The following is a 228,070-nucleotide window of genomic DNA, read 5'->3' on the forward strand; positions in this document are numbered from 1 at the left end:
TGGGCGATGACTGGCTCTACATCGTTCATCAACGACGCATCATCAGTTCTCACCAAATAAACCCGGAGCGCGGCTTCAGTACGCTGAGCGAACACTTGGCGCCGAATCACGGTTATTTTCAAGACTCTCAGCCGGAAGCTTTGCTGGCATGGGCAGGAGGCATTGGCCAGGAAACGCTCAGATACGTGAAGGATAACCTCGCTCGGCGTAGAGACTTTGCAACCGTTCTAAAGGCTGTGATCGGATTAAAGCGTGACGTCCGCAAAGGCGATATCTCACCACCTCGCCTAGAGTCGGCCTGCGCTTATGCCAACAGTCTAAACATTCTGAGTTCAGAGCGATTACGTTCGATCATACGAAACGAATCTGATCTGCGTCCCAGCTTCCAAAGATCCGCCCCATTGGTAGAACACGCCAACATACGAGGGGCTGAGTACTACGCCTCAAACGGAGATGAGCCGCTATGAAACCAATTTTCAACACCGTTCAGAACTTAATGACTCTTGGCCTTCACGGCATGGCAGTGGCTTATGAGCGGCAACTCGAAAGCCCAGCGCTGCTGAAAGAAGCATTTGATGCAAGGCTTGGATTGATGGTTGATGCCGAAAATAGCGAGCGGGAAAGCAGAAAGATCGCACGTTTATTAAAGGGTGCGAGGCTTCGTGAGAACGAGGCTACCGTGGACAGCATTGAATTCAAAGCGTCTCGTGGTATAGACAGAAACACTTTCATGACCCTTGGAGAGTGCGATTGGTTGGCTCGACGTCAAAACGTGATCATCACCGGTGCCACTGGCACGGGTAAAACTTGGCTCGCTTGCGCCCTTGGAAACCAGGCTTGTCGTCTTGGGCGACTAACGCTCTATCGCACTGCCACCAAGCTTTTTGAAGAAATCTCCCTTTCTTACGCCGACCACACCATGCCGAAGCTGCGTCGGCAGTTGATACGTGCTGAGCTGCTGATTATCGACGATCTTGGTATCGGTGGTATTGATGCCCAGCTAGGGCCGTTCCTTCTCGACGTTATCGACCAACAGTCACAGAACGGGTCGTTGCTGATCACTAGCCAGTACCCGAAAGAGAAATGGTATGACTTGTTCTCCGACCCAACGATTGCCGACGCGATTCTTGACCGTATTGTTCACAAGTCTCACGTCATCGAGCTAAAAGGCGAATCGATGCGCAGGGTGAAAAGTCGTAGACGCACGTAAGAGGCTCTGGCGCAAACCTCGACTGGGGAACGTGAATGCAAATGGTCAAGTCGAATGCAAATGGGTGGTTAAGTGCAACGCAATCACTTGGTATTAAAAACTTTGTTCAACTTCAGAGTCGCCGATTTGCCATGCTGCGTCGTTCGCGTCCTCAGTTGTTTGGGGGCCTATCAGAACGGGTCGGGCCCACCTTCAACGCCGGTAAAGGTGATGTCAGGTGGTTCGCCTTCTCGCTGCCATCCGAATTGATAAAGCAGCCATTGGCAAGCACCTTCCTGACGATCAGCTATGAGCAAAAGCGTCCACCCAGCCCGGAGTAGCAGGTTCGCATTCTCTTCACTGCGGGTACTGGTCAATTTTGTCGTCTTGTCGATGCTCATCTGGCGCCTTTATGCTGAGACTATTGAAGAAATATAGTCTTGAACGCGTAAGCGTCCAGCCGTCCCACCTGTTAGGCGTTGTACGCCCAAACCACCGAAATTTCCGTCAGGCCGATAAATGCGTATTCTGAGACTGAATGGCGTTGCGCAAACGTTCCTTTGCACGAGCAAGATCGAATAGGGCCGCACGAAGATTGTGTGAGTCGGGGCGATAGGTGTCACCTAGTTTGCGTCGAATAGTGTCGCGTCTGGTATCTGGGTGGTCAGGCGGCCGTGTGATCCGCTGTACCCGTTCGGCTCTGTCTTACTCGGTCGGTTCGCAGAATCTGAGCTCGTTGCCGAAAGGATCGGTGATGGTCATGGTCGGTCCGCCGGGAGCGTCGAGGCCTACTCCGGGAGGTTGCGAACCTATAGGGTTCTTCATCCGTCTGCCGCGATAGGACACAAGGGCTCGTGTGGGAATCCAGACGACGATGCCAGGCGTGCCGGGCGGGGGATGAGTCAGACGTTGACTGTGACGCTCCCGATGGTTAGGCTGCCGCACTCTTTATTGCCGCCGACGTTGCCATTCCGGTGCTACGTGGTCGTCGGTCAGGATTGGTCCCCGGGCGTCGTAGGCCCGGACCACAAGGCGATAGCGGGGCATGTCGACCGTTGTAGCAGGGGTCGCGGTCTCATGCGCGAGATGCGTAGAGCGATGCCCTCTGTGGCCGAGCCGAGCAGAACTCCACCGCGACCGCGACTTGAACCGCTCCTCATTACGCTTGCCAGATTGCGCCCGTCGCACATCACGGCTGCGCCTCGCGGTGGCCCACTGGGGCGATGGGTAATGCGGCGCTCTTTCCAGTTGAAGATGTAAAAGAGCTCGAAGCCGTGCCACTGAATCAGCACCTACGCTATTGTGGAAAAATGAATGCCCTATGAAAGAGCCCAGTGCAAGTATCCATCCGCTCGACCAGGATCGTGACCCGATCAGCACAGCCCTTGTCCGGGGCTTGGCCGCTGAGGTGGCGGCTCACTATGGTGGCGAACTCGCGCGAATGCAGCGAGCCAATGGGTACTCGAACGCGACGTGGGTCGGTAACGGCATCGCCGTGCGGATCGCGCATACACCCGTCGACATGGCACGCGAGGTTGCGCTCGTGCGGGCTCTTCCGCGAGAGGTCGGGCACCCAGAGATCCTTGGAGAGGGCACTACCGAGGGCCACGGCTGGATCGTGAGCGCGGAGATTCGCGGCCAGAACCTCCAGGAGGCGTGGCCGACGCTGACGCCTGCGGAGCGGGAAGCGGCGGTCCGTCAGCTGTGGGCTCGGGCCCAGATCGTGCACGACGCGAGCCCGTCTCTCAGGACGCTTGTCGCATCTCACGGTGGGTTCGTACCGGCTACGCTCGACGCTGCCACCGCGGCGGCTAGCCGCGCCAAAGTCAAGCTGGGGTTGTCCAGCGCCCAGCAGTCGCGGCTCCATGGAGTCATCGAGGGTTACTTCCGGGCTGCACCCTTGGTAGAACAGACCGTCAACCATGGCGACCTCGCGCTGATGAATGCCTTATGGGACGGAGAGGTCGTCGCCCTGCTGGACTTTGAGTTCGCCGTGCTCGGTCCGGTCGAGATCGACCTGTGCCGGCTGGTATGCGAGGCCCGCGTATCCGAAGAGGGCCATCGCGTTGATTCGGAGGCAGGCAACGCCGCGGTTGAGATCGCCGCTCGTCATATGGATCCGATTCATGGTCGTGCGCTTATCCATGGCGCCGCGATTCTCGACCAGCTCCGTGACCTTGACATCTGGATGGCCCTTGAGAGTGTCGAGGACTGGCGACCGTGCCGCCTGCTCGCTGACCTGCTCGACGTCGACGGCGGCTATCTCGCACCCCTGCTCAGGTAACCGGCGCTATCACGATACGATGAACGTCATCGACTCGATCGGCGGCGCAGACGGTCCCCGCCGTCCCGAGGACGGGCCGGACGCCGGGCCGGATCTCTCGCGTTGATCTGACAGCCCAGTGTCCCCCGTGGGCAGCACGAGCTATTTCACTCGGGCTCGTCCCGACCACAGGGGGACGCGGGACCCGACGTACCACCCGAACTACGCGCCCGATGGCGCCGTACCCATGAGCCATGCCGACGCTGGTCCTTCGACTCGCGATCGCCGGGTTGACCTAACCTCACCTCCGTCCTCTGCGACAGCGGATAACACCAATCGCTGCAACGAGGACTGAATCAGGTGGACTAAGCGGCTGTTAAGGTTCTCTGTCACACCTAAGCCCTTGTTCATTCAGGCTACCTACAGCATAACGATCACTCTCGGCCTCACTGGTCAAGTCGAATGCAATTGACTGGTCAGTGGCAATGCAAATGAGTGGTCAAGTCCATGCAATTACGCACAAAAAGTCAGTTGCTCACTGGAGAGTTGATCAAAGTCGCTTCTGTTCAACATGGAAGAACCTAAGATTTACGTCGCGCTAATGGGTAAGAGCGCCCGATAGTAGCAAAATGCTTTCAATGATGTTTTTCGGGAACCGTCCGCTTTTGGCCGATTGCTGCCTGTCACAATCATCTGAATCTAGCCCCCCCAGATCAAAAGCTAGAACTACAGCACATGATCAAGTAATAAAAACCCGCATCAATGCGGGTTTTTTTGGGTTGAAATTCGATCATTGGCCTTTGGAGGTATCAAACCCACGCTGCTCAATCATCCGAAACACATCACTCACATCCTGGACCATGATCCGGGCGATGTTGGTGACGGTGTTGATATCGTTCTCGGCGTAGTCCGGCAGGCTGGTGCAGGCCATCAGATGCAAGTATTTGAGGACGGCATTGAGGCGCTCGCTGACGCAGTTGTGGAGTTCGCGTAGCGGGGCGTCGCTGTCGATGAGCAGGACGGGGTAGTCGGTGGCGAATTGGGACATGGGGGTGAAGCGGCGGGACGGGTGTTGAGTCGACATGGTGTAAATCCTCACAAAAGAAGAATTGCCACCTTTCTGCTGCGAAACAAATGGGTGGCAGCTGTGCGCGGGTTCGCAGACCGGAGACCCACACCAAAAACCCGGCAGACCCGAGGGTCTCCCACGCACAACCGCCATAAAACTAATGCAACCAGAAGCGGCTGCATCATGCCTTACGGTACTTTGGTGTCAATCTAGAGGGCTGCGAAACCCTGTCACTAACTGCGGTTAGCGACGGGTCGAATATAGGCGTCCATTTTGGTGCTCACAACCGGGCTGTAGGACGCTTTTGCGGTCGTTGTGGCAAGGCTGATTGCCACTGTTTGCGGGCGTTTCGCGGCATTCCGGGAGGTGCGGAGTGCCGTGAGAAATGGAGGGCAGGTTTTGGGGCCGCTTCGCTGCCCAACGGGGGCAAGCTCCCTCGCCACTAAAGGTAAATTCCTACACGATTTTCGGGCGTCAGGTTTATAAAATCGGATGCTCAGGGTCATTCAGTTAGGTGGGCAGGTGTGGGCGGGGTTCATTAAATTTGGGAGCTTTGTGGGGATGGCGGGCAAAGCGAAAACGGGCTTGCTCGCGAAAGGTGTGACAGTCGACATGGATGTTGAATGTCATGGCCTCATCGCGAGCAAGCCCGCTCTCACAGGGATTTAGGGGTATTCAAAATCTTCGTTATTCGCTGATTGATAGCAGCATTCGCCGCAGCATTTCATCGCAGCCGTTCAGTTGATCAAGGCTGACAAACTCATCCGGTTTATGGCCCTGATCCATGCTGCCGGGGCCGCAAACCACGGTCGGAATACCTGCTGCGTTGAAAAGGCCGCCCTCGGTGCCGAAGGCCACGGTGCCAAACTCCCGAGAGCCCGAAAAAGCGGCGATCAACTCAGCCGCTTCGCTGTGAGCACCGGTCGCCAAACCGGGGTAAGCCGACAACTCGCTAAAGCGGATCTCGCTCTGCTCACTCACGGCGCGCATGCGGGGCAGTACTCGCTGCTCGGCGTAGGCCTTCAGTTCCTGCGCAACAAGAACAGGATCATGCGAGGGCAGGGCGCGGATCTCAAAATCGAAGCGGCAATCGGCGGGGACGATGTTCAACGCCTTGCCACCGGAAATCACGCCGGTTTGCACGGTGCTGAACGGCGGATCGAAACGAGCATCGTGATACTCAGGCGCTTTGAGTCGGTGGCCAATCTGTCCCAACTCACCGATCAGTTCGGCGGCGTATTCAATCGCATTGACCCCGAGCGGTGCGTACGCCGAATGGCAGGCTTCACCGTGAATATCGCAACGCATCGCCAGTTTGCCCTTATGGCCGAGCACCGGTTTGAGCTCGGTCGGCTCGCCAATGATGCAGAGCATTGGTTTGACCGGGCGCTGCTCCAACTCCACCAGCAACGAGCGCACACCCAGACAACCGACTTCCTCATCATAGGACAGCGCGATGTGCACCGGAAGCCGCAGCGACGCACTCACCAAGGAGGGAACGAGAGCGAGTACGCAGGCGATGTAGCCTTTCATGTCTGCCGTGCCGCGGCCGTACAGCTTGCCGTCACGCTCGGTGAGTTTAAACGGCGCAACCGTCCACGACTGGCCGTCGACGGGCACCACGTCGGTGTGCCCCGACAGCACAATGCCCGGCCGATCCGCCGGGCCAATGGTCGCCAACAGGTTGGCCTTGCTGCGCTGCTCGTTGTAGACCAGTTCGCAAGGCACATCGAAGCGTTCGAGGTAGTCGCGGACGAACTCGATGAGGTGCAGGTTTGATTCGCGGCTCGTGGTGTCGAACGCCACCAACGTTTTCAGCAAATCGAGGCTGTTGCTCATCGGTCGTCTCCGGCGACACCGTAGCTAGGCGACTTGTCGGGGGCCAGGGCGCGGTCGATGTAGTCCTGAACCTGTGGGCGATAGGCGTCCCAGAGTTTCTCAAGCTGGCCGATCGGGTCGTGATCCGCCCAATCCACCCGCAGGTTGACGATCGGCCAGGTCAACTCGCCGACCACCACCACCGCCGCCGAATGCACCGGCCCGGCTTCGCCGCCCGCCGCGATGGCCGCTTTCATTGCCGCCAGCAAGCGGTCGGTCAGTTGACCCTCGCCATGTTCGAATGCCTCGACCATGGCCTCGATCACCGACCGATCCGCCAGCATGTTGCCGGCGGCCACGCATTGCTCGCCTGACACGGCGTTGTGGTTGCCCAAGGTTTGCGAGCCGCTGAGATGCGCGGTGCGGCCGAGATGGTCAATCGCGGTGATCTGGCGATATTGGCTGTAGCCGTTTCGGGTCAGGACTTTGTCCAGTGCTTCAGCAGGCGCGAGGCCTTGCTCCATGAGGGCAAGGACTTCCGGGCCGAGTGACGGCAAGGTGATGTTTTGTGTGGAGACGGCACCAACACCCGGCAGCAGCCAAGGGCAACGGGCGCCGACGGCGATGCTCGAGGAACTGATCGCAATGCCGAACTGACCGGTTTCGGGGCAACGGGCGGCGATGGAGAAGGTCATGGTTTTGCTCCTTGTTGAGCCTTGGCGATGTGGGTGTTTGTGCGGGCCCCTTCGCGAGCAAGCTTCGCTCCTACAGATGGTCGGGGTCGTCCATGAAATGGGGATCTACTGTAGGAGCGAAGCTTGCTCGCGAAGGCCGCGCCTCGGTCTTACTTCCTTACTCAGGAATCACCGCAATCACATCAATCTCCATCAACCACTGCGGCTGCCCCAACGCTGAAACCACCAACCCGGTCGAAATCGGAAACACGCCTTTCAACCATTTGCCCACTTCCTGATACACCGGCTCGCGGTAACGCGGATCGATCAGGTAAGTGGTGGTTTTCACGATGTGGCTAAGGTCGCTGCCGGCCTCTTCCAACAACTGTTTGACGTTGCGCATGGCTTGCTCGGTTTGCGCGCGCGGATCACCGAGGCCTACCAGTTTTCCCTCGAAATCAGTGCCGACCTGACCGCGAACATAAACGGTGTTACCGGCCCGGACCGCCTGACACAGGTCGTTGTCCAGGCTCTGGTTCGGGTAGGTTTCTTTGGTGTTGAACATGCGAATACGGGTATGGGTTGGCGTGGACATTTGAAGCTCCTGAAAAGACTTAAGCACTGACCGTGGTTTTATGGGCGACCGGGGCGGATTCAGCCTCGCGTTGCGCCGCATCGTGGTAGTCGAGGTAGGAACGCTGGATGGCGATGTGATCAGCCACATATTTGGCATCGTGCCAAACGCCCCAGATGAACGAAGAGCCACGACGCGACTGCCACGGCAGACCGAGGAAATACACGCCAGGTTCGCTCGATACTCCGCGCTGATGCTGCGGCTTGCCATTGGCGTCGAGGGCGTCAACCTTGAGCCAGCTGTAATCCATAGCAAAACCGGTGGCCCAGATGATCGAAGTCACGCCGGCCTTGGTCAGGTCGAGTTCCAGAATTGGCTGGGTCACACACTCCGGATCGGCGAAGGTGTGGCGGGCTTCAGGCTCTTCCGGCAGGTCCAGGCCATTGCGTTCGATGTAGGCATCGGCGGCATTGAGCAACGCCAGATAATTCTCATCGCCGCGCGCCAGGTTGTCGGCAAGGTTCGACTGGAAGGTCGCCACGGCGCCGTTGAACGATTGGGTCAGACCGACGAGTGTCATGCCGCGATGGGCGAGACCACGAAAGTCCACCGTCCGACCGCCATGCGCACCGCTGACAGCGATGGTCACGTGTTCCCGACCGGGTTTCATGGCCGCCTGATCCCACTCGCCGAGCACACCCAACCACCAGCAGAAATCACGGTTGCGATAAGCGCGGGGAGGGCGATCGTGGGCGCCGACCGAGAGGTAAACCTTCTTGCCGGCACGCTGCAATTCATCGGCGATTTGCACGCCCGACGAACCGGCGCCGACGACCAGAACACCCCCTTCAGGCAGTTGCGCTGGATTGCGGTATTCGGCCGAGTGGATCTGCAGGAATGGCTGATCTTTCGGCGCGATGGGCGGGATCACCGGCTGCTGGAAAGGCCCGGTAGCGGCGACCACACGGCTGGCCTCGATCACGCCTTCAGAGGTTTCGATGGTGAAGCCCGGCCGACCGACATTGCGCTCAACCTTCAGCACGTCCACGCCGGTGCGGACGGGGGCGTTGAATTTCTTGGCGTAGGCTTCGAAATAGTCGGCGACCCGCTCTTTCGGGGCAAAGCCGTCGGGGCTGAGGTCGTCGAACTCAAGACCGGGAAAACGGTCGTGCCAGGCCGGACCATTCGCCACCAGAGAATCCCACCGCCCGGTGCGCCAGCGCTCGGCGATGCGATTGCGCTCCAGTACCAGGTGCGGCACGCCGAGTTTGCTCAAGTGTTCACTCATGGCCACGCCAGCCTGACCGGCGCCAACAATCAGCGTATCTGTTTTTATTTTTTCAGTGGTCATCTCTATACCCTTCGAAGTTGGATTTAGGTCGGTAACGGCCTGCCATTTCTTGGGGTCAAGACTAGGGATCACCCGGGTATCGGTAAAATATTATTAAGCTGGCATTTGAGTATAAATAACTGATGCAGAGCGCTAGGCGCTGGCATCGGCTTCATGCTCGTCGGCGGGTCGAGCGGAAGCACTCCTCCGAACATACCCCATGGCTAATGGACCGCTAGAACGACAAGCGACGGGCCCGCCTTAACATCCTCGCCGATTTGCTCAGCCGCCTCCCGCATGGAGCGGAAGTCGGTGAGGACCTCTAAGCGACATTGGAGTATTCGGCGACGGTCTTTATCAACGTTATCCAAAATCGAGATCGACCCCATAAGCTCGTCGATAAAGGGAGCCTTCTGTGCCAAGTATTCACCGATGCCGCCGGTGTTGCTCGCTTCCAGCTCAAGTTTCAAGTCTTGATACCGCTGGCGAATCACAGGGTCGTCCCTTAGCAGATCACGAAAGCGGACCATTCTTTCGATTTGACCGTGGCCGGAGATACAAACGTGGGCTTTATGAGTTCGCACACCCTCAACATCGCGACGATAAAAGTGGTGACCTGGCGATAGATCGCTGCCTCGTGCGTACCCGAGTCCACGCATGACATTGTCTTGGGAGGGTTCGTTTCGATGTTCCGTCACTTCGACCAGGAGGTCGATCTCTGGCTTGGCTGCGAGCTCGGGAACGGCGGTGCTGCCGACATGATGGATGGCAACAAGCTCAGTGCCAAACGCCTTCTCGATCTGCCCTTTGGCGCCTAGGAAGAGCGCGGGCCAGCGACTGTCATAGGGGGAAATCTTGCTAGTTAGCGCCATGGTGCTTCTTCCTTGTATCCGCAGGCTTGACAATGTTGAAACTGCGAGATTGTGCGTGCGCGATCCACACGCTGCCAGGCAGCATCCATGCGAGGCCGGGATGTTATCGCCTCCAATGCGGGGCAGCTGCTGGAGTTGGCAGATTAGGAACTTGGGCGCTGAAGCACCCGCTGACTGCGCTGCTAAAATGCACGCACCAGTCCCCATTTTGGAGAACCAGGATGATCAGCAAAAACACGATTTGTCTCTGCTACGACGGCACCGCGTTGGACGCTGCGACGTTCTACGCCGAGACGTTCCCGGACAGCGTTGTCGGCGCTGTCCATCGCGCCCCTGGCGATTACCCGGCGGGCAAACAGGGCGATGTCTTGACGGTCGAGTTCACGGTGATGGGCATCCCTTGTCTCCGACTGAACGCCGGCTCCGCGTTCAAGTATACCGAGGCTTTTTCGTTCCAGGTTGCAACCGACGACCAAGCCGAGTTAACCAACACGGCTTGGGGCTGGGCGCTCAGGCAGGTCGAATGATGCCGGTGCTGAAGCTAAGCGCTGGACTGGACTGAACTGAACTGAAACGGTAGCCGGCAGCGGGGAGATAAGCCCGGGAAGACACATGGTCACTCACCCTTCAGCAACTGCAGCCGATAGCTTGAGATGCAGCCGACTTGCCTCAACGACCAACGGGAATCTATGTCGAACAATCTCCCTTCTATCCCCCGCACATCGATCGATCGTTCAAGCGTATCGCTGGCACGCGCTTCTCTGTTCAAGTTTGCGGGTCTCTTGGCGGGCGTTTTTTTCCTTGCCAGCTATTCACTGGTTTATCTTGCGCATGATTTAGACCGAACGGAGGAGGTCGAAAGTGCTTTCTACACGAAGAAGGCCATGCAATCGCTGGAAAAATCGCTGCGGTCGACCGTCAAGGATTACGCATTTTGGGGCGATGCTTACAAGCACCTGCATGTTGAAATGGACGCTGACTGGGCGTACGTACGACAAAACGTCGGGACAACGCTTTACACGGATTTTGGATTTCCGGGCGTATTTGTCATCAATGACGTCAATCGCACTGTTTACTCTGTGGTCAAGGGTGAGTTGAAATCGGTTGAAGTCCAAGAGTGGCTCGAGCAGTCCATTGATGCGATTCTCGTAAAGGCTCGTGAAGGCGCGGAAACAGAGACGCCGACAACCGCCTTCATTGTCGTTGGAGGCGTACCAGCCTTGGTCGCGGCAGCGGCGATTACGACGGGAACTGACCCGACAGTGGTGCCTGATGACAGGTCGCCGTCGGTGTTGATGTTCGTCGACATTCTGGACAGCGTCAAACTCGAGACGATAGGCAGGGATTACGGGGTTAATGGCCTGCGCGTCGCCACTTCCGATGAAATCGGCAAAACGTCTGTCTTTCCATTGGACGAGAACGGTACTGCCGGTAGTGTGCACTGGAGTCCGTCCAGGCCAGGTCTGCGGTTATTGGGACTAGGGTTGCCATTGATCGGCATCACCGCGCTTTTGGTGTGGCTGATGACCTGGGCCATCTTGCGTCGCACGACCGCGGGTGCACAGGCGCTTGACGCCAGCTACACATCACTGCAAAGCAGTCAGGCTGCCCTCGCCACCAGCGAAGCGCGCTTTCGCGATGTCGTTGAAGCCAGCTCGGACTGGGTATGGGAAATAGACGCTGATTGGCATTACACCTATCTATCCGAGCGATTTGGGGATGTAACAGGGCTCTCCAGGGATGCTTGGATTGGTGCGGCGATGGATGATCTGCTGAGCACCGAATCAGGCACGTTATCTCAGTGGCTCAGCATCCCGAACCGTCGCCCGGATATCAGTGTTCAGTGCCGCTACGTCGATACTAAAGGCCACGAGCGAATCACGCGTCTGTCGGCGCGAGAAATGGCCGGTGGAGGATTCCGGGGTACTGCAACTGACGTCACCGAGGAAGTTGAAGCCCGTCGAAGAATCGAATTTCTCTCACAGCATGACGCGCTGACCGGGTTGCCTAACAGGACACGGCTTCAGGAGTTTCTTGACGGTAAACTCAAGGCTTTGCCAACGGTAAAACAACCTCTGGTCATGCTCAGCCTGGACCTGGATCGATTCAAGCCGGTGAATGACCTGTTGGGGCATGCGGCAGGTGATCGGGTACTTAGCGAAGTATCGAGCCGCCTGGCTGGCTGCGTGCGCCACGGGGACCTTGTCGCCCGGGTCGGGGGTGATGAGTTTGTACTGATCCTGACCGATGTGAGCTCCCAGGAAGAAGTCGAGGCGCTATGTCACCGCCTGATCGAGTCCATCGAGCGACCTATAGAGATCGATGAGCAGGAAGTGTTCGTCAGCGCCAGTATTGGCATCGCAATGGCGCCAAATGACGCTCGCGAGGCTACTGAGCTGCTTCGCTATGCGGATATCGCGTTGTACGAAGCCAAGGCCGGGGGTCGCAATACATGGCGTTTTTACGCGGGCGATATGAACGCGAAGATCATTGAGCGCCGCCGTTTGGAAAGCGACCTGCGTTTTGCGATCAAACACGGAGAGCTGCGGTTGCATTTCCAACCGCGCTATCGCATCGCTGACGGTCAGATGGTCGGTGCCGAGGCGTTGGTACGGTGGCAACATCCTGAGCGTGGTTTGATATCACCCGACACGTTCATCCCCATTGCGGAAGAAAGCGGGCTGATTCTTTCCATGAGCAACTGGGTCATCGATACCGCCTGCAGATACGCCGCGCGATGGCCGGAAAGTCTGTTCGTATCGGTTAACCTTTCGCCCATCGAATTCAAGCGAGGCAGTTTGGTAGAGCGCCTCCAGAAAATACTCTTCGACTCAGGAATCGATCCTGCCCGAGTAGAGCTGGAAATTACCGAAAACGTCATGCTCGAAGATGCTGAAGGCGCGCTTGAGATAATGCGTACGCTCAAACGCCTCGGCGTGCGCATAGCCATGGATGACTTTGGAACGGGATATTCTTCGCTGAGCTACCTGCGCGCCTTCCCATTCGATGGCCTGAAAATAGACCGCAGCTTTTTGAACAGGCTGGGTGAAAGCGAGGATGACAAGTCGATCATCCAGGCCATCGTGGGCTTGGGCCGCGCGTTATCGCTCACCGTTACCGCAGAGGGCATTGAAACAGCCGAGCATCTGAAGTTGCTGAAAGCGGTGTCGTGTGACGAAGGTCAAGGCTATTTCTTGAGCCGGCCGCTCGATACTTGCGCGTTCAACGCTTTGGTGGGCGTCAGAGAAAGCACGGGTGCCGAAAGCAGCGTTTAAGGCGCAGTACACTGTTCCCATCTCAGCCCCGTAGTGGAAATTCGACGCCACAGGAGTGGCAGGTCTTTTCAAACTACAATGAAGTGGGTTGAGGTATTGGTGAGGTCTTGGTCATGGCAAAGGACAAGAAGAAAGCCCCTAAGCGTGAAAGCCTGAAACTGAAGAACACGGATTATCTTGAACAACTGCGCCACCTGCACGTCGAACTGGTCAAATGGCAGGAATGGGTAAAAGCCAAGGGCATCAAGATCTGTATCGTCTTCGAGGGGCGCGATGGCGCGGGCAAGGGCGGGACGATCAAGGCACTCACCGAACGCATCAGCCCGCGTGTCTTTCGGGGGGTGGCGCTAACTGCGCCGAGTGATCGAGAGAAAAGCCAGATGTATGTCCAGCGTTACCTGCCTTACCTTCCCGCGGCTGGTGAAGTGGTGATCTTCGATCGTAGTTGGTACAACCGGGCGGGCGTCGAGCGGGTGATGGGGTTCTGCACTAAAGAGCAGGTTGCCGGTTTCATGAAGACAACGCCTCTCGTGGAGCGTGCAATCGTCGACTCGGGCGTGATCCTGCTTAAGTATTGGCTGGAAGTCAGCGAAGACGAGCAGACCCGCCGGCTCGAGGCACGCATCAAGGACGGACGCGAAATCTGGAAGCTAACCCCAATGGATCTTAGTCATACAGCCGCTGGTATGACTATTCACGCGCGCGTGACGACATGTTCAGGGCGACCGACACCGAACATGCCCCATGGCGGGTGGCCAACTCGAACGACAAGCGGCGGGCCCGTCTTAACATCATCACCGATTTGCTCAGCCGTATCCCGTACAAGGATGTAGCACGCGAGGAGGTGATACTGCCCAAACGGCAGAAGCCAGGCGGCTATCGCGACCCGGATTATCCGCACCGACGAGTTCCCGAAAAATTCTGACGGGCACGTTTAAGCGAATCTGCGCAGTACACCAAAGGGCTACAGTCCTATGAGCCATTCGGATTCTTCGCCTCCCGTCCCGGAACCGGGCCGGATTGCACGCCGGGATACCGGCGACGATACCGGCTGGGGCCGCTGGCTTCCTGGACTTCGTACACTGCGTGGATACCAGGTTGCCTGGTTGCGTCACGACATCATGGCCGGGCTGGTGCTCACCACGATGTTGGTACCCGTCGGCATCGCCTACGCCGTGGCATCGGGCGTACCCGGCATCTATGGCCTCTACGCGACCATCGTTCCGCTAGTCGCTTACGCATTGTTCGGGCCTAGCCGGATTCTGGTGCTGGGCCCGGATTCTTCATTGGCCGCCGTTATCCTTGCTGTCGTCCTGCCTCTGTCGGGCGGCGACCCGCATCGCGCCGTCGCCCTTGCGGGCATGATGGCGATCGTTTCAGGAGTCGTGTGCATCCTGGCGGGCATCATGCGTTTGGGCTTCATTACGGAGTTGCTTTCCAAACCGATCCGCTACGGGTACATGAACGGGATTGCGCTCACGGTTTTGATCAGCCAATTACCCAAGTTTTTCGGTATTTCGATTGAGTCCGACGGCCCGTTGAGAAACATAGGGGCTATCGTCACCGCGGTGATGGAAGGAAAGACCAACTGGACCGCGTTCATGATCGGCGCAGCCACCTTGGCCGTGATCCTGCTGCTCAAGGACTACAAGCGCGTGCCGAGCATCTTGATCGCGGTGGCAGGTGCGACCGTTGCCGTCGGTGTGCTGGACCTTGCCGCACGCGCGGGTGTGTCGGTCCTCGGTGCTCTTCCACAAGGTTTACCTGCGTTCGCCATCCCTTGGATCACCCGCGCCGATATTGTCCCCGTGCTCATCGGCGGTTGCGCCGTCGCCCTGGTGTCGTTCGCCGATACCAGCGTGCTCTCTCGTGTCTATGCGGCACGGACCCGTACCTATGTCGATCCGAACCACGAGATGGCAGGGCTCGGCTTTGCCAATCTGGCGGCTGGATTTTTCCAAGGCTTTCCAATCAGTAGCAGTTCTTCACGTACCCCCGTGGCCGAAGCCGCAGGCGCCAAAACCCAGTTGACCGGCGTTGTTGGCGCGTTGGCTGTTGCACTGCTGTTGGTGGTGGCGCCGAACCTGTTGCAGAGTTTACCCAGCAGCGCACTGGCAGCGGTTGTGATCGCGTCGGCTATCGGCCTGATTGAAGTCGCCGACCTGCGACGTATTTATCGTATCCAGCGCTGGGAGTTCTGGTTGTCGATTGTCTGCACCGTCGGCGTAGCCGTGCTGGGTGCGATCGAGGGTATCGGCCTGGCCATTGTGATAGCCGTCATCGAATTTCTGTGGGATGGCTGGCGGCCATATTCCGCGGTACTGGGGCGGGCCGATGGCGTCAAGGGGTATCACGACACCCAGCGCTATCCTGACGCGCGCCTTATACCCGGCCTGGTGCTGTTTCGCTGGGATGCGCCGTTGTTTTTCGCCAACGCCGAACTGTTCAATGACCGAGTGCTCGACGCAGTGGCGGCATCGCCTACGCCAGTGCGCTGGTTGGTCGTTGCGGCGGAACCCGTCACCAGTGTAGACGTGACCTCTGCCGACATGCTGGCTGAGCTGGACGACACCTTGCACGCCGTGGGCATCAAGTTGTGCGTGGCCGAGATGAAGGACCCGGTCAAGGACAAGTTGAAACGATTCGGTCTTTTCGCACGGCTTGGCGAAACGGCGTTCTTTCCAACCATAGACGATGCAGTCGACAGCTATCTCTTGATCCATCCGGTGGATGGGGCGGGTCGACAGGACGAGGCGCGTTAAGTGGCATTGGAGTCACTCAGCGACGGTCGTTCTCAGCGTTATCCCGATTGACTGGATCACCCGGTTTGACGCCGAGGTTGTCGCGAATATCCTCGTACATCGCGTCGTATTCTTTGTGCCCGCGCATGATGAGGCTGGCATTCGCCGGCACTCCATGCTTGATCGCAGCCTTTGCCACGCGGCTGGCAAAGTTGAAGGCCGTGTCGCGGTGCATATCGAATTCTTCAGTGAAGCTTTTACCTGATACCTCTCCGACCATTTTGAAGTGCATCAGCATGCCTTCCTTGGGGTCGCGGCGGACTTCATAGAAGACATCAATGTTGTATTCCGGGACTCCGGGAATGCCAGGAGTATTAGTACGATTCAGGTGACCGGGCTTGAACATGGGAGGCTCCTTTTTGGTTAATGGCTAACTTTTTACCAGTTCATGGAATCGCATTAATGGAGCGTGTTCCATAGTGTGGTGCTATCAATGTGTCGCAGCGCAAATCTCCCCTTAGAGCTTAGGTGATCGCTTGGTGCTTTCTACCTCCGCTTCACATTGGACAAGCCAGCCCTCCACCAACTCCGTCCGCCACTGGCTAACGGAGATTGAAATGTTAGAGATTAAACGAGCCCATCACGGTGATTGCCGGACGGCATTCGACATTCGCTTTCAAGCGATACGGCATCAATGCATCGGCGCCTATACCCCGGCGCAACGGGAAGTCTGGACGGCAGGAGCCGCTGAGGACGGATATTGCGACCTGATGGAAAAACACTTTTATCTGGGGTGTATTCAGGGAGAACCGGTGGCGACAGGAATGCTTGATCTGGAGAGGCGCGAAATCGGCGCGATTTTTGTCCTGCCTGGCTTTATGCAGCGAGGCATTGGCAAGCGCATTCTGGATTACCTTGAATGTCTGGCACGGGATTTGGGGCTGGTGGAAGTTAAACTGGACGCTACGTTGAACGCTGCTCAGTTCTACCGGCGATGCGGTTTCGTCGGTGAGCAGCCGGCTATTTACCCGTCGCCCTCCGGCCTGCAACTCGCTTGCATTCCAATGATGAAGGGGCTGTTGCGTTCTTGAACAGCTACTTCGCTTTCCAGTGACCACCGCCCGACTCGCAATCAATCTTCGCCTGACTCAAATGCTCAGCGTTGTAGTAATACGTAGTCACTTGAGCATTGTCGGGAATGTTGAGCGATTTGCTGTTCTTGTCCTTGCTGGTTGAGTGAGGGTTGGCCAGCGATTCTTGCGTCAACGTCGCGATACACGTGGCCTGATAACGATCGGCGCACTGTTCGACTTTTTTCTTGGTGCTGGCCAGCATGTCTTTACTCTCGTTGCTGCATGACCAATCGATGGCGTTCACCGGCATGCCTTCGTACTCATAGCAGCTATGAGATTCCACCACCGGAACGGAAGGGCTTTGAGAGCGGGTCAGCACGTCACAGCCTTCAGCCATGACCAGGGTGGGACTCAGGCTGGCAAGCAGAAACAGCAGTCTACTGTTCATCGGGAATTTCCTCTCCAGTGGCGCCTTACTTGATCAAGAATCGCGCTTATAGGGTTTCGAAAACGCGATGAGGCGCGGGGTTCAATTCGTTTTATAGGCCCGCTGCGGGAGGGGGCGCAAAAAGCGAAAACCCGATGGTATGCTCACCACGCCACGCGCTGGCAATCCAGGGAACACTCTTTAAGGAAAGGAATGGCGGATGATTGATTTCAACAACAAAGGCTTTTTCAAGCTCAAGCAAAACAACGAGTATGCAGAGCGAGTCACCGCGCTGCTGCTGGACGGCGAGCACGTCATTGATGCCTACAAATCCATGCGCGACGGCGTGGTGTTTACCAATAAACGAATCATCGCGGTCAATGTACAAGGCATCACCGGCAGCAAAAAAGACTTCACCTCACTGCCTTACAAAAACATCGTCGCCTACTCCGTGGAAACCTCGGGCACCTTCGACCTGGATTCTGAACTGGAAATCTACTTTTCGGCGCTGGGCAAAGTGAAGTTTGAATTCACCGGGAAGACGTCGATGGTCGAGATTTCGAAACTCATCTCACTGCATCTGTTGGGTTAAGTCCGGATTTATACGGGCATTGCGTCGAGGAGGCTTACCCCCTCGTCGCAATGCGGACGCCGATTACCCAGGGAGAGCGACATGCACCAGACACTGGAACGCGCCATTGCCATCGCCGCCACCGCGCCCGGCGGACCTGGAAGAAAACAGCGACTTGTCGCGGATCGCGCAGCCGTTGTGGGAAGACCTGGAGCATATTGAAAAGTATCGACGGGCGATTGGCGTGTTGCGCTCGTAACGGGCCGAACAAATAGATCTGTCCCCATTTCCGGTCCCCATTTCCGTCCGTCCCCATTTCCCTCTCCCCTGCGGGAGAGGGCGGGTGCCTGCCTAGGTGTGATGAATTTCCCGATCCTTGGTTTCCGGCAGGAAGAACGTGCCAAGAATGGCCGTCATTACGGCGATGACGATGGGGTACCACAGCCCGTAGTAGATATCACCCGTGGCCGCGACCATGGCAAATGCCACCGTGGGCAGAAAGCCGCCGAACCATCCATTGCCGATGTGGTACGGCAGCGACATCGAGGTGTAGCGGATGCGCGCCGGGAAGAGCTCCACCAGCCAGGCGGCGATCGGGCCGTAGACCATGGTCACGTAGATCACCAGGATGGTCAGGAGCAGCAGCACCATCGGATAGTTGGTCTTGGCCGGGTCGGCCTTCTCGGGGTAGCCGGCGTCCTTGAGGGCGGTGCCGAGGGTGGCGGCGAAGGCGTCGTTCTTGGCTTTGAAGTCGGCGGCCGGCATGCCGGTGCCCTCGAAACTCGGGATCACCTTGTCGCCGATGCGGACCTGCGCGACGGCGCCAGGCTCAGCTTTCTCGTTCTTGTAGGGGATGGCCCTCTTCGCCAGCACCGTCTTGGCGAGGTCGCAGGAGCTGGTGAATTTGGCCTTGCCCACCGGGTCGAACTGGAACGAGCACTGGCTGGGATCGGCGACCACCGTGACCGGGTTCTTCTCCTGCGCGATGAACACGTCGGGGTTTCCGTATTGGGTCAACGCATGGAAGATCGGGAAGTAAGTCAGCGCCGCGATAATGCAGCCGGCCATGATGATCCCTTTGCGGCCGATGCGGTCGGATAGGCTGCCGAATATGACGAAGAACGGCGTGCCGATCAGCAGGGAGCCGGCAATCAGCAAGTTGGCGGTCTGCGGGTCGATCTTCAGCGTCTGCAGCAGGAAGAACAGCGCATAGAACTGCCCGGTGTACCAGACGACGGCCTGGCCGGCAGTGCCGCCGAGCAGGGCCATGATCACGATCTTGAGATTGTCCCAGCGGGCGAAGGATTCGGTCAGCGGCGCCTTGGATGACTTGCCTTCGGCTTTCATCTTCAAGAACACCGGCGACTCGCTGAGTTGCAGGCGGATGTACACCGAGACAATCAGCAGCAGGATCGACAGCAGGAAGGGAATCCGCCAGCCCCAGGCCTCGAAGGTTTCGGTGCCGAGGATGGTGCGGCAGGCGAGGATCACCAACAGCGAAAGGAACAGGCCGAGGGTCGCGGTGGTCTGGATCCACGAGGTGAAGTAGCCGCGCTTGCCTTTCGGCGCGTGTTCGGCCACGTAAGTCGCCGCGCCGCCATACTCACCGCCCAGGGCCAAGCCTTGCAGCAGGCGCAGGGTGATCAGGATGATCGGCGCCGCCACGCCGATGGTCGCATAGCCGGGCAAAAAGCCCACGATGGCCGTGGAGATACCCATGATCACAATGGTGATGAGAAAGGTGTGCTTGCGCCCGATCATGTCGCCCAGTCGGCCGAACACGATGGCGCCGAAGGGGCGTACGGCGAACCCCGCGGCGAATGCGAGCAGCGCGAAGATGAAGGACGTCGTCTCATTGACGCCGGCGAAGAAGTGCTTCGCAATAATCGCGGCGAGAGAGCCGTAAAGGTAGAAGTCGTACCACTCGAACACGGTGCCCAGAGACGAAGCGAAAATAACCTTGCGCTCCTCCTTGGTCATCCCGTGGCGGGGCGCGCTGCCCGTGGGAGTGTTGTCGATTGCGGCCATGAGTCTTCTCCGTCTTGCTCTTGTTGTAGGCCGGAGTACCTCACTACCTTTTTGCCGCACCCAGGCCCTGGGGCTGATGTCGTCGATGACGAATTGCGCGAAGCATGCACACAGGCTGACGGCCTCGCATCGCTGCAAGGTTTCTTGAAGCATAATTGGCTTCGCGCAGATATCCACTCGTCATCACGCTTAACCCCAGGGTGACACGCCGCTGGAGGCGTGAAGACTCAAGTCTTGATCACGTACCCATAGGCGCGAATGCGGCCACCTTCCTGTTTCAAGTACACGCCCTGGAGTTCAGGCGTGAAGCCAGGCAGAGAGTTGATACCTTCCTCCAGCGCCAGGAAGTACTTGAGCACCGCACCCCCCCATATTTCCCCGGGCACTACGCAGAGCACGCCGGGCGGATAGGGAAGGGCGCCTTCGGCAGCGATGCGACCTTGCGCGTCTGCCAGCGCCACCCATTCGACGTTGCCACGGATGAATTCGAACTGTGCTGCCTGAGGGTTCATGGCCTTTTTCGGGAAGTGTTCTTTGCGGAACATTGCCTTCTGCAATTGCTGGATGTTGTGGTCGCGGTAAAGGTCGTGCATCTCTTGGCAGAGTTGGCGAATGGTGTAGTTGTGATAGCGCTCCTGGTGTTGCGCATAAATGGCCGGCAACACCCGGCTCATCGGCGCGTCATCACTGATGAAACGTTCAAAGCGCGCGATCTGTGAGGCGAGATGAGTCATCTTCGCCCAGTCTTCGGCCGGGGTGAGCAGGAACAGGATCGAGTTCAGGTCGCACTTTTCCGGAACGATGCCATTCTCCCGCAGGAAGTTGGCGAGGATGCCGGCATGGATACCGAAGTCTGTGTAGCTGCCATCGACCGGGTCGATGCCTGGCGTGGTGAACAGCAACTTGCAGGGGTCGATGAAGTATTGCTTGTCGGCGTAACCGCCGAAGGCATGCCAGCGATCCTTCGGATGGAACTCGAAAAACCGGATGTCGTTGGCGATGACCTCAGTCGGATGGTCCTGCCATGGGCGTCCGTCAATGGTGTCCGGCACGAAGGGGCGGACCATGGTGCACGCTTCCAGAATCAACTTGCGCGCATCAATACCGAACTTCACGCAGTCTTCCCACAGCCGCTGGCCACTGCGCCCGGAATGGATACGCGCGTTCACATCCAGTGAGGCGAACAGCGGGTAAAAAGGGCTGGTAGACGCTTGGGACATGAAGGCGTTGTTCAGCCGTGCATGGTTGCAATAACGGGCCTGGCCCTTGATATGGCGATCTTTCTTGTGGATCTGCGAAGCCTGGGAAAATCCCGCCTGCTGTTTGTGCACCGATTGCGTGACAAAGATACCGGGGTCGTTTTCATGCAGGTCAAGCAGCAGCGGCGAGCAATCCTTCATCATCGGAATGAACTGTTCGTAGCCCACCCACGCCGAGTCAAACAGGATGTAGTCGCACAGTTTGCCGATGCGATCGACGACTTGTCTGGCGTTGTAGATGGTGCCGTCATAGGTTCCCAGCTGAATGATCGCCAGGCGAAACGGCCGTGGCAGTTGGGCCTTGTCCGGTGCGACTTCGCTGATGAGTTCGCGCAGGTAATCTTCTTCGAAACAATGGGCGTCAATCCCGCCGATGAACCCATAGGGGTTGCGCGCGGTTTCCAGGTAAACCGGGGTAGCCCCTGCCTGGATCAATGCACCTTGATGAATGGATTTGTGGTTGTTGCGGTCGAACAGCACCAGGTCGCCAGGCGTGAGCAACGCGTTGGTGACTACCTTGTTGGAGGCCGATGTGCCATTGAGTACGAAGTAGGTCTTGTCGGCGTTGAACACCTGCGCCGCGTGTTTTTGCGCCAGAAGTGCCGGACCTTCGTGGATCAGCAAGTCACCGAGCTTGACGTCGGCGTTGCACATGTCGGCGCGAAACAGGGTCTCGCCGAAGAAGTCGAAGAACTGCCGGCCAGCCGGGTGTTTGCGGAAAAACTGGCCGCCCTGGTGGCCAGGGCAGGCGAACGTAGCGTTGGCCGATTCGGTGTAGTGCTTGAGCGCGTCGAAGAAGGGCGGCAGGAGACTTTCCTCATAGGCTTTTGCCGCTGTCTCCAGCTGGTTGCCATGGTATTCGGCGTTGTTGCGCGAGGGGTCAAAAATGCCATTCACCTGAAGCAATACGTCCTGCAGGTGCTTGTAGACGTCCCGAGCGCGGTTGCCGGAACCAGGAGAGGCGACGAGGAAAATGGGGATATCGAAACCGGTTCGCTGCAGGGCGTCCAGGGCGCCCGCCATCACATCCTCGACAGAGAACACCGCAACCGCGACGTCGGTGTAGTCAGTTTGATTGAGTGAAATCACTTCTCGGGAGGTGTGGAAACAATCGAACGCGGAATCACTGGCGGCTATTTTCAGGGCTTTCATGCGGGGAAATCTCCTAGCGGACACTCACTTGTCTGCTGTTTTTCAAGAGATCAATTTACCGAGGGAGCCTTCAAGGTCCCCTGATCCAAATCATGTCGACACTGGTTATAGACCATGTTTGGCAAGGGTTATGGTTTTTCTACTCGCCGCGTCGACGCCATAAGCGCAGCGATAGACCGCCACTACGCTGCCCGGACCGCCGCCGGTGTGTCCGCTCAAGATCAGGCCGCCTGCCACCGCGCAGGCTGTTCAGGCGTGAGAGGCGAGCCGTGCGATACAAGGGAAAAAAGCATCAGTTGACTCTGGAGAGAGGAAGGTGCGTATCGCCATTGGCTTGCGCTGATCAGGCGTGCCCCAACGCAATCGCAAACGAGACCACGATCATGCACGCAAAGGCAAAGTTTAGATTCATGAAGTTTTCATCCAAAGCATGTGTGATGGCGCCATCTTGAACAGGTCACATAAAAATAAAAAATTCGGCTTCATGATTTGAATCATCAAAAGAATTGATGTCCGGTGGGTTTGTGTTTATCCCGCGCATTGACTAGTCTCGCACAAACACGCAATTTCACGCAATTTCACGCAATTTCACGCAATTTCACGCAATTTCACGCAATTTCACGCAATTTCACGCAATTTCACGCAATTTCACGCAAAAACAGGCAAAAGCATGCGCGCCCAACACTCAGCCGCCGAGCTCCCTCATCTGCGCCGGCAAAAAATCCTGCTGATCCTCGAACGTGACGGCAAGGTCATGGCCTCCGAGCTGAGCCAGCATTTCGCGGTGTCCGAAGACACCATTCGCCGTGATCTGGCGGAGCTGGCCACCGCCGGGCTGGTGCAGCGAGTGCACGGCGGGGCACTGCCGCGACCCAAGGACACCGGCAAGGATTTTTTCACCCGCGTCAGCGAAACCGATGAAGTGAAAACACACTTGGCGCAACTCGCCGCACGCCAGGTACAGGACGGCCAGATTGTGATTTTCGATTCGGGGAGTACGACGCTGCAGATCGCCCGATCGCTACCGTCGGACATTTCCATTACGGCCGTCACCGCCTCGCCGATGATCGCGATCACCCTGGCCGAATACAAAGGCATCACGGTGATTCTGGCCGGCGGGCAACTCAATCCCGCGACTATGTCAGCCAGCGGGCATGAAACTCTGCGGCTGATCGAGGGCATCAAGGCTGATCTGCTGTTCACCGGGGTCTGCGCGATTCACCCGGAAGTCGGTATCAGCTCCCTGCATTTCGACGAGGTGCTGGTCAAACAGGCGATGCTCGCCAGTGCCTCCCATGTCGTTGCCGTCACCACCGCCGACAAGCTGGGGGCGATGGAGCCGTTCGTGGTCGCACCGTGTCAGCGCATCCATACCCTGATCACCGAGCGTCATGTGGCGTCGGGCAATGTCGAGGACTATCAAAAGCTCGGGATCGAGGTGGTGCAGGTGGAGGTGTGAAGAATCCATGACGGGTTTTTACTGTCCGGAGCCCAAAAGGGAGCTCCGGGTTCTGCCTGCAAAAAAAACCGGGCGTTTATGGCGTCCCGAACATTGCCGTCCAGTAAATCCCCGAATCACTCTTCGGATCTACCGCATACGCAGCCCCCAACTCCCGGTACTGCGGGTTCATCAGGTTCGCGCAGTGACCGGCGCTGGACACCCAGCCATCGACCACCTTGCGCACAGAGTCTTGCCCGGCAGTGATGTTCTCGCCGATCTGCCCGCCGCTGTAACCCGCCAGTTCAGCCCGGTCACCCGGCGTACGACCATCGCGGTCCTTGTGATCGAAGTAATTGTTGTTGGCCATTGACCGGGAGTGCTCCTCGGCCGCGGTCGCGAGCGTGACGTTCCAGGTGAGTGGCGTGGTGGCGGCAAAGGATTGCGTGCCGCACTGGCGCGGCTGGGTGCGCGCGGCGTTGAGCTCGGCCAGCAGCTTCTGGCCTTCCGCCTGCCAGTCGCCCAGGCGAGCGCTCAACAGCGGTCGTGCCAGCACGATGCGCCACTCGCGGTCCTGGTGGCTCACGCCGACATCGACGAACTGTGGGTCCAACACGATCTGGCAAAAACTTTCCTGAATGGCTTTCATCGCCGACGGCGCATCGCGCGGCCCGGACAGGCTGATCGCCTGTACGTTCTTCATCGGATAACCCGAGGTCGCCATCGCCTGCTGCAGATTGCCGATGCTGGTGGCGGACAGCGCCAGCCGTGGGTCGGCTGCCAGCGGTGGCAGTTCCTGCGAGACCTGACCCGCGCAACGCTGCACCTGGCTGCGGTAGACGTTGATCGAATCAATCAGTTGTTTCTCGTCGGCCGCCAACGCATTCACGGCGAACAACAGACCCAGTGACAACGTGGCAAAACGCGTAACGGATGATTTGAAACGCATGGAAATCCCCTTGAGCTGACTGCGCCCATGATGCGCGATTTCACCCCCGCGAGCGCAATGCCTTTCGCGCCCAAATACAGTTTTTTTTGTCCGTCTGTAGGAATGATTTTTCGCAACTACAATCAAGCAAAGTCGCCAGCGTGGCGTGCTCCCGGTTCAGTCGGAAGGGTTGGTCATGCGAGTTATCTGGATAGCCGCCTGCTTCGCAATAACCCTTCTCTTCGGCCACGCCACTGCATCTGAGCAGGAGCAAAAAAAGGAAGTGGCTGAAGACAAGGCCGAGGCCCTTGAACATAAAGCGGCGGAGAAGGGCACCGATGTACCGGTACCCCAGTCCGAAACCATCACCACGTCCGAAGTTCAGGCGGTCGATCCGGCCGGTCAGTCGCCTATGGACGATGCAATTACCTGTCTGGCCCGTTCCATTTACTGGGAAGCCAAAGGCAAATCGTCCGCCGACATGGAAGCCGTCGCCAGCGTCGTCATGAATCGACTGGGCCATGAGGGATTTCCGGCCACGGTGTGCGCCGTGGTCAAGCAGGGGTCTGAAACCAAGAATTGTCAGTTTTCGTGGTGGTGTGATGGACGCTCGGATCAGGTCCAGGAAGAAACCCAATACGCGACCGGCAAGGAAATCGCGCGCAAAGCGCTCAACAAACAACTGAACGACCGAACCCACGGCGCGATCTATTTCCACGACCGGAATGTGAAACCCAATTGGGCCAGGAAGTACATCAAGACCACCGAGACCTCGATGTTCCTCTTTTATAAGCCGCGTGGTGGGTCGGCGCGGTAGAACTACTTAACGGAGCGTGCTCAAAGTTTATAGCCGATCTGTCGCAACAGGTTCTTGCGCCACAGGATGTCCTCCTCGTCTTCAATGCCACTGGCACAGAAGCCATCCACGACGCCCAGAATCGCTCGCCCTTGTTCCGTCTCGGCGAGAATCACTTCAGTCGGATTGGCCGTTGCACAATAAATACGGCACACCTCTGGCACCATTTTGACGGTGTTCAACACGTTTAGCGGATAGAAACCATCGCCGAGGAAGATGATGAAGCTATGCCCTGCGGCGATGGCTTGCGCATTCTTCAGGGCCAGTTCGATCATGGCGCTATCGGTGCCAGACCCCCTTACCAGGCATTTGCCGGAGGCTTCGCAAAAGGCCACGCCAAAGCGGATACCTGGCACGGCATTGACCAATGCTTCGTGGATGTCCTCGACGGACTTGATGAAGTGCGTCTGACCAAAAATGAAATTCGTCGCTTCCGGTTTATCGATTTTCAACGTGATGAGTTGCATTTCAAACGCCTCCTTTCACGATGTTGCTACCAGGGGCTGGCCACACATCAAGCATAGCTACTCATAGGCTAATGCCTGTCAGTTAACGTAGATCTTGAGCCTGGTGAACACTCTGTGGCGAGGGGGCAAGCCTCCTCGCCACAGTCGAGCTCCCTGACCACAGGTTTCTCGCTAGTTTGTGTCGGCCTTACAGTTCCATCCCCAAAAAGATCAGCGTATTGCCATGTGCCTCAGCCGCTGCGCGCTGGTTGTAGCTGTCGCGGTGCGAGCAGTTGAAGCCATGTTCGGCTTCCGGATACACGACAATCTCCACGTTATCGTTGGTATCGAAACGCTCGGCGATTTTTTCCACGGCCTCCAACGGAATGTGGCTGTCCTGCTCACCGAAGTGCATCAGCAGCGGCACCTCGATTTCATCGGCCCGGTCCAATTGATTCTGGATCCCTCCGCCGTAGTAGGCGATTGCCACGTCCACCAGCCCATTGGCGGCGGTGTGGTACGAGAGCAAGCCACCGAAACAGAAACCGATAGAAGCAATGCCGCCGTCCAGGCCGGGCTGGGCTTTCAAGGCGTCGATGGCCAGTTCGATATCTTTCTGCGCCTTGCCGATGTCGGTGGCGTTCATCAATTCGACGGCGCGTTTCCAGCCAGCTTCGTCGTAGCCCAGTTCGATGCGCGGGCCGCTGCGCCAGAACAGGTCCGGTGCAATCACCAGGTAGCCGTCGGCCGCGTATTGCTCGACGACCGAGCGGATGTGTTCATTCACGCCGAAGATTTCCTGGATCAACACGATCCCCGGGCCTTTGCGGGTGTGCGGAATTGCCAGGTAAGCGCCGAATTTACCGTCGGGGCTGTCGATCTCGATCCATTGGGTGGTCACGCTCATGGTGGCTCCTGTCTTCGCATGTGAGTGGGGTGAAGCTTATTGGGGTTGTGTGGCCTGGAAGCTTGGGAGTGCCTGCATACGTTACGATTGCTCCGTTCTTGTGGAGTTCGAGGCATTATCGACGTGCTGGTGTTTAGCGATTATCACGACGCCAGAAAAATCGAGCCAGCAGCGCATCGAGGCTGAGCTTGCCGGCACCCGAGAGCAACAGCGGCGTAAAGGCCGCAAGGTAGATCAGCGGCAGTTTGAAGTTGCCGTGACCCTTGTTGCTGATGGCGTAACCCTGAGCAAGCTCACTCAATGTAGACCAATCGGCGGGCCAGTGAACGGCAGCGGTCGCGACGACCGTGACCACGGTCAAAATGATTGCCGAGATCCGCGTTCCCAGGCCGACCAGTATGGCCAGGGCGCAGATCAGTTCGGCCCACATCGACAGTTCCCAGTTCAGCGTGGCCGGAACGTGGTTGAAGGGAAACGGGAAGCTGTCCTGAATATCGGCGAACCAGTTGAATTTTTCCAGGCCGGACTCGAAGAACTCCCAGGCGAGAAACACCCGCAGAGTCAGCGGTGCGATCCAGCTGCCGGCACGGTCGAGGTTCAGGTGCAGGCCTTTCACGGCCGATGAGAGTGAGGTGGTCATGGGCTTGATCTCCGTTCAGTCAGGGGAGTGGGGCAGCGGCGTGCCCCACGCGGGGGTTACTCGCCGGCGCCACACTTGCCTTCGCCACATTTACCTTCCGCCGGTTTTTCTGCCGTGTCAGCCTGGGCCTGGCTGTAACCGTGGGCCAGTTGTTTCATGGTGATACTCCGTAGCATTGAGTGAGTTGAGCGCTTTGATCGGCGAAGCCAATCGACAGTCACATTTCATCAAGCAGGTGTATCTGCGATGTGTCTTTGGCGCGGGGTTTTAGGGGCGGGGTGTGTCGGGGGCGCGGCTGTACACACTCTGATACGTAACCCCTGAAATTTCTCAGCCAGACCGCAGCCCTGTAGCAGCTGCCGAGCCTGCGAGGCTGCGTTCGGCTGCGAAGCAGTCGTGAAATCGATCGACTTGGTAGTTCAGGTAAATCGCGTAAATAGGGTTTACGACTGCTTCGCAGCCGACGCAGCCTCGCTGGAGCTCGACAGCTGCTACAGAGCCGATCGCAGAGCTGCTACGGGTTTGGCCGATGGCATGGTACAAAACTGTGATCCGGCCCCGACCAGTGGCGTCTAGCGTCAGTGTCCCCGCAATCCCATGGGGCGAGACTTCGGAACCCGGCATGCAAGCGCTGTTGAACGAGATCCTTGACGCAGTACGTCCCTTGATCGGCCAGGGCAAGGTGGCTGACTACATTCCCGCCCTTGGCACGGTGCCGGCCGATCAGCTGGGCATTGCGGTGTATGGCAATGACGGCGAACTGTATTGCGCCGGCGATGCCCACACGCCGTTCTCGGTGCAGAGTATGTCCAAGGTGTTCAGTCTGGTGCAGGCCATCGAACACTCCGGCGAGGCCATATGGGAACGCCTGGGTCACGAGCCTTCCGGCCAACCGTTCAATTCGCTGGTGCAACTGGAGTTTGAGCGCGGGCGCCCGCGCAATCCCTTCATCAACGCCGGTGCGCTGGTGATCTGCGACATCAACCAGTCGCGCTTTGCCGCGCCGGCGTTGTCCATGCGCGACTTTGTCCGCCGGCTGTCCGGCAACCCGCAAGTCATGGTGGATGGCAAGGTCGCCGAGTCCGAATACCTGCATCGCGCGCGCAACGCTGCGATGGCTTATCTGATGCAATCGTTCGGCAATTTTCATAACGACGTCGAAGCGGTGCTGCGCAGTTACTTCAGCCATTGCGCGCTACGCATGACCTGCGTGGATCTGGCCCGGGCGTTCTGTTTTCTGGCCAACGACGGTTTCTGCAAACACAGCGGCGAACAGATCCTCAGCGCCCGCCAGACCCAGCAGGTCAACTCGATCATGGCCACCAGCGGCCTCTACGATGAAGCCGGCAACTTTGCCTACCGCGTCGGTTTGCCCGGCAAGAGCGGCGTGGGCGGGGGAATTGTCGCAGTGGTGCCGGGGCAATTCACGGTGTGCGTCTGGTCACCGGAGTTGAACACCGCCGGCAACTCCCTCGCGGGCATGGCCGCGCTGGAGTTGCTGAGTCAGCGGATTGGCTGGTCGGTGTTCTAGACACGGTGGTGCCGGGTCACAGTGGTCTTTTAGCGTAGGGGGTGACGGGTTGCCGGGTTTTCGATTCCGGTCAGGCGTGCGGGTAATGACGCTCCAGGGATTTTCCTATACATTTTCCGGCCGCCCATTGCATGGTGAAACCGCTTCATGTCCCTTGCGCTCGAACGTCTAGTCGCTGGCACGCCGATCCCTTTCGCCGGGAATCGTGTCTCTGTGGTCAGCCCCGAACTGGCCGCGCGCTTTAAGCCCGGGGACCATTTGCTGGTGGAGCAGGTCAGCGGCGAGTTGTTGCTGATCCCGGTGGCTGACCAGCAAGCGGCGGCCATTGCTATCGAGCGTGCCGAAGCGGCTTTCAGCGCAATGTCCGCGGTCTCGGATCAAGCCATCAGCGAGTTCTTTGATCGCTTCGCGCAACGCCTGGAAGATCCTGACTGCTGGGCTTTGATCGAAGCCGCCAACCTGGCCGACATCGAGCGGGCCAAGGCCCGCGGACGTTCCACCACACGGCTTCTGGCGGATGAACGCATGCGCGGTGACATGATCGTCGGCCTCAGGGCCTGGCGCGATGCGTCTGCCACGCGCGGCAACGTGGTCAGTTGCGTCGAGCATGACGGCTGGAAAGTCGAGCAAGTGGTCTCGCCCTTGGGCATCGTCGCTTTCGTCTTCGAGGGCCGACCGAACGTCTTTGCCGACGCCGCCGGTGTGTTGCGCACGGGTAACACGGCGGTGCTGCGCATCGGCAGCGATGCGTTGGGCACGGCGCAAGCCATCGTCACCCACGCGCTGAATCCGGCACTGAGCGACGCCGGGTTGCCGACTGGCGCGGTGTCGCTGGTGGAAAGCGTCAATCACGCCGCCGGCTGGGCGATGTTCGCCGACCGGCGCCTGTCGCTGGCGGTGGCCCGGGGTTCGGGTCGTGCCGTCAGCCAACTGGGTAGCATCGCCCAACAGGCCGGCACCGCCGTCAGCCTGCACGGCACTGGTGGCGCCTGGCTGATCGCCGACAAGGTAGCGGACGCCAAGCGCTTTGCCGCGGTGGTGCGCAACTCGCTGGATCGCAAAGTCTGCAACACCCTGAACGTCTGCCTGATCCACCGTGACCGTATCGCCGAGTTGCTGCCGCTGTTCCTGGACGCGCTGCAGCAGGCCGGCACCGCACGGGGGCAGGGCTGCAAATTGCACATCGTCGAAGGCAGCGAGCAGTACTTGCCGACCGAGTGGCAGACCGCAAGCGTTGAGGTGTACCGCGCCGAAGGCTATCAAACCGAAGCCTTGGCCGAACCGCTGCCCGAGGATCAGTTGGGCCGCGAGTGGGAATGGGAAGAAACCCCGGAAGTCAGCCTGAAGATCGTCGATGACCTGGACAGCGCCATCGCGTTGTTCAATCGCTATAGCCCGCAGTTCACCGTGTCATTGATCAGTGAGGACGCCGAGGCTCAGGAACGCTTCTACAACGCGGTCAACGCACCTTTTGTCGGCAACGGGATTACCCGTTGGGTCGACGGGCAGTACGCGCTGAACAAGCCAGAACTGGGTCTTTCGAACTGGGAGAGCGGTCGACTGTTTGCTCGCAGCGCGATTCTCTCGGGCGATGGGGTGTTTACGATCCGCAGTCGCATGACCCAGACGGATCTGTCGGTCAAACGCTGAGACGGCATCCCGACCCCAGGCGACGGCCGCACTATACTTAATGTGCGTCTGTATTGGCGTGGCGAGCACTCCAAAACGAATCAGATGTCCCTTAACGCTCGCCTGAGAGGCAGAGGGCTGTATAGCAAATAGGACGGACAGCGCATCTGATTACGTGAAGAGGGTTGCACCATGAAACTTCATTCGTTTCAACATTACTCCCAGGATCTGGAAAGGGGCGTTCACGACACGTGGATTACCGCCAGGGTGAAGTCAGCCCTGGCAATGGCCGAACCAAGCCTCGGCCTGCAAATCCATGTCAAAACCCATGGGAGCACGGTGGCGTTGAGCGGTCGCGTCAACACCCACAAACAGTGTGAGCAGGCTGTTGCTCTGGCCCGTTCGGTTCAGGGAGTCGTCGAAGTCGATGCCAGAGACTTGCTGACTCACGTGTTCACGCCTGGCACTTTTCCAGAGCCACCCAACGCCGAAGAGAGCACTGAGATTCGGCCTCAATCGTCAACCAAGATGGACGATAAATGACCCCGTCGATCGAGTCAGCGCAGCGCTCCCGTTAGCCGGGAGCGCTGCATCGATCATCTCGCGGCAAGTGGATTAAGCTTCAGGCTGCTGCTTCTACGGATCGAGTTTGAAGGGCGCAGGTGTCCAGATACTCGGCGAGCCCCACGAAACGGCGGCTGTTGGCATCCAGGGCGTCGACCGAACCGGTCTCGATGTCGTAGACCCAACCGTGCAAATTCAACAGGCCTTTCTCCTGAGCCAGGCGCACGCTTGGGTGCGTCTGGATATTGGCCAGTTGCGCGATGACATTCTCCCGAACCATTGAACTCACCTTCGCCGCATCACTCGCGTGAGGACGGGATTCGTTGATGACTTTCGCCGACTCGGCATGTTGCAACCAGCCGCTGACAGCGGGCAGGTGGTCCATGCAGGTGCACGTCGCGACGGCAGTCATGGCGCCACAGTCTGAATGCCCACAGATCACAATGTCAGTAACGCCGAGCACCGCGACCGCATATTCGACCGTGGCCGATACACCGCCGGGGTGCGGGCTGTAAGAGGGCACGATATTGCCGGCGTTGCGGATCACAAACAGTTCACCGGGTTCTTGTTGGGTCAGCAGTTCCGGCACGACACGGCTGTCGGAACAGGTGATGAACAACGTACCCGGATGCTGGGTGGTGGCCAGGTGTTTGAACAGGTCGGTGCGTTGCGGAAAGGCTTCCTTCTGGAACTTCAAAAAACCTTCGATGAGCGCTTTCATGGCGATGTCCTCATGCGTGAGTCGAATGAATATTTTGTAGCAGCTGCCGAGCCCGCGAGGCTGCGTCCGAGGCGGGCCGCGTTCGGACGAAGTCCTCGCAGAACTTAGAAAGGACGCAGTGGCAGGAACTTGCCGTCGAGGGTAATCACTGCGCGGGAGCCGCCTTCCGGGTCTTCGACTTTCTTCATGTCGAGCTTGAAGTTGATCGCACTGATGATGCCGTCGCCGAATTGTTCATGAACCAGGGCTTTCAAGGTGGTGCCGTAAATCTGGATCATTTCGTAGAAGCGATAGATGGTCGGGTCGGTCGGGACACCCGAGAGGCTTCCGCGCAACGGGATGATCTGCAGGCGGGCCACGGCGTCGGCGTCCAGGTCCAGTTTTTCGCCAATGACTTTGGCGGCGCTTTCCGGCAGTGGGTGCTGACCGAGCAGGGCGGCGGTGACGTAGGCCAGACCCAGGCCGGTGCCGTCGGTCAGGTCCTGCCAGGACAGGTTTTTACGCGCTTTTGCATCGAGGATAGACGTGGTCAGGGCCAGACTTGGGTCGTTGTAAGCGTGGGACTGTTGCATGGGGTTTCTCCTGTAGGGGTGGTATGGCTTGGGTGTGGAGCAATCTTCTGTCGATCGATCCATAGCGTCCAAGACCGATATACAATGCAACGCATAAGCACAGCCTATAGTTGGTAATTCCCCATGCTGCTACGACATTTGCGCTATTTGCTGGCGGTGGCCGACCACGGCGGTTTCACCCGTGCCGCCGAGGCGCTTCACGTCTCGCAACCGACCCTGTCCCAACAGATTCGGCAACTGGAAGAAACCCTGGGCGTGAGCCTGTTTGACCGGACCTCGCGCAGGGTGAAACCCACCGATGCGGGACAGGCCTACATCGAATGCGCTCGTCGGGTGCTGGTGGAACTGGAGGCAGGTAAACGTGCGCTGCATGACGTGAAGGACTTATCTCGCGGGACCTTGCGGCTGGCCATGACGCCAACGTTCATGGCGTACCTGGTGGGGCCGTTGGTGCGCGATTACGTGGCGCGCTTTCCGAACATCCATCTGCAGATTTTCGAGCTGTCGATGGATGACATCGAAGCCGGTCTGGTGGATGACTCACTGGACATCGCCATCGCGTTTACCCAGGTCAGAAATGCCGACATCGAGTCCATCCCGGCGTTTACCGAAACGTTGGGCGTCATGGTGGGGCGCGATCACCCGTTATACGAAAGCCAGGTGGCGTTGTCCGCTGAAGAGGTGGCGCAACTGCAATTCGCGCTGTTGGCTCCGGACTTCGTTACCCGCACCCGCATTGACGCGTACTTTGCCCAGGAGCAGATCACGCCGAGCGTGGTGATCGAGGTCAACTCGGTGAGCACCTTGCTGGAAGTCATTCGGCACACGGCCATCGCCACTATCCTTCCGGAGCCCATTGCCACCCAGGACCGCGCGTTGCGCAAAATCCCGTTGCTGGGTGAAGCGCCCAAAAGAGGGGCCGCGCTGCTTCGACGCAAAAACAACTATCACAGTGCGGCGTCGGTGGCGTTTATGGAGCTGGTGTTGGGTGCGGCTACCGGTGAGTCGACGACGTCAGTCATCCATTGATTGGCACATGCCATTGGGCGTCTTGCCAGTGGAGGACACCGTGACCGATTCATCATCGGCGAGGATGATCGAGATTGTGTAGCCCGAACCCTTGGCTTCGAAGCGGCGATCGTTGATGGCTTTGGTGGCGGCTTCCTTGCTGTTGATTAATACCGGCCCGTCCTGATCCGCCTGGACGACGATGTTTCCGGGGCAGTCCATATTGAATGAGGGAACTCCGGGGACGCTGTTTGCATGGGCAGCACTGGCCATCACCAGCAACAGCAAGCCCGTCAGATGTTTTTTCATCGCAAACCTCCAATGATCCAGTGCGCACGGTTAACGATAGCGTTGTTTGGTGCGCACGAGGCAAACAAAAAGGCCCCGCTCGATGTGACGAGCGGGGCCTTTTTATGGAGGGGTGTGGAATAAAACCCCTGGGAGGTATCAGGAGAACCGATCAATCACCCGAACTTCGTTCTGGTTCTGCATCGATGCCCACGCCTGTTTCAGCGTTTGCAGAACATGACCGATGAAGTCCTTGTCGGCCGCGGCTTTCTTGCCGACATAGCCTTGGCCGCGACGGTACATCTTCAGTCGGGCGAGCAGGTTCTGGTTGTTCTTGTCGAACTCCGCTTCATGGGCGTGAGGCGACAGGCAGTCGATATGCACCTGGCCCGACTTGCTGATCCACAGAATATGGCTGTCATGGCTGTCTTTTTGCGCAGCGAACAGATGAGCCAGTTCATCGATAGTGGGTTGATTGTTCAGATTCATAGTAAGCCCCTTGACCATTTGGTGATCTTTCAAAGTTGATTCGCTAATACAGGTAGCCCATCGGTTAGTTGATCCCTGGCACCGAAACCAGGACGTCAGCGGTCGGCCGCCAAATTGACGGGGTCACGCATCTGTTGCATGTAGTCGTGTTGAATAACTGCTACGCAATAGCGTCACAACGAGGAGAAGCAGCGAAAACCTTCAGGCCACTGCCGACATTTTCAGGGTCGGCCACAAGCTTCATGAGGATTGATCGCCAGCGTTTCTCGTCCTTGTACTGGACGTTCAGGCCAGGTCAGCTTCTTCAATCTGCCTTGTGGGCAGCGTGTATCCGGGAAAAACAGCTCGGCGGTCAGACGAGCTTGTTCAAACGTGTTGCCTGTACTCCCGATCGGGGAGATGTCTGCATCATGCAAGGGCAAATCGGACGCGTCAACGGTTTTGTAGTGATTATTTTTGGTCACTACATCTTGTCGGACAAAGTCGTTTGGAATTAAAAAGCGCGATCGGAAGGCGCCAGTCAGGACGATGGCGGCGATATCTGGAATCGGTAAAAGGTGCAGGGATAACCGTCTACTGATAGCTGATGCAGGGTGAACTCGCCATGGGTGAGATTAGCTATGACCCGGGCCCAGAACGCCCGCGCAGGCTGGTTCGCGTCGAGGTGGAAAATTTGCCATTGACCGGGGAACCGGCTCAAGAGGGTGGAAACGACGAATTTCGCGACGCCTTGGCCACGAAAGCGTCGACTGACAAAAAAGTAGCCAATGTTGTGCTCGGCGCCGTGGGTATGGATTTCGTCGTCCACGGTCACGAAACCGGCCAATTCGCCGTCGACCTTGATCAGAAACGGTCTGGTTGCGGGCTTGCGCCAGTAACCCGGTTTAGGCTGTGCATTGAAGAAGCCATGCTCCCCGAGCTTCAGCGGCAGCCACTCGCTGAAGTCATACAGATAGAACTGCATCAGGTTTTCAATCGTTTCCAGTTCGTCGCGCTGGGCAGCGTGCAGTTCTATCAAGGGCATGCGGGGGGCTCCTGAGGCACTCAGTGCGGGGCGAAATCGTATTTCCCACCTTTTTTCAGTGCGGCTTGATAGGCCGGGCGAGCCTGGAAGCGTGCAATCCAGGACGCTATATGAGGATAGTCGCCGAGCTTGCCCTGGGCTCTGGCGATCTCGCCGATAAAACTCATCTGGATGTCGGCGGCGCTGCACTCATCGCCCAGCAGGTAATCGGACTGGCTCAGCGCCGTGTCGAGGTAGCCCAGGTAGTTGGCCACCTCCGAGTCGATCCGCGGATGCAACGGCGCGCCGGCGTCACCAAGACGCCCCACGTACAGGTTCAACATCAGTGGCAACATGGCCGAACCTTCGGCGAAATGCAGCCACTGCACGTATTCATCATAGGCGGGGGTGGACGGATCGGGTTGCAGGCGCCCGTCGCCATGGCGGCGAATCATGTAGTCGATGATCGCGGAGGACTCGATCAGCTTCTGCGCGCCATCTTCTATGACCGGTGATTTACCCAGGGCATTGATCGCTTTCAATTCCGGCGGTGCCAGGTTGGTCTTCGGGTCGCGCTGATAACGTTTCAGCTCGTAAGGGATCGCCAGTTCTTCCAGCAACCAGAGAATCCGCTGGGAACGGGAGTTGTTCAGGTGATGCACGATAATCATGGTCGATGCCTTATCAGAAAGTGGGGCTGTCGCTGGGCTTGAAGAACAGTAGACCTTTTTAGCTCGCTCGAAGTGCCGTCAAGCCTTGCTTGCCGGTTTTACCACACGTTTAGTGCCCGTCGAGGGCTTGCGTTTGGCGGGCTTGCGTTTGTTTTTCCACGGCGTGGCACCGCGCCCGGCGGGGCTTGCCGGCCCGCTGATGGTCAGGCTCAGGCCGGCGCAACGGGCGACCTGTTTGCTCATCCACGCGGCCTGCTTGGTGACGAATTCTTCCAGGCTCATCTCGCCGCTCTGCACCATGTCCAGCGCCTGCTCCCAAATCGCCGTGGTCCCCGGGTCGGCGATGGCACGCGGCACGGCATCGATCAGGCTGAAAGCGGCCGGGGTAGCGGCCAGGGCCTTGCCGTTCTTGATCAGATAACCACGGTCGAGCAGGCCCTGGATGATCGAGGCACGGGTCGCTTCAGTGCCGATGCCGGTGGTGTCCTTGAGTTTCTGCTTCAGTAACGGATCTTCTACCAGTTTGGCGACGTTCTTCATCGCCTTGATCAGATCGCCTTCGGTGAACGGTTTGGGCGGTTGCGTCCAGAGGTCCTTGAGCTTTACGTCGGCCACCGCGCAGTCACGCCCTTCGGCCAATGCCGGCAGTGTTTGCGGCGCCGGTACTTCGCGGCCCCTTGCCGGGGCGAGGGCCTCGGGCAGGGCGCGCTTCCAGCCGGGCTCGACGATTTGCTTGCCGACGGCACGCAAGGCTTCACCGGCGCAGTCGAAGTCGGCCTGGGTCCGGTCGTATTCATGGTTGGGCAGAAACTGCGCCAGATAACGCGCGCGGATCAGGGTGTAGACCGCCCGCTGCTTGCCCGCCAGTCGCTCGAGGTTTTTGGCCGCAGCGGTGGGGATGATGCCGTGGTGAGCGCTGACCTTGGCATCGTTCCAGGCCCGTGAGCGGCGCTGAGGCTCCAGGAAATCGTTCAAGACGTTCAGTGCCGGATCAGCCTGCCTCAGCGCGGCAAGAATGCCCGGTGCTTCGCTGTGCTGACTCACGGGCAGATAACCGCAGTCGCTGCGCGGATAGGTGATGACTTTGTGGGTTTCGTACAGGGCCTGGGCGATGTCGAGGGTTTCCTGGGCGCCGAGCCCGAGTTTCTTCGAGCAGACTTCCTGCAAGGTGCCCAGATCGAAGGGCAGGGGTGCCACTTCGCGCATCCGCTCGGTGCGCAGTTTGATGACCCGAGCACCCGCCGCGCTGCCAATCGCCGCCGCTGCTTGCTGCGCCAACGCTTGATTCAGGCAGCGATCCTGATCGTCGCAAACCACGGAGGCCGCGCGCCACTGGGCGGTGAACGCGGTACCGTCGTGCAGCAGTTGCACATCGATGGCCCAATAGGCGACCGGTACGAAATCGGCGATGCTGTGATCGCGATCCACCACCAGGCGCAGGGTGGGCGTTTGTACCCGGCCGACCGGTAATACGCCTTGATAACCGGACTGACGCCCCAGCAACGTGAACAGCCGGCTCATGTTCATCCCGATCAGCCAGTCGGCGCGGGAACGTCCGAGTGCCGAATGATAAAGACTAAAGGTCTCGGCCCCCGGCTTCAGGGCTGCCAATGCCTTGCGGATCGACGCATCGTCCAGCGCCGACAGCCATAGCCGCTGGATCGGCCCGCGATAACGGCAATGCTCCACCAGTTCTCGGGCGATCATCTCGCCCTCACGGTCGGCGTCGGTGGCAATCACCAGTTCGGTGGCCTCACCGAGCAGCCGCTTGACCGCTTTGTATTGGCTGGCCGTGCGCGGTTTGACGGTCATTTTCCACTTCTCTGGAATGATCGGTAGATCCGCCAGCACCCAACGCTTGTAACGCGCGTCATAGGCGTCCGGCGGCGCGGTTTCCAGCAGATGGCCGATGCACCAGGTCACCGTGACGTCCGTTCCCAGCCAGCAGCCGTCGCCGCGACGTTTGGCGCCGAGGACGGCCGCAATGTCTTTGGCCTGGGAAGGTTTTTCACAGAGGTACAGCCGCATAACCACCATCGTTCAGTCGGTTTGAAGAGGTGAACAGAATGCGCAGGGAATGAGATTGGAGCAACCTTTATCTGTATGGATATACAGATAACCAGTTCAATTTGCTCTGGCCCTCCGGGCGGCAGGTGCCGCCGAAGCTGCGGGTGTTTATTGAGTTGGTGGCGGCGCACATGCCGCTGACGCGTTCCCCAGGGTCATGGTTTAACTCCCGCTGATGGCTTTTGGAACGCCGCACCGCCCCGTTCGGCTGTGAAGCAGTCGCGGTACGGAAACATGAGGTATACCTATTAATCGCGGTCGCAGTTTTTTGGGCTGCTTCGCAGCCATCGGGGGCAAGCCCCCTCGCCACAGGAGCGTGGCGCTCCCGATAATCCAGGAGAATCCGATGAAAACCTCCGGTCCTAGTCCTGTCATCACCATCGCAGAGCAGCCGGGCTGCCTGCTTGTAAAGTTTCACGGTATTCAGGTGGCCGCGTCCGCACGGGCGCTGGTGTTGCTCGAGGCCAACTATCCTCCGGTGTATTACGTACCCCGGGAGGACATCGATGAAAAGTACTTTGCCCGCACCGATCACACGAGTTATTGCCCCTACAAGGGCGATGCCAGCTATTTCAGCCTGCAAATTCCGGGACATGAAGGCGCTAATGCGGTGTGGAGCTATGAAGACCCAAAAGTGTCGGTAGAACAGATTCGCGGCTACATGGCGTTTTATCCCGATCAAGTGATCTTTGAGGTTCTCAAAGACGTCGAGTGATGGCCGCTTTTCAGACATTTACGAAAACGCCGCGCATTGGCGCGGCGTTTTCAAGGTCAGGTGTTCAGCTCATCGGGCAGCATCCACCAGCGTGGATTCATCAATCTGACTAATCGAGGTCACCCCGGTCAAGGTCATGGCGACGCGCATTTCCTTGGCGAAGATATCCAGCATATTCTCCACCCCGCGTTGACCATCGGCGGCCAATGCATAGGCCATGGAACGCCCCAGCAATACGCCTTTTGCTCCCAGCGCCAACATCCGTACAACATCAAGCCCCGAGCGGATTCCCGAGTCGACCAGCACCGTCAGATCATTACCGATGGCTTGCATGATGGGCGGCAATGCCTTGGTGGTGGAAAGCACGCCGTCCAGCTGTCTCCCACCGTGGTTCGACACGACAATGCCATCCGCGCCAAAGCTGACCGCGTCTCTGGCGTCCTGAGGATCGAGAATGCCTTTGATGATCATCGGGCCTTTCCAGAAATCACGAATCCACTCCAGATCACTCCAACTGATCGAAGGGTCGAAGTTATTGGCCAACCAGCCCATGTAGTCTTCGAGTGTCACGGCTTTACCAAGGTAATTCGAGATATTGCCCAGGTCGTGTGGACGTCCCATGACGCCAACGTTGAATGCCCAGTCGGGTTTGGTCATGGCCTGAAGCATTCGCCGCGATGCCGCAAAAGGGCCTGACATGCCCGAGTGTGCGTCCCTGTATCGGGCGCCGGGCGTGGGCATATCTACGGTAAAAACGAGGTTCTGCACCCCGGCGGCCTTCGCACGTTCCAGTGCATTTTTCATGAAGCCCCGGTCTTTCAACACATACAGTTGAAACCAGATGGGTTGTCGGGTTTGAGCTGAGACCTCTTCGATCGAGCACACCGATACCGTTGATAGGCAGAGTGGGATGCCTTTATTTTCCGCCGCTTTGACAGCCTGCACTTCACCACGACGCGCGAACATGCCCGTCAGTCCTACCGGGGCCAATATGATGGGCATTGAAAGTCGTTGGTCGAAGAGGGTGGTTTCAAGGCTCAGGGTTTCGACGTTTTTCAGAATGCGCTGACGAAGGCTGATACCCGTCAGATCAGCGCTATTGGCCCTCAGCGTATGCTCTGCATAAGCCCCGCCATCAATGTAATCAAACAAAAAACGCGGGAGTTTTCGGCGTGCTGCCTCGCGATAGTCAGATGCGGATGAAATGATCATGAGGCCTCGGTCGGGTGAGTGGCGGGGCGATGGTTGCGTCGAGCGTCGGATCAGATTAACGAAAACGCCCCGCATTGCGGTAATGCTGTTCATTTAAGCTCGGTGTTTCCAGGCACACACACATGCGTAGCGATGGGCGGTGGAACAAGAGCAAAAGCGAGGCGGCCGACCTGTCTTTTGTTGATGGTGTACTTATCCGTTTCTGCGGTAACGGCGGCTATTGGTTCCGCCCTTACGGCGGGTCACTTGGAAGAGCCCCAAGTAACCAAGGGCTTTTGCCCCTTTCGTTCGGTGGCTCGCCTAGGCTCGGCATACCCTCGCTCCGGTCCTGCTCCGTGGGCCCGCCGCCCTCGGCCATCCATGGCCCAGAGTGTGTAAAAACAGGCTCAAGCATCGTCGGCGCGTAGCGCCGACGAGTGTTGGCTGACTCATTGAGCCTAAAGCGTTCTTCGTCGCTCCAGCCCCTTCTCAAGGCCGCTAACAACGCGTTACAGCCCGTCAATTGGGCAAAAAGGGCCTTTTCAGGCCGACAGCGCTTTCATTAGATTCTGCGCACCGAGGATTTTCATCACCCGCTTCAAGTTATAAGCGAGCACGTTCAAACTCATTTCGGCGCTCACCCCGGCTAATCGTCGCGTCAGGAAATGGGTTGCACCCATCCATTGTTTCAGCGTCCCGAAGGGATGCTCGACCGTTCGCTTGCGGATGCTCATCATCTGCGGCGCATTGTCCAGGCGAACCTGCATCTCCTCCAGCACCGCCTCATGCTCCCAGCGACGAACCTTTCGCTCTCTGGCCGGCGTGCATTGCGCTTTTATCGAGCAGGCCCGGCAGTTGGAACTCCAGTAACTGTCCAGCTTCTTGCCTTTATCAACGTAAGAGGAGCGCCAAATCAGCACTTCCTTGGCGGGGCAGATGTACACATTTTTGTCTGCGTCGTAGACGAAAACATCATTGTTGAAGCGTCCATTGAATTTGGCGCGCGAGCTCAGCGTCTTCGGCACATAAGCGGTAATTCCTGCCTCGTGACAGGCTAGGATTTCCCCGCTTTTGAAGTACCCTCGGTCAGCCACCACCGACAACGATTCGAGTTTCATCGCCTCACGGGCCTGCTGGGCCATCGAGCTGAGCTGATCACGGTCGTGACCCACATTGGTCACCTCGTGCGCGACGATCAGATGGTGCTTGGTATCGACCGCCGTCTGCACGTTGTAACCCACGATTCCATTACCGCTCGTCATCATGGAGCGGGCGTCCGGGTCGGTCAGCGAGATCTGTTTGTCCGGCGATGCTTCAAGCTGTATTTCAATCTCCTGAAGCGCCTTCATCTGCTCCTTCAGTTTGGCGATTTTCTCTTCCAAGCCGCCTTTAGGCCCAGAGGGCTTGGGCTCTTCCCGATCAGCCGCATCCAGCGCCGTTAGATAACGGGCAATGCTCGATTCGATTTCTTCCATCCGCCGCTTCAGTTTGGCGCTGGTGAAATTGCGGTCGCGGTGGTTCACCGCCTTGAATTTACTGCCGTCGATGGCGACGAAATTTTCCGAGAAAAGCCCCAACTGCTGGCACAGCACAACAAACTGACGGCAGACGCCTCGAATGGCCTTGCCGTTGTCTTTGCGGAAGTTGGCGATGGTCTTGAAATCCGGCATCAAGCGACCGGTAAGCCACATCAGCTCGACGTTACGCTGCGCCTCACGTTCAAGGCGCCGGCTCGACTGGATGCGGTTTAGATAGCCGTAGATGTAGATCTTCAGCATGACTGCGGGGTGGTAAGCGGGTCGGCCAGTTTCAGCAGGGATAGCGCTTTCAAAACCCAAGGTGATCAGGTCGAGCTCGTCGACGAAGACATCGACTACACGCACCGGATTGGTGTCGCTGACGTAATCGTCCAGGCTCTCGGGGAGCAAGGTACTTTGACCTCGGTGTTCGCCTTGGATGAAGCGTTTCATGGGCAACCCTTGCGATGAAATCCTGGGGAATCATAGCAAGGGTTTGCTTGGGTGTTTTGACACACTCTGGGCCATGGATGGCCGATGGCGGCGGGCCCCGGAGCAATGCCGGAGTGAGGGCATACCGAGCCTAGGCGAGGCACCGAATGGCGGGGCAAAAGCGCTTTGGTTACTTTCGCGCTTTTCGAAAGTGACCCGCCGTAAGGGTGGAACCCTAAGCCGCCGTGACCGCAGAAACGGATATGTACCCCAATCTTAAGTGAACAGCATTCCCCGCATTGCGGAGCTTTTTTTTCCGTGCTGTCAGTTGGTATCCAGGTCCACGTTCTTGGTCTCACGCAAACAGATCATCCCGACCACCAGGCTCACCCCGGTAATCACCACCGGATACCAAAGCCCGTAGAAGATGTCCCCGGTGTACACCACCAAGGCAAACGACACCGTTGGCAGGAAACCGCCGAACCAGCCATTACCAATGTGGTACGGCAGGGACATCGAGGTGTAGCGGATGCGCGTCGGGAACAGTTCGACCATCAGCGCTGCCAGCGGGCCGTAGCACATGGCGGAAATGATGATCAGCACTACCATCAGCGCCACGATCATGGATTTGTTGACCTGTTGCGTATCGGCTTGTGACGGATACCCCGCCAATGTCACCGCGCCACGCAGGGCTGCTTCATCGTAACCATCGAGTTTCACTTCGCCGACGCTCACCTGCACGGCACTGCCAGCGGGTGCGGCTTCGCTCTTGTAAGGAAGGCCCTGTTTCACCAGGAAGGTTTTGACCTTGTCGCAAGGGCTATCAAATTTTGCCTTGCCCACCGGGTCGAACTGGAAGGTGCAAGTGGCCGGGTCAGCCAGTACGGTGATCGGTGCCTGACGGCTGGCCTGGTCGATGGCCGGGTTGGCGTAGTGGGCGATGGACTTGAAGATCGGAAAATACAGCGCGGTGGCTAGTAACAGGCCGATCATCAGCACCGGTTTGCGCCCGACCTTGTCCGACAGCCAGCCGAAGAAAATAAAGAACGGTGCGCCGATGATCACGCTGACGATCAGCAGGCTGTTGGCCAGCGCCGGGTCCATTTTCAGGAACTGGGTGAGGAAGAACAGTACGTAGAACTGCGCCGCGTAGAAAGTCACGGCTTGCCCGGCGTTGATGCTGAACAGGGCGATCAGTACGACTTTAAGGTTTTCCCATTTGCCGAAGGAATCGCGCAGTGGCGATTTGCAGAGCTTGCCTTCCTCTTTCATTTTCACGAACGCAGGCGACTCGTGCAGGCTCATGCGAATCCAGGTCGAGATGCCCAGCAGAATGATCGAAAACAGAAACGGAATCCGCCAGCCCCAGACTTCGAACTGGTCACCGGTGAAGTAGCGGCAACCGAGCACCACCAGCAGCGACAGCAGCAACCCGAGGGTCGCGGTGGACTGAATCCAGCTGGTGTGGAAGCCGCGTTTACCCATCGGGGCATGTTCGGCCACGTAAGTGGCAGCGCCGCCGTATTCACCGCCCAGGGCCAGGCCCTGAAGCATGCGCAGCACCACAAGAATGATCGGAGCGGCGATGCCGATGCTCGCGTAGGTCGGTAGCAGCCCGACACAGAAGGTCGCTACACCCATGAGAATGATGGTGGCGAGGAAGGTGTATTTACGCCCGATCATGTCCCCCAGCCGTCCGAACACCAGCGCGCCGAACGGCCGCACGATGAAGCCGGCGGCGAACGCCATCAGCGCAAAGATGAACGCCGTGGTGTCGTTGACCCCGGCGAAAAACTGTTTGCTGATCACCGCCGCGAGTGCGCCGTAGAGGAAAAAGTCGTACCACTCGAAGACTGTCCCAAGCGACGACGCGAAGATAACTTTCTGGGTCTCGCGGCTGGTGCCCGCGCTGCGCACGGCTTCCAGAGGCTGAACATGTTCTGACATATCGGTATCCCTCACAGTGATTGTTTTTTTTGTTCCACTGTCGGCGCCGGGCTTATGGACTGGCGCCGCTATTCCTTTGCTCAAGAGACTGCGGTCAGTGCTTTTTCGTCGGGTGCAAAACTCCTTGTGGGTGTGTCCAGGATCAGTTTCGCGGCTTTTTCGGCAATCATCAGCGTAGGCGAACACGTGTTGCCTGAGGTGATGCGTGGCATGATCGAGGCGTCGGCGATGCGCAGGCCGGGGATGCCATGGACGCGCAGCTCGGCGTCGACCACGGCGTCCGCGTCGTTGCCCATACGGCAGGTGCCGACGGGATGGAAAATCGTTGTGCCGATGCGGGCGGCGGCTTCGTGCAATTCTTCGTCGCTCTGCAAGCTGTCTCCGGGCAAGTACTCGACCGGTTTGAACGCTTGCAGGGCCGGTGCGGCGACGATGCGGCGGGTCAGGCGAATGGCATCCGCTGCAACCCGCAAGTCCTCCGGATGGCTCAAGTAATTGGGCTGAATCAGCGGTGCTTCCTGCGGATCGGTGGAGCGAATCTCTATGCGACCACGGCTTTGCGGGCGCAGATCGCACACCGAGGCCGTGAAGGCCGGGAAGGTATGCAATGGCTCGCCGAAACGCTCCAGCGACAGTGGCTGAACGTGGTACTCGAGATTCGCTGACGTCTGTTCCGGTCCTGATCGAGCGAAGGCGCCGAGTTGACTGGGCGCCATGGACAACGGGCCGCTGCGGTCATACAGGTAACGCAGGCCCATGCCCATCTTGCCCCACAGGCTGCCGGCAATTTGATTCAGCGTGCGGGTGTTTTCCAGTTTGTAGATCAGGCGCAGTTGCAGGTGATCCTGCAGATTGCCACCCACGCCGGGCAGTGCATGGGCAACGCCGATCCCCAGTCGTTGCAGCAGCGGGCGAGGGCCGATCCCGGAACGTTGCAAGATGCTGGGAGAGCCGACGGAACCGGCGCACAGCACGATCTCTTTACGCGCTTTGAAGGATTTCGCCTGACCTTGCCAACACGCGCTGACCGCAGACGCACGGCCGTTTTCCAGCAGCACGCGATCCACTTCGACGTCGGTCAGCACGGTGAGATTGGGGCGGTTGCGGATCGGTTTGAGAAACGCCTTGGCCGCGTTCCAGCGAATACCGGCTTTCTGATTGACCTGAAAATAGCCGCAGCCTTCATTGTCGCCCTGGTTGAAGTCATCGATGCTGGCGATGCCGCTTTGCTCGGCAGCGCTGCGGAAGGCATCCAGAATCGGCCACGACAGGCGCTGGCGCTCGATCCGCCATTCCCCGGCAGCACCGTGAAATTGCGAGTCGCCGGCAAAGTGGTTTTCGCTTTTTTTGAACAACGGCAGCACGTCGTTCCAGCTCCAGCCGGAATTGCCTTGGGCTGCCCAGCCGTCGTAGTCGCCCGCTTGGCCGCGCATGTAGATCATGCCGTTGATCGATGAACAGCCGCCGAGCACTTTGCCACGCGGATAACTCAGGGCCCGACCTTGCAGGCCGGGTTGTGCTTCGGTCTTGAAGCACCAGTCGGTGCGCGGGTTGCCGATGCAGAACAGGTAACCCACGGGGATGTGAATCCACGCGTAGTTGTCGCGGCCGCCGGCTTCGAGCAGCAACACGCGATGTTGCGGGTTGGCCGACAATCGATTGGCCAGCAAACAACCGGCCGGCCCGGCCCCGACCACGATGTAGTCGTATTCATCCAGAGAAGTCTGCATGCGTGACCTTATGGTGTTGTTCTTGTTGTCGGTCATCCTAGTTGTTAGCTTTCGTCAAAAGAATGTTAGTTTTTGCGCAGCCGCTGTGCGTTTTTAAACACCTCGCTTCAAGGACGACTCATGTTCGACTGGAATGACTTGCGGTTTTTTCTCGAGTTGCAGCGTAGCGGGCGCCTGCTGACCGCTGCCCGCCGTTTGAACACCACTCACGCCACCGTGGCCCGGCACATCGAGGCCATCGAAAAGAGCCTCGGCACCGCGCTGTTTGTCCAGCATGCCCAGGGCTATGAGTTGACCCCGGCCGGCGAAGCGCTGCTCAAACACGCCGAAGCCATGGAAAACGTCGCGCTGCTTGCTCAAGAGGAAATCACCCAATCCACGGCGCCACTGGGCAAGATTCGCGTCGGCGTGACGGAAGGCCTGGGCATCATGTTCCTCGCCAGTCGCATGAACGGCCTGTTCGAGCGCTATCCGGGGCTGGAAGTGGAACTGGTGGCGGTGCCGCGGTTTGTCAGCATCCTTAACCGCGAAGCCGAGATCAGCATCCACCTGGAGCGTCCGTCCGCTGACATGCTGGTCACCCGTAAACTCACTGACTATCGCCTGGCGCTGTATGCCAGCCAGGACTACCTCGACCGCTCGCCACCGCTGTGCAGCCGCGAAGACCTTGGTCGTCATGCCTGGATCGGCTACGTCGACGACTTGTTGTTCAGCCAGGAACTGATGTTCCTCAACAGTTTCTGTCGCAACCCGCAAGTGGTCTTCCACAGCACCAGCGTCATCGCTCAGCAACAGGCTGCGCGCTCAGGTTTGGGCATCGCCGTGTTGCCGTGCTACATGGCCAGCGCTGACCCCGATTTAGTGCCGTTGATGCCGGATGAGAGCATTCAGCGCAGCTACTGGATCAGCACCCGCCGCGAGCTGCACAAATCCGTGCGGTTGCGAGTGTTGTGGGATTACGTGGTGGAGTTGTGTGAACGCGAGCAGGGGATGTTGCTCGGGCCCAATCCCGGGTAGGAGCCCTCGTTTCAAACGTCCGGAATCGACAGGGTCGCCCGCAACCCGCCCTCCGGCCGGTTGACCAGAGTGATTCGTCCGCCCAGGCGAGTCGCAATGGTGTTGACGATCGTCAGCCCCAACCCCGCCCCCTGGACGTTTGCGCGACTGTAAAAGCGTTCGAACAAGCGCCCGCGTTCCGCTTCGTCGATGCCCGGTCCCTGATCCTCGACACTCAATGAATAGAAGCCGCCCGCTTGATTCAGCTGCACGGTGATGACGCCGTGCTCGGGGGAAAAATTTGCCGCGTTGCTGATCAGGTTGTTCAGGGCGATGTCGATGGCGGCGGCGTCGGCAACCACTTTAAAGGGACGATCGGTGACGTCGAAGGTCAGCTCAAGGTTTTTACTCAGTAACCAGGGCGTGAGCTGTACCAGGCTTTCTCGCACGGTTTCGGCCAGGTCGATGCTGTGCAATACCGGAGCCATTGCTTTGGGTTCGAGGCGGGCCATGGTCAACAATTGATTGACCAGACGGCTGGTGCGGTCGACGCCGGCGATCAGAAATTCCAGGGATTCCCGACGCTCCTGTTCGGTGCCGGCCTCCAGCAGGTTCTGCGCATGCACCCGCAGCACCGCCAGGGGCGTGCGCATTTCATGGGCGGCGTCGGCGATAAAGCGCCGCTCGCGGCCGAGCACTTCCTGAATTTGCGCGAGCATGCGATTGAGCGCTGCTTGCATCGGTTCGAGCTCGCTGGGCAACGGGGTCAGTTGCAGCGGTTCCAGAGAGCCGCTGTGCCGTGCCCGCAGAGTCGCCGCCATATCGGCCAGGGGCTTGAGGCCCCAGCCAAAGGCCAGCCAGACCATCGCCACTAGAATCAGGCTGCCCAGCACATTGGGCCACAGGGTATGGCGCAGGATTCGATCCACCAGGTCCGAACGCACATCGTCGCGTTCGCCCACCCAGATCCGCAAATCCGTTTGTCTGTCTTCCAGCATGAACGCGCGCCAGTGACGGTTGTTCAGGTCCACCACATCGCTGAAGCCGGGTTTCGACGGGGGCGCGGTGAAGGAGGGCGCGCTGGCGGTGTGCACCAGCACTTCGCCCTGACGATTCCAGACCTGAAAGGCAATCTTGCTTTCATAAGGATGGCCATCGACCCTCGGCACTGCTTCGCCCAAGGCCCTGTTGAACGCCTGATACAGCTCGGCGTGTTCCTTGCTGGCCAGCGGCATGCGCATCACACCCTGCAGCAGCCGGGCGTTTTGCGCCAGTTGAGCGTCATAGACTTCGGCAATTTCGTGGTTGCTGTCGTGCCAGTTGAACACGCTGATCACCGCTAGACCGGCGAGCATCAAGCCAATGATCAGCGTCAGGGTGCGACGCCGGATCGAAGTCATCGACGCTCCTCTACCAGGTAACCGACACCACGAATAGTGCGGATCAGGTCGGTGGAGAATTTCTTGCGCAGGTGATGGATGTGCACTTCAAGCGTGTTGCTTTCGGCTTCCTCGTTCCACCCGTAAAGCAACTGCATCAAGTGATCTCGGGTCATGACCCGGCCTGGTGGCGAGAGTAATTCGTGGAGTAGCTGATATTCCTTGGGCGTCAGCGCGACCGGTTCGCCCTGATAGCTGACTTGCTGGGTGCCGGGGTTGAGGCTGATGCCGGCGTGTTCGATCAGCATCTGCGCGCGGCCGGCGCTGCGCCGCAGCAAGGCGCGCAGACGCGCCTTGAGTTCGGCCAGATCAAACGGCTTGATCAGGTAATCGTCGGCGCCGGCATCCAGCCCGGCGATACGGTCTTCGGTGGCATCCCGCGCAGTGAGGATCAGCACCGGCAAGTTGGAGCCGCTGTCGCGCAAACGACGCAGCACTTCGAGGCCGTCCATGCGGGGCAAGCCGAGGTCGAGCACCGCCAGATCAAAGGATTCGCTGAGCAGCGAATGCAAGGCGCTGCTGCCGTCCTGCAACCAGTCGACGGTGTAACCTTCGCGGCCCAGGGCCTGATGAATGCCTTCGCCCAGAGCCACGTCATCCTCGATCAGTAATAAGCGCACACGGACTCCTGTCAGTTGAGTTTCTTGTTCACGTCCACCAGCAACGCTTCAATTTCTTTGCGGCGCCCGGCGTCGGCGGTTTCCCGGCCTGGCCGTGGGTCTGCTAGCAGGGCTTTTTGCAGCGCGCCCCGGGCTTCGCTGTAGCGTTTTTGACGGTAGAGGTGATCGCCCCAGAAGTACAGACTATCGATGCCGTTCGGGTTGAGTTGCAAGGCCTGCTTGAGCAACTGTTCGGCCTTGTCGGCGTCACCGAAACCGATGGGCCAGCCCGGTACCCGGTCATAGAGCGCAGCGAGGCTGGTGTAGGCCGAGCCTTGCAGGGCTTTGGGGTCGAGGGTCAGGGACTTTTCCAGGTCGGCCTTGGCGTCTTTGGCTTTGCCCAATGCACCGAGCCCGCCCTGGGCACCGGCCCAACTGCTGGTGACGATACCTTTCCAGATCCAGGCCTCGGCCACAGACGGGCATTCCGTGGTGAAGGTCGTCGTTTGGGCGGCCAGTTGTTCGAAAGCCGCGGTACGCTGCTTCTCCGGTGTTTCGTATTGAATGTGCGCCCAGCTTTGCTGGATGCCATTGAGACGTTGCTGATCGGCGGCGTCCAGGGCCCAGACGCTTTGGCTCAAGGCGCCCATCAGTAAGCAGGCAAAGAGTTTTTTCATGGTTTGAGGTTCTCGTTATCAGGCTTTTGACTCAGGCGACGGATCAGTGGCAACTGCTTGCGCAGGCCGCGATCCACCAGGTTTGGCAACAGACTGTTCAGGCCCACGAAAAAGCGTTCTGGCCAGCCCAGGTACAAGTCGCGGCGGTCACCGGCAATGGCGTGCATCACCGCCGAGGCGACTGTTTGCGGGTCGTCGACATTGGATTTGAGCGCGTCATTCAAGGCCTGCGCCGCCGGGCTGTTCATGCTGGTGCGGGTGGCACGTGGCGCGACGTACAAAACGCCGACCTGGGTGTCGGCCAGTTCCCGGCGCAGGGCTTCGGAAAAACCCCGCAGGGCAAACTTGGTGGCGCAATAGCTGGCGTAACCGGGGTAGCCGATGGAGCCGTAGGTCGAACCGACGTTCACCACCATGGCGCTTTCAGCTTGCTTGAGCAGCGGCAGCAATAATTTGGTCAGGCAGATCGGCGCGCCGATGTTCACCGCCAGCATGGCGTTGATGTCGCTGTCATCGAGCTGTTCGAGCATGGCGAAGTGATTGACCCCGGCGGCGTTGATCAGCAGGTTGATGCCGTCAATGGCTTCGGCGGTGGCCAGTACTTTGCGGCGGTCGGCGAGAATCGTCAGGTCGGCGCCAACCCAGCACAAATGCTGCGGATAGCGTTCGAGTAAAGGCTCCAACGGTTCCCGATGCCGAGCCACGGCCAATACCTTGGCTCCACTGGCGCACAGGGCGGTAGTGATCGCCAACCCGATGCCGCCGCTGGCGCCGGTTAGTACGACGCGAGCCTCAGACAGGCGCATGCAGGTTCTCCCCATCGCGTGGCAAACCGCGGAACATTTCGGTGTAAAGCGTGTACACCACTTTGGAGGCGTGAATCACCGCGGCCTGGTCGGCCGGATCATCGAGAGTGTTCATCAATCGGCGATAGGTCTGCATGTGCTCGATATCCAGCGAACCATGGGAACTGAGGTAACTGAAGGCGCTTTGCGGCAAGTCCAGGCGCTCGCGGATGCTGTCGGCGGCATGGGTGGCCAGGGCGATGCTGGTGCCTTCGAGCACGTTGACCATGCCGAACAGCCCAACCGGGTTGTCCCGGGCAATCAGGTCGTAGAGGAAGCTGACCATTAATTCGATCGGCAAGGATGAACGACCGTCGCGCACCACATCCTTGTCGCCGCCGCAGGCTTCGATGTCGTTGAGTACCCATTGTTCGTGGCCGTATTCTTCCTCGATGTACTCGCACACCGCTTCACGCAGCCATTCCAGGCGCAACGGCAGGCGAGCGCCGCAGGCCATCATCAATGGCACGGTGTGGCGCACGTGGTAATAGGCTTGCGTCAGGAAAGCCCGGTAGCTTTCCAGGCTGACGTTGCCCTCGAGGGCGTCGCGAATGATCGGCAGATTGAACAGCGCGTGACGTTCCTGTTGGGTGGCTTCTTGCAGCGTGTCGAAAAAACTCATGACGCAGATTCCTCTAAAAAGGCAGCTTCAGTCAGTTGCGCGCGGTAACGCTCGACGATCGCGTCCCGGCGCGGGCGGCCATTGGCAGTCAGCAGGCCATTGGCGGGTGTGAACGGTTGAGCCAGACGGGTCCAGTGATGGACCTGAGCGTAATCGGGCAAGGCCTCGTTGGCGTGGGCCACGGCGGCGGCCAGGTCTTCATCGGTGCAATCCGGGCGATGGGGCCAGAGCAGCGCGTGGTTGCTCGGCATCGCTTCGCCATAGACAAAGGCCTGGGCGATATGAAGGCGTTGGGTCAGTTCAGCCTCGACCCATTCCGGGTTCACATTGCGGCCGTAACTGGTGACGAATTGATGTTTCTTGCGCCCCTTGAGGTAGAGAAAACCCTCGGAGTCGAATTCACCGAGATCGCCGCTGGGCCACCATTCATCGGTGTGCGGCGCTTCGCCCAGATAACCGAGCAAGGTCGACCCCTTGATCAGCACTTCGCCATCGTCGGCCAGGCGAATGTCCACGTGGGGCAGGGGCCGGCCGACACTGCCGGGGCGGCGCGTCTCTGGCCGATTGAGGCACACCACCGACGCGCACTCCGACAGTCCGTAGCCTTCGTAAACCGGTAGGCCGATCCGTTGCGCACGGTGCAGTAATTCTTCGCTAACCCGCGCCCCACCCACCGCGGCAAAACGCAACGCGTAAGGGCTGAAGGCTTTTTGCTCGGCGGCGCTGACCAGTATCAATAGCAGCTGCGGTACGAGGATCAAACTCTCGGGGGTACGGTTAGCCAGGCAACCGAGCAGCCGAGGCACATCAACACCGCTGGCACCCTGAATGCCCAGGGTTTTCTGGCTGGGCAAGCTCAACGTCGCGCCGGCGTACAACGCGGCATAGCAGCCGAGGTTTTCCAGCAGAATCGCCAGGGGCAGAAGCGCGAGATGGTGTTGGGGATCGGTGGGTTTGCTGGCCTGGTCCAGTTCGCGGGCGACCCGCAGAATGCTCTCGGCACTCAGGCACACGCCTTTCGGTGTGCCGGTGGTGCCCGAGGTGAAGGTCAGTTTGGCGGTGCCTTCGGGCATCCGGTTGGGGCCGCTGAAGGTGCGGCGCCAGAACTCGCCAGTCTTCTCGTAGCCGGCCGTTTGCAGTTCACCTTCCAGTTCCGGCTCGGCAATCACCAGTCCGGCCTGGCTTAGCTCCAGACAATGGCTGCGTTGAGCCGGGCTGAAAAAGGGTGGCAAGGTCAGACAGGTCAGGCCTTCGAACAACACGGCCAAGTCCCAGAGCATGGCTTCGACGCCATTGTCCAAGGCCAGTGCAACCACCTTGACGTGTTCATCGCGCAGACGCTGCTGGCGATACACTACTTCGGCGTACAGCGTGGCGTAGTCCAGTTTCAGCTGATCACCCCACACGGCGATGGCATTGGTCTTGCGTTCAGCATGGCTGCGCAGGGCCTGTTTGAAACGCTCCCTTTCAGGCGACATGGCTGGACTCCTCGTTGGACGACGGCAACCCCAGGGGATTGAACATCCCAATGTTGCGCAAATGGATGAAGCCGGCGCGGATGTTGCCAACGTGCACCCAAGGCTTGCTCTCGTAGTAACTGCCCCAGCTGTGGCGGTCGTCGCCCAGCCGCGCAGGATCGGCGGCGCAAAGGGTCACGGGTTTCAAGCCCAGACGGTGAAAGCTGTTCACCAGGCCGATGTTGCCGGTGAACGCCACCCATTCCAGCCCCCCCATGGCCAGCAGGTAAGTGATGGCGATGATGCTCATTCGCGCACTGCCGGTGTCGCTGGCGGCCAGGTTGCCCACCTCGACGATGCCAGTCCGGTCTACTGCGCAATTGGCAGCGGCACTGATCAGCGGATCGATCGGTTCGTCCAGGTAACGTTCCAGAAACAGCTGTCCGCTACTCGCCAGACGCATGCCGGCCACGGCACAGAGTTCACCTGAAGCGTTGTTCATGCCGAACAGCTCCGGCATGAAGTGACGGATATCGGCACCGTGGGCCTTACGGAAACGTTGCTGGATAAAGGCTTCGAACACTAAACGCTGAGGCTCGTCCGGCAGGGCTCTGGCCAGACTCATCTGCGGGGTTTCGGCGTGGCCAAAATGCAGGGGTAGAGGGATGTTCCAGTCGAAATCGGGCATTGGAAGACGCCTCCCTGAGTAAGTGTGGGAGGAGTATCGGAGGCATTTCTTAACGGAGTCTGAAGGTGGCCGAAAGATCGGTTGGGGCTGTCTTCAGATTGCGTTAAGACTGGGCGGGCAGGGTGGCGCCATTCGGTTCGGCAACAAGGCGGAACCGGGCTGCGCGAATGAGTCGGCAGCCACAATAACGTTCACGAGGCTAGTTATGACCCGCGATGCACTCGCTCACCGGTATGGAAAACTCTCGATCACCTTGCACTGGCTGATGCTCGTGCTGTTTGTCGGCGTGTATGCCTGCATCGAAATCAAAGGGCTGTTACCCCGCGGGCATGCGTTGAGGAGCTTGTTCCTGGGGCTGCACGGCGTATTTGGACTGAGCATTTTTGTGTTGGTCTGGGTACGCTTGCTCGGGCGGCTTACCCCGCGTCCACCAATCACTCCCGCGCTGCCCGGCTGGCAGACTGGCGTTTCGCACCTGATGCACCTGGCGCTGTATGGGCTGATGATCGCCACGCCATTGTTGGCCTGGCTGATGCTGTCGGCAGGTGGCAAGCCGATGCCTTATTTTGGTTTTTTCCTGCCATCGCCGGTGGCCGTCGATCCGGACCTGGCCAAGCAGTTCAAGGACTGGCACGAACTGCTCGGCAGCGCCGGTTACTGGCTGATCGGCTTGCACGCGGCGGCGGGGTTGTTCCATCACTATTGGGTCCGCGACAACACCCTGACGCGCATGCTACCCGGTCGATCCGGCAACACGGTCAGTCAGCGTCAGCGATAATCTCGAACCCGGTACTGGCCAGGCGCTCGCCGTTCACCAGAATGTGCACGGCGTGCTTGCCTGTGTAATGCCGGCGGGTGGTGAGTTCCTTGATGTGCTGACCTCGCGCAACCGTCTCGGTAGCCTTGCCGGAAAGCGTCAGCGCCTTGAGTTTGAACACCTTCGCCGACGTGCTGCCGTTGGCTTTGACGTAATCGATGGCGTAGTCGATCACCAGTCGCTGATTGTCCTCGATCCTGGATTTGACGCCAAAGGACAGGGTGATTTTTTCATCCAGGCGAATCACCGCCGGTTCCACCTTCACATCGATGATTTCGACCTCAGGCTTGCCGCCCGCGCCAATGATCGTCAACGCTCGCGGGTTGCCCTGTTTGATCAGGTTGCGCAGGGCATGTTTGGCGATCCATGCCGTGTGTTTGTTGTCCAGCGACCAACCTTCGATCAGGTCCAGCACCCACTCTGGATGATCCTTGGTGATGTCGTTGAGGTGATTGGCCACGGACTTGCGCACATAGAGGCTGTCGTCTGCCTTAAGGTTGTCGAGGATCGTGGCGGCGAGTGTCGGGTCGGCTTGCACCTGTTCCAGTCGGAACGACCATGGCAGGCGCGGTCGACTGCCTTCGCTGGCCAAGCGCCGGACGTGTTCGTTGCCATCCAGGGACCAGTCGTGCATCAGCGCCAGTGTGGGTTTGATATCGCTGCGCAGGAAATAGCGGATCGCAAACTCCGATGAACCGAACGCGGTGAAGTATTTGAGGGCGTCCATGGACAACTCGAATGCATGTTCGCCATACGTCGCGACGTAATGCGGCAATGAGATGCTGACGAAGCCGCTGTTCAGGCGCGGAGCGAGGGCGCGCAGCACCTCAAGCGTCTCTTCATAACTCAACGGCAGTACCGCGTGCAGGCACTCGCTGACCCGGGCCATGCGCTGCATGATCGATAATTGCGCAAGCCCGTCGTTGGCCATTTTCAGGAAGGCTTTGGCGTTGAACTCGGGGTAGACCGCGGTCATCTCGGTGGCGATGTGTTTGAGGCGATCGGCGTTGAAGATTTCCTTGAGGGCGGGGGAGGTTTGGTCTGCATTGCTCATCGAGATGTCCTTATGATCGTTCCCACGCGGGAGAGAGGGAACGATAAGTTACGCCTTGCCTGATTCTTCTTCCAACTGATCCGCCTCAAACAACCTCGCCAGTTCCGCCCGCGCTTCCTGCGCCGTCTGCAATACCTTCGCCGCATCGTCATAAATCGCATGCTGGGCTTCCAGCACTTGTTCGTCGTGATGCTTGAAACGCTTGATCCGCGCATCGGCCTGGGTTTGGGTCAACCCCAGCCCGACCAGCGTGCGCCGGCTCATTTCCAGGCTCGAATAATAGGTTTCCCGAATGGCCTCGGCGCCAAGGTCAACCAGACGATGCACATGCTGACGGTTACGGGCCCGGGCGATGATTTTGATGTGCGGATAGAGTTTGTGTACCAACTCGGCGGTCTTGATGTTGGTGTCCGGGTCGTCAGTGGCGATGACAAAGTACTCCGCCTGCTCGACCTTGGCCGCACTGAGGATCTCCGGGCGCATCGGGTCGCCGTAGAACACCGGTACGCCGCCGAAGCTGCGCGACAGTTCGATGGTTTCCACCGAGGTATCGAGGGCGACGAACTTGATGTTTTGCGCGCGCAATATCCGCGCAACGATCTGCCCCATACGGCCCATGCCGGCGATCACCACGCGCGGCGCGTCGGTATCGATCTCGCGGAATTTCTCCGGCACCACCACGGGTTGAACCTTGGGGCTCACCAGTCGCGCGCACACCAGCAATAGCAGCGGCGTCACCGCCATGGACAACGTGATGGTCAGCACCAGCAAGTCGTACAGGCGCGGCTCGAACACCCCCTGGTCGCGGCCAATCTTGAACACCACAAAAGCAAACTCACCACCGGCGGCCAGCACGATGCCGAGGCGAATGGCACTGACCTTGCCCAGACCTCCCGCCAGCCGACCGACGACAAACAGCAGCGGTAATTTGATTGCGATCAGCAACAGAGTCAGGCCCAGCACCGTAATCGGCGCGCTCAGTAGCAGACTCAGGTTGGCGCCCATGCCGACACTGATGAAAAACAGCCCCAGCAGCAATCCCTTGAACGGCTCGATTTGCGCTTCCAGTTCGTGGCGGTATTCGGAGTCCGCCAGCAGCAACCCGGCGAGGAACGCCCCCAACGCCATGGACACGCCCACCAGGTCCATCAACCACGCCGTGCCGATCACCACCAGCAACGCGGTGGCGGTGGAGACTTCCGGCAAACCGGTCTTGGCCACCACCCGGAACACTGGTCGCAGCAGATATCGCCCACCGATCACCACCACCGCGATGCTGCCCAGCATGCGCAAACCGTGATTGAGGTCTTCGGCAGTACTGGTGGAGTGATCGCCGCCCGCCAGCAACGGCACCATCGCGATCAACGGGATGGCGGCGATGTCCTGGAACAACAGAATCGCGAATGCCAACCGCCCGTGAGGGCTGGTCAGTTCCTTGCGTTCGGCCAGGCTTTGCAAACCGAACGCGGTGGACGACAGCGCCAGGCCCAAGCCCAACACGATCGCGCTGTTCAGCGGCTGGCCGAACACGAACAGTGCCAGCACACCAATCACCGACCCCGTCAGCAGCACCTGCGCCAGACCTACGCCAAACACCGATCTGCGCATTACCCACAAACGTCGCGGCGACAGTTCCAGACCAATGATGAACAGCAGCAACACCACCCCCAGTTCGGAAATGTGGCTGACACTTTGCGGATTGCCAATCAAGCCCAGCACCGATGGCCCAATGATCACCCCTGCAAACAGATAACCCAGCACCGCCCCCAGTTGCAGGCGCTTGGCCAAGGGAACGGTGAGCACCGCCGCGAACAGAAACACGACAGCGGCTTGCAACAGGTTGCCTTCATGGGGCATGGCTTACTCCAGAAATCGGTACGGCGGGGGCGCTCAGGATAAAGGCTTGAGAAGCATGCGTCAGTCAATGCAATCGAATCATCGCAGCAGTAAGGAATGATTCAGCGCCAGCGCAGTCGGATTTCAGGTACCACAACATCAATGGAGGTTCACCGATGAATTACAAGACCCTTATCGCCAGCCTCGCCCTGGTCGCAGGCATTGCCGGTATCAGCCCGATCGTTCAAGCGGATGACCCCCCGCAAAAAACCGTCCAGCCCGGGGCTAACAATTCCCGCCAACTGGTGGTCGGCGACCGCGCCCCCGACGTTTACCAACGCAGCGAAAAAGCCCTGGTTAATTGGAAGCAGAAAGGCCTGAAAGCGCCAAAGGCTCAGGCGCAGTGGGTGCAGATCAATGACAAGTACATGATGGTGATGATCACCAACGGGACGATTGTGGATATCACGCCGGCGGAGCGTTAGGCCGCCGAAAGGCTATTCGCTATGAGCGCGTACCGGGCTTTCAGTGCCCAACCGATACTGATTATTCCCACTGCGCTTCGCCTCATACATCGCCAGGTCCGCTATATGAATCAACCGGTCCATGCTTGGCGCATGGTCCGGGAACACCGCGACCCCCAGACTGGTGCCGATGTGTCGTTGATCATTACCGATGGTCACCGGTGGCGACAGTTCGACGAAGATTTTCTGGCAAATGCTGCGGGCTTCGTCTTGCAGGTTGTTGCCCTGGGACAGGCCTTGAAGGATGACCACAAATTCGTCGCCACCGATCCGGGCGACGGTATCGGTTGAACGCAGGATTCGCTTCAGTCGGTTGGCGGTGGTGATCAGGACCCGGTCGCCGGCCGCATGACCGTAATGGTCGTTGATTGCCTTGAAACCATTGAGGTCGACAAACACCAGCGCAACCCTCGTGGCGCTGATGCGGGCCTGTTCCAGCGCTTCGGACAGGCGCTCTTCGAGCACCAGGCGATTGGGCAGACCGGTCAGCGGGTCGAAGTGGGCCAAGTGTTGCAGGTAGCTGGCGGAGGCTTTTTCCTCGGTGATATCGCGCACCACGCCCATCATCTTGATCGTTGCATCGTGGTCGTTCTTGACCACATTGCCGGTTTCCCGAAGCCAGCGGAGGGTGCCGTCGGGCCAGACGACCCGGTATTCCTCGTCATGGTTTTCGCCGGTTTCCAGGCAGCGCAACTCGCCGGCCCGGACCTTGGCCCGATCGTCCGGGTGAACACATGAGCAAAACAGCGCGTAGGAGGGCGTTACTTCCTCGATCTTGAAGCCGAACATGGCGTAGATCGCGTCCGACCAATAGAGCTTGTCGGTATCGACATCCCAGTCCCAGGTACCGATGCGGGCGAAGTATTGGCTGCGCTTGAAGCGTTCGGCGTCGCCGTCCTGACGGATATTTTGTCCGTCAGTCAGGCGGGTGATCAGCACGCGATACTCGGCCAGCTGCTTTTGCAGCGAACGCTCGCGACAGATCAACGCGATGATCAGGGCAAGCATCACTAAGCCGATGGTTGCGCTGGTCCAGTCTCCATTCATTCAGGAATTGCCATCATTGCGTGTTGAGCCGTGCGGGTAGGTGCTGCATATCTTAGTTCACGGTCACTGCAGGAAACAGGTTTAAACCCCTCGCCAGTCGATTCGAATGGTTGCCAATCGGCTGAAAATCTGGGAAAACGGCGCCCATAAAGCCTTTCGGGCAAACGAATACGCGAGTGCATGCAATGAATGACGAGCTTCAGATAATCGACCTCCAATCGGGCGACGGCAAAGCCGCCGTCAAAGGCGCGCTGATCACCACGCAGTACCGTGGCTGGCTGGAAGACGGCACCGAGTTCGATTCTTCCTACAGCCGTGGCAAGCCTTTTCAGTGCGTGATCGGCACTGGTCGGGTTATCAAAGGGTGGGATCAGGGGATTATCGGTATGCAGGTTGGCGGTAAGCGCAAGCTGTTGGTGCCTGCGCATTTGGCTTATGGCGAGCGGACCATGGGCAAGATCACGCCGCACTCGAACCTGATCTTCGAGATTGAATTGCTGGAAGTGCTGACGCGCGATGATTGATGCGTGAGTTGAAATTAGCTTTATGACGAGGGCAGCCCCCTCGCCACAATGTTCGTGCGTTCGAGGTCCCTGGCGGATCAGGTGAATGCGTCAATATCGTCACGCGTGTCAGCAATAATTCCTTCAAGGCAAGGGAATTTGCTTTTCACCTTTTCGAGTGCCGCCAGCACCGTTTCCTTATCCAGTTCGCCCTGACGGCGAGCGAGATGACCAAGAGCCGTGATGGCGGATGCTGCAACTGATTCGGTCTCACTTGCGAGGTATTTAAGGCAAGTGTTCTGAGCCCAGGTGATGTCTGCTTCATTCAGACCGATGGAAACCAATGCTGCAGTAACATTCGTATCCACGCAGCTTGCAAGAAGCGTCGTTGCTTCATCATGGCTCATTGATGGGTCTTGATAGAGAAGGCTCACTTTTTAGCTCCCAGAATATTGCCCTTGTTGTCTACTTTCTTAGCTTTGATCAGAGCATTTTTCATATCTTGGTGGAGTTTATCCCATGGCCTGACGTGGCCGTGGTAGACATCCCCTCCCGTACGGTCAAAGACAACAAGCTCATTTGTGCCTGGATCGAGGCCGATTCTGCGTGGTGATGTAGATTTCACCTGAACTGAGTTCTCAAGCGCTTCCTGTCCATTAGCGGGGCCCTTACTTTTGACTGGAGTATCTATCTTGCCATGGTAACTGGCTGCATCGAACTCCAGTGCCAAGACAATATAGAGAGGTTTGATACCGGAATCGGCTGGAAATACAAGGATGAAGTCCTTGTACTCAGGCGGGTAAATCGGGTTGACGATGATGTTATCTGCCTGTTCGGTAGGCGGATAAATCCAGATGTGCGGGGCTTGTGGGGCACCTTCTAGCGGTGGGATTCCCGAAGTGCTCGACGGGTCAACGGCTGGCGTCCACATCAGCGTTGTCCCATTGCCGAAGTCAGCCACTTGCTGAGTGCCTTGAACTACGAACTGCACTACAGGAATCATTTCCCAATCGCTGCGCTTCTGGGTGTTGTATCCGTATCCCTTCAAGGTGCCATCGGCCTGTTGTTCGACATGCAGTCGGACACGTGTACGGCCTTCTTTGATCGACTTGAGGTGTTCTTCGGTGTACAGGGAACTGTCCCCCAGACTCGACGGCCAGAGTAGTGCAACCATTCCCGCCAATGCGCCTGCAGCAACACCTCCCGTTACTACGCCTGCACCACCAGCAGCACTTGTGCCGGTGCCAGCAGCACCAACCCCGCCTAAGAGAAGCGTTCCCAATGCAGCAGGTAACGCGTTACCACTGATTTTTTTGAGAGGGATGTTTCCCGCTGCATCTCTTTCGCGACCACCCAGCAGGGAGAGTTTTCCGTAATCGGCCAGTTTCTCGATAGGGACAAAACCGGCTGGGTTGTCGTGATTGATTACGCCGTCGGGGAGGTTGCAGCTTTTGGCGAACACGCACCCCCTGGAGCCGGGAGGGTCCCGTTGTTGAGGTTGTCTGACGAAACGGTCTTCATAGACCTGTTGTCGGGCCAGCATGTCGTCATATGTTTTTTGTCTGGCGTCCCGCTCTGCCAGTTCGGTGGCGTTCATGTAGCGGCTGGTGACGTGGTGCCCGTCGCCTGACGGTGGGTTCTGAATCCGAGGTATGCCTGTTTTGCGAGCCATGAGCGTCCTTGTTTCATCTTTTGAAAACGATGCGGACGCTATATCAAAGGGCATTTGATAGATGTAGGACGGGTCTGAAACTCTATGAACTGCGGAAGTGCTGACGCGCGATGATTCGGATGCAGAGCGTGTTGGTCGATCCGACTTGCCCGCGAAGAACGATGACATGGTCTACGGCAAATCGCGAAAGAGCGGAATCCGCCCGTTCAGCGAAGGCCTGTAGTGCCAGGTCAGGCGATCCAAAGCAGGTTTCATCGCTAGAATTTCCATCAACGTAGCGCAGGCAATGCTCAGGGCCAGAATCTGCCCCGGACATTGATGCCGCCCCGCACCGAAAGTGAAACTGCGACGGTCTGGACGATCCAGAAGAAAGACTTCGGGATGGTCATTGAGTTGCGGATCACGATTAGCCGAAGCCAGCAGAACCAGAATCACATCGCCAGTGTTCAGACTTATACCGTCGATTTCACAAGGCGCAGCGACAAACCGGCGAGTGTTCTGCACCGACGGATCGAAGCGCTGAACTTCTGCAATCAAGTCTTCAACGCATGTCGATTCGTTCCGCAACGACGGGTTTCGGATCAACGTCAACAGCGTATTGCCGATCAGCCCGGCGGTGGCTTCATAGGTCTGGGAGAACAGGCCGATCAGGTTGGCGATCAACGTTTCAGAGTCGTCAGATGTTGCCGCGAAGCGCTGGCGGATCCCGGCGAGCAGGGCGCTCTGATGGCTCGGGTCATCCAGCAGTTCAATGAAATAGCCGCTCAACTGTTCGGCAGCAGCCTGTGCCGCGTCCAATTGCCCCTGATCGCTGAGGGGCGACAAACAGGCCACGAAGTCGGCGGTCAACTCGCCAATGGCGCGGCCCTGAGCAGGGGAAAACCCGAGCAATGCAGCCACCACGCAAACCGGCCCGCGGAACATCGCGTTGTACAACCCATCGGCGCCCGGAGTAATCAGACGAGCGCCAACCAGCACATTGACTTCATCGACATCAATCAACGCCAACTCCGGTTGAATCGCCGACCTCGGGCAACGCTGCCGTTCGCCCTCATTCATCCGCATCAACTGACCAAAGACCCGTCCAGCCATGCCGCCAACAATCGCCTTGGGCACCGGCTCGTGGGACGGCCGGACATGACAGTCTGGATGCGCCAGCACGGCCGCAACGGCTCGGGCGCTACTCGTCACCCACACGTTCAGTCCTTCGTGAAAAACCAGCCCGCCCTCCGCGCGCAGTTGCGCGTAATAGGGATAAGGATTGGCATGAGTCGCAGCGATGATCGGGTCCATGGGTCGCAGCCTTGTTCGTGGTTGGAAAAGAGTTGCTACTATCTCCAGTCCGAAAGGGCCTTGATTCGTCCGGGAGCGAAATATGAACGTAGAACAGCACGACATCGGCGTTTCTCACGTGGCCGCGGCCATCGCGGAACCGGCCCGGACGAAAATCCTCTGTTCGCTGATGGACGGCCACGCCCGCACCAGCACCGAGTTGGCGGCGATTGCCGAAGTCAGCGCCTCCACCGCCAGCGCGCACCTGGCCAAACTCAAGGAACTGGCGCTGGTGCGATTGCACGTTCAGGGCCGCCATCGCTATTACAGGTTGGCGGACAAGCGCGTCGCCCAGGCGCTGGAAGCGTTGATGGTGATCGGCCAGAACGCCGCGCCGACCTTCAACCCGCGTACCCCGGATCGCCTGCAATTTGCCCGCACCTGCTACGACCACATGGCCGGCACGTTGGCGGTGCTGCTGCATGACCGGATGATCGAAGCGGGGTGGTTGCTGGAAACCGATGAACAGGTCTATCAGATGAGCGACAGCGGTGAGGCGTTGTTCGGAGGATTGGGTATCGAGGTCAAGGACCTGAATACGCTGCGCCGACGCTTCGCCTGCCCATGCCTGGACTGGAGCATGCGCCGGCCGCATCTGGGCGGCTCGTTGGGGGCGGCGTTGTTGCAAGTGGCGATCAAGCGTAAATGGGTGACTCAGGACCTGGACAGCCGCGCGCTGGCGTTGACGGCGACGGGGCGCAAGGAACTCAGCAGCCGGTTCGCTGTTGAACTGCCGATTCAGGTATCGACAGCACAGCCCACGTCCACCCAGACCAGGCGTCGCGCGATCGCCAGTTCTGTACCTTAGCGACTGGCCGAGGCCATCAGCACGCCGAAACCGGCGAAGGTCACGCCCGAGACTTTCGCCGCCAGCCAGGAACCCTTCGGGCTGGACAACCAGCCTTTGGCAGCATTGGCGAGCAAGGCATAGCTGCCATGCACCAGGATCACCAGTACGGCGTAGGAGGCGACGAGCTTGAAGAACTGGGTGGAGAAGTGCGCCGAGGTGTCGATGAATTGCGGGAACACCGCCAGAAAGAAAAACACAGCCTTGGGGTTCAAAAACTGGATCGAAGCCGCTTCAAGGAAGCGATAACCCGGGCTTGAGGGGCGCGTTTCAAGCCGCGCGTTGAAACGATCCGAGCGCCAGCTCTTGTAACCCAGGTACAACAAATAGGCGGCCCCGGCGTATTTCAACGCGGTGAAGGCGTTGGCGGAGGTGCTGAGGATCAGGCCGACACTGGTGGCGCTGATGGCGGCGACGACAAACGCCCCCGACGCGATCCCCAGAATTCCCGGCACTGCGCCCGTCCAGCCGTGACGCACAGCGTTGGACAGGGTCAGGACCACGCCAGGTCCCGGGCTCAAAATGGTCAGGGTGGCGAAAAGTAGAAAGAGTCCGTAGCTGTTCATGTCTTGCTCCGTCGGGTGGCGCTGGCTGCATGCGGGCAGATTGGCGTGGCGACGTGGGCGTGACAAACGCTTTAATTGCGGTGCATATGTGACTAAATTAGACGCATGACAAATCCACTACCGCCACTTAATGCTGTTCGCGCGTTCGCCGTTGCTGCTCGTCATCAGAGTTTCAGCCTGGCGGCCGAAGAGCTGCATGTCAGTCACAGTGCCGTCAGCCGGCACGTCAAATTGCTTGAGGAGCACCTGGGCGTGCTGCTGTTCGAGCGGCGTATCCGTCAGTCGGTGCTGACACCGGTCGGCCAGCGCTTTTATGAGCAAGTCAGTGCCGGGTTGTCGCAGATCGCCAATGCTGCCGCTGCGCTCAAACAACATGCCTCGCTGCCGACCGTGAAGATCAATGTCCGTCCGTCCTTTGCCATGCTTTGGCTGACGCCCAGGCTGGCGGACTTCATTGCGCAGCACCCGGACATCAATCCGCAGGTGATCACACAAACCCAGGCACCCGATCATGTACGCGACGGATTCGACATCGTCATTCGCCGTGGTCGTGACGATTGGGCGCCGGCGATTGAGGCGCGAGCCCTCTTCGACGACAAGTTGTTACTGGTCGCGGCACCCTCGTTGATCGAGCGCCAGGTCCTTGAAAACCTCACGTCCCTGAGCCGGCATACGTTATTGACCGCCAAGGCGCGTCGCGAAGACTGGCACAATTGGGCCATGCACTTTGGTCAAACCCAATCAGCCACTCAGGTCACCCGGCAGTTTGATCACATGCACCGGGTGCTTGAGGCCGCCGTGGATGGACAGGGTATTGCCTTGTGCCCGACCTCGTTGCTGGGCACCCACCTCTCGAGCGGACGCCTGATCTGCCCGTTGCCCGAGTTGCGCATGCCGCTGCCGCGTTATTACTACGGGGTTGCGCCGGACGCTACGGCGCAGACGCGGGTGTTTGTGGAATGGTTGTTTGCCCGGATTGCTCAGGAGGCGGCTCTTGTGCTGTGACCCGACCAAGGGTTCGATGGTGACTTGAACAGCGGGCGTTGACTCTGTACTGTATATCCACACAGTATAGGCGTGCCCCATGGAACTCATCGACAAGCTCAGCATTCTCGCAGACGCCGCCAAGTACGACGCCTCATGCGCCAGCAGCGGCGCGCCGAAGCGCAGCTCCGAGGGAAAGAGCGGGCTGGGTTCGACCGATGGCATGGGCATCTGTCACAGCTATACGCCAGACGGACGTTGCGTTTCGTTGCTGAAAATTCTGCTGACCAACTTCTGTCTCTACGACTGTCAATACTGCGTCAATAGACGCTCCAGCGACGTGCCCCGCGCCCGCTTCACGCCGGAAGAAGTGGTGACGCTGACCATGGATTTCTACCGGCGCAACTGCGTTAGCGGGCTGTTTCTCAGCTCCGGGATCATTCGATCGGCGGATTACACCATGGAGCAGCTGATTCGCGTGGCCAAGCTGTTGCGCGAAGACCATGAGTTTCGCGGTTACATCCACCTCAAGACCATTCCCGAAGCCGACCCTGCGCTGATCGAGGAAGCGGGGCGTTATGCCGATCGCTTGAGCGTCAACATCGAGTTGCCCACCGACGAAAGTCTGCAAACACTGGCCCCGGAAAAACACCTGGGCTCGATCAAGCAAGCGATGCAGACGATCTACACCGGCGAGCAAACGGTGCTCAACGAACCGCGCGCGCCGAAATTTGCCCCGGCCGGGCAGAGCACGCAGATGATCGTTGGCGCCGATGACACCGACGACAGCACCATTCTTCACAGTGCCCAGGCGCTGTACGGCAACTTCCGTTTGCGTCGGGTCTATTACTCCGCGTTCAGTCCGATCCCCAATAGCCCGAAGAGCGTGCCGCTGGCCGCGCCGCCGCTGATGCGCGAGCACCGTCTGTACCAAGCTGACTTCTTACTGCGCAGCTACGGCTTCACGGCGGGCGAATTGTTCCAGGGGCCGGGACATCTCGCGCTCGACATCGACCCGAAACTGGCTTGGGCACTGGAAAATCGTGAGGTTTTCCCGCTGGATCTCAATCGCGCCGAGGCGTCGCTGATCGCCCGAATTCCCGGCATCGGCCTTCGGACCACCGAGCGTCTGGTGGAACTGCGTCAGCAGCGACGCATTCGTTATGAGGATCTGGCACGGATGCGCTGCGTACTGGCCAAGGCCAAGCCGTTCTTCATCACCAGTGATTACCACCCGCAGCAGGCCGAGGTCACCAGTCATCTGCTGTATCAGCAACTGCGCGACCGTCCGCAACCGCAGCAAATGGGATTGTGGGGATGATTAATCTGGACTGCGACGACCTGTTCGACACCTGGCGTCAGCAGGCGCGTTGGTTGCTCAGTCATGAGGTCGATCCGAGTTGGGTGGGCTGGGCCAGTGAAGGTGTGGCAGACCTGTTCGCCAGTGACGATGTACTGCCCAAAACGCAGGGGCCGTATCAGGCACGAGTTCCCAGAGCGCTGTTGGACACCCTTGAGCGCGCCGCCCGTTATCGAGGCGATCAGCGTTGGAGTCTGTTGTACGAGGTGCTGTGGCGGGTTAGTCACGGCGATCGCACGGCAATGCTCGCGGGTGACAAACTCGGCAGTGAATTTCAGAGGCGAATCAAACAGATACAACGTGAATCTCATCATTTACATGCATTCGTCCGGTTTGTCGCGATGCCTGAAAATGAGGGTCCGCAATACGTTGCCTGGTATGAACCGGCCCATGACATCCTGCACAGCGCCAGTGAACACTTCATCGGCCGAATGGGCCGTCACCGCTGGCTGATCGCCACGCCTCGAGACGGGGTGTACTACGATGGCGAGCAGTTGATTCACCAACGGCAATGCCCGGTTGAATGGCAGCAGCTGGCGCGAAATGTCGACGACCCGCACGGCGAGATGTGGTTGACCTACTACCGCCACATCTTTAATCCGGCGCGGTTGAACCCGAAAGTCATGCAGGGGCATTTGCCGGCGCGGTTCTGGAAAAACCTGCCTGAAGGCGCGTTGATTCCGGGGTTGATCACTCAGGCACGGACCGGCAAGCAACAGGACGGTCAGGCCAGCGGCATCAAGGGCAGGGGCGGCAAGCGCATTGCGCTGGGAGAGGGCGAACGTAGCCAAGGCTCATAAAAAAGCCCCCCATCGCCAATGCGATGGAGGGCTTCATTGCAGCGGACGTCAGATCAAACTTTGACGATCCAACCCGCTGGCGCCTCGACGTCGCCAGTCTGTACACCGGTCAGCTCTTTGTAGAGCTTCTGGGTGACCGGGCCGACTTCAGTTTCGCTGTGGAACACGTGCAGTTTGTCGTTGTAGCTGATGCCGCCGATCGGTGTGATCACCGCGGCAGTACCGCAAGCGCCGGCTTCCTTGAAGTCGGACAGCTTGTCGATGAACACGTCACCTTCGACCACTTCCAGGCCCAGACGCGATTTTGCCAGCTCGATCAACGACAGACGAGTAATACCCGGCAGTACCGACGGCGAGTTCGGGGTGACGAACTTGTTGTCGTGGGTGATCCCGAAGAAGTTGGCCGAACCGACTTCTTCGATTTTCGTGTGGGTCATCGGGTCCAGGTAGATGCAGTCGGCGAAGTGGGCTTTCTTGGCTTGGGAACCTGGCATCAGGCTGGCCGCGTAGTTGCCACCGACCTTGGCCGCACCGGTGCCTTGTGGGGCGGCGCGGTCGTAGCTGGAGATCAGGAACTTGTGCGGGGTCAGGCCGCCCTTGAAGTAGGCGCCGACCGGGATGCAGAAGATCGAGAAGATGAACTCGGGTGCGGTACGCACGCCGATGTTGTCACCCACGCCGATCACGAACGGACGCAGGTACAGCGCACCGCCGGTGCCGTAAGGCGGGATGAAACGTTCGTTGGCGCGGACTACTTCTTTACAGGCATCGATGAACTGCTCGGTTTCCACGAACGGCATCAGCAGGCGCGCGCAACTGCGTTGCATGCGTGCGGCGTTCTGATCCGGGCGAAACAGGTTGATCGAACCGTCCTTGCAACGATAGGCCTTCAGGCCTTCGAAGCATTGCTGGCCATAGTGAAGGGCAGTGGAACCTTCGCTGATGTGCAGCACATTGTCTTCGGTCAGGGTGCCTTTGTCCCACTCGCCATTACGCCAGTGCGACAGATAGCGCTTGTCTGTCTTGATGTAGTCAAAACCCAACTTGTCCCAATTGATGCTTTCGTTACCCATGACACCCTCTATCACTTAACGACCGCCGAAACGGTTCAAGGCTTCTGACGTTTTTCTGGATGGGGACAACAATACTTCATTCCGAGCGCATTTCGCAGCCCAGATTACGATCCCTGTAGCAGCTGACGAGCACCGCGAGGCAGCGTTCGGCGGCGCAGCCGTCGCAAAACCGGCCATCGCATTCTTTCAGGGAGACCGCGTCAGGCAGATTACGACGACTTCGTCGCCGAACGCTGCCTCGCGGTGCTCGTCAGCTGCTACAGGGTTATGCGTCCGGTTTTAGAGGTGCAACGCGTGACCGAGGGCACGCAACGCCGCTTCCTGCACCGCCTCGCCGAGCGTCGGATGCGCGTGGATGGTGCCGGCGATGTCTTCCAGCCGAGCGCCCATTTCCAGGCTCTGACCGAACGCGGTCGACAATTCCGACACGCCCACCCCGACTGCCTGCCAGCCGACAATCACATGATTGTCACGCCGCGCCACGACCCGCACGAAGCCGCTTTTGGACTCCAGGGTCATCGCCCGGCCATTGGCCGCGAACGGGAAACTCGACACAATGCAGTCCAGGCCAGCAGCCTTGACGTCGTCCGGGGTCTTGCCGACCACCACCAGTTCCGGGTCGGTAAAGCACACGGCGGCAATCGCAGTTGGGTTGAACTCACGGGATTTACCGCTGATCAGTTCTGCAACCATTTCGCCCTGAGCCATGGCCCGGTGGGCGAGCATCGGTTCGCCGCTCAGGTCGCCGATGGCATACACGTTGCGCATGCTGGTCTGGCAGCGGTTGTCGATCTTGATCGCCGAGCCGTTCATGTCCAGGTTCAGCGCTTCAAGGTTCCAGCCCTGAGTGTTCGGTTTGCGACCGACGGCCACCAGTATCTGATCGCTTTCCAGGTTCAGGGTGTCGCCATTCGGGTCAAGAACCTGCAGTGTATTGCCTGCAGAATCAAAGCCTTGAACGCTATGCTTCAAGTAAAGCTTCACGCCAAGTTTTTTCAGTTCGTCATGCACAGGCTGCGTCAGTTCAGCGTCGTAGGCCGGCAGGATACGATCCTGAGCCTCGACCACGCTGACCTCGGCGCCGAGCTTGCGATAGGCAATCCCCAGCTCCAGACCGATGTAACCGCCACCGACCACGACCAGCCGTTTCGGCACGGACGTCGGCGCCAGGGCTTCGGTGGAGGAGATGATCGGCCCGCCAATCGGCAACATCGGCAAGTTCACGCTTTTTGAACCGGTGGCCAGCACCAGGTGCTCGCACTGAATCCGCGTGTCGCCGACGTCGACGGTTTTGCCGTCGATGACGTTCGCCCAACCTTTTATGACCTGGATCTTGTGCTTCTTCATCAGCGCCGAAACGCCGGTGGTCAGGCGATCGACGATGCCGTCCTTCCACTCGACGCTTTTGCCGATGTCCAGCGTCGGCGCCGACACGCTGATGCCCAGCGCCGAGTGCTGGCTGTGGTGCTGCGTCTGGTGGAACTGTTCAGCCACGTGAATCAACGCCTTCGACGGAATGCAGCCGATATTCAGGCACGTACCACCCAGTGATTCGCCTTCCACCAGAATGGTCGAAATGCCCAGCTGACCGGCACGAATCGCCGTCACATAACCGCCAGGGCCGCCGCCGATGATCAGCAGCGTAGTGTTCAGAGTTTGCATGCCTTGCTCCACAAATGCTTATTCCACAAACAGCGTGGCGGGTTGTTCGAGCAAGCCGCGAATGGCCTGGATGAATTGCGCCGCGTCCATGCCATCGACCACGCGGTGATCGAAGGAGCTGGAAAGGTTCATCATCTTGCGGATCACAATCTGGCCTTTCACCACCATTGGGCGTTCGACGATTTTGTTGACACCGACGATCGCCACTTCCGGCAGGTTCAGTACCGGCGTGCTGACGATCCCGCCCAAAGCGCCGAGGCTGGTCAGGGTGATGCTCGAGCCGGACAGTTCATCGCGGCTGGCCTTGCCATTTCGGGCTGCGGTGGCCAAACGGGAGATTTCGGTCGCGCTGTCCCACAAGCTGCGGGCTTCGGCGTGACGTACGACCGGCACCATCAAACCGATGTCGGCTTGTGTGGCGATGCCCACGTGCACCGCGCCGAGGCGGGTGATGATCTGGGCTTCGTCGTCGTAACGGGCGTTGATCTGCGGGAAATCTCGCAGGGCGACGACCAGCGCGCGGACCAGGAACGGCAGCAAGGTCAACTTGCCACGGGTCGCGCCGTGTTTTTCGTTCAGGTGCGCGCGCAGTTCTTCCACGGCGGTAACGTCGATTTCTTCGACATAACTGAAGTGAGCGGCACGCTGAGTGGCGTCCTGCATGCGCTGGGCGATTTTGCGGCGCATGCCGATGACCGGGATTTGTTCTTCATCGTTACGCTGGGCGTAAGCGGCGGCAACGGTCGATTGCGGTTGTTGACCTTGCGCCAGATAAGCGTCGAGGTCTTCGTGCAGCACCCGCCCGGCAGGGCCGGTGCCACGCACCAGACGCAACTGGATGCCGAGATCCAGCGCATGCTTGCGCACTGCCGGGGAGGCCAGCGGGCGCTCATCGGCCTCGCGAGCGACCATCGGACCTTGGCACACGGCAGCCGGACGAGGCGCTGCAACCGGTTTGCTGACTACAGCAGCTTCAGCTTTCGATGCCGCAACCGGCACTTCTTTCACGGCAGCGGCTGCCGGTTGAGCGGACTCTTTAACGTTGCCCGCGCCTTCAACTTCGATGCTGATCAGAATGCTGCCGACGGCCATGACTTCGCCCGGCACACCGCCCAGCGCGATCACTTTGCCGTGAACCGGTGACGGAATGTCGACCATCGCCTTGTCAGTCATGACATCAGCCAGTACCTGATCTTCGACGACCATGTCGCCGACTTTGACGTGCCATACCGACAATTCAACTTCTGCAATGCCTTCACCAATGTCCGGCATCTTAATAACGTGCGTGCCCATTCAGACCTCCATAACCCGATGCAAAGCCGCGCCCACTCGGGTCGGGCCAGGGAAATACGCCCACTCTTGTGCGTGCGGGTAGGGAGTGTCCCAACCGGTGACGCGCTCGATAGGCGCTTCCAGGTAGTGGAAGCAGTGCTCTTGCACCAGGGCGACCAGTTCGGCACCGAAACCGCACGTGCGGGTCGCTTCGTGAACGATCACGCAACGTCCGGTTTTCTTCACTGACTTGACGATGGTGTCCAGGTCCAACGGCCACAGGCTGCGCAGGTCGATGACTTCAGCGTCGATGCCGGTTTCTTCAGCCGCGACTTGCGACACATAAACGGTGGTGCCGTAAGTCAGGATGGTCACGTCCTTGCCGGGACGCGCGATGGCGGCCACGTCCAGCGGCACGGTGTAGTAACCGTCCGGCACTTGCGCGGCGGGGTGTTTCGACCACGGGGTAACCGGGCGTTCGTGGTGGCCGTCGAACGGGCCGTTGTACAGGCGTTTTGGCTCGAGGAAGATCACCGGGTCATCGTTTTCGATGGAAGCGATCAACAAGCCTTTGGCGTCGTAAGGGTTGGAAGGCATCACGGTGCGCAAACCGCAGACCTGGGTGAACATCGCCTCGATGCTCTGGCTGTGGGTCTGGCCGCCGTAGATGCCGCCGCCGCAAGGCATGCGCAGGGTCATCGGGGCGGTGAACTCGCCGGCCGAGCGATAACGCAGCCGAGCGGCTTCGGAAATGATCTGGTCCGACGCCGGGTAAACGTAATCGGCGAACTGGATCTCGGCCACTGGCCGCAGACCGTAAGCGCCCATGCCCACGGCCACACCGACGATGCCGCTTTCGGAAATCGGTGCATCGAACACCCGGGAGGTGCCGTACTTGTTCTGCAGGCCTTCGGTGCAACGGAACACGCCGCCGAAGTAGCCGACGTCCTGGCCGAACACCACGACGTTGTCGTCACGCTCAAGCATCACATCCATGGCCGAGCGCAGGGCCTGGATCATGGTCATGGTGGTGGTGGTCATGGCGGTTTCCAACTCGATTTTATTGTTGTGATCGTTCATGTCAGATCCCCAACTCTTGACGCTGGCGCTTCAAGTGTTCCGGCATCTCTTTGTAGACGTCTTCGAACATGGTTGCGGCGCTTGGAATCTGGCCGCCGGCGAGGGTGCCGTATTGTTCGGCTTCTTTCTGCGCGGCGATCACTTCGGCTTCCAGCTCGGCGCTGACGGCGACGTGTTCCTCTTCGGACCACTGACCGATTTTCACCAGGTGCTGCTTGAGGCGCGTAATCGGGTCGCCCAACGGGAAGTAGCTCCAGTCGTCGGCAGGACGGTATTTGGACGGATCATCGGACGTCGAGTGCGGGCCGGCACGGTAGGTGACCCATTCGATCATGGTCGGGCCGAGGTTGCGGCGGGCGCGTTCAGCAGCCCAGGCAGAAGCGGCGTAGACCGCGACGAAATCGTTGCCATCGACCCGCAGGGAGGCAATGCCGCAACCGACGCCACGTCCGGCAAACGTGGTGGCTTCACCACCGGCAATGGCCTGGAACGTGGAGATCGCCCACTGGTTGTTGACCACATTGAGGATCACCGGCGCACGGTAAACGTGGGCGAAGGTGAGGGCGGTGTGGAAGTCGGATTCAGCAGTGGCACCGTCGCCGATCCATGCCGAGGCGATTTTGGTGTCGCCCTTGATCGCCGAGGCCATGCCCCAGCCCACGCCTTGTACGAATTGGGTGGCGAGGTTGCCGGAGATGGTGAAGAAGCCGTGATCGCGCACCGAGTACATGATTGGCAGCTGACGGCCCTTGAGCGGATCGCGCTCGTTGGACAGCAATTGGCAGATCAGGTCCACCAGCGGCACTTCGCGGGCCATCAGAATGCTTTGCTGACGGTAGGTGGGGAAGCACATGTCGTCGATGTTCAAGGCCAGGGCCTGGGCGCTGCCGATGGCTTCTTCGCCAAGGCTTTGCATGTAGAACGACATTTTTTTCTGACGCTGGGCGACCACCATGCGGTTGTCGAAGATCCGCGTCTTGAGCATGGCGCGCATGCCTTTTCGCAGGATCTCGACCGGTACGCCTTCGGCCCATGGACCGAGGGCATTGCCCTCGTCATCGAGCACGCGAATCAGGCCCTTGGCCAGGTCGGCCGTGTCGGCCGGTTCAACGTCGATTGGGGGTTTGCGCACCGTGCCGGCGTCGGTCAGACGCAGGTAGGAGAAGTCGGTTTTGCAGCCGGGGCGGCCCGAAGGTTCGGGAACGTGCAGACGCAGCGGTTCGTACGCTTGGTTCATGGCTTCTACGCTCGATCTTGTGAATTTCTTGTAGTGAGCTGACTGTCATTCTTCTGTGGAAGAAATCTTGTCCTACAACAATCATAGTCCCGGCCAAGAAGAATATTTATCTCTGTTTCGTTGCGCTTCGGATCATTTGAGGATAAAAAATCTTCATAAACATAAAAAACAGGTGGTTTTGTCTCATGCGCAAACTGGACCGTACCGATATCGGCATTTTGAACAGCCTTCAGGAGAACGCGCGCATCACCAACGCCGACCTTGCACGCTCGGTCAATCTGTCGCCGACGCCGTGCTTCAACCGGGTCAAGGCGATGGAAGAATTGGGGTTGATTCGTGAGCAGGTGACGCTGTTGGATGCCGACCTGTTGGGGCTGCACGTGAATGTGTTCATTCATGTGAGCCTGGAGAAACAGGTGGAGGAGGCGCTGCAGCATTTTGAAGAGGCGATCTCGGATCGCCCGGAAGTGATGGAGTGCTATTTGATGGCCGGCGACCCGGACTATTTGATTCGGGTGCTGGTGCCGACCATTCAGTCGCTTGAGCGCTTCATGATGGATTTTTTGACCAAGGTGCCCGGGGTCGCGAACATCCGTTCGAGCTTTGCGCTCAAGCAGGTGCGCTATAAAACCGCGCTGCCGTTGCCAGCGAATGGGTTAACCCTCGCCAACTAAATGCAAAGCCTCTGTAGCAGCTGTCGAGCACCGCGAGGCAGCGTCCGGCTGCGTAGCAGTCGCAGACCCTACAACCGAGTTCCTTCAGGTAAACCGCGGACGCAGCCTCGCGGTGCTCGACAGCTGCTACGGGTTAAGTGTTCGATCGTTAAAGTTTATTCAGAGGGATTTTCAGGTAGGTCACGCCATTGTCTTCCGCCGGCGGCAAATTCCCCGCACGCACATTCACCTGAATCGCGGGCAGCAACAGCGTCGGCATGCCCAGCCCCGCATCACGCTGAGTGCGCATGGCGACGAACGCGGCTTCGTCGATACCGTCATGGATGTGAATGTTGCTTTTACGCTGCTCGCCCACCGTGCTCATGCACTGAGGTTCGCGACCCTCGGGCGGGTAATCGTGGCAGACATAGAGTTGCACGCTGGCAGGGAAGGCCAGCAGTTTGCGAATCGAGGCGAACATCTGGTTGGCGTTGCCGCCGGGAAAATCGCAACGAGCGGTGCCCACGTCCGGCATGAACAATGTATCGCCCACCAGAATCACATCGCTGTCGATCAGATAGGCCATGTCCGCTGGCGTGTGCCCGGGAACATGCAGGGCCGTGGCCTTGAGGTTGCCGATCCTGAACGATTCGTCCGGCGCGAACAGATGGTCGAATTGCGAACCGTCACTGCGAAACTCCGGCTCAAGGTTGAACAGGGTTTTGAACACGCCCTGAACCTTGCTGATCGACTGACCAATAGCAATCTCGCCCCCCAATTCCCGACGCAGATACGGCGCGGCAGACAGGTGATCGGCATGGGCGTGGGTTTCCAGCAGCCATTGCACGTGTAACTGGTGGTCGCGAACGAAGGCGATGATCCTGTCGGCCTGGACGGTGGCGGTTCGCCCAGCGGCCGGGTCGTAGTCGAGCACCGGGTCGACGATCGCGCAGTGCCCGCCATCGGCTTCGTAGATCACGTAACTGTAGGTCGACGAGGCAGGGTCTAAAAAAGCTTCAATCAAGGCGGGCATGGTGGCCGTTTCTTACTGGATAAGCCATGAGGGTAGTTTCATTTTCCCTGCGCTGACCAGCCCTCAGTCAATTCAAAGAAGGAAAAAAGCTGTGCGGGCTCTATCCTGTCTGTCATCGATACCGGGCGTTCCCGGCTTTATTCCGCGGATCACGAGCGTTTTATGTTGCTGGCAAGTTTTTTTGGCGTGGTGATGGGACTGGTCCTGGGATTGACCGGCGCTGGCGGCGGCATTCTTGCGGTGCCAGCCCTGGTGCTGGGGTTGGGTTTGACCATGACCCAGGCCGCGCCGGTCGCTCTGTTTGCGGTGGGCAGTGCCGCGGCAGTCGGCGCCATCGATGGTTTGCGTCATGGTTTGGTACGCTATCGCGCCGCGATGCTGATCGCATTGCTGGGGGCGATTTTTTCGCCGGTAGGCATCTACTTCGCCCATCAGTTGCCGGAAAAAATCCTGATGATTCTGTTCAGTCTGCTGATGGTCATGGTGGCCTGGCGGATGCTGCGTCGTGAGCGCCAGGAAGAAGGTCCAAGCGACCACGGCCACGCCAACTGGGGCCAGAAAAACTGCATGCTCGATCAGCAGACCGGGCGCTTTTCCTGGACCGCCAAGTGCACCGCGACCCTCGCGGCACTGGGCGCGGTGACCGGGGTTGTCTCCGGGCTGCTCGGGGTGGGCGGTGGCTTCTTGATCGTTCCGGCGTTCAAGCAGCTGACCGATGTGCAGATGCGTGGAATCGTCGCCACCTCCTTGATGGTGATCAGCCTTATTTCCGCCATCGGCGTGATCGGCGCGTTTCAGGCCGGGGTGCGAATTGACGGTGTGGGCATGGCGTTTATCGTCGCGAGCATCGTTGGCATGATCATCGGCCGCAGGCTTTGCGCGCGATTACCGGCCCGGGGATTGCAGATCGGCTTCGCCAGCATCTGTGTCGTGGTCGCCGCTTACATGCTGTTTAGAGCGGGCGTCTAGCCAGTACCGGTGCTTGTGGACGCCAGTCCGTTCTGCAGGCGTACTCCCTAAGTTCCGAGCCTGCCGACGCGCGGTCTTACACCGAACTTGCCGCGCATGACCTGCCACTCCAAAGCACTTCAAAACCGCCTCCAAGGCAGCGTATGACGCCGCCGGTCAGCTTTCGATAATCGCCTCCGACATCCAGTCCCCCGCTGCGGAGCGCGTCATGCACAACAATAAGAACATCAAGCATCGTTTCTTGCCTGTCTTCATCGCCAGCCTGTCGACCCTCGGTTTGAGCTCGATGGCCGAAGCCGAGATCATGCTGTACGACAAGGACCAGACCACGTTTTCCACCGATGGCTACATCAACGCCTTCTATGTGAACAGCGATGTGGACCGTGCCGGCGACCAGTTCGACCGCAAACAGGCGCGTGTGAAGATGGGCTTTTTGCCCAACTACCTGGGCTTCAACATGAGCAAGCAGATCGATGACCTCAAGCTCGGTGCCCGGACTTCGTTCTGGGTGACCATCAACGACAGCGAAACCAACGGCACCGACACCGCCATCGATGTGCGGCAGTTCTACGGCACCGTGGCTAATCCTGAGTGGGGTGAGGTGTTGATCGGCAAGGACTTTGGCCTGTTCGCCCGCTCCAACATCCTGCTGGATGAAATGCTCACCGGTTACGGCCAGGTCAGCGATTCCCTGGGGCTGGTGGACGGTGGCGGGGTGTCGTTCGGCAACATCGGCACGGGTTATCCATACCCGTTCCCTACGTCGCAGATTACCTATCGCACGCCGGTGATGGAGGGCTTGCGGGTGGCGGTGGGGATCATGGACCCGGTGGACACCAACGACAGCAGTCCATTGGGCAAGGCCTATCAGGAGAACCCGCGCACCGAGAGCGAGATCACCTATCAGTTCGACGTTGCCGGGGCGAAGATCTACAGCTGGGTCAACGGCAGCTACCAGACTTCCGACAATACCGACTCCACTGTCCAGTCCATCACCTCCAAAGGTGTCGGCTACGGTGTGCAAGCGAAGATGGGTGGGCTGTCTCTTACCGGCTCCGGTTTCCAGGCCAAGGGCATCAACCCGTTCTTCACCAACAACGCCGGTGAACCGACCCTGCGCAACGTCGACAGTGACGGTTACTTGCTGCAGGGCTCCTACAAACTCGGCAAGAACCGACTGGCCTTGTCTTACGGCAAGACCAACGACGACGGCAATGGCGTGGTCGGCAGCGGCGCGGACTACGAGACGCGCGGCATTGCGCTGTTCCATGACGTCAACGACAACCTCAAGCTGGTGGCCGAGTACAACCAGTTCGCAATCAACGGCCACGACACCAGCGACCAGAACGAAGACACCGACACCTTTGCGGTGGGGGCGGTGCTGACCTGGTAATCCCTTGGCGAAGGAGATGGCCCTGATGCCTTTCGACTAGCCATTACCCGATCTGTAGCAGCTGTCGAGCACCGCGAGGCAGCGTTCGGCTGCGAAGCAGTCGTGAAATCAGACAATGCGATGTTTCAGGAAAACCTCGCACTCAGGTTTTGCGACTGCTTCGCAGCCGAACGCAGCCTCGCAGGCTCGACAGCTGCTACAGAATTTGAGTTGTCCTTGAAACGGTCGCACAGACTCTCATCCCATCGAAGCGGCTACCCGCTACCCAAGTAGCATACGTCGCGACCCTCAGGCTTCGTACACTCGAGCCTCATACATGCGCACCTGCGGGAGGCGACGATGCAGCAGGTCCAGAACGAAGGTGTTGTCAGTGCAATGTCCCAGGCCACCGATGCCCAGCAGGCTGCTCAGGAATTGGCGCGGCAGTTGTTGCACCCGCATCTGGGATTTGTGCTGTTCTTCTGTTCCGCCGAGTACGACTTGCAGGCACTGGGCCTGGCCTTGCAACAAAGCTTCGGTGGCATTCGCCTGGTGGGTTGCACCAGCGCCGGGGAAATCACGCCGTTGGGCTACGGTCGCAACTGCGTGACCGCGGTGGGCTTGGACCATCGGCATTTTTCCATCGACGCCGAATTGATCTCCGAGATGGAGCGCTTCAGCCTGATCGACGCCCAGCAAATGGTCGAGCGACTGGTCAGTGGCTGTCGCAGCAACACCCAGGCACCGATCAAGGGCAACAGCTTCGCGCTGACCCTGCTTGATGGTTTGTCCAGCCGTGAAGAAATGGTCCTCGCGGCCCTGAGTGCGGCGCTGGGTGACATCCCGCATTTTGGCGGTTCGGCCGGCGACGACAATTACCTGACCCACACCCACGTCTATTTTAATGGCGAGTTCCACAGCGGCGCGGCGGTGGTGGTGCTGGTCAACACCTGGCTGGATTTCGAGGTGTTCACCACTCACCATATTTTGCCGAGGGCGGAAAAACTGGTGGTCACCGGCGCCGACAGCGCCTCGCGCCGGGTCTTTGAACTCAATGCCGAGCCGGCCGCCGAAGAGTATGCCCGGCACATCGGTGTGCCGGTAGCGGAGCTCGATCATCGGATCTTCGCCGCACACCCATTGGCCGTACGGATCAACGATGAGTATTACGTGCGGGCGATCCAGCAGGTTCATCCAGACCTGAGCCTGAGTTTCTACTGCGCAGTGGAAAACGGCATCGTCCTCACGGTCATGACGCCGGGCCCGATGCTGCCGAATCTGCAAACGCTGTTCGAAGGGTTGCAGGAGCGCCTCGGCGATCTGCTGCTGACCATCGGCTGCGATTGCTTTCTCAGGCGTCTGGAACTGGAAGACGGCGGCAGTCTGGAGCAGATAGGGGCTTTTTTGCGTGACCAACGGGTGATGGGTTTCAACACCTACGGAGAACAGTTCAATGGCATGCATATCAACCAGACCTTCACCGGGGTTGCCATTGCCCGAGGCCGGTCCCCTGGACACCGCTGAGCTTCAAGCGCAGATCGCCAGCCTGCAGCGCGACAACCACAAACTGCAGCGCATCAATGGCGCGCTGATCGAGCGGATCGAGTCCGGCATCACTCGCGGCAACGACCCCTACGCGGCGTTCCAGCATTCGGTGGTGCTGGCCGAACAGGTGCGTGAGCGCACCGACGCCTTGAACCAGGCCATGGCTGAACTCAAGTCAGGCAATCACTTGCTCAGCGAAGCGCGCCTGCGCGCGGAAACCGCGCATCAGCATTTGATCGATGCCATCGAGAGCATTTCCGATGCGTTTGTGCTGTTCGATGCGGACCAGCGGATCGTGCTGTTCAACAGCCGCTTCAAGGCTTTCTGGGGCAACAGCCGGGTGCGGATCAACGCCGGCATGCGCCTGGCCGAGGTCAAGCGGCTGATGTCCGCCACGGGGCTGTTCACCGAAGAACCGCGCGGGCATGCCGACGAAAATCTGCTGTATCGCCTGCAGGACGGTCGCTGGTTGCAAGTCAGCGAACGACCCACCCAAGAGGGCGGACGGGTGATCCTGTTCACCGACATTACCGACGTCAAACTCAGCGAAACCGTGCGCCGCGAGCAGGCGGTGGCGCAGAAATCGCATCTGTTGCAACGGGCGGTCGACAACCTTTCCCAAGGGGTGGCGATGGTCAACGCCGAGGGCATTCTGGAACTGTGGAACCGACGTTTCCTCGAGCTGAGCGGCCTGGCGCCGGTGGCGGCCCATCGGCAGTTCGCCGAGGTGATCGCCGACAGCGAGTTGCACTTGCTGACGCCGGCCAGTCGTGATCTAAACGGGCGGCACGTGCAGGAATGCGAGCAGCGCCTCTACGATGGCCGGGTGCTGGAAATCCGCACCCATCCATTGCCCACCGGCGGTTTCGTCAATACCTTCACCGACATCACCGAACGCTACCAACACGCCGAAGCGCTGAGCGAAAGCGAGCGCTGGATTCGCCTGATCACCGACCACGTGCCGGCGCTGATTGCCTACCTGAATGCCGATCTGGTCTACGAATTCACCAACAAGGTGTATGAAGAATGGTACTGCTGGCCTCGGGGCGTGATGCTTGGGCAGAGCCTGCGCGAAGTCCACAGCGAACAGCATTACCAGCGCCTGGAAGCCTATGTGGCTCGGGCGTTGGCCGGTGAGAGCGTGACGTTCGAGTTCGCCGAAACCAACATCAACAACCAGGAGCGCTACATGCTGCGCTCCTACGTGCCTAATCGCCTGGCCACCGGGGAAGTGGTGGGGATTTTCGTGTTGATCCGCGACATCACCGAGCGCCGCCGCACCGCCGAGGCGCTGCACCAGGCCTATCAGAACCTTGAGTTGCGGGTGCGCGAGCGGACGGCGGAACTGACGACGCTCAACGACCAATTGCTGCGCGAGATCGACGAGCGTCGGCGCGTGGAGTCTCGCCTGCGCGAAGCCAAACTCGAGGCCGAGCAGGCCAACCTGTCAAAGACCAAGTTTCTCGCCGCCGTCAGTCACGACTTGCTGCAACCGCTGAACGCCGCGCGGCTGTTTACCAGCGCTTTGCTGGAACGACGCGAACCGGTGGCCAATGCGATTTTGGTGCGTAACGTCAGCAATTCCCTGGAAGACGTGGAAAACCTGCTGGGCACCCTGGTGGATATCTCCAAACTGGATGCCGGGGTGATCAAGGCCGACATTGCGCCGTTTGCCCTGAGCGAACTGCTGGAAAACCTCGCGGCCGAGTACACCCAGGTGGCTCGCAGTGAAGGCCTTGAGCTGCATTTCATTCCGTGTTCCGCGCTGGTGCGCAGCGACATTCAGTTGCTGGCGCGGATTCTGCGAAATCTGTTGAGCAACGCCATTCGCTACACCTACAGCGGTCGTGTGGTGCTCGGTTGCCGGCGTCATCACCAGCGCCTGTCGATTGAGGTCTGGGACAGCGGCATGGGCATTGCCGAAAACCGTCTGGAAGAGATTTTTCAGGAGTTCAAGCGCGGTGACGTGCAGCGTCCTGATCAGGATCGCGGGTTAGGTCTGGGCCTGGCGATCGTGGAGAAGATTGCCGGGATTCTCGGACACCGCATTCACGTGCGTTCGTGGCCGGGCAAGGGCTCAATGTTTTCCGTCGAAGTGCCCTTGAGTGCTACGGCACCCAAGGCGCTGCCGAGTCTGCTGATGAGTGAACCGATGCTTGAACGTCTGCGTGGGGCGCGGGTGTGGGTGCTGGATAACGACGCGGCCATTTGCGCCGGCATGCGCACATTGCTCGAAGGGTGGGGGTGTCTGGTGGTCACGGCGCTGTCCGAGGAGGACCTGGCGCGGCAAGTGGACAACTATCACGAAGAAGCAGACTTGCTGATCGCCGACTATCACCTGGATGACGATCAGAACGGCGTCGATGCCGTGGCCCGGATCAACGCCCGTCGCGGCTCGGCCATTCCGGCGATGATGATCACCGCCAATTACAGCAACGAACTCAAGTTGCAGATCCGTGAGTTGGGGCACACCTTGATGCACAAGCCGGTGCGGCCGATGAAGCTGAAGACGGCGATGAGTCATCTCCTAGGCCTATCCCGATAACTTGAGACTGACTGAACCTGTAGCAGCTGGCGAAGCCTGCGTTCGGCTGCGCAGCAGTCGTAAACCCTAAAGGCGCGGTCCTCCTGAAGCACCGCATTGTCTGAATTCACGACTGCTGCGCAGCCGAACGCAGGCTTCGCCAGCTGCTACAGGGAGTGTGTCGCCGTAAACTCCCCTTAACTGATCGGCATTAGGGCATGCCACTCAGCACAGTAAACGTGTTTCAACGCCGCAAATACGACCCGAAATCAATGTCGCCGGCACTCAAAATCGCCTGCACCCGGTTGTGCACATTGAGTTTGCGCAGGATCGCCGAGACGTGGGCCTTCACCGTGGTTTCGGCGATTTCCAGGGTGTAGGCGATCTGTTTGTTCGACTCGCCCTTGGTCATGCGTTCGAGCACCAGCAATTGCTTGCGGGTCAAGGCCTGGAGCAGCTCCGGTGGGAAGCTCGGGGCATCGTTCATGCGTCGTGAGCCGCATTTTTGCGTGCGGATGATGTCCGGCGGCAAGTAGACATTGCCGTTGAGAATCTGCTGGATGGCCTCGGTCATCTGCACCCGTGGCGAGGATTTGGTGATGAAACCCACCGCGCCATAGGTGATGGCTTGCAGCACGACTTGTTTGTCCTGTTCGGCCGAGACGATCACCACCGGAATGGTCGGCGCCTCGTTGCGCAGGTTGATCAGGCCATTGAGGCCGTGCATGCCGGGCATGTTCAGGTCGAGCAGGATCAGGTCCAGGTCGTCGTGTTCCTGAGTCAGCGCCAGGGCGCTGTCCAGGTCGGCGGTTTCCATCACCTCGCTGCCCGGAAAACCATCGCTGATGACGTTATGAATGGCTTCGCGAAACAGCGGGTGATCGTCGGCAATCAGAATTTTGTACATAGCCTTTCACCTCATTATTTTGATTAGGGTGTGGCAACAACGCGCCCGCGTAAAGATCAGGGAAAGGGCTCGGGCTGGGCGGGCGCTACGGGCAGGTTGGCTGCCTGCCAGGCGTCCAGGCCGTCGCGATACCAGTACAGCGTCTTATAGCCCATGGCGGCGGCGCGTTTCACGGCGTTCCAGCTCAGCCAGCAATCGGAGCGGCAATAGAAGACCAGCGGTTGCGCGAGATCGCCTGCAGTCAATGTGTTCAGCTTATGCGCAAAATAGTCCTGCCAGTCGGGCGTCAGGTCACCGTCGCCGGTATTGGCCAGCCAATGGCTGCCGGGCAGGTTTTCGTGGGGCTGGTCCTCGATGAAACGTCCTTGCAGCCATTGCCGGCGGTAGACGTCGATCAGCACCGGACGGGGCGTCTGGGTCAGCAGGGTTTGCAGGGCCGCGGTGTCAATGATGCCGGCGCCCTGTACTTGATTCGGGGTCGGGCTGCGGTAAAGACCGATGCGATAGCCGTCGGCTGAGAACAGCGGTGTTTCGGCCTGCGCGACGCCCAGCAACAGGCTTAGCGATAGCGCAGCGAGAGAAGGGCGCAGCAGACGACGTCGGGCACGCGGCATGGGGTTCAATCCTTATAGTTATGAACCCATTACATGCCAGTCTCGGTGCGTTGGGAATGCGACGATAGACAGGTAAAGCAGTACTAAAGTAGTAATTTCGTCCTGTTCTGTGTTGTTAGCTGGATTTGCGCAATGCCGCATGTTGCGGGTTGAAGGTGAGCACGGCGAGCAGAGCGAATAACAATGTCAGCCCCACACACACCGCCAATGCCAACGGATTGAAGCGTTCATGCAGGGCAAACCGCACCAGCTCCACCGCATGGGTGAACGGGTTCAACGCGCACAACCCGTACAGCCACTCGCTGGACTCGCGCATTTTCCACAGTGGGTACAGCGCCGACGACAGGAAAAACAGCGGGAAGATCACGAAATTCATCACCCCGGCAAAGTTCTCCAGCTGACGGATGGCGTTGGACAGCAACAAGCCCAGTGCGCTGAGCATCAATGCCACCAGCAGCAACGCCGGTAATGCAATCAACAAGCCCATGGCCGGTGGTTGCACACCGTACAGCCAGGCAATCGCCAGGAAGGCATAGACCTGCAACAGCGAGATCAGCGAGGTGGCCAACAACTTGCTGCACAACAGAAAGGGGCGGGACAGGGGGCTGGTCAGCAGCACGCGCATGCTGCCCATTTCCCGGTCGTAGACCATCGACAGCGAACCTTGCATGCCGTTGAACAGCAGGATCATGCAGGCCAGCCCGGGGATGATGTAGACCTCATAGGGAATGTAGGTGTCGTAGGGCTCGATGATCGCGATCCCGAGAGCGGCGCGAAAACCGGCGGCGAACACCAGCAACCACAGCAACGGCCGCACCAGCGCGCTAAGAAACCGCGTGTGCTGCAACACAAAGCGCAGCCATTCACGCAGCACGATGCCGCTGAAACATTGCCAATAAGCATTCATAGGGCGACTCCTGATGTTGTCAGGCGGGTGAAGGCCGACCCGAGATCGCCGCCATGTTCCTGGCTCAAGGCATCCGCCTGCCCGCTGGCCACCAGCCGGCCTTGATGGAGAATCAGCAAGTCGTCGCAGGGCTGCACCTCATCCAGCAAATGGGTGGTCCAGAGCACGCTGATGTTCTGCTCGCGGCACAGGCTGCGGATGTGCTGATTGAGGGCCAGCCGGCTGGCCGGGTCGAGGCCGGCGCTGGCCTCGTCGAGCAGCAGCAGGCGCGGTTCATGCAGCAAGGCGCGGGCGATTTCCACCCGGCGACGGTGGCCGCCATTGAGTTCGCGGACCCGCTCGCGACGGCGTTCAGTCAGGGACTGACGGGCCAGTTCGGCGTCGACCCGGATTCCGGTCTGACGCCGGGACATCCCATGCAGCGCGGCGTGATAACGCAGGTTTTGCTCGACGCTGAGGTCCAGGTCCAGGGTGCTTTGCTGAAACACCACACCCAGTTGCTTGAGCGCCGGACGCGCCGCGTTACGCAGCGAACAACCGCCGACGCGGATGTCACCGCGCTGCACATCGTAGAGACGAGTGAGCAGGGCGATCAGCGTCGATTTACCCGCGCCGTTCGGCCCGAGCAGCGCCGCGAAACGTCCGGGTGCCAAGCTGAAACTCACCTGACGCAACGCCTCGCGCGCGCCATAGGCGAAACTCAGGTCGCTGACTTCCAGTGCGTTCATGGGGTCACCACCACGCCCCACGGATAGCGCCCGACCTTGATTGATTGGGTGACCTTGAGGCTGTCGACATCGATCACCGACACGTCGCCGCTGACACCGTTGGTGGCCAGCAGTTGCCGTTGATCCGGGGTGAATGACATCTGCCAGACCCGTCGTCCGACCAACAGATAATCAAGAATCTCGAAGGTCTTGGCGTCGATCACCGCCACATGATTGGCCGGGCCGAGGGCGACGAAACCGTACTTGCCGTCGGCGCTGAGTTTGATGCCCACGGGTTGAACCTTATCCGGGTGCACGCCCTTGATCTGGAAGGTCAGGGTCCTGAGGATCTGCCGGGTCGCGACATCGAGAATGGTCACCGTGCCGCCGATTTCCGCCGAGGCCCAGAGCTTGGAACCATCAGGCGTGAATTCGACGAAGCGCGGCCGCTGATCCACCAGAGTGTTGTCGGCCAGCGTCTGGGTGCTGGTGTCGATCCAGTGCAGCATGTTGGTGGTTTCGCTGGTGTTCACCGCCCACTTGCCGTCGGGGCTGACGGCCATGCCTTCGGGTTCAACGCCGACGTTGATCTGGCTCAGCACCTTGGAGGTTTCGGTGTCGATCACCGTCACCAGCGCATCGTCTTCGTTGGAAACGTACAGCCAGCGATTGTTGGGGTGCAAGGCGAACTGCTCAGGATCTTTGCCAGAGGGCAGTTCCTTGATGATTTTGCGCGTGGCGACGTCCATCACCTGGACCCGATCCGAGTCACTGGCGCAGATGTACAGCAGCTTATTGTCGTGGGACAGCAGCAGGCCGCGTGGGCGCTGGCCGACAGGCAGGGTATCGGTGACTTGCAGGGTCTGCAGGTCGATCAGGCTCAGGCTGTTGTCCTTTTCGTTGGAGACCCAGGCGGTGCTGGCCGCGGCGTGCCCGGCGGCAAGCAGCAGGGCGCAAGAGAGCAGGGTGCGGCGCATGGCGGATTCCTTTTTATTGTCGTTGTTGTGGAGGTGGGATCAGGGAAAGCTGCAGCTGACCTCGGGCTTGTCGTAGCCCAGGCTGTCCATCTCGTTAAAGGGGTGCAGGAAACCGTCCTGTGGCGAAGTGCTGACCAATGCGCGGGGCTGGACGATGGGAATGGGTTGGCGCAACTGGCCGTTCCACGCCCGATAGCTGAGCTTGCGACCCTTGAAACCATCCAGCGGCAATTGATCGCTGGTTTCAAGCGTACGGATCGCCATCGGATCGGTCTGACGCAACTTGCTCACCGCACTGGCGATGCTGCGCACGGCGATCCAGGCGGCGAAATCGCGGTCATTCATCCAGCGCCCGGCCATGGCTTCGAAGCGTTTCTGCAACTGGGCGGCGCCGTAGGTTTCCACGGTTTTGTGCCAGCCCACCGGGGTCAGGCCCTGAGTGCCGGCGACCGGCCGTGGGTACCAGGTCTGGTAGGGCACGTATTCGCCGAAATCACCGCGTTCATCCGCCACCAGCACCACATCGTACTCGGCGGTCTGGGTGAACAACGGCATGTCGGCCTGGGCGCTGCGACGCTGATCGTTGTCGAAACTCCAGGTTTTTTCCGCGACCAGTTTCAACCCGAAGCGTTTGGCGGCGCGGCGCAGGGCGGCGGCATAGGCTTGATCGTCCGGGGTCGGGCCGACGATCAGCAGCGCCCGTTGCCATTTGCGTACCACCAGAAATTGCGCCAGCGCATCGGCGAGCATCGCCCGACTCGGCAGGCTGTGCAGCACGTTCGGCAGGCAATCGGTGCTGCGCAGGCTGTCATCGGGACTGCCGGCATTGAACAGCAAGCTGTCGGGCAGCACGGCGCTGAGCCGGCGCAGGCTCTGCGCCGGTGCATTCACCACAAACAGACGCAGACCCTGTTCATGCTGGGCCTTGGCCGCTTCGACCAGGGCATCCGGTTTGTCGACGTTGGCGCTGACCAGGCTGTAACTCTGGTTGAGGAAACGCCCGGTGCTGTTGCTGTCGGTGATCGCCAGTTCGGCGCCACGCAGCCCGGCATCGACCGGCTCGGGAATGATGTTCGACAGCAACGGGCCCGGGTCGGGGCGATAACCCAGGTAGCCAATTTTCACCTGGAACGGCGCATCGGCGGCCTGGCTCTGGGTCGCCAACCCGGCGGCGCAGGCAATCGCCAACAGGTAAATCAGGGCGTAAGGGGCAAGCTGGCGCATAAGGCACTCCATTACAGGTAGCGCCAGCATAGGAAGCCTGCGAGGCAGAAGGAAATATGCAGAAAGTACCAATGAGTCAGTACCAAGGTAGTAACTCGCCCGGGGCGGCGTGGTTTTAGCGATCCGCGGCTGTATTTGGATGTGCGCCACAAGCCCTACTACCAAGGAATTAGACGGCGGCCACCAAAGCAGCATGGGGTTTGCGCGAAGCCCTTCCTAAGATGGGTGCCGTAGCCTCTTCAAAGAGGTTTTGCGTGCAATCAAGAGGGCATAACAATGACAACAAAACGCAACGCCTTACTCATTGCCGGGCTGCTGGCCGGTTTTATCAGCGCAGGTTCCGTCTGGGCCCACGGCAACGTGGTACCTCAGGCTGTCGCCACCCTGGGCCTGACCCCGATCAAAGACGCCGGCGTGCAGGTTGATGGCGATGGGTGGGCGGCGGTGAACCCGTATCGCACCTCCCCGGAACACGATAAGGCCGTGGAGATCGGTTCTTCGGCCTACAACCAGAACTGCGCAGCCTGTCATGGCCTGGAAGCCAAATCCGGCGGCATCGCCCCCGATCTGCGCCTGCTGGATGTCGCCGAAGCGGGTGATGAATGGTTCGTCGAACGCGTGCGCCACGGTGCCGTGCGTGACGGCCGGGTCTACATGCCGAAGATGGCCGATTACCTGAGCCAGGAAGCCTTGTGGGCGGTGCGTACTTACCTGGACAGCGTTCACGTCGAGGAGTAATCCATGCGCCTGCTCGCTGTGTTGATCAGCGCTGTGTTGCTGTGCTGCCAGACCGTGCAGGCGCAGGTCCGAACCTATGACGAAATGATCGCCGCCGGGGAGCTGAAAGTGGCGGTCTACAAGGACTTTGCCCCCTACAGTTTTGAAGACGCCGGCCAGGCCCGCGGCGTTGATGTCGAACTCGCCGAGGCGTTAGCCAAGGCCCTCGGTGTGCACCTGACGTTGATGTGGGCGCCCGCCGGCGAGAAGCTCGATGACGACCTGCGCGATTACATCTGGCGTGCCAGTCAGTTGCACGATCTGCAACTGGCCGACCTGATGATGCGCGTGCCGTACGATCGCGATTACGCGCAGAAGCGCAATGAACTGGGTGAGTTGGAAAACGGCCATGTGGTGATGTTCGGGCCGTACCAGAACGAACAATGGCAGGTCGCCTTCGACCGTCGCCGACTGGATAAGGTGGGCAGCGTCGCCGTGTTCGAGCACCACCCGATCGGCGTCGAAGTCGACAGTGTGCCGTCGTTCTACCTGACCTCGGTATTCAGCGGCATGCTCGCTGGCAACACCCATCACTACCCTGGTGTGGCACAGGCTTTCGCGGCCATGAAGGCCGGTGAAGTCGACGCGGTGATGGCCATGCGCGGCGAGATTGACTGGCAAGTGCATGAAGCGGCGGACCCGCAAGTGGCGCTGGCGGAAAACGCCTACCCGAACATGGGCAAGCAGCTCTGGGAGATCGGCATGGCGGTGCATGAAAGCAACCGTCAGTTGGCCTATGCGGTGGAAGAGGCGCTGGAAACCTTGATCCGCGAGGGCGCCGTCAAAACCATTTATGGTCATTACGGCCTGCGCTATGACGTGCCCGAGATGTATCAACAGTGAACTGGCGAGCGAGTTGTCTGTTGGCCTGCTGGTTACCCCTGGCTGCGCTCGCCGCGGACATCGACCCGGGCAAAGACCCGGTGCCCTCGGTGATGTGGGCCTTCTATCACAAGCAGATGCTCGGCGATGCGCCGTTCGTGTTCGACGACCGGGTCAAGCTGCTGGCGCCGCCGTTCGCCGAAGATGCCCGGCAGGTGCCGCTGGAAATCGACGCCCGGGCGTTCAAGGGCGAGGTGGTGAAAATCCTCGCCTGGGCCGAACTCAACCCCTTGCCAAAAATCGTCGATTTCCAGCCGCTGGACCGGGTGCTCCCCTGGCTGTCGATCCGCATCCGTATCGAGCAAGCCACGCCATTGCGTGCGGCGGTGCTGACCCGTGACGGGGTGTGGCATGTCGGCTCGACCCTGATCGATGCGGCGGGCGGCGGTTGCACGGCGCCGAGTGTGGTGCGTACTCAGCCGGGCTGGGAAGACCACATCGGCGAAGTGCTGGGCGGTCGTTATCCCCGTGGCGAATTCAGTCGCGTGCGGCTGCAGGTGGCGCATCCAATGGACAACGGCATGGTCAGCGGCATCCCGGAGTTCTTCATCAACCATGCCGAACTGCGGGATCAGAACGATCAGCTGCTGGCCCGACTTGAGCTGTTTCCCGCCGTCAGCGAAAACCCCAACCTGGCCTTCGACATCGAAGGAACAGGGCAGACGCGCCTGTTACTGCGGGACAACAGCGGCAATCAATTCGATGCGGCCATACCCTGACCCAAAGGAGCGCGTGATGCGCTGGATGCTGCTGTTGTTCATGAGCCTGAGCCTGCCGGCCCTGGCCGAGCTCGAGTATTCACTCAAGCCCCGACAGATCGCCGAAGACACGTGGCTGCTGGAAGGCAGCACTGACAATTTTGACAAGGCCAACGGCGGCAACATCGTCAATACCGCGTTCATCGTCACCGAACGCGGTGTGGTGGTGATCGATACCGGGCCGTCGAAACGCTACGGCGAAGCGATGCGCAAGGCGATTGCCGCGACCACCGATAAACCGGTGATTGAGGTGCTGCTGACGCATCATCATCCTGATCATGTTCTCGGCAACCAGGCCTTCAGTGACGTGCCGATCGGCGCGCTGGCCGGCACCACCGAGCTGCTGCATCAGCAGGGCGATGCCATGGCCGAGAACCTGTATCGACTGGTGGGTGACTGGATGCGCGGCACCGAAGTGGTGTTGCCGACCGAAACGCTGACGCCCGGCGTGCGAAGTTTTGGGGATCACGATTTTCGTCTGCTGGGCCTGGGTGGGCACACTGGCGCGGATCTGGCTATTCTCGACCAGAAAACCGGCGTGTTGTTTGCCGGGGATCTGGTGTTTTATCAACGGGCGCTGACCACGCCCAACAGTCCGGGGCTGTCGGTGTGGCTGGCGGACATTGCCACACTTCAAGGCTTGCCCTGGACGCTCATCGTTCCCGGCCACGGCCCGGTGGCCACGGATCAACAGCCGTTCGAACAGATGCGCGACTACCTCACCTGGCTCGATCAGCTCATGCGCGACGGCGCCGCCAACGGCAGCGACATGGCCGAGATGATCCGCAGCCCCATCCCCGACCGTTTTGCTGGCATCAGCCTGAGTCGTTACGAGCTGATCCGCAGCGTCAGCCATCTGTATCCGCGTTACGAGCGTGGGCAGATGACCCGGGTCGATTCCGCTGCAGAAAAATGACCCTGCGGCGACACAACCCCTTGTAGCAGCTGGCGAAGCCTGCGTTCGGCTGCGCAGCAGTCGTGAAATCAGAGTTCGCGGTGTATCAGGAAAACCGTGCAAGTCGGGTTTACGACTGCTACGCAGCCGAACGCAGGCTCCGCCAGCTGCTACAGGTCGAGGTGAGCCCTGACGGGGTAGCATCCTGACCCGGTACTAAGGAACTAGCAATCTCAGCACTGCGGGCAATTGTTCCAAGGGCGGCGGCGCCCAAGAATCTGCACCAGACCGGGAAAATTTCCCGGGTATAACAAAAACCGCAGAGGTAGCCGTCATGACCCAACCCGCACGTCGCCAACCCTTCGTCTTGAGTGTGCTGCTCAGTGCCATGCTGTTGTCTGGCTCGGCATTGGCCGGCGTCACTGATCAAGACATCCTCCAGGACCCCAAGAACCCGGAGCAGATCGTCACCAACGGTCTGGGCGTCCAGGGTCAACGATACAGTCCGCTGGACACCCTCAACGTCAACAACGTGAAGGACTTGCGGCCGGTCTGGGCGTTCTCCTTCGGCGGTGAAAAACAACGCGGTCAGCAAGCACAGCCGATGATCAAGGACGGCGTCATGTACCTGACCGGTTCCTATTCGCGGGTGTTTGCGGTGGATGCGCGCACTGGCAAAAAACTCTGGCAATACGATGCGCGCCTGCCCGATGACATCCGTCCCTGCTGCGACGTGATCAACCGTGGTGTTGCGCTGTACGGCGACCTGGTGTTCTTCGGCACCCTCGACGCCAAGCTCGTGGCCCTGAACAAGGACACCGGCAAAGTCGTCTGGAGCAAGAAAGTCGCCGACCACAAGGAAGGCTATTCGATCAGCGCCGCGCCGTTGGTGATCAACGGCAAACTGATCACCGGCGTGGCCGGTGGCGAGTTCGGGGTGGTCGGCAAAATCGAAGCCTACGACCCGAAAAACGGCGACCTGCTGTGGACCCGGCCCACTGTCGAAGGCCACATGGGCTACACCTACAAGGATGGCAAAGCGGTAGAGAACGGCATCTCCGGCGGCGAAGCCGGCAAGACCTGGCCTGGCGATCTCTGGAAAACCGGCGGCGCGGCGCCTTGGCTTGGCGGTTACTACGACCCGGAAACCAATCTGCTGCTGTTCGGCACCGGCAACCCGGCGCCGTGGAATTCGCACCTGCGTCCTGGCGACAACCTCTACTCGTCGTCGCGTCTGGCGCTGAACCCGGACGACGGCACCATCAAGTGGCACTTCCAAAGCACGCCTCACGACGGCTGGGACTATGACGGCGTGAACGAGCTGGTCTCGTTCAACTACACCGAAGGCGGCAAAGAGATCAAAGCCGCCGCGACCGCTGACCGCAACGGTTTCTTCTACGTGCTGGACCGCACCAACGGCAAATTCATTCGCGGCTTCCCGTTCGTGGACAAGATCACCTGGGCCACTGGCCTGGATAAAGAGGGCCGGCCGATCTACAACGAAGCCAGCCGACCAGGCGCACCGGGTACCGAAGCCAAGGGCAGTTCGGTGTTCGTAGCCCCGGCATTCCTCGGCGCGAAAAACTGGATGCCGATGGCCTACAACAAGGACACCGGGCTGTTCTACGTACCGTCCAACGAGTGGGGCATGGACATCTGGAACGAAGGCATCGCCTACAAAAAAGGCGCGGCGTTCCTCGGTGCCGGTTTCACCATCAAACCGTTGAATGAAGACTACATCGGCGTGCTGCGCGCCATCGACCCGAAAACCGGCAAGGAAGTCTGGCGCCACAAGAACTTCGCACCGCTGTGGGGCGGCGTGCTGACCACCAAAGGCAACCTGGTGTTCACCGGTACGCCGGAAGGTTTCCTGCAGGCATTCAACGCCAAGACCGGCGAGAAAGTCTGGGAATTCCAGACTGGCTCCGGCGTACTCGGCTCGCCTGTGACTTGGGAAATGGACGGCGAACAGTACGTCTCGGTGCTGTCCGGTTGGGGGGGGGCTGTTCCGCTGTGGGGCGGCGAAGTGGCCAAGCGCATCAAGGACTTCAACCAGGGCGGCATGCTCTGGACCTTCAAGTTGCCGAAAGACCTGGTTGCCAAACACTGATCAGAGCAAACCTGTATCCCTGTAGGAGCGAAGCTTGCTCGCGAAGAATGCGCCGCGGTCTGACTGGATGACCGCAGTGCCCCGATCGCGGGCAAGCCTCGCTCCTACGACCAAATAACGAGAGTCCCCCTGCCAACGGCGCATTCGTCTGGCACGCGGGGCTCTCTACTATCGGTTCATCGCCTGTTTGCCCGACAGGCATCGACCCAGACAGAGGCCCACCATGATCTACGCACAACCTGGAACACCCGGCGCCGTCGTTACGTTCAAAGCGCGCTACGGCAACTTCATCGGCGGTGAGTTCGTCGCCCCGGTCAATGGCGAATATTTCATCAACACCTCGCCGGTCAATGGTGAAGTGATTGCCGAGTTCCCTCGGTCCAGCGCCGCCGACATCGAAAAAGCCCTCGATGCCGCCCATGCCGCCGCCGATGCCTGGGGCAAAACTTCGGCGCAGGACCGCTCCCTGGTGCTGCTGAAAATTGCCGACCGCATCGAGCAGAATTTGGAAATCCTCGCCGTCAGCGAAACCTGGGACAACGGCAAGGCCGTGCGCGAGACCTTGAACGCCGACGTGCCGCTGGCCGCCGACCATTTCCGTTACTTCGCCGGGTGCATCCGCGCTCAAGAGGGCGGTGCCGCCGAGATCAATGAGTTGACGACGGCCTATCACTTCCACGAGCCATTGGGCGTGGTCGGGCAGATCATTCCGTGGAACTTCCCGCTGCTGATGGCCGCGTGGAAACTCGCCCCGGCCCTGGCCGCCGGCAACTGCGTGGTCCTCAAACCCGCCGAGCAGACGCCGCTGTCGATCATGGTCTTCGCCGAACTGATCGCCGATTTGCTGCCGGCCGGTGTGCTGAACATCGTCCAGGGGTTCGGTCGCGAAGCGGGTGAGGCGCTGGCCACCAGCAAGCGCATCGCCAAGATCGCCTTCACCGGTTCCACCCCGATAGGCGCGCACATCATGCATTGCGCCGCCGAGAACATCATTCCAAGCACCGTGGAGCTGGGTGGCAAATCACCGAACATCTTCTTCGAAGACATCATGAACGCCGAACCGCAGTTCATCGAGAAAGCCGCCGAAGGTCTGGTGCTGGCGTTCTTCAACCAGGGCGAAGTCTGCACCTGTCCGTCCCGGGCGCTGGTGCAGGAATCGATCTACGAGCCGTTCATGGCCGAGGTGATGAAGAAGATCGTCAAGATCAAGCGCGGCGACCCGCTGGACACCGAAACCATGGTCGGCGCCCAGGCGTCCGAGCAGCAATACGACAAGATCCTCTCGTACCTGAAAATTGCTCAGGAGGAGGGCGCCGAATTGCTCACCGGCGGCGCGGCCGAGCGCCTCGAAGGCGACCTGTCCAGCGGCTATTACATCCAGCCGACCCTGCTCAAGGGCCACAACAAAATGCGCGTGTTCCAGGAAGAAATCTTCGGCCCGGTGGTGGGTATTACCACCTTCAAGGACGAAGCCGAAGCCCTGGCGATTGCCAACGACAGCGAGTTCGGCCTCGGCGCCGGTCTGTGGACCCGCGACATCAACCGCGCTTACCGCATGGGTCGGGCGATCAAGGCCGGGCGTGTCTGGACCAACTGCTACCACCTGTACCCGGCCCACGCCGCGTTCGGTGGCTACAAGAAATCCGGTGTCGGCCGTGAAAACCACAAGATGATGCTCGATCACTATCAGCAGACCAAAAACCTCCTGGTGAGCTACGACATCAATCCGATGGGGTTCTTCTAACCCCCGCAAGAACACCGCAATCCCCTGTGGGAGCGAGCCTGCTCGCGAAGAGGCCTGCACATTCAACATTGATGTTGACTGTCGGACCGCCTTCGCGAGCAGGCTCGCTCCCACATTGGTTTTGTGTGTACTAGAAAACCCCGCAACACCCCCTACCAATGCACGCCGCCACCTCGTTCGAAAGTAGCATTCGGGTGCCTGGCACCTCGTGCATTAATGGCTTTACCGGAATCGTCCGGCATAAGAAGAGGATTGACCCATGTGGACTAAACCCACGTTTACCGATCTGCGCATTGGCTTCGAAGTGACGATGTATTTCGCCAACCGCTGACTGTTCACCCGGCCAGCTGTTGCGTTGGCCGGGCCTGCCTTCTGGAGCATTGCCCATGCACATTCGCGTTCTCGGATCCGCCGCTGGCGGTGGTTTTCCGCAATGGAATTGCAACTGCCGCCAGTGCGCCGCGATGCGCAATGGCAGCCTGCGGGCGCAACGGCGCACCCAGTCCTCGATTGCCCTGAGCGACAACGGTGTGGATTGGGTGCTGTGCAATGCTTCACCGGACATTCGCGCGCAACTCGAGAGTTTCGCGCCGCTGCAACCGGCGCGCCGGGTGCGTGATACCGCGATCGTCGGCGTCGTCCTGATGGACAGCCAGATCGACCATTGCACCGGCCTGTTGAGTCTGCGCGAAGGCTGCCCGCATTCGGTCTGGTGCACCGAACGCGTGCATGAAGACCTGAGCAGCGGCTTCCCCTTGTTCACCATGCTCAAACATTGGAACGGCGGGTTGCAGTGGCAACCGGTCGGACTGGACCGCGAGCCGTTCAGCATCGCGGCCTGCGAACACCTGCAATTTCGTGCAATCCCCTTGGTGAGCAACGCACCGCCGTACTCGCCCAATCGCGGCAATCCGCAGCCGGGCGACACCATCGGGCTGTTTGTAGAAGACCGGCGCACCGGCGCCTCACTGTTCTATGCGCCAGGCCTGGGTCAAGTCGACGACGAAGTCCTGAGTTGGATGCAACGCGCCGATTGCCTGTTGCTGGACGGTACCTTGTGGCGCGACAACGAGATGCGAATCTGCGAAGTCGGCCAGAACCTGGGCAGTGAAATGGGTCACCTGTCGCAAAGCGGCCCTGGCGGAATGCTCGAAATCCTTGAAGGTTTCACCCGCCAGCGCAAGGTGCTGATCCACATCAACAACACCAACCCGATCCTCGATGAAGACTCGGCCGAAAGGGCATTGCTGGAGCGACACGGGATTGAAGTGGCCTATGACGGCATGAGTATTGTGCTGTAGCGGAGGGCCCTTTCGCGGGCAAGTCGGATCGCCGCACCGCTCGCTCCTACAGATCACATCGAATTTGTAGGAGCGAGGCTTGCCCGCGAAGGCGCTGGACCAAAAACAGCAGAGCTTCCAGGAGAACCGCAATGACTGACACCGCAATGACCCCCAGCGAATTCGAAGCGGCGCTGCGCGCCAAAGGCGCCTATTACCACATTCATCACCCGTTCCACCAAGCCATGTACGCCGGGCGCTCCAGTCGCGAGCAGATTCAAGGCTGGGTCGCCAATCGCTTCTATTACCAGGTAAACATCCCCCTGAAGGACGCAGCGATTCTCGCCAACTGTCCAGACCGCGACGTGCGCCGGGAATGGCTGCAACGGATCCTTGATCACGACGGCGCACCCGGCAGCGAAGGCGGCATCGAAGCCTGGCTGCGGCTGGGCGAAGCGGTGGGGCTGAATCGCGAGCAAATCCTCTCACAGGAACTGGTGTTGCCCGGTGTGCGTTTCGCCGTGGATGCCTATGTCAACTTCGCCCGCCGCGCCTGTTGGCAAGAAGCCGCCAGCAGTTCGTTGACCGAGCTGTTTGCGCCACAGATTCACCAATCCCGGCTCGATGCCTGGCCGACCCATTACCCGTGGATCGATGTCGGCGGTTATGACTATTTCCGTACTCGCCTGAGTCAGGCACGGCGCGACGTAGAGCATGGTTTGCGCATCACCTTGGCGCACTACGTCACGGTCGAAGGCCAGCAACGCATGCTGGACATTCTGCAGTTCAAGCTCGACGTACTGTGGAGCATGCTCGACGCCATGAGCCTGGCCTACGAGCTGGAACGCCCGCCGTATCACACCGTCACCACTGAAAACGTCTGGCACCGGGGGATTGCCCTGTGAGCCTGATCAACCGCGAGCAATCACCGTCGCTGCGCCGGGGTTTTCGCCTGCAATGGGAGCCTCGTCAGGACTGTCACGTGCTGCTGTACCCTGAAGGCATGATCAAACTCAACACCAGTGCCGGGCAGATCCTCGATCTGGTGGACGGCCGGCGCAGCGTTGCGGCGATCATTGATCGACTGTCTGCGAGTTTTCCCGGCGTACCGGGGATCGACGAGGACGTGCTGGCGTTTCTGGAGGTGGCCCATGCTCAATTCTGGATCGAGTGACTCGCGCCCGGGGCCGCCGCTGTGGCTGTTGGCGGAGTTGACCTATCGTTGCCCGCTGCAATGCCCGTACTGCTCCAACCCGCTGGACTTCGCCCAGCAGGGTGAGGAATTGAGCACCGAGGAATGGATTCGGGTGTTCCGCGAGGCCCGGGAGATGGGCGCCGCGCAACTGGGCTTTTCCGGCGGCGAGCCGTTGGTGCGTCAGGACCTGGCCGAGCTGATCAAAGCCGCCCGGGACATGGGTTACTACACCAACCTGATCACCTCGGGCATCGGCCTGACCGAGCAGAAAGTCCGCGATTTCAAGGTCGCGGGGCTGGACCACATTCAGATCAGCTTCCAGGCTGCCGACGAAGCGGTAAACAACATGCTCGCCGGTTCGCGCAAAGCCTTCGCCCAGAAACTCGCCATGGCTCGCGCGGTAAAGGCGCAGGGCTATCCGATGGTGCTGAACTTCGTCACCCATCGGCACAACATCGACCAGATCGCGCAGATCATCGACTTGTGCCTGGAGCTGGAGGCAGATTTCGTCGAATTGGCGACGTGCCAGTTCTATGGCTGGGCTGAACTCAACCGCGCTGGCCTGTTACCCACCCGCGAACAATTGCAGCGCGCCGAGCGCATCACCCACTCATACCGCGAGCGTCTTGAAGCGCAGGGCCACCCGTGCAAGCTGATTTTCGTCACCCCGGATTACTACGAAGAGCGCCCCAAGACCTGCATGAACGGCTGGGCCAATCTGTTTCTCGATATCACCCCCGACGGCACGGCATTGCCTTGCCACAGCGCCCGACAGTTGCCGGTGCAGTTTCCCAACGTGCGCGAGCACAGTATCGAGCACATCTGGACGGATTCTTTCGGTTTCAATCGCTTTCGTGGCGATGACTGGATGAAAGAGCCGTGCCGCTCCTGCGATGAAAAGCACAAGGATCTGGGCGGCTGCCGCTGCCAGGCCTTCATGCTGACCGGTGATGCCGCCAACGCTGACCCGGTGTGCAGCAAGTCCCCGCACCACGGCTTGATTCTCAAGGCCCGCGAGGAAGCCGAGGCCCCGGGGCTGGGCATGGAACACCTGACATTGCGTAACGAGAAGGCTTCGCGACTGATCTATCGAGGCTGAGCCCAGGGCTACCCATTGGTCTGATTGCATTCACAGCCGGATGCTTTAGTGTGAACGTTACCTTCCAAAACAATAAAAACAGGCTTTCCAATGAGCCAGAGTCTCAGCCAGCTGCGTAAATTCGTTTCGCCTGAAATCATCTTTGGTGCCGGCTGCCGGCACAACGTCGGCAATTGCGCCAAAACCTTTGGCGCCCGCAAGGTGCTGCTGGTCAGCGATCCCGGTGTGATTGCTGCCGGTTGGGTCGCCGATGTCGAGGCCAGTCTGCAAGCCCAGGGCATCGAGTATTTCCTGTACAGCGCGGTCTCGCCCAACCCTCGGGTCGAAGAAGTGATGCTCGGCGCCGATCTGTACCGGGAAAATCATTGCGATGTGATCGTGGCCGTCGGTGGCGGCAGCCCGATGGATTGCGGCAAAGGCATTGGCATTGTCGTCGCCCATGGGCGCAGCATCCTCGAATTCGAAGGCGTGGACACCATCCGTGTCCCGAGCCCGCCGCTGATCCTGATTCCGACCACGGCCGGGACCTCAGCCGATGTCTCGCAATTCGTGATCATCTCCAACCAGCAAGAACGCATGAAGTTCTCCATCGTCAGTAAGGCGGTGGTGCCGGACGTGTCGCTGATCGACCCGGAAACCACTCTGAGCATGGACCCGTTCCTGTCGGCCTGTACCGGCATCGATGCGTTGGTGCATGCCATCGAAGCGTTTGTTTCCACCGGTCACGGGCCGTTGACTGATCCCCACGCACTCGAAGCGATGCGTCTGATCAACGGCAACCTGGTGCAGATGATCGCCAACCCGAACGACATCGCCCTGCGCGAGAAGATCATGCTCGGCAGCATGCAGGCCGGGCTGGCGTTCTCCAACGCGATTCTCGGCGCGGTGCACGCGATGTCCCACAGCCTGGGCGGTTTTCTCGATCTGCCGCACGGTTTGTGCAACGCCGTGCTGGTGGAACACGTGGTGGCCTTCAATTACAGCTCGGCACCGGAACGTTTCAAGATCATCGCCGAGACCTTCGGCATCGATTGCCGTGGCTTGAATCACCGGCAGATTTGCGGGCGTCTGGTTGAACATCTGATCGCCCTGAAACATGCGATCGGCTTCCACGAAACCCTGGGACTGCACGGGGTCAGCACTGCGGACATTCCGTTCCTGTCGCAACACGCCATGCACGACCCGTGCATCCTGACCAACCCGCGCCAGTCCAGTCAGCGTGATGTCGAGGTCGTTTATGGCGAAGCCCTCTGACGAACAGCAACGGGCGCTGGCGGGGTTACTGGGATTAGGCAGCCATTCGGCGCGCAAGAGTCATTACCCGGAACTGGCCGCGCGCCTTGACGAGCTGGAAGCCGAGCGCAATCGCTACAAATGGCTGTTCGAAAACGCGGTCCATGGGATCTTCCAGGCAAGCCTTCTGGAAGGCATGCGTGCCGCCAACCCGGCACTGGCGCGGATGCTTGGCTATCAGAACCCGCAAGAGGTGCTGTTCTCACTGGCCGACCTGGCGAGCAACCTGTTTGTCGGTGGTGCTCAAGAGCTGGAAAACATCGGTGAAATGCTCAAGCGCGAGCGCAGCCTGCTCGGGTACGAAACCCAATTGCGGCGCAAGGATGGCAGCAGCCTCGACGTGCTGATGAACCTGTTGCTCAAGCCCGATCAGGAAGGGCTGGTGGAGGGGTTTGTCGCCGACATCACCGAACGCAAACTCGCCCAGCAGCGCCTGCAGCAACTCAACGACGAACTGGAGCAGCGTGTCACCGCGCGCACTGACGAGTTGCTGGAAGCCAACCGCAACCTGCAACAGCAGATCACCCAGCGTAAAGAGATTGCCCAAGCGTTGCGCGATGCCCGAGACGCCGCCGAGGCCGCCAATCGCAGTAAGGACAAATACCTCGCCGCCGCCAGTCACGACCTGCTGCAGCCGCTCAACGCCGCGCGTTTGCTGATCTCCACCCTGCGCGAGCGCAAGCTGCCCGACGTCGAACAAGTGCTGGTGGAGCGTACTCACCAGGCGCTGGAAGGGGCGGAAGATTTGCTCACCGATTTGCTGGATATTTCCCGGCTCGATCAGGCGGCGGTCAAACCGGACATTGCGCTGTACCGTCTCGACGAATTGCTCGCGCCGTTGGTGTCGGAGTTCCAGTCAGTGGCCCAAGCTGCAGGGTTGAACCTGCGGGTGCACATGGGCGATTACGCCATCAGTACTGACTTGCGCCTGATGACGCGGATCCTGCGCAATTTCCTCAGCAACGCCTGTCGCTACACTGACGAGGGCAGCATCTTGCTGGGTGCCAGACGCCGGGGTGAAATGCTGCGCCTGGAAGTCTGGGACACCGGGCGCGGGATCGCGGCGGATCGACTGGATTCGATCTTCCTGGAATTCAACCAACTGGATGTAGGGCGCGCCGCCGACCGTAAGGGTGTGGGCCTGGGGCTGGCGATCGTTGAGCGTATCGCCAAGATCCTTAACTACAGAATCCAGGTTCATTCACGGCCGGGACGCGGTTCGGTGTTCAGCATCGACGTGCCGATTTCCCATGAGGTTCCGCTACCGATCAGTCTGGCCGCGCCACTGCCGGGCACCGGCAATCCATTGCCGGGCCGACGTTTGTTGGTCCTGGACAACGAAGTGAGCATCCTCGAAAGCATGAGCGCGCTGCTCGGGCAGTGGGGCTGCGAGGTGGTGACGGCCACAGATGAGTTCTCCGCACTGGCGGCCTTGCAGGGGCGACCACCAGAATTGATTCTGGCGGACTACCACCTCGATCACGGAGTGGTGGGCTGTGATGTGGTCAGGCATTTGCGCGAGCATTACAAACAGGTGATTCCGGCGGTCATCATCACTGCCGACCGCACGGATCAGTGTCGGCGCTCATTGCAGAGACTCGACGCACCGCTGCTGAACAAACCGGTGAAACCCGGCAAGTTGCGCGCGGTGTTGAGTCAGTTGCTGGGGTAGCGATGCAGTCGTCAATCCGGTGGATGCGATTTTCCTGAGACACCGCGCCGTATGGTTTTACGACTGCTACGCAGCCTTCGGCAGCTGCTACACAGGGGACCTGATGATTTTTATCCCTTGAACACCGGCTCCGGCAAACCTTTCACCCCGGGATTGAGGGCGAACACACCGCCGGCCAGTGACTGTTCGTCGTGGTCGCCGCCGGGGCGGATCGAGGTGACGAACAGCGTGTCCAGTCGGCTGCCACCGAAGGCGCACATGGTCGGTTTTTTCACCGGTACGGCGAGGGAACGGTCCAGTCGGCCGTCGGGGGTGAAGCGGTGAATCAGCCCGGCGTCATTGGCGCAAATCCAGTAGCAGCCTTCGGCATCGACCGCTGCGCCATCGGGACGGCCAGGGAACTGATTCATGTCGACAAACAGCCGGCGATTGGACGGCGTACCGCTGTCGATGTCGTAATCAAAGGCCCAGATCTGCTGGACCAGGGGATGGGAGTCAGACAAGTACATCGTCCGCCCGTCGGGGCTGAAACCCAGGCCGTTGGGCACGATAAACCCGTTGAGTTGCGCCTCGAGTGGCCCACGTTGACCGGCGCTGTAGCGGTAAAGCGCGCCGTCGGTAGCATTGGCGCCCATGTTCATCACCATGCTGCCGGCCCAGAAGCGGCCCTGACGATCGCAGCGCCCATCATTCAAGCGCATATCGGCGCGGGCGTGATCGACGTCCGCCAGCAGTGCGCTGTCGAGGCTGCTGTCGTTGTGCGGGTGCAGATGGAAGAACCCGCTCTCCATCCCGGCAACCCAGCCACCGTCGCGGTGACGTGCGATGCAGGCGAGCATTTGCGGCGTTGTCCAGGCGTGGACATGACCGGTTTCGGCGCTCCAGCGTTGCAGACCCCCGACGGAAATATCGACCCAGTACAGGGCGTTTTCCTCGGGGACCCAGACCGGGCTTTCACCGACCGCGTTACGGGCATCGACAATCAATTCAACGTTCATGGCAACTCATTCCCTTAGGTTTTTGTTCGGGGTGAGGAGGTTCAGTCGCCAAACGGGCCAGCCGCGACAAACGCGCCACCCTGGTAAACCATCGCAGGGTCATCCGCGGCCGGCATCGGTTGGGCTTCGACTTTTTCGCGGAACACTTCGGAGTTGTCTTTTGCCGCGTAGCCCAGGGCGGTGGCGAAACGGTTGTCCCACCAGACGTTCTTGTTATCGGACACGCCGTAAACCACGGTATGGCCGACGTTCGGGGCGTACAACGCGCATTCGAGCAGGTGGGTCAGATCACCGAAGCTCAGCCAGGTGCTCATCATCCGGCGGTTTTGCGGTTCCGCAAACGAGGAACCGATACGCACGCTGACGGTTTCGATGCCGTAGCGATCGAAGTAGAAACTGGCCATGTCTTCGCCGTAGGACTTGGACAAGCCGTAGTAGCTGTCCGGGCGGCGAGGGGAGTGGGCGTCGATGACGTCGTCTTGCTTGTAGAAGCCAATCACGTGGTTGGAGCTGGCGAAAATCACGCGTTTCACGCCATGCCGGCGAGCGGCTTCGTAAATATGGAAAACGCCGCAGATGTTGGCGCCGAGGATCTCTTCGAACGGGCGTTCTACCGACACGCCGCCGAAGTGCAGAATCGCGTCCACGCCTTCGACCAGTTGATGGACCGCCTGCTTGTCCGCGAGGTCGCAGAGGACGACTTCTTCTCGATCATCAAGGGCAGGGGTGATGTCGGCGATGTCCGACAGGCGAATGACATTGGCGTAAGGCCGCAGGCTTTCGCGCAAGACTTTGCCAAGGCCACCGGCGGCGCCGGTCAGCAGCAGGCGATTAAAAGGGGGGCGGGCTGTAGGAGTGGGTGTCATGGAAGTTCCTGCACAAGCAGTTATTGTTATTGAGTTCGTTGTAGGTTGTCGTACGACTGATTGAAGTATCGTTAGGCTTTCCGGTCCTTGTCAACGAGTCATCGTTTGAAATTGACGGAGGGTCATTCCACCCCCCATCAACCACAGGGTTTTTGTGAGCCTGCAAAAGACGGGCGCTGCCGTTTTCCTTGCGGTTTTATTTTTGTCATGCGTCGACCTTTGTGGGAGTGTCAGCCAGTGATCATCGGCGGCAGGGTGCCCAGAAGTGAGACCGCGGCCACCGCTCCCTTCCCGAGCAACCCTTCGAGGATGACGCTGCTTTTCAGAGCGGTCCGACGCTGCTTGCAGTGGTTGATTCGCAGCCGATTGAACAGTGCCAATCCCGGTGAGTCCCCGAACATTGATCAGCCCGGTGATCAGCAGCCCCGCAACCAAGGCGTAACCGACACCGCCAAAGCGTTGCAATATCGCTTTAACGCAATGCTCTGCCGGTTGCCGCAGGATCATCACCAACAGCATCAAGCCGCCGAGCCAGGCACCGACGATCCGCAGGGGCAGGTTCGAACGCAATGGCGTCATCAGCAGCGCTACCAACACAGCGTTGAGCAGCAGGTGCCAGCGCCAGGCCTGGGTCTGAACACCCAGGCCCCGAACAGCATCAGCACCACGGTGAAATGCAGAAAGCGGCACAGCACCATCGCGCTCGTCATGAACTACTGGTCAACCTTGAAGCTGTAGGCGCCTTCGCTTTTGTGCGTATCGACCGACACCGCGTGCCATTCGACTTTGTAGGCACCCGCCGCCAGCGGTGCAGCCGGGGTGACGATCAGGGTTTTCTTGTCGCTGCCTTCGGTCGAGGCTTTTCACCGGAACGGGGGCGCCGTCCTTGAAGCGGCGAGCAGCGAGCCGAGCAGGGCGCCGGTGGTCAGGGCTTTCTTGAGCAGCATCGTGAATACCTCTGAGGCAAGTTCGAAAAGGCGCCAATTTACCTGCGGGAAGCTAGGTGTACGAAGTTTCGTTTTCCCTTGTCGCCGCGATGTAGAGCGGATGCTAGTCTTGGCCAACGCTGTTGTCAGGGAGCCCTCATGGGCAATCACAAGATTGAGATTCGTCGCAGTAACGTCGAGAAAATTCTGCTGGGGGCCGAAAAGATTTTTGCCGAAAAAGGTTTCGGCGGCACCGCCATGGCCGACATCGCCGCTGAAGTGCAACTGCCGCGCTCCAACCTGCATTACTACTTCAGCACCAAGAGTGAGCTGTACAGCGCCGTGCTGTTGGGTTTGCTGGAAGTGTGGAAACAGGACGCCCTGTGCTTCGAGATGTTCGACGATCCGCGCGTGGTGCTCAGCAGCTACATCCGCGCCAAAATGAACCACTCCCGCAGCCGGCCTTACGGCTCCAAAGTCTGGGCCAACGAGATCATGCATGGTGCACCGACCCTGGGTGAGAAGCTGGACGTGAGTCTGTACGACTGGGCAAAGATGAAAGAAGCGAAAATTCGCCAGTGGGTGGACGACAAACGCATTCTGCCGGTGGAGCCTTCAAGCCTGCTGTACATGATCTGGGCCTCGACCCAGCATTACGCCGACTTCGATCATCAGGTCAATATTCTTAATGACCATCAGCCGCTGTCGGACATGCAGTTTGAGCGGGCGGTGCAGACGGTGACGAGTGTGATTTTGCGTGGGATCGGGTTGGAGCCCTGACTCGATCATTCCCACGCTCCGCGTGGGAATGCCGCCCGGGACGCTCCGCGTCCCTAACGCGGACGCAGAGCGTCCGTTGAGGCATTCCCACGCAGAGCGTGGGAACGATCGGTTAGAGAGCGACGTGATACGGATTCCTCGGGTCATGATTCCAATCCAAAAACGGCTTGCCCGTATCCATCGGCACCATCTCGATACAATCCTGCACCGGACACGTGATCTGACACAGATTGCACCCTACGCACTCATCATCGATCACTTCATATTTATGCGTCCCGTCCGCCTGCTTCAGGCTGGCAACCGCCTGGTGCGAGGTGTCTTCGCAAGCGATGTGGCAACGACCGCAACCAATGCACGCTTCCTGGTCAATCTTCGCAATCACCTGATAGTTGATGTCCAGGTACTTCCAGTCCGTGGTATTGCCCACCGCACGCCCGGTAAACTCCGACACGCTTGCATAGCCCTGACTGTCCATCCAGCGCGATAAACCGTCCTTCATCTCCTCGACAATCCGGAAACCATGCAGCATCGCCGCCGTGCACACCTGCACCGAGCCGCTGCCCAGCGCAATGAACTCTGCCGCGTCGCGCCAGCTGCCGATGCCGCCAATGCCAGAGATCGGCAGGCCCTGCGTCTGTGGGTCGCGAGCGATTTCGGCGACCATGTTCAGCGCAATCGGCTTCACCGCCGAACCGCAATAACCACCATGAGTGCTTTGGTTGCCCACGGCGGGATTGGCGACCATGCGCTCCAGGTTGACGCTGGTGATCGAGTTGATCGTATTGATCAACGACACCGCATCCGCGCCACCGCGATGGGCCGCGCGGGCGGCGACACGAATGTCGGTGATGTTCGGCGTGAGCTTGACGATCACCGGCAGCGAGCAGTACGTCTTGCACCAGCGGGTGACTTGCTCGACGTACTCCGGCACCTGACCGACTGCCGCACCCATGCCACGCTCCGGCATGCCGTGGGGGCAACCGAAGTTCAGCTCGATGCCGTCGGCGCCGGTGGCTTCCACCAGCGGCAAGATGAATTTCCACGATTCCTCGACGCAGGGCACCATCAGCGACACGATCAGCGCGCGGTCCGGCCAGTCTTTTTTGACCTGAGTGATTTCCCGCAGGTTGATTTCCAGCGAGCGATCGGTGATCAGCTCGATGTTGTTGAAACCCATGACTTCACGATTAGCGCCGAAGAGCGCGGAGTAGCGCGACGACACGTTGACCGCCGCCGGGTCTTCACCCAGGGTTTTCCAGACCACGCCACCCCAGCCGGCCTCAAAGGCGCGGACCACGTTGTAGGCCTTGTCGGTCGGTGGCGCGGAGGCCAGCCAGAACGGATTGGGGGCTTTGATGCCGGCGAAGACAATCGAGAGATCGGCCATTTACGCAGCCTCCACGTTGAGCATGAGTTGAGCGTTGATGGCCTCGGCGGCCCGTTTGCCATGCTGCACGGCCTGCACGGTAAGGTCCTGATCGAGACGGGTGCAGTCGCCACCGGCGTACACGCCGGGAATGCTGGTGCGCAGGTTTTCGTCCACTTGAATCCGCTCACCCTGACGCTTGAGTTCACGGGCCAGCGGGTCGGCGAGGGCGCTGGCATCGAAGGCTTGGCCGATGGCTTTGAAGATCGCGTCGGCGGCCAGTTCGAAAGTTTCACCGGTGGTTTGCAGACGACCGTCTACCGGCCGCGTGCGGGCGAAGCGCATGCCGCGCACGTGGCCCTGATCATCGAGCAGCACTTCTTCCGGTTGCGCCCAAGTCAACAGCCGCACCTGATTGGCCTTGGCGATGTCTTGTTCGTGACCGGTGGCGCCCATTTCCTCGACACCGCGGCGGTACACCAGATTCACGTCGCGAGCGCCGAGGCGAGCCATTTGCACGGCCATGTCGATGGCGGTGTTGCCGGCGCCCAGCACGATGCAATGATCGGCCAGCGGCAGTTGCGTCAGGTCATCGGCCTGGCGCAGTTCGCGGATGTAGTCGGTGGCGGCGAGCAGGCCCGGCGCCTCTTCGTTGGCCAGCCCCAGTTGTTTACTGGCATTCAAGCCGAGGCCGAGGAACACCGCATCGAATTGCAGATGCAGTTCGCTTAAGGTCAGGTTCTCTCCCAGTTTTTGCCCGTGGCGGATCTCGATCCCACCGATCTCCAAGAGGAAATTCAGTTCCTTCTGCGCGTAATCGTCCACCAGTTTGTACTTGGCAATCCCGTATTCGTTGAGGCCGCCAGCCTTTTCCCGTGCCTCGAAAATCACCACGTCATGACCGTGCATGGCACTGCGGTGAGCGCAGGACAAACCGGCCGGTCCGGCACCGACCACGGCAATGCGCTTGCCAGTAGATGCCGCACGTGGGAAGGGGTGTTCGCTGAAGTGTGCGTTGTCTACGGCGTAACGCTGCAACAAGCCGATCAGCACCGGTGCGCACTCATGGTCGTTGTTGCGCACGCAGGCTTGCTGGCAAAGAACTTCCGTCGGGCAGACCCGGGCGCAACTGCCGCCGAGGATGTTCGCCGAAAGAATTTTCTGCGCGGCGCCCTGAATGTTTTCCTGATGAATATTGCGAATGAACGACGGAACATCAATCTCGCTCGGACAGGCATTCACGCACGGCGCGTCGTAGCAGTACAGGCAACGCGAGGCTTCCAGATGGGCCTGACGGTCGTTGAGTGGTGGTGCCAGATCGGTGAAATGGCCAGCGAGGGCGGCCGCATTCTCATAGGGATGCGGGAGGTGGTTGAGGGTCTTGATCACGGTGTTGGCCTCACGGTTATTGAGGTACTGCCTCTGATGGGCTGATCGTTCCCACGCGGAGCGTGGGAATGATCGGGTGTACGGCGTCAGCGTTTCACGGCAACAGGCTTGTTCAACTCCGCCCGCTTACTCAGCAAATCAAACACCGCCGGATACGCCGGCCGTTCGACATACCGCCCGGCGCCACGCTCGGCCCGCAAATCACCATCTGCCCAAACCACCCGGCCCTGGCTGACGGTGTGGCTCGGTACACCGCGCACGGTCTTGCCTTCGAAGATGTTGAAGTCGACCTGCTGGTGATGGGTCTTCGCTGAAATCGTCCGCGTACCTTCCGGATCCCACAGCACCAGGTCCGCATCCGCACCGACGCGGATCGCCCCTTTGCGCGGGTAGAGGTTGAAGATCTTCGCGGTGTTGGTGGAGGTGAGCGCCACGAAGTGCTGCATCGACAAACGCCCGGTGTTCACCCCTTCATCCCACAGCACCGCCATGCGGTCTTCGATACCTGCCGTGCCATTGGGGATCTTGCTGAAATCGTCACGGCCGGCGGCTTTTTGTTCGGCGCAGAAGCAGCAATGGTCGGTGGCGGTGGTGTGCAGGTTGCCCGATTGCAGGCCGTGCCAAAGCGCCTCTTGATGGCCGCGAGGACGGAAGGGCGGGCTCATCACGTAACCGGCGGCGGTCTGCCAGTCCGGGTGTTGATAGACGCTGTCGTCCAGCAGCAAATGCCCGGCCAGGACTTCTCCGTAGACTGGTTGACCCTTGCTGCGGGCGTAGGTGATTTCGTCGAGGGCTTCCTTGGTCGAGACATGCACCAGGTACAACGGCGTGCCTAGCGTTTCGGCGATGCGGATCGCCCGGCTGGCCGCTTCACCTTCAACCTGCGAAGGGCGGGACAACGGATGCGCTTCAGGGCCGGTCATGCCCTGGGCCATCAACTTGCGTTGCAGGTGATAGACCAACTCACCGTTCTCCGCATGCACAGTCGGCACTGCGCCCAATTCCAGACAGCGCTCGAAACTCGCCACCAAAGTGTCGTCGGCGGCCATGATCGCGTTCTTGTAGGCCATGAAGTGCTTGAAGCTGTTGACCCCGTGATGATTGACCAGCTCGGCCATGTCCTCGCGCACCTGTTCGCTCCACCAGGTGATCGCGACATGGAAACCGTAATCCGACGCTGACTTCTCGGCCCAGCCGCGCCACTGATGAAACGCTTCCATCAAGGATTGCTGCGGATTGGGAATCACAAAGTCGATGATCGACGTGGTGCCGCCGGCCAGACCTGCCGCCGTGCCACTGAAAAAATCCTCACTGGCCACCGTGCCCATGAAGGGCAGCTGCATGTGCGTGTGCGGGTCGATGCCGCCGGGCATCAGGTATTGGCCGCTGCCGTCGAGCACTTCGGCACCCGCTGGAACATCAAGATTTTCACCGATGGCTTTGATCACGCCGTCGGCGCAATAGACGTCGGCGCGATAACTTTCATCGTGGGTAATAACGGTGGCGCCACGGATCAACAGAGACATTCCGAGTTCCTCGCAGGCAATGACCGACTTGTGCCGGTTCTAAATGTTTTATATGAAGCCGACGCAAACAGGCGTATTCCTGTCAGCGCTGTCAGGAATAAAAGTTAGTCTGAGTTTACGGATAGAGCAAGAATATTTTTTATAAGCTTATATCTGTTTTAACGTATTGATATTTAAGGTTTAAATCGTGAATTTACCAAAATGGTGAGGCCTCTCACCATTTTGACGCACTTGACAGGTTCTAAAAATAGACGAGATTTCTTATGTGAAATCAGCCGGTTGAGGATGGTCTATGGTTGATGCGCGACGTTGAAAAAAAGTGGTATGCACCAGATTGAGTCCTGACGGTTCGGACAACTTGCCTCGCATTCGGCCTGAGTGAACAAGCAAGTCACCGGTGACTCATCGGGTATACAAATAAAACTGATCAACATCAGTTGGTTACAACGTTTTGATGGAACTGCCCGATGCGCAAACGGGGTGGCCGGCACGTTTATTGATGCCGCCAGCCCTTGATGAGCAAAAATAATCAAAAGAACAGTGGAGCGGCCATGCAACAGATCAGATCGCAAGTGACCGAGCGCGACGGCTTGTTTGAGCTCGAAGCCGGCAGTGACGTCCTCGACAGTCCCCGTTACAACCACGACATGGCACCGACCAAGGTGCACGAACGAACCTGGAACAAATGGCACATCACCGCGTTATGGATTGGCATGGCGGTCTGCGTGCCGACCTACACCCTCGGAGGCGTGCTCACCGCCTATTTCGGCTTGAGCGTCGGCGAAGCACTGCTGGCGATTCTGTTCGCCAACATCATCGTACTGATCCCTCTGACCCTGAACGCCTTTCCCGGCACCAAGTACGGCATTCCGTTTCCGGTGCTGCTGCGTTCGTCTTTCGGGATTCTCGGCTCCAACATTCCGTGCCTGATCCGTGCGCTGGTAGCGTGTGGTTGGTTCGGCATTCAGACGATGTTCGGCGGACTGGCCATTCACCTGTTTCTCGGCTCGGTGTTCGAGGATTGGAAAGCCCTTGGCGGTATCGGTGAAGTGATCGGCTTCATGGTGTTCTGGGCCTTGAACCTGTGGGTGGTGATTCGCGGAGCGGACTCGATCAAATGGCTCGAAACCCTCTCGGCGCCGTTGTTGGTGGTGGTGGGCGTGGGTCTGCTGGTGTGGGCCATGCCGAACGTGTCGATGACCGAGTTGCTGGCGATCCCGGCCAAACGTCCGGAAGGGGCCAGCGTGGTCAGTTACTTTGCCGCCGGGCTGACCGCCATGGTCGGGTTCTGGGCCACCTTGTCCCTGAACATTCCGGATTTCAGCCGCTATGCGAAAAGCCAGAAGGATCAGATCGTCGGGCAGATTATCGGCTTGCCCCTGACCATGTTCCTGTTTGCTTCCCTAGGCGTGGTGATGACGGCGGCCTCGGTAAAACTGGTGGGCGTCACCGTCTCCGATCCGGTCACCCTGATCGGCCATATCCAGAGCCCGGTCTGGGTCGCGCTGGCCATGGCGCTGATCATCATTGCCACGCTGTCGACCAACACCGCGGCCAACATTGTTTCGCCGACCAACGATTTCCAGAACGTCGCGCCCACGTTCATCAACCGCACTAAAGCGGTGTTGCTCACCGGCCTGGTCGGCTTGGCGCTGATGGCCCATGAGCTGTTGAAGAAGCTCGGATTGATCGTCTCGGATTTAAGTCTGGAGACGGTGTATTCCAACTGGTTGTTGGGCTATTCGAGTCTGTTGGGGCCGATCGCCGGGATCATGGTGGTGGACTATTTCCTGATCAAGAAACAGCAACTGGACCTGGCTGGCCTTTACCGCGACGACGTTTACCCGGCATGGAACTGGTTCGGTTTCATCGCGTTTGGTGTGCCGGTGGCGCTGACGCTGCTGTCGCTCGGGAGTGACGCATTCAGCTGGTTCTACAGCTATGGCTGGTTCACCGGCTCGGCGCTTGGCGGGCTGATTTATTACGGGTTGTGCTCGATGCGCCCCAGCCCGTCAATCGCGAAGTCCGCGGTTTGATCGTCCCTACGCTCCGCGTGGGAACTAGAAGAACAGAGGAGATCATCATGAACGCTGCCGTAGACGTTCTGCAGTCCACCCATCAGCACATCAACCGCGACCGCTTGTGGCAGTCGCTTATGGACCTGGCCAAGCTCGGCGCCACGGTCAAGGGCGGCGTCTGTCGCCTGGCCCTGACCGACCTCGACCGCCAGGCCCGGGACATTTTCGTCAACTGGTGCGAGGAGGCCGGTTGCACCGTCAGCATCGACGCCGTCGGCAACATCTTCGCCCGTCGTCCGGGCCGCAACCCGAACCTGCCCCCGGTGATGACCGGCAGCCACATCGACACCCAACCCACCGGCGGCAAGTTCGACGGCTGCTTCGGTGTGCTGGCCGGCGTCGAAGTGCTGCGCACCCTCAATGACCTGGGCGTGGAAACCGAAGCGCCACTGGAAGTGGTGGTCTGGACCAACGAGGAAGGCTCACGCTTCGCCCCCTGCATGATGGGCTCCGGTGTGTTCGCGGAAAAATTCACCCTCGAAGAAACCCTGGCCAAGGTCGATGCCGAGGGCATTACCGTCGGTGAAGCCTTGAACGCCATCGGCTATGCCGGCGAGCGCAACGTCAGTGGCCATGCCGTCGGCGCCTATTTCGAGGCGCATATCGAACAAGGCCCGATCCTCGAAGACGAGCACAAAACCATCGGCGTGGTGATGGGCGCCCTCGGCCAGAAATGGTTTGACCTGAAACTGCGCGGCGTCGAAGCCCACGCCGGCCCGACGCCGATGCACCTGCGCAAGGACGCCCTGGTCGGCGCTTCGGTGATCGTCGGTGCGGTCAATCGCGCGGCCCTCGGTCATCAGCCGCACGCCTGCGGCACCGTCGGTTGCCTGCAAGCCTATCCCGGCTCACGCAACGTCATCCCCGGCGAAGTGCGCATGACCCTGGACTTCCGTCATCTGGAACCGGCGCGTCTGGATTCGATGATTGCCGAAGTCCGCGAAGTTATCGAAACCACCTGCGAGGAACACGGCCTGTCCTTCGAACTCACACCCACCGCCGACTTTCCGCCGCTGTACTTCGACAAAGGCTGTGTCGAAGCGGTGCGCGGCGCCGCCCAAGGGCTGGGCCTGTCGCACATGGACATCGTGAGCGGAGCAGGGCACGACGCAATCTTCCTCGCCGAACTCGGCCCGGCCGGGATGATCTTCGTGCCGTGCGAAGGCGGCATCAGCCACAACGAAATCGAAAACGCCGCGCCGGATGATCTGGCGGCCGGGTGTGCGGTGTTGTTGCGGGCAATGCTGGCGGCGTCGGCGGCGATTGCCGGCGGTCAATTGGCAGTTTGAAACGCAAAAAAATCGTAGCCGCCGGCAACACTTGCGCCGCCGAAGGCTACGATCTCTTGACATTGACCTGGCGAGACGACTTAACGACGCGCTTGCAACACTCTGAATATCAACATCCCCGCCAGCATGGCGATCGCAAATACCCACGCCTGCCAATGCCCCGTCGGCAACAGCACCAGCGCCGGCCCGGGGCAGATGCCCGCAATGCCCCACCCGACCCCGAACAGTAGGCTGCCACCGATCAAGCGTCGATCCAGTTCACGACTGACCGGCAACTGCATCGGCGCCCCCAGCAACGACGTGGATTGTTTCATGGCCCAGTGAAACGGCACCCAGGCCACGGCAATCGCCCCGATCATGACCAGCGCCAGGGATGGGTCCCACAAACCGGTTATATCGAGAAACCCCAGCACTTTGGCCGGGTTGGCCATACCGGCCAACAGCAGGCCGATGCCGAACAACAGGCCGGCGAGGAAAGCCGTGAGTTTTTTCATGTTCAAAACCCCAACAGATGGCGCAGGACAAACACGGTCACAAAGCCCGCGAACATGAAGCTCAACGTCGCGACGATGGAGCGTGGTGACAGCCGCGAGATACCGCACACCCCGTGGCCACTGGTGCAACCAGAGCCATAACGGGTGCCGATCCCGACACACAATCCGGCGATGATCAGCCCCACGGTACCGGTCTTGAATTCGATGGCCGGCCACACCTGAAACAACGCCCACAACAGGGGGGCCGCCAGCAGTCCGAGGATGAAAAAGGCTTTTTCGCCCCGTCCCGAACCACCCGGCGCTAGCAGACTGCCGAGTAATCCGCTAATCCCGGCGACCCGCCCATTGGCCACGAGCATCACGCTGGCCGCCAAGCCGATCAACGCACCTCCTGTCAACGCGGACCAAGGAGTGAAATGCAGCGTATCCAGCATCATGGCAACTCTCCAGGCAGGTAAAGCACAGCATTAAACCACTCTTTGACTTGAGCTTAGGGCAGCCGCCGCGAAAAGGATCTACGACCAAAAAATCACAGGTACTGCCGGCGCGTCACAAACTGTAGTGCTATTTCGTCATCTCGTTGAATCCCTTAAACAGTTGAGCAACACGATGTCGTCCAACACCCAACCGATTAACCTGCTGCAATCCATTCCTCAAGTCTTCGAAAGCCTGACTCAGGTGCATGTCACCCTCGACAATCACGACCTGCCAGCGAGGCTGAAGCATTTGATCCACCTGCGTGCCTCGCAGATCAACCAATGCGGTTTCTGCGTGAAGATGCACACCCGCGAGGCCCGTGACGCCAATGAAAGCAACGAGCGGCTGGACCGTTTGATCGTCTGGCGCCACGTCAGTGATTTCAGCGCCTCCGAACGTGCCGCCCTGGCCTGGACCGAGGCCCTGACCGTACTCGATGAAAAGACCGACTACGCCCGCTTGCGCGGTGACTTGCGCGGGCATTTCAACGACGCCCAGATCGGTGCCTTGACGGCCGAGATTGGCATGATCAACCTGTGGAACCGTTTGCAGGTGTCGAGGCACTGATCGATGAATTCCGCTGAACACGTTGCCGCTGTGTTCGAGCAGCGCCGGCCCTTTTTGCTCGGTCTGGCGTATCGCATCCTCGGCTCGCGCGCCGAAGCCGAGGATGTGGTGCAAGAGCTGTTCATCAAGTGGCTAGAGGCCGATCGGGCTTCCATCGCCACCCCGGCCGCCTGGCTGACCACGGCCTGCACCCGGCACTGCATCGATCTGCTGCGCTCGGTCCACAAGTCGCGGGTTGATTACGTCGGCACCTGGCTGCCAGAACCGATTCACACCACCCATCAGGATTCACCCGAACACAAGCATGAACTGGCCTCGTCGCTGTCCACCGCGTTCTTGTTGTTGCTGGAACGGCTAACCCCCAAGGAGCGCGCCGCCTATCTGCTCTACGAAATTTTCGACATGGATTACGCGCAAGTCGCGGACGCGGTCGGGGTTCAAGAATCTGCGTGCCGCAAACTGGTGTCCCGGGCGAAGGCCCGCCTGGGCAGCGGACAAACTCGCTTTCAGCCGGAACCGGCTCGTCAGGACCAATTGCTCAGCGCTTTCCATCGCGCCATCGCCAGCGGCTCGACCTCGTCCTTGACCGCGATGCTCGCCGAAGACGTCGAACTCTGCGCTGACAGTGGCGGCAAGGCCTCGGCCATCCGCGAAACGTTGTCCGGCATTTCCAGCGTGCTGGATTTCATTGCTCAGTCGTTGCACGTCTATTGGCAGACTTGCGAATGGCTGCCCTGCGAAATCAATGGCGCTCAAGGTGTAATCATCAAGGCCGACGGGGTCATCACTGCATCGATGACCTTTGGTGTTGACGAAGCAGGGCGGGTGAGCCGGATTTTCATCATGCGTAACCCGGAGAAGTTGGCGGGGCTGGAAGCGTCTTTGCTGTTGCAGTAGTTAAACCCCAACCGTCAGTTTCACACCGTCCGTAGCAGCTGCCGAAGGCTGCGTTCGGCAGCTGCTACACGTGCTTTGCACTATCCCAACCCCCCGCGGTCGTAGTCTTCACAGGGTTGCGCATGAATGCGCCGCCGCACGCGTGGAGATCCAATGAGCCAGGACGTCCTGATCACTGAAACCAATCGTCGTCAGTTGCAGCAGATTATCGCCGGCCTGTCCGATGGGGTGATTCTGGTGGAGCTCGACCAGACCCTCCTCTGGGCCAATGACGCCGCGCTGGCCATGCACGGCGTCGGGGAGCTCAGCGAGCTGGGGGCGAATGCCAAGGAGTACGCCAAGCGCTTCGCCTTGCGTTATCGCAATAATCATCCGGTTCAGCGCGACAATTATCCGATCAGCCGCGTCGCCCGAGGCGAGACCTTCAGTGATGTGTTGGTTGAGGTGACGCCTGCGGACGACGAAGAGCGCACCCGGGTCCACAGTGTGCGCAGCATGATACTGAGCGACAGCGCGGGCGAGCCCGAGTCGCTGGTGCTGATCATGAACGATGTCACAGAGTGGGCCAGCGCCGAGCAGCGTTTCGAAAAAACCTTCAATGCCAACCCGGCCCCGGCTGTGATCTGTCGCCTCAGCGATTTGCGCTACATCAAAGTCAACCCGGGCTTCCTGGAGATGACCGGTCATGCCCGTGATCAGGTGATCGGCAGTTCGACCTATGAACTGGACATACTGGAAGGGGCCGAAAACAAAGACCTGGCCAAGCAGCGTTTGCGCGAAGGGGCGACTATTCCGCAAATGCAGGCCCAGCTGCAGTTGCCAGACGGTGGCAGCAAACAGGTGATCGTCGCCGGCCAGCCCCTTGAGCTGAACGACGAAGCCTGCATGCTGTTTTCCTTCGTGGACATCGAGCCCCGGCATAAGGCCGAAGTCGCCTTGCGCCAGAGCGAGGAGCGTTTTGCCAAGGCTTTTCGTCTGACCCCGGTGCCGATCCTGGTGTGTAACGCCAGCGATCAGGTGGTGATGGACGTCAATGAAGCCTTCCTCGATACGCTCGCGTATCCCAGTGAAGAAGTGCTCGGCAAGACTGTGGCGCAGATCGAATTTATCGATGACACAGGCGCTCGCACGCGACTTTTTTCGGCCCTGGAAAAAACCGGAAGTGTGGATCGTGTCGATGTTCGGGTACGCAAGAAAGGCGCCCAGCTGATCGATTGCGCGGTCTCGGCCGACACCGTGAACATTCAGGACAACCCCTGCTACCTGCTGGTGTTTATGGACATCACCGAGCGTAAACGTACAGAGCTGGAGTTGGTGTCGGCGATCGAAGAGGTGATGAAAGACGCCTCCTGGTTCAGCCGCACGCTCATCGAGAAGCTCGCCAACGTGAAGAACGTCAACTCGCCGCAGTTGCCTAGCGTGTCTTTCACCGACCTGACTGCCCGTGAACGCGATGTGCTGGGGCTGATCTGCGAGGGCTTGGCCGACAAGGAAATCGCCGCGCGGCTGAAGCTCGCGCCCAACACCGTGCGTAACCATGTGTCGACGGTGTATTCCAAACTCGATGTGCACAGTCGCAGCGAGGCGATTGTCTGGGCTCGCGAGCGCGGTTTGTTCTCCAGCGAGTGGCGGCCCAAGGCCCAGCGTTAGGTGCAAATGCACTACTCGAAGGGGTGCAAATGGATGTTCTGGGCGGGTGCGGCAGTTCTTAGGCTGTGAGGGTGCGATACAGGTCTTCGGGTATCGCGTCCCTTTCGAAAACAGCTACAGGAACTGCAGGATGATTTACGTGGCGCAATTGCGTATGCAACTGGAGCGGAGTTTTTCGCCGTTGGCCTGTGACTGCAGTGTTACAGGTGATAACTCGCTGACGGTGAAGCTCTATCATCCGGTGTCGGGGCAGGTGGATCTGGTGGTCAGTGGGTTGAGCGTGGGTAATCTTAGAACGCCGGAGGCGGTGGCAGTGTTGATCGAAGAGCTGCGGTATGAGCTTGAGAGCAATACGTTGCATCGTCCCGTGATTTCCTAGGAACTGTCGGGTTTGGCTGGCGGTCGTACAAGGTATACGAAAGTATTTTTTCTGTGACCGGTCCGCGTGTTCGCGGTGAGGGTGTTGGGTCGCGGAACTATCTCGATCACTTACCGCGGGTCAGCCTATGAACAGTCTTGGGAAACGCGTTTTTGCTCCACTGTCGTTTGCACTCTGCGTCGCGATTCTCGGGGGGTGTGCCAGTCCTCCGCCGCCACCTCCCGCCGCGCCGCCGCCACCTCCTGTACGCACTTGCCAGACCACCGAAAACACCGATGTGCAAGGCGATATGAGGGCTGAGGGGCAGGTGACCCGGGAAACGACGCTCACTCGTTGCGTCACTCAGTAAGCATTCATTTGCTCATGTTGTACCGCCAGCGGCGCTGTCTGCTGGCGGGTATCCCCCGCGTTTCGTTCAGACATCCTCGATCCTGACCCACCGTGACTCCCGCGCTGCCAGCCGAATCGCCGTCGCTAGACGTTCGACTTCCCACGCCTGCTCGAAGTCCGTTCCACCTTGGCCGACCCCTGCCAACGCCATCACCAGATCATGGACCTCCAGTGTCTTGAGTTCGTTGTAGCCAAGTTGATGCCCTGCCGCCGGGCTGAACGCCGCATACCCCGGCAGGTTCGGCCCTGCCAGCAAGCGTTGGAAGCCATCCTGCCCGGCGCGATAAAGACGCAGTTCATTCAGACGTTCCTGATCGAACGCTAACGTCCCTTGGGTGCCGCTGATTTCAAAACTCAGGTGATTTTTGTAGCCGTGCTTGAGCCAACTGCTGCTGAACGTCCCCCGGGCGCCGTTAGCAAACCGCAACAAGGCGTGGACCTGATCGTCGACGGCGATACGGCGTTGTTCCGGACTGCCAGCCGAGGCGGGACGTTGCCGGTGCACGGTCTGGGTGTCGGCGCTGACTGCCTCGACATCGCCCACCAGATAACGGGCCATGGCCAACAAGTGACTGCCCAGATCGGCCAATGCGCCGCCGGCATGATCGGCATCGCAACGCCAGGACCAGGGTGATGCAGGATCGGCCATGAAGTCTTCGCTGAATTCACCCTGGAAACTGATGATCTGGCCCAAGTCGCCGTTTTCAATCAGCTCCCGGGCAAGCCCGATCATCGGGTTGTGCTGATAGTTGTAACCCACCCGCGTCACCACACCCGCCGCGTTGGCCGCCAGGCGCATGGCGTCGGCCTGTTCCAGATTCACCGCCAACGGTTTTTCGCAGTACACCGGTTTTCCGGCGGCGAGGGCGGCCATGGCCATGGGGTAGTGCAGGTGATTGGGCGTGGTGATAGCGATCAGATTGACCTTGGGGTCATCGATCAGTTGCTGCCAGTCGGTATGAGCGGTGTCGAACCCCCAGGCATCAGCACAGTGGCGGGCACGCTGCGGATCGGCGTCGGCCAGGGCCGCGAGTTTAAGCTTGAGGGGTAGTTCGAAAACCGCGCTGACGTTGCGAAACGCCAAGGCATGGGCGCGGCCCATGAAACCTGTGCCGATGAGTCCGATACCGAGTTCGCGCATAGCCGGGGTCCTTTTGGATTTTATTTTCAGGAGGGGCTATTAATGGAATAAATATTCCTAATGAGCAATATGTAGAATAAATATTCCCTAGTCTGTACTGAAAACAAAAAAGGCAGCCCAGGGCTTAATGCCGATCAGTTAAGGAACTGCAGGCAAAACACGCTCTTTGTAGCAGCTGGCGAAGCCTGCGTCCGGCTGCGTAGCAGTCGTAAAGCCTGAGTGCGAGGTCTTCCTGAAACATACTTGTCGACTGATTTCACGACTGCTACGCAGCCGGACGCAGGCTTCGCCAGCTGCTACAGATCGTGTTACGGCTTAACTGATCGGTATTAGCCCAAGGCTACCTTTTTTACATTCAAAAACGGATCAGGACAGGAACCCCCCATCCACATTCAATGAAACGCCAGTGGTATAGCTCGATGCATCACTCGCCAGGTACAACACCGCACCCGCCATCTCACTCGGATCCGCCACGCGCTTGAGCGGAATCTGCTGCAATGCGGTGTTCAAAATAGCCTCGTTCTTCACCAGCGCCGAAGCAAACTTGGTGTCGGTCAGGCCTGGCAGCAGGGCGTTGCAGCGAATACCGAACTGCGCGCATTCCTTGGCGAATACTTTGGTCATGTTAATGACGGCAGCCTTGGTCACCGAGTAGATGCCCTGGAAAATCCCCGGCGAGATGCCGTTGATCGAAGCAACGTTGATGATGCTACCGCCGCCGTTTTCGCGCATCAACTTGCCGGCTTCCACCGACATGAAGAAGTAGCCGCGGATGTTCACGTCGACGGTTTTCTGAAAGGCGCTGAGGTCGGTGTCCAGTACGTTGCAGAACTGCGGGTTGGTCGCGGCGTTGTTGACCAGGATGTCCAGGCGGCCGAACTGTTCGCGGATGCCGGCGAAGACCTGGCTGATCTGCTCCATTTCACCGATGTGGCATGCGACGGCGGTGGCTTTGCCGCCGGCGGCGATGATCGCGTCGGCCACGTGCTGGCAGCCGTCGAGTTTGCGGCTCGAGACGATGACGTGGGCGCCTTGCTGGGCCAGCAGTTTGGCGATGGCTTCACCGATGCCGCGGCTGGCGCCGGAGACGAAAGCGATCTTGCCGTCGAGGTCGAACAACTGAGTCTTGGACATGGTTTTTCCTTGTTATGGAGGCCAGGGGTGCGATCAGAGCCGCGATCAGAGGCTGGATTTCGAAATGACTTGCAGGCTCATCTGCTCCAGCAGTTTGTTCATGTGAATGAACTGCGCGAAGCGTTTGTCCTGTGTCTGACCATGGAAGAAGCGGTAGTAGATCTGCTGCACGATGCCGGCCAGGCGGAAGAGGCCGTAGGTGTAGTAGAAGTCGAAATTGTCGATCTGGATGCCTGAGCGCTCGGCGTAGTAATCGACGAACTCGCGGCGGGTCAGCATGCCCGGGGCGTGGCTCGGCTGGCGGCGCATCAGTTGCACCGGCGCCGGGTCATCGGCTTCGATCCAGTAGGCGAGGGTGTTGCCCAGGTCCATCAGCGGGTCGCCGAGGGTGGTTAGCTCCCAGTCGAGCACGCCGATGATTTGCATCGGGTTGTTCGGGTCGAGGATCACGTTGTCGAAGCGGTAGTCGTTGTGGACGATGCTGGAGGTCGGGTGATCGGCAGGCATCTTGTCGTTGAGCCAGGCTTTGACCGCCTCCCACTTCGGCGCGTCCGGGGTCAGGGCTTTCTCGTAACGGTCGCTCCAGCCTTTAATCTGCCGCGCGACATAACCTTCGGGTTTGCCAAGGTCGCCCAGGCCATAGGCGTTGTAGTCGACCCGGTGCAGTTCAACAAACTTGTCGATGAAGCTTTTGCACAGCGTTTCGGTTTGCACCGAATCAAGACCCAGTTCCAGCGGCAGTTCGGAGCGCAGGATAATCCCGTTGACCCGTTCCATCACATAAAACTCGGCGCCGATCACCGATTCATCGGTGCAGTGCACGTAGGCTCTGGGGCAGTACGGAAAACCGTCGCGGAGCTGATTGAGAATGCGAAATTCGCGGCCCATGTCATGAGCGGACTTGGCCTTGTGCCCAAACGGCGGCCGACGCAGGACGAACTCCTGTTCGGGGTATTCCAGCAAGTAGGTGAGGTTCGACGCACCGCCGGGAAACTGGCTGATTTTCGGTAAGCCACTGAGGCCCGGAATGTGGGCCTTGACGTACGGATCGATCAGGCTGGCATCGAGTTCTTCGCCGGTGCGGATACGGGTGGACTGGTCAGTAAGCGCCATGCTTATCCCTTCTACTTATTCTGGAGGCCAGAGACTATTGGATAATCTAATGTGCATACCCGGCACCCACAACCACGTGCAGCCCTTATAGGTGAGCGTGTTGCCGGGCAATCATTGTTTTTGATACATCTGTTTGAATGGTCGTCAAATCACACTCATCGACGATGGCAGGGCAATCGGGGTCAATACTGGATCTCCGGAGAAAAACGCTACCAGGTTGCGACCTACCAGTTCCACAGTGCCTTGAGTGGCTTCCGGGGACAGGCCGGCGACATGCGGGGTGAGGATCACATTGGCCAACACCTTGAGCGCATTCGGTATCTGGGGTTCTGCGTCGAAGACATCCAGCGCAGCCCCGGCAATTCTGCGCTGCTCAAGCGCGCTGATCAGGTCTGCAGTGACGATCACGCTGGCTCTGGCGATGTTGACGATGAACCCGTTGGGCCCCAGGGCGTCGAGTACTTGTCGGTTGATCAGGTGTTTGGTGCCCAGGCCACCGGGGGTGGCAATAATCAAAAAGTCTGAGGCCCGTGCCAGCTCGGCGGGCGTCGAGCAGAAGCTGTACGGCACGTCGCGGCGATGTTGGCGGTTGTGGTAACTGACCGTCATGTCGAAGCCGTTGGCGCCGCGTTTGGCGATGGCCATGCCGACCGCCCCGAGCCCCAGGATGCCCAGGCGCTTGCCGGCCAGGGAAGGGCGCATGATTTTCGGCCACTCATCACGGCGCACGGCGGCGTCGCAACGGGGAATGTCACGCACCAGCGAGAGCAGCATCGCCATGGCATGGTCGGCGACCGAAGAGGCATTGACTCCTGCGCCATTGGTGACAGTAATTCCCCGGTCGGCGGCGGCTTGCAGGTCGACGTGTTCGTAGCCGGCGCCGATCACGCAGATGATCTTCAGATTCGGCAGGGCAGCGATTTCATCGGCATACAGGCCCAATGGGCCACGGGTCAGCACCGCATCGATCTGGGCGCCATGCCGTGTGATGGCCTCGGCGCGCTCCGCAGGCGTAGGCGCCAGAATCAGGTGAAAGCCCTGATGTTCGAGAATCGGCAGGTAATCATTGATGGTTTCAACCAGTACCAGAACGGTTGCGGGCATGCTGGACTCCTGTGGGCATCGGAAAGTCGGGGCTCGAACGTCGCTTCAGATTGCTGATTGCGCAACGGTTTGGCAATCACCAAAGGTCACAGGCTTGTGGCCTGCGACCTCAGTGTAGGAGGTTCGGCAGCTCTTACCTCTCCACAGTGTTCAACACTTTTATGAATGACTTTTAAACGGCCGTGTCCGAGGTGAGAAACGCGCGAGCCGCGTCGAGAATTTCATCGGACAAGGCGTCACCACGGGTAGCGCGGGCCAGGGTCAGGGCACCGACCATCAGCGAATAGTCCACCAACGCTTTTTGCCGATTGATGTCGGGCTGATCCGCGCCCATCAGCGGTGCCAGCATCTGCAACAATGCCTCAAGCCCTTGGGTATAGGTCTGGTGCAAACCGCTTTCAGCGGTTCATGACACATGTCGCCGGCAAAGCGGTCACCGGGCAGCTTTCGCGGGAATCTATTCCACACAACCACTCCTCAGCTAAGCCTTTGCTTCTGCTCATTAATCCCGGACAATCGCGCCCCTGTTTCGGCCAGGGCGCTGCCTGTCGGGTTTTTCCGACTCGTCCTGACCGGGTAGCAACTGACCGGAATGCGGAGATCCCACCGGATGAATGATCGGGCCAATAGCGTCGACGAACGCTATGTAGCGGCGGCACCAGCGACGCTTGAGCGCTGGAATCGCCATGACACCACCTGGATGCTGGGCCTGTTTGGCACGGCCATTGGGGCTGGCACGCTGTTTTTGCCGATCAACGCGGGTCTGGGCGGCTTCTGGCCGTTGCTGGTCCTGGCGGTGTTGGCGTTCCCCATGACTTTTTACGCACACCGTGGCCTGACACGCTTTGTGTTGTCCGGACGCGAAGGCGCGGACATTACTGAGGTGGTGGAAGAACACTTCGGGATCAAGGCCGGCGCGCTGATCACCTTGCTGTATTTCTTCGCGATCTTCCCGATCCTGTTGATTTACAGCGTGGCCTTGACCAACACCGTGGGCAGTTTCCTCGAGCATCAACTGCACATCATGCCGCCACCGCGCGCTGTGCTGTCGTTCGTGCTGATCCTCGGCCTGTTGGCGGTGGTACGTTGCGGCGAGCAAGCGATCGTCAAGGCCATGAGCCTGATGGTTTATCCGTTCATTGTTGCGCTGCTGTTCCTCGCGGTGTTCCTGATTCCTCACTGGAACGGCGGCATCCTCGCCACCGCTTCGACGCTTCCAGAACCATCGGCACTGTTGCACACGCTGTGGCTGGCGATTCCGGTGATGGTGTTCTCGTTCAACCATTCGCCGATCATCTCGGCGTTCGCGGTCGACCAGAAGCGTCGTTACGGCGAGCACGCCGAAGAGCGCAGCTCGCAGATCCTGTCTCGCGCCCACGCCTTGATGGTGGTGATGGTGCTGTTCTTCGTCTTCAGTTGTGTGCTGACCCTGTCGCCGGCGCAATTGGCGGAAGCCAAGGCGCAGAACCTGTCGATCCTGTCGTACCTGGCCAACCACTTCAGCAACCCGACCATCGCCTTTGCGGCGCCGTTGATTGCGTTCGTGGCCATTTCCAAGTCGTTCCTGGGTCACTACATCGGCGCCAGCGAAGGTCTTAAAGGTTTGATCGTGAAGACAGGCAAGCGCCCGGCGCCGAAGACCCTGGACCGCATGACCGCCGCCTTCATGCTGGTGGTCTGCTGGATCGTCGCCACGCTGAACCCGAGCATTCTCGGGATGATCGAAACCCTCGGTGGCCCGATCATTGCCGCGATCCTGTTCCTGATGCCGATGTACGCGATCCGCAAGGTGCCGGCCATGGCGCGTTATCGCGGTCAGGCTTCCAACGTCTTCGTGACGGCGGTGGGCCTGGTGGCGATCTCGGCGTTGATCTATTCGCTGACTGCCTGATTGGGCAAAACAACGGCCGCACTGTGCATACCGCACAGTGCGGCCGTTTTTTTTTGCCTGGCGTAAAGCTCGGCACCTGACCCAGTACACTCATCCCGTGGGGATTAGCGACTAAGCTTGAGGCTGCATTAGCTCGTCGTAGAGCGTTTGCCGGGGAGTTGCCCCGGCCCGTCAATCTTACTCTGGAGACGCTTCATGGCTCGAGCCCACGGCGCATCGGCGCAACCCCTTGCCGATAGGCCAAACCGTTGGCTGGATGTGTTGGCCGGGCTGTCGATTGCCGGTTTGTTGTTACCTGAGGCGGTCGCCTATTCAAGCATTGCTGCGTTGCCGCCTCAGGCGGGTGTGATTGCGTTATTTGCCGGCCTGCTGTGCTACGGGCTGTTCGGCACCAGTCGTTTTGCCATCGTTTCTGCGACGTCGTCTTCGGCGGCGGTGCTGGCCGCCGCCACAGCCACTTTGGCCAATGGTGATTCGGGCCTGCGCATCACCCTCGCGATTGGTCTGGTGCTGATGACGGGTGGGTTTTTCCTGCTGGCCGGTTTGTTCAAGCTCGGCAGCGTGACGTCGTTTATTGCCAAACCGGTGCTACGAGGCTTTGCCTTCGGCCTGGCAATGACGATCATCCTCAAGCAAGTAGCGAGCATCGTTGATGTGCACTTGAGCAACGGCAACCTGATCCGTTTCGTGCCGCAACTGCTTGAGCAGTTACCGCAGTGGAACCGGGTCGGCGCGCTTGTCGCGGCCGTGTCCTTGCTGGTGCTGTGGCTGTGCGCGCGGGTCAGGCGTTTGCCGGGTGGCTTGCTGGTGGTGGCGCTCGGCATCGCGGCCGGCCAATGGCTGAACTTGCCAGCCTATGGGGTGAAACTGATCGGCGTGATCGACCTGAGCCTGGAAGTGCCTCGTCTTCCCGTATTGCCATTTACCGACTGGCTGCGCCTGGGAGAATTGGCGTTTGCCATGGTGATGATTCTGTATGCCGAGTCTTACGGATCGATCACCTCGTTTGCGCTCAAGCACGGCGACCGTGTGTCCTCGAACCGCGATCTGCTGGCGCTCGGTGCGGTCAATGTGCTGTCGGGCCTGTTCCATGGCATGCCGGCGGGCGCTGGTTACTCTGCGACGTCGGCCAATGAGGCCGCGGGTGCAGGATCGCGTCTGGCCGGTGCGGTAGCGGCGGGGGTGGTGTTGCTCATCGTGTTGACGGTGTTGCCCTGGATTGCCCTGACCCCCGAGCCGGTGCTGGCGGCCATTGTCATTCATGCATTGGCGCGCGGCTTGAGCCTGCAGCCCTTGGGCCGGTACTTTATCTGGCGCCGCGACCGTCTATTGGTGATCTGTGCGGTGGCGGCGGTGCTGGTACTGGGTGTGTTGGACGGCTTGTTGGTGGCGGTGGTGATCAGCGTGGTGCTGATGTTGAAACAGATGTCGTCGGCGGATATTCAGGTGCTAGGGCAAATGGGCGGTGGCCATGATTTTGTCGACGTGCAGCGCCATCCCCAGGCCATCGAGATCCCCAGTGTGCTGATTGTCAGACCGAGCGAGGCGCTGTTTTTTGCCAACGTGGAGCGCATTCTGGGCGGTGCACTGCGTCTGGCCCGACAGGCAGAGCCACCGATTCATACAATAATTCTCAGTCTGGAGGAGTCTCCCAACCTGGATGGCACCAGCATCGAGGCGCTGGAGGCGTTCTTTATGCACGTGCGAGCCGAGGACAAACTGCTGATTCTGGCGCGGCTCAAGCACGAGGCCAAAGCGGTGCTCTCACTGTTGCCGCCGCAGGAATTGGAGCAGGTGATACTCAGCGGCTTGAGCGTTGACGGCGCTGTGCAACAAGCGCTTCAGGCAAACGGGCATCTTTCGCAGGCATAAAAAAACGCCGCTCATCTCACGATGGGCGGCGTTTTTCATGGCGTTGCAGCGTTAGGCTTGAACGACCGGGATGTTGGCGTTCGCAGCAGCTTCACGGAACTCGGCGATCTGGTCAAAGGACAGGTAGCGGTAAACATCGGCCGCCATGCTGTCGATCTTGCCAGCGTATTCCATGTACTCCTCGACGGTCGGCAAGCGACCCAGGATGGAAGCAACAGACGCCAGCTCAGCCGAAGCCAGGTAGACGTTCGCGCCGTCACCCAGACGGTTCGGGAAGTTACGGGTCGAAGTCGACACAACTGTCGAGTTCGGCTCTACACGTGCCTGGTTACCCATGCACAGCGAGCAGCCTGGCATTTCCATGCGAGCGCCGGCCTTGCCGTAGATGCCGTAGTAGCCTTCTTCGGTCAGCTGGTGAGCGTCCATTTTGGTCGGCGGCGACAGCCACAGACGGGTTGGAAGCTGACCCTTGACCTGATCCAGCAACTTGCCGGCAGCGCGGAAGTGACCGATGTTGGTCATGCACGAACCGATGAACACTTCGTCGATCTTCTCGCCAGCAACGCTGGACAGCAGACGGGCGTCGTCCGGATCGTTTGGCGCGCAGAGCACAGGCTCTTTGATGTCGGCCAGGTCGATTTCGATGATTTCAGCGTACTCGGCGTCAGCATCGGCAACCATCAGCTCAGGGTTGGCAACCCAGGCTTCCATCGCTTGAGCGCGACGTTCCAGGGTACGAGCATCGCCGTAGCCTTCGCCGATCATCCAGCGCAGCAGGGTGATGTTGGAGTTCAGGTACTCGGTGATCGAGTCTTTCGACAGTTTGATGGTGCAACCGGCAGCCGAACGTTCAGCCGAGGCGTCGGACAGCTCGAAAGCCTGTTCGATGCTCAGATTGTCCAAGCCTTCGATTTCCAGAATGCGGCCGGAGAAGGCGTTCTTCTTGCCTTTCTTCTCGACGGTCAGCAGGCCAGCCTGAATCGCGAAGTAAGGAATGGCGTGAACCAGGTCGCGCAGGGTGACGCCCGGTTGCATTTTGCCTTTGAAGCGCACCAGGATCGATTCCGGCATGTCCAGCGGCATAACGCCGGTGGCCGCAGCGAACGCAACCAGACCGGAACCGGCCGGGAACGAAATGCCCATCGGGAAACGGGTGTGGGAGTCACCACCGGTACCGACGGTGTCCGGCAGCAGCATACGGTTCAGCCAGCTGTGGATGATGCCGTCGCCCGGACGCAGGGAAACGCCGCCGCGGGTCATGATGAAGTCTGGCAGGGTGTGGTGAGTGGTCACGTCGATCGGCTTTGGATAAGCCGCGGTGTGGCAGAAGGACTGCATCACCAGATCGGTCGAGAAGCCCAGGCACGCCAGGTCTTTCAGTTCGTCACGGGTCATGGGACCGGTGGTGTCCTGGGAACCGACGGTGGTCATTTTCGGTTCGCAGTAGGTGCCTGGACGAACGCCTTTGCCTTCTGGCAGGCCGCAAGCCTTGCCGACCATTTTCTGTGCCAGGGTGAAACCCTTGCCGGTGTCGACAGGTGCTTCAGGCAGTTTGAACAGATCGGTAGGGCCCAGGCCCAGCTCGGCACGGGCCTTGTCGGTCAGGCCGCGACCGATGATCAGCGGAATACGACCGCCGGCACGAACTTCGTCCAACAGAACCGGAGTCTTCATTTCGAAGGTGGTCAGGACTTCGTCAGTGCCGTGTTTGCAGACTTTGCCAGCATGCGGATACAGGTCGATCACGTCGCCCATGTTCATGTTGGTCACGTCGAATTCGATCGGCAGTGCGCCGGCATCTTCCATGGTGTTGTAGAAGATCGGGGCGATTTTGCTGCCGAAGCAGAAACCGCCAGCACGCTTGTTCGGGACGTGAGGAATGTCGTCGCCGAAGAACCACAGCACCGAGTTGGTCGCCGATTTACGCGACGAACCGGTACCGACCACGTCACCGACGTAGGCGATTGGGAAACCGGAGTTGCGCATTTCTTCGATCTGCTTCATCGGGCCAGTCACGCCTTGGGCGTCAGGCTCGATGCCTTCACGGGCCATTTTCAGCATGGCCAGGGCGTGCAGCGGGATGTCCGGGCGGGACCAGGCGTCCGGGGCAGGGGACAGGTCGTCGGTGTTGGTTTCGCCGGTGACCTTGAACACGCGCAGGCTGATCTTGTCGGCCAGGGTAGGGCGGTTCTGGAACCACTCGCCGTCGGCCCAGGATTGCAGCACGCCTTTGGCGTGAACGTTACCGTTTTTGGCTTTTTCAGCGACGTCGTGGAAGGCATCGAACATCAGCAGGGTGTGCTTGAGTTCTTCGGCAGCGACCGGGGCCAGTTCGGCGCTGTCGAGCAGGTCAACCAGGGTCACGATGTTGTAGCCGCCCTGCATGGTACCGAGCAGTTCAACAGCACGCTTCTTGTCGATCAGAGGGGATTTTGATTCGCCTTTAGCGAGGGCAGAGAGGAAACCGGCCTTAACATAGGCAGCTTCGTCCACACCTGGCGGAACGCGATGGGTGATCAGGTCAACGAGGAAAGCTTCTTCGCCAGCCGGGGGATTCTTCAGCAGCTCGACCAGGCCTGCAGTTTGTTCGGCGTTAAGCGGCTGGGGAACGATACCCAGTGCTGCACGCTCTTCGATATGTTTGCGGTAGGCTTCAAGCACAGTTATTACCCTCATCAGTGGTCCCAAATGGGTGTCCGGGACGCTCATCCCGAAATTGCCGTACTCATGCGCTGCGTGGCGTTGTGGGCCACTTAGCCAGAATTACCGGCAATTCCTTACAGAAGCTGCTTTCAAAGTTTTACGCCTGCAGAACGGGGAGCTGATGAGGGTTGGCGTAGAGCTTTTCCCCGCTGGAAAAACCCTTCGCCAACTCCGCTCTGAAGGAACGACTGTGCTCGTGACGCTTTGAAAACAGCTTCTAACGGACATTGGCGCCTTAAAAGGCTGGCTGATTCTACGGCAAAAAAAAATTAAAGGTAAGTTAGACCCTCAAGATTGAGGGGTGATCAATGTTAGACAAAGGGCTAACATGCCGACCTGTTCTGCTTTCCCGTGTTCTCCCTGACTATGCCCAATCAGACCATCAAGACCCCCTGCGTCGGCCTCTGCTCCACTGTTTACGGTGATTTGGTGTGCCGTGGCTGCAAGCGTTTCCACCATGAAGTGATCAACTGGAATGGTTACAACGAGGAAGAGAAGCGCGCGGTGTGGCTGCGTCTTGAGCAACTGCTGTCCCAGGTGATGGCCAGCAAGCTGGAAATTTTCGATCCCCAGCGACTGCGACTGCAGTTGGAGCAGCGCAAGATCCGCTTTGTGCCGCATCAGTCGGAATATTGCTGGGCGTATCAGTTGATCGCCCGGGGCGCGCGGGTCATCAACAATCTGGAAGCCTACGGAATGGTGCTGATGCCAGAGTTTCGCGACTGGAACCTGCCCGAATTACGGGACGCCATTGATCGGGAATTCTTTTTGCTGTCAGAGGCGCATTACCAGCGCTACATCGCGCCAGGCTTCCTCAGGGACGCCTTCGGCGCCTGATTTTTAAAGTCAAAAGATCGCAGGCTTCGCCAGCGCCTACACGTTGAACACATTCCCATGTAGGCGCTGGCGAAGCCTGCGATCTTTTGATCTTCTCTAGTGCTGGGTCACAATCTCCTCCAGATGATCCATGATCGTATCCGGTTTCAGCACCAGCACATCGCTCTCCACCGCATCCAGTACCACTTCCGCCGTATTACCGATCAACGCCCCCGACAACCCGGACCGCGCGACCGTACCGATCACGGTCACTGACGCCTGCAGCTTGTGGGCCATGTACGGAATCAACACATCCGCCGGGCCTTCGGCGATATGCAGGTGGTCGTCGTCGATGTCGAATTCAGCCTGAAAGGCCTTGCACTGTTCGCGATAGCGCGCCTCGATGGTTTCGCTGAGCTGCAACGTCGGGTCGGCTGACGACAGCATCGGTGATGGATGGGCGCTGATCACATGCAGGTGAGCCTTGGCCAGGCTGGCGATGTCATAGCCATGATCGATGATGGCAGCGTGCAGCGTACGGTGTTCGCCATCGGTATTACCGACGTCGATCGCCGCGAGAATGACCCCGCCCGACCAGGGTTTCGAGGTTTTGACCAGCAGCACCGGCGTCGGGCAGTAACGCAGCAGTTTCCAGTCTGCCGGAGTGAGGAGGGCTTTTTTCAGCGGGCTGTCGGGGTAATGCTGTTTGACCACCAGCCCGCAACCTTCAGCCTGCTGCACATCGACGATGGTTTCGTGCAGGCTTTCGTTCCAGGCCTGCTCGGTGGTGACGCTGTAGCCATCCTCCAGCAGCGCGGCCTTGAGCACGCCCAACATGCCGCTGTGGTCATGCTTGCGGTCGCAGACCAGCAGATGCAGATGCGCTTGGGTCACGCCGGCTATCAATTTCGCCCGTTTAAGCGCCAGGCTTTCCGAGTGTTCGGGTTCGATGACCACCAGGATGCTGCGAATGGCTTGCATGATCGGGATCTCCAGGAAGTAAAAAATACTGCGTTGGACAACTATAGTTGCTGGTCGCGCTTTCGGGGCTTGATGCATATCAACGGTCGCGACTGGTGGTCTGCCGACAGGCCGGTATAATCGGCGCCCTTCGATTTGAACCTCTTATCCGTGAGCCCCATGATCCTTCCCGAAATTCACGAGTTCCTCGGCTGCCGTACTCCCGATGGCTGGGTTCAGGCCGCGCTGGCCGATCAGGAAACCCTGCTGATCGATCATAAAAACTGCGAATTCAAGGCGGCCAGCACGGCGTTGAGCCTGATTGCCAAGTATCACTCCCACGTCGATCTGATCAACGTGATGTCGCGCCTGGCCCGGGAAGAGCTGGTGCACCACGAACAGGTCATGCGCTTGATGAAAAAGCGCAAGATCGAGCTGCGTCAGCTGTCCGCCGGGCGCTATGCGTCGGGCCTGCGCAAAGTGGTGCGCAGCCACGAACCGGTCAAACTGGTGGACACCCTGGTGGTCGGCGCTTTTATCGAAGCCCGCAGCTGCGAGCGTTTCGAGGCGCTGGTGCCGCATCTGGACGAAGAATTGGGCAAGTTCTACTTCGGCCTGCTGAAAAGCGAGGCCCGGCATTTCCAGGGTTACCTGAAACTGGCCTACCAGTACGGTGACGCCAAGGACATCGCCCTCGTGATCGACAAGGTCCGCGTCGCCGAGCAGGAGCTGATCGAGTCACCGGACGTGGAGTTCCGTTTCCACAGTGGTGTGCCCGTGGCGGCCTGACGGTAACGGTCGCGGTCAACCCTTCAAATCCAACCGCTCGTGCCACTCGGCGATGGACTCATCCGGCCAGACATCGCTCTGCCGATCACCCGCCTGCGTCTTGACCTCCACCCACGGCGCTTTCGAACCGAGCATCACGTGGGTGAGTTCCGGCGGCACTGGCAACGGCGTGTCGATGGCCGAGGCAAACGGGTGGATCAACTCCGGCCATTCGGGACTGAACAGCCACAACCCCGAACCACACACCGAACAGAAATGCCGTTCGGCCGTGCTGCGGTGGGCGCGTTTGTCACTGTCGCTCTTGAGCCGTGCATGATAAATCGCGATGTGCTTGCGGCCGCGAACCTTCAGGCTGCCAGCGTCGCCACCGATGTTGATCGAATAACCGCCACCGCCCTGGGTCTTGCGGCAGATCGAGCAGTAACAACGCTGGTACGGATAGGGATGGGCGCTGGTCAGACTGAACGACACCGCGCCGCAATGGCAGGAACCTTCGAGCTGCATGGGAACCTCCGACAGGTCAGAAACTTACCCAAGACAGCCTAGACCGGCTTTGTGAACACTGAAGATCAAGTGTGGGAGCGAGCCTGCTCCGGGCGGCGATCCGACGATGAACAATAACGCGGTCCCGCTGGACGCCCACCCATGGCCGGGGCAGCATGTGCGCCTTCCTATTGGAGCCTTTGCCATGCGACGACTGCCTTCTCTGGCCGCACTCAGAACTTTCGAATGCGCCGCCCGCCACGCCCACTTCGGTCGGGCAGCGGCGGAGTTGTGTGTCACCGACAGCGCGGTCAGTCATCAGATTCGCCAGCTCGAAGAGCAATTGGGCGTGTCGCTGTTCGTCCGCGAAGGCCGGCAGATTCGCCCGACGATGGCCGCCGGGCGCCTGATGCAAAGCTTGCAGCAGGCCTTCGAACTGATCGGCGAGGCCTGCGATGAGCTGCGTGACCCGTCATCGCTGGCGGTGTTGCGCCTGGCGGTGACTGCCGAGTTGGCGCAAAAGTGGTTGATGAGTCGCCTGACTGATTTTTACGCGCGCTATCCGCACATCACCTTGCACCTCTACGAACAACCGATCGACGCCACGGCGCCGGGCGAAGACATCGACCTGGCGATCACTTACGGCACCGGCCCGGTGGACAGCAGCGCGTACTTCGTCCGGCCCTTGCCGGCGTTGCAGTTCTTCCCGGTGTGCAGCCCCGGTCTGTTCAACCAGGGCACGTTGAAAACCCCGAAGGATCTGGCGCGTCATTGCCTGCTGCACGACGATCAGGACGGCAAGACCTGGACCGCCTGGCTCACCAGCCATGCCGGTGATCAGCGCCCCGAACGGCAGCTGTATTTCGCCCACGCGGGTTTGGCGCTGGAAGCAGCGGCTCAAGGCCAGGGTGTGGCCATGGGCGATAACTTGACTGCGCAGGAGGATTTGCTCAGCGGTCGTCTGGTCCGGCCGTTCACCTCAAGCATGACTGCACTCGGCCAATATGCACTGGTGTGCGAGCGGGTGAGGCTGGAACGCCCAGCGGTGGCGCAGATGCTGGAATGGTTCAACGATCAGCTGGTCGATTGATGAGTTGAATTCAAGTATTCCGAAATAATCATCGTTGGCGGGGAGGGCGCCGACGACCTTAGCCTGTGGTCATTCCAATCCCTGTTGATGAGGTTTGACCATGGCACGTTTGCTCGACTCCACCCCTAAACTCGACGGTTTCCGGTTGCCTGGCGAATTCGAAACCAAGTCCGGTTGCTGGCTCGGCTGGCCGGAGCGTACTGACGTCTGGCGCAACGGTGCCAAGCCGGTGCAGAAAGTCTGGGTGCAGATCGTCACCGCCATCTCCCGGAGCGAACCGGTCACCGTGTGCGCCTCCGCCGCGCAGTTCGCCACCGCTCGCCGCCAATTGCCGCCGCAGGTGCGCGTGGTGGAAATGACCTGCAACGACACCTGGTTCCGCGACAGTGGCCCCTGCTTTGTGGTCAACGACGACAGCGGTGAGGTGCGCGGCGTGGACTTCGAGTTCAACGCCTACGGTGGCCTCGATGGCGGCCTCTATTACCCGTGGGACAAGGACGACCAGATCGCCAGCAAAATCCTCGAAATCGAACGTTTCGACCGTTACCGCGCGCCGCTGATCGCCGAACTGGGCGGCATCCAGAGCGACGGCCAGGGCAGCATTCTCACCACCGAACAATGCTTGCTCAACCGCAACCGTAACCAGCACCTGGGCAAGGACGAAGTCACCCGGCGATTGACCGATTACCTCGGCGCCGAGCAAATCATCTGGCTGCCACGTGGGTGCAAGTTCGACGAAACCGATGGCCACGTCGACGACCTCGCGTGCTTCGTGCGTCCCGGTGAAGTGGTGCTGCAATGGACCGACAATCGCGATGACCCGCAATGGGAAATCTACCAGGAGGCGTACGACATTCTGCGCAGCACCCGCGACAGCCGTGGCCGCGAGCTGAAAGTGCACAAGCTGCCGCAACCGGATGTGCTGGAATGGACCGCCGAGGAAGCCGAAGGCCTGGATCAGCAAGACAGCACGCACACCCGCCAAGCCGGGACCAAAATCTGCGCGTCGTACATCAACTACTACGCCGGCAACACCTCAATCGTGGTGCCGCTGTTTGGCGATCGCAACGATCAGGCCGCACAGGCGACCCTCGCCGAACTGTTCCCGCAACACAAAATCGTCGGTATCGAAAACTCTCGGGAAATCCTCCTCGGCGGCGGTAACGTCGCGTGCATCACCATGCCGCAGTACGCTGGCAGTGCCTCCAACAAAAAGGGAGTTTAATCATGGGCCTGCACAAACTGACTCAAGCATTGCTGCTGGTGCTCGCACCCCTGTGTGTGCAGGCCGCCGACACCACGAAACCGGTGGTCAATCTGTACATCTGGGGCGAGTATCTGGCCCCGGACACCCTGACCAATTTCGAAAAGAAAACCGGCATTCATGTGGTGGCTGATCACTTCGATTCCCTTGAAACCGCCGAGACCAAACTGCTCACGGGTCGCAGCGGCTATGACCTGGTGCTGACCGCGGGTCAGCATTTGTCCCGGGCGATCCAGAGCGGTGCGATTCAAACGCTAAACCCGCAACAGCTGCCACATTTTGCCGGCGTTGGTGACGAGTTCCGCCAGCACATGGCCGTGTTCGACCCGGGCAACCGCTACGCCGGGATCTACGCCTGGGGTACCACCGGCGTCGGCTATCAGGAAGAGGCGATCATCAAGCGTTTGCCCAACGCGCCAACGGACAGCTGGGCGATGCTGTTCGATCCGGCGGTGGTGTCGACATTTGCCGATTGCGGGGTCAGTCTGCTCAACGACCCCAATGAGGTTTTCGCCGCGGTCATGAAGTACATGGGGCTGGACATCAACCTCCAGAACCTCGATGACCTGAAACGGGCCGAGCAGCAACTGGCGAAAATTCGGCCCTACATCCGCTACTTCGACAATGACCTGAATATCAGCGACCTGGCCAACGGCAACACCTGTGTGGCGATGTCGTGGAACGGCAACGTGGCCATCGCCGCCGGCCAGGCAGAAGCCGCGAAGAAACCGTTCACCTTGACCTACCGCATACCGAAGGAGGGCACACTGATCTGGTTCGACGCGATGGTCATTCCCAAGGACGCGCCTCATCCTCAGGCGGGGCTGGCGTTGATGGATTATCTGATGACGCCGGAGGTGATTGCGCCGATCACTGACACCATCCATTACGCCAATGCGATTACGGCGGCGGACGGCTTGATTGATCCGGCGATTCGCAATGATCCGGGGACGTATCCGTCGGCGGAGGTGAGGGCTTCGTTGTATAGCAAGAATGACAATGGGAAGGCGTTCAACCGGGCTTTGATTCGGGCGTTCAGTCGGTTGAAGTCGGGGTTGTGACTGGGACGGGCGGCTTTGGAACACGCCACAAATACCACGCCGCCACCGTCCGAAACGGACGCCACCCCAACCCAATCTCAACCATCTGCTTACGCGTCGGCTGCACCTCCAACCCCTTCAACCGCCGATACCCCTCACGCACGCCAAAGTCATCGGCCGGCAAAATATCCGGCCGTTCCAGGCTGTAGATCAGCAACATCTCAACCGTCCAGCGCCCAACCCCACGCAGAGTGATCAACCGTTCGATCAACGCTTCATCATCCATCGCCACTGCCTCAGCATAATCCGGCACCACACCGTCCAGCGCCGCTTGGGCAATGCCTTGAATGGTCGCGATCTTGCTGGCGGAAAAGCCGCAACTGCGCAGTTGATCGAACGCAGTCGCGACAATCTGTTCAGGCCTCGGGAACGCGCCCGTCCCAAACAGCGCCAGTAGCCGACCGACAATCGCATCCCCGGCCTTGGCATGCAGTTGCTGGTAGGCAATCGCCCGCACCAGCGACTCATAAGGATCGCGGGCCGCATGGGGCTGATGCAGGCAAGGGCCGATGGTGGCGACGTGGCGACGCCAATCTTCGTCGATGGACGCCAGAAACTCAGTGGCGGCCAGGTAGGTATCGGGCATGGAGGTCAAACTTTCCGTGTCGGCGCCAAGAGGGCGTTAACTTCCCCGTAGGTGAAGGCCTTGAGGTGGCTACTGTCGAGCTTGCCGGTTTCCAGAAAGCGCTTGGCCAGGGATGCCATGGCACCATAAAGAAACTCGGCAATACCCGAACCTGCGCTCAAACGGCGTACGCCGAGCGCCTTCAGCTCTTCGGGCGACGGCAGGCCGGGGAGCCCGAGCACGTTCACCGGCAGCGAGGTGCCTTGGCACAACGCAGCGATTTCGTATTCTGCCGTGACGCCAGCCGCGAACAACCCATCGGCACCGGCCGCCTGATACAACGCGGCGCGCTTGAGCGTCTCTGCGACTCGATCTTCGGCAGGCACCAGACTTTTAAGGTACACATCGGTGCGGGCATTGATGAACAGCTTCACCTGCCGACGACTGGCTACCTTGCGAGCGATTTCAATCTTGCGCGCCAGCAGTTCGGGCGGGGAAGCGCCGTCCTCGATGTTGATCCCGACAGCCCCGGCGGCCATCACCGCATCAATGACTTCGGCAACCCGTGTCAGGTCATCGGAATAACCGGCCTCGATGTCCACGGTCAACGGCAGCGAGATCACCCGAGCGATGGACTCGACCGTAGATATCAGGCGCTCAAGGGGCAGGGCATTGCCATCCTGATAACCGTGAGCCCACGCCACCGCCGCGCTGCTGGTGGCAACGGCTTTGCTGCCCAGTTGCTCAACGATTCGCGCGCCGGCGGCATCGGCGACGTTGGTTAGAATCAGCAGGCCGTCCTGGTGCAACTGATGAAACTGGCTGTCGAGTGTGTCCATCGAATGTCCTTCCTTATGACTATTTGAGAAAACTGCGAGTGATCAGAATGCGAGTTGTTGCGTGATCTGCACCGCCGCTTTTTCCAGCCTTAACAAGAACGCCTTGCGCGGTTGTCCTCCACCATAGCCGGTCAGTGAGCCGTCCGCACCGATCACCCGGTGACAGGGCAACACAATCGCCAGACGGTTATGCCCGTTGGCCAGGCCCACGGCGCGACTGGCGCCGGGTTTGCCCAATAGCGCGGCAATGGCGCCGTAGGTGCTGGTCTGGCCGTAAGGGATTTTCGCCAGTTCAGCCCAGACTTGCCGGGCGAAATCGCTGCCAGGCAGGTGCAGTGGAACGTGGAATTCAGTCAGTTTTCCGGCGAAATACTGCGCCAGTTCCTGTTCGATTTGCTGCAAGTGTCCGTTGTGCCCCGGTGCCACGGCATAGCCATAGCGGTTCTGCAGCGCTTCGACTTCCTTGGTCAGCGCTGGCCGATCAAGAAACTCCAGCAGCACCAGCCCGCGTCGTTCGGCCATGGCGATCATCGGCCCCAGCGGTGTGGTCAGGCGGGTGAACAGCAGCGGCTCGCTGTAGGCGGCGCGGCCGGGTGTGATGTGGAAGGACTTTTGAAACGCATCACGAAACCCGCTCAGGGACTCGTAGCCCGAGTCGAACGCGGCGTTGTCGATGGAATCGCCCTGTTTGATCCCGCCCAACGCCATGCCGAGGCGTCGAGTGCGCAGCCAGGCATGAAACGTCATACTGAAATGCTGTTTGAACCAGCGTCGCAACTTCAGCGGCTCGATGCCTTCGGCCAGCAACTGGGCATCGGTCCAGCGCTGGTCGGGCTCGGCGTCTACCGATTTCAGCAGCCGCTGCACCCAGTCCGGCGCGATGGCCGCCGCGTCCAGCGGCTTGCAGCGCAGACAGGCGCGGTAGCCGGCCGACATGCACTCATCGGCATGGGCGAAGAACTCGACGTTCTCCGGCTTCGGCTTGCGCGCCGTGCAGCTGGGGCGGCAAAAAATGCCGGTGGTTTTGACCGCGGTAAAAAACACCCCCTCGTAGGCGGTGTCTCGTTCGAGCATGGCGCGAACCATCTCGGCGTGGGGCGGAAGCACAGCGTTTTGTAGGTTCATGGAATGAGCATAAGACGCGTCGGCTATCGCCTCCACCGGAAAATCGACAGAGAATTCGTAGGCCCTGTAGACGGCGGCATAAACTACAGGCCTGCCGCGCCTCGTCTGGCTATATAGTTTAGTTTTTCTTCTTGATTAGTTTGCTCATGTAGTACTTGAGGCTAAAACGATCTTTAGGCCTAGGCTTGTAGTGGGTTTTGTTTCGTTGTGCGGGGTCGATCGCCATGGTTCCTGCGGTGTAGTAATAAAGCGCTATAGACTTGCGCGTGATGTGCTCTGGCGTCGTTAAAGGCTCTGGGTGCCCATGATTACTGTCTTTGTCTGTGTTGAAAATGACACAGCGATTGTAAATGGGCAGGACTTTTTTAAGGCAGGTCTTCATGTCAACATCCCAAAGTTCCAGGTGGCCGCCGAATTCGTCTTGCCAGCCTTCATTCAGATAAATGATGACATTCAGTCTGCGCTCAACATTAAGCTTTTTGTTGAGCCTGAAGTCCGAGTGTACCCCCAGGAAACCACCGCTTTTCGTTTCATGCAGCCCGCCACCGGTAAAGTACGGGTCGGGTATCAAACCTTCGATGCCTGTGAGCTTTTCAAGAAACTGCAGCATGGGAGCCGAATTAAAGGCGTTGAAAACAGTCTTCAAATAAGGGGGGCATTCGTTGGGACTAATTTGACGTTTTCGTTGACCTTTATAGCCGCGCTCGTACAGCATTTCGTTGTGGGTCGGCTCGACTGGGAAGTGCGAGCAGATACTTGCAATCAGGTCTTCGTGCAAGAAGTTATCGATGACGATGTGCGGAAATGGCGTAGCCTGAGTATAGCGACTGGCCAATGAGTCACCAAAGGCGCTGGCGGCGCTCTGGTCGAAATCAAGCTCCGGGGAGAGGGTGATCGGCAGTGCTTGAGTGATGGGTGTCATTACCGCTCCAACAACTTAATATAAAGACTTATGGGTGGCTTCAAACAGCGTCGAACGCCGTGCTCGTTGCGTGTCTTCGTCGCTTAAACTTTGCGGTCGTCATTGTTGAGGCGCTTCAGGATGTTGTTGTACATTTTGGTTCGTCTATGAGTCTTTTCATAGCCGCCAGCCGCTGCGACAGTGCCGGACTGGATATGATCCAGATAGCTGAAAATTTTACGCGGTGATAACAATTCAACGATGTAGCCCAACTCGGTCATGCGATCTTGGAGGGTATAGCCAGGCACACGATCATCCATCGAAAAATGCAGGTTGTGCTGTTTAATAAGTTTGCAGTTCCACAATGTACAGAAACTCTTCAAGTAGACTTCTCTGTACGGTTTTGGTTCTCTGGAACGTAATCCTATGGAGATTTTCAGGTGTCTGAAATGGTGTTTGAATAGTCGTGAGCTAAAGCGCCAAAGCGTTCTCGTGGCGCCACGATTTAGTTGCTCTACACAGCCGACGGCTACGATTTTTTGGTTGTTGATGCATTTATTCAGCATCATTGGAAAAACATTTTTATCGAAAATAAATGTATCGGTGTGCAATAGGAATAAATAATCAGTTTCGACTCGCTCCAACACCAGGTCAAGTGCTTTGCCATGTGCGATATGGCCTGGTTCTGGCTCAGAAACAGAACGCTCGATTAAATTGATCCAGTTAAGTGTGCGCAAATATTCAGTGCTTTCATCGGCGGAATAGTTGTCAACTACCCATATGGGTACGCTCTGGTTGCCTATATGCTGACGCAATAAGTCTAAGCATATCTTGGTAATTTCCGGCGTCTTGTAATTTACTATAACTATGCTAAAGGTTTTAGCGCTTTCAGTTGGAAGGCTAATATTGTTCATCGTTCAGGTGCTCAATAGTATTATATGTAGTTATAGAAATAATTGAACCCGTATACAGCTTCCGTTTATTTGTCCGCGCACAATTTGCGTGACGATAGAGCACAATTTGTTAGGTCGCTTTGTCATGCACTGAATAACCATAGCCTACTCATACCTGATGGAGAGCACTAGATGCGGCTTCATCGTATAAGGATCTGCTCTACAGGTAAATATCCGTGAATTATTCCGTTACATCAGAAGGCTGGTCAGGCGAGCTTCTTGGGCGGCCGCGGGCAGGTGAGGGGTGTTTTCTTCAATACAGCCATCAGGCCGCTCTTTACCGTGAGGCCTTGTTCAACTGAATTGAAAAAGGTCTGTGATGAGTCTGATTATCTCCATGGCGGCGTTTGCATTGGTCGCTTCGATAACGCCGGGACCGGTGAATATTGTCGCGCTGAGTTCAGGGGCACGGTTTGGTTTTCGTGCCAGTCAACGGCATGTGGCCGGCGCAACCCTGGGTTTTGTTGTGTTGTTGGTGCTGATGGGGTTGGGGCTGCACGAGTTGTTGCGGTTATGGCCCGCGCTGACGCAGGTGGTGCAATGGGCGGGTGTAGCGTTCCTGTTGTACATGGCCTTCAAGTTGGCCGCCGACAAGGGCCATCTCGATGCGAAGGAATCAGGCCGGGCGCCGTCGATGTTGTACGGCGCCGTCATGCAGTGGCTCAACCCGAAAGCCTGGTTGGCCTGCGTGGCAGGCATGGGCGCGTTTGTCGCCGATGGTGAGGCGCGGTTGGTGTGGCAGTTTGCGGCGGTGTATCTGGTGATCTGCTACCTGTCCGTCGGTTGCTGGGCGTATGCCGGGACCTTTTTGCGTGGCTATTTGAACAACCCGGCGGGCATGCGACTGTTCAATCGGAGCATGGCGTTGCTGCTGGCGGCGAGCGCGGTGTACCTGTTGTTGCCCTAGAGTACTTGAGTCACCCGCGGTACTGCCCCGGCGTCGCCGCCAGATGCTGTTTGAACGCACGCTGAAAATGCGCCTGATCGGCAAACCCCGCCTCCAGCGCCACATCGGCGATCAGCTTGCCGCTGCGCAGTTGATCGCGGGCGAACTGGATGCGCCGGTTGACCAGAAACGCGTGGGGTGTCATGCCGTAATGCTGCTTGAACGCGCGGATCAGGTAGGACGGCGATAGCTGAGCAGCCTCGCAAATAGCTTCGAGCTTGAGCATTTGCGTGCAGTTGTCGCGAATGTAATCGGCCGCCCGTTCCAGTTTGAAATTGGGCTCGCGCAGCGGCTGATCGATCGGATTGAGCCGCTGCTGCAGGTCGGTGAAAAACTCCACGGCCGCGCTTTGCTTGCGCAGCACGTCTTGCTGCGCATCGACCAGCACTTCGTACAAACCTTTGAGGCCGGCAAACAGGTCGCTGTCGTGAGTGTGGGTGATGGAAAACCGGCGAAACGCCAAGTCCTGGCTGATGCCGAGCTGATGCTGCAAATCGGTCAGCCAGGGTGTCTCGACGTACAGCATCAGGTACGACCACGGTTGGTCATCGATGGGATTGCAGGCGTGGACATCACCGGGGTTCATCAGCACCACGGTGCCGGCACTGACCTGACATTCCGATTGCTCGTGGAGATAGGTGCTGCGCCCGGCAGTGATCGCGCCGATGGAAAAGTGCGCGTGGGAATGCCGTGAATAGCAGACCTCGCGGCCGTCGGCGATGGCCCGCGCCTCGATGAAGGGCAGTGCGTCGTCGCGCCAGAAGCGCGGGGCTTTGTCAGCGTCTTTGGCAACGGCGGGCTTCATTATCAGCGTCCTCGGCAGGTCAGAACCGGAGTGTATTAGCTCTCGCCGTTAAAGGCCCGCTGCAAGGTGGCGATGTCGAGTTTTTTCATCTGCATCATGGCTTGCATGGCGCGCTGGGATTTTGTCGTGTCAGGGTCTTTCAACATGTCCATCATGGCGACCGGCACGATCTGCCAGGACAAGCCGAATTTGTCCTTGAGCCAACCGCATTGCTCGTTCTGTGGATGGGCGGACAGCGCCCCCCAGAAATGGTCGACTTCGTCCTGGGTCTGGCAGTTGACCTGAAATGAAATCGCTTCGCTGAACGTGAAATCGGGGCCGCCATTGAGGCCTGTGAAAGGCTGTCCGTCGAGTTCGAAACTGACCGTCAACACCGAGCCTTCAGGCTTGCCATGAACCTCATGACCGGCGTTGCCGTAGTGAGTGATGGTGGTGATTTTCGAATGATCGAAGACCGAACAGTAAAACTTCGCCGCCTCTTCGGCCTGATCGTCGAACCAGAGGCAGGGGGTCAGTTTTTGAACGCGGTGCATGGCGTAGCTCCTCTACGGATTGCTCAGGCTGGACTTTCAGCGTAGTCAGCCTCTGGGCGTCTGGCCTTACCGTAGATCGACAAGTTAAAAACAACTCTGATGTAGTCGTAATGACTTTTCATAGTGTCTATATGACTACTTTTGAATGTAGTCATACTGACTTGAACTACTTCAATTGTTTGATTTTTATAGGTGTTAAATCTGGCACGAGACTTGATACATCCTACGTACAACTGATCTGATTCAGGAGTACGGAAAAATGTTCGAGTTCTTCAGCAATCCCCAGAACGTTCTGCAGCTGTCGAGCCGGGTACTCGGCGCCGGCCTCGCGCTGCTTTTGGCAGGTATCTATGGCGCTTATCTCTACGATGGTCACTTGCCGATCGTGGTGCTGGTGTCGATGCATGCGATGACCATCATCGGGCCAACCTTGCTCAAAATCGGCTATGTGATGCGTCTGCTGGCGCAACATCGACTGGGTAAACGTCTGGTTGGCGCTGTGGCCTGAAGGCGGCGGTTCAGCGCCGGCCCAGCGCTCCTTTTTCGGCGATCCACCGGGTCGCCAAATCGAAAACTGCCAGCGATGGGCGCTGCCTGAGGTCGAGAAGCGAAAGCCGATGCATTGATGCCGGGTCAGGTCTTCCGGAATGACCGGTTTGCCCGCCTTGGCGAAGTACTCCGCAGAACCCACCACCGACCATTGCAGGTCAGGTGTCAGGCGCACCGCGATCATGTCTTTTTCAATCGACTCTCCCAGACGAATCCCGGCATCGAAGCCGCCGGCCATCAGGTCGACCGTGGCGTCGTCCAGGGAAATATCGAGGGTGACTTGCGGATAGGCCTCGCGGAATAGCGGAATCAGCGGCTCCATCAACAAGGCCCCCGGACAATTGCGGTGCCGTCAGTCGCAACGTACTCATCGGCTGATCACGGAAACCGCTGAGGACCGCCAGTGCTTCATCGATTTCACTGGCCGCCGGACGCAAACGGGCAAACAGACTGGCGCCAGCTTCGGTCAGCGCCACCCGACGCGTGGTGCGCTGAAACAGCAGCACGCCGGTGCGCCGTTCCAGCAGTTTGATCGCATGGCTGACAGCAGCATCACCCAACGTTTTGGCGAGCAGCCAGGCTTGCTGGCAGCCACCCTTGATGTGACCAACGAAGTCCAGGGTGTTGCGGTGGTCAAGGCGGCCATCGAACACTTCGGGCGCATCGACGTGCTGGTCAACAACGCCGGTTTCGGCGTGCTCGGCGCCGTGGAAGAAACCATCGCCGATGAAGTGCGGCGCGTGTACGAAACCAACGTCTTCGGCTTGCTGAATGTCACTCGCGCCGTCCTGCCGCACATGCGCGCCGCTCGCCGTGGGCATGTGATCAACCTCTCGTCGGTGGGGGGTTACACGTCGGGGCCGGGCTTCGGCGTCTACTGCTCCACCAAATTTGCCGTCGAAGGCTTGAGCGAGGCGCTGCACGCTGAGCTGGAGCCGCTGGGTATCAAAGTGATCCTGAATCAGTCGGGTGATCCGGACAAGCTCGCCCAGGCCATGATCACCCTGGTGGAAGCGCAGAAAGCCCCGCTGCGCTTACCGCTAGGCAGCGACTGTGTCGCGGCGATCGAAGCCAAGAACACCTTCGTCGCCGATGAGTTGCAGACTTGGCGTGAGCTGTCAGTGTCCACCGACTTCTAAGCCATAACACGGTCCGTAGCAGCTGCCGAGCCTGCGAGGCTGCGTCCGGCGACGAAGTCGTCGTGAAACCAGGCAACGCGGTGTGTCAGGAGAACCTCGCGTATAGGGTTTACGACGACTTCGTCGCCGGACGCAGCCTCGCAGGCTCGGCAGCTGCTACAAAGAACTCGGCCTTTGTGTGACCGGTGGTCGATGAACCTGTCTCGCCCGGCAATTTGCGCTTAGCTGAAAGGATAACGCCGACCCAAAAAAATAAGGCGTCACCGTGAGTCTGAGGACATTCGCAATGCTGACCCTCAACATCAATGGCAAGGACCAGGCGCTGGATGTCCCCGCAGACATGCCGCTACTGTGGGTCCTGCGCGATGTCGCGCACCTGACCGGCACCAAATTCGGTTGCGGCATGGCCCAATGCGGGGCCTGCACCGTGCACGTCGACGGCGCGCCGCTGCGCTCCTGTATCACCCCCGCCACGGCCGTGGCCCACGGGCAAAAAATCCTCACTATCGAAGGCCTGTCCACCGACGGTTCACACCCGGTGCAACAAGCCTGGGCCGAACTCGATGTGGTCCAGTGCGGTTACTGCCAGTCCGGGCAGATCATGTCGGCGGCGGCCTTGCTGGCGAAGATTCCTCGACCCACCGACAGCGACATTGATCAGGCGTTGTCCGGCAACATCTGCCGCTGCGGCACCTACCCAAGAATCCGTGCAGCGGTCAAACGCGCCGCCGAGATTGGTTGATGCCACATTGAAGGGAGTCTGAGCAATGAACAGCCTCAATCCTCTGTCGCGCCGTGGTTTTCTCAAGGGCAGCGCGTTGCTGGGCGGTGGTCTGGTGGTGGCATTTGTCATCCCTGGTGCCCATCGCTTTGCCCTCAGCGCCGAGAACCAAGGCAATGTTTTCGCGCCCAATGCGTTTTTACGGATCGGCAATGACAACAGCGTCACCGTACTGCTCGGCCATTCGGAAATGGGCCAAGGCATCTGGACCGGCCTGACCCTGTTGATCGCCGAAGAACTGGACGCCGACTGGTCGAAGATCCGTGTAGAACATTCGCCGGCCTCGGCAGCCGAGTACGGTATGGCCGGGTTCGGCGGGATGCAAATTACCGGTGGTTCGACCTCGACCTGGATGGAATTCGACCGTTACCGTCAGGCCGGTGCCGCAGCGCGTTTGATGTTGATCGACGCGGCCGCTAAACGCTTCAACGTCGCACCTTCCGAGATTCGCACCGAATCGGGTGTGGTGATTGCCGGCGACAAACGCGCCACCTACGGCGAACTGGCCGATGACGCCGGCAAGTTACCGGTGCCGGATCCGGCGTCGATTAAGCTCAAGGAATCCAAGGACTGGAAACTCATAGGCAAACCGACCAAGCGCCTGGACACGCCGGAAAAAATCACCGGCCGCGCCAAGTTCGGCATGGACGTGCAGTTCGACGGGCTGATGACCGCCATGGTCGCGCGTTCACCGGTGTTCGGCGGCAGCGTCAAATCCTTCGAAGGCGCCGAAGCGCTGGCGATACCGGGCGTGCACAAAGTCGTGCAGGTGCCCACCGGGGTGGCGGTGATTGCCGATCATTACTGGGCGGCGAAGCTGGGGCGCGATGCGTTGAAGGTCGATTGGGATCTGGGGCCGAACACCGGACTCGACAGTGAGAAGCTACTGGAAAGCTTCCGCAAACTCGCCGCCACCCCTGGCATGTCGGCCAGTCAGGCCGGTGATGTCGCGGCCAGCCTGGGTAAAGCAGCGAAGACCATTGATGTCGAGTACAGCGTGCCGTACCTGGCCCACGCGCCGATGGAGCCGCTCAATTGCACGGTGAAAATCACCCAGGACAAATGCGAAATCTGGACCGGCACTCAATTCCAGACGCTGGATCAAATGATCGCGGGGAAAATCACCGGGCTCAAACCCGAGCAGGTGGAGATTCATACCGAGTTTCTGGGCGGCGGTTTCGGTCGCCGGGCCAATCCGACCTCGGACTTTGTCGCTGAAGCCGTGGAAGTCGCCAAAGCAGCGGGCGCGCCGGTGAAAACCGTCTGGTCCCGGGAGGACGACATCCGCGGCGGGTACTACCGTTCGGCGTTCCTCCATCAGGCACGCATCGGCCTCGATGCCGACGGGATGCCGATCGCCTGGAAGCATGTCATGGTCGGGCAGTCGATCATGGCGGGCACGTCATTCGAGGCGACCATGGTCAAGAATGGCATCGACAAAACCTCTGTCGAAGGGGTCGCCGACAGCCCTTACCTTGAGGGGTTGGCCAATCACCAGGTTGATCTGCATTCTCCGCAAACCGGCATCCGTGTGCTCTGGCTACGTTCGGTAGGGCACACCCACACCGCGTTCGTGATGGAGTCGCTGATCGACGAACTGGCCACGGCTGCCGGCAAGGATCCGGTCGAATACCGGCGAACCTTGCTCAAGGACCATCCACGGCATCTTGGCGTGCTGAACCTGGCCGTCGAAAAAGCCGATTGGAAGGCGCCACTGCCGGACGGCCATGCGTTGGGTGTCGCGGTGCATGAGTCCTTCGGCAGTTACGTTGCCCAGGTGGCCGAGGTGTCCCAGGACAACCTGGCGATCCGCGTACACCGGGTGGTGTGCGCAGTGGATTGCGGCATTGCGGTCAACCCGATGAGCATCGCGGCGCAAATGGAGTCGGCCATCACGTTCGGCCTCGGATTTACTTTGCACAGCAAACTGACCTTCAAGAACGGGCAAGTGGTGCAGTCCAATTACCACGACTATCAGGTGCTGCGGCTCAACGAAATGCCGGTGGTCGAAGTGCATATCGTGCCCAGCAGCGACAAACCCGGCGGCATCGGCGAGGTCGGTGTGCCGCCCACGGCGCCGGCAGTGGCCAACGCGGTGTTTGCCCTGACCGGGCAGCGCTTGCGCGAACTGCCGCTGCAACTGTCGGGGGTGTGAGATGAGACGACATCTGATTCTTGGCGCGGTGGTATTGATCGGCCTGATCGGTTACGCCGAGGACCTGTTCGCTGACGATAAGGACGCCATCAAGGCGTTCGATACGGTGCAAAAGGTCTTTCAGAGCCCGCGTTGCCAGAACTGCCATATTCCCGGCGATTCGCCATTGCAATTCGATGCCGGGATTCCCCACGCAATGAACGTTGTGCGGGGCATGGACGGCAAGGGCGCGGCGGGTTTGCCCTGCGCTACTTGCCACGCCGACAGTAATCCGCCGGCCAGTTATGGCGCTAACACCCCACCGGGAGCACCGCACTGGAGCCTGCCACCCGCTGCGCACAAAATGGCTTGGATCGGTCTGCCGGCCGATAAGTTGTGCGCAATGATCAAGGATCGCTCCAGCAACGGCGACCGCGATTTCGCCGCGCTGATCAAGCACGTCAGCGACGACAAATTGGTGCTTTGGGGCTGGAATCCGGGTCAGGGAAGGGCGCCGGTACCGGTGCCGCACGAGATTTTCGTCACCCAGTTCAAGATCTGGGCAGACGCTGGAGGGCCGTGTCCGGTACTGGGTAGTTGACCGGCGGTCCGTTTACAGGGAGTCAAACCGGGTATGGACGACTCTAAGAAACATACCCGCCAATGGAGTGAGCAATGCTGATCCCAGGGAAACCGGTAAAACCAGGCGCGTGCGCTGACCCGTTGCGTACGCCACTGCAGGAGCGCGAACTGCTGCGTGACCTGGCCCGCAAGGCCGAGGAGGAACTGATGGGCGTGCAGATGGCGAGCATGGACGAATTGACGCTGCTCTCCAATCGACACGGTTTTACAGCGCTGGCCCAACAAGGGCTGGAGGCCTGCCAGCACCTGGAAAAGCCAGCGACGGTGCTGCTCTTCAATATTGAAGGCTTCAAGCACATCAACTATCTCTATGGTCGTGCCGAGGGCGACAAAGCCCTGAAAAGCTTCGCTGATGTGCTGCGCATTGCCTTTCGCGAGAGCGATGTGATCGGCCGACTGGGTAACGACAAGTTCGTCGCGTTACTGACCGGCTCAAGCGTTGTGGAGATACCCGCTATCAAGGCGCGGCTCGAAGAAATACTTGAAGAGCGCAATGCCACGGTGCATCGCGGTTATGACATCCGCTTCAGCATCGGGCAAATCGAGTGCAGCCCTCAGCTACCCGGCTCGATCGAGGAGCTGCTGGCACAGGCCGATGCGTTCACTTGGCAAACAACTGACCCACATCCTTGAATGCCTTGAACTCAAGTGCGTTGCCGCACGGATCGAAGAGAAACATCGTCGCTTGCTCACCCACCAATCCTTGAAAGCGAATGCCCGGTTCGATCACGAATCGGGTGTCGAGGGATTTCAGTCGCTGGGCCAGCGCTTCCCATTGCGCCATTCCCAACACCACACCGAAATGCGGGACGGGCACGTCATGACCGTCGACAGCATTGGTGTGCGCGGCTTCTTGAGACGCGTTTTTCGGTGCGAGGTGAATGACCAACTGATGGCCGAAAAAATTGAAATCGACCCAATGATCGCTTGAGCGACCTTCTTCCAGGCCGAAGACTTCGCCATAAAAATTCCGCGCGGCGGTCAGGTCGTAAACCGGGATGGCCAAGTGAAAAGGGGAGAGTTGCATCGCAAGTGCCTCGACTGTCTGGATTCAGACTGAGTTTAGCCCTGTGCTTTTTGATTGAGGGACGATAATTTTCACATCGAGCTCAAATTATTTCGATCAATCGAGAAGGTCATGCTGCGGGAACTGAAAACCTTCATTGCCGTGACGCGCTACGGCACTTTTGCCGCAGCCGGAATGCACATCGGCCTTACCCAGTCGGCCGTCAGCGCGCAGATTCGCAATCAGCACGAACGGCTCCCGGCGAATGACCTGCGCCGACAATTCCTTGGCTTGAGCATGGGGCGAAGGTTCGGATCATCCCTTTGGGGGCGTTGACGTTCTACCGCGAGATCGTCGTGTTGCAGCGTTACAGTCAGCGCACACAGCCGATCCAGCAGCTGTTTTCCAGCTGCCTGACACAAGTCGATGTTTAATCACAAATTCCCTGTGGGAGCGGGCTGTTCTTGGAATTTCGGGCACAAAAAACCCGCCTGGAAAGGCGGGTTTTTCTATTGGCTGACCGAAGATTACTCTTCGAGGCTGCCCATGGCTGTGGTGTTGAAACCACCGTCCACGTACATGATTTCGCCGCTGATGCCGGACGCCAGGTCCGAGCACAGGAAGGCGCCGGCATTGCCGACTTCGTCGATGGTGACGTTGCGACGCAGCGGGGTTTGCGCTTCGTTGGCGGCCAGCATTTTGCGGAAGTTCTTGATGCCGGAAGCGGCGAGGGTGCGGATCGGGCCAGCCGATACGCAGTTGACGCGGGTGCCGTCCGGGCCCAGGGAACCGGCCAGGTAACGAACGCCAGCTTCCAGGGAAGCCTTGGCCATGCCCATGACGTTGTAATTCGGCATGGTGCGCTCGGCGCCCAGGTACGACAGGGTCAGCAGGCTGCCGTTGCGGCCTTTCATCATTTCGCGGCCAGCTTTGGCCAGGGCCACGAAGCTGTAGGCGCTGATGTCGTGAGCGATGCGGAAACCTTCACGGGTGGTGGCTTCGGTGAAGTCGCCGTCCAGTTGGTCGCCCGGGGCGAAGCCAACGGAATGCACGATGCAGTCCAGGCCGTCCCACTTCTTGCCCAGCTCAACGAAGACCTTGGCGATTTCTTCATCGCTGGCCACGTCGCACGGGAAGCACAGGTCAGGGTTGGAACCCCAGCTTTGTGCGAACTCTTCGACACGACCCTTGAGTTTGTCGTTCTGATAAGTGAAGGCAAGCTCAGCGCCCTCGCGATGCATGGCGGCAGCGATGCCGGATGCGATGGACAGCTTGCTGGCGACACCGACGATCAGTACGCGCTTACCGGCGAGAAAACCCATGTGTTGCTCCTCTCTTTCAGGTTATTACGCAGTGGCTGGAACCAGGAAAGCGGCTTCCAGCAACTGCTGTGTATACGGATGTTTGGGGGCCGCAAAGATACTTTGCGCGTCTCCCTGTTCGACCACTTGGCCTTGCTTGACCACCATCAGCTGGTGGCTCAGCGCCTTGACGACAGCCAGGTCATGGCTGATAAACAGATACGTCAGGTTGTACTTGGTTTGCAGTGAGCGCAGCAGCTCCACCACTTGGCGTTGCACGGTCCGGTCGAGGGCCGAAGTCGGCTCGTCCAGCAGAATCAACGCCGGTTTTAGCACTAATGCCCGGGCAATGGCGATTCTCTGCCGCTGCCCGCCGGAAAATTCGTGGGGGTAGCGGTGCCGGGTTTCCGGGTCCAGACCTACCTCCTTGAGTGCCGCAATAATCGCTTGTTCCTGTTCCGCCTCGGTGCCCATCTTGTGGATCCGCAGGCCTTCGCCGACGATCTGGCTCACGCACATCCGTGGGCTCAGGCTGCCGAACGGGTCCTGAAACACCACCTGCATCTCCCGACGCAGCGGCCGAACCTGTTGCTGCGTCAGGCAGTCTAGCTGCTTGCCTTCAAAACGGATGGCGCCTTTGCTACCGATCAGCCGCAAAATCGCCAAACCCAGTGTCGACTTGCCTGAACCGCTTTCTCCCACAATCCCCAAGGTCTGGCCTTGAGGCAGGCTGAAATTGATCCCGTCCACCGCTTTGATGTGGTCGACGGTTTTTTTCAGAAAGCCCTTCTTGATCGGGAACCAGACTTTCAGGTCCTCGACTTGCAGCAATGGCGGGCCAATAACGTTGGTCGCAGGCGTCCCGCTGGGCTCCGCTGCCAGCAGTTCCCGAGTGTACGGATGCTGCGGCGCGCGGAACAACTCTTCGCACGATGCCTGTTCGACGATGCAACCGCGCTGCATGACACATACGCGATGCGCAATTCTTCGCACAAGGTTCAAATCGTGACTGATCAGTAGCAGCGCCATGCCCAATCGGGCCTGTAATTCTTTGAGCAATTCGAGGATTTTCAGCTGAACGGTCACGTCCAGCGCGGTGGTCGGTTCGTCGGCGATCAGCAGTTCCGGCTCGTTGGCCAGGGCCATGGCAATCATCACCCGCTGACGCTGGCCGCCAGACAATTCGTGGGGCAGGGCCTTGAGGCGCTTCTCGGGCTCCGGGATGCCGACCATTTCCAGCAACTCCAGCGTGCGCTGGGTCGCGACTTTGCCGATCAGGCCCTTGTGGGTGCTCAACACCTCGTTGATTTGTTTCTCGATTGAGTGCAGCGGATTGAGCGAGGTCATCGGCTCCTGGAAGATCATCGCGATCCGGTTGCCGCGGATGTGACGGATGGTTTTCTCTTTCAGGCTCAGAAGGTTTTGCCCGGAATACTCGATGGTCCCGGACGGATGCCGGGCGAGCGGGTAGGGCAGCAACCGCAGGATCGAGTGAGCAGTCACCGATTTGCCGGAGCCACTTTCACCCACCAGCGCCAGGGTTTCCCCGCGCTTGATATCGAAGCTCACACCTTCGACCACCCGTTGAACACGCTCGCCAACGACGAATTCGACGGACAGGTCGCGCACTTCGATCAGATTGTCCTGATTCATTTCACTTCCTCGGGTCGAAGGCATCGCGAGCGGACTCGCCGATGAACACCAGCAAACTCAACATCAACGCCAGCACCGCAAACGCGCTCATGCCGAGCCACGGCGCTTGCAGATTGGATTTGCCCTGGGCCACCAATTCACCGAGAGACGGTGCGCCGGGCGGCAGACCGAAGCCCAGAAAGTCGAGAGCGGTCAGGGTGCCGATGGCGCCGGTCAGGATGAACGGCATGAAGGTCATGGTCGAGACCATGGCGTTGGGCAGGATGTGGCGGAACATGATCGCACCATTCTGCATTCCCAACGCCCGCGCGGCGCGCACGTATTCCAGATTACGCCCTCGCAGGAATTCGGCGCGGACCACGTCCACCAGGCTCATCCACGAGAACAGCAGCATGATACCCAGCAGCCACCAGAAATTCGGCTGGACGAAACTGGCGAGAATGATCAGCAGGTACAGCACCGGCAACCCGGACCAGATCTCCAGAAAGCGTTGTCCGGCCAAATCCACCCAGCCGCCGTAGAAACCCTGCAAGGCCCCGGCAATCACACCGATGATCGAGCTGAGGATGGTCAGCGTCAGCGCAAACAACACCGAAATCCGGAAGCCGTAAATCACCCGGGCTAACACATCTCGACCCTGATCGTCAGTACCCAACAGGTTGTCGGTCGAAGGTGGCGCCGGAGCCGGGACTTTCAGGTCGTAGTTAATGCTTTGGTAACTGTAGGGAATCGGCGCCCACAGGACCCAGGCGTCTTTTTCCTTGAGCAATGCGCGGATGTACGGGCTCTTGTAGTTGGCTTCCAGCGGGAATTCGCCGCCGAAGGTGGTTTCCGGGTAACGCTTGAGCGCCGGGAAGTACCAGCCGTTGTCGTAGTGCACCACCAGCGGTTTGTCGTTGGCGATCAGCTCAGCACCGAGGCTCAGCCCAAACAGCAGCAGAAACAGCCACAGCGACCACCAGCCACGCTTGTTGGCCTTGAACAGTTCGAAACGTCGGCGATTGAGAGGGGAGAGATTCATCTCAATGCTCCCGGCTTTCGAAGTCGATGCGCGGATCGACAAAGGTGTACGTGAGGTCGCCGATGAGTTTTACCACCAGGCCCAGCAGGGTAAAGATGAACAGCGTGCCAAAGACCACTGGATAATCGCGGTTGATCGCGGCCTCAAAACTCATCAGCCCGAGACCGTCGAGGGAAAAGATCACCTCCACCAGCAACGAGCCGGTGAAGAAGATGCCGATAAACGCCGACGGGAACCCGGCGATCACCAAGAGCATGGCGTTGCGGAACACATGGCCGTAGAGCACGCGGTGATGGGTCAGGCCCTTGGCCTTGGCGGTGACCACGTACTGCTTGTTGATTTCGTCGAGGAAGCTGTTTTTGGTCAGCAGCGTCATGGTCGCGAAGTTGCCGATCACCAGTGCGGTGACTGGCAACGCGAGGTGCCAGAAGTAATCGAGAATCTTGCCGCCCATGCTCAACTCGTCGAAGTTGTTGGAGGTCAGCCCTCTGAGCGGGAACCAGTCGAAATAGCTGCCCCCAGCGAACACCACGATCAGCAGGATGGCAAACAGAAACGCCGGGATCGCGTAGCCGACGATGATCAATGAGCTGGTCCAGACGTCGAAGTGGCTGCCGTGTCGTGTCGCCTTGGCGATCCCCAGCGGGATCGACACCAGGTACATGATCAGCGTGCTCCACAGCCCGAGGGAGATCGACACCGGCATTTTTTCCTTGATCAGGTCGATGACCTTGGCGTCGCGGAAGAAGCTGTCGCCGAAATCCAGGGTCGCGTAGTTCTTGATCATGATCCACAAGCGTTCCGGCGCCGATTTATCGAATCCGTACATGTGTTCGATTTCCTTGACCAGCATCGGGTCCAGGCCCTGGGCGCCGCGATAGGCGGAGCCGGCCACCGAGACTTCGGCACCGCCGCCGGCGATGCGGCTGGTGGCGCCTTCGAAGCCCTCGAGCTTGGCGATCATCTGCTCCACCGGCCCGCCGGGAGCGGCCTGGATGATCACGAAGTTGATCAGCAAAATGCCGAGCAAGGTCGGGATGATCAGCAGCAGTCGCCGAAAAATATACGCCAGCATCTGATTACTCCGTGCCCGCAGGGTCGGCTTGCAGTTTGGTTTCGACTTCTACCGCAGGTTTCGCGTCAGGCTTGACCCACCAGGTGTTAATGCCGATGTCGTACTTGGGTGATATTTTCGGGTGACCAATGTGGTTCCAATAGGCTACGCGCCAGGTCTTGATGTGCCAGTTGGGGATCACGTAATAGCCCCATTGCAGCACGCGGTCCAGCGCGCGGGCGTGGGCTACCAGGCTTTTGCGCGAATCGGCGTTGATCAGTTGCTCGACCAATTGGTCCACCACCGGGTCTTTCAGGCCCATGGAGTTGCGGCTGCCGGGTTTGTCGGCGGCAGCGGACATCCAGAATTCACGCTGTTCGTTGCCCGGTGAATTGGACTGCGGGAAGCTGCCGACGATCATGTCGAAGTCCCGGGAGCGTACGCGGTTGATGTACTGCGAGACGTCGACCCGGCGGATCACCAGGTCGATGCCCAGGTCGCTGAGGTTGCGCTTGAACGGCAGCAGCACCCGCTCGAATTCGGTCTGGGCCAACAGGAATTCGATAGTCACCGGTTTGCCATTGGCGTCGACCATCTTGTCATCGACGATCCGCCAGCCCGCCTCTTGCAGCAGTTGATAGGCTTTGCGCTGTTGGGCGCGAATCATGCCGCTGGCGTCGGTCACCGGGTTCTGGAACGCCTCGCTGAACACCTGCTCGGGAACCTTGCCGCGGAACGGGTCGAGGATCGCCAGTTGATCGGCATCCGCCAGGCCAGTGGCGGCCATTTCTGAGTTTTCGAAAAAACTGCGGGTGCGGACGTAGGCGCCGTTGAACAGCTGCTTGTTGGTCCATTCGAAGTCCAGCAACAGGGTCAGGGCCTGACGCACGCGCACGTCCTGGAACACCGGGCGGCGCAGGTTGAATACGAAGCCTTGCATGCCGGTCGGGTTGCTGTTCGGGATCTGTTCCTTGATCAGCCGGCCCTCGGTGACGGCGGGGATGTTGTAGGCGTTCGCCCAGTTCTTCGCGGCCATTTCCAGCCAGTAATCGAACTGCCCGGCCTTGAGCGCTTCCAGGGCCACGGTGTTGTCGCGGTAGTAGTCGGTGGTCATGACGTCGAAGTTGTAGAAGCCGCGGTTGGCCGGTAGGTCCTTGCCCCAGTAATCCTTGACCCGCTCATAGCGCACCGAACGCCCGGCCTTCACTTCACTGACCTTGTACGGGCCGCTGCCCAACGGCATTTCCAGGTTGCCCTTGTTGAAATCGCGAGTTGCCCACCAATGCTTGGGCAACACCGGCAACTGGCCGAGGATCAGCGGTAACTCACGGTTGTTGGTGTGTTTGAACTTGAACAGCACCGTCAGCGGGTCTTCAGCGACCACTTCCTCGACATCGCTGTAGTAACCGCGGTACAGCGGCGCGCCGTCCTTGATCAGGGTCTGGAAGCTGAACACCACGTCCTCGGCGCGCATCGGATGCCCGTCGTGGAAGCGCGCTTCGGGGCGCAGGTAGAAACGCACCCAGCTGTTGTCCGGGGCTTTTTCGATTTTGCCGGCGACCAGACCGTACTCGGTGAACGGTTCATCCAGGCCCTGTTTGGCCAGGGTGTCGTAGATCATGCTGATGTCGTCGGCCGCGACACCCTTGCTGATGAAGGGATTGAGGCTGTCAAAGCCGCCGAAACCGGCTTGACGGAAGACCCCGCCCTTGGGCGCATCGGGGTTCACGTAATCGAAATGTTTGAAGTCGGCCGGGTATTTCGGCGGCTCGTTGTACAGGGTCAGGGCATGTTGCGGGGCGGCGCAGGCCAGCCCGGCGAACAACAGACCGCTGGCGTGCAAGAGCAGGGCACGTACGGGGTTCATCGATCTTTCTCCGAAGATTTCAGCCACCACGCGCTCAGGCCCAACGTGTAGGGCGGCGTGGTGACGAAGGCGAACCGGTTGCGGTAGGCCAGGCGGTGATAATTGAGGTACCAGTTGGGAATGATGTAGTGCTGCCACAGCAACACCCGGTCCAGGGCCTTGCCGGCGGCGACCTGTTCATCGCGGGTCTGGGCGGCGAGCAATTGTTCGAGTAAATGGTCGACCACCGGATTGGCGATGCCGGCGTAGTTTTTGCTGCCCTTGACCCCGACCTGGCTGGAATGGAAGTACTGCCATTGTTCCAGGCCCGGACTGAGCGTCTGGTTGAGGGTCATCAGGATCATGTCGAAATCGAACTGATCGAGGCGTTGCTTGTACTGGGCGCGATCGACCGTGCGCAGCTGAGCATCGATGCCGATGTTGGCGAGGTTTTCGACGAAAGGCTGAAGGATGCGTTCCAGGTTCGGGTTGACCAGCAGAATTTCGAATCGCAACGGTTGGCCAACGGCGTTCTGAACGTGCTGGCCGTTAAGCTTCCAGCCGGCCTCGGCGAGCAGTCCCAGGGCTTTGCGCATGGTTTCCCGGGGAATGCCGCGCCCTTGGGTCTGCGACAGGCTGAACGGCTCGGTGAACAGCTTGGCGGGCAACTGCTCGCGATACGGCTTGAGCATCAACCATTCATGGCCGACCGGAAGGCCGGTGGCGGAGAACTCGCTGTTGGGGTAGTAGCTCATGGCGCGTTTGTAAGCGCCGCTGAACAGGGTGCGATTGGTCCACTCGAAGTCGAACATCAGGCCCAGGGCTTCACGGACCTTGGTCTCGGAGAAGGTCGGGCGCCGGGTGTTCATGAACAGGCCCTGGGTCTGGGTCGGGATCTGATGCGCGATTTGCGCCTTGATGACGTCGCCGCGTCGCACCGCCGGGAAGTGGTAACCGTTGTTCCAGTTCTTCGCCTGGTGCTCGATATAGATGTCAAATTCGCCGGCCTTGAAGGCTTCGAAGGCAACGTCGCTGTCGCGGTAGAACTCGACTTCCATGCGGTCGACGTTGTATTTGCCGCGATTGGCCGGCAGGTCTTTGCCCCAGTATTCCTTGACCCGTTGGAAAACGATCTGGCGCCCAGGCTCTACCGACGTGATGCGATACGGTCCACTGCCCAGTGGCGGTTCGAAGGTGGTGGCCTTGAAGTCACGACCTTTCCAGTAATGCTGGGGCAACACCGGCAATTCGCCCAGGCGCAGGATCAGCAACGGATTGCCGGCGCGTTTGAAGACAAAACGAATGCGCTGCGAGTTGAGGATGTCGACTCGCGACACTTCCTGAAGGTTGGTGCGGTACTGCGGATGGCCTTCCTTGAGCAACAAACGGTAGGAGAATGCCACGTCATAGGCGGTGATCGGCGTGCCATCGTGGAAACGCGCTTCGGGGCGCAGGTTGAACACCACCCAGCTGCGGTCCTCGCTGTACTCCACGGATTGGGCGATCAGGCCATAGCTGGAGGTCGGTTCATCGCCGGACGGCGCGTACTGCCCGGTGCCGACCATCAGTGGTTCGTTGAGCTCATTGATGCCGTATTGCGAGAAATTCGGCGTGGAAACCGGACTTGAGCCCTTGAAGGTGTAGGGATTGAGCGTATCGAAGGTGCCAAACGCCATCACCCGCAACGTACCGCCCTTGGGCGCTTGCGGGTTGACCCAGTCGAAGTGGGTAAATCTGGCCGGGTACTTGAGCGTGCCGAACTGCGCATAACCATGGCTTTCGCTGATCGTCGCGCTTGCGGGGCAGCTCAAGGCCAGGCTGATCAGGAGCAGGAGGAGGGGACGCTTCAAGTCAGAGATCCGATCCAGGCGGCTTGGGCTTTGTGGCCCGTACAGTAACAGCTTGTATCGACAGGAAAAAGACGGGTGCTTAATGCGTTGTTAATTGCCAACCCGGCCCCCCTGTAGCAGCTGGCGAAGCCTGCGTTCGGCTGCGAAGCAGTCGTGAATTCGGTACTCGCGGTGTTTCAGGCAAACTGCATTCTCAGGTTTTACGACTGCTGCGCAGCCGAACGCAGGCTTCGCCAGCTGCTACAGGAATTTAGGGCAACCTTTTGAGCAAAAAAAGCCCCTGAAGTCAGGGGCTCATTTTAGTGCGGCGAATACACCGTCAGCATCTGGCCCGGTTTGAGCGCCTGACCGACACGCGGGTTCCAGCGCTTGAGGTGCTGCATTTCAACGTTGAAACGCTTGGCCACCATGTACAGCGAATCGCCTTGCTTGACCTTGTACTGGGTCTGCGACTTCTTGGTGTTGGCCGCCACTACGGTGGTGGTGCGCCCGGAACTGCGCTTGGTGGTGTCCTGCATGACCAGCGTCTGGCCGACCTTGAGGTTCTTGCCGGTCAGTTTGTTCCAGCGCTGCAGGTCCTTGATATCGACTTTGTTAGCCTTGGCGATGGTGCCGAGGTTGTCGCCGCGTTTAACGCGGTAAGCGCGTTTGAGGCTGGCAATTTCGGAGTCGTCTGCGCCTTCGAATACTGGCTTGAGCGGCTTCTTGCTGATCAGCTCCTCAGGACGCATGGTCGAGAGACTGGCCGTCAGCAGTTGCGCCTTGGATGTTGGCACCAGCAAATGCTGAGGGCCATCGATGGTGGTGCGTTGCTTGAAGGCCGGGTTGAGCTGAAACAGTTCGTCTTCGTCGATGTTGGCCACCGCGGCGACCTTGGACAGGTCCATGCGCTGGTTGATTTCGACGACCTGGAAGTACGGTTCGTTGGCGATCGGGTTCAGGTTCACGCCGTAGGCTTCGGGCGCCAGCACCACTTGCGACAACGCCAGCAACTTCGGCACGTAGGCCTGGGTTTCGGCCGGCAGTGGCAGGTTCCAGTAATCGGTCGGCAAACCGAGCTTTTCGTTACGCTCGATGGCCCGGCTGACCGTGCCTTCGCCAGCGTTGTAGGCCGCCAGGGCCAGCAGCCAGTCGCCGTTGAACATGTCGTGCAGGCGGGTCAGGTAATCCATGGCCGCGGTGGTCGAGGCGGTGATATCGCGACGGCCATCATAAAAACGGGTTTGACGCAGGTTGAAGTAACGCCCGGTGGAGGGGATGAATTGCCACAAGCCAACCGCGTTGGCCCGGGAATAGGCCATCGGGTTGTAGGCGCTCTCAATCACGGGCAATAACGCCAGTTCCAGCGGCATGTTGCGTTCTTCAAGGCGTTCGACGATGTAGTGGATGTAGAGGCTGCCGCGTTCGCCGGCATTTTCGAGGAAGGACGGGTTGCTGGCGAACCACAGGCGCTGTTGCTCGATGCGCGGGTTGACACCCAGGCTGTCCTGCAACTGGAAGCCCTGGCGCATGCGCTCCCAGACATCTTGTGGAGCTTGTGGAGTCGGTTTTTCACTGAGCCAGATAGGCTTCTGCTTGGCTCGGGCGGCGATATTCGGAGTGTGTGCCGCGTCGGTTTGCGGCACATGGCTTGAACAGCCCGCCAATGTGGCGGACACAGCCACCGCGATGGCTTGAGCCAAGCGGGTCAATGCGTCTGAATTGATGGCTTTACGAATAGATGACGACATTGGCTGGAAGTAAGTTCCGGGCAAAAATGTCGGGCGATTCTAGAAAGCGTACCCCCTGAGGTCAACCATTCAGAATTTTTGTACCAACGGGATGGCTACTTAGAACTTATCTTTCCAAGCCCGAAGAGCAGCAAAAACCGCACTCGGAGCCCGGTTATCGGTTCCGTTCCGTTCGTCCATTTTTTCTTTAACGGATGTTTCGTCGACCCGCAAAAACGGGTTGGTAAGCTTTTCAAGCGCCAGAGTAGAGGGCAGCGTGATGATTCCGGCTTCACGTTGTGCGGTGACTTTTTCCAGACGTGCGGCGGTGTCCGGATTGCCCGGTTCGACCGCTGCGGCAAATTTCAGGTTGCTCAGGGTGTATTCATGGGTGCAGTAGACCTGCGTATCTTCAGGCAGGGCGGCGAGGCGGGCAAGCGAGGCGTGCATTTGCTCCGGTGTGCCTTCGAACAAGCGCCCGCAACCCGCGGCAAACAGCGTGTCACCGCAGAACAGCAAACCGTGATGGTAATAGGCAATATGCCCCAGGGTGTGACCGGGGACGGCAAAGATATCGAAGTCCCAGCCCAGCACGGTGACGCGGTCGTTGTCCTTGAGCGCCACGTCCCGGCCCGGGATGGTTTCGCTCGCCGGACCGTAGACTTTCGCGTCTGTCGCTTTTTTAAGCTGCTCGACGCCGCCGACGTGGTCATGATGATGGTGAGTGATCAGAATATCACTCAACACCCAACCCGGATGCGCTGCGAGCCAGGCCTGCACGGGCGCGGCATCGCCCGGATCGACCACTGCGCAGCGCTGGGTGCGGTGGTCTTGTAACAACCAGATGTAGTTGTCGGTGAAGGCGGGCAGGGCACTGATCTGTATCATCGTCGGATTCGCCAAGCGGAAAACAATGGTGCATCTTAGAACTTCCTGGCGCGTTGGAGAATGCAATGACCGATAAAGCGTTCGCTCAGGCTGATCCTGAGTGGCTGACATTGATCAGCGCGGCCCGTGAATGGCTGTCCGGCCCCATTGGGCAATTTCTGCTGGACGAAGAACGTCGCATGCTCGAAGACGAGTTGGGACGCTTCTTTGGCGGTTACCTGGTGCATTACGGCCCGTCGGCCCAGACACCGCCGTCGGCGCCGCAAGTCCAGCGCAATGTGCGGCTCGGTGCGCCGTTGCCGGGTGTCGAGATCGTCTGCGAAGAGCAGGCGTGGCCTTTGAGCGAGCATGCCGCCGACGTGGTGGTGTTGCAGCATGGGCTGGATTTCTGCCTGTCGCCCCACGGTTTGCTGCGTGAAGCGGCGAGTAGCGTGCGGCCCGGCGGGCATCTGCTGATCGTCGGGATCAATCCCTGGAGCAGCTGGGGTTTGCGACACGTTTTTGCTCACGACGCCTTGCGCAAGGCTCGCTGCATCTCCCCGTCGCGGGTCGGCGACTGGCTCAATCTGCTGGGTTTCGCGCTGGAGAAACGCCGCTTCGGGTGCTATCGTCCGCCGCTTGCGTCACCCGCCTGGCAGGCTCGTCTGGCCGGTTGGGAGCGCAAGGCCGGTGACTGGCAACTGTCGGGTGGCGGCTTCTATTTATTGGTGGCGCGCAAGATCGTGGTGGGCCTGCGGCCCGTCCGTCAGGAGCGGCGCGAACCGATGGGCAAGCTGATTCCATTGCCGATGGCCAAGGTCAATCGTCGCCGCCTCGATCCGTAATACATTTTTTACTTTCCCGGCCGGGTTCGCCCCGGCCTCGGGCATCGTCGATCACTGATCGGCGAGCCGCCGCATTTTCTGGATAGATTGGCATGAGCGATAGCGTAGAACTCTTCACCGACGGCGCCTGTAAAGGCAATCCTGGCCCAGGCGGCTGGGGCGCTTTGCTGGTGTGCAAGGGCATTGAAAAAGAACTGTGGGGCGGCGAAGCCAACACCACCAACAACCGCATGGAGCTGATGGGCGCGATCCGCGGCCTGGAAGAACTCAAGCGCTCATGCGACGTACTGCTCGTGACTGACTCGCAATATGTGATGAAAGGCATCAACGAGTGGATGGACAACTGGAAGAAGCGCGGCTGGAAAACGGCGGCGAAAGAACCGGTGAAAAATGCTGATTTGTGGAAGCTGCTCGATGAGCAGGTCAACCGCCACAACGTCACCTGGAAATGGGTGCGTGGCCACATCGGCCATCACGGCAACGAACGGGCCGACCAATTGGCCAACCGCGGCGTGGATGAAGTGCGCGGTTACAAGCAGGCTTGATCCCTGTGGGAGCCGAGCTTGCTCGCGATGAACGATGACGCGGTGCACCTGAAAGACCCCAGCGAGCGTGTTAACATCGCCGCTTTTGCACGATTGACCCGTTGAGAGCTGAGCACTGATGGCCACCAGATCCGTTGTACTCGATACCGAAACCACCGGCATGCCGGTGACCGACGGCCACCGGATTATCGAAATCGGCTGTGTCGAGTTGATCGGTCGGCGCCTGACGGGCCGGCATTTCCACGTTTACCTGCAACCAGACCGCGAGAGTGATGAAGGCGCCATTGGCGTCCACGGCATCACCAACGAATTTTTGGTGGGCAAGCCGCGCTTTACTGAAGTGGCCGATGAGTTCTTTGAATTCATCAAGGGCGCGCAGCTGATCATTCATAACGCGGCGTTCGACGTTGGTTTCATCAACAACGAATTCGCCTTGATGGGCCAGCACGACCGTGCGGATATCACGCAGCACTGCTCGATCCTCGACACCCTGATGATGGCCCGGGGACGTCACCCGGGGCAGCGCAACAGTCTCGACGCCTTGTGCAAACGTTATGGCGTCGACAACTCCGGTCGTGAACTGCACGGCGCCTTGCTCGACTCCGAGATCCTCGCCGACGTTTACCTGACCATGACGGGCGGCCAGACCAGCCTGTCCCTGGCCGGTAATGCCTCCGATGGCAATGGTTCCGGTGAAGGGGCAGATAACTCGGCCACCGAAATCCGCCGTCTGCCGGTCGATCGTCAACCGACGCGAATTATTCGCGCCAGCGAAGATGACCTGGCCCAACACGTGGCACGCCTGGAAGCCATCGCCAAATCCGCCGGCGCCCCATCGCTCTGGCAGCAACTGGCCGAGGCCAAGGCTCAGGCCTGAGTTGCTGGCCACATGATGGTGCATCCGTTGACCCACATCAGGGCATCGCGCTCGCCACAAGCGCTTGAACCCTCTACCCTGAGGTGATTGGCGGACCACGGTCTGCCGCCTCAGGATGCTGAGCCCCATGTATAAAGATCTGAAATTCCCGGTCCTGATCGTCCATCGCGACATCAAGGCCGACACCGTCGCCGGTGACCGCGTGCGTGGCATCGCCCGGGAACTGGAACAGGAAGGCTTCAGCATTGTCTCGGCGGTGGATTACACCGAAGGGCGCTTGGTCGCCTCGACCCATCACGGTCTTTCCTGCATGTTGATTGCGGCCGAAGACGCCAGCACACACTCTCATCTATTACACAACATGGCCGAGCTGATCGGCCTGGCGCGGGTTCGTGCGCCTGACTTGCCGATCTTCGCCCTTGGTGAGCAAGTGACGCTGGAAAATGCACCTGCCGACGCGATGGCGGAGCTCAATCAGCTGCGCGGCATCCTTTATCTGTTCGAAGACACCGTGCCATTCCTGGCCCGTCAGGTGGCCCGAGCCGCGCGCAAATACCTGGATGGTCTGCTGCCGCCGTTTTTCAAAGCGCTGGTGCAGCACACTGCCGACTCCAATTATTCCTGGCACACACCCGGCCATGGCGGCGGCGTGGCGTACCACAAGAGCCCGGTGGGTCAGGCGTTTCACCAGTTCTTCGGGGAGAATACCCTGCGTTCGGACTTGTCGGTGTCGGTGCCGGAACTCGGTTCTTTGCTCGATCACACCGGTCCGCTGGCAGAAGCGGAGGCCCGTGCTGCCCGCAACTTCGGTGCCGATCACACGTTCTTCGTGATCAATGGCACCTCGACCGCCAACAAAATCGTCTGGCATTCGATGGTCGCTCGCGATGACTTGGTGCTGGTGGACCGCAACTGCCACAAGTCGGTGCTGCACTCGATCATTATGACCGGCGCCATCCCGCTGTACCTCTGCCCGGAGCGCAATGAGCTGGGGATCATCGGCCCGATTCCGTTGAGCGAATTCAGCCGCGAATCGATTCAGGCCAAAATCGACGCCAGCCCGCTGACCAAGGGCCGGGCGCCCAAGGTCAAGTTGGCGGTGGTGACCAATTCGACGTACGACGGCCTCTGCTACAACGCTGAGCTGATCAAGCAGCAGCTGGGCAACAGCGTCGAGGTCTTGCACTTTGATGAAGCCTGGTACGCCTACGCGGCGTTTCACGAATTCTTCGCCGGACGTTATGGCATGGGCACTTCCCGCAGTGAAGACGGCCCGCTGGTGTTCACCACCCATTCCACCCACAAACTGCTGGCGGCGTTCAGCCAGGCGTCGATGATTCACGTGCAGGACGGCGGCGCGCGGCAACTGGATCGGGATCGCTTCAATGAAGCGTTCATGATGCACATCTCCACTTCGCCGCAGTACAGCATCATCGCTTCGCTGGACGTGGCTTCGGCCATGATGGAAGGGCCGGCCGGGCGTTCGCTGTTGCAGGAAATGTTCGACGAAGCGCTGAGTTTCCGTCGGGCGCTGGCCAATCTGCGCCAGCATATCGCCGCTGACGATTGGTGGTTTTCCATCTGGCAGCCGCCGTCGGTGGAAGGCATCGACCGGGTTGTCACGCAAGACTGGCTGCTGCAACCCGACGCCGACTGGCACGGCTTTGGCGGCGTGACCGACGACTACGTGCTACTCGATCCGATCAAGGTCACTTTGGTGATGCCGGGCCTGACGGCCGGCGGCGCACTTAGCGAGCGTGGGATTCCGGCGGCGGTGGTCAGCAAATTCCTTTGGGAGCGTGGGCTGGTCGTTGAAAAGACCGGGCTGTATTCATTCCTGGTGCTGTTCTCCATGGGCATCACCAAGGGTAAGTGGAGCACCTTGCTGACCGAGTTGCTGGAATTCAAGCGCAGCTACGATGCCAACGTCAGCCTCGCGACGTGCCTGCCGTGCGTGGCGCAAGAGAATATCGCACGCTATCGGGGCATGGGTTTGCGCGATCTGTGCGATCAATTGCACGCTTGCTACCGCAGTAATGCCACGGCCAAACACCTCAAGCGCATGTACACGGTGCTGCCGGAAATCGCCATGAAGCCCTCTGACGCCTATGATCAATTGGTGCGTGGCGAGGTTGAAGCGGTGTCGATCGATGCTCTGGATGGGCGGATCGCCGCGGTGATGCTGGTGCCGTACCCGCCGGGGATCCCGTTGATCATGCCCGGCGAGCGTTTTACCGAGTCGACACGCTCGATCATCGATTACCTGGCATTCGCCCGCACGTTCGATAGCAGTTTCCCGGGGTTTGTCGCTGATGTGCACGGTTTGCAACACGAAGACGAGGGCAATGGACGGCATTACACCGTCGATTGCATCAAGGAATGAGGACCTTTCCCAGTATGCAACCACTCATGAATCCGAAATATCCAGGGCTGTCGGTGCGCGTTGCCGACGACGGCTTCGCCGCTTACATCTGGGGCAGTGATTTCAGTTTTGAAGTCGTGGCCTACGGCGCAGCCGAAATTGGCAAGCCGGTTGAGCAGTGGGTCGTGACACCGATCACGCCCTATCGCAAGTGCTACGGCATCGATCCTGAAGAGTTCAGCAGTTTCCGCGATGCTGCTGACAGCGCGATTTTCATGGCTTATCTCGATGATGAACCGGTGGGTCACCTGGTGGTCAGCACCAACTGGAACGGCTTTGCCCATATCGACGAGTTGGCGGTGCATGCGCCGGCGCGGCGCCATGGTGTGGCCAAGGCGTTGCTGGATGTGGCGCAGTTCTGGAGCCGCAAAAAAAAGCTGCCGGGCATCATGCTCGAAACCCAGAACAACAATTTGGATGCCTGTCGGCTTTATGAGCGCTCCGGTTATATGATCGGCGGGATCGATCATCTGCGTTATCGCGGGATCGATCCGAACACCGCCGAAGTGGCGCTGTTCTGGTATCGATTGTTCGATAACCCTCTGGAAACCTTGCCTAGCTCGCCAGCATCGCCACGGCTTGTTCCGTGATGATGCCGAGTAAGGCCTGAACCGTCGGTGATGGCTTGCCGCTCTTGAGGGTCAAGGCATACAGGCTGATCGGCACGGCAGGCGCCAGCGGGCAGACATCCAGCCCGGCCGATTTGGCCCCGAGGGCGGTGAAAGGGTCGACGATGGCCAGGCCTTCACCGGCCTCGACCATGCTGCGCATCATCTGGTGAGTCTGTACGCGGGTCTGAATGACCGGGACAGGGCGCAGGGCATGCAGTTTGTTCTCCAGCGCCGGACTCAGCGGATCATGGCCCTCCAGGCCAACCATCGATTGGCCGGCCAAGTCCTGCAGCGAGATGTACTTTTGTTTGGGTTGCAACCAACCGTGAGGTGCCAGCAGCTGAAGTTTGCCTTGGGCAATCACCTGACAATGAATGTCGGCGTGATCGGGATCATGCAGGCTCAGGCCCAGATCGCTTTCGCGCAGCAGCAGGCTTCTGACGATCTCGCGGGTGGGTTGGCTCAGGAGGGTGCAAGGCGCATCAGGGAGACGTCGGCGCAGGGCGGCAATGCTCTGGGGCAATAACTGCTGTGCCAAGGGCGGCGTGCAAATGATCCGCAAGGGCGGAGCCTGATATTGCTTGAGACTGTTGGCCAGGCGCTGGACCGGCTCGAGCGCTTCATAGACGTGGGCGATCTGAACTTGCAACTCCCGCGCCTCGCGCGTGGCCTGCAGGCGTCCACGCACGCTGGAAAACAGCATGAAACCCAACTGATCCTCGGCGTCGCGAAGAATGCCTTCGACTTCGGCCACAGGCAGCTGTAGCCATTCGGCCGCGGTGCCCAGGTGACCGGTTTGCAGGAGCGCCTGGATCACTTCGATATGACGTAAACGCATGCTTGAAGTCCATGTTCAGCAGGTGAGGGAGTCAGTGGCTGAATCCTAACTCAAGTGCGCGCATATGACTTCTGCTCATAACACGGGGTTATGAGACGACGGTGGTTTCCGGCAAACTTCCGACATGGGTATCGGGTTCGCGAACGATGGTGACGTCCGATTGCACCAGCAGAAACTGGTTGTCATCGAGCTTTTTGACGCGATCGCCAATGGCCAGCTTATAAGTGGTGACAGGCACCGAGCCAGTGAGGCCGTCTGCCGACGGGGTGGATTCCTGGAACTCATGTACGGAATAGACACGGCCTTCTGCGTCTCTTGCATGGAACTGACCGACGAGTACTGCTGCCATCTGCTTAGAACCTCTGGAGATAAATCACTCAATATGCGGCTCTGTAGACCGTGGTTGGGCGAGGTAAGTTTTCCTACAGGAAAAAAATAGTCAGGGGCGGCGTTTTCGGTCGCCCACTGGTTGAATCGTCATCTATAACTACAAGCTCTTTCCATCGGACAGTCGAGAATCTTCCATGAGCAACGTCTATACGATCGCCGTACTGGTCGGCAGCTTGAGAAAGGAATCGATCAATCGCAAGGTGGCGCTGGCCCTGGCCGACCTGGCGCCTGCCAATCTCAAGCTTACTATCGTCGAAATCGGCGATCTGCCGCTCTACAACGAAGACATCGATGGCGCTTCACCGCCGGCAGCCTACAGCACTTTCCGACAACACGTGAGTTCATCCGACGCAGTGCTGTTCGTGACCCCCGAATACAATCGTTCGGTACCTGCACCACTGAAGAATGCGATCGACGTTGGATCGCGCCCTTATGGCAAGAGTGCCTGGAGCGGTAAGCCTGGGGCGGTAATCAGTGCTTCACCGGGCGCTGTCGGCGGTTTTGGTGCCAACCATCACCTGCGCCAGTCCATGGTGTTTCTGGATGTGCCGTGCATGCAGCAACCGGAAGCTTACTTGAACGGTGCCGGCTCGGCATTCGACGAAGCGGGCAAGCTGTCCGAGTCGGTCAAACCGTTCTTGCAGAACTTCATCAATGCTTACGGCAAGTGGGTCGAGCAACACAAGAAGCAATGACGCTCATTTAGCCACGAAGCCGGCCACAGATCATCGACTCGATCTCCAGCAGGTATTGTGGGTGACGTTGGCGGCTTTGGCTTTGCGGTTATCTTCTTGAACCGCTTCGGCCCTATCGCGAGCAAGCTCGCTCCCACAGGGATCTTCGCCAAAAGGAGATCCAGTGTGAGAGCGGGCTTGCTCGCGAAGCGGCCAGCCCAGACGCTACAAAAACTCAGCCACTGCCAGGAACGTTAGGCCAAAGATCCGCCACCAGAAACAGCCGCTCGGCTTCTTCCCAATCGCCCGTGGCGTTTTCTGTGAGTCGCACCAGCAACTGCGCAGGGGCCAGTGGCTCCAGATCGCTGAGCCAGGCATTCAGTTGCTCAGTGTTCCAGGTCTGCTCCACCGGATAGTGCGCCGGTGCCAGCCAGGCATGGCGGGGCAGGGGTTGCCAGCGACCGAATGGACGCTGCACGACAAAGTCTGCCCAGTCCTTCTGATGCAGCCAGCTACCGCGCAAATGTTGTGGATGTGCGCCGTTCGGTGGCTCGGACGGTCCCGGCCACGGATACAGCAAATAGCCCCCCAGCCACAAATGCGCACTGAACTGCTGGATATCCAGCGCCGCCAATACTTCGAGGCTCTCCGGGCGCGCCGAAATCGGCAATTGATGCTGAGTCAGATGTGCCAGTTTGCGGTCCAGTCGATCGTGGCAGCCGGGGCCGAGCCACTGCGCCGTGTCGTGTCCGTCGCCATTTTGCGGGCCAAGGTAAAGTTTGATCGCCAGTTCCAGATGATGCACGCCGTCGCGATCGCGCAGCAGCATGTCCAGCTCGCCCAACGTGTGGCCTTCGCGGCGGATCGGCATGTTGGCGGCAATCAGGTCGATACCCGGCGCGTGCCGCACGGCGTATTGCCAGAGGCGTTCGTAGTACACGCCCAATCGCCGGGTTCTGGCCTGCGCTAGCCAGTGCAGCAAGTCATAACTGTCGCGATCGAGTTGCCGCAGCCAGAGTTCCAGTCGCTCCGGTGCCTGCACCCAGTCGCTTCCAGCCAGCGGATGACGTTGCGGCCACGGGGTTTCGCCGAGCATCGGCGGCGCGAGGATGACCCACGCCAGGTCGCGCACTTCGGGGTGGCGCAACTGGTGGGGTAACTGCAGCAAATCTGGAAATAGGATCATCTTGCGAGCATAGCCCTAAACATGAGTACATCCTTGTGGCTGAAAGGATTTTGTCTATCCTGCGCTTTCGCCCATAATCGTGTTTTTCGCCGCCGCGCAGGAACCCCATGGAGCAATTTCGCAATATCGGCATCATCGGTCGCCTGGGCAGTTCTCAGGTGCTGGATACTGTCCGCCGACTGAAACGGTTTCTGCTCGATCGTCACCTGCACGTGATCCTCGAAGACACCATCGCCGAAGTGCTGCCGGGTCATGGCTTGCAAACCTCGTCGCGCAAGATGCTCGGCGAAGTGTGTGACATGGTGATTGTGGTCGGTGGTGACGGCAGCCTGTTGGGCGCCGCCCGCGCGCTGGCCCGCCACAATATTCCGGTGCTCGGGATCAACCGTGGCAGCCTGGGCTTCCTGACCGATATTCGCCCCGATGAGCTGGAAGTCAAAGTCGCCGAAGTGCTCGACGGCCATTATCTGGTCGAGAACCGCTTTCTGCTGCAAGCCGAAGTCCGCCGCCACGCCGAGGCTATCGGTCAGGGCGATGCGCTTAACGATGTGGTGCTGCACCCCGGCAAATCGACGCGGATGATCGAGTTCGAGTTGTACATCGACGGCCAGTTCGTCTGCAGCCAGAAGGCCGACGGCCTGATCGTCGCCACGCCCACCGGTTCGACGGCCTACGCGCTGTCGGCGGGCGGGCCGATCATGCATCCCAAACTCGACGCTATTGTGATTGTGCCGATGTACCCCCATACCTTGTCGGGTAGGCCGATCGTGGTCGATGGCAACAGTGAGCTGAAAATCGTCGTGTCCAAAGATATGCAGATCTACCCGCAAGTCTCCTGTGACGGACAGAACCACTTCACCTGCGCGCCGGGTGACACCATCACTATCAGCAAGAAAGCCCAGAAGTTGCGGCTGATTCACCCCCTCGACCACAACTATTATGAAGTCTGCCGGACCAAGCTCGGCTGGGGCAGTCGGTTGGGTGGTGGAGGCGATTGATGCTCGATCCCGCGCGTAGCTACGACCTGATCGGTGACGTGCACGGTTGCGCTCTGACCCTTGAGCACTTGCTCGACCGGCTCGGTTATAAAAAACACGGTGGCGTCTGGCGGCACCCGTCGCGTATGGCGGTGTTCGTCGGCGACATCATCGACCGCGGTCCGCGGATTCGCGAAGCGCTGCACATTGTTCACGACATGGTCGAAGCCGGCCAGGCGCTGTGCATCATGGGTAACCATGAATTCAACGCCCTCGGCTGGAGCACGCCGGCGCTTCCGGGTAGCGCCAAGCAGTTCGTACGTGAGCACACCCCGCGCCATGCCCGCTTGCTGAACGAAACACTGACCCAGTTCGAAGACCATCCGGCTGACTGGCATGACTTCCTGCAATGGTTCTATGAGATGCCATTGTTCGTCGATGCCGGGCGTTTCCGGGTGGTGCATGCCTGCTGGGACTCGGGACTGATCGAACCGCTGCGAGCACTGTTCCCCAACGGTTGCGTCGACGAGCACTTCCTCCAGGCCTCCGCGGTGCCGGGCAGTTTCGCCTGCACCGTATTCGACCGCTTGCTGCGCGGTACCGACATGCGCTTGCCTGATGGTCTGACCATGACCAGCGGCGATGGCCTGACGCGTTCGTTTTTCCGCACCAAATTCTGGGAAGACGACCCGCAAACCTACGGAGACATTGTGTTCCAGCCCGACGCCTTGCCCGAACCTGTGGCCCAGACGCCGCTGTCGTCTACCGAAAAAAACACCTTGCTGCGCTATGGCGTCGATGAGCCACTGTTGTTCGTTGGCCATTACTGGCGCAGTGGCAAACCGGTGCCGATCCGGCCGAACCTGGCGTGTCTGGATTACAGCGCCGTGCTCTACGGCAAACTGGTCGCTTACCGTCTGGACCAGGAAACCCGGCTCGACCCGCACAAGTTTGTCTGGGTCGATGTCGAGCGGCCGGAGGTGCTGCGATGAGTGCTGTTGCCGTTTTACGTCTGCCGCTGGCGGCGGACTTGAGCGGGTTCGTCAAACTGTTGCAGCGCATGCAGGTGCCGCATCGGGTCAGCGAAGAGGCGGGTGAGCAGGTGCTGTGGGTGCCGGCCAACATCAGCGAAGACGTGCGCTCGTTGTACGAACGCTTCCCGGCCGGTGATCCCGATCAACAGCTGGACATTCCGGTGGCGAAAACCATCAAGCGCCCAAGTTTCGTCGAGCAACTGCGCCAGGCCAAGGCGACAGCGTTGGTGTTGCTGCTGAGCCTGCTCGTCGGCGCGGTGACGCTGCTGGGCGAAAACCTCGACACGATGCGCTGGCTGACCTTCCTCGATTTCCGCATTGTCGGCGAATACATCCACTTTGTGCCATTGGCCGACAGCCTGGCGTCGGGGCAGTGGTGGCGTCTGGTGACGCCGATGCTGATTCACTTCGGCATCCTGCACCTGGCCATGAACGGCATGTGGTACTGGGAACTGGGACGACGCATCGAGTCGCGTCAGGGCAGCATCAACCTGATCGGCCTGACCTTGCTCTTCAGTCTGGTTTCCAACTACGCCCAGTATTATTTCAGCGGTCCGACCTTGTTCGGCGGGTTGTCCGGTGTGTTGTATGGCCTTTTGGGGCACTGCTGGATTTTCCAGCTCTTGTCGCCGAACCAGGCTTATCGCCTGCCGCGCGGTGTGCTGGTGATGATGCTGGTGTGGCTGCTGCTGTGCCTGTCCGGGCTGGTCTCGATGATCGGCTTCGGTGAAATTGCCAATGCGGCCCACGTCGGCGGGTTGCTCGTCGGATGCTTGACCGGTTTGTTGGGTGGTTTGTACAAGCGCCGTAAACTGGCCGCCTAAATTAGTTATGTGAATAAAGAGCGCGGAGCCCTTAATGTCCTCTTTTAACGAAATGATCCAAAACATCACCCCCGATATCTACCAGCGCCTGAAACTGGCGGTGGAAATCGGTAAATGGTCCGACGGTGGCAAACTCACCGCCGAACAACGCGAGCTGTCGCTGCAAGCGATGATCGCCTGGGAAATCCAGAACCTGCCCGAAGACCAGCGCACCGGTTACATGGGCGTGCAGGAGTGCGGTTCCAAGTCGATCACCGTGCCGAACATCCTGTTCAAGTCGGATGCCGTCCATTGATCGAGATTGGCCGCGGTGCAATCAGCAAAATGTCGGCGCGCCTTGACGGGCCGAACGTGCAGTACGCGTTTCGTCTGGATGACGTCGAGGTCCCGGTCAATCCATTGATCGGCACCACGGTGCGTCTGGAATACCTGGGGGCGATTCACTGCTCGCATTGTGGACGCAAGACCAAAACCAGTTTCAGCCAGGGTTATTGCTACCCGTGCATGACCAAACTGGCCCAGTGCGACCTCTGCATCATGAGCCCGGAGCGCTGCCACTATGAGGCTGGCACCTGCCGAGAGCCGGAGTGGGGCGAGAAGTTCTGCATGACCGATCACATCGTGTATCTGTCCAACTCGTCGGGGGTGAAGGTCGGGATTACCCGCGCCACCCAGCTACCAACCCGCTGGATCGATCAGGGCGCCCGTCAGGCGTTACCGATCATGCGCGTTTCGACCCGCCAGCAATCGGGCTTCGTCGAAGACCTGTTCCGCAGCCAGGTGGCGGACAAGACCAACTGGCGTGCTTTACTCAAGGGCGATGCGGTGTCGGTGAATCTGGCCGAGGTTCGCGATCAACTGTTCGACAGCTGCGCCGAGGGTTTACAAGGTTTGCAGGAACGATTTGGCCTACAGGCAATCCAGACTATTGCCGATGTAGAAACGCTCGAGATCCGCTATCCGATCGAGCAATACCCGGCGAAGATAGTCAGCTTCAACCTGGACAAGAACCCGATTGCCGAAGGCACGCTGCTGGGGATCAAGGGCCAATACCTGATCTTCGACACCGGCGTGATCAATATTCGCAAATACACGGCCTATCAGCTCGCCGTGCATCAGTAAGGACTCCAGCATGCGCACCGAACAACCGAAGATGATCTACCTGAAAGACTATCAGGCGCCTGAGTACCTGATCGACGAGACGCACCTGACCTTCGAGTTGTTCGAGGACCACAGCCTGGTCCATGCGCAACTGGTGATGCGCCGCAATCCTGAACGTGGCCCGGGCCTGCCGCCGCTGGTGCTGGACGGCCAGCAGCTTGAATTGCTGTCGGTTACCCTGGCCGACAGCGAGTTGACCGCCGCCGACTATCAGCTGACGGAAAACCACCTGACTCTGCACCCGTCCAGCACCACCTTCACGGTCGACACCAGCGTCAAGATCCACCCGGAAACCAACACCGCGCTGGAAGGCCTGTACAAATCCGGCACGATGTTCTGCACCCAGTGTGAGGCCGAAGGCTTCCGCAAGATCACCTATTACCTCGACCGTCCGGACGTGATGAGCACGTTCACCACCACGGTCGTCGCCGAGCAGCACAGTTACCCAGTGCTGCTGTCCAACGGCAACCCGATTGCCTCAGGTCCCGGCGAAGACGGCCGGCACTGGGCGACCTGGGAAGATCCGTTCAAGAAACCTGCCTACCTGTTCGCGCTGGTGGCCGGTGATTTGTGGTGCGTCGAAGACACCTTCACCACCATGACTGATCGCTCCGTAGCGCTGCGCATTTATGTCGAGCCGGAAAACATCGACAAGTGCCAGCACGCCATGAACAGCCTGAAGAAGTCCATGCGCTGGGACGAAGAGGTCTACGGTCGCGAGTACGACCTGGACATCTTCATGATCGTCGCGGTCAACGACTTCAACATGGGCGCCATGGAGAACAAGGGCCTCAACATCTTCAACTCCAGCGCCGTGCTGGCCCGCGCCGAAACCGCCACCGACGCCGCGCACCAGCGGGTCGAGGCGATCGTTGCGCACGAGTACTTCCATAACTGGTCGGGTAACCGCGTGACCTGCCGCGACTGGTTCCAGTTGTCGCTCAAGGAAGGCTTCACCGTGTTCCGCGATTCCGGTTTCTCCGCCGACATGAACTCGGCCACGGTCAAGCGCATTCAGGACGTCGCTTACTTGCGGACCCACCAGTTCGCCGAAGACGCAGGTCCCATGGCCCACGCCGTGCGCCCGGACAGCTTCATCGAGATTTCCAACTTCTACACCCTGACCGTGTACGAAAAGGGTTCGGAAGTGGTCGGCATGATCCACACCCTGCTCGGCGCCGAAGGCTTCCGCAAAGGCAGTGACCTGTACTTCGAACGCCATGACGGACAGGCCGTGACCTGCGACGACTTCATCAAGGCCATGGAAGATGCCAACAGTGTCGACCTGACCCAGTTCAAACGCTGGTACAGCCAGGCCGGCACACCGCGCTTGGCGGTCAGCGAGTCCTACGACGCTGCGGCGAAAACCTACAGCCTGACGTTCCGTCAAAGCTGCCCGGCAACCCCGGACAAGGTTGAGAAGTTGCCGTTCGTGATACCGGTGGAATTGGGCCTGCTGGACGCCAAAGGTGCGGCCATTGCGTTGCGTCTTTGCGGTGAAGCCAGCGCTCAGGGCACCTCACGGGTTATTTCGGTGACTGAAGCCGAGCAGACTTTCACCTTCATTGACATCGCTGAACAGCCATTGCCTTCGTTGCTGCGTGGCTTCTCGGCGCCGGTGAAGCTGAGCTTTCCGTACAACCGCGATCAGCTGATGTTCCTGATGCAACACGACAGCGATGGCTTTAACCGCTGGGATGCCGGTCAGCAACTGTCGGTGCAGGTCCTGCAAGAGTTGATCGCCCAACAGCAGAAGGGCGAAAAACTGGTGCTCGATCAGCGTTTGATTTCTGCCTTGCGCACCGTGCTGTCTGACCAGACGCTGGACCAGGCCATGGTCGCGGAAATGCTCTCGCTGCCGGGCGAGGCGTATCTGACCGAAATCAGCGAAGTCGCTGACGTTGACACCATTCACATCGCTCGCGAGTTTGCTCGTAAGCAATTGGCTGAAGGGTTGTTCGAGGCGTTGTGGCTGCGTTATCAAGCCAATCGCGATCTCTCGAAGAAAACCCCGTATGTGGCTGAGGCCGAACACTTCGCTCGTCGCGCGTTGCAGAACATCGCGCTGTCGTACCTGATGCTCAGCGGTAAACCGGAAGTGTTGGCGGCGACGCTGGAGCAATTCGAGACGAGCGACAACATGACCGAGCGCCTGACGGCGTTGGCGGTGGTGGTCAATTCGTCGTTCGAAGAAGAGAAGGCTACGGCATTGGCGAGTTTTGCCGAGCACTTCAAGGACAACCCGCTGGTCATGGATCAGTGGTTCAGTGTTCAGGCGGGCAGCACGTTGCCAGGCGGTCTGGCGCGGGTGAAAGCGTTGATGCAGCATCCGGCGTTCAACATCAAGAACCCGAACAAGGTGCGGGCACTGGTCGGCGCGTTTGCCGGGCAGAACCTGATCAACTTCCATGCGGCCGATGGTTCGGGATATCGGTTCCTGGCGGATCTGGTGATCGAGTTGAACGGGTTTAATCCGCAGATTGCCTCTCGCCAACTGGCGCCGCTGACGCGCTGGCGCAAGTATGACGATGCGCGTCAGGCGTTGATGAAAGGTGAGCTGGAGCGGATTCGTGCTTCGGGTCAGTTGTCGAGCGATGTGTTTGAAGTGGTCAGCAAAAGCCTGGCTTGAGTTTGGTTTCGCTCTCACAGGGGACACTTGGATTCCTGTGGGAGCGAGCTTGCTCGTGATGGCGGCCTTGGAGCCGACCGTGATTTTGAGGGTGTACATATCCATTACTGCGGTAACGGCTGCTTAGGGTTTCGCCCTTACGGCGAGTCCATTTTTCAAACGCCAAAAAGGAACCCAAAGGCTTCGCCCCAGCGTCCGGCCCCTCGCCTAGGCTCGGCGTTCCTTCGTTCGGGCATTCATCTGGGGGCATCGCCTCCGGTTGGCTTCGCTTCAACCTCCTCTCGATGTGTTCGACTTTGTCGAACGGCGCTACGCGCCTGCCCCCCAGATGAACACCTCCACTTAGCCTCCCGAAGGGGCGGGTAGATCAAGAGCTGCAGGCGCGCTGACGCTCGGCCTGTTGAGTGGTGAAGGGCGGGGTGTACTTGCTTCAGGAGCTGCCGAAGGTTCGGGCCGCGTTCGGACGATCTTTTGATCTGGCTCAGCGGAGATGTACACAAAACCCGAAACCCGAAATCCAATCACCCCACCTGATACCGAATCATTCAGCAACTGCGCATCCCCCCCAGGTTAACAAAAGATAACGTGGCGTCGATTGTCAGACCTTTCCAAACCCCGATAGGATAAGCCAGCTTCCGAAGGGGCTCTAGATTGCGTATTCCAGGACTATGCTCCAGAAAAGGCAATCCTGAAGAACAGTCCTTACGGCGCCCTGAAAGGTTGAACGACCTAACAATAATAATGGGGGAAGGTCTATGAGTGAGCCTGTCATGGGTGTGGGTATCTGCCGCCCGCCGGCACTACGCAAATTCGCGTTGCTGGCTACAGCGCTCTCGCTGTTGGGCTGTGCCGTGTTGTCGGCACCTGTACTGGCCGCTGCTGCGCCAGCATCCGACAGTGTTTATTCCGTTGAGTCTGCCAAAGCCAGCAAGAGCCTGATGCTTGACGTCGTGCACGCAGGCTCTCGTCTGGTCGCGGTCGGGGATCGCGGGCACATTCTGTATTCCGATGACCAGGGCGCGACCTGGACCCAAGCCAAAGTGCCGACCCGACAACTCCTGACGTCGGTATTTTTCGTCGACGACAAACACGGTTGGGCCGTCGGCCATGACGCTCAGATCCTCGCCAGCGAGGACGGTGGCGTCACCTGGACCAAGCAATTTGAAGATCTGAAACGCGAATCGCCGCTGCTCGACGTCTGGTTCAAGGACGTCAACAGCGGCTTTGCCGTGGGCGCTTATGGTGCGTTGCTGGAAACCACCGACGGCGGCAAGCACTGGGAAGACGCCAGCGATCGCCTGGACAACGAAGACCAGTACCACCTCAACGCCATTGCCGCGGTCAAGGATGCCGGCCTGTTCATCGTCGGTGAGCAGGGCAGCATGTTCCGCTCCGCCGATGGGGGCCAGACCTGGGAGAAGCTGGAAGGCCCATACGAAGGTTCGCTGTTCGGTGTGATCGGCACCGCTGAAGCCAATACGCTGCTGGCCTACGGGCTGCGGGGCAATCTGTTTCGCTCCAGCGATTTCGGCACCACCTGGGAGCCGATCGAGTTGAAGGCGGCTCGCGGTGCGCTGGAATTCGGTCTGTCCGGCGCGACGCTGCTCGACGACGGTTCCATCGTGATCGTCGGTAACGGCGGCTCGGTGATCAGCAGCAACGACAACGGCGAAAGCTTCAGCGTGTTCAACCGTCCGGATCGTATTTCCGTTTCGGCGGTGACTGCGGCTGGCAACGGCAATCTGATTCTGGCAGGACAGGGTGGCGTTCGCGTCACCTCGCCAAACGGCGCCGGCGCAGAGAATGGAAAAAATGGGTCGTCCAAATGAGCCGGGCAAATAATAAAAAGGCGGGTCTATGACATCCTTGAGCAGTCATCACCAAGACAAGGCGACGTTTCTTGAACGCCTGATTTTCAACAACCGCCCGGCAGTGATCGTGATCTGCCTGCTGGTGAGTATTTTTCTGTTCTGGCAGGCGACGCTGATCCGGCCGTCCACCAGTTTCGAAAAAATGATCCCGCTCGACCATCCGTTCATTCAAAAGATGATGGAGCACCGCAATGATCTGGCGAACCTGGGCAACACGGTGCGGATCTCGGTTGAGGCCACCGACGGCGACATCTTCTCCAAGGAATACATGGAGACCCTGCGCCAGATCAACGACGAGGTGTTCTACATCTCCGGTGTTGACCGTTCCGGCCTCAAGTCGCTGTGGAGCCCGAGCGTACGCTGGACCGAAGTAACAGAGGAGGGCTTCGCCGGTGGTGAAGTGATTCCACAGAGCTATAACGGCTCCCAGCAAAGCCTCGATCTGTTGCGCAACAACGTGCTCAAGTCCGGTCAGGTCGGGCGTCTGGTGGCCAACGACTTCAAGTCGAGCATTGTCGATATCCCGCTGCTGGAGTCCTACCCGGACCCGCAGGACCAAGGCAAGTTGCTGGCGCTGGACTATCGGAAGTTCTCTCACGAACTCGAAGACAAGATCCGTAACAAGTTCGAAGCCCAAAACCCTAACGTGCAGATCCACATCGTCGGTTTCGCCAAGAAAGTCGGCGACCTGATCGATGGGCTGGTCATGGTGGTGATGTTCTTCGGCGTCGCCTTCGTCATCACGTTGATCCTGCTGTATTGGTTCACCAACTGCATGCGCAGCACCGTGGCGGTGTTGAGTACAACGTTGGTGGCGGTGGTCTGGCAGCTCGGTTTAATGCATTTCTTCGGCTTCGGGCTTGATCCGTATTCAATGCTGGTGCCGTTCCTGATCTTCGCCATCGGTATTTCCCACGGTGTGCAGAAAATCAACGGTATTGCCTTGCAGTCCAGCGAGGCGGACAACGCTTTGACCGCGGCGCGGCGTACGTTCCGTCAGTTGTTCCTGCCGGGGATGATTGCGATCCTCGCGGATGCGGTGGGTTTCATCACGCTGCTGATCATCGACATCGGGGTGATTCGCGAACTGGCCATCGGCGCGTCCATCGGCGTTGCAGTGATCGTGTTCACCAACCTGATCCTGCTGCCAGTGGCGATTTCCTACGTCGGCATCAGCAAACGCGCCGTGGATCGCAGCAAAAAGGATGCAACCCGCGAACACCCGTTCTGGCGTCTGCTGTCGAACTTTGCCAGCCCAAAAGTCGCGTCGGTATCGATTGTTTTGGCCTTGCTGGCCTTCAGTGGTGGCCTCTGGTACAGCCAGAACCTGAAAATCGGCGACCTCGACCAAGGCGCGCCTGAACTGCGTCCCGACTCGCGCTACAACAAAGACAACAACTTCATCATCAGCAATTACTCCACCAGTTCCGATGTGTTGGTGGTGATGGTCAAGACCAAGTCTGAAGGTTGCTCGCGCTACGAAGCCATGGCGCCGATCGACGAGCTGATGTGGAAGATGCAGAACACCGAGGGCGTGCAGTCGGCAATCTCGCTGGTGACGGTGTCCAAGCAGATGATCAAGGGTATGAACGAGGGCAACCTGAAATGGGAAACCCTGTCGCGTAACCCGGACGTGCTGAACAACTCCATCGCCCGTGCTGATGGCCTGTACAACAACAGTTGCTCATTGGCACCGGTGCTGGTGTTCCTCAACGATCACAAGGCCGAAACCCTGGATCGCGCGGTGCATGCAGTGCAGGACTTCGCCAAGGAGAACAACAAGGAAGGCCTGGAATTCATCCTCGCTGCCGGTAACGCTGGCATCGAGGCGGCCACCAATGAGGTGATCAAGGAATCCGAGCTGACCATCCTGATTCTCGTCTACATCTGCGTCGCGGCCATGTGCATGATCACCTTCCGTTCCTGGGCGGCGACTTTGTGCATCGTGCTGCCGCTGGTACTCACCTCTGTACTCGGCAACGCCCTGATGGCCTTCATGGGCATCGGCGTGAAAGTCGCAACCTTGCCGGTGGTGGCGCTGGGCGTGGGGATTGGCGTGGACTACGGGATCTACATCTACAGCCGACTCGAAAGCTTCCTGCGTGCCGGCCTGCCGTTGCAAGAGGCGTACTACCAGACGCTGAAGTCCACCGGTAAAGCCGTGTTGTTCACCGGTCTGTGCCTGGCGATCGGCGTGTGCACCTGGATCTTCTCGGCCATCAAGTTCCAGGCCGACATGGGCCTGATGCTGACCTTCATGTTGCTCTGGAACATGTTCGGCGCACTGTGGCTGCTGCCAGCGCTGGCGCGGTTCCTGATCAAACCGGAGAAGCTGGCGGGGCAGAAGGGTAATTCGTTGTTTGCCCACTGATCTATCGCTGAAACTAAAAAGCCGCAACCTCAGGGTTGCGGCTTTTTTACATGCCGAATTCCACACCAAATCCTTGTGGCGATCAGGAAAGGTCGGTACTCAGCACCACGTTCAGCGCACTGCGCGCATCATCCAGCTGCACCAACGTCGCATGCCGTGCACCGAGTGCATCACGATTCTCGATAGCCGTCAGAATAGCCTTATGCCGTGGCAATGCCAGTTCATGCAGATTCGGCCGCTGGTTGGAATGCTTCAAGGCTTCGGCAATCGCCACTGACAGCATGTTGCACAGGTTCGCCAGCAAGTCGTTGTGCGTCGCATCGGCAATCCGGCTATGGAAATCCAGGTCCGGTTGCAAGAGCGCTTCGGGGGTCGGTGCGGCTTCCATGCGTTGGTAGGCTTCACCGATGGAGGCGATGTCATCGTCCGTGGCGAACTGCGCGGCGAGGGCAGCCGCAGCGGGTTCGATGATGCTGCGCACGCTGGTCAGCAAATCGAAAAACTCATTCTGCGGGCTGCTTTGCATCAGCCAATGCAAAACGTCCGGGTCGAGCATGTGCCAGTCCTTGCGCTGCTTGACGACCGTGCCGACCCGCGGACGGGAATACACCAGTCCCTTGGCGACCAGTACGCGTGTGGCCTCGCGCAGCACCGGGCGGCTGACCGCGTACTCCTCGCACAGCAGGGCTTCAGGGGGCAGTTTGTCGCACGGTTTAAAGCGCCCGGAAACAATCTGCATGCCCAGTTCCTGGACGATGCGCGAGTGCATGCTTTTGCGGTCGGAGGGTTTGCGGTAATCCATGGGAAGCGGCGCGATCCTGTGCGATGGGGTGCCGCGCATGATAACAGGCGCGGCGATGACGGTCGCCAGAGCAAGCACGGTCCCACAGGGGATTTGTGGTGTTAGTGGGAGTGACGCGGTACTTCGGAGCCGCGGCAGCCGACCAGAAAGTCGAAATCGCAACCCTGATCCGCCTGCAACACATGGTCGATGTACAGCTGACGATAACCGCCCACGATCAGTTGCAGCGGTGGCTGCAGATCGGCCATGCGCGCTGCCAGTTCCGCATCCGGAATGTCCAGGTGTAGACGACCATTGGCGCAGTCGAGTTCGATCCAGTCACCTTCCTTCACCGTCGCCAAAGGTCCGCCAGCGGCCGCTTCAGGGGCCACGTGCAAAACCACGGTGCCGTACGCCGTGCCGCTCATGCGTGCGTCGGAAATGCGCACCATGTCCGTCACGCCTTGGGCCAGCAGCTTGGCCGGCAAGCCCATGTTGCCGACTTCGGCCATGCCCGGATAACCCTTCGGCCCACAGTTCTTCATGACCAAAATCGAATTGGCATCTACCTCCAGCTCCGGATCGTTGATCCGTGCCTTGTACATGTCGAAGTTCTCGAACACTACCGCACGCCCGCGATGTTGCATCAGTTCGGCACTGGCGGCGGAGGGCTTGAGCACCGCACCCAGTGGCGCCAGGTTGCCGCGCAATACACAGATGCCGCCGTCAGCGCGGATCGGGTTGTCGAGGGTGCGGATCACTTCGTCCTGACCGTAGATCGGTGCGTCCTTGGTGTTCTCTCCGAGGGTCTTGCCGTTGACGGTCAGCGCATTCGGATTCGGAATCAGGTTGGCTTCCCCCAGACGTCGCAGCACCGCTGGCAGGCCGCCGGCATAGTAGAACTCTTCCATCAGGAAACGCCCGGACGGTTGCAGGTCGACAAGGGTCGGCATGCCGCGACCGATGCGGGTCCAGTCATCGAGGTCCAATTCCACGCCGATGCGCCCGGCAATGGCTTTTAAATGGATCACGGCGTTGGTCGAACCACCGATGGCGGCGTTCACGCGAATGGCGTTTTCGAAGGCCTCTTTGGTAAGGATTTTCGACAGCTTCAAGTCTTCTCGAACCATCTCCACCGCACGCATGCCGGACATATGCGCCAACACATAACGACGCGCATCCACCGCTGGAATCGCCGCGTTGTGCGGCAGGGAAGTGCCGAGGGCTTCGGCCATGCACGCCATGGTCGAGGCGGTGCCCATGGTGTTGCAGGTGCCGGCCGAGCGGGACATGCCCCCCTCGGCCGCGAGGAAATCGTCGAGGGTGATAGTGCCGGCTTTCACCTGTTCGCTGAGCTGCCAAACCACGGTGCCCGAGCCAATGTCCTGCCCTTTGTGCTTGCCGTTGAGCATCGGCCCGCCGGTGACGACGATCGTCGGCACGTCGCAACTGGCCGCGCCCATCAACAACGCCGGAGTGGTTTTGTCGCAACCGGTCAGCAGCACGACACCGTCAATCGGGTTACCGCGAATCGCTTCTTCGACGTCCATGCTCGCCAGGTTACGGGTGAGCATGGCGGTCGGGCGCAGGTTTGATTCACCGTTGGAGAACACTGGGAACTCCACCGGGAAGCCCCCAGCCTCGATCACCCCACGTTTGACGTGTTCCGCAATCTGGCGGAAATGCGCGTTGCACGGGGTCAGCTCCGACCAGGTGTTGCAGATGCCGATGATCGGCTTACCGTGGAACTGGTGGTCGGCGATGCCCTGATTCTTCATCCAGCTGCGGTACATGAAGCCGTTCTTGTCGGCAGTGCCAAACCATTGGGCGGAGCGCAGGGTGGGTTTCTTATCAGGCATGATCGGTTCTCTTATTGTATGACTATATTGTTCGGGATGAGGGGTAACATAAGCTCTAATTCGACCGTTTGGAAGTGTTGTTGCATAAATAGTAATACTATATAGTCCGTTGCAACGGAGGGATGACCCTGGCGGTTTTCCACGAGAGGCGTCCCCCGAGGTTCTATAACAACAACAATCGGAGACCGATCTCATGAGCCAGGAACTGCGGCTTATTCGTCGCATCACGCTGAAACTGATTCCCTTCCTGATCCTGCTGTACCTGATCGCCTATGTGGATCGCTCCGCCGTAGGCTTCGCCAAGTTGCACATGGGCGCTGACCTCGGTATCGGTGACGCGGCTTACGGGCTGGGTGCCGGGCTGTTTTTCATTGGCTATTTCCTGCTGGAAATCCCCAGTAACCTGATGCTCGATCGCTTCGGCGCGCGACGCTGGTTCGCGCGGATCATGGTCACTTGGGGCGCCATCACCATCGGCATGGCCTTCGTCCAGGGGCCGCACAGTTTCTATGTGATGCGCTTTCTGCTCGGTGCGGCGGAAGCCGGGTTCTTTCCGGGCGTTCTCTACTACATCACCCAATGGTTCCCGGTGCGCCATCGCGGCAAGATCCTTGGACTGTTCATCCTTTCCCAACCCATCGCCATGCTCATCACCGGCCCGGTGTCCGGCGGTCTGCTTGGCATGGACGGCATTCTTGGCCTGCATGGCTGGCAGTGGCTGTTCATCGTCATCGGTACCCCGGCAATCCTGTTGACCTGGCCGGTGCTGCGTTGGCTGCCGGACGGCCCGAAACAGGTGAAGTGGATGGACCAGGCCGAAAAGGACTGGCTGACCGGCGAACTGAAAAAGGATCTCGAGGCATACGGCCAGACTCGCCACGGCAATCCGTTGCACGCCCTCAAGGACAAACGGGTGTTGTTGCTGGCGCTGTTCTATCTGCCGGTGACCCTGAGCATTTACGGCCTGGGCTTGTGGCTGCCGACCCTGATCAAGCAGTTCGGTGGCACGGATCTGATGACTGGCTTCGTGTCGTCGGTGCCGTACATCTTCGGGATCATCGGGTTGCTGATCATTCCGCGCAGTTCCGACCGCTTGAATGATCGGTACGGCCACTTGGCGGTGCTTTACGTATTGGGTGCCATCGGCCTGTTCTTCAGCGCCTGGCTGACGGTGCCGATGCTGCAACTGGCGGCGTTGTGCCTGGTGGCCTTCGCTCTGTTTTCCTGCACCGCGGTGTTCTGGACCCTGCCGGGCCGCTTCTTTGCCGGGGCCAGTGCGGCGGCCGGAATCGCGTTGATCAACTCGGTGGGCAACCTCGGCGGCTACATCGGTCCGTTCGTGATCGGCGCGCTCAAGGAATACACCGGCAACCTGGCTTCGGGTCTGTACTTCTTGTCCTGCGTGATGGTGTTCGGGCTGGTGTTGACCGGTGTGGTCTATCGCCTGCTGGAACGCAAGCACGTACTACCGGCCGACCAGTTCGCTGCCAGCGCCCGTGGCGCTACCCGCACCTGACACACATTTTGTGATGCCCACCATCCCTGTGGGATCGGTGGTGTTTTGAATAACAGGAGAAAATCATGCGTTTAGTTCAGTTCGAATTGAGTAACGGCGAGCGCCGGGTTGGCGTGGTCGAAGACGGTCTGGTGCGCGAAGTGCAGGACGCGCGCACGGTTCGCGACCTGGCGTTGGCGGCGATCGAGGCGGGCGTCAATCTTGAGCAACAGGTGAACACCCTGGGCCTGGGCATCAGCCATGACTATGCAGAACTGTTGGCCAAGCTGCGCATCCTGCCGCCGCTGGATCACCCGGATCCGGCGCACATGCTAGTCAGCGGCACGGGCCTGACTCACTTGGGCAGCGCCTCGGCCCGGGACAAGATGCATCAGCAAGTTGGCGACGAAGCCGCGATGACCGACACCATGCGCATCTTCAAATGGGGCGTGGAGGGCGGTAAACCGGCAGCGGGGCAGGCCGGCGTGCAACCGGAATGGTTCTACAAAGGTGACGGCAGCATCGTCGTTCGACCGGGCCAACCGTTCCCGTTGCCTCCGTTCGCCGAAGACGCTGGTGAAGAACCAGAACTCAGCGGCCTCTACGTCATCGGCCACGACGGCAAGCCGTATCGCCTCGGTTTCGCGGTGGGTAACGAGTTCTCCGATCATGTAATGGAACGCAAGAATTACCTGTACCTGGCGCACTCCAAATTGCGCAGTTGCAGTTATGGCCCGGAACTTCGAGTCGGCGAATTGCCTCAACATCTGGCAGGCACCAGCCGCATCCTGCGTGACGGCGAGGTGCTGTGGCAGAACGAGTTTCTCAGTGGCGAGGCCAACATGTGCCACAGCCTGGAAAACCTCGAGTACCACCATTTCAAGTACAGCCAGTTCCTGCGTCCGGGCGATGTGCACATTCACTTTTTCGGCACCGCGACCCTGTCCTTTGCCGACGGCATTCGCACCCAGCCGGGTGACGTGTTCGAGATCAGTCAGACCGAGTTCGGTGCACCGTTGATCAACGGTATTGCACCGGTTGAAGCGGCGTTCGAGCCCGGCACCGTCGGCACCCTTTGAGGAGATACCCATGCCCCAGATTCTTGGTCACAACTACATCGGCGGTCAGCGCAGTGCGGCCGGCCAGCTCAAACTACAGAGCGTCGACGCCAGCACCGGCGAAGCGTTGCCGTACTATTTCTCCCAGGCGACCCCGGAAGAAGTCGATGCCGCTGCCAAGGCTGCCGCCGCGGCTTATCCGACGTATCGCAGCTTGAGCGCCGAACGTCGTGCGCAATTTCTCGATGCGGTTGCCAATGAACTGGACGCGCTGGGCGATGACTTTGTTGCGGTGGTCTGCCGCGAAACCGCGCTGCCCGCCGCACGGATTCAAGGCGAGCGCGGTCGCACCAGCGGCCAGATGCGTCTGTTCGCCAACGTGCTGCGTCGCGGTGATTTCTACGGTGCACGGATTGATCAGGCGTTGCCTGAGCGCAAACCGTTGCCGCGTCCGGACTTGCGTCAGTATCGCATCGGCCTCGGGCCGGTTGCCGTGTTTGGCGCCAGTAACTTTCCTTTAGCGTTCTCCACGGCTGGCGGCGACACCGCGTCGGCGTTGGCCGCCGGTTGCCCGGTGGTGTTCAAGGCCCACAGCGGTCACATGGCAACTGCCGAGCGGGTAGCGGACGCGATCATCCGCGCCGCAGAGAAAACCGGCATGCCGGCCGGCGTGTTCAACATGATCTACGGCGGTGGAGTTGGCGAAGCGCTGGTCAAGCATCCGGCGATTCAGGCGGTTGGCTTTACCGGCTCGCTGAAGGGCGGACGTGCGTTGTGCGACATGGCCGCTGCATGTGCGCAGCCAATCCCGGTGTTCGCCGAGATGTCGAGCATCAACCCGGTGATCGTTTTGCCGCAGGCGCTTGAGATTCGGTCAGAAACTGTCGCTCGGGACCTGACGGCCTCGGTGGTTCAAGGCTGCGGTCAGTTCTGTACCAATCCGGGTCTGGTCATCGGTATTCGTTCGCCGCAGTTCAGCGCGTTTGTGCAACAGGTGGCTGGACTGATGGGCGATCAACCCGCGCAAACCATGCTCAATGCCGGGACCTTGAGCAGCTATGGCAAAGGTCTGCAAAAACTACTCGCTCATCCGGGCATCAAGCATCTGGCCGGTCAGGCACAGCAGGGCAATCAGGCCCAGCCGCAACTGTTCAAAGCCGATGTCAGCCTGTTGATCAATGGCGATGAAGTGCTGCAGGAAGAAGTGTTCGGCCCGACCACGGTGTTCGTAGAAGTTGCCGATACGGCACAACTCAGTGCCGCGTTGAACGGCCTGCACGGGCAGCTGACGGCGACGATCATTGGCGAGCCGGCGGACTTCGAGCAATTCGGCGAGCTGACGCCATTGCTGGAACAGAAGGTCGGACGGATCCTGCTCAACGGCTACCCAACCGGCGTCGAAGTCGGCGACTCGATGGTCCATGGCGGTCCCTATCCCGCAACTTCCGATGCTCGGGGCACGTCGGTGGGCACCTTGGCCATCGACCGTTTCCTGCGCCCGGTGTGCTTCCAGAACTACCCCGACAGTCTGCTGCCGGATGCGTTGAAGAATGGCAATCCGTTGCGAATCCAGCGCTTGGTGGACGGCCAACCCTTGCGCGACGCGCTGTGATCCGCTGACTGATCGTTCCCACGCTCTGCGTGGGAATGCAGCCCGGGACGCTCCGCGTCCCTTCAAAGCCGAACGCAGAGCGTCCGAAGCGGCATTCCCACGCAGAGCGTGGGAACGATCATTGCGGTGTGATGAGCTATCATTGCGTTTTTCCCATTCAAAGATTACTGCCATGACTGCCGCTACCGACACCTTGCTCTACACACTCGAACACTGTGACATGGTGGAAATCGACGGGCTGCACGCCTTCGAATTCTCCCTTGATGAGTTCGACAACCTGCACATCGAATGCATGGACGGCCGGGCAGCCAAGCACTGGGAGTTTACCCCGGCGCAGATTCAGGCAGCGACCTTCGATCCAACCCTGCAAAGCTGGGTCATCACCGGTGATTCCGGCGAACACCGGCTGGTGTGCATGACCGCGTTCCGCGGTGGTGACGACGAGGAAGAAGCGAAAGAGGATGCGTAAGCTCTGGCCGCTGTTGATCGCCGGCAGCGTCGGTGCGATGGGCGTTCAGGCCGCGTCGGCCGAGGTCTATCAGTTGCTGGTCGGTTCCTACACGGCGGGTCAGAGCCAAGGGATTTATCGCCTGAACTTCGACGCCGCCACCGGGCAGATCAATGCCAAGCCGCTGCAAGTGGTCAAGAGTGAAAACCCGTCCTGGCTGACCCTGTCCAAGGATCAGCGTCACCTTTTCGTGGTCAACGAAAACGGCCCGGGACAGACCGATCCGGTAGGGCGCGTCAGCAGCTATGCGATCGATCCCAAAACCCATGCGCTGAGCCCGATCAATCAGGTGCAGAGCCTGGGCAACGAGCCGACTCATTCGAGCCTCAGCCTTGAAGCCAGTCACCTGTTTGTCAGCAACTATTCGGTGGCTGAAGATCCGGGTGGCACCCTGGCGGTGTTGCCGGTGGGCGCCGAAGGCCAGCTCAATTCGGTGGTGCAGATGAGCAGCCATCCGTCCAGCCGGGTTAATCCCGAGCGGCAGATGTCGGCGCACGTGCATTCGACGGTTTCGTCGCCGGACGGCAAGTATGTGTTCTCCAATGACTTGGGCGCCGACAAGGTCTTTGTCTACCGCTTCGACCCCAAGGCCAACCCGGAACTGCCATTGACCGCCGCTACACCGGCGTCCGTCCAGTTGCCACCCGGCAGCGGGCCGCGTCATTTGCTGTTCAGCGCCGATGGCAAACACGCGTGGTTGATCATGGAAATGAGCGCGCAGGTCGCGGTGTTCGACTACAAGGACGGCAAACTCGAGCAAACGCAAATGGTCGAATTGGCGACGGGTCAACCCACTTCGGACAAGGCAGCCGCTGCGCTTCACGCGTCGCACGATGGCAAGTTCCTTTACGTCAGCAACCGTGGCACCGCCAATCAGCTGCTGGTGTTCGCCATCGATCCTGCGACCGGCCACCTCAAAGAACTTCAGCGACGGGCCGTGGAGGGCGATCACCCGCGTGAGTTCTGCCTCGACCCGAGTGGCAAGTTCGTGTTGATCGCCAACCAGAAAAGTAACCAGATTGTTGTCGTCGAGCGCGATGCCAAGAGCGGTTTGCTGGGTAAAACCGTGCAAAAACTGCCGATGGATGCCCCGAGCGACCTCAAGTTCCTGGTGCGTCAATAGGCCGCAGGCCCCGGTTGATGGGGCCTGCATCCTTCTATTAATGACGCTGATATCTGCTAATGCTACAAAAGATTTCAAGGCGCCAACCTTGACGGTTAAGTTTGCTTCACGGCCCCACCGGGCAAACAAGCCAACTGAATCCGAGGAATACCGCCATGAACTTCAATCTCTTCTCCGTAATCGCTGCTTCCGCTATCTCTGCCACTGTTGCTCTGCCAGCCAGCGCCAACATTGAAATCAGCGACAAAAAATCCCACGCGCAAAGCTACACCCAGAAGTACCTGCAACAGAGCGCCAACTTTTACGCGGCTCTGGATCACAAGACCCAAGCCTGAAATTTGAACCCTGCACCTTTTATGCAGGAGCGAAGTCACTTGCGCCGATCGAGCTGAAAGCTTCGAGAAACCCTGAGTGATGTCGCTCCTGCATAACGCGTTGCCCGTTCCAGACGAGCCCGATGCGGCCCGCGAGCGGTTGATGAGTTGTGTTGGCGTGAGTCGGTTATTTCTGCATCACGCCAGTAAATAACTCCGACGCCAGAAACCGCTGCAACCAGGCCTGCAAACGCCGATAGGGCGTCTGCCCGAACCACTCGCGATCTACATGGGCGAATTGCCGCACGAACGGCATCAGCGCCACATCCGCCAGACTCGGATGCTCGGCAAGCAAGTAGTCGCGTCCCTCAAGCAATTCCTCGAGCCTGCGCAAAAACACCTCGCCCTCGGCGCGATAAAATGTCATCGGATGCTCGAGATAGCGTTCGGCGTACTTGTAGTGATTCAGGTGCACCTTGAACACCTGATCGTTTTCTTCGATCAGCCCGGCGATGTGTTGCTGCCCGACAGGATCATCCTTGAGCAACCAATCCTTTGGATCGTTCTGCGCCAAAGCCCAGTGCATGATCGCCAGGCTTTCATCGATCACCTGACCGTCGACGCTCAGCACCGGCACCGTGCCTTTGCTCGACAGCGCGAGCATTTCGGCAGGCTTGGCCTTGAGGCTGACCTCAACAATGTTCACCGTAACCCCTGAATAGCGCAGCGCCATGCGCGCCCGCATCGCGTAGGGGCAGCGGCGGAAGGAATACAGCGTATTCATTTCACCTCCAGGGTACTCAGGCCGTTGCCCTGACGGCGGACCTGAATCTGCACCGGAATCCGTTCATGCATGTCCTGGACATGGGAAATCACCGCGACCTTGCGGCCCTGCGCTTGCAAGCCATCCAAGGCGTCCATGGCCAGTTGCAGAGATTCCGGATCAAGGCTGCCAAAGCCTTCGTCGATGAACAGCGATTCAATTTTCAGTGTGCTCGACGCCATTGATGCCAGGCCCAAGGCCAGGGCCAGCGACACGAGGAATGTCTCACCGCCGGACAGCGAATGCACCGAACGCAGTTCATCACCCATCTCGGTGTCCATCACCAACAACCCGAGCATGCTGCCGCCGCGTTTCAGGCGATAGCGCCGCACCAGTTGCCGCAACTGAACGTTGGCGTGATGCACCAGCAGGTCGAGGTTGTAGGCTTGCGCGATCTTGCGGAAAGTGTCGCCCGTGGCCGAACCAATCAATGCATTCAAACGTGCCCAGCGCTGGTACTCGGTGTAGGCGTCGGCGATCCGCTGCGCGAGAGCCTGATTGGCGTTTTGCCGGCGCTGATCCTCGGCCTGTTCGGCGCGCAGTTCGGCGCAACGGTGTTCGATGGCAGCGGACAGGGTTTGCAGGTCGGTGAGCGCGGTCGCCAGTTGTTCGGCGTCGAGGTTGCCATTGTGCTGGGCCTGATGGCTGAGCAAGCGTTGATCCCGCTCCTGCAGCAGCACGTTGGCCTGCTCAATGGCTTTTTCGCTGTGCTGCAACTGCTGGCGCAGCTCGCTGACCTGTTGATCATTGACGCTCAGCAGATCTTCCAAGCCACCGTCATCCAGTTCCGGATGCAAGGCGCGCCAGTCGGCAATCTTGCCGCTCAGCTCGCGATCTTCGGTTTCCAGTGCCTGCGAGCGGTCTTGCTGAGCCTTGAGCTCGGCGCCCAGTTGCACCCGCCGCGTGCGCACGGTTTGCAGTTCCTGATTGGCCGTTGTTTCGGCATTACGCGCCTGTTCAACGGCTTGATCCAGTTGTTGCTGCCACTGCTCGGCGCTGGTGTGTTTGCCGAGCAATTGCGTCATCTTTTGCTGGCAGGCCTGTTGCTGGTCGGCGAGGGCGGTGAACTGCTGTCGGGCCGTTTCCAAGTGCTGGACACGCGTGAGTTGGCGGTCCTGTTCTTTCTCCAGCGTCTGTTGCCGTTGTTGCTGTTCGCTGAGTTCATCGCGTTGCTGATCGAGTTGTTCCAGACGCTGGGCGATCTGCCGATCCAGTTGCATGAAGGTCGCGGCCGGTTCGTTGCGCAAGGCTTGCAGCGTATCGGCAGGGAGCAGGGTGCTGAACGCCGTCAACTCCTCGTCCAGGCGCTGGCGATCACTGCTCAACTCACGTTGCTGGTTGACCAAGTGCTGGGACGCTTGCTGGCTCGCCGCTTCAGCGCTACGCAGTTGCTGTTGAAGGCGCGCGGCGTCCTGTTGCAGGGTGAGCAGGGCGGTTTGCCGTTGTTCGTCCTGGGTAATGCTTTGATTCAACTGGTTGCTTTGCTGCGCCAGCCAGGCATCGCGTTTGAGCGCATCGTGGGTTAGCAACTGCGCAGACAACGGATGTGCTTCAAGGCTCGGCGCCAGGCTCTGCTGCTGGGTCGCGAGTTGTTCTTGCTGTTGCAGCAACTCTTTTTGCTGAGCAATCACGCCGCCCACTTCAGTGCGCAGGTCAGTAAGTTTTTCTTTCAACAGGTCGACGGCTTTCTGGGCGTTGGCCTGTTCGCTTTCATCATGCCGACCAAGGCTTTGCAGCAGGGCTTCGGGCTGATGATAGGGATGGTCGGGACTGCCACAGACCGGGCACGGCTGATCGTCCTGTAACTGCTCGCGCAGTTCTTCGACGCTGGCGCTGCGGGCCAGACGCTGGCGTTCCAGCAATTCACGGGTGACGGTCAGCGTCTGTTCGGCCACGGCCAATGCGTTCTTGGCTTTCACACCGTCCTGGGTCAGACGCTCACGTTCTTGCTGAGCGGTCAGCTGGCGCTGCTGGAGTTCGGACGCGCGTTTGTCCAGTTCCTGCTGACTGGCCCACAGTCGCGTCAGCTCTTCAAAGGCCCGCTGTTGCTTGCGGTTGTCTTGCAACAGGCTACCGAGAATCTGGATCTGCTCGGCCACCGCTTCCGGTTCTGCGCCGGCCTCTTTGTACAGCACTTCAAGGCTCTGGCGCTGGGTGGACAGATCCTCGGCAGCGCGAGCGGCGCTGTGTTCCAGGGCGGCCAGTTCGGCCTGACCCTTGTTCAGACGATTACCCACCAGCATCAGCTGTTGCAGACGATCGCGGTAGGCGTTCCAGGCATTGCTCAACGGCGCCAGAGGGGTGCTTTGCTCAAGCGCCGTGGCGATTTGTTCCAGGCGTGACGCGACCTGCTTTTGCTGGTCGAGCACGCCTTGAATCGTGCTTTGGCCCTGAGTGCAGGCTAGTTCCGCCTGCTGCTTGAGGTCGGCACTGAGGCCGACGTCTTTGACCAGGCGGGCGACGGTGCTTTGCTCTTCGAAGGCCTGACGAAGCAGCGGAGCGCTTGAGGTGTGTTGGCTTTGGGCCTCGACCAGCGCGGTCTGCGCAGCGCCCAGGCTTAGTTCGAGCTGAGCCTGGCGCTGGCTCAGTTCGGTTTGCTGTTGGGTGTGTTGCGCAATCTGCGCGGTCAGTGGTTTGAGCTGGGCGGTGAGTTCGGTCTTGCGGGCGAACTGGTGCCGTTGCGGGGCCAGTTGCTCAAGCCGGGTCAGCTTCAGGCGTTCACCCGCCAGACCGTCCCAATGCTGTTGGGCCGATTGCAGCTGCTCGGTGGCGCTCTGTTGCTCGTCCTGTAATTGACGCAGGTCCTTGAGCCAGGTGTGTTGCAGTTCTAATTGCTTGAGTTGCGCTTGCTGGGTCTTGAGTTGTTGCTGAGCCTCGTTGAAGCGTTCATCGAGTTCCGCCCGGGCTTCTGGCAACAAAGGCGTGACCCCGGTGGCCTGGTCCTGCAGCAGCTTGTGGGCTTCGCGAGCCTCTTTGGTTTTGTCGAAAGCCCGGCGACCGAGGCGCGTATACAGCGCAGTGTCGGTGAGTTTTTCCAGCAGTTCGCTGCGTTCGTTGTCGTTAGCCTTGAGGAAGGCACTGAACTCGCTTTGGGCCAGCAGCACGGCTCGGGTGAACTGTTCGAAGTTCAGGCCCAGTACGGCTTCGAGCTGGGTTTTGAATTCGACTTTCTGACTGGCTAGCAGTTGATCCAGATCGATGTCGCGCAAACTCTGACGGCTGGCTTGCAGCTTGCCGCCGGCCTTCTCCCGGGCGCGATTAGCTTCCCAGCGAGCGCGGTAGCGCCGGCCATCGATGCCAACGAAATCTACTTCGGCATAGCCTTCGCCCGTGCCGCGACGCAGCAGCGTGCGGGGATCGCCCGTGCTGATCTCGCCGTCGGCGTCCGGCGCTTTGGCAGACACCTGAGCAGAGCTCAGCCGAGGCACAGCGCCGAACAGCGCCAGGCACAAGGCGTCGAGCAAGGTGCTTTTGCCGGCGCCGGTTGGCCCGGTGATCGCGAACAGCCCAGCGCTGGCCAGCGGTTCCGCGGTAAAGTCGATTTCAAAAGGCCCGGCCAATGAGGCGAGGTTTTTCAGGCGGATCGCGAGGATCTTCATGCTTGTTCGCTCTCCATCTGCACGTCTTGCAACAGCTCGGCGAAGTCCTTGAGCGTTTGCTCATCGACCTCGCTGCCGTAGTTGTCCAGCCAGGCGCGGCTGAACAGTTCCTGAGGTGTGAGCTGGTCGAGTTCGATCAAGGTCGTGCCGTCATCGAGTCCCTCGCGGCTGCCGTTGCCGGCGTATTCAGCGGCGATCCGCACCAGGCGCACGGCTTTGCCTTGCAGGGCGGTTTCGACTTGATGACGCAAGTCGGGTTGCGGCTCATCGAGACGCACCCGAACTTCCAGCCACGGCTGGCGCTGGATATCGGCCAGCAGGTCGATGTTCGGCAGGTCGGCCAGTTGCAGCAGGATTTCCGCCAGTGGCGCGGGACCGATGCGTTGCAGATTCACTGCCCGGGGGATCAGTTTGGGTTCGACGCTGACGAGGGTTTCGCCCTCGAGTTTGATGTCGAGAATCTGGTGCTGATAGCCGATCTCTGAGAACGACAACGGAATCGGTGAGCCGCTGTAGCGGATGCGCTCTTCACCGTTGACCTTCTGCGGCTTGTGCAAATGACCGAGGGCGACGTAACTGATGCTCGGCCCGAACAGGCTGGCGGGCAGCGCTTCGGCGTTGCCGATGATCAGGCTGCGCTCGGAATCTTCCGACACCGAGCCGCCGGCCATGTGCGCGTGGCTGATGGCGATCAGCGCCTGGCCAGGCTGGCGTTTGGCGTTGGCCGCTTCGATCAGCCACTCGTGAACCTGACCGATACCGCGCAGGTAGTTGTCACCCAAATGCGCACCGGTCACTTCTGCCGGTCGCAGGAACGGCAGCGCCAGGCACCAGGCGACGGTTTTGCCCTTGGCATCCGGTAATGGCAGCAACAAGCGCTCGGCGTCGAGTTGACCGTCATCCAGCCACAGCACACGGCCCAGCGCATGCGTGCGCAAACGCCGCATCAACGGCGCGGGCAGTTCGATCCGCGAGCCGGAATCGTGGTTGCCGGCGATCATCACAATGGTCAGCTTCGGCTGTTGTTCATGGGCATTGACGATGAAATCGTAGAGACGTTCCTGGGCTTTGACCGGCGGGTTGACCGTGTCGAAGATATCGCCGGCGATCAGCAGCACATCAGGCTGGTCGAGCTTCAGCTGGCGCAACAGCCATTCAAGGAAACAGCCGTGTTCGAAATCGCGTTCCTGGCCGTGCAGGTTTTGTCCAAGGTGCCAGTCGGAGGTGTGAAACAGACGCAAGGCGAACTCCGTAGGAAATAAGGTGATGGCCGCGAGGAAAAAGACAGCGGCGAAAGGGGAGAGAGTTTACTGGCAAAAGACCGGGGATGCTGAAAGCCTTGAAAGATTGCTTATCGATTGGACGGGGCCTCAGTATGGTAGACCGCGGCCGAGGTGACGAGGCGGACGCTGTTGCGCAACACCAGGGAGTTTTGAATAGTTAAGGAGACGTCATGACTCAACGGTTACTTCAACTTGATCAAGTGTCGTACAACCTGCCCGACGGGCGCGTTCTGTTCGATCACTTGAACCACACCTTCAGTACCAGGGCCACCGGCATCGTGGGCGCCAATGGCTGTGGCAAGTCCTTGCTTGGCCGACTCCTGACGGGGGAGCAACTGCCCACCAGCGGCATCGTCCGTCGCGAAGGCCGGGTTTACGCCGTGGCGCAGTTACTGGAACCCGAGCGCTATCCCAGCGTTGCCGCGATTGCCGGGGTCGCCCCTATTCTGGCGGCGCTGGATCGCATTGCCCAAGGCAGCGTCGACGATGACGACCATGCGCTGGCGGTCGATCAATGGGATTGCGCCACACGCCTTGAGGCGCAACTGCAGCAGATCGGCCTGGGTCATTTGAACGCCGACGCGCGCACCGACGCACTCAGTGGTGGCGAACGGCAACGGGTGGCGCTGCTGGGGGCGTGGTTATCCAGGGCCGACTGGCTCATTCTGGATGAGCCCAGTAATCACCTGGATATTGATCAGCAACACAGTCTTGCGCAGCAGATCGATCGCTGGCCCAACGGCCTGGTGTTGATCAGCCACGACCGGGGCCTTCTGGAGCACGTGAACGAAATTGTCGAGCTTTCACCCTTGGGGCTGGGGGTTTATGGCGGCAACTACAGTCAGTATGCGGCGGCACGCGAGCAAGAACAGCAGTCGTTCCAGTCGGCATTGCAAGGTGAGCGGGCGCAGGCCAAGCGCGAGCAACGTGAGATGGCCGTGCAGATGGAGCGTCAGCAACGGCGGAATGCGCGCGGCGACCGTCAGGCCCGCGACGGCAATCAGACCAAACTGATCACCAATGCCCAGAAAGAGCGCAGTGAAAACAGTCAGGGAAAATTGCGCCTCAATCAACAGGTGGGCCGGGAGCAGCAACAACAACGTATCGCCGAGGCCCGTGCGCGGTGTGCGCCGGACATTCAACGCATGATGTTGTCTCCGGAAAGCGTAGTGCCCAATGGCAAGCTGATTGTGCAGCTCAACGACGTCATTCTCCCGTTCGGTTACGCGGCGCCGCTCAATCTGACGCTGACGGGGCCTATGCGCATGGCAATCCTGGGCGCCAACGGCAGCGGCAAGTCGACCCTGTTGCGAGTGATCGCCGGCCAACTGCCGGTGCGCGAAGGCGAACTCATCCGCAGTTGCCAGGTCGGCTGGCTGGATCAACACGCCGGATTACAGTACCCCGAACGCACGGCGGTGCAATGGCTCTACGAGAGTAATCCGGAGTTGCCCGAGGCCGAGGCGCGGACCCGCCTGGCCCAGATGGGGATTGACGCGGATCGTGCGATGCTCAAGACCTGCCAATTGAGCGGTGGCGAACGCCTGAAAATAGCACTGGCGGCGCAGTTATATGCACAGCGACCACCGCAATTGCTGTTGCTGGACGAACCGGACAACCATTTGGACTTGCCCAGTAAAATTGCGCTGGAGCAGATGCTCAATCAGTACCAAGGGGCATTGATCGTCGTCTCTCACGACAGCGCTTTTTTACAGGCCATTCATCTGGACGCCGAGTTTCATCTCAACAGCGAGCTGTTGGTGTCCGAAACCTGATGATGACCGGCTAGGTGTTGCCCCGCGCACAGGCGCTGTATGCCTGCAATCGTGACCTTGGCCGGCATCATTTTGGATAGAGCGGCGGCAACCCGGGGGTTGATGCGAATGACACGATTGCGAGAAACCCATGCACCGTTGGTGTTCAAGGTCTGCATGTATGCACCCATCATGCGCGACGTTTGCCGGTCGGATTCAATTGCTGTACTTCAGCAAAAATCTCGGTAATCGGTCGGCGAGGTTGGCGTTTGTGCAGCTGTCGGACCTGTTCGCTAAGACGCAGCAGTTCTTCACTCGGTTTCGCCCATTGTTCCTTCGGCAACGGCTCGGACCATTGGCGCATCACTTCGGGTAAGGCGTGCGGGGCCATTTTCTGGAGGCGGCGGACTTCCCATTCGGTCAGGTGGTTGGGAATCGTCCATAGGCTCATCACGTGGTACAGGTACCAGAAGAAACCGGACACTCGACCACGTTGGCCGTCGCGGATTTGCTGATGCATACGCGCACGGGCGTTGTGGAAGGTGTGCAAGCCTTCGTGGGGCGGGTCGTCGGGGCCTTGCAGGTCTAGCGGGTCCTGGATGGATTTGAGGTCGTGGATTTCGTATTCCATGTAGCCGCGGATGGCTTCCCAGTGGCTGATGGCCAGGGAAAGACCGAAGCAGGGAAATTCGACGCTGGTCAGGGTCTCGCCGTGCTGGCAACCGATGCCCATGCCGTATTGGCGGTGGATGCCGTATTGGGTGGCGCCCTGGGCTTCGATTACCCAGGCTGAGAGGGATTCCCAAGGGACGAAGACGGGATCGGTGGCGTCTTCAGGCATGAAGCAGACTTCGCGGCGTTGGCGGTTGAAGCGGGTGGGGATGATTTGGAGACGTTTTTTATGGTTGTGGTGCCAGACGGCGAGGCCGATTAATAAGCTAGAAACCCCTCCTAATATGGCGTATTCGGATATGGCAAAAAAAAAGTCAACGACAAACTCCCATGTGTATGCAAGGTCATATCCGAACATGAGACCGAGGCAGCCAATCATTGGCGGGAAAATGAATGCAATCATAAAGGCACCGCTGAATGGCCCACCCAATGTTATCTGCCACATAAACACTTGAGGCGAACCCACCCCGAAGTCCATGTACACATCATTTAGTTCCCCGATATGCGGGCCATGCGGCGGCAGCGGTGTCGGCAATGGCAACGGCGCGAGATAGGTGATCCTTCCGCTGGGAAACGGCTCGACATCGCCGGCTTTGCGGGATTGCTCAAGGTGCGGTGCAGGCAGGGAGCTATCAATCTTGGTGGGCATGGTCGGCCAGCTCCAGCAGATGGGTTTCAACCAGCAACAACGGTGGATGCTCGGTAACGGATTGACGAGGTAACGCAGGGAAATGACCCTTACCGCGCGGGTTGAGGTGAATAACGTCAGTCAGCGATTCCCACACCCCCTTGGCGTTCAAGGTCTGAATACAGACGGCCAGCTCCAGTGTTTCGGAAGCCGGGGTAAATTCGCTGTCAGGATCCACGGGATATTGCAGGCACAGCACCAGCCGATCGGGTCCTGTTTGTACGATGCGCAGGCTGGCTGTGATTTCATCGCTGATAACGTCCTTGCGCTCTCTCGGCGTGCCACGGCTGTGGAGAGGAATGGCAATGCGGTGGGCGCCGATCCCCAGGCGATGAGCCGGTTGTCCACTCAACGGTGGCTGGAAATCGCTGAGCTTGAGCCTTGGCAGCACCAAGTGAATGTCGCTGGGTTTGGCTTTTAGCAGCAAGTTTTTCAGCCACGAATCATGCTCGTTCGGACCCAGTTGCGTATACGGGGCGTTCAGCAAATAGGCCAGATAACGCTGATATTCATCCAGGGCATGGTCGCCGCGATGATCGGTGTCCAAGCTCCAGGGTGTGGTTTTCAGCCATCTATCATGGGCACTGATGTTGTAACGGTTGTACAGCCAGGTTCCGCCCAACTCCAAAATGGTGAACAGGGCACCGGCCAGATTGAACCGGAAGAACACGGTGGACAAACGGGTACCAGCCGCGGCCCAAGCAGCCGTTCTTGCTGCAGCGTTTCTGGCAATCGCTACGGTATACCCCGCGTGCAAGGTGTGACCCAAGCCATAGGCATTAGCAACCGTCATGCCGCCTGCACCCAGGGTGGCAAACGCCGCACTAGTTTGTGCCGAGCGATCTCCGGTACGCGTCGCCTGCTGCCATTTCTGCTGTTGGGAATTGAGGCTGGACAGTGATGATGCAAAACCAAAAAGGTAAGTAAAGAAACCCAGTCCAACATGCATCTTCCCCATCTGCACATGCACATTCTGCAAGGCGTGGTGTTGAAGTCCGGCAACTAGCTGTGTACTACGCGCCTTCAAGGCCGTATCAGCCAGGCTCTGTGCAGCCGTGAATCCAGCTGCACCCGTAGAAAGGGCCGAGTTGATCAACGGCGCCAACTTACGGTGATCCCGTGACTGGCTAAACGTTTCCCTAGCTACCCCTACCAAATTCACCCCCTGCACCAAAAACACCAACAACCCCATCCCCTCGCTCCGAATCAACTTCCCATTCGGCACGCCTTGAACCCCCAACCGAATGTCCTTCAACACACTCCGCACCTCCAACTGCTGCGCCGGCGGAAACACCAGCGTCACCCCCGCCCGAGCCGGCGTCGCGCCGTACAGGCGCGCCGACTGATCCGGCAGCTCGGCAATCGGGCTCAGCGCCCCCGCCAGCCGACCTTCGAGTTGCGTCAACTGCCCGCGCACCCGCACGATCTCGCCCTGCAACTCCACCGCCCGTGGCGTCTTGTGCCCCTGGCGGTTTTTGTTGTGGGTGAGCTGGTTACGTTCACGGGTCAGGGTTTTCAGGTAGTCGCGCTCCCTGAGCAGTTCCTTGAGGTTGGTTTGCAACGCCGCGTGTTCTGCCGGGCTGGCGACAGTAAAGGTCACGCCGGTGGTTTTCGCCGCATCGAGTAGCCGCCCCGACAAGGCCTTGGGCAGGCGCCGGAACAGTTCGTCGAGGTCGGGGATCTTCTCCCTCGTCAGATCGAACCCTTCCAGCGCCCGGCTCAGGCCCAGGTTCAGCGCCGGGCTGAGACTGTGCTGGGCCGCGTCCGCGACGGCGCGGGTGTGCTCGGGCAGTTCGTCGAGGGCCGGCAGGTGCGCTTGTTCGATTTTCTGCAGCTCGCCCAGCCAGTGCGGCAGGTTGTTGAACACCCCCATGCCGGCGTTGAACAACGTGGCGTATTGCGCGGCCCGTTCCGGCTGAAGACGCAGGGGCAAGGTGTAGAACAGTGGCCGGGTCAGTTCCGGATGTTTTTCCAGATAGCCCAGCATTTTTTCGCTGGCGTGGTCACTGCGGCAGATGTCCTTGAGACAGGCGTATTCGGCGGTGAACGCTTGGTGGAGTTGCTGTTGATCCTGCGCGTCGTAATACCAGGCCGAGTGATGGAAGCGACCGGCACCCACCAACATGGTGCGGTCAGCGGTAATGCGCTCCAGCAATCGGTTCCAGCGGCCAAGGTCGTCGCGATGCTGAAACAGTGCGCTGTCCATGGCCGGCCGGTCGATGAAATCGTTGACCCCGCGTTTGCCACTGAAGCTGGAACCTTCGAGCACATCGATGATGCGTTTGTTTTGCTCTTGGCCAAGTTTTATCAAGGTATCGAGGTGACGTTCGACGAAATCGTTGGGGGCGACCTTGAAATGTTGGCGAGCGTAGTAACGGCGGTCTGCCTCGTCACTGGCGCGGCTATGGGCGGTGAAGTCAGGTGTGGCGCCCTGGTACTTGGCGAATTTGAACGCTTCGGCATGGGCTTCTTTGCGCAATTGCTCCAACTCCGCAGGCACGGGAGCGTCGAGCGCCTCGGTCTTGCCGCCCTTGTTCAGGTAATCCAGCAAGGCTTTGCGGGTGTGCTCCCGATCCGGTTCGGGCAACTGTTCCAGATCGTCAAAAAGCGCTTGGACTCGCGGATCGTCGCTGGCGTCGACCAGATTGCCGATATCCCCGGGACTGAGCCGGCTCAAGGATTCGATGTAACAGGCCAGCAAGTAATCGCGCTCGTTGTGGTCGGTATTGCTCCAGTCGTCGACCCAGCCGACCACGGTGTCCTGATAGTCAGCCAGATCGCGCAGCACGCCGAGGTCGTCGTGCACCACAAGGAACAGGGTGTCGTCCTGATAAGCCGGGCGCACCCGCCCGAGAAACTCGCCGATGTGCGCCTCGCGAAAGCGCCGCGGCTGCTCCCACAAATAGAGTTCACGTTCGTGCGCGGGGGCATCGCGGACGTGCACCGTCGGCAATAGAACGGCGTCCGGTGGCGACTCGGCTTCCAAGTCGGCGCCGTCTTTTGCGACTTGTGCCTGCTGGGTCGGAACGGTCGCAATCTCCGCCAGCCACTGTTTGCCTTGCGCGACCGTCAGCAGATGCTCGCCACCGGTTTGGCAATGCACCGGGCCGAGATCGACGGCCTGCATGAAGTGTTCGCGTTCGTTGGAGCTGTCGAGCACTTGCGTGCATTTGGCCGCCGTCCATTGCACTTCGGCGAAGGTCACATGCAAGGTGCTGCGTCTTGAAAACACCAGTGCAGGACGCTCTTCGATGGGCGTGCGCTGATCACTATCGACCTTGGCGCCCTTGTGCAGCAAGGCGCTGACCAGTCCGTTGAGGACCTGATACTCGTGCAGGTGGCCAGTCACGCTGTCGATGACGTACAACCAGCCATCGCGCAGCAAACGGATGCCCAGCGGGCGGGTCGTCAGGGCATACGGCAGCTTCAGTTCGGCACTCGGGTCGAGGGGCTTTTCCACCAGCCCATAACGCAAGGGCAACAACTGCACATGGGTTTGCCGCAAAGGGCAGGCACCCAGAGAGCCGATGGGAGATTTGGATGCCGCCGCTGCGGCGAGGTTGGCGGGTGAAGTCATGGGTGGCCTCGTTGGCTGGCCCACTGGTGGGCGAGGTCAGCGGCCAGCGCAACGCGCTCGCCGGGGGATTGCAGCGACGGCGTATGCAGCAATCGGTTGATGTGCGGGTGCTGATCGAGTGATGAGCCATCCAGCGAGGCCATGACGTTGGCGTAATAAAACAATTCGGACTGGCTGCTCAAACCCAGCGTGCTCGCCTCAGCCTCCAGTTGCTCGAGCATTGGCCAGCGTTCGGTCACGGTTTCGCTGCCATGGCGTTCGGGGAAGTGCGTGAGCAGATGAGCGTCAAGTTCGAGCAGTACGCGGCGCCGATCAGCATGGTCCAGCGCCGAATTCTGTTCAGCGCTCAGGCGGTAGGGCGTTAGCAATTCAGGGCACTCGGCCAGCCGGGGTTGGTGCTGTTGCCAATTAACCTCGACACCGTCGGCGGTTACCACACAGGACAGAGGCCCAAACAATCGCTGATCGCCGCTACCGAACAGGATTCGCGCCACGGCGGCGTCTGCCAGGCGCAGCAAGACCGGCAATCCCTCTGGCAACTCAACCGTCAGCAGTTTGCGCAAGTGCTGAGCGACGGCGTGCGCCGAGTCCGGGCTGAACAACAGCACGCTCGATTCCTCGTGTGCGTGCTCCAGATAAAACTGAACGAGTGGCTCGTCAGGTTGTTGAACGGCCACCAACAGCGGTGAGATATCCCGCAGCGCAGTGAACGGCGCACAGTCATATAGCGCGACGGTGGTGGCGCCGGGACTCAGTTGTTTCAAGCGCTCCGGCAAATCACTCAAGGTCGCACCGTCCAGCAACAGGAAAGCCTGTTGCTCGCTCCAGGGCAGGTCTTCAGGCAATGAGGTCAAAAGCTTCATGCTTGAGCGGCCTCGCATATCAGGCAGCGAGAAGCGCGGGTTGAAATCAACGCATGGCGTTGCTGGATCGCATCGAACGTCACTTTCAGCAGGGGCAAGGCTCCCGGCATCAGAGGCTCGGCGGGTAGACCCACGGTCGGGGCGCCGCCCACTAGAATCGGCACACTGCTGAAAATGCCTTCCGGCCCCAGCGTCAGCCAGTGACCGCCAGCCTGGACTGCCAGGCGCGCTCCGCCATCGATGACGACTTGCTGCCCGGCGCTCAGGTGAATTTGCTGGGTGGCATTGAGCAGGTGATTGGTCGTTCGGACGTGGCGGTCGCCGTGAACCAACAGATGATCGTCCTGTTTTAGTTCCGTCAGGCGGTTGCCGTGGGTGAGGTGGTGTTCTTCGCTGCGCAGGTCGTGGCTGGCAATGCCGCCAACCACGACGGTGCGTTGGTTGTCGACCTGAATGCGTTCGTCGTTGAGCACGAGCTGGACGAAATCGCGCTGGGCACGCAGGGCTATTTCCTCTGAGCCTGCTCTGTCCTCGATGCGCAACTCGTTGTAACCGCCACCGCCGGGGCTGCTCTGGCTGCGCAAAATGCTTTGCGTATGCTGAGCGGGCAGATCCAGTGGCACGGGTGTCGCCGCATTCGGCAAACAGCCATGTACGAAGGGTTTGTCAGGATCGCCCTCGCTGAAGCCCACCAGCACTTCCATGCCGACTCGCGGGATCAGCACGCTGCCATAGCGGTCATTTGCCCAACCAGCGGCAACTCGTAGCCATTCCAGGCGCGACGCGGGTGTTCGGTCAGGTCGATGAAATGGCCGCTGCGCATGACGCTCTGATCGCTGCGCCCATGGGCTTGCCGGTAATCGGCGCGATGGCGCTCCAGCGTTCGCTTGGCCAGATGTTTACCGCGATCACGCTCAGTGAAAAGCCCTGGGAAGGCGTAGTCCTCCAGATGGGGCAGTTGCGGGCTCTTGCTCTCGCTATCCAGTTGCAGGCGCGGTTTTTCGAAGTCGTAATCCCGGCGGCTGACGTGGGTGGTGCGGGTTTCCAAGCTTATCTGGAAGCGATAAATTACAGAGGTTTCGGCGACCATGCCGCTGCCCTGGGCATACGCCGTCGGGAACTTGGGTTTCGGGAAAACCGTCTGATCATCGCCGAACACCAACACATGCCCTGAGGCACTGTGCTGAAAATGAAAGTGCAGACCTTCTTCCTCGCACAGCCGTTGAATGAAGTGCAGGTCTGACTCGGTGTATTGAACGCAGTAGAGTCGTGGCCGGTACTCTGCGTTGAGTTGGAAACGCCAGGTATCCGCTTGGATTCCGTGGTCGGCCAGTACTTTGACGATGATCTGCGGCACGCTCAGGTGCTGAAAAATACGTTGGTTGTGGCGATGCGCGAGATAGGCGAGGCGGGGTGCCAGGGTGATTTGATAGTGGGTCAGGCGTTTGCCCGAGTCACCTTGGGCGACTCGATAGACATGGCCATGAAGGCCGGAATTGTCAGGGCCGAACGTCAGAAATGCCGGGCGATGCAGCAGCGACTCGAGATCTAGATCGGGGCGCTCGCTGACCAGTTCGAGTTTGACTTCGTAGGGCTGGTTAAGCGCTTCCCTGGCACGGAATTCGAGGACGTGAAGGTCGTAGGAAAACCCTGCAATGTCGAGTGTGAAAACAACTTCGTTCGCCGTAGAGAACATCCGCGCATCCCTGTGTTTTTAAGGCACAGGACTTTGCGTGAATCAACGAGTTGGCGAAGTCAGTCGATTCGATATCCGTTGTAGGACATGTCCGTGAAGCAGAATCGCAGCCGGGATGGCGACCTTTTCTGACAGTTACTTCGGATAAAGCGGCGGCAACCCGCTGTCGCCCACCGGGTCCTGAACCCGCTCGGCAATCGGAATCGCCTTGATCGCCCGCCACAGATCGTCACCTTGCCAATGCTGGCCGGTTTCGCTGTAGAGCGCGCCGTTCAAGCCGTCGAGGGCGTCGGACAGCGGTACAAAACGCGCCGCCATATCGGCCAGGGTTTCCGGTTGTTGCCGGGCCCAGGCGTCGAGGGCCTGGCGGGTGGCGTGGGAATCGTTGGCCTGACAGGCACGCTTGAGGTCGTCGAGCACGGTGCGCGGGCTCGGTCCGGTCTGCGCCGCGCGCAGGATCGCCGGTTGCCAGCGGGCGCGCCACCAGAGACCGAAGCCCAGCAGGGTGGTGCAGGCCAGGATCAGCGTGCTGAATTTCCACCACCGGAGGGCTTCGTTGCCGGCAGCGGAAAGGACTTGAGGCGTGCCGGCCGGGGTGTCGACCATCAGGCTCGGATTGTTCGCCACTGGCAAGGTTCGGGCCGGCAGGCTGCTGTGTTCCAGGTGGTCCTCGAAGGTGTTCCACCAGACTACTTCAACCGCTGGCAACTCGATTGCGCCGCTACGCGTCGGCACCAGGGCTTCACGGTCTTCACGACTGCCGACCAGGCCTCGCTCGCTGTTCTGGTTGCCCAGCACCGGTTGATCCGGGTAGCGCCGCAAGCCGTTGACGTCGGTGGCGGGCAGTGGTGGCAATTGCGAACTGGCCAAGCCTTCAGCCTTCACTGTCAGGCTGCGGGTCAAAGAGTCACCCACCTGCGCATGATCCGGTTCCGGGTTCCAGCTTTCGCTCAGGCTGAGGCTACGGGCCGGCAGCCATGGCCTGTCGGCCGGGTACGTGATGGGTTTGGCCTTGACCGTCAGCAGAAGCTCTGAGGAGCTGACCCGCATCAGTTTGCCAGACTTCGGTGCCTGGGTAGCGGCGTCCTGGGCGGGCTGCGCGTCCACGAGTGCGGCATTGAATATCTGCGCTGGAATGATCAGCTCACCGCTGTGTTGCGGGTAGATCGCGTAACGCATTTCGATCACGCCGTGGCGCAGACCATTGATGTCTTTCTCGTAGGTACGCGCCTCGCCCAGTTGTTCGATGCGCACATCGGGGATCTGCAAGGGGGGCAGGCTGCTGTCGTCGTACAGCGACACCGAATGGTAGATGCGCAAGGTCAGGATCGCCTGGGCTTGCACGTACACGCTGTTTTGATCGAGGCTGGCGTCGATGAACACCGGGGGCCGTTTGTTCGGGCTGTCCTGGGTTTCGGTCTCGACCACTTGCACGGTGATTGGCTGGCTCTGTACGTCACCCAGTTGCAGTGAAGGAATCACCACGCTGCCGTTCTGCCGCGGCAGCAGGGTGACGATCCAGCGGGTGGTCGCACGGTTGTCGCCGTTCAGGGTGGTCAGTTGGTTGACCTGACGGGTGCCGCGCACTTCGAACAGCGGCTCCAGCGGTGCCAGATCAGGCTTGCCGAACTGCGTCACGTCGTTGGTTTCCAGCGTCAGCTCAATCGTCTCGCCGGTGTTCAGGCGACTGCGATCCACACTGGCGACCAGCCCTGCTGCCTGTGCCTGAACGGTGCAGAGCAACAGGGCGGGCAGCAGTGCGAGCAAGAAGGCGGTGAAGCGGGTCATCGAGTTTTTCCCTGATCCTGATGTTGTTGCTGTTCGTACCAGAATTTGCGCCTGAGCAATTCACCCGGGTCGTCCGGGATCTTGCGCAGCCATTGCTCCAGCGCCTGGCGCTGTTCACCATCGATGCTGTCGCTGGCGGGGCGCAACGGTGGTCTGGTGCTTTGTTCGTCTCCCAACTCGCTACCCGGAACTTCATTGGTGCCGGGTTTCGGTGGCGTTTTGTTCGGTTGCTCGGAGTCCGGCGTGGTCTGCTGGGCGTCGGTTTTTGGTTCGCTATTATCTGACGGTCGCGTGGCCGCGCCGGGCGGCGTTTCTTGTGTGGGGGGCTCGGTCTCGTTGCCGGCGTTTTTGTCCGGATCAACCGGCGGCGGTGTGTTTTTCTGCTTGAGCAGTTTTTCCACCAGCGCCTTGTTGGTCTGCGCCGGACGCAAATCCGGTTGACGCTCCAGCGCCTGTTCGTAGGCATCCAGCGCTGCTTCCAGTTCACCGCTTTTGGCCAGGGCGTTGCCACGATTGTAGTGGGCGTGGGCGTCGTTGCCTTCGGCGAACCGCTGGGCGGCGCCGTTGTAGTCGCCGGCTTCGTAGAGCGCTATACCTTGCCATTGTCGATCGTCGAAATGCTGCGCAGCCTCGGCCGAGTGTTTCTGCCTGAGCAAGAGCAAACCCTGTTGGTCGGGTCGCAGCCACAAATCTTCGAAGTCGAAGGCATAACTTGGTTGTGGCACCAGCAATAGCAGTGGCAGGCAGAACAGCCAGCCGCGACGGCCGGCGCAGGCGGCCAGCAGCAACAGCGGCAGCAACAGCCAGTAACCCTGATCGGCCCACGTGTCGAGACGCAGGGTGTGGCCGTCGTTGCGCAGCGTGCTTGGGCCCTCGAGCAAGCCGAGGGCGCGCAGGTCGGCATCGTCCAGGCGTGCATGGCGATAGCGTCCGTCCAGGTCATTGGCAAAGGTTTTCAGGCCGGGCTCGTCCAAATGTGGCACCAAAATTGCGCCCTGGTCGTCCTTGAGAAAGCTGCCATCTTCCTGGGTGATCGGCGCCCCTTCGGCAGTGCCAACACCGAGCATCAGAAATTGCGTCGATTTACCGTCCAGCACCTGCCGGATCCCTTGACGTTCCTGTTCGGTCAAGGTTGAACCGATCAACAGGATCCGGCCGTCGCCGAGGGCGCCCTGATCCAGCAGCTCAAGGGCCTTGGCCACCGCCAGATCGGCGCGATGGCCCGCCTCGGGCATCAGCGAAGGCTTGAGAGCATCCAATAGATTGCGGCTGGTCGACAGGTCATCCGACAGCGGCACCAACGTGTGAGCGCTGCCGGCGTAGACGACGATCGCGGTCTGGGCGTCGCTGCGACTCTGCAGCAGGTCGAACAGCTTGCGCCGGGCCTGTTCAAGCCGGTTGGGTGGCGCGTCAGTGGCGAGCATTTCCGGGGTCAGCTCAAGTACCACGACCAGCGGGTCGGCGGGTTTCTGACTGGATTGCTCGACACGCTCCCAGCTCGGCCCGAGCAGCGCCAGAACGGTCAACACCCAGGCACAGCCAAGGATGACCCACGGCAATTTGCTGTCGCGACCGCTGCCACCACTGAGCAACGCCGCATGGAAGGCCGGTGGCAAAATCATCTGCCAGCGCCCGGCGCGCTTCTGTCGATGCCAGAGTTGCCAGATCAACCAGCCGAGCAACGGCAACAACAGCAGCCACCAGGGGCGGAACCAGTACGGCCAAAGCGCACTCATCGGCGTCTCCGCAGACGCAGGCGTTTAAGCCGCTGGCGCCAGTCGGGCAATTGCGTTTGCAGAAGATCCTTGGTGAACAGTCGCCGCAACGGGTTGTCCGGCCAGCGCTCGCGAACCACCAGCAGCATGCTCAACAGTAACGCCATCGCCAAAGGCCAGTGGTACAGCGCTTGTGCCGGGCGAGCCTGAGTCGGTTGTTGGGTCACGGGTTCCAGTTTGTCGAGGGTGCCTTTGATCGCTTGCAGTTCCTTGTCATCGTGGGCGCGAAAATACTGGCCGCCCGTGGCTTCGGCGATCGCCTTCAAGGAGGCTTCATCGAGGTCGAGGCTCGGGTTGACCCCCAGGAAACCCAACGTGCCGCTTTGCTCCGGATCGGCGCCGATACCGATCGGGTAGATTTTTACGCCTTCATTAGCCGCCAGGCGCGCCGCCGTGAGCGGGTCGATTTCACCACCATTGTTGGCGCCGTCAGTGACCAGAATCAGTACGCGGCTTTGTGCCGGGCGCTGGCGCAGGCGTTTGAGGGCCAGGCCGATAGCATCGCCGATGGCGGTGTTCTTGCCGGCGATGCCGATCCGCGCTTCGTCGAGCCACACGCGCACCGTGTGCCGATCGAACGTCAGCGGTGCTTGCAGATACGCCCGGCTGCCGAACAGGATCAGCCCGACGCGATCGCCCTCACGACTTTCGAGGAAGTCACCGAGCAAGTGTTGAACCAGTGTGAGTCGACTGACGTCTTCGCCCTGCCATTGCATGTCGGGAAAATCCATGGAGCCGGACACGTCGACCGCCACCAGCAGATCGCGACCGCTGGCGGCAATCGGCAGCGGTTCGCCGAGCCATTGCGGGCGCCCAGCGGCGATCAGTAACAACAGCCACAGCAGAATGAAAGGCGCTTGTTGACGCCAGGCCGGCAGGTTGGCCCGGGCGCGGCGGCGGGCGAGGCCTTCGAGGTCACTGAGGAAGCTGACTTTGAGCGCCGGCTCGCCACTGTCGGCGACCGGCAGCACGACGCGCATCAGCCAGGGCAGCGGCAGCAGGGCAAAGATCCACGGCCAGGCGAACTCAAACATGTTTACGAATCCAGGTGTCGACGGCTTGGGTCAGGCCGGCGATGGCCTTGTCGTCGAGTTTGCATTCGGGTTTGTAGGCGCCTTCGACCAGCACCATCCAGCGGGTCAGACCGGCGGCCGGGCAGCGATTGTCGAGGAATGCCAGCCATTTGCGACCATTGAGGGTGTGGCTCTGGCTGTAGGGATAGTGGTTGCGGCACAGGCGTTTGAGCAAACCGTTGAGTTGCTGCAACCAGGCGCCGGCCGGAGCGCCGTCGTAGGGTTTGGGCATCCGTGCCAGTTCGGCCAGCGCGGCGAGGCGCACCGGGTCCAGCGGTTGTTCGGCGCGCACGATTGGGTGTTTGTTCGTAAAGAAGCGCCTGGCCTTCCACAGACCGAAACCAATGAGTGGCAGTAACAACAGCAACAGCCACCAGCCCGGTGCCGGTGGCCAGAATTCGATCGGTGGCGGGGAGATCAGTGGTTGCAGTTGATCGAGGCTGCTCATCGACCTTTCCCCGGTTTCTGTGGGTTCAGGTACTCGCGCAGTTGCTCGACCATCTCACTCTGCGTGCTCAAGGGCATCAGCAAAACCCGCAGCTTCTGCGCCAGCAGTTCCCAGCGAGCGATGCGCGCTTCGGCCTGGGCGCGATAGGTCTGGCGCAGCTCGAAATTGAGGGTGTCGAGTTCCAGTTGCGCCCCGCGTTCGGCGAAGCGTAAAAGCCCGGCGGCGGGCAGGGCGTGATCCAGTGGATCGGACACCGGCAGCAGCAACAGATCGCAATGCCGCGACAACAGGCTCAACTGTTGTTCGGCGCCCTCCGTCAGGGTGCGTTCGTCGCAGATCACGATCACCAGACTGCCGGGACGCAGTACTTCCCGGGCCCGACGCAGGGCAATGTTGAAGGCGTCCCGGTCCGGCTCGCTTTCCGTGTGCAGAGACTGATTGACCCGCACCATACGGTTGAGAAACTGCAGCAGGCTCTGTTTGCTGCGTCGTGGCTTGATTTCATAGTGCTCATTGTTGCCGAATACCAGTCCGCCGACCCGATCGTTATGACCCAGTGCGGCCCAGCCAATCAGGCTCGCGGCCTGCGCAGCGAGCACTGATTTGAACATCAGCCCCGAGCCGAAAAACAGCCGGCGACTTTGCTCGACCATGATAAAAATCGGCCGCTCGCGCTCTTCATGGAACAGCTTGGTATGGGGTTCCTGGGTGCGGGCGGTGACGCGCCAGTCGATGCTTCGCACGTCGTCGCCGGCCTGATAGACCCGTACCTGATCGAAATCCACCCCGCGTCCGCGCAGTTTGGAATGGTGCAGGCCAATCAGCGGGCTGCGCTGGCTCGGTGTGGAAAACAGTTGCACTTCACGCACGCGATGGCGCATCTCGATCAGCTCGGCGAGGCTGACACGGATGCCCGGCTCGGGCGGCAGGATGGCGTTCATCGGGGTCAAGCGACGGCTACGACGTCGAGAATCCGCTGGACCACCCGGTCCTGGTCGATGCCCGCGGCTTCGGCTTCAAAGGAAAGAATGATGCGGTGACGCAGCACATCGAACAGCACCGCTTGAATGTCTTCCGGGCTGACGAAGTCGCGACCCGCCAGCCAGGCATGGGCCCGGGCGCAACGGTCGAGGGCAATCGAGCCACGCGGGCTGGCGCCGTAGGCGATCCACTCGGCCATCTCTGGGTCGAACTTGGCCGGGGTGCGCGTGGCCATGACCAGTTGCACCAGGTATTCCTCCACGGCGTCGGCCATGTACAAGCCGAGGATTTCCTTGCGCGCGGCAAAGATCGCCTGCTGACTGACCCGGCGCTCGGGTTTGGTTTCGCCGTTCAACGCTTCGCCCCGGGCCTGTTGCAGGATCCGCCGTTCGACGGCGGCGTCAGGGAAGCCAATTTTTACGTGCATCAGAAAGCGGTCGAGCTGCGCTTCGGGCAGTGGATAGGTGCCTTCCTGCTCGATCGGGTTTTGCGTGGCCATCACCAGAAACAGCGGCGACAGCTCGTAAGTACTGCGCCCGACGCTGACCTGGCGTTCGCCCATGGCTTCGAGCAGGGCGGATTGAACCTTGGCAGGGGCGCGGTTGATTTCGTCCGCCAGCACCAGATTGTGGAAGATCGGGCCTTGCTGGAACACGAAACTGCCGGTTTCCGGGCGATAGATTTCCGTACCGGTGATGTCGGCGGGCAGCAGGTCGGGGGTGAACTGGATGCGATGGAACTGTGCTTCGATGCCTTCGGCAAGTTCTTTGATGGCCTTGGTCTTGGCCAGGCCCGGAGCGCCCTCGACCAGCATGTGGCCGTCGGCGAGCAAGGCGATGAGCAAGCGCTCGATGAGTTTTTCCTGGCCGAGAATCTGCGTTGAAAGAAAGGTTCGCAGCGCTAGCAGCGCTTCACGATGTTCCATCGATGACTGTTCCTGGAAAGGGTGACCGAAGACGTTCGAATAACGCCAGGGCTGGGGGCGTTACTTTAATCCATCGCAGGGGGCGGCGACTAACGGCATTTTGTGCAAAGTGCGGGAATAGGCGGGCGAAATTGTTGGAGATTTGTAGGGACGGGGTATTGCGGTGTTCTTTCGGACGCCTTCGCGGGCAAGCCTCGCTCCTACAAGTATTGGTTCAGACGCAATATCGCGACCGCCTCGGTACTGTAGGAGCGAGGCTTGCCCGCGAAGGCGCACGCTCAGACACCATCAAAGTTCGCTGATATAGGTGCCAGTACCCTTGAGAATGTTCTGCAACGTTTCTTCCACTTCCGCCAGATCACTTGCATCAGTGCTGTGAATGATTTCCAGCGAATCATCACCATTGAGCGCATCGGCGTCAGCGGCGGCGATTTCGATTAGCAGGCGGGTAGAGCTGAGGGTGACTTTCACGCCGTCCAGCGTCGAAGGCTCGCCGTCGAGGGTGATGTCCAGCGCGTCCTCGTCCGGGTAGCGGGTCATCAGGAACATGTCGCCCTGATCGCTGTGGCAGCAGAGCATGGCCATGTTGTCTTCTTCGTCGTCGCACGGGTTGACGATCAAGAGGGCGGTGGTCATTTGCATGGGGAATTCCTGGCTCGACGAGCATTGTGAAGACGAACAAAGGGCGATTCTGCCAGCAGACGGGAATTTCTGCTCGCCTGAGTGTCAGAGGATGTGTCGTGAACATCCGGGGTGTTGCTGGTCATTTCTGGTATGGATGTGCCGCAAAACCGGGCTTAACCCCCCCGTTTTGCCGCACGGCTGCTAGTGTTGTCCCAGGCACATGCCGCGAGTTACGTGCCGATGACCGAATATGTCGCAGCGCTGCAAGCACGGGCCTTGCCGCACTCGTTAAGCTGCGCAACGGATGAGCACCTGTAAAGACATTGCGCGATACATGGCCCAGTCGTTTTTGCAGATGCCCATTCTATGGAAGGTGAATGTGACCTGAGTGTCTCGTCCAGCTTCACCCACCTGTCATCCTGTTTCCTCTGCCCGAGAATCAGGAACAGGGTAACGGATCACCCCGAAAGGGGTTTGCACGCGACGCTTCCATCAATAACAAGCCCAAGCGGAGTACCACAGATGGCGTTCTTCACCGCAGCCAGCAAAGCCGACTTCCAGCACCAACTGCAAGCGGCACTGGCGCAGCACATCAGTGAACAGGCACTGCCACAAGTGGCGCTGTTCGCGGAACAATTTTTCGGCATTATTTCCCTGGATGAGCTGACCCAGCGTCGGTTGTCCGACCTCGCCGGCTGTACCCTCTCTGCGTGGCGCCTGCTTGAGCGCTTCGATCACGCGCAACCGCAAGTGCGCGTCTACAACCCTGACTACGAACGCCACGGCTGGCAGTCGACCCACACCGCGGTCGAAGTACTGCACCACGACCTGCCATTTTTGGTGGACTCGGTGCGTACCGAGCTGAACCGTCGCGGCTACAGCATCCACACCCTGCAAACCACTGTGCTGAGCGTGCGTCGCGGCAGCAAGGGCGAGTTGCTGGAAATCCTGCCGAAAGGCACCCAGGGCGACGACGTTCTGCAAGAGTCGTTGATGTACCTGGAAATCGACCGTTGCGCTAACGCGGCCGAACTCAATGTCCTGAGCAAAGAGCTGGAACAGGTTCTCGGTGAAGTCCGCGTCGCGGTCGCCGATTTCGAGCCGATGAAAGTCAAGGTCCAGGAAATCCTCACCGGCCTGGACACCAGCCAGTTTGCTGTAGACGCCGAAGAAAAAGCCGAAATCAAAAGCTTCCTGGAATGGCTGGTGGGCAACCACTTCACCTTCCTCGGTTATGAAGAGTTCGTGGTTCGCGATGAAGCCGATGGTGGCCACATCGTCTACGACCAGGACTCCTTCCTCGGCCTGACTAAACTGCTGCGCACCGGCCTGACCTACGATGACCTGCGCATCGAAGACTACGCCGTGAACTACCTGCGCGAACCGACGCTGCTGTCGTTCGCCAAGGCTGCGCACCCAAGCCGTGTACACCGTCCGGCTTACCCGGATTACGTGTCGATCCGTGAAATCGACGCCGACGGCAAGGTCATCAAGGAATGCCGCTTCATGGGCCTGTACACCTCGTCGGTGTATGGCGAGAGCGTGCGGGTCATCCCGTACATCCGTCGCAAGGTCGAAGAAATCGAACGTCGTTCCGGCTTCCAGGCCAAGGCTCACTTGGGCAAGGAACTGGCGCAGGTGGTTGAAGTGCTGCCGCGCGACGATCTGTTCCAGACCCCGGTGGATGAGCTGTTCAGCACCGTGATGTCGATTGTGCAGATCCAGGAACGCAACAAGATTCGCGTGTTCCTGCGTAAAGACCCGTACGGCCGCTTCTGCTACTGCCTGGCCTATGTGCCGCGTGACATCTACTCCACCGAAGTGCGCCAGAAGATCCAGCAAGTGCTGATGGATCGCCTGAAAGCCTCGGACTGCGAGTTCTGGACCTTTTTCTCCGAATCCGTGCTGGCCCGTGTGCAACTGATTCTGCGCGTCGATCCGAAGAACCGTCTGGACATCGATCCGGTTCTGCTGGAAAAAGAAGTGGTACAAGCCTGCCGCAGCTGGCAGGACGACTACGCCAGCCTGGTCGTCGAAAGCTTCGGCGAAGCCCATGGCACCAACGTGCTGGCAGATTATCCGAAAGGCTTCCCGGCCGGTTACCGCGAGCGTTTCGCAGCCCACTCGGCTGTGGTCGACATGCAGCACTTGCTGAGCCTGAGCGAAAAAAATCCACTGGTGATGAGCTTCTATCAGCCACTGGGTCAGGTATCCGGTCAACGCGAGCTGCACTGCAAGCTGTATCACGCCGATACGCCGCTGGCGCTGTCCGATGTGTTGCCGATCCTGGAAAACCTCGGCCTGCGCGTGCTGGGTGAGTTCCCGTATCGCCTGCGTCACAACAATGGCCGCGAGTTCTGGATTCACGATTTCGCGTTCACTGCCGCTGAAGGCCTGGAACTCGACATCCAGCAACTCAACGACACCTTGCAGGATGCATTCGTCCACATCGTGCGCGGGGATGCCGAGAACGATGCGTTCAACCGTCTGGTGCTGACCGCCGGTCTGCCATGGCGCGATGTTGCGCTGCTGCGTGCCTACGCCCGGTACATGAAGCAGATTCGCCTGGGCTTCGACCTGGGTTACATCGCCAGCACCCTGAACAACCACACCGACATCGCTCGCGAGTTGACCCGGTTGTTCAAGACCCGTTTCTACCTGGCGCGCAAGCTCGGTACTGACGATCTGGAAGACAAGCAACAACGCCTGGAACACGCGATTCTGGCTGCTCTGGACGATGTCCAGGTGCTGAACGAAGACCGCATCCTGCGTCGCTACCTGGACCTGATCAAGGCCACCCTGCGGACCAACTTCTACCAGACCGACGCGCACGGTCAGAACAAGTCCTACTTCAGCTTCAAGTTCAACCCGCACCAGATCCCGGAGCTGCCAAAGCCTGTACCGAAGTTCGAAATCTTCGTTTACTCGCCTCGCGTCGAAGGCGTGCACCTGCGCTTCGGTAACGTTGCTCGTGGCGGTCTGCGCTGGTCCGACCGCGAAGAAGACTACCGCACCGAAGTCCTGGGCCTGGTAAAAGCCCAGCAAGTGAAGAACTCGGTCATCGTGCCGGTCGGCGCCAAGGGCGGCTTCCTGCCGCGTCGCCTGCCATTGGGCGGTGGTCGGGACGAGATCGCGGCCGAGGGCATCGCTTGCTACCGCATCTTCATTTCGGGCCTGTTGGACATCACCGACAACCTGAAAGACGGCGTGCTGGTACCGCCGGCCAACGTCGTGCGTCATGACGACGATGACCCATACCTGGTGGTTGCTGCGGACAAGGGTACTGCGACCTTCTCCGACATCGCCAACGGTATCGCCATCGACTACGGCTTCTGGCTCGGCGATGCATTCGCATCGGGCGGCTCGGCCGGTTACGACCACAAGAAAATGGGCATTACCGCCAAAGGCGCGTGGGTGGGCGTACAACGTCACTTCCGCGAGCGCGGCATCAATGTCCAGGAAGACAGCATCACGGTGGTCGGCGTCGGCGACATGGCCGGTGACGTGTTCGGTAACGGCTTGTTGATGTCCGACAAGTTGCAACTGGTCGCAGCGTTCAACCACCTGCACATCTTCATCGACCCGAATCCTGCGCCTGCCAACAGCTTCGCCGAGCGTCAGCGCCTGTTCGACCTGCCGCGTTCGGCCTGGTCGGATTACGACACCAGCATCATGTCCGAAGGCGGCGGGATCTTCTCCCGTAGCGCGAAAAGCATCGCGATTTCCCCGCAGATGAAAGAGCGCTTCGACATTCAGGCGGACAAGCTGACCCCGACCGAACTGCTGAATGCCTTGCTCAAGGCCCCGGTGGATCTGTTGTGGAACGGCGGTATCGGCACTTACGTCAAAGCCAGCAGCGAAAGCCACGCCGATGTCGGCGACAAGGCCAACGATGCACTGCGCGTGAACGGCAACGAGCTGCGCTGCAAAGTCGTGGGCGAGGGCGGTAACCTCGGTATGACCCAGCTGGGTCGTGTCGAATTCGGCCTCAATGGCGGAGGTTCCAACACCGACTTCATCGACAACGCCGGTGGTGTTGACTGCTCCGACCACGAAGTAAACATCAAGATCCTGCTGAACGAAGTGGTTCATGCCGGCGACATGACCGAGAAGCAACGTAACCAATTGCTCGGCAGCATGACCGACGAAGTCGGCAACCTGGTGCTCGGCAATAACTACAAGCAGACTCAGGCCCTGTCCCTGGCGGCCCGTCGTGCCTTGCCGCGGATTGCCGAATACAAGCGTCTGATGAACGATCTTGAAGGCCGCGGCAAGCTGGATCGCGCCATCGAGTTCCTGCCGGCTGAAGAAGCGATCAACGAGCGCATCGCGGCAGGCCATGGTCTGACCCGTGCCGAGCTGTCGGTGCTGATCTCCTACAGCAAGATCGACCTCAAGGAAGCGCTGCTCAATTCCCAGGTGCCGGACGACGACTACCTGACACGCGATATGGAAACCGCTTTCCCGCCGACCCTGGTGAGCAAGTTCTCCGATGCCATGCGCCGTCACCGTCTGAAGCGCGAAATCGTCAGCACCCAGATCGCCAACGATCTGGTGAACCACATGGGCATCACCTTCGTTCAACGACTCAAAGAGTCGACCGGCATGAGCCCGGCGAATGTGGCGGGTGCCTATGTAATTGTTCGGGATATCTTCCACCTCCCGCACTGGTTCCGCCAGATCGAAGCCCTGGATTACCAGGTTTCAGCCGACGTACAACTGGAGTTGATGGACGAGCTGATGCGTCTGGGCCGTCGCGCTACGCGCTGGTTCCTGCGCAGCCGTCGTAACGAGCAGAATGCTGCCCGTGACGTCGCGCACTTCGGTCCACACCTGGCAGCGCTGGGCCTCAAGCTCGACGAACTGCTGGAAGGCCCGACCCGCGAAGGCTGGCAGACCCGTTATCAGGCCTACGTTGCGGCTGGCGTTCCTGAGTTGCTGGCGCGCATGGTTGCAGGCACCACTCACCTGTACACCTTGCTGCCGATCATCGAAGCGTCCGACGTGACCGGCCAGAACGCAGCAGACGTCGCGAAGGCTTACTTCGCCGTCGGCAGCGCGCTGGACATCACCTGGTACCTGCAACAGATCAGCGCTCTGCCGGTTGAAAACAACTGGCAGGCCCTGGCCCGTGAAGCGTTCCGCGATGACGTCGACTGGCAACAACGTGCGATCACCATCTCGGTCCTGCAACAGGGCGACGGTACCCAGGACGTGGAAACTCGTCTCGAACTGTGGATGGAAGAGCACGAAGGCATGATCGAACGTTGGCGCACCATGCTGGTAGAAATCCGTGCCGCCAGCGGCACTGATTACGCCATGTATGCGGTGGCCAACCGTGAGTTGCTGGATCTGGCGTTGAGCGGTCAAGCGGTAGTGCCTGCCACTGTCGCTGCCGCTGTCAGCGTCGAGCTGGAGCCGGCTGCCTGATCAGGCGCTGAATGAAGAAAGCCCCGCATTGAGAGATGCGGGGCTTTTTTGTCTGATATTTTTGTGACGTTTTGTCGGGCCTCTTCGCGGGCAAGCCTCGCTCCTACAAAGAACTATGCAGTCCCTGTAGGAGCGAGGCTTGCCCGCGAAGAGGCCATCAGCCTTAGTACAACTTCTGGTTTGCTGAGCTATCGATCATCGACAACTTATCTGTCGGCCTGGTCAATAAATTACTGAGCGACAGGTCAAACTTCTGCACAGCCCTGACGTGCACATTCTGTTGTAAAAGCCCGAATGGATAGTTCAGGGCTTTTTATGTATGGCTGTACGTTCAGCTATCAGTTTTCCAGCGGGATCAACACTTTCTCGTCGGGGGACAACACCATAAACACCAACAGTTTGGCTGGCTTGGTTGCACTGGCATTTTTCGAGACCAGATGTTCCGAGCCGGCCGGTTCATACCAATACTCGCCGGTCTTGTAGGTCTTCGGTTGCTCGCCTTTCACTTGTGAAACGATCGATCCAGAAATCACGTAGGCCATTGCCGTGCCTTCGTGTTTGTGGGCGATGGAGGACTGCCTCGGCTCGTAGTCGACCTCGATCATCAACGCCTTTTTGCCCGGGACGTTCTTCAGTACTTCGTCCTGCAGGATCGTGACTTTTTCCGAGGGGTCGTGGGCGAATGCCGCGGCTGAAACGGTCAAGGCCAGGACAGCCAGGGGGGCAGCACAGAAGCGCATAGCTTGCATGGTTCATCACCTGCGGTAGTTAGTCGTCAGGGACTACGTTAGTCCGCAAGTCGGGGCATTCAAACAGCCAATTTTCGGGAAGCTGAGGGGACCAATATCTGCGGCCAAAAAAAAGATCGCAGCGTCCGGCGGTTCTTGCAGAGGTACCCATTGCCCTGTAGGAACCGCCGAAGGCTGCGATCTTTTAATCTTGTTTTAGCGGATCGGAAAGCTGTTGAAGTCCACGGCATTCGCCAATTGGTTGTCGATCAGACCGATAAAACCTTGTACTTCAGGGCAGTTGAAATGCATGTGCATGGCCGCTTCCGATTGCCAGCGGGCGCTGACAGTCCAGCGGTTGTCGTCCTCGGGGCAGCGGTCGACCATATAGGAATCACAGCCCGGTAGTTCGCGCAGGGTATCGACAATCTTTTGCAGTTGCTTACCCAGTTCATCCGAGCGCCCGGCGACGGCCTGCACCTTTACGGTATTGAACACTTCGTAGGGCATTGCTCACACTCCTGAATCAGGCCGGACGAATCCTGCTCATTGAGGGATACGCTTATGCAGGATAGGCCTGCACTCCCGGACCACCAATAGCCAATTGCCGGATAAAAACGCAGACCAATCTGTCAGGCGACCTGCTGCAAAATGTCCCGCAAGCGGTCCAGGGCAATGTCGATGTCCAGGGTTTCGATGGCGCCAAAACCCAGGAAAAGCCCGGCCTGCGGCGCTTGCTGGTAGAAAAAACTATCGATGGGGTAGAGCCCGACTTCGACTTTTTTTGCCAATTCGATTACCAATGGAATATTGATAGGCACTTTGCACATAACCACCATGTGGAACCCGGCTGTGGTGGGGACGGCCTCGAGCCACGGGAAAAGGTCGCCGGCCATGCGCGCGAGGATTCGTTCGCGGCGTCCGGCATAGATTGTATGGCAGCGCCGAATGTGCTTGAGCAGGCAGCCTTCGGCGATGAACTTGGCCAGCGCCCATTGGGGCAGGGTGGAGGTGTGCAGGTCAGTGAGCTGCTTGGCCCGAATGACCGCTTCGAGAATCGCCGGCGGCAGGATCGCATAACCCAGCCGCAGCGCCGGCAGCAGGGTTTTCGAAAAGGTCCCGACGTAGGCGACGATGCCGCGTTCGTCCATGCTTTGCAGCGAGTCGGTGGGCCGGCCTTCGTAGCGGAATTCGCTGTCGTAATCGTCCTCGATGATGATCGCGCCCAACTCATGGGCCCGCTCCAGCAGCGCAACCCGGCGCGCCTGGCTCATCGGCATACCGAGCGGGAACTGGTGAGACGGGGTGACGTAAATCAGCCGGGTGCCGAGGGGGATCTTGTCCACCTGTATGCCTTGCTCATCCACCGGGACGCCGATCACCGTGGCGCCGTGGGTACCGAACAATAGGCGTGCGGGCGGATAGCCGGGGTCTTCCATGGCAACAATGCTGCCAGGGCGCGTGAGCACCCGGGAGATCAGGTCCAGCGCCTGTTGCGCGCCGTTGCACACCACCACGTCTTCGTCCTGGCAATTGACCCCGCGAGAAAACGCGATGTGCCGGGCGATCGCGTTGCGCAGCGCCGGCAGCCCCTCGGGCAGGCTGTAGAAACCCTTGGAAGCGGCGATCTGGCGCAAGGCGTGAGAGGTGCAGCGCCGCCAGTCATCCTGGGGAAACTGGCCCTTGCTGGTGGCGCCGCCGATGAAGTCGTAGCGCAACGAGCCTTCCAGCGTCGGATGGCGCAGAAACACCGGCAGGTTGCGCCAGGACTCGATGACCTCGGCACTGGCCAGTTCCGAATGGCTCTGCTTACGGGTGACTTTCGCGGTCCGGGCGTTGACGTAGGTGCCTTTGCCGATGACCCCGGTGAGGAAGTTTTCGTAGGTCAGTTGTGTGTAGGTGTCGGAAATGGTCTTGCGGGAAATGCCCAGTTGTTCAGCCAGTAAACGACTGGGCGGGAGCTGCGTCCCGGCTGCCAGACGGCCGGATTCGATGGCGCTGCGCAGTTGGTTGTACAACTGGCCTGCCAGGTCCTTGCGACCGTTGATGACAACGTGAAGTTCCATACCGGCGAGGCTCCTGGGGCGATTGAGGCGCGTGTGCGTCGCGCCAGATTACCCGCATGAGCGCCTGCGCAGAAGTTGCGTGGGCGAAAAACCTCCAATTGGTCTGGTGGCTCAGTGGTCAACGGGTATTTCGCAGAATTGGATCTGTAACGCCAGCGCATCAACGCCTACCTTGAGGGGCACACATCCGATCCACGAGGTCACTCCATGAACGCCCGCCTGGATTACTACAGCGCATCGCCCAAAGCGATGAAAGCGATGATTGCCATGGAGGCCTTGACCAGCAACCTCAGCATCGAGCCAGCCTTGCTGCATTTGATCAAGATTCGCGCCTCGCAGCTCAATGGCTGCGCCTTCTGCACCGACATGCACTCGGTGGATGCCCGGCGACTCGGCGAGACCGACCGCCGTTTGTATTCGATCGTGGTCTGGCGCGACAGCGGCTTCTTCAATGCGCGAGAACGTGCGGCGCTGGCCTGGACCGAAGCCGTCACCTTGCTCTCTGAAAGCCACGTGCCGGACGACGTCTACGCACTGGCCCGAGAGCAGTTCAGCGAAGGCGAGATGGTCGACCTGACCATCGCCGTCACCACCATCAACAGCTGGAATCGCCTGGCGGTGAGTTTTCGGCAAACCCCCGGAGGCTGAATCGATTTTCCACCCCGAGCGTCACATCAGGTTCATAAACGCTGCGCAGGATGAGGCTTTCAAGGATAGATCGACAGGGAGTCAGCGATGCCATTTATGGAAACCACAGGTCGTCAGCGCGTTGCCCAGTACCGCTCGCCCGTAGAAAAAACCTCATCCTGGCGCACACTGGCGGCAGGGATCGATCCGGTACTGGCGCAGTCTTTTCGGGTCAGTGCCCGTTGCGGCTGTTTCATGCAGGCAGCACGCAGTCTAAACATCAAGGCCACCCAGCTGCGCAAACAATTGGCGCAGCTTGAAGCGCAGTTGCAGTGTTCGCTGTTCAGCCATTTAGAGAATGGCGTTGCCCTCAGTTGTGACGGGTTGCAGTTGCAATCGCAGTTGATTGCCTTGGCCAACGAGCGCGACGTGCCGGTGATCGCACAGCCGTTGATTCGCCTGGCCGTCGCCGAATCGATCCTGCATGACATTCTCGGTCGCGACCTGGTTGCTCTCTTGCGGCGCAACGCCAGCGTGCGTCTGGACATCATTACCCTCGACAGCGAACTGTCCCTGCAAGCGGTCAGTGCCGATGTGGTGCTGTGGCTGGCCGGCACCGATTCACCACTGCCAGGACCGAGTTTTGCGGTTAGCGAGCCCCAACGTCTGGCACGGCTCGACTACCTGCCACACATCGCCAAACGTTACTCACGGGTCGCGTCCCGCCCTGACAGCCTCGATGACCTCGCCGATTTCCTGCTGGTGCAATGGCAGCATGACCGTCAGGTCGACAGCTTTCGGCCGTGGAATAGGCTCGTGGACCAGCGCCTGGCCGGGGTGGTGCAGTTGCATTCCTACGAGTTGATGCTGGAGATGATCCGTTGCAGCGCCTGCATTGGCCTGTTGCCCGGATACATCAGCCGCTTCGATCGCGGCCTTGTTGAATTGCCGGGGTTGTTCACTCAGCCGATGCGGCGCCAGGTGTGGATGGCGGTCAATGCTGAATCCGAGGATTCAGCGCAGGTGCAGATGATCGTTGAGCTGATCCAGAACACCTTCAGTGAACGGCGGGAGTGGTTCGAATAACCTTCGGCGGTATAGAGTAAGCGGCCATGTCTGTATCAAGGATGAATCACCCATGCCCGCCACTGATGCTGTCATCTCCCTCGAACGTTTCAACGAATCCCACCTCGACGGCATTACCGCGCTCTACAACGCCCCGGCCATTACCCGGCAGGTGCTGCAAATGCCGTTTCAGTCCACCGAGGTCTGGCGCAAACGCCTGATGCCCGACAACGAGCGTGTGGTGCAACTGGTGGCGCTGCATCAAGGGATGGTCATCGGCAACATTGGCCTGGAGCAGTTTTCGCGGATACGTCGCAGCCACGCCGGTAATCTTGGAATGGGGGTCGCGACGGCGTGGCAGGGCAAGGGCGTTGGCTCGACACTGCTGACGGCGGCGCTGGACATCGCCGACAACTGGATGAACCTGCAACGGGTCGAGCTTTCGGTCTACGCCGACAACGAAGCCGCCATCGGGCTCTACCGCAAGTTCGGCTTCGAAACCGAAGGGCTGTTTCGCGACTACGCCGTGCGTGACGGCGTGCTGGTGGATGCCTTGAGCATGGCGCGCCTGCGTCGCACGCCCAAGGCCGGTTGAGTCACTCGCCCAACGCGAACGCGAACGCCACCGCCGCCTGCGCATGCAGTTCGGTGGTGTCGAGCAAGGGCAGGGCGCTGTGCTCGGGTTTGATCAGCAGGCCGATTTCCGTGCAGCCAAGGATGATCGCCTGGGCGCCGCGCCGCGTCAGTGATTCGATCACCTGCTGATACACCTTGCGTGACGCCTCGCTGATCACCCCGACGCACAACTCGTCATAGATGATCCGGTGGACGGCCTGACGTTTATCGGCCTTCGGCACCAGTACCGTCAGGCCCTTGGCTGTCAGGCGCTCCTTGAGAAAGTCCTCCTCCATGGTGAATGCGGTGCCCAGCAAACCCACCCGCAGCGTACCGGCGTCCAGTGCCGCCTGACCGGCCGGATCGGCGATGTGCAGGAATGGAATCTCGATCGCTGCCTGAATCTGCCCGGCCACCTTGTGCATGGTGTTGGTGCACAGCACCACGCACTCGGCGCCACCGGCCTGCAACCGCTGCGCCGCGTCCACCAGAATCGCCGCTGCATCGTCCCAGCGCCCGGCATGTTGAGCCTGTTCGACAGGCCCGAAATCGACGCTGTACATGAGCAATTTCGCCGAACGCAACGGCCCGAGCCGGTCGCGCACCTGCTGGTTGATAAGACGGTAATACTCGGCGCTGGACTCCCAGCTCATGCCGCCGATAAGGCCGATGGTACGCATTGGATCTCCTCAGGCTATCGCCTGAGTCGAAATGCCAGGCACTCGGCAGTTTCTATTCCTTCGTGGGTCGATGCCAGTGGAAAATGACTTGGTATACGCGGCCAGTGTTCATTGGGTCACCACCTGGTCCGCCGCGACGTATGCAAAGGAGGCGGTGCCGGTCGCGCTTTCGGGTGGCGTGAGCCGAATGATCGGTACCACGATCTTCGGGTTGGTTGAGTTATAGAAATCTCTTTGGTTGTACTGAGCATCGGCCAGACCCGCGTTAGCTCCACCAGCAACGAAGAAGAACGCCATGATCGGGAGTGTGTTGGGGCGACCTGCTGTCCAGGTCTTGATCAGTATTTCGTTATGCTCGATGAATCCCTGCGCAGCCAGCAGGCCTTTTGCTCTCACCGACTGATAGAACGCGGGGGCCGATAGTGCATTGCGATCATCCTTGACGTCGAAACCACATGAGCGTTGGTTTTTACTTCCACCGGGCAAATCCCATGTGGCTTTCCATTGTTCTGCAGTGGTCACGCCGGCGTTATGGCAAATCTGGCTTTGAACGGCATAAGAGGGGTGCGCGACACAGACTGCCGTTGCGCTTCGGGTCCAGGTCCAAGCATCCATTGGGTAGGAACACAAATAGTCCAGGTCGATTTTGTCGGCAGGTGCTTCAAAGATGGGATACAGGATAAAACCATTACCGTAGCCCCAGGCCAGTCGTCCAAAGTTTGTATCCGCTCTTAGGTATGAGAACGAAACACCACCACTTTTTATCGACGTAGGGCTGGGGTCCCATACTTTATATTGGTTGGCCGGGTCCTTTACCGTAACTCTGAGTGTGACCCCCGAACACAGGAACGCAGGCTGTGAATTCGAGTTGTTGCAGTTGGGGTACTTTCGACTATAAAGCGTATTCAGTTGAGCGGCGGTGGCAGAGCCATCTAGCGTCTGGACATTGTTGACCGTTCCCACTACACCCGGCGGTAGTGTATCGACCTGAGTACAACCCACCATCAACGCGATTAACAGAGCACCTATTATTTTTTGCATGATTAATCCCTCGTCTACATAGACGCCAAGCGGTTTGAATAATTGATTGACGCAGCGGTATCGCTGAAGGCGAACCCGTTACAGCTTCACTCTCAGGCACCATGAAAAGATTATTGGCTCGGCGGTGCCTCTTTTTTTCAGGGTGTAATTGAACATGACGCCCTTCCCTCGATTCTCCGTCAGCCACGTAGATGGCACGGGAATATCGGTGTACGAAGATTGAGTGATGGTGACTTCGTCGCCGTAACGAGTGACAACCCCAAATAGCGCCATGCGCACGCTGTAAGTGCCCTCCAGAGTCGGGTAGTACGCCCTGAGATTGTCCTTGGAGGAATTAAGAGTGGGTTCTGGAAGACGGTGCTTTTGCCCGGTGATCGTGATCCTCAGGTCTTTGGACATTAGATCCTCGGAGGTACCTGGCAACCTCACGGTGTAACTGACCTGCGCACCGGTACCAATACAATCGACAACTTCTAGCCTGGGAACCAGAAATTTCAAAGTCTGCCCTGCAGCGGAGACAGTTTGAATCTCGCTGCCATAAGTCGAGTTTCGTCCGAGCCAATAGACTTTGACGGTTTGTCCGCGGGCGGAGCCGGTAAAAGCGACTTCGACGGTGGCGGATGTGGCTTCGTAAAAATCTTTTTCGAAGTTTAATACGGTACCGTTCTGTTCCTTGGCTTCCAGGACTTTGGCTGGCTTCAGATCGAGTTGTTCTTCCTTCAGATGTACGTCTACCTCGATACTTTCGGATGGGCCGGACGAATTACCTAGCTGATCAGTGACCGTGTACCAGAATGGGGTGCGCGGCTTGTCGCCGGTTTTTTCGAACGTGGGGGTGAAGAGCGTGTTGGTTACAACCGGATTGCCTGGAATGGCTTCACCGGGAGTAATTTTTTTATCAACATAGGTCGTGCCAACGGTCAGCCGAATATCGTCATGGGCGCGTCTATTGGGATAGTCGAACCCGACCACGACACCGCGCTCCGCCTGGGCTTTATCCACGCCCTTGGTCTGCACATCGGCGGAGACCTGGACCTTGCGCGCCGAATGGCCGGGTTCTCCTGGTGCAAGGGTATGGTAAAGAACTTTTAATTTCAGGGACTCTTCGGGTGTTGTCTGACCTACCCTCAACACTTGGTAGAAGATGTCGTTGACACCGTCGTGCAGAATCCCTTTCGGGATGTACAGTCGAACACGATCGTTTTCCTCGTCGCGCCCAATGGTTTTGCCAGTCACAGGCGTTTCTCTGCCGTCGACGAACAGATCGATGCGGTCGTCTACAGCCATGACAACAGACTTGGACGCCGCATTGAGCCAAGGGTCAATAAGGCATAAGAGTCCCTCAAGATGTTCGTCGAAGAGGGAAAGGGGGATGCCCCCATCTGGATTGGAATCATGGATGACCGGAGTTTTCCACCCCGGGAGGATCACCGGATAAAGTTTCAGAACATTGTTGTTGGTTTGACTATCCATCACCCGTCTCCTTGAGCGTAATTCTCACCATCCTGATTATTTAGATGGCGGGTCTATCAAACACCCGCTCAAGCGAGCTGGCTACTGTCAGATCTGACAGGTAACGCTGCGTAAATCGTGATTTTCGGTACCGTTTGTCGTATTTCTTCCCTGCCTTTCATTCATCAGTCTCCGTTTTAATTGAACAGTCCGGTGCTCAATCTGCCATGCTCAAAAACCGCAACACCGCTTGAACAAAGGAACACCGCAATGGACGACGTACAGCAACTGGGTGAGATGCTTCGCCATTACGCAGAAAGCGAAGCGCACAAGAAGCAACTGTTCGAGTCGCAATCGGCCGTGTGGGCGACGCGCATTGGTGAGCTGTTCGATCAGATCCAGCAATGGCTGGAACCGGTCCAGGCGCCGAATCTGCTTGAGGTGAGCCGGGAAGTGTATGTCGCCTCGGGGCCGAGCGTGCCGGCCGAGACGTCGACTTTCAAGACCGAGAAGCTGACGATTGTGATTGCCGGTAAACCGGTGGAGTTTGTACCGGATGTGATGGGTGTCGGTGGTCAGATTTCGCTGGCCGTGATGGGCCTGACGGCCGCGCGCTACGGCAGCATTTCGCTGGTGTGCCTGCCGCCGTCCAGTAGCTGGCAATGGCGCAAGACCAATGGGTTGAAAGATCCGGATACGTTTGCGTTCGATGCGAACTTTTTGGCGCAGCAGTTGCAGAGTTTGATTCCTCGCGAGCGCGGTTGAGGTCACTGATCGTTCCCACGCGCAGCAACGAGTTTCCGTGATGGCCGCGGTTACAGCCAGGCGTACTTGCTGCGCACTCGATTGGGCTGGACGGGCGAGTTGCGTGCGGTCGGCGATGTACTGCGCGATCAACTCAGCCACATGCGTCAATGTGGGTTCGACAGTTTTGCTGTGCGTGAGGACAAATCGGCTGAAGATGCGCTAAAGGGGCTGGCGGGGATGAGCGTGTTGTATGGGCGTTCGGTGATTGAGCCGCGGCCGTTGTTTCGCCGACGGGAGTAGACCGTCGACGAAGAGGGCGCATCTTTTACGGCAGGATGCGCCGGGCGCTGTCAGTTGATGCGTACCAGGGCTGCTTTAGTGTCAGGTGAAAGCTGATCGATTTCGAGCAGTGTCAGGTTTTTTGGCGCTTCACCGGCCAATGGGTTGCCAAGATTGCCCGCGGCGCCCTCGGGCAGTTTGTACATCGCGCCAGTCAGCGGGTCGACGACCAGCATGCCAATCAAGCCACCGAACACGATGTTGCCCCAGTACCAGCCGCTCATGCTGGTTTCCAGTGTGGCGTTGGCATCGGCATAACCTTCTTTCTTGAAGGTAATGGTGTAGGCCTCGCCCTTGAAGTAGCCACGACCTGAAGGCAGCGTCACGGTATTGGGCGTGGAACCGTTATGTACGATGACACCGGCCTTGTTCGTGATGGTGAAGTTGGCACCGCTTGGGGTGCTCGATACGTTCACCGGGTACTTGCTGTCTCCGGCGATGCTTGCGCAGCCCGAAGTCAGAAGAGTGGCGGCCAGGGCTGTAACGGTGAACAGCGTGCGGAGAGCTTTCATTGTTGATCCTTGAGACCGAGTTTGCCGTCATTGGCCGAGGCACGCTTCATGTGGCCTCGATGTGATTATTGGGACAGATTGCACGGCGCGGACTCTAGCACTAATGGCGGTGCGCCACTATTGGGATTTCGAGTTAATTCGATTGAGTCGCACGCCCGGGAAATGTTGTGTGGTGGCGGAAGGCATTTGTACTGGGTGTGGGGCGGTAACTTTTTCAAGGTGGGTGGCGAATCAGGGTTTGGGTGTACCGCTGTATTTTTATGTTTCGGCATTGCGACTTTCATAGCCCGGGTACGTTTGCCGTCAGGCGCGCGTTCAAGCTCGATGCAGCGTTGCCGGCTGGCCGGCGTCTATCAAATGACGGTTGTGATCTTGTACGGAGATCGATTCACCAGGCCGAGCTGTTGAAATGAAGGTCTGCCTGACGGCAGGCCGTTACCGGCCCGCACACAAAAAAACTGACCCCCTCGGCCAAATCGCCATCGGGTGCCACGGTGATGCGCTGGGTGGATCCCCAACTCGACATCAACCAGTTCACCTGTGTCTACATCGAACCAACCCAGCTCTATCCCAAACCTCAACCGAGCGTGAAAATCCCGCAGGCTACCCTGAACGGAATCACCAATTACTACGATCAAGCGCTAAAGCGTGAAGTGGGTAAAGCCCTGCCGTTAGCCGCGGGCCCTGGCCCGGGTGTGATGGTAGTGCGCGCTGCCATCACTGCCGTGAGCAGCAAGCCTTATGAAGTGATCCCGATCGCCCTGGTGGCAGCGGCGGTGAGCTCAGCCAGTGGCATTCGCGATCAGGATACCGACCTGGCCACTGAAGCGGTGTTCCTTGATGGCGGCAACAACAAAGTCTTGGCCCAGGTTGTGCGCAAAGGCACTGGTAAACCATTGGAAAACGAGTCTCAGGTGATGAAGGCCGATGATGTGAAAGGTGTGATCGATGGCTGGGCCTCCGATCTGCATCAGTCGTATTTGAAGCTCAAGTCCAAGTAGGTTTCGCATGATCGTTCCCACGCTGCGTGGGAATGATCGTGGAAGCGCCGCATCACTCGCTGACTGGTCGCCGTCTGAACGCCGAGCTTGTCACGGAATTCTTCCTGTCACTGCGCGTTGGAAACCAGCGGCAAGACCCACAGATAACGTTGGGCCGCCTGTTGGAAATCCGGCTCGGCGTAGAGCCTGGTGATCGATTCATGGGCCGACCGTTCGCCTTCCATTGCGATCTTGACGATCCGCGGATCAATCTCCTGAGCACCAACGCCGCAACTGACGAACATCGTCATCAGGCTGAAACCGGCTGCGCGAATTGCAACGTGCATATTAAGGCCTCATTCGCCGAAGGTGACGTTGATCCCGGCGAACAGCGTGAACTGTGGCCTGCTGTTTCACCGGTGTTGTAGCTGCCGTTTGGATAGGGGCGTGTGCTGATTCCCTCGTTACTGCGCAATCTCTTTCCTTTCAAAACCTGTAGAACACGTCTGTTGAAGCTAGCAGCTAACGCCGGGTTCGCCAGTCGAAGTGGGGAATACTTCAAACCCGTTGGATGCGATTTGTCAGCGCGCCGACCCTCGATATAAATCCACTCCTATAACTATGTACCGCACCTGACCACCGCCTCATCGACATGCTGTGCCCTACAGACAAGGAGTGACTGTATGGCACAACACACATTTAACGATGGATCTTCAGGGAGCGTTGTCATCAGGTCCGGACCGCCCTCTTCGGGTGGTGGTTCTGGTGGAGATTTCGGTGGCGGCGGTGGGGTTTCAGGCGGATTCGGTAAAACCAACAAGAAAAAGCCAAAAGCCCGAAAGCGGGCCATAGAAGCTGATCGTAAGGCAAGGGAACAAGCGAGCGCGCAAGCAGCGGCTCAGGCGCAAGCCGCCGCTGCACACATGCAGGAGCAGGCCCGTGTGCAGGCCCTGCATCAACGACTCGCGGGGCTGGCGCAGCGTTATGCCGCCGTAAGAGTTGAGGTAGACCAACGTTTTGCAGCCCGGGCCGCACAACTCGCGCCCGCCCTCGAACAGGAAGTCGTGGCGGCACGACGGCCGCCCAATAGTGACTCAAGCGAGCGATATCACCTTTACACCATCACTACAGACAAAAACGAAGTCGACGGGCTGGTCGCCCGTAGAACCGCAGAACTGAACGCAAAGAACACGGTTGCCCGATCGTTCGATGGGCACGATCCACTCACCCGCACGGTGAACGACTACCAGGTCCGACTGGGGCAATTCGGTGAGGCGCTCAATGACGGCCACCATATTTGGGAAAACGCCTACAACGCGGCCCATGAAGCTCGACTGCTATCGGCACAGATAAGCGCACTCAGCGATAGATCCAATGCACTGGCCAGGCACCACGCCGAGCAGACCATTGTCTGGCGTGAGCGGGAGGCCGTCTGGGAGGCCCAGCGTCAGTTGGACGAGCAGCGTGAAGCGCGAGTTCGGTTCAAGCAGCAGTCTGATGAAGATGTTCGTGTCAAACGGGTCAGGCATGCCAATACGCTGACGGCTCCGGTAACTTCGGTGGCCGCTGGCGGAATGTTTTTGACTCGAGAAAGTGTGTTGGTTGCGCATGACGTCGCCGCTGCACTTGAAAAGGCTGTCCAGGCTGCCATCGACACCCTTATCGATGCCGGGCGCATCGTAGCCAGGACGGGGCCAGTATTTGTCACTGCAATGGTTTATTCGCCAACCCTTGGCAATGGCGAGCTGACCCCCGAGCAACGTCAGCGATTGCTCCAGTCGGTCGGCGTTCCGGCGCAGGCGTTGGGACTTACTGACCGTCAGGCGCTGCAATCAATCGCCAACGCGGGCGGTTCGGTGGAAGTGGCGTACCGGCTCAAACCCGAAGCCGTACCGGAAGGTACCGCGATTATCGTCACCGGCACCGGTGGCGAGGTAGGCGCTCGCGTACCGGTCATCAATGCCGTACTTGACCCGCTGACCGGGGTCTACAGCGCCGAGGTCCCGGGTTCACCGCCACGACTCCTGCAGTTCACACCCGAGTCCACACCTCAGGTGACCACTTCCGGTCAGGCCGGACTGGCGGTGATGACGCCGCAGATCCAGGACATCCCGGCAGGTGTCGACTTGCGCATTCAGGATTGCATCGTTTGCGTGCCGGGTCTGCCGCCGATGTACCTGTCCTTCAATCTACCGCCCATGGGTTCGGGCATCGTCACCGGGACTGGTCAACCTGCTGCGAATGACTGGTGGAAAGCCGCAAGCCAGGCACAGGGTGCGGCCATTCCGGTGCAGATTGGCGACCAGTTCCGGGGTCGGGAAATCAGCTCGTTCGGTGCCTTCGATAGAGCACTGTGGCAAACGGTCGGCGAACACCCTGCGCTTGTTGCCGAATTCGATGAGGTGAACAAAAAACGCGTCGAACAAGGCTTCGCACCCTACGCCCCGAAGAGCACCTGGGTCGGTGAACGGCGTGAATTCGAACTGCGTTATCAGGAGCGGGCAGAACTCGGCGCGAACCCCTTCAACCTCGACAAAATAAGCATCACCACACCGCAAAGTACCCAAGGCCGGATGGGGATCACGCCGGCAGTTCTACCCTGGCCGATTCGTCCCGTGGGTGGCGGTACCTGGACCCCGTTGGTTCCTCCAGGCATCGAACATCTCGGGCCAACGACCTCGCCGATCACACCGCCGATTCCAGCGGTTTATCCCGGCGCACCGACCCTCCCGGTCCTACCGCAAAACGAGACGTTTCCGGCTGTTGACGAAGGGCAGATCGGTGCCAGTATTCCTGGGTATCCGGGGGATATGGAGTTGCCTTCGCCGGATGTTCTGTTTCTGGATCGGCGCGATGATCCAGGCGTGGCGACCGGGTTTGGACAGTCGGTTTCAGGGATTTGGCTGGGCGCAGCCGCGCGAGAGGAGGGGGCGCCTATTCCTTCGCAGATCGCGGACCAGTTAACAGGGAAGGAGTTTGCTAACTTTCATAGATTCAGAGAGGCATTTTGGAAGGCGGTTGCGGGTGACAAAAGTTTAAGCGATCAATTCAATGCCACAAACTTAAGGTTTATGCGTAAGGGCAGTGCGCCTTTCCCTATCGCAAAAGATCAGCACGGAGGTCGAGTTAAGTTCGAACTCCATCACCGACTAGAGATTGCGCAGGGAGGTGCGGTGTATGACATGGAAAACATTGTCGTGATGACACCGAAACGACATGTTCTTGTGCATAAAGGAGGTAAGCAACTATGAAAAATACTTCACGTCTCGAAGACTATACAGAGTCTGAGTTTCTGGACTTCCTTAGAGAGCTTTTTGATGGAGGGGAGGATTTGACAGCAGATGAGTTTGATAAGTACATGATTGATCGAGTTAAACATTTCGAAACTGTCACCGAACACCCAGACCGCTCAGACGTCATCTTCTACCCCAAGGAAGGCCAGGAGGACAGCCCGGAAGGCATCCTGAAAGAAGTCAAAGAATGGCGCGCATTCAACAACAAACCTGGCTTCAAACCCGAATGACTTGCCACCAATGACTAACTGGCATCTGTTCATAACGAAATGAGCAGGTGCCATTGTCTTCAGCAGTTTGCCCAAGAGACACAAGGAAGAACCAAAGATGGAACTTAAAGCAACTCTCAAGGATTACACCGAGCCGGAATTCCAGGCGTTGGTAAATAGAATCTGGGTCGTCGATCTGCCGAAACGGGACCATGATCGGTTGATCAACC

General features: G+C 59.4%; 198 protein-coding genes and 14 pseudogenes (2 of these 212 only partly in view). 97 read left to right on the plus strand and 115 right to left on the minus strand.

Translation table 11 applies throughout. The features are described from left to right. Positions 1-467: the 3' portion of a Mu transposase domain-containing protein gene (locus tag ACYZT3_RS12865; protein WP_462032211.1), read on the plus strand. Its footprint begins 232 nt before the window's first position; the window shows 467 of its 699 coding nt (coding positions 233-699); its start codon lies beyond the left edge, outside the window; the stop codon is at positions 465-467. Further along, positions 464-1,210 carry an IS21-like element helper ATPase IstB gene (gene istB / locus ACYZT3_RS12870; protein ID WP_462032212.1) on the plus strand — a complete coding sequence of 249 codons (747 nt, stop codon included), beginning with the start codon at positions 464-466 and terminating at the stop codon, positions 1,208-1,210. Before ACYZT3_RS12865 ends, istB begins: the two co-directional genes overlap by 4 nt. Before the next feature lie 170 nt (positions 1,211-1,380). Here istB and ACYZT3_RS12875 read toward each other — a convergent pair whose 3' ends face one another. Next, positions 1,381-1,590 carry a hypothetical protein gene (locus tag ACYZT3_RS12875; RefSeq protein WP_462032213.1) on the minus strand — a complete coding sequence of 70 codons (210 nt, stop codon included), beginning with the start codon at positions 1,588-1,590 and terminating at the stop codon, positions 1,381-1,383. Between the two features lie 920 nt (positions 1,591-2,510). Here ACYZT3_RS12875 and ACYZT3_RS12880 point away from each other — a divergent pair. Beyond that, complete coding sequence (locus ACYZT3_RS12880; protein WP_462032214.1) at positions 2,511-3,473, plus strand: phosphotransferase family protein; 963 nt, start codon at positions 2,511-2,513, stop codon at positions 3,471-3,473. A 769-nt stretch (positions 3,474-4,242) separates the two neighbouring features. Here ACYZT3_RS12880 and ACYZT3_RS12885 read toward each other — a convergent pair. The 6 genes and pseudogenes from ACYZT3_RS12885 to ACYZT3_RS12910 all read right to left on the minus strand — a co-directional run. Then, positions 4,243-4,536, minus strand: coding sequence for a fructose-bisphosphate aldolase (locus tag ACYZT3_RS12885; RefSeq protein WP_282381531.1), 294 nt, complete (start codon positions 4,534-4,536; stop codon positions 4,243-4,245). Between the two features lie 672 nt (positions 4,537-5,208). Then, positions 5,209-6,360 carry an acetylornithine deacetylase gene (argE, locus tag ACYZT3_RS12890; RefSeq protein WP_282381529.1) on the minus strand — a complete coding sequence of 384 codons (1,152 nt, stop codon included), beginning with the start codon at positions 6,358-6,360 and terminating at the stop codon, positions 5,209-5,211. Continuing rightward, entirely contained in the window at positions 6,357-7,034 is a 678-nt protein-coding gene (locus tag ACYZT3_RS12895; RefSeq protein WP_462032215.1) for a DUF1028 domain-containing protein, read from the minus strand. The genes argE and ACYZT3_RS12895 overlap by 4 nt, the downstream gene beginning before the upstream one ends. 157 nt (positions 7,035-7,191) lie before the next feature. Further along, positions 7,192-7,608, minus strand: coding sequence for a RidA family protein (locus tag ACYZT3_RS12900; protein ID WP_201202981.1), 417 nt, complete (start codon positions 7,606-7,608; stop codon positions 7,192-7,194). A 19-nt stretch (positions 7,609-7,627) separates the two neighbouring features. Then, positions 7,628-8,938: a flavin-containing monooxygenase gene (locus tag ACYZT3_RS12905; RefSeq protein ID WP_462032216.1), complete on the minus strand. Its 1,311-nt coding sequence runs from the start codon at positions 8,936-8,938 to the stop codon at positions 7,628-7,630. A gap of 377 nt (positions 8,939-9,315) precedes the next feature. Then, positions 9,316-9,789, minus strand: a pseudogene (locus ACYZT3_RS12910) (GrpB family protein); the annotation flags it as partial. Between the two features lie 221 nt (positions 9,790-10,010). Here ACYZT3_RS12910 and ACYZT3_RS12915 point away from each other — a divergent pair. From ACYZT3_RS12915 to ACYZT3_RS12930, 4 genes and pseudogenes are all read left to right on the plus strand, one after another. Then, positions 10,011-10,289, plus strand: a pseudogene (locus tag ACYZT3_RS12915) (VOC family protein); the annotation flags it as partial. A 189-nt stretch (positions 10,290-10,478) separates the two neighbouring features. Continuing rightward, a complete protein-coding gene (locus ACYZT3_RS12920; RefSeq protein ID WP_282381520.1) occupies positions 10,479-13,064 on the plus strand; it encodes a bifunctional diguanylate cyclase/phosphodiesterase in 2,586 nt (861 codons plus the stop codon). A 113-nt stretch (positions 13,065-13,177) separates the two neighbouring features. Next, positions 13,178-13,989: pseudogene (gene ppk2, locus ACYZT3_RS12925) on the plus strand (polyphosphate kinase 2). Positions 13,990-14,038: 49 nt separating this feature from the next. After that, the gene (locus ACYZT3_RS12930) at positions 14,039-15,826 is read left to right on the plus strand and encodes a SulP family inorganic anion transporter (protein WP_282381518.1); all 1,788 of its coding nucleotides are present in this window, start codon (positions 14,039-14,041) and stop codon (positions 15,824-15,826) included. 16 nt (positions 15,827-15,842) lie between these two features. Here ACYZT3_RS12930 and ACYZT3_RS12935 read toward each other — a convergent pair whose 3' ends face one another. Further along, on the minus strand, positions 15,843-16,211 hold the full coding sequence (locus ACYZT3_RS12935) for a DUF5064 family protein (protein ID WP_462032217.1): 369 nt from the start codon (positions 16,209-16,211) through the stop codon (positions 15,843-15,845). A gap of 211 nt (positions 16,212-16,422) precedes the next feature. On the opposite strand from ACYZT3_RS12935, the gene ACYZT3_RS12940 reads away from it, so the two are divergent. Continuing rightward, the gene (locus ACYZT3_RS12940) at positions 16,423-16,896 is read left to right on the plus strand and encodes a GNAT family N-acetyltransferase (protein ID WP_462032218.1); all 474 of its coding nucleotides are present in this window, start codon (positions 16,423-16,425) and stop codon (positions 16,894-16,896) included. Between the two features lie 4 nt (positions 16,897-16,900). Here ACYZT3_RS12940 and ACYZT3_RS12945 read toward each other — a convergent pair whose 3' ends face one another. Further along, positions 16,901-17,326 carry a hypothetical protein gene (locus ACYZT3_RS12945; protein WP_282381514.1) on the minus strand — a complete coding sequence of 142 codons (426 nt, stop codon included), beginning with the start codon at positions 17,324-17,326 and terminating at the stop codon, positions 16,901-16,903. A gap of 199 nt (positions 17,327-17,525) precedes the next feature. On the opposite strand from ACYZT3_RS12945, the gene ACYZT3_RS12950 reads away from it, so the two are divergent. Then, positions 17,526-17,897, plus strand: coding sequence for a PH domain-containing protein (locus tag ACYZT3_RS12950; protein ID WP_282381512.1), 372 nt, complete (start codon positions 17,526-17,528; stop codon positions 17,895-17,897). A gap of 130 nt (positions 17,898-18,027) precedes the next feature. Beyond that, positions 18,028-18,135, plus strand: a pseudogene (locus ACYZT3_RS12955) (GTP pyrophosphokinase); the annotation flags it as partial. A 92-nt stretch (positions 18,136-18,227) separates the two neighbouring features. On the opposite strand, the gene ACYZT3_RS12960 reads toward ACYZT3_RS12955, so the two are convergent. After that, positions 18,228-19,904: an MFS transporter gene (locus ACYZT3_RS12960; protein ID WP_462032219.1), complete on the minus strand. Its 1,677-nt coding sequence runs from the start codon at positions 19,902-19,904 to the stop codon at positions 18,228-18,230. Between the two features lie 227 nt (positions 19,905-20,131). Then, positions 20,132-22,315: an ornithine decarboxylase SpeF gene (gene speF, locus ACYZT3_RS12965; RefSeq protein WP_462032220.1), complete on the minus strand. Its 2,184-nt coding sequence runs from the start codon at positions 22,313-22,315 to the stop codon at positions 20,132-20,134. A 670-nt stretch (positions 22,316-22,985) separates the two neighbouring features. On the opposite strand from speF, the gene ACYZT3_RS12970 reads away from it, so the two are divergent. Next, a complete protein-coding gene (locus ACYZT3_RS12970) occupies positions 22,986-23,774 on the plus strand; it encodes a DeoR/GlpR family DNA-binding transcription regulator (protein ID WP_462032221.1) in 789 nt (262 codons plus the stop codon). A gap of 76 nt (positions 23,775-23,850) precedes the next feature. Here ACYZT3_RS12970 and ACYZT3_RS12975 read toward each other — a convergent pair whose 3' ends face one another. Further along, the gene (locus ACYZT3_RS12975) at positions 23,851-24,702 is read right to left on the minus strand and encodes a CAP domain-containing protein (RefSeq protein ID WP_462032222.1); all 852 of its coding nucleotides are present in this window, start codon (positions 24,700-24,702) and stop codon (positions 23,851-23,853) included. A gap of 175 nt (positions 24,703-24,877) precedes the next feature. Here ACYZT3_RS12975 and ACYZT3_RS12980 point away from each other — a divergent pair, with 175 nt between their 5' ends. Beyond that, positions 24,878-25,498 carry a cell wall hydrolase gene (locus tag ACYZT3_RS12980; protein WP_282381500.1) on the plus strand — a complete coding sequence of 207 codons (621 nt, stop codon included), beginning with the start codon at positions 24,878-24,880 and terminating at the stop codon, positions 25,496-25,498. A 20-nt stretch (positions 25,499-25,518) separates the two neighbouring features. On the opposite strand, the gene ACYZT3_RS12985 is transcribed toward ACYZT3_RS12980, so the two are convergent. The 4 genes from ACYZT3_RS12985 to ACYZT3_RS13000 form a co-directional block, all read right to left on the minus strand. Then, entirely contained in the window at positions 25,519-26,004 is a 486-nt protein-coding gene (locus ACYZT3_RS12985) for an adenosine-specific kinase (RefSeq protein ID WP_282381498.1), read from the minus strand. Between the two features lie 187 nt (positions 26,005-26,191). Then, the gene (locus ACYZT3_RS12990) at positions 26,192-26,890 is read right to left on the minus strand and encodes a dienelactone hydrolase family protein (protein WP_462032223.1); all 699 of its coding nucleotides are present in this window, start codon (positions 26,888-26,890) and stop codon (positions 26,192-26,194) included. 133 nt (positions 26,891-27,023) lie between these two features. Further along, the gene (locus ACYZT3_RS12995; RefSeq protein ID WP_462032224.1) at positions 27,024-27,530 is read right to left on the minus strand and encodes an HvfX family Cu-binding RiPP maturation protein; all 507 of its coding nucleotides are present in this window, start codon (positions 27,528-27,530) and stop codon (positions 27,024-27,026) included. A gap of 56 nt (positions 27,531-27,586) precedes the next feature. After that, positions 27,587-27,688, minus strand: coding sequence for an HvfA family oxazolone/thioamide-modified RiPP metallophore (locus tag ACYZT3_RS13000; RefSeq protein ID WP_449646148.1), 102 nt, complete (start codon positions 27,686-27,688; stop codon positions 27,587-27,589). A 464-nt stretch (positions 27,689-28,152) separates the two neighbouring features. On the opposite strand from ACYZT3_RS13000, the gene glsB reads away from it, so the two are divergent. From glsB to ACYZT3_RS13015, 3 genes are all read left to right on the plus strand, one after another. Beyond that, entirely contained in the window at positions 28,153-29,061 is a 909-nt protein-coding gene (gene glsB / locus ACYZT3_RS13005; RefSeq protein WP_461964326.1) for a glutaminase B, read from the plus strand. 147 nt (positions 29,062-29,208) lie between these two features. Next, complete coding sequence (locus tag ACYZT3_RS13010; protein ID WP_462032225.1) at positions 29,209-30,711, plus strand: aldehyde dehydrogenase family protein; 1,503 nt, start codon at positions 29,209-29,211, stop codon at positions 30,709-30,711. A 171-nt stretch (positions 30,712-30,882) separates the two neighbouring features. Next, positions 30,883-31,233 (plus strand): BON domain-containing protein, encoded by a 351-nt coding sequence (locus tag ACYZT3_RS13015; protein ID WP_282381488.1) that lies wholly within the window; start codon positions 30,883-30,885, stop codon positions 31,231-31,233. Positions 31,234-31,312: 79 nt separating this feature from the next. Here the strand turns inward: ACYZT3_RS13015 and ACYZT3_RS13020 are convergent, their stop codons facing one another. Beyond that, positions 31,313-31,975 carry a carbonic anhydrase gene (locus ACYZT3_RS13020; protein ID WP_462032226.1) on the minus strand — a complete coding sequence of 221 codons (663 nt, stop codon included), beginning with the start codon at positions 31,973-31,975 and terminating at the stop codon, positions 31,313-31,315. 104 nt (positions 31,976-32,079) lie between these two features. Beyond that, positions 32,080-32,547 (minus strand): cyanase, encoded by a 468-nt coding sequence (gene cynS / locus ACYZT3_RS13025; RefSeq protein WP_201112519.1) that lies wholly within the window; start codon positions 32,545-32,547, stop codon positions 32,080-32,082. A gap of 123 nt (positions 32,548-32,670) precedes the next feature. On the opposite strand from cynS, the gene cynR reads away from it, so the two are divergent. Then, positions 32,671-33,576, plus strand: a complete 906-nt coding sequence (gene cynR / locus ACYZT3_RS13030; RefSeq protein ID WP_462032227.1) for a transcriptional regulator CynR — start codon at positions 32,671-32,673, stop codon at positions 33,574-33,576. Here cynR and ACYZT3_RS13035 read toward each other — a convergent pair. From ACYZT3_RS13035 to ACYZT3_RS13055, 5 genes are all read right to left on the minus strand, one after another. Continuing rightward, a complete protein-coding gene (locus tag ACYZT3_RS13035; protein WP_282381478.1) occupies positions 33,562-33,864 on the minus strand; it encodes a hypothetical protein in 303 nt (100 codons plus the stop codon). The two genes, cynR and ACYZT3_RS13035, sit on opposite strands and share 15 nt — an antisense overlap. A gap of 138 nt (positions 33,865-34,002) precedes the next feature. Then, entirely contained in the window at positions 34,003-34,332 is a 330-nt protein-coding gene (locus ACYZT3_RS13040; protein ID WP_462032228.1) for a hypothetical protein, read from the minus strand. A 520-nt stretch (positions 34,333-34,852) separates the two neighbouring features. Next, the gene (locus ACYZT3_RS13045) at positions 34,853-35,356 is read right to left on the minus strand and encodes a GNAT family N-acetyltransferase (RefSeq protein ID WP_462032229.1); all 504 of its coding nucleotides are present in this window, start codon (positions 35,354-35,356) and stop codon (positions 34,853-34,855) included. Positions 35,357-35,376: 20 nt separating this feature from the next. After that, entirely contained in the window at positions 35,377-36,006 is a 630-nt protein-coding gene (locus ACYZT3_RS13050; RefSeq protein WP_282381472.1) for a glutathione S-transferase family protein, read from the minus strand. A 78-nt stretch (positions 36,007-36,084) separates the two neighbouring features. Beyond that, the gene (locus ACYZT3_RS13055; protein ID WP_462032230.1) at positions 36,085-38,034 is read right to left on the minus strand and encodes a DNA topoisomerase III; all 1,950 of its coding nucleotides are present in this window, start codon (positions 38,032-38,034) and stop codon (positions 36,085-36,087) included. 385 nt (positions 38,035-38,419) lie between these two features. Here ACYZT3_RS13055 and ACYZT3_RS13060 point away from each other — a divergent pair, with 385 nt between their 5' ends. Next, positions 38,420-38,788, plus strand: coding sequence for a DUF427 domain-containing protein (locus tag ACYZT3_RS13060; RefSeq protein WP_462032231.1), 369 nt, complete (start codon positions 38,420-38,422; stop codon positions 38,786-38,788). Positions 38,789-38,857: 69 nt separating this feature from the next. Here the strand turns inward: ACYZT3_RS13060 and lldD are convergent, their stop codons facing one another. The 4 genes from lldD to ACYZT3_RS13080 form a co-directional block, all read right to left on the minus strand. Then, a complete protein-coding gene (lldD, locus tag ACYZT3_RS13065; RefSeq protein ID WP_282381464.1) occupies positions 38,858-40,000 on the minus strand; it encodes an FMN-dependent L-lactate dehydrogenase LldD in 1,143 nt (380 codons plus the stop codon). Positions 40,001-40,521: 521 nt separating this feature from the next. Beyond that, positions 40,522-41,949, minus strand: coding sequence for an IS1182 family transposase (locus ACYZT3_RS13070; protein WP_282383490.1), 1,428 nt, complete (start codon positions 41,947-41,949; stop codon positions 40,522-40,524). Positions 41,950-42,252: 303 nt separating this feature from the next. Continuing rightward, on the minus strand, positions 42,253-43,875 hold the full coding sequence (locus ACYZT3_RS13075; protein WP_462032232.1) for an MFS transporter: 1,623 nt from the start codon (positions 43,873-43,875) through the stop codon (positions 42,253-42,255). Between the two features lie 80 nt (positions 43,876-43,955). Continuing rightward, complete coding sequence (locus ACYZT3_RS13080; RefSeq protein ID WP_462032233.1) at positions 43,956-45,605, minus strand: GMC family oxidoreductase; 1,650 nt, start codon at positions 45,603-45,605, stop codon at positions 43,956-43,958. A 120-nt stretch (positions 45,606-45,725) separates the two neighbouring features. On the opposite strand from ACYZT3_RS13080, the gene ACYZT3_RS13085 reads away from it, so the two are divergent. Then, positions 45,726-46,622 (plus strand): LysR family transcriptional regulator, encoded by an 897-nt coding sequence (locus tag ACYZT3_RS13085; RefSeq protein ID WP_282382008.1) that lies wholly within the window; start codon positions 45,726-45,728, stop codon positions 46,620-46,622. Between the two features lie 11 nt (positions 46,623-46,633). On the opposite strand, the gene ACYZT3_RS13090 is transcribed toward ACYZT3_RS13085, so the two are convergent. Genes ACYZT3_RS13090 through ACYZT3_RS13120 form a run of 7 tightly spaced genes read right to left on the minus strand, consistent with a single transcriptional unit; the run spans position 46,634 to position 52,928 of the window. Continuing rightward, the gene (locus ACYZT3_RS13090; RefSeq protein WP_462032234.1) at positions 46,634-48,001 is read right to left on the minus strand and encodes an ATP-binding protein; all 1,368 of its coding nucleotides are present in this window, start codon (positions 47,999-48,001) and stop codon (positions 46,634-46,636) included. Further along, the gene (locus tag ACYZT3_RS13095; RefSeq protein ID WP_282382013.1) at positions 47,998-48,660 is read right to left on the minus strand and encodes a response regulator; all 663 of its coding nucleotides are present in this window, start codon (positions 48,658-48,660) and stop codon (positions 47,998-48,000) included. Before ACYZT3_RS13095 ends, ACYZT3_RS13090 begins: the two co-directional genes overlap by 4 nt. A gap of 11 nt (positions 48,661-48,671) precedes the next feature. Further along, a complete protein-coding gene (locus ACYZT3_RS13100; RefSeq protein WP_462032235.1) occupies positions 48,672-49,316 on the minus strand; it encodes a tetratricopeptide repeat protein in 645 nt (214 codons plus the stop codon). Further along, positions 49,313-50,122, minus strand: coding sequence for an SDR family oxidoreductase (locus ACYZT3_RS13105; protein ID WP_462032236.1), 810 nt, complete (start codon positions 50,120-50,122; stop codon positions 49,313-49,315). Before ACYZT3_RS13105 ends, ACYZT3_RS13100 begins: the two co-directional genes overlap by 4 nt. Beyond that, a complete protein-coding gene (locus ACYZT3_RS13110) occupies positions 50,109-50,783 on the minus strand; it encodes a TenA family transcriptional regulator (RefSeq protein WP_462032237.1) in 675 nt (224 codons plus the stop codon). The genes ACYZT3_RS13105 and ACYZT3_RS13110 overlap by 14 nt, the downstream gene beginning before the upstream one ends. Next, positions 50,780-52,261 carry an AMP-binding protein gene (locus ACYZT3_RS13115; protein ID WP_462032238.1) on the minus strand — a complete coding sequence of 494 codons (1,482 nt, stop codon included), beginning with the start codon at positions 52,259-52,261 and terminating at the stop codon, positions 50,780-50,782. The genes ACYZT3_RS13110 and ACYZT3_RS13115 overlap by 4 nt, the downstream gene beginning before the upstream one ends. Then, positions 52,251-52,928 carry a thermostable hemolysin gene (locus tag ACYZT3_RS13120; protein ID WP_282382025.1) on the minus strand — a complete coding sequence of 226 codons (678 nt, stop codon included), beginning with the start codon at positions 52,926-52,928 and terminating at the stop codon, positions 52,251-52,253. Before ACYZT3_RS13120 ends, ACYZT3_RS13115 begins: the two co-directional genes overlap by 11 nt. Positions 52,929-53,133: 205 nt before the next feature. On the opposite strand from ACYZT3_RS13120, the gene ACYZT3_RS13125 reads away from it, so the two are divergent. Then, entirely contained in the window at positions 53,134-53,706 is a 573-nt protein-coding gene (locus ACYZT3_RS13125) for a cytochrome b (RefSeq protein ID WP_282382027.1), read from the plus strand. On the opposite strand, the gene ACYZT3_RS13130 is transcribed toward ACYZT3_RS13125, so the two are convergent. Both ACYZT3_RS13130 and ACYZT3_RS13135 read right to left on the minus strand, forming a co-directional pair. After that, the gene (locus ACYZT3_RS13130; RefSeq protein WP_462032239.1) at positions 53,687-54,799 is read right to left on the minus strand and encodes a DNA alkylation repair protein; all 1,113 of its coding nucleotides are present in this window, start codon (positions 54,797-54,799) and stop codon (positions 53,687-53,689) included. The two genes, ACYZT3_RS13125 and ACYZT3_RS13130, sit on opposite strands and share 20 nt — an antisense overlap. A gap of 48 nt (positions 54,800-54,847) precedes the next feature. Continuing rightward, positions 54,848-56,656: a monovalent cation:proton antiporter-2 (CPA2) family protein gene (locus ACYZT3_RS13135; RefSeq protein WP_462032240.1), complete on the minus strand. Its 1,809-nt coding sequence runs from the start codon at positions 56,654-56,656 to the stop codon at positions 54,848-54,850. 155 nt (positions 56,657-56,811) lie between these two features. Here ACYZT3_RS13135 and ACYZT3_RS13140 point away from each other — a divergent pair, with 155 nt between their 5' ends. Continuing rightward, positions 56,812-57,120, plus strand: a complete 309-nt coding sequence (locus ACYZT3_RS13140; protein ID WP_462032241.1) for an RcnB family protein — start codon at positions 56,812-56,814, stop codon at positions 57,118-57,120. A gap of 12 nt (positions 57,121-57,132) precedes the next feature. On the opposite strand, the gene ACYZT3_RS13145 is transcribed toward ACYZT3_RS13140, so the two are convergent. Next, entirely contained in the window at positions 57,133-58,206 is a 1,074-nt protein-coding gene (locus ACYZT3_RS13145) for a diguanylate cyclase domain-containing protein (protein WP_462032242.1), read from the minus strand. Positions 58,207-58,391: 185 nt separating this feature from the next. Here ACYZT3_RS13145 and ACYZT3_RS13150 point away from each other — a divergent pair, with 185 nt between their 5' ends. Then, positions 58,392-58,730 carry an FKBP-type peptidyl-prolyl cis-trans isomerase gene (locus ACYZT3_RS13150; protein ID WP_462032243.1) on the plus strand — a complete coding sequence of 113 codons (339 nt, stop codon included), beginning with the start codon at positions 58,392-58,394 and terminating at the stop codon, positions 58,728-58,730. A gap of 77 nt (positions 58,731-58,807) precedes the next feature. Here the strand turns inward: ACYZT3_RS13150 and ACYZT3_RS13155 are convergent, their stop codons facing one another. From ACYZT3_RS13155 to ACYZT3_RS13165, 3 genes are all read right to left on the minus strand, one after another. Further along, a complete protein-coding gene (locus ACYZT3_RS13155) occupies positions 58,808-59,143 on the minus strand; it encodes a hypothetical protein (RefSeq protein ID WP_282382045.1) in 336 nt (111 codons plus the stop codon). Next, positions 59,140-60,381: an S-type pyocin domain-containing protein gene (locus ACYZT3_RS13160; RefSeq protein WP_462032244.1), complete on the minus strand. Its 1,242-nt coding sequence runs from the start codon at positions 60,379-60,381 to the stop codon at positions 59,140-59,142. Before ACYZT3_RS13160 ends, ACYZT3_RS13155 begins: the two co-directional genes overlap by 4 nt. A 171-nt stretch (positions 60,382-60,552) precedes the next feature. Then, entirely contained in the window at positions 60,553-61,674 is a 1,122-nt protein-coding gene (locus ACYZT3_RS13165; RefSeq protein WP_462032245.1) for a cytochrome P450, read from the minus strand. A gap of 82 nt (positions 61,675-61,756) precedes the next feature. Between ACYZT3_RS13165 and ACYZT3_RS13170 the strand changes: the two genes are divergently transcribed. Then, entirely contained in the window at positions 61,757-62,521 is a 765-nt protein-coding gene (locus ACYZT3_RS13170) for an ArsR/SmtB family transcription factor (RefSeq protein WP_282382051.1), read from the plus strand. Here the strand turns inward: ACYZT3_RS13170 and ACYZT3_RS13175 are convergent. After that, positions 62,518-63,126 carry a LysE family translocator gene (locus ACYZT3_RS13175; RefSeq protein ID WP_282382054.1) on the minus strand — a complete coding sequence of 203 codons (609 nt, stop codon included), beginning with the start codon at positions 63,124-63,126 and terminating at the stop codon, positions 62,518-62,520. The two genes, ACYZT3_RS13170 and ACYZT3_RS13175, sit on opposite strands and share 4 nt — an antisense overlap. Before the next feature lie 105 nt (positions 63,127-63,231). Here ACYZT3_RS13175 and ACYZT3_RS13180 point away from each other — a divergent pair, with 105 nt between their 5' ends. From ACYZT3_RS13180 to ACYZT3_RS13190, 3 genes are all read left to right on the plus strand, one after another. After that, positions 63,232-64,131, plus strand: a complete 900-nt coding sequence (locus tag ACYZT3_RS13180) for a LysR substrate-binding domain-containing protein (protein ID WP_282382057.1) — start codon at positions 63,232-63,234, stop codon at positions 64,129-64,131. 79 nt (positions 64,132-64,210) lie between these two features. Then, positions 64,211-65,431, plus strand: coding sequence for a putative DNA modification/repair radical SAM protein (locus ACYZT3_RS13185; protein WP_282382060.1), 1,221 nt, complete (start codon positions 64,211-64,213; stop codon positions 65,429-65,431). Beyond that, positions 65,428-66,270, plus strand: coding sequence for a TIGR03915 family putative DNA repair protein (locus ACYZT3_RS13190; RefSeq protein WP_282382062.1), 843 nt, complete (start codon positions 65,428-65,430; stop codon positions 66,268-66,270). Before ACYZT3_RS13185 ends, ACYZT3_RS13190 begins: the two co-directional genes overlap by 4 nt. A gap of 53 nt (positions 66,271-66,323) precedes the next feature. On the opposite strand, the gene ACYZT3_RS13195 is transcribed toward ACYZT3_RS13190, so the two are convergent. The 5 genes from ACYZT3_RS13195 to ACYZT3_RS13215 form a co-directional block, all read right to left on the minus strand. Beyond that, entirely contained in the window at positions 66,324-67,343 is a 1,020-nt protein-coding gene (locus ACYZT3_RS13195; RefSeq protein ID WP_282382065.1) for a branched-chain amino acid aminotransferase, read from the minus strand. A gap of 279 nt (positions 67,344-67,622) precedes the next feature. Beyond that, complete coding sequence (lpdA, locus tag ACYZT3_RS13200; protein WP_282382067.1) at positions 67,623-69,005, minus strand: dihydrolipoyl dehydrogenase; 1,383 nt, start codon at positions 69,003-69,005, stop codon at positions 67,623-67,625. An 18-nt stretch (positions 69,006-69,023) separates the two neighbouring features. Next, positions 69,024-70,298: a dihydrolipoamide acetyltransferase family protein gene (locus ACYZT3_RS13205; RefSeq protein WP_462032246.1), complete on the minus strand. Its 1,275-nt coding sequence runs from the start codon at positions 70,296-70,298 to the stop codon at positions 69,024-69,026. Next, positions 70,299-71,357 (minus strand): alpha-ketoacid dehydrogenase subunit beta, encoded by a 1,059-nt coding sequence (locus ACYZT3_RS13210; RefSeq protein WP_282382073.1) that lies wholly within the window; start codon positions 71,355-71,357, stop codon positions 70,299-70,301. It lies immediately after the preceding gene. Between the two features lies 1 nt (position 71,358). Next, the gene (locus tag ACYZT3_RS13215; protein WP_462032247.1) at positions 71,359-72,594 is read right to left on the minus strand and encodes a thiamine pyrophosphate-dependent enzyme; all 1,236 of its coding nucleotides are present in this window, start codon (positions 72,592-72,594) and stop codon (positions 71,359-71,361) included. Between the two features lie 185 nt (positions 72,595-72,779). Here ACYZT3_RS13215 and bkdR point away from each other — a divergent pair, with 185 nt between their 5' ends. Then, positions 72,780-73,268 (plus strand): Bkd operon transcriptional regulator BkdR, encoded by a 489-nt coding sequence (gene bkdR, locus ACYZT3_RS13220; protein ID WP_017339472.1) that lies wholly within the window; start codon positions 72,780-72,782, stop codon positions 73,266-73,268. 148 nt (positions 73,269-73,416) lie between these two features. Here bkdR and ACYZT3_RS13225 read toward each other — a convergent pair whose 3' ends face one another. Continuing rightward, positions 73,417-74,280 carry an MBL fold metallo-hydrolase gene (locus ACYZT3_RS13225; RefSeq protein WP_462032248.1) on the minus strand — a complete coding sequence of 288 codons (864 nt, stop codon included), beginning with the start codon at positions 74,278-74,280 and terminating at the stop codon, positions 73,417-73,419. A 162-nt stretch (positions 74,281-74,442) separates the two neighbouring features. On the opposite strand from ACYZT3_RS13225, the gene ACYZT3_RS13230 reads away from it, so the two are divergent. The 4 genes from ACYZT3_RS13230 to nahK all read left to right on the plus strand — a co-directional run bounded on the left by ACYZT3_RS13230 (position 74,443) and on the right by nahK (position 80,711). After that, positions 74,443-75,249 carry a sulfite exporter TauE/SafE family protein gene (locus ACYZT3_RS13230; RefSeq protein ID WP_282382112.1) on the plus strand — a complete coding sequence of 269 codons (807 nt, stop codon included), beginning with the start codon at positions 74,443-74,445 and terminating at the stop codon, positions 75,247-75,249. A 208-nt stretch (positions 75,250-75,457) separates the two neighbouring features. Further along, complete coding sequence (locus ACYZT3_RS13235) at positions 75,458-76,642, plus strand: porin (RefSeq protein ID WP_462032249.1); 1,185 nt, start codon at positions 75,458-75,460, stop codon at positions 76,640-76,642. Positions 76,643-76,981: 339 nt separating this feature from the next. Further along, positions 76,982-78,145: a nitric oxide-sensing protein NosP gene (gene nosP / locus ACYZT3_RS13240; protein WP_282382117.1), complete on the plus strand. Its 1,164-nt coding sequence runs from the start codon at positions 76,982-76,984 to the stop codon at positions 78,143-78,145. Further along, on the plus strand, positions 78,075-80,711 hold the full coding sequence (nahK, locus tag ACYZT3_RS13245) for a hybrid sensor histidine kinase/response regulator NahK/ErcS' (protein ID WP_462032250.1): 2,637 nt from the start codon (positions 78,075-78,077) through the stop codon (positions 80,709-80,711). Before nosP ends, nahK begins: the two co-directional genes overlap by 71 nt. A gap of 223 nt (positions 80,712-80,934) precedes the next feature. Here nahK and ACYZT3_RS13250 read toward each other — a convergent pair whose 3' ends face one another. The 6 genes from ACYZT3_RS13250 to ACYZT3_RS13275 form a co-directional block, all read right to left on the minus strand. Then, positions 80,935-81,597 carry a response regulator transcription factor gene (locus tag ACYZT3_RS13250; protein WP_140894404.1) on the minus strand — a complete coding sequence of 221 codons (663 nt, stop codon included), beginning with the start codon at positions 81,595-81,597 and terminating at the stop codon, positions 80,935-80,937. Between the two features lie 56 nt (positions 81,598-81,653). Further along, entirely contained in the window at positions 81,654-82,211 is a 558-nt protein-coding gene (locus ACYZT3_RS13255; RefSeq protein WP_282382126.1) for a PQQ-dependent catabolism-associated CXXCW motif protein, read from the minus strand. Between the two features lie 115 nt (positions 82,212-82,326). After that, positions 82,327-83,118 carry an ABC transporter permease gene (locus ACYZT3_RS13260; protein WP_282382129.1) on the minus strand — a complete coding sequence of 264 codons (792 nt, stop codon included), beginning with the start codon at positions 83,116-83,118 and terminating at the stop codon, positions 82,327-82,329. Continuing rightward, complete coding sequence (locus tag ACYZT3_RS13265; RefSeq protein ID WP_282382132.1) at positions 83,115-83,846, minus strand: ABC transporter ATP-binding protein; 732 nt, start codon at positions 83,844-83,846, stop codon at positions 83,115-83,117. The genes ACYZT3_RS13260 and ACYZT3_RS13265 overlap by 4 nt, the downstream gene beginning before the upstream one ends. Then, on the minus strand, positions 83,843-84,802 hold the full coding sequence (locus tag ACYZT3_RS13270; protein ID WP_282382135.1) for a YVTN family beta-propeller repeat protein: 960 nt from the start codon (positions 84,800-84,802) through the stop codon (positions 83,843-83,845). Before ACYZT3_RS13270 ends, ACYZT3_RS13265 begins: the two co-directional genes overlap by 4 nt. Positions 84,803-84,841: 39 nt before the next feature. Further along, on the minus strand, positions 84,842-86,026 hold the full coding sequence (locus ACYZT3_RS13275; protein ID WP_462032251.1) for an ABC transporter substrate-binding protein: 1,185 nt from the start codon (positions 86,024-86,026) through the stop codon (positions 84,842-84,844). Positions 86,027-86,302: 276 nt separating this feature from the next. Between ACYZT3_RS13275 and pedF the strand changes: the two genes are divergently transcribed. From pedF to ACYZT3_RS13340, 13 genes are all read left to right on the plus strand, one after another. After that, on the plus strand, positions 86,303-86,764 hold the full coding sequence (pedF, locus tag ACYZT3_RS13280; protein ID WP_282382141.1) for a cytochrome c-550 PedF: 462 nt from the start codon (positions 86,303-86,305) through the stop codon (positions 86,762-86,764). A gap of 3 nt (positions 86,765-86,767) precedes the next feature. Further along, complete coding sequence (locus ACYZT3_RS13285) at positions 86,768-87,646, plus strand: substrate-binding periplasmic protein (protein ID WP_282382144.1); 879 nt, start codon at positions 86,768-86,770, stop codon at positions 87,644-87,646. After that, positions 87,643-88,404, plus strand: a complete 762-nt coding sequence (locus ACYZT3_RS13290; protein WP_282382147.1) for a quinoprotein dehydrogenase-associated SoxYZ-like carrier — start codon at positions 87,643-87,645, stop codon at positions 88,402-88,404. Before ACYZT3_RS13285 ends, ACYZT3_RS13290 begins: the two co-directional genes overlap by 4 nt. A 16-nt stretch (positions 88,405-88,420) precedes the next feature. Then, entirely contained in the window at positions 88,421-89,359 is a 939-nt protein-coding gene (locus tag ACYZT3_RS13295; protein WP_282382150.1) for a quinoprotein relay system zinc metallohydrolase 1, read from the plus strand. 313 nt (positions 89,360-89,672) lie between these two features. After that, positions 89,673-91,448: a PQQ-dependent methanol/ethanol family dehydrogenase gene (locus ACYZT3_RS13300; protein WP_282383421.1), complete on the plus strand. Its 1,776-nt coding sequence runs from the start codon at positions 89,673-89,675 to the stop codon at positions 91,446-91,448. Between the two features lie 223 nt (positions 91,449-91,671). After that, a complete protein-coding gene (gene exaC, locus ACYZT3_RS13305) occupies positions 91,672-93,192 on the plus strand; it encodes an acetaldehyde dehydrogenase ExaC (protein ID WP_462032252.1) in 1,521 nt (506 codons plus the stop codon). Positions 93,193-93,451: 259 nt separating this feature from the next. Then, entirely contained in the window at positions 93,452-93,523 is a 72-nt protein-coding gene (pqqA, locus tag ACYZT3_RS13310; RefSeq protein ID WP_080672057.1) for a pyrroloquinoline quinone precursor peptide PqqA, read from the plus strand. A gap of 55 nt (positions 93,524-93,578) precedes the next feature. Beyond that, positions 93,579-94,493, plus strand: a complete 915-nt coding sequence (gene pqqB, locus ACYZT3_RS13315; protein ID WP_462032253.1) for a pyrroloquinoline quinone biosynthesis protein PqqB — start codon at positions 93,579-93,581, stop codon at positions 94,491-94,493. A 131-nt stretch (positions 94,494-94,624) separates the two neighbouring features. After that, positions 94,625-95,377, plus strand: coding sequence for a pyrroloquinoline-quinone synthase PqqC (pqqC, locus tag ACYZT3_RS13320; RefSeq protein ID WP_462032254.1), 753 nt, complete (start codon positions 94,625-94,627; stop codon positions 95,375-95,377). Continuing rightward, positions 95,374-95,646, plus strand: a complete 273-nt coding sequence (gene pqqD / locus ACYZT3_RS13325; RefSeq protein WP_282380340.1) for a pyrroloquinoline quinone biosynthesis peptide chaperone PqqD — start codon at positions 95,374-95,376, stop codon at positions 95,644-95,646. Before pqqC ends, pqqD begins: the two co-directional genes overlap by 4 nt. Then, the gene (gene pqqE / locus ACYZT3_RS13330; RefSeq protein WP_282380338.1) at positions 95,624-96,766 is read left to right on the plus strand and encodes a pyrroloquinoline quinone biosynthesis protein PqqE; all 1,143 of its coding nucleotides are present in this window, start codon (positions 95,624-95,626) and stop codon (positions 96,764-96,766) included. The genes pqqD and pqqE overlap by 23 nt, the downstream gene beginning before the upstream one ends. Before the next feature lie 90 nt (positions 96,767-96,856). Further along, on the plus strand, positions 96,857-98,020 hold the full coding sequence (gene ercA / locus ACYZT3_RS13335; protein WP_282380336.1) for an alcohol dehydrogenase-like regulatory protein ErcA: 1,164 nt from the start codon (positions 96,857-96,859) through the stop codon (positions 98,018-98,020). Beyond that, positions 98,004-99,731, plus strand: a complete 1,728-nt coding sequence (locus ACYZT3_RS13340; RefSeq protein WP_462032255.1) for a PAS domain-containing hybrid sensor histidine kinase/response regulator — start codon at positions 98,004-98,006, stop codon at positions 99,729-99,731. The genes ercA and ACYZT3_RS13340 overlap by 17 nt, the downstream gene beginning before the upstream one ends. Positions 99,732-99,841: 110 nt before the next feature. Here the strand turns inward: ACYZT3_RS13340 and ACYZT3_RS13345 are convergent, their stop codons facing one another. The 4 genes and pseudogenes from ACYZT3_RS13345 to ACYZT3_RS13360 form a co-directional block, all read right to left on the minus strand. Further along, positions 99,842-100,729 carry an SMP-30/gluconolactonase/LRE family protein gene (locus ACYZT3_RS13345; RefSeq protein ID WP_282380332.1) on the minus strand — a complete coding sequence of 296 codons (888 nt, stop codon included), beginning with the start codon at positions 100,727-100,729 and terminating at the stop codon, positions 99,842-99,844. Between the two features lie 41 nt (positions 100,730-100,770). After that, the gene (locus ACYZT3_RS13350; protein WP_462032256.1) at positions 100,771-101,595 is read right to left on the minus strand and encodes an NAD-dependent epimerase/dehydratase family protein; all 825 of its coding nucleotides are present in this window, start codon (positions 101,593-101,595) and stop codon (positions 100,771-100,773) included. A gap of 230 nt (positions 101,596-101,825) precedes the next feature. Beyond that, positions 101,826-102,305, minus strand: a pseudogene (locus tag ACYZT3_RS13355) (hypothetical protein). A gap of 3 nt (positions 102,306-102,308) precedes the next feature. Next, positions 102,309-102,483, minus strand: a pseudogene (locus ACYZT3_RS13360) (copper resistance protein CopC); the annotation flags it as partial. 197 nt (positions 102,484-102,680) lie between these two features. Here ACYZT3_RS13360 and ACYZT3_RS13365 point away from each other — a divergent pair. Further along, on the plus strand, positions 102,681-103,301 hold the full coding sequence (locus ACYZT3_RS13365) for a TetR/AcrR family transcriptional regulator (RefSeq protein ID WP_282380328.1): 621 nt from the start codon (positions 102,681-102,683) through the stop codon (positions 103,299-103,301). 112 nt (positions 103,302-103,413) lie between these two features. Here ACYZT3_RS13365 and preA read toward each other — a convergent pair whose 3' ends face one another. The 3 genes from preA to hydA all read right to left on the minus strand — a co-directional run bounded on the left by preA (position 103,414) and on the right by hydA (position 107,582). After that, the gene (preA, locus tag ACYZT3_RS13370; RefSeq protein WP_282380324.1) at positions 103,414-104,688 is read right to left on the minus strand and encodes an NAD-dependent dihydropyrimidine dehydrogenase subunit PreA; all 1,275 of its coding nucleotides are present in this window, start codon (positions 104,686-104,688) and stop codon (positions 103,414-103,416) included. Then, positions 104,689-106,056 carry an NAD(P)-dependent oxidoreductase gene (locus ACYZT3_RS13375; RefSeq protein ID WP_282380322.1) on the minus strand — a complete coding sequence of 456 codons (1,368 nt, stop codon included), beginning with the start codon at positions 106,054-106,056 and terminating at the stop codon, positions 104,689-104,691. 86 nt (positions 106,057-106,142) lie between these two features. After that, positions 106,143-107,582: a dihydropyrimidinase gene (gene hydA / locus ACYZT3_RS13380; RefSeq protein WP_462032257.1), complete on the minus strand. Its 1,440-nt coding sequence runs from the start codon at positions 107,580-107,582 to the stop codon at positions 106,143-106,145. A gap of 551 nt (positions 107,583-108,133) precedes the next feature. Between hydA and ACYZT3_RS13385 the strand changes: the two genes are divergently transcribed. Then, positions 108,134-109,618 carry an NCS1 family nucleobase:cation symporter-1 gene (locus ACYZT3_RS13385; RefSeq protein ID WP_462032258.1) on the plus strand — a complete coding sequence of 495 codons (1,485 nt, stop codon included), beginning with the start codon at positions 108,134-108,136 and terminating at the stop codon, positions 109,616-109,618. 47 nt (positions 109,619-109,665) lie between these two features. Further along, entirely contained in the window at positions 109,666-110,949 is a 1,284-nt protein-coding gene (locus tag ACYZT3_RS13390) for a Zn-dependent hydrolase (protein ID WP_282380316.1), read from the plus strand. An 80-nt stretch (positions 110,950-111,029) separates the two neighbouring features. Here the strand turns inward: ACYZT3_RS13390 and ACYZT3_RS13395 are convergent, their stop codons facing one another. Continuing rightward, positions 111,030-111,443: a DUF6691 family protein gene (locus ACYZT3_RS13395; protein ID WP_462032259.1), complete on the minus strand. Its 414-nt coding sequence runs from the start codon at positions 111,441-111,443 to the stop codon at positions 111,030-111,032. A gap of 2 nt (positions 111,444-111,445) precedes the next feature. Next, positions 111,446-111,880, minus strand: a complete 435-nt coding sequence (locus ACYZT3_RS13400) for a YeeE/YedE family protein (RefSeq protein WP_282380312.1) — start codon at positions 111,878-111,880, stop codon at positions 111,446-111,448. A 172-nt stretch (positions 111,881-112,052) separates the two neighbouring features. Here ACYZT3_RS13400 and ACYZT3_RS13405 point away from each other — a divergent pair, with 172 nt between their 5' ends. The 4 genes from ACYZT3_RS13405 (at position 112,053) to ACYZT3_RS13420 (ending at position 115,413) form a co-directional block, all read left to right on the plus strand. Continuing rightward, the gene (locus tag ACYZT3_RS13405; RefSeq protein WP_282380310.1) at positions 112,053-112,487 is read left to right on the plus strand and encodes a carboxymuconolactone decarboxylase family protein; all 435 of its coding nucleotides are present in this window, start codon (positions 112,053-112,055) and stop codon (positions 112,485-112,487) included. 3 nt (positions 112,488-112,490) lie between these two features. Further along, complete coding sequence (gene sigJ, locus ACYZT3_RS13410; RefSeq protein WP_282380308.1) at positions 112,491-113,384, plus strand: RNA polymerase sigma factor SigJ; 894 nt, start codon at positions 112,491-112,493, stop codon at positions 113,382-113,384. A gap of 153 nt (positions 113,385-113,537) precedes the next feature. Continuing rightward, complete coding sequence (locus ACYZT3_RS13415; protein WP_282380306.1) at positions 113,538-115,034, plus strand: helix-turn-helix transcriptional regulator; 1,497 nt, start codon at positions 113,538-113,540, stop codon at positions 115,032-115,034. A 130-nt stretch (positions 115,035-115,164) separates the two neighbouring features. Continuing rightward, positions 115,165-115,413, plus strand: coding sequence for a DUF1652 domain-containing protein (locus tag ACYZT3_RS13420; protein WP_282380304.1), 249 nt, complete (start codon positions 115,165-115,167; stop codon positions 115,411-115,413). 415 nt (positions 115,414-115,828) lie between these two features. Here ACYZT3_RS13420 and ACYZT3_RS13425 read toward each other — a convergent pair whose 3' ends face one another. The 5 genes and pseudogenes from ACYZT3_RS13425 to ACYZT3_RS13445 all read right to left on the minus strand — a co-directional run. Further along, entirely contained in the window at positions 115,829-116,944 is a 1,116-nt protein-coding gene (locus ACYZT3_RS13425) for a Gfo/Idh/MocA family protein (protein ID WP_462032260.1), read from the minus strand. A 366-nt stretch (positions 116,945-117,310) separates the two neighbouring features. Next, positions 117,311-118,078: an SDR family oxidoreductase gene (locus ACYZT3_RS13430; RefSeq protein WP_008149805.1), complete on the minus strand. Its 768-nt coding sequence runs from the start codon at positions 118,076-118,078 to the stop codon at positions 117,311-117,313. Positions 118,079-118,123: 45 nt separating this feature from the next. Continuing rightward, on the minus strand, positions 118,124-119,191 hold the full coding sequence (locus ACYZT3_RS13435) for a phosphotransferase family protein (RefSeq protein ID WP_462032261.1): 1,068 nt from the start codon (positions 119,189-119,191) through the stop codon (positions 118,124-118,126). A gap of 144 nt (positions 119,192-119,335) precedes the next feature. Continuing rightward, positions 119,336-120,295 carry a 2-hydroxyacid dehydrogenase gene (locus tag ACYZT3_RS13440; RefSeq protein WP_282380294.1) on the minus strand — a complete coding sequence of 320 codons (960 nt, stop codon included), beginning with the start codon at positions 120,293-120,295 and terminating at the stop codon, positions 119,336-119,338. Positions 120,296-120,467: 172 nt separating this feature from the next. Next, positions 120,468-120,744, minus strand: a pseudogene (locus ACYZT3_RS13445) (TetR/AcrR family transcriptional regulator); the annotation flags it as partial. A gap of 161 nt (positions 120,745-120,905) precedes the next feature. Between ACYZT3_RS13445 and ACYZT3_RS13450 the strand changes: the two are divergent. Both ACYZT3_RS13450 and ACYZT3_RS13455 read left to right on the plus strand, forming a co-directional pair. Then, positions 120,906-122,186, plus strand: coding sequence for an HAAAP family serine/threonine permease (locus ACYZT3_RS13450; protein WP_282380291.1), 1,281 nt, complete (start codon positions 120,906-120,908; stop codon positions 122,184-122,186). Between the two features lie 195 nt (positions 122,187-122,381). Further along, positions 122,382-124,058, plus strand: coding sequence for a SulP family inorganic anion transporter (locus tag ACYZT3_RS13455; RefSeq protein ID WP_462032262.1), 1,677 nt, complete (start codon positions 122,382-122,384; stop codon positions 124,056-124,058). 51 nt (positions 124,059-124,109) lie between these two features. On the opposite strand, the gene acnB is transcribed toward ACYZT3_RS13455, so the two are convergent. Then, positions 124,110-126,719, minus strand: coding sequence for a bifunctional aconitate hydratase 2/2-methylisocitrate dehydratase (gene acnB / locus ACYZT3_RS13460; RefSeq protein WP_282380351.1), 2,610 nt, complete (start codon positions 126,717-126,719; stop codon positions 124,110-124,112). 408 nt (positions 126,720-127,127) lie between these two features. Between acnB and ACYZT3_RS13465 the strand changes: the two genes are divergently transcribed. Continuing rightward, the gene (locus ACYZT3_RS13465; protein WP_282380349.1) at positions 127,128-127,598 is read left to right on the plus strand and encodes a DUF1289 domain-containing protein; all 471 of its coding nucleotides are present in this window, start codon (positions 127,128-127,130) and stop codon (positions 127,596-127,598) included. Between the two features lie 96 nt (positions 127,599-127,694). Here ACYZT3_RS13465 and ACYZT3_RS13470 read toward each other — a convergent pair whose 3' ends face one another. After that, entirely contained in the window at positions 127,695-128,558 is an 864-nt protein-coding gene (locus tag ACYZT3_RS13470; protein WP_282380287.1) for a universal stress protein, read from the minus strand. Positions 128,559-128,717: 159 nt separating this feature from the next. Here ACYZT3_RS13470 and ACYZT3_RS13475 point away from each other — a divergent pair, with 159 nt between their 5' ends. Next, complete coding sequence (locus tag ACYZT3_RS13475; protein ID WP_462032263.1) at positions 128,718-129,326, plus strand: MiaE family protein; 609 nt, start codon at positions 128,718-128,720, stop codon at positions 129,324-129,326. 15 nt (positions 129,327-129,341) lie between these two features. Here ACYZT3_RS13475 and ACYZT3_RS13480 read toward each other — a convergent pair whose 3' ends face one another. Then, positions 129,342-129,830, minus strand: coding sequence for a GFA family protein (locus ACYZT3_RS13480; RefSeq protein ID WP_462032264.1), 489 nt, complete (start codon positions 129,828-129,830; stop codon positions 129,342-129,344). A gap of 184 nt (positions 129,831-130,014) precedes the next feature. Here ACYZT3_RS13480 and ACYZT3_RS13485 point away from each other — a divergent pair, with 184 nt between their 5' ends. The 3 genes from ACYZT3_RS13485 (at position 130,015) to ACYZT3_RS13495 (ending at position 133,224) form a co-directional block, all read left to right on the plus strand. After that, on the plus strand, positions 130,015-130,899 hold the full coding sequence (locus tag ACYZT3_RS13485; RefSeq protein WP_461970838.1) for a LysR substrate-binding domain-containing protein: 885 nt from the start codon (positions 130,015-130,017) through the stop codon (positions 130,897-130,899). Positions 130,900-130,999: 100 nt separating this feature from the next. Beyond that, positions 131,000-132,124: an agmatine deiminase gene (gene aguA / locus ACYZT3_RS13490; RefSeq protein ID WP_462032265.1), complete on the plus strand. Its 1,125-nt coding sequence runs from the start codon at positions 131,000-131,002 to the stop codon at positions 132,122-132,124. 2 nt (positions 132,125-132,126) lie between these two features. Then, on the plus strand, positions 132,127-133,224 hold the full coding sequence (locus ACYZT3_RS13495) for an extracellular solute-binding protein (protein ID WP_462032266.1): 1,098 nt from the start codon (positions 132,127-132,129) through the stop codon (positions 133,222-133,224). On the opposite strand, the gene ACYZT3_RS13500 is transcribed toward ACYZT3_RS13495, so the two are convergent. From ACYZT3_RS13500 to ACYZT3_RS13520, 5 genes are all read right to left on the minus strand, one after another. Beyond that, positions 133,199-133,849, minus strand: coding sequence for a DNA-3-methyladenine glycosylase family protein (locus ACYZT3_RS13500; RefSeq protein WP_462032267.1), 651 nt, complete (start codon positions 133,847-133,849; stop codon positions 133,199-133,201). The two genes, ACYZT3_RS13495 and ACYZT3_RS13500, sit on opposite strands and share 26 nt — an antisense overlap. Positions 133,850-133,854: 5 nt before the next feature. After that, positions 133,855-134,667, minus strand: a complete 813-nt coding sequence (locus ACYZT3_RS13505; RefSeq protein ID WP_462032268.1) for an isocitrate lyase/PEP mutase family protein — start codon at positions 134,665-134,667, stop codon at positions 133,855-133,857. A 42-nt stretch (positions 134,668-134,709) separates the two neighbouring features. After that, positions 134,710-135,792, minus strand: a complete 1,083-nt coding sequence (locus ACYZT3_RS13510) for a bifunctional transcriptional activator/DNA repair enzyme AdaA (RefSeq protein ID WP_282380272.1) — start codon at positions 135,790-135,792, stop codon at positions 134,710-134,712. Positions 135,793-135,910: 118 nt separating this feature from the next. Continuing rightward, entirely contained in the window at positions 135,911-136,714 is an 804-nt protein-coding gene (locus ACYZT3_RS13515) for a 2OG-Fe(II) oxygenase (RefSeq protein ID WP_282380268.1), read from the minus strand. Positions 136,715-136,797: 83 nt separating this feature from the next. Next, complete coding sequence (locus tag ACYZT3_RS13520) at positions 136,798-137,607, minus strand: glycosyltransferase (RefSeq protein WP_462032269.1); 810 nt, start codon at positions 137,605-137,607, stop codon at positions 136,798-136,800. A gap of 358 nt (positions 137,608-137,965) precedes the next feature. Here ACYZT3_RS13520 and ACYZT3_RS13525 point away from each other — a divergent pair, with 358 nt between their 5' ends. Continuing rightward, positions 137,966-138,553 (plus strand): LysE family translocator, encoded by a 588-nt coding sequence (locus tag ACYZT3_RS13525; protein ID WP_282380263.1) that lies wholly within the window; start codon positions 137,966-137,968, stop codon positions 138,551-138,553. Between the two features lie 10 nt (positions 138,554-138,563). On the opposite strand, the gene ACYZT3_RS13530 is transcribed toward ACYZT3_RS13525, so the two are convergent. Continuing rightward, complete coding sequence (locus ACYZT3_RS13530) at positions 138,564-139,397, minus strand: AraC family transcriptional regulator (protein WP_282380260.1); 834 nt, start codon at positions 139,395-139,397, stop codon at positions 138,564-138,566. A gap of 35 nt (positions 139,398-139,432) precedes the next feature. Further along, positions 139,433-139,930, minus strand: a complete 498-nt coding sequence (locus ACYZT3_RS13535; protein WP_282380259.1) for a VOC family protein — start codon at positions 139,928-139,930, stop codon at positions 139,433-139,435. A gap of 259 nt (positions 139,931-140,189) precedes the next feature. On the opposite strand from ACYZT3_RS13535, the gene ACYZT3_RS13540 reads away from it, so the two are divergent. Then, positions 140,190-140,438 carry a transmembrane sensor/regulator PpyR gene (locus tag ACYZT3_RS13540; RefSeq protein ID WP_462032270.1) on the plus strand — a complete coding sequence of 83 codons (249 nt, stop codon included), beginning with the start codon at positions 140,190-140,192 and terminating at the stop codon, positions 140,436-140,438. Positions 140,439-140,501: 63 nt separating this feature from the next. Here the strand turns inward: ACYZT3_RS13540 and ACYZT3_RS13545 are convergent. After that, positions 140,502-141,027, minus strand: a pseudogene (locus ACYZT3_RS13545) (LysR substrate-binding domain-containing protein); the annotation flags it as partial. On the opposite strand from ACYZT3_RS13545, the gene ACYZT3_RS13550 reads away from it, so the two are divergent. From ACYZT3_RS13550 to ACYZT3_RS13570, 5 genes are all read left to right on the plus strand, one after another. Next, entirely contained in the window at positions 140,971-141,618 is a 648-nt protein-coding gene (locus ACYZT3_RS13550) for an SDR family NAD(P)-dependent oxidoreductase (RefSeq protein ID WP_462032369.1), read from the plus strand. The pseudogene ACYZT3_RS13545 and the gene ACYZT3_RS13550 sit on opposite strands and share 57 nt — an antisense overlap. A 286-nt stretch (positions 141,619-141,904) precedes the next feature. Further along, on the plus strand, positions 141,905-142,360 hold the full coding sequence (locus tag ACYZT3_RS13555) for a (2Fe-2S)-binding protein (protein WP_282380258.1): 456 nt from the start codon (positions 141,905-141,907) through the stop codon (positions 142,358-142,360). A gap of 25 nt (positions 142,361-142,385) precedes the next feature. Next, positions 142,386-144,554, plus strand: coding sequence for a xanthine dehydrogenase family protein molybdopterin-binding subunit (locus tag ACYZT3_RS13560; RefSeq protein WP_462032271.1), 2,169 nt, complete (start codon positions 142,386-142,388; stop codon positions 144,552-144,554). A gap of 1 nt (position 144,555) precedes the next feature. After that, positions 144,556-145,134, plus strand: coding sequence for a hypothetical protein (locus ACYZT3_RS13565; RefSeq protein ID WP_462032272.1), 579 nt, complete (start codon positions 144,556-144,558; stop codon positions 145,132-145,134). Positions 145,135-145,208: 74 nt separating this feature from the next. Then, positions 145,209-145,808, plus strand: coding sequence for a GGDEF domain-containing protein (locus ACYZT3_RS13570; protein ID WP_282380255.1), 600 nt, complete (start codon positions 145,209-145,211; stop codon positions 145,806-145,808). Here ACYZT3_RS13570 and ACYZT3_RS13575 read toward each other — a convergent pair. Continuing rightward, entirely contained in the window at positions 145,777-146,202 is a 426-nt protein-coding gene (locus tag ACYZT3_RS13575) for a VOC family protein (protein WP_282380254.1), read from the minus strand. The genes ACYZT3_RS13570 and ACYZT3_RS13575 overlap by 32 nt on opposite strands. A gap of 111 nt (positions 146,203-146,313) precedes the next feature. On the opposite strand from ACYZT3_RS13575, the pseudogene ACYZT3_RS13580 reads away from it, so the two are divergent. After that, a pseudogene (locus ACYZT3_RS13580) lies at positions 146,314-146,439 on the plus strand (helix-turn-helix domain-containing protein); the annotation flags it as partial. A gap of 29 nt (positions 146,440-146,468) precedes the next feature. Continuing rightward, positions 146,469-146,615: pseudogene (locus tag ACYZT3_RS13585) on the plus strand (LysR family transcriptional regulator); the annotation flags it as partial. A 93-nt stretch (positions 146,616-146,708) separates the two neighbouring features. Here the strand turns inward: ACYZT3_RS13585 and fabI are convergent. The 8 genes from fabI to gloB form a co-directional block, all read right to left on the minus strand. Continuing rightward, entirely contained in the window at positions 146,709-147,503 is a 795-nt protein-coding gene (gene fabI / locus ACYZT3_RS13590) for an enoyl-ACP reductase FabI (protein WP_008152082.1), read from the minus strand. Between the two features lie 24 nt (positions 147,504-147,527). Beyond that, positions 147,528-149,135, minus strand: a complete 1,608-nt coding sequence (locus ACYZT3_RS13595; protein ID WP_282380251.1) for an ABC transporter ATP-binding protein — start codon at positions 149,133-149,135, stop codon at positions 147,528-147,530. Position 149,136: 1 nt separating this feature from the next. Continuing rightward, entirely contained in the window at positions 149,137-150,156 is a 1,020-nt protein-coding gene (locus ACYZT3_RS13600) for an ABC transporter permease (RefSeq protein WP_462032273.1), read from the minus strand. Position 150,157: 1 nt separating this feature from the next. Beyond that, positions 150,158-151,231: a microcin C ABC transporter permease YejB gene (locus ACYZT3_RS13605; protein WP_282380248.1), complete on the minus strand. Its 1,074-nt coding sequence runs from the start codon at positions 151,229-151,231 to the stop codon at positions 150,158-150,160. 4 nt (positions 151,232-151,235) lie between these two features. After that, entirely contained in the window at positions 151,236-153,077 is a 1,842-nt protein-coding gene (locus ACYZT3_RS13610; protein ID WP_462032274.1) for an extracellular solute-binding protein, read from the minus strand. Further along, a complete protein-coding gene (locus ACYZT3_RS13615; RefSeq protein WP_462032275.1) occupies positions 153,074-154,906 on the minus strand; it encodes an extracellular solute-binding protein in 1,833 nt (610 codons plus the stop codon). The genes ACYZT3_RS13610 and ACYZT3_RS13615 overlap by 4 nt, the downstream gene beginning before the upstream one ends. A gap of 299 nt (positions 154,907-155,205) precedes the next feature. After that, positions 155,206-156,636, minus strand: a complete 1,431-nt coding sequence (locus ACYZT3_RS13620; RefSeq protein WP_282380244.1) for a transglycosylase SLT domain-containing protein — start codon at positions 156,634-156,636, stop codon at positions 155,206-155,208. Positions 156,637-156,735: 99 nt separating this feature from the next. Beyond that, a complete protein-coding gene (gene gloB / locus ACYZT3_RS13625) occupies positions 156,736-157,503 on the minus strand; it encodes a hydroxyacylglutathione hydrolase (protein ID WP_282380242.1) in 768 nt (255 codons plus the stop codon). Positions 157,504-157,568: 65 nt separating this feature from the next. Here gloB and ACYZT3_RS13630 point away from each other — a divergent pair, with 65 nt between their 5' ends. The 5 genes from ACYZT3_RS13630 to ACYZT3_RS13650 all read left to right on the plus strand — a co-directional run bounded on the left by ACYZT3_RS13630 (position 157,569) and on the right by ACYZT3_RS13650 (position 162,761). Continuing rightward, positions 157,569-158,327, plus strand: coding sequence for a methyltransferase domain-containing protein (locus tag ACYZT3_RS13630; protein WP_282380240.1), 759 nt, complete (start codon positions 157,569-157,571; stop codon positions 158,325-158,327). Positions 158,328-158,419: 92 nt separating this feature from the next. Beyond that, positions 158,420-158,872, plus strand: a complete 453-nt coding sequence (rnhA, locus tag ACYZT3_RS13635) for a ribonuclease HI (RefSeq protein ID WP_008152099.1) — start codon at positions 158,420-158,422, stop codon at positions 158,870-158,872. A 118-nt stretch (positions 158,873-158,990) separates the two neighbouring features. Then, positions 158,991-159,749 carry a DNA polymerase III subunit epsilon gene (dnaQ, locus tag ACYZT3_RS13640; RefSeq protein WP_282380235.1) on the plus strand — a complete coding sequence of 253 codons (759 nt, stop codon included), beginning with the start codon at positions 158,991-158,993 and terminating at the stop codon, positions 159,747-159,749. Positions 159,750-159,876: 127 nt separating this feature from the next. Beyond that, on the plus strand, positions 159,877-162,132 hold the full coding sequence (locus tag ACYZT3_RS13645; protein ID WP_282380233.1) for an Orn/Lys/Arg family decarboxylase: 2,256 nt from the start codon (positions 159,877-159,879) through the stop codon (positions 162,130-162,132). Positions 162,133-162,146: 14 nt separating this feature from the next. Beyond that, a complete protein-coding gene (locus ACYZT3_RS13650) occupies positions 162,147-162,761 on the plus strand; it encodes a GNAT family N-acetyltransferase (RefSeq protein WP_462032276.1) in 615 nt (204 codons plus the stop codon). Here the strand turns inward: ACYZT3_RS13650 and ACYZT3_RS13655 are convergent. Both ACYZT3_RS13655 and ACYZT3_RS13660 read right to left on the minus strand, forming a co-directional pair. Then, complete coding sequence (locus ACYZT3_RS13655; RefSeq protein WP_462032277.1) at positions 162,727-163,620, minus strand: LysR family transcriptional regulator; 894 nt, start codon at positions 163,618-163,620, stop codon at positions 162,727-162,729. The genes ACYZT3_RS13650 and ACYZT3_RS13655 overlap by 35 nt on opposite strands. An 88-nt stretch (positions 163,621-163,708) precedes the next feature. Next, the gene (locus ACYZT3_RS13660; protein WP_282380227.1) at positions 163,709-163,969 is read right to left on the minus strand and encodes a hypothetical protein; all 261 of its coding nucleotides are present in this window, start codon (positions 163,967-163,969) and stop codon (positions 163,709-163,711) included. A 175-nt stretch (positions 163,970-164,144) separates the two neighbouring features. On the opposite strand from ACYZT3_RS13660, the gene ACYZT3_RS13665 reads away from it, so the two are divergent. Beyond that, on the plus strand, positions 164,145-164,705 hold the full coding sequence (locus ACYZT3_RS13665; protein ID WP_282380224.1) for an NADPH-dependent FMN reductase: 561 nt from the start codon (positions 164,145-164,147) through the stop codon (positions 164,703-164,705). A gap of 214 nt (positions 164,706-164,919) precedes the next feature. On the opposite strand, the gene ACYZT3_RS13670 is transcribed toward ACYZT3_RS13665, so the two are convergent. Beyond that, the gene (locus ACYZT3_RS13670) at positions 164,920-165,870 is read right to left on the minus strand and encodes a DUF1853 family protein (RefSeq protein ID WP_282380221.1); all 951 of its coding nucleotides are present in this window, start codon (positions 165,868-165,870) and stop codon (positions 164,920-164,922) included. Positions 165,871-165,977: 107 nt separating this feature from the next. Between ACYZT3_RS13670 and ACYZT3_RS13675 the strand changes: the two genes are divergently transcribed. From ACYZT3_RS13675 to ACYZT3_RS13710, 8 genes are all read left to right on the plus strand, one after another. Beyond that, the gene (locus ACYZT3_RS13675) at positions 165,978-166,868 is read left to right on the plus strand and encodes an NAD(+) kinase (RefSeq protein WP_010459816.1); all 891 of its coding nucleotides are present in this window, start codon (positions 165,978-165,980) and stop codon (positions 166,866-166,868) included. Beyond that, the gene (locus ACYZT3_RS13680) at positions 166,868-167,839 is read left to right on the plus strand and encodes a metallophosphoesterase (RefSeq protein WP_282380210.1); all 972 of its coding nucleotides are present in this window, start codon (positions 166,868-166,870) and stop codon (positions 167,837-167,839) included. Before ACYZT3_RS13675 ends, ACYZT3_RS13680 begins: the two co-directional genes overlap by 1 nt. Next, positions 167,836-168,705, plus strand: coding sequence for a rhomboid family intramembrane serine protease (locus ACYZT3_RS13685; protein WP_462032278.1), 870 nt, complete (start codon positions 167,836-167,838; stop codon positions 168,703-168,705). Before ACYZT3_RS13680 ends, ACYZT3_RS13685 begins: the two co-directional genes overlap by 4 nt. A 34-nt stretch (positions 168,706-168,739) precedes the next feature. Beyond that, entirely contained in the window at positions 168,740-169,000 is a 261-nt protein-coding gene (locus ACYZT3_RS13690) for a YeaC family protein (protein ID WP_282380206.1), read from the plus strand. Then, complete coding sequence (locus ACYZT3_RS13695; protein ID WP_282380204.1) at positions 168,997-169,827, plus strand: DUF2797 domain-containing protein; 831 nt, start codon at positions 168,997-168,999, stop codon at positions 169,825-169,827. The genes ACYZT3_RS13690 and ACYZT3_RS13695 overlap by 4 nt, the downstream gene beginning before the upstream one ends. A 10-nt stretch (positions 169,828-169,837) precedes the next feature. After that, complete coding sequence (gene pepN, locus ACYZT3_RS13700; RefSeq protein ID WP_462032279.1) at positions 169,838-172,495, plus strand: aminopeptidase N; 2,658 nt, start codon at positions 169,838-169,840, stop codon at positions 172,493-172,495. Positions 172,496-173,250: 755 nt separating this feature from the next. Next, positions 173,251-174,324 (plus strand): WD40/YVTN/BNR-like repeat-containing protein, encoded by a 1,074-nt coding sequence (locus tag ACYZT3_RS13705; RefSeq protein ID WP_462032280.1) that lies wholly within the window; start codon positions 173,251-173,253, stop codon positions 174,322-174,324. A 28-nt stretch (positions 174,325-174,352) separates the two neighbouring features. Then, complete coding sequence (locus tag ACYZT3_RS13710; RefSeq protein WP_462032281.1) at positions 174,353-176,737, plus strand: efflux RND transporter permease subunit; 2,385 nt, start codon at positions 174,353-174,355, stop codon at positions 176,735-176,737. 82 nt (positions 176,738-176,819) lie between these two features. Here ACYZT3_RS13710 and ACYZT3_RS13715 read toward each other — a convergent pair whose 3' ends face one another. Beyond that, the gene (locus ACYZT3_RS13715; RefSeq protein WP_462032282.1) at positions 176,820-177,539 is read right to left on the minus strand and encodes a FadR/GntR family transcriptional regulator; all 720 of its coding nucleotides are present in this window, start codon (positions 177,537-177,539) and stop codon (positions 176,820-176,822) included. Between the two features lie 101 nt (positions 177,540-177,640). Beyond that, positions 177,641-179,377 (minus strand): IlvD/Edd family dehydratase, encoded by a 1,737-nt coding sequence (locus tag ACYZT3_RS13720; protein ID WP_282380194.1) that lies wholly within the window; start codon positions 179,375-179,377, stop codon positions 177,641-177,643. Positions 179,378-179,570: 193 nt separating this feature from the next. Here ACYZT3_RS13720 and ACYZT3_RS13725 point away from each other — a divergent pair, with 193 nt between their 5' ends. The 6 genes from ACYZT3_RS13725 to ACYZT3_RS13750 all read left to right on the plus strand — a co-directional run bounded on the left by ACYZT3_RS13725 (position 179,571) and on the right by ACYZT3_RS13750 (position 185,508). Further along, positions 179,571-180,893 (plus strand): MFS transporter, encoded by a 1,323-nt coding sequence (locus ACYZT3_RS13725; RefSeq protein ID WP_282380192.1) that lies wholly within the window; start codon positions 179,571-179,573, stop codon positions 180,891-180,893. A gap of 65 nt (positions 180,894-180,958) precedes the next feature. Further along, positions 180,959-181,951 carry an AraD1 family protein gene (gene araD1 / locus ACYZT3_RS13730; protein ID WP_462032283.1) on the plus strand — a complete coding sequence of 331 codons (993 nt, stop codon included), beginning with the start codon at positions 180,959-180,961 and terminating at the stop codon, positions 181,949-181,951. 10 nt (positions 181,952-181,961) lie between these two features. Next, positions 181,962-183,542 carry an aldehyde dehydrogenase (NADP(+)) gene (locus ACYZT3_RS13735; RefSeq protein WP_462032284.1) on the plus strand — a complete coding sequence of 527 codons (1,581 nt, stop codon included), beginning with the start codon at positions 181,962-181,964 and terminating at the stop codon, positions 183,540-183,542. A gap of 172 nt (positions 183,543-183,714) precedes the next feature. Then, complete coding sequence (locus ACYZT3_RS13740; protein WP_282380186.1) at positions 183,715-184,011, plus strand: DUF5629 family protein; 297 nt, start codon at positions 183,715-183,717, stop codon at positions 184,009-184,011. Continuing rightward, on the plus strand, positions 184,004-185,173 hold the full coding sequence (locus ACYZT3_RS13745; protein ID WP_462032285.1) for a lactonase family protein: 1,170 nt from the start codon (positions 184,004-184,006) through the stop codon (positions 185,171-185,173). The genes ACYZT3_RS13740 and ACYZT3_RS13745 overlap by 8 nt, the downstream gene beginning before the upstream one ends. Before the next feature lie 155 nt (positions 185,174-185,328). Further along, on the plus strand, positions 185,329-185,508 hold the full coding sequence (locus tag ACYZT3_RS13750; protein WP_033054657.1) for a hypothetical protein: 180 nt from the start codon (positions 185,329-185,331) through the stop codon (positions 185,506-185,508). Between the two features lie 166 nt (positions 185,509-185,674). Here the strand turns inward: ACYZT3_RS13750 and ACYZT3_RS13755 are convergent, their stop codons facing one another. The 3 genes from ACYZT3_RS13755 to ACYZT3_RS13765 are packed head-to-tail and all read right to left on the minus strand — an operon-like array spanning position 185,675 to position 191,150. Continuing rightward, a complete protein-coding gene (locus ACYZT3_RS13755) occupies positions 185,675-186,271 on the minus strand; it encodes a glutathione S-transferase (protein ID WP_462032286.1) in 597 nt (198 codons plus the stop codon). After that, positions 186,268-189,909 (minus strand): AAA family ATPase, encoded by a 3,642-nt coding sequence (locus ACYZT3_RS13760; protein WP_462032287.1) that lies wholly within the window; start codon positions 189,907-189,909, stop codon positions 186,268-186,270. The genes ACYZT3_RS13755 and ACYZT3_RS13760 overlap by 4 nt, the downstream gene beginning before the upstream one ends. Beyond that, positions 189,906-191,150, minus strand: coding sequence for an exonuclease SbcCD subunit D C-terminal domain-containing protein (locus tag ACYZT3_RS13765; RefSeq protein WP_462032288.1), 1,245 nt, complete (start codon positions 191,148-191,150; stop codon positions 189,906-189,908). Before ACYZT3_RS13765 ends, ACYZT3_RS13760 begins: the two co-directional genes overlap by 4 nt. 212 nt (positions 191,151-191,362) lie before the next feature. On the opposite strand from ACYZT3_RS13765, the gene ACYZT3_RS13770 reads away from it, so the two are divergent. Further along, positions 191,363-192,967, plus strand: coding sequence for an ABC-F family ATP-binding cassette domain-containing protein (locus ACYZT3_RS13770; protein ID WP_462032289.1), 1,605 nt, complete (start codon positions 191,363-191,365; stop codon positions 192,965-192,967). Between the two features lie 169 nt (positions 192,968-193,136). Here the strand turns inward: ACYZT3_RS13770 and ACYZT3_RS13775 are convergent, their stop codons facing one another. From ACYZT3_RS13775 to ACYZT3_RS13825, 11 genes and pseudogenes are all read right to left on the minus strand, one after another. Further along, positions 193,137-193,787: a hypothetical protein gene (locus ACYZT3_RS13775; protein WP_462032290.1), complete on the minus strand. Its 651-nt coding sequence runs from the start codon at positions 193,785-193,787 to the stop codon at positions 193,137-193,139. 463 nt (positions 193,788-194,250) lie between these two features. Continuing rightward, the gene (locus tag ACYZT3_RS13780; protein ID WP_462032291.1) at positions 194,251-197,883 is read right to left on the minus strand and encodes a toxin VasX; all 3,633 of its coding nucleotides are present in this window, start codon (positions 197,881-197,883) and stop codon (positions 194,251-194,253) included. Next, positions 197,880-198,746 carry a DUF4123 domain-containing protein gene (locus ACYZT3_RS13785; RefSeq protein WP_462032292.1) on the minus strand — a complete coding sequence of 289 codons (867 nt, stop codon included), beginning with the start codon at positions 198,744-198,746 and terminating at the stop codon, positions 197,880-197,882. Before ACYZT3_RS13785 ends, ACYZT3_RS13780 begins: the two co-directional genes overlap by 4 nt. After that, a pseudogene (gene tssI, locus ACYZT3_RS13790) lies at positions 198,743-200,442 on the minus strand (type VI secretion system tip protein TssI/VgrG). Before tssI ends, ACYZT3_RS13785 begins: the two are co-directional and overlap by 4 nt. Before the next feature lie 135 nt (positions 200,443-200,577). Then, a complete protein-coding gene (locus ACYZT3_RS13795) occupies positions 200,578-202,230 on the minus strand; it encodes a BatD family protein (protein WP_462032293.1) in 1,653 nt (550 codons plus the stop codon). After that, a complete protein-coding gene (locus tag ACYZT3_RS13800) occupies positions 202,227-203,966 on the minus strand; it encodes a tetratricopeptide repeat protein (protein WP_462032294.1) in 1,740 nt (579 codons plus the stop codon). The genes ACYZT3_RS13795 and ACYZT3_RS13800 overlap by 4 nt, the downstream gene beginning before the upstream one ends. Further along, positions 203,963-205,039, minus strand: coding sequence for a vWA domain-containing protein (locus ACYZT3_RS13805; protein WP_462032295.1), 1,077 nt, complete (start codon positions 205,037-205,039; stop codon positions 203,963-203,965). The genes ACYZT3_RS13800 and ACYZT3_RS13805 overlap by 4 nt, the downstream gene beginning before the upstream one ends. Further along, complete coding sequence (locus ACYZT3_RS13810) at positions 205,032-205,526, minus strand: DUF4381 domain-containing protein (RefSeq protein ID WP_282379563.1); 495 nt, start codon at positions 205,524-205,526, stop codon at positions 205,032-205,034. Before ACYZT3_RS13810 ends, ACYZT3_RS13805 begins: the two co-directional genes overlap by 8 nt. Then, on the minus strand, positions 205,523-206,467 hold the full coding sequence (locus ACYZT3_RS13815) for a DUF58 domain-containing protein (protein ID WP_282379561.1): 945 nt from the start codon (positions 206,465-206,467) through the stop codon (positions 205,523-205,525). The genes ACYZT3_RS13810 and ACYZT3_RS13815 overlap by 4 nt, the downstream gene beginning before the upstream one ends. Before the next feature lie 5 nt (positions 206,468-206,472). Beyond that, positions 206,473-207,432, minus strand: coding sequence for an AAA family ATPase (locus tag ACYZT3_RS13820; protein WP_008150800.1), 960 nt, complete (start codon positions 207,430-207,432; stop codon positions 206,473-206,475). Between the two features lie 288 nt (positions 207,433-207,720). After that, positions 207,721-208,074: a hypothetical protein gene (locus ACYZT3_RS13825; protein ID WP_282379542.1), complete on the minus strand. Its 354-nt coding sequence runs from the start codon at positions 208,072-208,074 to the stop codon at positions 207,721-207,723. A 504-nt stretch (positions 208,075-208,578) separates the two neighbouring features. Between ACYZT3_RS13825 and ACYZT3_RS13830 the strand changes: the two genes are divergently transcribed. Beyond that, positions 208,579-213,486, plus strand: coding sequence for an NAD-glutamate dehydrogenase (locus tag ACYZT3_RS13830; protein ID WP_462032296.1), 4,908 nt, complete (start codon positions 208,579-208,581; stop codon positions 213,484-213,486). Between the two features lie 163 nt (positions 213,487-213,649). Here the strand turns inward: ACYZT3_RS13830 and ACYZT3_RS13835 are convergent. From ACYZT3_RS13835 to pdxR, 4 genes and pseudogenes are all read right to left on the minus strand, one after another. Then, positions 213,650-213,769: pseudogene (locus ACYZT3_RS13835) on the minus strand (ATPase); the annotation flags it as partial. A gap of 55 nt (positions 213,770-213,824) precedes the next feature. Further along, positions 213,825-214,235 carry a cupin domain-containing protein gene (locus tag ACYZT3_RS13840; RefSeq protein WP_282379538.1) on the minus strand — a complete coding sequence of 137 codons (411 nt, stop codon included), beginning with the start codon at positions 214,233-214,235 and terminating at the stop codon, positions 213,825-213,827. Positions 214,236-214,430: 195 nt separating this feature from the next. Further along, on the minus strand, positions 214,431-214,724 hold the full coding sequence (locus ACYZT3_RS13845; RefSeq protein WP_462032297.1) for an antibiotic biosynthesis monooxygenase family protein: 294 nt from the start codon (positions 214,722-214,724) through the stop codon (positions 214,431-214,433). A 122-nt stretch (positions 214,725-214,846) separates the two neighbouring features. After that, positions 214,847-216,280, minus strand: coding sequence for a MocR-like pyridoxine biosynthesis transcription factor PdxR (gene pdxR, locus ACYZT3_RS13850; RefSeq protein ID WP_462032298.1), 1,434 nt, complete (start codon positions 216,278-216,280; stop codon positions 214,847-214,849). A 207-nt stretch (positions 216,281-216,487) separates the two neighbouring features. Here pdxR and ACYZT3_RS13855 point away from each other — a divergent pair, with 207 nt between their 5' ends. The 3 genes from ACYZT3_RS13855 to ACYZT3_RS13865 all read left to right on the plus strand — a co-directional run bounded on the left by ACYZT3_RS13855 (position 216,488) and on the right by ACYZT3_RS13865 (position 218,567). Continuing rightward, positions 216,488-216,928 (plus strand): carboxymuconolactone decarboxylase family protein, encoded by a 441-nt coding sequence (locus ACYZT3_RS13855; RefSeq protein WP_282379533.1) that lies wholly within the window; start codon positions 216,488-216,490, stop codon positions 216,926-216,928. Positions 216,929-217,015: 87 nt separating this feature from the next. Next, positions 217,016-217,993 carry a LysR family transcriptional regulator gene (locus ACYZT3_RS13860; protein WP_462032299.1) on the plus strand — a complete coding sequence of 326 codons (978 nt, stop codon included), beginning with the start codon at positions 217,016-217,018 and terminating at the stop codon, positions 217,991-217,993. A 52-nt stretch (positions 217,994-218,045) separates the two neighbouring features. Beyond that, positions 218,046-218,567: a GNAT family N-acetyltransferase gene (locus ACYZT3_RS13865; RefSeq protein WP_282379529.1), complete on the plus strand. Its 522-nt coding sequence runs from the start codon at positions 218,046-218,048 to the stop codon at positions 218,565-218,567. Between the two features lies 1 nt (position 218,568). Here ACYZT3_RS13865 and ACYZT3_RS13870 read toward each other — a convergent pair whose 3' ends face one another. The 3 genes from ACYZT3_RS13870 to ACYZT3_RS13880 form a co-directional block, all read right to left on the minus strand. After that, the gene (locus ACYZT3_RS13870) at positions 218,569-219,267 is read right to left on the minus strand and encodes an aspartate/glutamate racemase family protein (protein ID WP_462032300.1); all 699 of its coding nucleotides are present in this window, start codon (positions 219,265-219,267) and stop codon (positions 218,569-218,571) included. A 108-nt stretch (positions 219,268-219,375) separates the two neighbouring features. Then, positions 219,376-220,308: a halovibrin HvnC gene (locus ACYZT3_RS13875; RefSeq protein ID WP_462032301.1), complete on the minus strand. Its 933-nt coding sequence runs from the start codon at positions 220,306-220,308 to the stop codon at positions 219,376-219,378. A 78-nt stretch (positions 220,309-220,386) separates the two neighbouring features. Continuing rightward, positions 220,387-221,781, minus strand: a complete 1,395-nt coding sequence (locus ACYZT3_RS13880) for a hypothetical protein (RefSeq protein WP_462032302.1) — start codon at positions 221,779-221,781, stop codon at positions 220,387-220,389. Between the two features lie 249 nt (positions 221,782-222,030). Here ACYZT3_RS13880 and ACYZT3_RS13885 point away from each other — a divergent pair, with 249 nt between their 5' ends. Both ACYZT3_RS13885 and ACYZT3_RS13890 read left to right on the plus strand, forming a co-directional pair. Then, positions 222,031-222,525 carry a hypothetical protein gene (locus tag ACYZT3_RS13885; protein WP_462032303.1) on the plus strand — a complete coding sequence of 165 codons (495 nt, stop codon included), beginning with the start codon at positions 222,031-222,033 and terminating at the stop codon, positions 222,523-222,525. A gap of 30 nt (positions 222,526-222,555) precedes the next feature. Then, positions 222,556-222,807, plus strand: a pseudogene (locus ACYZT3_RS13890) (DUF934 domain-containing protein); the annotation flags it as partial. Positions 222,808-222,857: 50 nt separating this feature from the next. Here ACYZT3_RS13890 and ACYZT3_RS13895 read toward each other — a convergent pair. Continuing rightward, on the minus strand, positions 222,858-223,358 hold the full coding sequence (locus tag ACYZT3_RS13895; protein WP_462032304.1) for a peptidase associated/transthyretin-like domain-containing protein: 501 nt from the start codon (positions 223,356-223,358) through the stop codon (positions 222,858-222,860). A 470-nt stretch (positions 223,359-223,828) separates the two neighbouring features. Between ACYZT3_RS13895 and ACYZT3_RS13900 the strand changes: the two are divergent. Then, positions 223,829-224,359 (plus strand): annotated as a pseudogene (locus tag ACYZT3_RS13900) (DUF3313 domain-containing protein); the annotation flags it as partial. A gap of 107 nt (positions 224,360-224,466) precedes the next feature. On the opposite strand, the gene ACYZT3_RS13905 reads toward ACYZT3_RS13900, so the two are convergent. Continuing rightward, positions 224,467-224,685, minus strand: a complete 219-nt coding sequence (locus ACYZT3_RS13905) for a hypothetical protein (RefSeq protein WP_282379519.1) — start codon at positions 224,683-224,685, stop codon at positions 224,467-224,469. 336 nt (positions 224,686-225,021) lie between these two features. Between ACYZT3_RS13905 and ACYZT3_RS13910 the strand changes: the two genes are divergently transcribed. From ACYZT3_RS13910 to ACYZT3_RS13920, 3 genes are all read left to right on the plus strand, one after another. Beyond that, a complete protein-coding gene (locus ACYZT3_RS13910) occupies positions 225,022-227,589 on the plus strand; it encodes an S-type pyocin domain-containing protein (protein ID WP_462032305.1) in 2,568 nt (855 codons plus the stop codon). Further along, entirely contained in the window at positions 227,586-227,861 is a 276-nt protein-coding gene (locus ACYZT3_RS13915; RefSeq protein ID WP_462032306.1) for a bacteriocin immunity protein, read from the plus strand. The genes ACYZT3_RS13910 and ACYZT3_RS13915 overlap by 4 nt, the downstream gene beginning before the upstream one ends. Positions 227,862-227,958: 97 nt before the next feature. Beyond that, positions 227,959-228,070, plus strand: partial view of an S-type pyocin domain-containing protein gene (locus ACYZT3_RS13920; protein ID WP_462032307.1) — the 5' portion only. Its footprint extends 1,412 nt past the window's final position; only the first 112 of its 1,524 coding nucleotides appear in the window; it begins with the start codon at positions 227,959-227,961; its stop codon lies beyond the right edge, outside the window.

It is taken from the genome of Pseudomonas sp. MDT1-16, from assembly GCF_054898115.1.

Excerpts from the sequence above, each read along its gene's own strand:
- istB (WP_462032212.1), top strand. The coding sequence starts at position 464 with ATGAAACCAATTTTCAACACCGTTCAGAACTTAATGACTCTTGGCCTT.
- ACYZT3_RS12875 (WP_462032213.1), bottom strand. The coding sequence starts at position 1,590 with ATGAGCATCGACAAGACGACAAAATTGACCAGTACCCGCAGTGAAGAG.
- ACYZT3_RS12880 (WP_462032214.1), top strand. The coding sequence starts at position 2,511 with ATGAAAGAGCCCAGTGCAAGTATCCATCCGCTCGACCAGGATCGTGAC.
- ACYZT3_RS12885 (WP_282381531.1), bottom strand. The coding sequence starts at position 4,536 with ATGTCGACTCAACACCCGTCCCGCCGCTTCACCCCCATGTCCCAATTC.
- argE (WP_282381529.1), bottom strand. The coding sequence starts at position 6,360 with ATGAGCAACAGCCTCGATTTGCTGAAAACGTTGGTGGCGTTCGACACC.
- ACYZT3_RS12895 (WP_462032215.1), bottom strand. The coding sequence starts at position 7,034 with ATGACCTTCTCCATCGCCGCCCGTTGCCCCGAAACCGGTCAGTTCGGC.
- ACYZT3_RS12900 (WP_201202981.1), bottom strand. The coding sequence starts at position 7,608 with ATGTCCACGCCAACCCATACCCGTATTCGCATGTTCAACACCAAAGAA.
- ACYZT3_RS12905 (WP_462032216.1), bottom strand. The coding sequence starts at position 8,938 with ATGACCACTGAAAAAATAAAAACAGATACGCTGATTGTTGGCGCCGGT.
- ACYZT3_RS12920 (WP_282381520.1), top strand. The coding sequence starts at position 10,479 with ATGTCGAACAATCTCCCTTCTATCCCCCGCACATCGATCGATCGTTCA.
- ACYZT3_RS12930 (WP_282381518.1), top strand. The coding sequence starts at position 14,039 with ATGAGCCATTCGGATTCTTCGCCTCCCGTCCCGGAACCGGGCCGGATT.
- ACYZT3_RS12935 (WP_462032217.1), bottom strand. The coding sequence starts at position 16,211 with ATGTTCAAGCCCGGTCACCTGAATCGTACTAATACTCCTGGCATTCCC.
- ACYZT3_RS12940 (WP_462032218.1), top strand. The coding sequence starts at position 16,423 with ATGTTAGAGATTAAACGAGCCCATCACGGTGATTGCCGGACGGCATTC.
- ACYZT3_RS12945 (WP_282381514.1), bottom strand. The coding sequence starts at position 17,326 with ATGAACAGTAGACTGCTGTTTCTGCTTGCCAGCCTGAGTCCCACCCTG.
- ACYZT3_RS12950 (WP_282381512.1), top strand. The coding sequence starts at position 17,526 with ATGATTGATTTCAACAACAAAGGCTTTTTCAAGCTCAAGCAAAACAAC.
- ACYZT3_RS12960 (WP_462032219.1), bottom strand. The coding sequence starts at position 19,904 with ATGGCCGCAATCGACAACACTCCCACGGGCAGCGCGCCCCGCCACGGG.
- speF (WP_462032220.1), bottom strand. The coding sequence starts at position 22,315 with ATGAAAGCCCTGAAAATAGCCGCCAGTGATTCCGCGTTCGATTGTTTC.
- ACYZT3_RS12970 (WP_462032221.1), top strand. The coding sequence starts at position 22,986 with ATGCGCGCCCAACACTCAGCCGCCGAGCTCCCTCATCTGCGCCGGCAA.
- ACYZT3_RS12975 (WP_462032222.1), bottom strand. The coding sequence starts at position 24,702 with ATGCGTTTCAAATCATCCGTTACGCGTTTTGCCACGTTGTCACTGGGT.
- ACYZT3_RS12980 (WP_282381500.1), top strand. The coding sequence starts at position 24,878 with ATGCGAGTTATCTGGATAGCCGCCTGCTTCGCAATAACCCTTCTCTTC.
- ACYZT3_RS12985 (WP_282381498.1), bottom strand. The coding sequence starts at position 26,004 with ATGCAACTCATCACGTTGAAAATCGATAAACCGGAAGCGACGAATTTC.
- ACYZT3_RS12990 (WP_462032223.1), bottom strand. The coding sequence starts at position 26,890 with ATGAGCGTGACCACCCAATGGATCGAGATCGACAGCCCCGACGGTAAA.
- ACYZT3_RS12995 (WP_462032224.1), bottom strand. The coding sequence starts at position 27,530 with ATGACCACCTCACTCTCATCGGCCGTGAAAGGCCTGCACCTGAACCTC.
- ACYZT3_RS13000 (WP_449646148.1), bottom strand. The coding sequence starts at position 27,688 with ATGAAACAACTGGCCCACGGTTACAGCCAGGCCCAGGCTGACACGGCA.
- glsB (WP_461964326.1), top strand. The coding sequence starts at position 28,153 with ATGCAAGCGCTGTTGAACGAGATCCTTGACGCAGTACGTCCCTTGATC.
- ACYZT3_RS13010 (WP_462032225.1), top strand. The coding sequence starts at position 29,209 with ATGTCCCTTGCGCTCGAACGTCTAGTCGCTGGCACGCCGATCCCTTTC.
- ACYZT3_RS13015 (WP_282381488.1), top strand. The coding sequence starts at position 30,883 with ATGAAACTTCATTCGTTTCAACATTACTCCCAGGATCTGGAAAGGGGC.
- ACYZT3_RS13020 (WP_462032226.1), bottom strand. The coding sequence starts at position 31,975 with ATGAAAGCGCTCATCGAAGGTTTTTTGAAGTTCCAGAAGGAAGCCTTT.
- cynS (WP_201112519.1), bottom strand. The coding sequence starts at position 32,547 with ATGCAACAGTCCCACGCTTACAACGACCCAAGTCTGGCCCTGACCACG.
- cynR (WP_462032227.1), top strand. The coding sequence starts at position 32,671 with ATGCTGCTACGACATTTGCGCTATTTGCTGGCGGTGGCCGACCACGGC.
- ACYZT3_RS13035 (WP_282381478.1), bottom strand. The coding sequence starts at position 33,864 with ATGAAAAAACATCTGACGGGCTTGCTGTTGCTGGTGATGGCCAGTGCT.
- ACYZT3_RS13040 (WP_462032228.1), bottom strand. The coding sequence starts at position 34,332 with ATGAATCTGAACAATCAACCCACTATCGATGAACTGGCTCATCTGTTC.
- ACYZT3_RS13045 (WP_462032229.1), bottom strand. The coding sequence starts at position 35,356 with ATGCCCTTGATAGAACTGCACGCTGCCCAGCGCGACGAACTGGAAACG.
- ACYZT3_RS13050 (WP_282381472.1), bottom strand. The coding sequence starts at position 36,006 with ATGATTATCGTGCATCACCTGAACAACTCCCGTTCCCAGCGGATTCTC.
- ACYZT3_RS13055 (WP_462032230.1), bottom strand. The coding sequence starts at position 38,034 with ATGCGGCTGTACCTCTGTGAAAAACCTTCCCAGGCCAAAGACATTGCG.
- ACYZT3_RS13060 (WP_462032231.1), top strand. The coding sequence starts at position 38,420 with ATGAAAACCTCCGGTCCTAGTCCTGTCATCACCATCGCAGAGCAGCCG.
- lldD (WP_282381464.1), bottom strand. The coding sequence starts at position 40,000 with ATGATCATTTCATCCGCATCTGACTATCGCGAGGCAGCACGCCGAAAA.
- ACYZT3_RS13070 (WP_282383490.1), bottom strand. The coding sequence starts at position 41,949 with ATGAAACGCTTCATCCAAGGCGAACACCGAGGTCAAAGTACCTTGCTC.
- ACYZT3_RS13075 (WP_462032232.1), bottom strand. The coding sequence starts at position 43,875 with ATGTCAGAACATGTTCAGCCTCTGGAAGCCGTGCGCAGCGCGGGCACC.
- ACYZT3_RS13080 (WP_462032233.1), bottom strand. The coding sequence starts at position 45,605 with ATGCAGACTTCTCTGGATGAATACGACTACATCGTGGTCGGGGCCGGG.
- ACYZT3_RS13085 (WP_282382008.1), top strand. The coding sequence starts at position 45,726 with ATGTTCGACTGGAATGACTTGCGGTTTTTTCTCGAGTTGCAGCGTAGC.
- ACYZT3_RS13090 (WP_462032234.1), bottom strand. The coding sequence starts at position 48,001 with ATGACTTCGATCCGGCGTCGCACCCTGACGCTGATCATTGGCTTGATG.
- ACYZT3_RS13100 (WP_462032235.1), bottom strand. The coding sequence starts at position 49,316 with ATGAAAAAACTCTTTGCCTGCTTACTGATGGGCGCCTTGAGCCAAAGC.
- ACYZT3_RS13105 (WP_462032236.1), bottom strand. The coding sequence starts at position 50,122 with ATGCGCCTGTCTGAGGCTCGCGTCGTACTAACCGGCGCCAGCGGCGGC.
- ACYZT3_RS13110 (WP_462032237.1), bottom strand. The coding sequence starts at position 50,783 with ATGAGTTTTTTCGACACGCTGCAAGAAGCCACCCAACAGGAACGTCAC.
- ACYZT3_RS13115 (WP_462032238.1), bottom strand. The coding sequence starts at position 52,261 with ATGTCGCCTGAAAGGGAGCGTTTCAAACAGGCCCTGCGCAGCCATGCT.
- ACYZT3_RS13120 (WP_282382025.1), bottom strand. The coding sequence starts at position 52,928 with ATGCCCGATTTCGACTGGAACATCCCTCTACCCCTGCATTTTGGCCAC.
- ACYZT3_RS13125 (WP_282382027.1), top strand. The coding sequence starts at position 53,134 with ATGACCCGCGATGCACTCGCTCACCGGTATGGAAAACTCTCGATCACC.
- ACYZT3_RS13130 (WP_462032239.1), bottom strand. The coding sequence starts at position 54,799 with ATGAGCAATGCAGACCAAACCTCCCCCGCCCTCAAGGAAATCTTCAAC.
- ACYZT3_RS13135 (WP_462032240.1), bottom strand. The coding sequence starts at position 56,656 with ATGCCCCATGAAGGCAACCTGTTGCAAGCCGCTGTCGTGTTTCTGTTC.
- ACYZT3_RS13140 (WP_462032241.1), top strand. The coding sequence starts at position 56,812 with ATGAATTACAAGACCCTTATCGCCAGCCTCGCCCTGGTCGCAGGCATT.
- ACYZT3_RS13145 (WP_462032242.1), bottom strand. The coding sequence starts at position 58,206 with ATGAATGGAGACTGGACCAGCGCAACCATCGGCTTAGTGATGCTTGCC.
- ACYZT3_RS13150 (WP_462032243.1), top strand. The coding sequence starts at position 58,392 with ATGAATGACGAGCTTCAGATAATCGACCTCCAATCGGGCGACGGCAAA.
- ACYZT3_RS13160 (WP_462032244.1), bottom strand. The coding sequence starts at position 60,381 with ATGGCTCGCAAAACAGGCATACCTCGGATTCAGAACCCACCGTCAGGC.
- ACYZT3_RS13165 (WP_462032245.1), bottom strand. The coding sequence starts at position 61,674 with ATGGACCCGATCATCGCTGCGACTCATGCCAATCCTTATCCCTATTAC.
- ACYZT3_RS13170 (WP_282382051.1), top strand. The coding sequence starts at position 61,757 with ATGAACGTAGAACAGCACGACATCGGCGTTTCTCACGTGGCCGCGGCC.
- ACYZT3_RS13175 (WP_282382054.1), bottom strand. The coding sequence starts at position 63,126 with ATGAACAGCTACGGACTCTTTCTACTTTTCGCCACCCTGACCATTTTG.
- ACYZT3_RS13180 (WP_282382057.1), top strand. The coding sequence starts at position 63,232 with ATGACAAATCCACTACCGCCACTTAATGCTGTTCGCGCGTTCGCCGTT.
- ACYZT3_RS13185 (WP_282382060.1), top strand. The coding sequence starts at position 64,211 with ATGGAACTCATCGACAAGCTCAGCATTCTCGCAGACGCCGCCAAGTAC.
- ACYZT3_RS13190 (WP_282382062.1), top strand. The coding sequence starts at position 65,428 with ATGATTAATCTGGACTGCGACGACCTGTTCGACACCTGGCGTCAGCAG.
- ACYZT3_RS13195 (WP_282382065.1), bottom strand. The coding sequence starts at position 67,343 with ATGGGTAACGAAAGCATCAATTGGGACAAGTTGGGTTTTGACTACATC.
- lpdA (WP_282382067.1), bottom strand. The coding sequence starts at position 69,005 with ATGCAAACTCTGAACACTACGCTGCTGATCATCGGCGGCGGCCCTGGC.
- ACYZT3_RS13205 (WP_462032246.1), bottom strand. The coding sequence starts at position 70,298 with ATGGGCACGCACGTTATTAAGATGCCGGACATTGGTGAAGGCATTGCA.
- ACYZT3_RS13210 (WP_282382073.1), bottom strand. The coding sequence starts at position 71,357 with ATGAACGATCACAACAATAAAATCGAGTTGGAAACCGCCATGACCACC.
- ACYZT3_RS13215 (WP_462032247.1), bottom strand. The coding sequence starts at position 72,594 with ATGAACCAAGCGTACGAACCGCTGCGTCTGCACGTTCCCGAACCTTCG.
- bkdR (WP_017339472.1), top strand. The coding sequence starts at position 72,780 with ATGCGCAAACTGGACCGTACCGATATCGGCATTTTGAACAGCCTTCAG.
- ACYZT3_RS13225 (WP_462032248.1), bottom strand. The coding sequence starts at position 74,280 with ATGCCCGCCTTGATTGAAGCTTTTTTAGACCCTGCCTCGTCGACCTAC.
- ACYZT3_RS13230 (WP_282382112.1), top strand. The coding sequence starts at position 74,443 with ATGTTGCTGGCAAGTTTTTTTGGCGTGGTGATGGGACTGGTCCTGGGA.
- ACYZT3_RS13235 (WP_462032249.1), top strand. The coding sequence starts at position 75,458 with ATGCACAACAATAAGAACATCAAGCATCGTTTCTTGCCTGTCTTCATC.
- nosP (WP_282382117.1), top strand. The coding sequence starts at position 76,982 with ATGCAGCAGGTCCAGAACGAAGGTGTTGTCAGTGCAATGTCCCAGGCC.
- nahK (WP_462032250.1), top strand. The coding sequence starts at position 78,075 with ATGGCATGCATATCAACCAGACCTTCACCGGGGTTGCCATTGCCCGAG.
- ACYZT3_RS13250 (WP_140894404.1), bottom strand. The coding sequence starts at position 81,597 with ATGTACAAAATTCTGATTGCCGACGATCACCCGCTGTTTCGCGAAGCC.
- ACYZT3_RS13255 (WP_282382126.1), bottom strand. The coding sequence starts at position 82,211 with ATGCCGCGTGCCCGACGTCGTCTGCTGCGCCCTTCTCTCGCTGCGCTA.
- ACYZT3_RS13260 (WP_282382129.1), bottom strand. The coding sequence starts at position 83,118 with ATGAATGCTTATTGGCAATGTTTCAGCGGCATCGTGCTGCGTGAATGG.
- ACYZT3_RS13265 (WP_282382132.1), bottom strand. The coding sequence starts at position 83,846 with ATGAACGCACTGGAAGTCAGCGACCTGAGTTTCGCCTATGGCGCGCGC.
- ACYZT3_RS13270 (WP_282382135.1), bottom strand. The coding sequence starts at position 84,802 with ATGCGCCGCACCCTGCTCTCTTGCGCCCTGCTGCTTGCCGCCGGGCAC.
- ACYZT3_RS13275 (WP_462032251.1), bottom strand. The coding sequence starts at position 86,026 with ATGCGCCAGCTTGCCCCTTACGCCCTGATTTACCTGTTGGCGATTGCC.
- pedF (WP_282382141.1), top strand. The coding sequence starts at position 86,303 with ATGACAACAAAACGCAACGCCTTACTCATTGCCGGGCTGCTGGCCGGT.
- ACYZT3_RS13285 (WP_282382144.1), top strand. The coding sequence starts at position 86,768 with ATGCGCCTGCTCGCTGTGTTGATCAGCGCTGTGTTGCTGTGCTGCCAG.
- ACYZT3_RS13295 (WP_282382150.1), top strand. The coding sequence starts at position 88,421 with ATGCGCTGGATGCTGCTGTTGTTCATGAGCCTGAGCCTGCCGGCCCTG.
- ACYZT3_RS13300 (WP_282383421.1), top strand. The coding sequence starts at position 89,673 with ATGACCCAACCCGCACGTCGCCAACCCTTCGTCTTGAGTGTGCTGCTC.
- exaC (WP_462032252.1), top strand. The coding sequence starts at position 91,672 with ATGATCTACGCACAACCTGGAACACCCGGCGCCGTCGTTACGTTCAAA.
- pqqB (WP_462032253.1), top strand. The coding sequence starts at position 93,579 with ATGCACATTCGCGTTCTCGGATCCGCCGCTGGCGGTGGTTTTCCGCAA.
- pqqC (WP_462032254.1), top strand. The coding sequence starts at position 94,625 with ATGACTGACACCGCAATGACCCCCAGCGAATTCGAAGCGGCGCTGCGC.
- pqqE (WP_282380338.1), top strand. The coding sequence starts at position 95,624 with ATGCTCAATTCTGGATCGAGTGACTCGCGCCCGGGGCCGCCGCTGTGG.
- ercA (WP_282380336.1), top strand. The coding sequence starts at position 96,857 with ATGAGCCAGAGTCTCAGCCAGCTGCGTAAATTCGTTTCGCCTGAAATC.
- ACYZT3_RS13340 (WP_462032255.1), top strand. The coding sequence starts at position 98,004 with ATGGCGAAGCCCTCTGACGAACAGCAACGGGCGCTGGCGGGGTTACTG.
- ACYZT3_RS13345 (WP_282380332.1), bottom strand. The coding sequence starts at position 100,729 with ATGAACGTTGAATTGATTGTCGATGCCCGTAACGCGGTCGGTGAAAGC.
- ACYZT3_RS13350 (WP_462032256.1), bottom strand. The coding sequence starts at position 101,595 with ATGACACCCACTCCTACAGCCCGCCCCCCTTTTAATCGCCTGCTGCTG.
- ACYZT3_RS13365 (WP_282380328.1), top strand. The coding sequence starts at position 102,681 with ATGGGCAATCACAAGATTGAGATTCGTCGCAGTAACGTCGAGAAAATT.
- preA (WP_282380324.1), bottom strand. The coding sequence starts at position 104,688 with ATGGCCGATCTCTCGATTGTCTTCGCCGGCATCAAAGCCCCCAATCCG.
- hydA (WP_462032257.1), bottom strand. The coding sequence starts at position 107,582 with ATGTCTCTGTTGATCCGTGGCGCCACCGTTATTACCCACGATGAAAGT.
- ACYZT3_RS13385 (WP_462032258.1), top strand. The coding sequence starts at position 108,134 with ATGCAACAGATCAGATCGCAAGTGACCGAGCGCGACGGCTTGTTTGAG.
- ACYZT3_RS13390 (WP_282380316.1), top strand. The coding sequence starts at position 109,666 with ATGAACGCTGCCGTAGACGTTCTGCAGTCCACCCATCAGCACATCAAC.
- ACYZT3_RS13395 (WP_462032259.1), bottom strand. The coding sequence starts at position 111,443 with ATGAAAAAACTCACGGCTTTCCTCGCCGGCCTGTTGTTCGGCATCGGC.
- ACYZT3_RS13400 (WP_282380312.1), bottom strand. The coding sequence starts at position 111,880 with ATGATGCTGGATACGCTGCATTTCACTCCTTGGTCCGCGTTGACAGGA.
- ACYZT3_RS13405 (WP_282380310.1), top strand. The coding sequence starts at position 112,053 with ATGTCGTCCAACACCCAACCGATTAACCTGCTGCAATCCATTCCTCAA.
- sigJ (WP_282380308.1), top strand. The coding sequence starts at position 112,491 with ATGAATTCCGCTGAACACGTTGCCGCTGTGTTCGAGCAGCGCCGGCCC.
- ACYZT3_RS13415 (WP_282380306.1), top strand. The coding sequence starts at position 113,538 with ATGAGCCAGGACGTCCTGATCACTGAAACCAATCGTCGTCAGTTGCAG.
- ACYZT3_RS13420 (WP_282380304.1), top strand. The coding sequence starts at position 115,165 with ATGATTTACGTGGCGCAATTGCGTATGCAACTGGAGCGGAGTTTTTCG.
- ACYZT3_RS13425 (WP_462032260.1), bottom strand. The coding sequence starts at position 116,944 with ATGCGCGAACTCGGTATCGGACTCATCGGCACAGGTTTCATGGGCCGC.
- ACYZT3_RS13430 (WP_008149805.1), bottom strand. The coding sequence starts at position 118,078 with ATGTCCAAGACTCAGTTGTTCGACCTCGACGGCAAGATCGCTTTCGTC.
- ACYZT3_RS13435 (WP_462032261.1), bottom strand. The coding sequence starts at position 119,191 with ATGGCGCTTACTGACCAGTCCACCCGTATCCGCACCGGCGAAGAACTC.
- ACYZT3_RS13440 (WP_282380294.1), bottom strand. The coding sequence starts at position 120,295 with ATGCCCGCAACCGTTCTGGTACTGGTTGAAACCATCAATGATTACCTG.
- ACYZT3_RS13450 (WP_282380291.1), top strand. The coding sequence starts at position 120,906 with ATGAATGATCGGGCCAATAGCGTCGACGAACGCTATGTAGCGGCGGCA.
- ACYZT3_RS13455 (WP_462032262.1), top strand. The coding sequence starts at position 122,382 with ATGGCTCGAGCCCACGGCGCATCGGCGCAACCCCTTGCCGATAGGCCA.
- ACYZT3_RS13465 (WP_282380349.1), top strand. The coding sequence starts at position 127,128 with ATGCCCAATCAGACCATCAAGACCCCCTGCGTCGGCCTCTGCTCCACT.
- ACYZT3_RS13470 (WP_282380287.1), bottom strand. The coding sequence starts at position 128,558 with ATGCAAGCCATTCGCAGCATCCTGGTGGTCATCGAACCCGAACACTCG.
- ACYZT3_RS13475 (WP_462032263.1), top strand. The coding sequence starts at position 128,718 with ATGATCCTTCCCGAAATTCACGAGTTCCTCGGCTGCCGTACTCCCGAT.
- ACYZT3_RS13480 (WP_462032264.1), bottom strand. The coding sequence starts at position 129,830 with ATGCAGCTCGAAGGTTCCTGCCATTGCGGCGCGGTGTCGTTCAGTCTG.
- ACYZT3_RS13485 (WP_461970838.1), top strand. The coding sequence starts at position 130,015 with ATGCGACGACTGCCTTCTCTGGCCGCACTCAGAACTTTCGAATGCGCC.
- aguA (WP_462032265.1), top strand. The coding sequence starts at position 131,000 with ATGGCACGTTTGCTCGACTCCACCCCTAAACTCGACGGTTTCCGGTTG.
- ACYZT3_RS13495 (WP_462032266.1), top strand. The coding sequence starts at position 132,127 with ATGGGCCTGCACAAACTGACTCAAGCATTGCTGCTGGTGCTCGCACCC.
- ACYZT3_RS13500 (WP_462032267.1), bottom strand. The coding sequence starts at position 133,849 with ATGCCCGATACCTACCTGGCCGCCACTGAGTTTCTGGCGTCCATCGAC.
- ACYZT3_RS13505 (WP_462032268.1), bottom strand. The coding sequence starts at position 134,667 with ATGGACACACTCGACAGCCAGTTTCATCAGTTGCACCAGGACGGCCTG.
- ACYZT3_RS13510 (WP_282380272.1), bottom strand. The coding sequence starts at position 135,792 with ATGAACCTACAAAACGCTGTGCTTCCGCCCCACGCCGAGATGGTTCGC.
- ACYZT3_RS13515 (WP_282380268.1), bottom strand. The coding sequence starts at position 136,714 with ATGACACCCATCACTCAAGCACTGCCGATCACCCTCTCCCCGGAGCTT.
- ACYZT3_RS13520 (WP_462032269.1), bottom strand. The coding sequence starts at position 137,607 with ATGAACAATATTAGCCTTCCAACTGAAAGCGCTAAAACCTTTAGCATA.
- ACYZT3_RS13525 (WP_282380263.1), top strand. The coding sequence starts at position 137,966 with ATGAGTCTGATTATCTCCATGGCGGCGTTTGCATTGGTCGCTTCGATA.
- ACYZT3_RS13530 (WP_282380260.1), bottom strand. The coding sequence starts at position 139,397 with ATGAAGCCCGCCGTTGCCAAAGACGCTGACAAAGCCCCGCGCTTCTGG.
- ACYZT3_RS13535 (WP_282380259.1), bottom strand. The coding sequence starts at position 139,930 with ATGCACCGCGTTCAAAAACTGACCCCCTGCCTCTGGTTCGACGATCAG.
- ACYZT3_RS13540 (WP_462032270.1), top strand. The coding sequence starts at position 140,190 with ATGTTCGAGTTCTTCAGCAATCCCCAGAACGTTCTGCAGCTGTCGAGC.
- ACYZT3_RS13555 (WP_282380258.1), top strand. The coding sequence starts at position 141,905 with ATGCTGACCCTCAACATCAATGGCAAGGACCAGGCGCTGGATGTCCCC.
- ACYZT3_RS13560 (WP_462032271.1), top strand. The coding sequence starts at position 142,386 with ATGAACAGCCTCAATCCTCTGTCGCGCCGTGGTTTTCTCAAGGGCAGC.
- ACYZT3_RS13565 (WP_462032272.1), top strand. The coding sequence starts at position 144,556 with ATGAGACGACATCTGATTCTTGGCGCGGTGGTATTGATCGGCCTGATC.
- ACYZT3_RS13570 (WP_282380255.1), top strand. The coding sequence starts at position 145,209 with ATGCTGATCCCAGGGAAACCGGTAAAACCAGGCGCGTGCGCTGACCCG.
- ACYZT3_RS13575 (WP_282380254.1), bottom strand. The coding sequence starts at position 146,202 with ATGCAACTCTCCCCTTTTCACTTGGCCATCCCGGTTTACGACCTGACC.
- fabI (WP_008152082.1), bottom strand. The coding sequence starts at position 147,503 with ATGGGTTTTCTCGCCGGTAAGCGCGTACTGATCGTCGGTGTCGCCAGC.
- ACYZT3_RS13595 (WP_282380251.1), bottom strand. The coding sequence starts at position 149,135 with ATGAATCAGGACAATCTGATCGAAGTGCGCGACCTGTCCGTCGAATTC.
- ACYZT3_RS13600 (WP_462032273.1), bottom strand. The coding sequence starts at position 150,156 with ATGAATCTCTCCCCTCTCAATCGCCGACGTTTCGAACTGTTCAAGGCC.
- ACYZT3_RS13605 (WP_282380248.1), bottom strand. The coding sequence starts at position 151,231 with ATGCTGGCGTATATTTTTCGGCGACTGCTGCTGATCATCCCGACCTTG.
- ACYZT3_RS13610 (WP_462032274.1), bottom strand. The coding sequence starts at position 153,077 with ATGAACCCCGTACGTGCCCTGCTCTTGCACGCCAGCGGTCTGTTGTTC.
- ACYZT3_RS13620 (WP_282380244.1), bottom strand. The coding sequence starts at position 156,636 with ATGTCGTCATCTATTCGTAAAGCCATCAATTCAGACGCATTGACCCGC.
- gloB (WP_282380242.1), bottom strand. The coding sequence starts at position 157,503 with ATGATACAGATCAGTGCCCTGCCCGCCTTCACCGACAACTACATCTGG.
- ACYZT3_RS13630 (WP_282380240.1), top strand. The coding sequence starts at position 157,569 with ATGACCGATAAAGCGTTCGCTCAGGCTGATCCTGAGTGGCTGACATTG.
- rnhA (WP_008152099.1), top strand. The coding sequence starts at position 158,420 with ATGAGCGATAGCGTAGAACTCTTCACCGACGGCGCCTGTAAAGGCAAT.
- dnaQ (WP_282380235.1), top strand. The coding sequence starts at position 158,991 with ATGGCCACCAGATCCGTTGTACTCGATACCGAAACCACCGGCATGCCG.
- ACYZT3_RS13645 (WP_282380233.1), top strand. The coding sequence starts at position 159,877 with ATGTATAAAGATCTGAAATTCCCGGTCCTGATCGTCCATCGCGACATC.
- ACYZT3_RS13650 (WP_462032276.1), top strand. The coding sequence starts at position 162,147 with ATGCAACCACTCATGAATCCGAAATATCCAGGGCTGTCGGTGCGCGTT.
- ACYZT3_RS13655 (WP_462032277.1), bottom strand. The coding sequence starts at position 163,620 with ATGCGTTTACGTCATATCGAAGTGATCCAGGCGCTCCTGCAAACCGGT.
- ACYZT3_RS13660 (WP_282380227.1), bottom strand. The coding sequence starts at position 163,969 with ATGGCAGCAGTACTCGTCGGTCAGTTCCATGCAAGAGACGCAGAAGGC.
- ACYZT3_RS13665 (WP_282380224.1), top strand. The coding sequence starts at position 164,145 with ATGAGCAACGTCTATACGATCGCCGTACTGGTCGGCAGCTTGAGAAAG.
- ACYZT3_RS13670 (WP_282380221.1), bottom strand. The coding sequence starts at position 165,870 with ATGATCCTATTTCCAGATTTGCTGCAGTTACCCCACCAGTTGCGCCAC.
- ACYZT3_RS13675 (WP_010459816.1), top strand. The coding sequence starts at position 165,978 with ATGGAGCAATTTCGCAATATCGGCATCATCGGTCGCCTGGGCAGTTCT.
- ACYZT3_RS13680 (WP_282380210.1), top strand. The coding sequence starts at position 166,868 with ATGCTCGATCCCGCGCGTAGCTACGACCTGATCGGTGACGTGCACGGT.
- ACYZT3_RS13685 (WP_462032278.1), top strand. The coding sequence starts at position 167,836 with ATGAGTGCTGTTGCCGTTTTACGTCTGCCGCTGGCGGCGGACTTGAGC.
- ACYZT3_RS13690 (WP_282380206.1), top strand. The coding sequence starts at position 168,740 with ATGTCCTCTTTTAACGAAATGATCCAAAACATCACCCCCGATATCTAC.
- pepN (WP_462032279.1), top strand. The coding sequence starts at position 169,838 with ATGCGCACCGAACAACCGAAGATGATCTACCTGAAAGACTATCAGGCG.
- ACYZT3_RS13705 (WP_462032280.1), top strand. The coding sequence starts at position 173,251 with ATGAGTGAGCCTGTCATGGGTGTGGGTATCTGCCGCCCGCCGGCACTA.
- ACYZT3_RS13710 (WP_462032281.1), top strand. The coding sequence starts at position 174,353 with ATGACATCCTTGAGCAGTCATCACCAAGACAAGGCGACGTTTCTTGAA.
- ACYZT3_RS13715 (WP_462032282.1), bottom strand. The coding sequence starts at position 177,539 with ATGGATTACCGCAAACCCTCCGACCGCAAAAGCATGCACTCGCGCATC.
- ACYZT3_RS13720 (WP_282380194.1), bottom strand. The coding sequence starts at position 179,377 with ATGCCTGATAAGAAACCCACCCTGCGCTCCGCCCAATGGTTTGGCACT.
- ACYZT3_RS13725 (WP_282380192.1), top strand. The coding sequence starts at position 179,571 with ATGAGCCAGGAACTGCGGCTTATTCGTCGCATCACGCTGAAACTGATT.
- araD1 (WP_462032283.1), top strand. The coding sequence starts at position 180,959 with ATGCGTTTAGTTCAGTTCGAATTGAGTAACGGCGAGCGCCGGGTTGGC.
- ACYZT3_RS13735 (WP_462032284.1), top strand. The coding sequence starts at position 181,962 with ATGCCCCAGATTCTTGGTCACAACTACATCGGCGGTCAGCGCAGTGCG.
- ACYZT3_RS13740 (WP_282380186.1), top strand. The coding sequence starts at position 183,715 with ATGACTGCCGCTACCGACACCTTGCTCTACACACTCGAACACTGTGAC.
- ACYZT3_RS13745 (WP_462032285.1), top strand. The coding sequence starts at position 184,004 with ATGCGTAAGCTCTGGCCGCTGTTGATCGCCGGCAGCGTCGGTGCGATG.
- ACYZT3_RS13750 (WP_033054657.1), top strand. The coding sequence starts at position 185,329 with ATGAACTTCAATCTCTTCTCCGTAATCGCTGCTTCCGCTATCTCTGCC.
- ACYZT3_RS13755 (WP_462032286.1), bottom strand. The coding sequence starts at position 186,271 with ATGAATACGCTGTATTCCTTCCGCCGCTGCCCCTACGCGATGCGGGCG.
- ACYZT3_RS13760 (WP_462032287.1), bottom strand. The coding sequence starts at position 189,909 with ATGAAGATCCTCGCGATCCGCCTGAAAAACCTCGCCTCATTGGCCGGG.
- ACYZT3_RS13770 (WP_462032289.1), top strand. The coding sequence starts at position 191,363 with ATGACTCAACGGTTACTTCAACTTGATCAAGTGTCGTACAACCTGCCC.
- ACYZT3_RS13775 (WP_462032290.1), bottom strand. The coding sequence starts at position 193,787 with ATGCCTGAAGACGCCACCGATCCCGTCTTCGTCCCTTGGGAATCCCTC.
- ACYZT3_RS13780 (WP_462032291.1), bottom strand. The coding sequence starts at position 197,883 with ATGACTTCACCCGCCAACCTCGCCGCAGCGGCGGCATCCAAATCTCCC.
- ACYZT3_RS13785 (WP_462032292.1), bottom strand. The coding sequence starts at position 198,746 with ATGAAGCTTTTGACCTCATTGCCTGAAGACCTGCCCTGGAGCGAGCAA.
- ACYZT3_RS13795 (WP_462032293.1), bottom strand. The coding sequence starts at position 202,230 with ATGACCCGCTTCACCGCCTTCTTGCTCGCACTGCTGCCCGCCCTGTTG.
- ACYZT3_RS13800 (WP_462032294.1), bottom strand. The coding sequence starts at position 203,966 with ATGAGTGCGCTTTGGCCGTACTGGTTCCGCCCCTGGTGGCTGCTGTTG.
- ACYZT3_RS13805 (WP_462032295.1), bottom strand. The coding sequence starts at position 205,039 with ATGTTTGAGTTCGCCTGGCCGTGGATCTTTGCCCTGCTGCCGCTGCCC.
- ACYZT3_RS13810 (WP_282379563.1), bottom strand. The coding sequence starts at position 205,526 with ATGAGCAGCCTCGATCAACTGCAACCACTGATCTCCCCGCCACCGATC.
- ACYZT3_RS13815 (WP_282379561.1), bottom strand. The coding sequence starts at position 206,467 with ATGAACGCCATCCTGCCGCCCGAGCCGGGCATCCGTGTCAGCCTCGCC.
- ACYZT3_RS13820 (WP_008150800.1), bottom strand. The coding sequence starts at position 207,432 with ATGGAACATCGTGAAGCGCTGCTAGCGCTGCGAACCTTTCTTTCAACG.
- ACYZT3_RS13825 (WP_282379542.1), bottom strand. The coding sequence starts at position 208,074 with ATGCAAATGACCACCGCCCTCTTGATCGTCAACCCGTGCGACGACGAA.
- ACYZT3_RS13830 (WP_462032296.1), top strand. The coding sequence starts at position 208,579 with ATGGCGTTCTTCACCGCAGCCAGCAAAGCCGACTTCCAGCACCAACTG.
- ACYZT3_RS13840 (WP_282379538.1), bottom strand. The coding sequence starts at position 214,235 with ATGCAAGCTATGCGCTTCTGTGCTGCCCCCCTGGCTGTCCTGGCCTTG.
- ACYZT3_RS13845 (WP_462032297.1), bottom strand. The coding sequence starts at position 214,724 with ATGCCCTACGAAGTGTTCAATACCGTAAAGGTGCAGGCCGTCGCCGGG.
- pdxR (WP_462032298.1), bottom strand. The coding sequence starts at position 216,280 with ATGGAACTTCACGTTGTCATCAACGGTCGCAAGGACCTGGCAGGCCAG.
- ACYZT3_RS13855 (WP_282379533.1), top strand. The coding sequence starts at position 216,488 with ATGAACGCCCGCCTGGATTACTACAGCGCATCGCCCAAAGCGATGAAA.
- ACYZT3_RS13860 (WP_462032299.1), top strand. The coding sequence starts at position 217,016 with ATGCCATTTATGGAAACCACAGGTCGTCAGCGCGTTGCCCAGTACCGC.
- ACYZT3_RS13865 (WP_282379529.1), top strand. The coding sequence starts at position 218,046 with ATGCCCGCCACTGATGCTGTCATCTCCCTCGAACGTTTCAACGAATCC.
- ACYZT3_RS13870 (WP_462032300.1), bottom strand. The coding sequence starts at position 219,267 with ATGCGTACCATCGGCCTTATCGGCGGCATGAGCTGGGAGTCCAGCGCC.
- ACYZT3_RS13875 (WP_462032301.1), bottom strand. The coding sequence starts at position 220,308 with ATGCAAAAAATAATAGGTGCTCTGTTAATCGCGTTGATGGTGGGTTGT.
- ACYZT3_RS13880 (WP_462032302.1), bottom strand. The coding sequence starts at position 221,781 with ATGGATAGTCAAACCAACAACAATGTTCTGAAACTTTATCCGGTGATC.
- ACYZT3_RS13885 (WP_462032303.1), top strand. The coding sequence starts at position 222,031 with ATGGACGACGTACAGCAACTGGGTGAGATGCTTCGCCATTACGCAGAA.
- ACYZT3_RS13895 (WP_462032304.1), bottom strand. The coding sequence starts at position 223,358 with ATGAAAGCTCTCCGCACGCTGTTCACCGTTACAGCCCTGGCCGCCACT.
- ACYZT3_RS13905 (WP_282379519.1), bottom strand. The coding sequence starts at position 224,685 with ATGCACGTTGCAATTCGCGCAGCCGGTTTCAGCCTGATGACGATGTTC.
- ACYZT3_RS13910 (WP_462032305.1), top strand. The coding sequence starts at position 225,022 with ATGGCACAACACACATTTAACGATGGATCTTCAGGGAGCGTTGTCATC.
- ACYZT3_RS13915 (WP_462032306.1), top strand. The coding sequence starts at position 227,586 with ATGAAAAATACTTCACGTCTCGAAGACTATACAGAGTCTGAGTTTCTG.